A 229951-nucleotide genomic window follows, 5' to 3' on the forward strand; every position below is an offset into this window, starting at 1 on the left:
CGCCTTGGCCGGTGGCCACCGGCCAAGGCGCTAAGTCACTTCCATCGCACAAATGCTGGCCGTGCAGATACAAGGGGTTCTCTCCGCGCACGAATCTGTTGCAGTTGAGTTCGCTGAAGCAACCCCTCATCCGGCGCTTCGCGCCACCTTCTCCCACAAGGGGAGAAGGGAGAAGTCACCGCCGCTCCTTCTCCTTCGGAGCCGGCGCTGGCCTTCGCGGCGCTGTGGGGCGTTGCGTGGCGGGGAGGCGCTGCTGGAATCCGCTCGGTCGCTGCATGCCTGGCTGTTGAGCGGCGGGCGGCTGGCCGGGCTGCATGCCGGTGCGCGGAAGTTGCGGCTGCACGTGGGGCTGCTGCTGCGTTCCGCCCGGCTGCGGCGGTACGACTCCGCCGGGCTGCGTCGGAAGCTGCCCACCGCGTTGCGGCCGGGTTTGCGGCGTGCCGTCAAGCTGCGTGCCTTGACCGGCGCGCGGTAGGCCTGCCGGACGTACCGCGCCTTGCTTCTGGCCTTGTTGCTGCTGACCCTGACGCGCGCGCGGCGCGGGCTGCACGGCGCCGCCTTGGCCCGGCGCTTGACCCTGCCGCTGCGGCGGCTGCGCGCCTTGGCGACCTGGCGCGCCCGGCTGCTGCTGGCCTGGACGGTTGTTCTGACCGGGCTGGCCGTTCGGCTGTTGCGGCTGCTGCGGCTGTTGTCCTGGCGCCGTATTCGGCCGCAATTGTTGCTGTTGTGGCGGCTGGAACGGCCGCGGAATGCGCGGGCTCGCGGTCGGATTGGCGCGGCGGAAGTCGCGTTGCTCGGTGACGATCTGCCGGCCCGTGGTCTGCGCCAGATGCACCTGGCTGACGAAGCCGCGGTCGCGCGCGATCTGCTGTGCGGGAATCGTGATCGGCACCGCGGCAAAGCGCATGACGCCGGCAGCGGCGGCGCCCGGCCGGATCGCAAAACCGCTCGCGCCTTGCGTCAGCGCGCCGAGCCGCGTCCCGCTCGTGCGGTCGTCGACGTCGATGTGTCCGACCCGGCCGTCGGCGTCGGGATAGAGCTTGATGTTGACGTTGTTGGCGTTGTTCGCGGCCGCGCCTTCCGGCACGTCGACGACGCCCGTGGTGCCGCGAATGCCGAGCGTCGCCGTCGGCGTCGTGATCTTCATGTCGCCGGTCTTTGCCACCGCCGCCGCGACGAAGGCGACGGTGCCCTTGCCGATGTCGAAAATGCCTGCGTTGTGCTTGCCGCCGTCCTCATAGACGTAAGTGTCGATGGTGATCTTCGTGCTTGCGGAGAGGTTGAACGTGGTCGCGTCGTCGAAGGTGATACCGAGCGAGGAGTTCGACGAAGTCTGCACGACGTCGTTGAGATAGATGTCGTCGCGCACCCGCAGCGGATAGGAATTTTTGTCGCGGATCACGGTCGCGATGCCCGTCACCGTCGCGACGTTGCCGATCGGCTCGACGGCGGCGGGCTGCGCCTCGGTCGCGGGAGCGGGTGAAGCCGATGGCGTCGGCGAGGGGGCGGGCGACGGCTGCGCTTGTGGCTGCGCCTGCGCAAGCTCGATCGCATCGGATGCGAACGCAACGCTCGCGCCGGCTGGCGGCGACGCCAGCAGCACAAGCGCGAACAAGAAGCGGCGCCAGGCCACGATAAAAATCACGAGGAGATTCCGGTGAGAAACGCGAGGCGAGATCGACCGATATCAGCCGGCTACAGCTGAACGGCGGATGAATGTCTATCGCACGGAGGCGGTGAACGTTCAAACCCAACTCTTTCCCCTCATGGTGAGGAGCGCGCCCTTGCGCGCGTCTCGAACCATGCAGGCCCGGCTCTCGATCCCGGGCCTTCGCCCTTCGAGACGCCTGCTTCGCAGGCTCCTCAGGGTGAGGGGATAAACTGAGACTGTCGCGCATGATCCCGGGTCGATGCTTCGCATCGCCCGGGATGACGATAGTAAAGGACGGTGGTGGTGCTTCAGCTCACGCGCTTCCAGGTCTGGCCGCCGCAGAACATGCCGCCGAAGGCGCAGCCCTGCACGCGCATCGCATTCGGGCCCTTCATGGCGATCGTCGAGTCGTAATTGCGGCCGGAGTCGGGATCGTGGATGCGACCGCTCCACTTCGCGCCGTCGGGCTTCATGTTGATCAGGATGCGCTCGTTGGTCTTCGCGGCGTAGCCGCAGAGATTGACGCCGCACTGTTCGACGCGAACATTGCCCTTGTTCTCTTCGGTGGCCCAGACGCCGATCGGCGTGTTGGCAACTGCGACAGGCGCGGCGGGCACCGGGGCCGGAGCAACCGCGACCGGCGCGGGCGCAGCAGCGGGAGCCGGAGCGGGAGCTGCAGCGGGCGCGGTCTGTGTCGTGGCGTCGTAGCCGGCGGACGGAGCAGCGGCAACTGTCGTGCTTGGTGCCGCGATAGCGGGCGCTGCCGGTGCGTTCGCCTGCACGGGGGCCTGCTGCACGGGCTGCTGCTGCACCGGAGCCGGCGCGGGCTGCGCGGTCGTGGCCGGAGCCGGAGCCGGCGTGGTGTCGATGTCATCGTCCTTCGAGCCCAAGCCCTTGAGGTTGATGTTGTTCAGCTTGATCGGCTTGTCCGAGAGGCCCGGCGCCACGATGGTCACGCAATTGAGCGAGGCGCAGTTGCGCGGCGTCTCGATGCGGATGTGCTGCCCCTCGATCTGGAACGAGAGCGAATTGCCGGCATGCGCGGCGGCGGTGGACGCGAGGAAGAGGGCGGTGGCGGCGATGGTGAGCTTGTTCATGACAACCTCCGAAAAATGTGCGGTCCCGATATGGACTGAAGTCGCGGGTGGATGAAGCGTGGTTCGACCCTACGCCGGGCTGGTCGGGCGTTCTGTGATGGACGTCACAACGGCTCGCCGGCGCTGGGTGACGCAGCGCACATTCAGCCGCGATTCCATCTGTGTAACCTCGTCGCGACACAGAGGGAGGCGCCGATGATGCGGCTTGTGACTTCGCTTGGCACATTGATCGCGCTGATGGCGATTGCGCCCGCAGCCGAGGCCGGCTCTTACGCGTTCTCGATCGGTGGTCATCGATTTCAGGTCGAGGCGCCCAGCCGTTGCCGATCGGCTTCCTGTGTTTCGGTTTCCTCCCATCGCAGCTTTCGGCCGGACGTCGATACGACACCGGCGCCGACGCCGGTGCTTCCGCCGCCGCAACCGCTTCATCCCGTGACTCCGGTCAGGCCGGCGCAAGCCATTGTGGTCGCGCCTCCACTGTCGCCGGCGGCTCCTGTCCTTGCCGCAACGACATCGCAGCCAATTGTCCTGCCGCAGGCCGCAAGCTCCAATCCGCCACGGGTCGAGCTACCGCGGATGGATCCACCGAAGACCGTCGCGCTCGATCCGCCGCGCATGGAGGCGCCGGTCGTCGCGCCAAGTCCGGAGATCAAGCAGGCCGTGACGAGCCCAGAGCGCGGCGACGACGAGCCGGCCTATTTGCCGCTCGGCGAATGGGAGAGCGCAGGCGCCAAGGGCACGGTCCGCATCGAACGCTGTGGCCCGGCACTGTGCGGTTTCGCGCTGACGGAAACATCGACCAGGGGCGAGAGCGTGCTCGTCAACATGAAGCCGAAAACACACGACGTCTGGACCGGCAACATCTACAGCCGCTCCAGCGGCAGCACCTATTATGCGACGATGACGCTGAAGAGCTCCGGCAAGCTTCACGTCGAAGCCTGCGCACTGGGTCACTTCTGGTGTTCCGGAAACGACTGGACGCGAGCCGAAGAGCGGCCGGCGAAGCTGATCACGACGTCGCGGCAATGGAGCGCGCGGTCGTAAGGGAGGCGTTCGGTACCTCCGGCTGAAGCCGCTAGATCATGCCGAGCACGATGGCGCCGACAAAGGCCATGGCGAGGTACGCGGTGATAACGCTCAGTCTCCCGGCGAAGGTCATGAGGTCGCTCCCACTGTCGCGCCGCCTTGCGCGAGAGCGTCATGGTTAACAGAAAGTCTCTTTTCGAAAAAGTCAGCCTTGCTGTCGCTCGTTACCGGCAGGTGCTGCTGCCGGCGCGGGCTGACATGGTTAAAGAATACTGAAATCAACACGTTGAAGAGTCTTTAAGTAAATTCACCGAACGTGCGTGCATGACGCGCGGAGTTCGTTTGTATCTCGTCGGCTCCATCGTCCTTGTTTCGTTAGCGGGTTGCGGACGCGGCTTCTTCCAGGCCGAACGTGAACCGTGGCGGGCCGAGGCCGAAGCCGCATGCCTGAAATCAGGCGCGGTGAAAGAGGGGCCGGATCTCGTCCGCATCGACCCGATCTCCGGGCCGGGCATGTGCGGCGCCGAGTTTCCGCTCAAGGTCGCCGCCCTCGGCGAAGGCTCGAGCAGTTACGGCTTTGCCGACGAGGAATTGCGACCGCCCGGGAACGTCGGCAGCCAGCCGCGCTGGCCGGTGACGCAGCCGCGATCGAATTACCCGCAAAGCCAGAGCTATCCGCAACGCTCGAACTATCCCGAGAGCGCGGTGCGACAGCCGTCCGGCTATGGCGCGCCGTCCGGCCCGGTGTCGTTGAACGCACCCGGCGTGGATCAGCAGGAAGACGAGATCGATCTGCCGCCCGAGGGCACCGATGCCGCGGGCGCGTCGCGCTACATGAATGCGCCGAGCTATCCGGCGCGGCCGGCGCCGTACTCGCAGGCGCCCGCGCAGCAACCGCTGCCGCGCCTTGGTCCGGCACGGGGCAATCCCGTCACCGCCGTCGGCCCTGTTGCGATCAAGCCGGTTGCGACGCTGGCCTGTCCGATCGTCTCCGAGCTCGACCGCTGGCTCGCCGACACCGTGCAGCCCTCGGCGATGCGCTGGTTCGGCACCCGCGTCGCGGAGATCAAGCAGATCTCCGCCTATTCCTGCCGCGGCATGAACGGCAATTCGCACGCCCATATTTCCGAGCACGCCTTCGGCAACGCGCTCGACATCGCCGCCTTCGTGCTCGCCGACGGCCGCCGCGTTACCGTGAAGGATGGCTGGCGTGGCATGCCGGAAGAGCAGGGCTTCCTGCGCGACGTGCAGTCGGGCGCTTGCGTGCATTTCACCACGGTGCTGGCGCCGGGCTCGAACGTCTACCATTACGATCACATCCACGTCGATCTGATGCGCCGCGCCAGCCGCCGCCTGATCTGCCAGCCCGCCGCCGTCTCCGGCGAAGAGGTCGCCGCGCGGGCGGGCGGGCGCAATCCCTATGCGAATGCGCGCGATCCCTCCGTGACCGGCTCGCTGGGCACGCGCAAGAGCATGGCGCGCAAGCACGAAGAGGACGAGTACGCCGACGATTGATTGCGCATGGCCCGTAGCCTGGATTACGGGCAGCGCAATCCGGGAAGGCGTTCCCGCATTCCGCTTCGCTCCATGCGGGCTACGACCCCACGCCGGCCGGCCCCGCGCTGATCCCAGCCTGTTCAGCCGGCGCCGCGTCTTCGGCAGAGCGCATCTCGGGCGCAAAAATTTGCGCACGCGCAAATCTCACCTAAGTCATTGAAGTCAGAAAGACAATTGTGCTGCCGCGGGCTTTTTCGGCGGTTGGCACGGTCGCTGCAATGAGGAGGCTGCCACGAAGCGGCGCTGCCGGCGCCGTGAGCCAGCGGATCCCGTCATGCAGATGCCTGTCACCCCTCCTTATTCGGATCTCGAACAGCGCGTGCTGTCGCGCATCACGGAGGAGCGCTGGCTTGAACTCGCATCCGAGCTGATCCGCACCGGCCAGCCCCGTTCCGGCAATCCGCTGGATCCCGATTTGCCCCCTGCCGAGGAAGAGGCGATCTCGATGCTGGTCGCGGGCAAGCTCGAGGCGCTCGGCATGGAGGTCACCAAGCACAGCGCGCAGCCGCACCGGCCGAACGTGCTCGGCGTGCTCAAGGGACGCGACGGCGCGCCCTCGCTCATTCTCAACGATCACCTCGACACCTATCCGGCCGTCGAGCCCGAGAAATGGCACATGACGGATTTCGATCCGTTCAAGGCGACGCGCCACGGCGATCTGCTCTATGCGCGCGGCACGTCCGACACGCGCGGAAACCTCGCTGCATCGTTGCTCGCAGTGCAGGCCCTGACCGAAGCGGGTGTGAAGTTCGATGGCACCTTGATGTGCTGCTACACCGTCGATGAGGAGCGGAATGGCACCGAAGGCTCCATCTACATGCTGAACAAGGTCGGCCTGACCGCCGACTACGAGATCACCGCCGAGCCGACCGCCTGGGGTGACGTCAACACGGACTGGGGCATGAACCTGTCGGTGGCCAATTCCGGCCACTGCCTGATCGAGCTCACCGTTCACGGGATCAAGTCGCACATCTGGCGACCGGACATCAGCGTCAACGCCATCATGGAAGCGGCAAAGCTGTTGCCGAAACTGAAGGACATGGCGTTCACGCATGTCCCCAGCAAGTTCATGGGACATACGCCGCCCTGCTGCGCCGTGGTGCGCATTCGGTCCGGCCTGCCCGGCGAGATGCAGTTCTCGCCGGATGCCTGCACCATCACGCTCGCCGTGGTCGGCATCGTGCCCGGCATGACGCTATCGAGCGTGATTGCGGACATCGAGCGCCTCGGACGGGACACTTTTGCGGGCGTGAACGACGTCAGGGTCGAGGTGCGCCAGGTGCCGGGCTCGCTGTTCGTCAACGCGACCGAACCGGTGCCGGTCGAGGAGGAGCCCTGCCGCTCCTTGCGCGCGGTTTACCGGCGTCTGATGGGCCGCGAGCCCGGTGTCAACCGCAAGAACGCCTTCAACGACACGATCCGCTTCCGCGAAGCCGGCATCAATGCGGTGACCTTCGGTCCCGGAGAAGACGGCTGGGCCGTCGACAATGAGAACATCTCGATCACCAAGTCGGTGATGGCGACGCGGATCTACGCGCTGACCATCATGCAGATCCTGGGAGTGCGGACATGAGCGTCGAGGCGACCCACATGACGATTCCAATCTCGCCGGATCGCACGCGACGCGGCAGCTTGCGGCTGCGGCTTCCGAAGGTCTCGCGATCGGTGCTGCTCTCGACGCTGACCGTGGCCATGCTGCTGGCCGGCTGGGCCATCGTCACGGAGATGGGCTGGGCCAACGAGCTGTTCCTGCCGAAGCCGCAGGCGGTCTGGGCCGCGTTCGTGAAGACGATGACGAAGGGATATCAGGGCGCGACCCTGCTTCAGCATCTCGGCGCAAGCCTCTATCGTATCCTCACCGCCTTTGCGCTGGCCTGCCTGATCGGCATCCCGCTCGGCGTCCTCATGGGCGTGTCGCGCAACGCTCGCGCGCTGCTCAATCCGTTGATCGAGTTCTACCGGCCGCTGCCGCCGCTCGGCCTTTATACGCTGCTGGTGATGTGGCTCGGCATCGGTGAGAGCTCGAAGCTGTCGCTGCTGTTTCTTGCCGGTCTGCCGGGCATCGTCATCTCGACGATCCAGGCCGTCACCAGCGTGGACCCGGTCTATGTGCGCGCCGCCCAGTCGCTCGGCGCGACCCGGCGACACCTGCTGTTTCACGTCTATTTGCCGGCGGCGGGACCACTGATTCTCGCCGGCATGCGCATCTCGCTCGGATTCACCTACACCGTTCTCGTCGCCGCCGAAATCGTCGCGGCATCCGCCGGCATCGGCTGGATGATCTGGGACGCCGCGAAATTCCTGCTCTCCGACGTCGTGATCATGGGGCTGATCGTGCTCGGCCTCACCGGCGTCGTGCTCGATCTCATGATGCGCGGCATCGCCAAACTGATGATGCCGTGGGCCTGAATCCAATTCTGATCCTAGGGGAGACCTCCATGATGAAGAGACTGATTGCGACGCTCGCGGTTACCACGTTGGCGCTCACGGCCGCAGTCCGCGCCGAGGACAAGCCGGCGAAGGTGACCGTCGGCTATCTGAACCTCGTCAACGCGCAGCTGGTCACCAAGCATCTTGGCCTGCTCGCCAAGGAGATGCCGGGCGTCGACATCAAATACGTCAAGATCGGCGGGGGTGGCGACATGCTGCGCGCGATCGCCGGCAACGACGTCGATTTCGGCGGCCTCGGCAACCCGCCGACCGCGATCGGCGCGACGCGCGCCCTGCCGATCAAGGGCATCCTGGTGATCAACATGCTCGACTACGTCGAGTCGATGGTGGTTCGCGCCGACAAGAACATCACCTCGCTCAAGGACCTCAAGGGCAAGACAGTGGCGGCGCCGTTCGGCTCCACGACACACTACCTCCTGCTCCAGGCGCTCAAGGACGAGGGTGTCGATCCCGCCTCGATGAAGATTCTGGACCTCGCGCCGTCGGACATCGCGGCGGCCTGGCTTCGCGGCGACATCGACGCGGCCTGGTTCTGGGAGCCGAATCTCGGCAAGGCCGTGAAGAACGGCGGCAAGATCCTCGTCACCTCGGGCGAGATGGCCAAGCGCGGCTACCCGACCTGGGACATCGGCGTCGTCATGAACGCGTTCGCGGAGAAATATCCGTCCTATGTCGACAAGTTCATCAAGGCCGAATGCGAAGGCATCGATTTCTGGCTGAAGAACCCGGAGAAGACCGCGGAGATCATCGCGGAAGAGCTTTCGCTGCCGATCGAGGACGCGCAGCGAATGATGAAGGGCACCGGGATGATTCCCTGCAACAAGCAGCTCACGGAGGAATATCTCGGCACATCCGCGAAAAAAGGCAAATTCGTCGACACGCTGATCTCGACCGCCGATTTCCTGGTGAAGCAGGAGCGCCTGCCGAAGCTGCTGCCGCGCGCCGACTTCGAAGCCTTCATCCAGCCCGCCTATCTGGAGAAGGTGATCGGCCGCTAGGATCGGTGCCGGCGGGCTTGTCTCGCCGGCACATCGCCAATTCCCGCAAGCACGTGACCGACATGAATCTCGCACCTCGCCACCTCCGCGCCGCCTATCGCCGCGGTGAGTTCAAGCCGTCCGATGTCGCCGCTTATGTGTTGTCGCGCCTTGATCACGCCGACCAGAGCGGCGTCTGGATCTCGACGGCAGATCCCGAAAGCGTCATGGCAAAGGCGCGTGCGCTCGATGCCCGCATTGGCGAGATCGGCGAGCTGCCGCTCTACGGCCTCGTGTTCTCGGTCAAGGATTGTATCGACGTGGCCGGTGAGCAGACCACCTCGGCCTGCCCGGAATTCGCCTACACCGCCAAAGACACGAGCCCGGTTGTCGCCGACGCCATCGCGGCCGGCGCGATCTATCTCGGCAAGACCAATATGGATCAGTTCGCGACCGGCCTCGTCGGCGTGCGCTCGCCCTATGGGATCGCCCGCAACCCGCACAATCCGGACTACATCCCCGGCGGCTCCAGTTCGGGCGCCGCGGTATCGGTCGCGACGGGCACATCGTCCTTTGCGTTCGGCACCGATACCGGCGGATCGGGCAGGGTGCCGGCGTCCTATTGCGGCGTGACCGGCTTCAAGCCGGCGCCCGGCGCCTTCAGTCAGCGCGGCATGGTCTACGCGTGCCGTAGCTTTGATACCATCTCGCTCTACACGCGCGACCCCCGCGATGGCCACGAGATCTATCGCGTGTTGGCGCGGCGCGATGTCGAGGACTGTTTTTCGCCGGAAGCTTTCGCCGGATGGACGGAGCAGGCTCCTCCAGCGCGGCCGCTCAACATCGCAACGACGCGTCCGGATCAGCTCAGCTTCTTCGGCAATGCGGAGACGGAGGCGCTGTTCGGCGACGGGCTTCGCAAGCTGCGGCAGCTCGATCTGTCGGTCGCATCGGTCGACTTCTCGCCGTTCATTTCGGTCAACGATCTGATGTTTTTCGGACCGTTCCTCGCCGAGCGGGACGTCTCGGTCGGCGCGTTCCTCGACGCCAATCCGGAGGCGGGCGTGAAGATCGTGCGCGACCTCGTCCTCGGCAGCCGGAAGTTCACGGCGGCCGACGCCTACCGTGCGCTCTACAAGGTCAAGGAGGTCCAGCGATCGCTGCGCGACTTCTGGCAAGTTCACGACGCGCTGGTCGTGCCGACGGTCGGCACCGTGCTGAGCATCGATGACGTTGCGCGCGACCCGCTGACGGCCAACTTCAACAACGGCTATTACACCAATTACGCCAACCCGCTGGGCCTGGCCGCCATCGCCGTTCCGAACGCCGTCACCGCAGCCGGCGTGCCCTATGGCGTCACGTTCCTGGCGCCGGCCGGCCGGGAGCGCCTGCTCACCGATCTGGCTTGCGCTTTCATGGAGGCTTCGGCCGAGCCCGACCATCTGCGCCGCGTTGCAATCTGAGCGGAGACCTCCTAGCCTTCGAGCCGTCACTCGAAGGGAGACCGATCGTGGGGCGCAGCGATGCGCATGAGGTGGCCGATCCAGCTGAGCCGCGCGCCGAACTGCCACGGCCCGGGACCGGACGTTATGTGCTGAAGGCGTTGGACAAGCCCGATCTGGAGCTGGTGATGCGAACCGGCAGGCTCGCGACCTACCAGAACCGCGAATATCTGCTGCGGGAGGGCGAGCCCGCAAATGGCGTCCACATCATCCTGAACGGGATCGTCGAAAGCACCCATGCCGGCACGCAGGGGCGCGAACTGATGCTTTCCACCTGGGAGACCGGCGATTTCGTCGGCGCGCCCTATATCCTCGGCGATCACCGCCACAGCTGGTCGGCCCGCGCGCTCGGGCGGGTCGAAGCACTGCATCTCGACCAGGATGCGGTCCGCCGGTTGATCGCGCAGTCGCCGTCGTTCGCAGTCGCGCTGATCGAGTGTCTCGGCTTCAAGGGCGAGACCTATTCGATGCTGGCGCAGACGCTGGCGGGACAGAAGGCGGCGGAACGGTTGGTGCTGCTCCTGGTCAAGCTGTGCGAGAACGCGGCCCAGGACGAGAGCGGCCCGATCTCGCTCGGCCGCATCACGCAGGCCAATCTCGCGCGCATGATCGGCGCGACGCGCCAGTCGATCAGCCTGATCCTCAGCCGCCTCCAGGACGACGGCATCATCTGGACCGGCCCAACCAAGATGGTCGTCAACGATCTCGCTGCGTTACGGAAGCAGGTGACCGACTAGGTCGTGTACTCATAAAGGTCAGCTACCGGCGCAAGACGGAAGTCTCCCGCGTTGAGCATGATGGGCAGCCTTCCCACTTCGGACATGGCGCGGCTCGCGCAATGCGCGCGAACACTCGATTGCCAGATTCACGCACGGTCTGGCTCAGGCGATTGAATCTGCTATACGCGGTGCAGGACGAATTGGAGTTGCCAGTGCCGGAACGGGCCAGTTAACCTCAAACGGCCATCTCACCAGCGAGGAAGGTCTCTTGATTCAGCCTTGGACACTACTGTCGAGCGAAATGGCCTTCGACCACCGCTGGTATAAGCTCCGGCGAGACACCGTTAAATTGCCCAATGGGCGCGTTGTTGACGACTACTTTGTCTCGCAGCGGCCTAATGTGGCTATTGCGGTCCCGCTCACAAGAGAAAACGATGTTATCCTCGTTCGGCAGTATAAGCATGGCGTGCAGGCAATCACGTTGGAATTCCCGGCCGGCACCTTTCAGTCGGAATCACCGATGACGGCAGCAGCGCGGGAGCTTGAAGAAGAGACCGGCTATTCGCCGAGCGACATGATCGACCTCGGAACTTGCTTTGACGATTCAACCAAGAATTCGAATCTAGTGCATATTTTCCTTGCGAGCGGATGTGCGCTGACAGGCAGTCAACGCCTTGACGAATTGGAAGAGGCGTCAGGAGTCGAAGTTGTATTGATGTCGCTGCAGGAAGTGCTTAAAGCGCTCGAAGACGGAACAATTAAATCTATGGCGTCGGTTGCCGCGGGCTATAAGGCGCTCCGCGCAATCGGAGCATAAGCGCAAGACGGATCAGGCTTTCCAGCGGCAAAGCCGGTTATCGCTGCACCGCATATGTCCGGTTCTCGGTACCTGTTCTTCACGTATTCCGGCGCCGTCGAAAATCATTTTCAGCCCGACTTCGACGGTGCTGGGACCAGCCCCATGCACAGCTGCACCTCGGCCGGGACATTGTAGGTCCGCATGATGTGGCGGCTGTCGCGCAGGCCGGTTGCCTCACGCTGCACCACGAACATCCAGAGCGCGTGGCCGGCTTCCATCACCAGCTTGCGCCTGGCCGGCTGCATCGAGGCCGGCACCTCGGGGAGGGCATGGGCGGCGTCGAACTCGCGCAGGCGCGCCAGCGCCTGTTCGAGCGTGCGGCCCATCCGTCCGAGGGCGGAGGCCTGTTCCTGGACAATCTCGTAATGGAGGATATCGACGGGCGGGCGGAGATCACGGGACATGAGCCCGAATATAGTGCCGCCGGAGCGGCCTGCAACGCAGGCCCGGCTTGCCGCTACTTCGCCCGATAAGCCGCCAGGAACATCCGCGTCGCGCTGTCGACGACCTCGCTCATGCGCTCTTCCGACGGCGCGGGCGCGGCCTGGAAGACGAAGGGCAGGAACAGCGAGGCCTTGCACAGTTCCATGAACTGCGACGCCGCGAGATCGCAATTGTCGATCGCGAGATCGCCGGAGGCGACATGGGTGTTGAGATAGTCGGAGAGGCGGTTGATGGACTTGTCCAGCACCCGCGCATAGTAGCGCCGGCCGAGATCGGGCATGCGCTCGGCGATCGCCATCACGGTGCGGATCGCCGATCCGCCGCCGGGCCGGCACAGCAAACGGTTGTAGGCCCGGCCGAAATCCTTCAGCGTGGTTTCAACATCGCGTGCCGGATCGAAATTGAACGCGACCTGCCCGTGCTGGAGCGCCTCCTGCTCGAGGATGGCTTCGAACAGCGCGCATTTGTCGGCGAAGTAGACGTAAAGCGTGCCTTTGGAGACCTGCGCCGCGCGGGCGATCTCACCCATGCTGGCGCCGTCAAACCCGAGATCCATGAACACCTTGCGGGCCCCGTCCAGGATCTGGCGGCGTTTGGAGCTGTCCTCCTCCTGGATGACGTGCAGATGTTCGCGGACGGCTACAACCATTGGTTCAGGGTCTCGGAAAGTTTTTGGATCGGTTCAGGGTCATGAAACCGAAATAAAGGATTCGGGCCAGTAGGGTCTGCCCGGGAATATTATCTATATTGACCGAACCGTTCGGTCAATGATATTTGGGATCGGCGAGAGGGACCCGGCCGCACGGCGGCCGTCCCTCATCGCGCTTTTTTTTGGGGAGGCCTTCATGGCCGTACTGAGAGACCAGGCTGCGCGCGTCCTTCGTCCGGACGCCGTGGAGACGCCGACGCCCGCGGGTGGTGACGCCGCCACCGAGACGTCTGTAGCTCTCGCCGAGCAGTTGCGCTCTCATGTGGCCGAGGAAACCAAGCGCCGCCCCAGCGAGGCGCCGGAGACGCCCGTGACCGACAAGCCGGCCGCAGCCCCAGAGGCGCCCGTCGCCGCCGGCGCGCCGAAGTCCGGCAAGCGCAAGTTCGTGATGATGGGAGTAGGGCTGGTGCTGGCGCTCGCGGCCGCGAGCTATGCCGGCTATTACACCCTAGTCGGCCGCTTCTACGTCGCGACCGACGACGCCTATGTCCGCGCCAACAACACCATGCTGGGCGCGCGCGTTGCCGGCCACGTCTCCTCGATCCTCGCCGGCGACAACACGACGGTGCGCGCCGGCGACATCGTCTTCCGCATCGACGACGGCGACTACAAGATCGCGGTCGACGCCGCCGCGACCAGGATCGCGACCCAGCAGGCCACCATCGATCGCATCGGCCGCCAGGTCGCGGCGCTCGACAGCCAGGTCGCACAGGCCAAGGCGCAGCTCGTCTCCGCCGAAGCCGGCCTCAAGCGCGCCGACCTCGATTATGAGCGCCAGCAGGCGCTCAGCAACAAGGGTTTTGCCTCGCGCGCCACCTTCGAGAGCTCCGAAGCCGGACGCGACCAGGGCGCCGCCGCGGTCAAGGCTGCGCAGGCCGCCTACGATGTCGCGCTCAGCAATGTCGACGTCGCCAAGGCGCAGCAGGCCGAAGCGCAGGCGCAGCTCGCCGAGCTCAAGACCACGCTGGCCAAGGCCGAGCGCGATCTCGCCTTCACCGCGGTGCGCGCGCCGATCGACGGCACGTTCTCGAACCGCCTCGTCAGTGCCGGCGATTTCGTCGCGGTTGGCCAGCGGCTCGGCAACGTCGTGCCGCTCGACAACGTCTATATCGACGCCAATTTCAAGGAGACCCAGCTCAAGCGCATCCGCCCCGGCCAACCGGTGACGATCAAGGTCGACGCCTACGGCATGCGCAAGTTCTCCGGCGTCGTCGACAGCATCGCGGCGGGCGCGGGCTCGGTATTCACGCTGCTGCCGCCCGACAACGCCACCGGCAACTTCACCAAGATCGTGCAGCGCGTGCCGGTCCGCATCCGCGTGCCGAAGTCGGTCGCGAAGCAAAACCTGCTCCGTGCCGGAATGTCGGTCACTGCGACCGTCGACACCAACAAGGGCGCGGCCGACGCCGACAGCGAGGTCGATCTCGACGACGCCACCATGATCCATCCGCAGTAGCGCGCCTGCGCCGCGAGGTCAGACCATGGCGAACGCCACGACCGCTTCACCTGCCATGATGGCGGATCCCGCTTCGGAGCGCATCGCGCCGAAGCGGCTGTTCGCTTTCATTATCATGGTGTTCGGGATGTTCATGTCGATCCTGGACATCCAGATCGTCTCGGCATCCCTGAGTGAAATCCAGGCCGGCCTGTCGGCAAGCTCCAGTGAAGTCTCCTGGGTCCAGACCGCCTATCTGATTGCCGAAGTGATCGCGATTCCGCTGTCGGGATTCTTGTCGCGCGCCTTTGGCACGCGGCTGTTGTTCGCAATCTCGGCGGCCGGCTTTACCGCATCGAGCCTGCTCTGCGGCTTCGCCACCACCATCGAGGAGATGATCCTCTGGCGCGCGCTGCAAGGCTTTCTTGGCGCCGGCATGATCCCGACGGTGTTCGCCTCGGCCTACACCGTTTTCCCGCGCACCAAATTCCACATCGTCGGTCCCATCATCGGGCTCGTCGCGACGTTGGCCCCGACCATCGGGCCGACCGTCGGCGGCTACATCACTGACCTGATGTCCTGGAACTGGCTGTTCTTCATCAACATCGTGCCCGGCATCGGCATCACCATCGGCGTGCTGGCGCTGGTCGATTTCGACGAGCCGCATTTCGAATTGCTCGATCGTTTCGACTGGTGGGGGCTGCTGTTCATGGCCGGCTTCCTCGGCACGCTCGAATACGTGCTGGAGGAAGGGCCGCAATATGAATGGATGCAGGACCCCTCGGTCGCGATCTGCGCCTGGATCTGCGGCATCTCGGCGATCGCCTTCTTCTGGCGCGTCTTCACCGCGGCCGAGCCGATCGTCAATTTGCGCACCTTTTCCAACCGCAATTTCGCGATCGGCTGCGTCCTTCAGTTCTGCATCGGCATCGGCCTCTACGGCCTGACCTACATCTATCCGCGCTACCTCGCCGAAGTGCGCGGCTATAGCGCGCTGATGATCGGCGAGACCATGTTCGTCTCGGGCATCACCATGTTCCTGGTCGCGCCGGTGGTCGGGCGTCTCATGGCGAAGTACGACATGCGCTACATGATCGCGTTCGGGCTCGTCGTGTTCGCGCTCGGCTCCTACCAGATGACCTGGATCACGCGCGATTACGATTTCTACGAGCTGCTGATTCCGCAGATCCTGCGCGGCATCGGCATGATGTTCGCGATGGTGCCGACCAACAACATCGCGCTGGGCACGCTCGCGCCCGACCGGGTGAAGAACGCCTCGGGACTCTTCAACCTGATGCGCAATCTCGGCGGCGCGGTGGGGCTTGCCGTCATCAACACCGTGCTCAACGACCGCACGGACCTGCACATCACGCGCCTGCAGGAGCGCGTGACCTGGGGCAACGCGACCGCGACCGAAACCCTGACCATGTTCATGCAGAAGTTCCAGGGGCTCGGCGATTCCACCCTGATGGCGATGAAGCAGCTCAGCCAGATCGTGCATCGCCAGGCCGTGGTGATGGGCTTCGGTGATGCTTTCTTCATCCTGACGCTGTTCTATCTTGGCCTCACCCTGCTCGTCACGCTGTTGAAGAAGCCAGCCTCGCCGTTCGGCGCCAGCGGCGACGCGCATTGAGCCAGCCACTCATTCGGTGTCATCGCCCGGCTTGACCGGGCGATCCAGTATTCCAGAGGCCTTGGTTGGAAAGCTCGCTCCCGCCATAGAAGCCGCGGCGTACTGGATGCCCCGGTCAAGCCGGGGCATGACGGCGGAGTGCGCGGTGAGGCGCACCAATTTGCAACACTCGTGCGTGATCTCGCGCGAGCCCCGTTGCAAATCACCAATGACACATCTATAAAGCGCACCTCATTCAATCGAACCGGGAGGATTTGCATGATTTCGTCGCATTCGCAGATCGCACGCCCGCGCTCGATGATGTTCTGGCTCGGTATCTGCTCGGCCTCCTAGAGGCCTCTTCCGCCAGCTTCGATTGGGCTTCCAGTCCCGATCGCTCCGCTCCCCAAGTAAAGCCAATTTCAGGTGACGCCGTCTCGGCCCTCGCGGCTGGCCTGCGTCCATCAATGGAGCCGGCCCGCGCCATAAGCGGCCGGATGATGCCATGACCGCTCTGTCAAAAAGGCCCGCGGCGATACGCGTGGTGCTGCCCTTCGTGTTCCGGCACTGGCTGAAGCAGCCGGGGCGTACCCTCGTCGTGGCCGGCGGCTTGTTGGGCGCAACCATCGCCGACCTGTTCATGCCGGTCTTCTCCGGACATCTGGTCGACGCCCTGACGCGCGGCCCATCCGATCCCGCCGCGCGTCACGCGGCGCTGATGGCCCTGGGCGGTATCGTGGCGTTGGGCGCTGCCTCCATGGTGCTGCGGCTGACCGGCCTCCAGGCCATCGTGCCGTTCTCGCTGAAGATCATGTCCGAGGTCGCGCAGGAAGCCTTCATGCGCGTGCAACGCTTCTCGACCGACTGGCACGCCAACTCCTTCGCGGGATCCACGGTGCGCAAGGTCACCCGCGGCATGTGGGCGCTCGACCTGTTGAACGACACGATCTTGATGGCGCTGGCGCCGTCGCTGCTGGTGCTGATCGGGTCGATGATCCTGCTCGGCGTGCACTGGGCCTCACTCGGCGCGGTGATCGCGCTGGGCGCGCTGGCCTATGTCACGATGACGGTGCTGTTCTCGACGCGCTACATCGCGCCGGCCGCGCGCGTCTCCAATGCCTGGGACACCAAGGTCGGCGGCACGCTGGCGGATGCGCTGACCTGCAACGCGGTGGTGAAATCCTTCGGCGCGGAAGCGCGCGAGGATGCGCGGCTTGCCCGTGTCGTCAACCGTTGGCGCGTGCGCGTGCGGCGGACCTGGCTGCGCTACAACTACACCAATCTGGCGCAGCTCTCGGTGCTGCTGGCCCTGCGCGCCTCCGTGATCGGCGGCGCCGTGCTGCTGTGGATGTCGGGGCGGGCCTCGCCCGGCGATGTCACCTATGTGCTGACGAGCTACTACGTCATCCATGCCTATTTGCGCGACGTCGGAATGCACATCAACAATCTTCAGCGCTCGGTCAACGACATGGAGGAGCTGGTGGCGATTCACGACGAGCCGATCGGGATTGCGGATGCGACGGACGCGCGGCCGATCGCGATCGAGCGCGGCGAACTCGTGTTCGACGACGTCACGTTCCACTATGGCGGCCATCCCGTGCCGCTCTATGACGGACTGTCGGTCACGATCCGCGCCGGCGAACGCGTCGGTCTCGTCGGCCGCTCCGGCTCCGGCAAGACCACCTTCGTCAAGCTGGTGCAGCGGCTCTACGACGTGACCGGCGGCCGCGTTCTGATCGATGGGCAAGACATCGCCAAGGCCACGCAGCATTCGCTGCGCAGTCAGATCGCGATCGTGCAGCAGGACCCGATCCTGTTCCACCGCTCGCTCGCCGAGAACATCGCCTATGGACGGCCCGGCGCCGGCCTGGAGGCGATCGAGCAGGCGGCACGGCTGGCCAACGCGCACGACTTCATCGTGCGGCTGCCCAAGGGCTACGGCACGCTGGTCGGCGAGCGCGGCGTCAAGCTCTCCGGCGGCGAGCGGCAGCGGGTGGCGCTGGCGCGCGCCTTCCTGGCCGATGCGCCGGTGCTGATCCTGGACGAAGCGACCTCGAGCCTCGATTCGGAATCCGAGGCGCTGATCCAGCAGGCGATGGAGCGGCTGATGCGAGGTCGTACCTCGATTGTGATCGCGCACCGGCTGTCGACGGTGCGCAGCCTCGATCGCATCCTGGTGTTCGACCACGGCGAGATCGTCGAGCAAGGCACGCATGCCAGGCTCGCGGCCAAGCCCGGCGGCATCTATCGCGGCCTTTTCGAGCGCCAGGTGGTGGAGCTCGGACAGATCGCAGCGGCGGAATGAGCGGCGCGGCCGACGGGACGAAAGTCCGCCGTCGCGCCGCCAGAGGATGGATGACATGAAGGACCTGACACGCGGCTCCATCGTGGGCCACATCCTGAGCATGGCGCCCCCGATCGTGGTTGGCATGATCACGATCATGATCTGCCAGCTCGTCGACCTGTATTTCGTGTCGGGACTGGGCGATGCGGCGATCGCGGGCGTCGCCGCGGCCGGCAATGCCGGCTTTCTCGTCAATGCACTGATGCAGGTGCTCGGCGTCGGCACGGTGGCGCTGATGGCGCACGCCGTGGGGCGCAAGGACCGGGGCGACGCCAACCTCGTCTTCAACCAATCGGTCGTTCTATCGGTGCTGTTCGGGCTCCTGACCCTGGTCGCAGGCTTCGCATTATCGCGCCCATATATGCGCACGATCGCAGCCGATGAGGCCACGGTCGAAGCCGGCGCGATTTATCTGCTCTGGTTCATGCCGGCTTTGGCGCTGCAGTTTGCGTCGCAAGTCATGGCATCTGCGTTGCGGGCAACGGGCATCGTGCGACCGAGCATGGTGGTTCAAGCGCTTGCAGTGGCCATCAACATCGCGCTGGCGCCGGTCCTGATCTCGGGGTGGGGCACCGGGCACGCGCTCGGTGTTGCCGGAGCGGGCCTCGCAAGCTCGATTGCCGTCTTCATCGGTGTGCTCATGCTGCTGGTGTATTTCCTGAAACTGGAACGCTATGTCGCCCTTGATCCCGCGCAATGGCGGCCGCAGCTTCGACAGTGGAAGAGGATCCTCAATGTCGGCCTGCCTGCAGGCGGCGAGTTCGCGATGGTCTTCATCATCATGGCCGTGGGCTATTACGTGCTGAGCGTTTTCGGCTCGGCGGCACAGGCCGGATTTGGCATCGGGACGCGTCTCCTCGGTCTGATGCAGATGCCGGCGCTCGCTATCGCCCTTGCGGCAGGGCCGATCGCCGGCCAGAACTTCGGCGCCGGCAATGGAGCGCGCGTGAGGGAGACCTTTGTCAAGGCGGCGCTTGTCGCGACCGCCGTGATGATTGTTTTCCTGATCCCGGCGCAGCTCGTGCCTGGTCTGTTGCTTACCGGCTTCTCGAAGGATCAGGAGACGATGGCGGTTGCGTCGCTTTTTCTGCGTATCGTCTCGCTCAACATGGTGGCGCAGGGACTGATCTTCACTTGCTCAAGCCTGTTTCAGGGGCTCGGCAATACCAAGCCGGTATTGTTGACCTCGGCAACGCGGGTCCTCACCTATTCCCTGCCGTCGATCTGGATCTCGACGTGGCCGGGCTTTCGGATGGAGCATGTCTGGTATTTGTCGATCGCCACGACCACGCTGCAGGCTGCCCTGAGCGTGTGGCTGTTGCGCCGCGAGTTCGGAAAGCGCCTTGTGGTGCTCCGGGACGAGGAATCCCCGGAGCAGGCTGCGCCCGAGCCCGTGGCGTCTCCTGTACGCGCGCCCGCGTAGCGATCGCTTATCTGCGTGCTTGGGGTCGGGGTTGCCGGCGGCGTGGCGCTCACCGTGAAGAAAACACGGAGTTAGTGCGTGCCCAAACTGTTCCAGACGAGGCCGAGGCCCGACAGGAACAACAGACCGAGCACGACATCGCCGAAATGCTTGTCGCTCAGCGCGTGATAGACGCGCGCGCCGGCCCATGCGCCGATCAGCGTGCCCGGAAATGCGACCACCGCGAGCCACACCACCTTGAACGCGACGAGGCCCGAGGCGGTCTGCAACACCAAAGCGGTGGCGAGCACGGTGAAATTGAAGAGCTGGAAGATGCCGCGCCGCTCGTGCTTGTTCCAGCCGCGGATGTTGGCCCACAGGATCGGCAGCGGCCCCGACAATCCGGCAAGGCCACCAAGAATGCCGCCGGCGAAGCCGATCGCGCCGTCGGCAATGCGGCCGCCGAAGGTGATGGCGAGCGGCTTCTTGTTGAGGTACAGCGCGGTCGAGAAGATCAGCAGCAGCACGCCGACGCTCAGCTTGAACACTTTTGGATCGGCAGAGGCGACCAGCATGGTGCCCAGCGGCACGCCGATCAGTCCTCCAATCAGGAACGGCCAGACCAGCGAGAGATCAAAACTCTTCCACATCGACGGCAGCGTCGAGCTCTGCGCGATCACCGAGCAGATCAGCACCAGCGGCACCGCGAGCGAGGGCGGCAGCACGTAGAGCCAGATGCCGAGTGCCATCAGCGCCGTGCCGAAGCCGGCAAGGCCAGAGACGAAGCCCCCGGCGAGTGCGCCGAGCAGCAGCAGCGCGTAGGTGAGCATTTCCAACAGATTGTCCCTGTCGCCTGGGCGATCCCGAACTGTTGATCGCCATCGCTCGCATAGCACAGCTGCGGCCGTGCAGGTCAATTTCAAAACCGCACGCAAGCGTGATCCCCAATGGCGGGCGTTCGCGAAAGACAGGCCTACATGATGCTCGTACTTTAAACTGGGGTCCGCTCGACGCCATCATGCGGTTCGATCGGCCAGTCTCCCGACTGAACATATGGAGAAGGACGATGACCCGCACGAAGATTGCCGTGGCAGCCGCGCTGGTCTCGGCGGCGGCCTTGATGCCGACAATGGCGCAGGCTCAGTTTTCCGAGCCCGCGGCCTATCAGGCCGCCCATCCGGACCGCGACGTTCTGAATGGCGGCCAGCTCACGCCCGCCGCGCGCGGGGCCCGCGGCCAGCAGGGAACGCCTGCTGATGCCTATGCATCGCAAGCTTATCCATCGGCTGTCGCGCCAGTCGTGCGCTCGCGGCATCGCCGTCAGCATCGATAGCTATTTGCTAGACGATCTGCCGGGTGTCGGCGGGCCTGTGCAGCGCGCTCACGAGGATGCGCAGCGCTTCCGTCAATTCCGCCCTGTTGCGCGCCGCGCCAAGCGAGACGCGTGCTGCATGTGGCGGTGGTCCGTCCACGGTGAAGGCCTCGCCGGCGACGAGTGCGAGTCCATTCCGCAGGAGATGCGCCGCTAGGTCGGGTCGGCCCTCCGGCAGCCGCAGCCATAGATGATGAGCTGCGGGCTTGGCCTGGAACTCAAAGCCTTTGAGCGCCCGTTGCGCAAGCTGCTGCCGGCCGATCGCCTCGCTCCTGATGCCGGTGATGATGCGGTCGGCGATGCCGGTCTCAATCCAATGCGTCACCAGCGCGACCATCAGCGGCGCCGGCATCTGCACGGTCGCCTGCAAAGAGCTGCGCATCTCCCGCTGCGAGCTGCTGTCGGGCGTCACCAGATAGGCAACCCGCAGCGCGGGCGCGATGCATTTTGACAGCGTGGTCGCGAGATATGTCCGTTCCTGAATGAGATTGGCGATCGGCGATGCCGAGCGATCGAGCAGCCCGTAGGCGTCGTCCTCGATCAGAATCGTATTGGCATCGTTGATGATCTTCGCGATGGCGCTGCGGCGCTCGGGGGCAAGCGTCGCGGTGGTCGGATTGTGCAGCGTCGGAATGAGATAGACGGCTTTCGGCTTATGCGTGCGGCAAGCCTTTGCCAGCGCGCCGGGCAGGATGCCGCCGTCGTCCATGGCGACGCCGACGAGCTTGACGCCGAGGCGCGCGGCGGCGGCCTTGATTCCGGGAAAGGTGAGGGCCTCCGTGAGGATCACGTCGCCGGGGCGTGCGAGATGGGCGAGCAGGTTGAACAGGATCGTCTGCGCGCCGGGAAAGATCACGAGCCTGTCGGCGTGCGCATGCGGCACGCGTGCGCGCATCCAGCGCGCCGCGACCTCGCGCTCGTGTGCGCTGCCGCCGGGCGGCTGGTAGTTGAGATGCGCCGTCAGGCCCGATTGCGCGCGGATGGCTTCCATCCCGGCGATGATGCGCTCGTCGAGCTGCGCTTCGAGTGGCTGCGGCGGCACGTTCATCGAGAGGTCGATCGCGACGGGATGCGGCAGATCGACCGCGCGGCGCGCGCTGGTCTCCGACACGAACGAGCCCTGGCCGACCCGGGCTTCCATGATGCCGCGGCGCCGCGCCTCGGTGTAGGCGCGCGTCACCGTGGTGAGGTCGATGCCGAGCGCCTTTGCCAGCGCCCGCTGCGTCGGCAATTGTTGGCCGCGGACCAGCCGGCCGGCGGCGATATCGGCCTCCATGGCCTCGACGATGCGCTGATAGCGCGGCCCGCTCAGCTCTGAGATTGTAGGGGTCCAATCCATGCAATTAGCGCCCATATCCTTTGAATGTATGGATGCAAGATAGTATTGTATGGATCGGTGAAAAGGAAGAGGTGGGGTCATGGCGACGGGTTCAGTCTCTCTGGCAAAGGCAATGTGGCGCGGTTTCTTGGGCAAATGCCCGAACTGCGGCGAAGGGCATGCATTCGGCCGTTTCCTGAAGGTGGCGGATACCTGCGACCATTGCGGCGAGGAGCTGTTCCACCAGCGCGCCGACGATTTTCCGGCCTATCTCGTGATGGTCGTCGTCGGTCATCTCGTGGTGCCGGCAATCCTTGCCGTCGAAACCGCCTATGCGCCGGCCGTCTGGCTGCAACTGGCGGTGTGGCTGCCGGTGACCTTGTTCGCTTCGCTCGCGCTGCTGCAGCCGACCAAGGGTGCCATCGTCGGGCTGCAATGGCAGATCGGCATGCACGGTTTTGAGCCGGGCAAGCTGCGGCGCGAAGCTGGTCGGCCTGCACCCGCCCTCGTGAAGGTGAACGCGCGCGCGGCTTAAGGAGCCATAGCGTTTACATCGCGCGGTCGCCCGCTACACTCCATCGTACAAACAAGAACGACGGAAACGCCGATGGCCGCACGCTCAAAAACCTTCCTGCTTTGTCACGGCGCGTGGTCCGGCGGGTGGGCCTGGAAGAAGATGCATCCGCTGATGGCGCAGGCCGGCCACCGCCTGATTGCGCCGACCTATACCGGGCTCGGCGAGCGCGCGCATCTGGCCAGTCCCGCGATCGATCTCGACACGCACATCCAGGACATTTTCAACGTCATCAGGTTCGAGGATCTCGAGGACATCGTGCTCCTCGGCCACAGCTATGGCGGCATGGTCGCCACCGGCGTCGCCGATCGCGCGCGCGAGCGGGTGACGCAATTGATCTATCTCGACGCCTTCGTGCCGCGTGACGGCCAGTCGCTGTTCGATCTCAATGAGGGCGGGCGCGAGCCGATGCGCAAGGCTGCAAGCTCAGGCGACGGCTACCGCATCCCGCCGAACCCGCCGCCGCCGGATACGCCGCAGGCCGATCTCGACTGGCTCAACGCGCGCCGGATCAACATGCCGATCAAATGTTTCGAGACGAAGCTGAAGCTCGAACATGGCGAGCCGGCGATGCCGCGCAGCTACATCTATTGCACGCGCATTCCGCCGGGCGACGTGTTCGGGCAGTTCGCCAGGCGCACCAAAAGCGAAGATGGCTGGCGCACTTTCGAGCTCGATGCGAGCCATGCGCCGAACGTGACGGCGCCGGAGGCGTTGATGGGTGTGTTGGAGGAGATCGTCGGATAACTCACAGTGGTCATTCCGGGCCGTGCGCAGCACGAGCCCGGAATCCATTTCTCCAGAAACTTTGTGGCTTGATGGATTCCGGGTTCTCGCTTCGCGAGCCCCGGAATGACGAGAGCCCAAATGGTGAGGGGCTCGATGCGGTCAGCATCGAACCCCTCGTCACTTCTTGGTAAGACGCGTTTTCTTCACGCGAACCGGAAAGCCCACTTCGCTCGAAAACGCTTTAGGATATCAGCCGGCCTGTAAGCCGGGTTCTGTAAGGCACCGTCCGCTTGCGCGAACGATACGTGACGGCCATTCCTCTGGGACCATGTTTGCACATGGCCTCGAGCAACCTACCCGGACGGCGGGCCTGACATCGCCCCGCGGCGTTATCGCTTTCGCGAACAGCCCGCTACGCCGTCCCTATTCGGTTTTGCTCCCGGTGGGGTTTACCATGCCGGCTCCGTTGCCGGAGCCGCGGTGCGCTCTTACCGCACCTTTTCACCCTTACCCGTCTACGCAGCTGACGCTGCTACGACGTGGCAAGCCTTGCGGGCCTGCCTCGCCGAAGCCCCGAAGGGGCGAAGGCGGGCGGTTCGTTCTCTGTGGCACTTTCCCTGGGGTCGCCCCCGCCGGACGTTATCCGGCACCGTATGTCAAGGGAGCCCGGACTTTCCTCCCCGGCGGCCTTTCGGCACTTGCCGGAGCGGCCGTCCGGCCGACTGACGGCTTACGCATGAAGCATTTGTGTCGGTTCCGCAAGCTGATAACGCCATGCACGGTTCGCACGAAATAATTTATCCTGAAGATGTCGTTGGAAGCGTGGCCCGTTCGACTGGTTGTCGGTGATCCCAAGTGCAACAGGAGTTGAGCGATGCAGTATTTGCTGATGATCTACCAGAACGAAGCCGAGTACGCGAATATGCGTCCGGCTGCCGGCCAACAGATGACGGCGGAATATCAGACCTTCACGCAAGACATCATCCAGAGCGGCAATTTCAAGGCCGGCGACCGTTTGCAGCCGACCACGACCGCGACGACGGTTCGCGTGCGCGATGGCAAGACCCTGACGACCGACGGCCCGTTCGCCGAAACGCGCGAGCAGCTCGGCGGCTATTACCTCGTGGAGGCCAAGGATCTCGACACTGCGATCGAGATCGCGGCGCGGATTCCGTCGGCGCGCATCGGCTCGATCGAGGTGCGGCCGATCTGGGTCTACGACAAGTGATGGCGCAGCCGCACACCGTCACATGACACTGTCCGAGATCGACAAGATCTTCCGCGACGAGGCGGGGCGGGCGCTGGCCACGCTGATCCGCCTCGTCGGCGATTTCGATCTCGCCGAGGACGCGCTCCAGGACGCGTTTGCGGTGGCACTGGCGCGTTGGCCGGCGTGCGAGGTCCCCGACAATCCGCGTGCCTGGCTGGTCAATGTCGCCAGGCACAAGGCGATCGACCGTATCAGGCGCCAGGCCGTCTTCCGCGGCAAGGAGCAGGCGCTCGTGCACGAGCTCGAGCTGAACGCGCAAGCGCCCAACGAGCCGCCGGCCATGCTCGACGACGACATGCTGCGGCTGATCTTCACCTGCTGCCATCCTGCATTTGCGCCCGAAGTCCAGGTCGCGCTGACGTTGCGCACCGTCTGCGGGCTCTCCACGGCGCAAGTCGCGCGCGCCTTCCTGGTCAGCGAGGAGGCGATGGCGCAGCGTCTGGTCCGCGCCAAGCAGAAGATCAGGCTCGCCGGCATTCCCTATGAGGTTCCCGAGCGCGACACACTGGTGCCGCGGCTCGATGGTGTGCTTGCCGTGATCTATCTGGTCTTCACCGAAGGCTATGTGGCGACGTCGGGTGCGGATTTGATGCGGCCCGATCTTGCGGCCGAGGCGATCCGGCTTGGCCGCTTGCTCGACCGGCTGGTACCCGATCGCGCGGGGATCAAGGGCCTGCTGGCGCTGATGCTGCTGCACGATGCGCGCCGCGCAGGGCGCCAGACCGCCGCCGGCGACATCGTGCTGCTGGAAGAGCAGGATCGTTCGCGGTGGGAGCATGCGCAGATCGAGGAGGGGCTGCGTCTGGTGGACGACGCACTGCGCGTGCCCGGCCGGCCGCAGCCCTACGCGGTGCAGGCCGCGATCGCTGCGCTGCATGCGCGCGCGCCGAGCTATGAGCAGACGGACTGGCCGCAGATCGCCGGACTCTACGAGGTGCTATTGCGCATCAACCCGTCGCCGGTGATCGAGCTGAATCACGCAGCGGCAATGTCGATGGTCGATGGTCCCGCACGTGCGCTCGATCTCGTGGATGCGATCACGGCGCGCGGCGGGCTTCATGGTTACGAGCTGCTGCCAGCGGTGCGGGCGGATTTGTTGCGGCGGCTCGGCCGGAACGAGGAGGCGCGCGAGGCCTATCGCTCGGCGACGGAGGCGACGCAGTTGGAGCCGCTGCGCCGGCTGTACGCGCGAAGGATGAGGGAGATGGAGTAGCTAGTTCCTCATACTCCGTCATTGCGAGGAGCACTTGCGACGAAGCAATCCAGACTGCTTCCGCGGAGGCAGTCTGGATTGCTTCGCTTCGCTCGCAATGACGGGGGTGGCAGTCGCCGTCACTTCGTCGCGACGGTCGTTGCCTCCTGAGGGAGACTCCCCAACAGCGCCTGCAAGGTCGACAGCGTCGAGTGATCCGCGACTCCATCCAGTCGCGCCGGGCGGAAATGGCGCTGGAAAGCGGTCACGACTTCCATGGTCGCGGCGTCGTATTTTCCGGTGAGGGGAACGCCGTAGCCGTATCTGGCGAGCGCCTGCTGCAGGCTCAGCACTTCGTCGCTGATGGTGCCGAGCATCAGGCTCTCGCCGCGCACCACCGGCGCCGGCGTGACCCAGTGGCCGACACCGGAATTCGCCAGCGAATGCCACGGAAATTTTTCGCCGGGATCTTTCTTGCGCGCCGGCGCCACGTCGGAATGGCCGAGCACCCGGTGCGCGGGCACCTTGCGGCGGAGCATGATGCCGCGGCACAGCGCGATCACGGCGGCGATCTGGCGCAGCGGAAACTCCGGATAGCCCCAGTCGTGGCCGCGATTGACGATCTCGATGCCGATCGAGCAGGAGTTGATATCGTCCTCGCCGGCCCAGGCGGACACGCCGGCATGCCAGGCACGCCTGGCCTCCGGCACGCATTGCACGATGCGGCCGTCTTCCAGCACGACATAATGTGCCGACACCTCGGTGCCCGCGGAGCAGAGCCGCGCCAGCGCACCTTCGACGTCGGGCATGCCGGTGTAGTGCAGCACGATCATGTCGGGCTGCCGGCCCTTGTTGCGGTCGCCGTGGTTCGGTGAGGGGATGATGTCGGAGACGATCGAGGAGTCCGGCTCGAACGTCCGCATGCTCGCGGCGGCCTTGGGAACCGGGAGAACACGTTGACGCTTCGAATCAGATCCAGACGGCGTGGACGAACCGGACGACATAGACAGCTCGAGATAGAGAGAGTGTGTGGGCCAAGCCCTTCTCTTTACTATTCCTTTACCCTCGACCGTGCGCAATCGCGCGACGCGGTTAACGGATGCATTTTGGCGCATGTGTGTGGATGAAGCATCACCGCCGCGTCAGCTTTTCGACTTGTCGCGAGCCGATCAACGCTTTCTTAACGCTAAGGGCCGTTACTGAGAGATGAAGAGCCGACCCGCGTCCGGAGGCGGCCAAAGCGTATTTTGGCTCGAAATCCCATGGCTGCCCGACAAGTTCCAAGGGGAATACTGGGTTGGTGGCCCGGGGCGACCGGGCTCGGTAACCATGCTGGACGGGGATTGGGTCGTGGAACCGCCGCGACGCGGAATCATTCGAGGCGTTATGAGCTTGTTCGTCCCCGATCTCATTTGGGAGTCCGGCGGGGCGATCGGCAGGCTTGGCGCATGAGCTCGGCTCCGCATATCCCCGTTCTTGGCCGTGAGGCCATCGACCACCTCGCCCCACGCGAGGGCGGCCTCTATATCGACGCGACCTTTGGTGCCGGTGGCTACAGCCGTGCGATTCTCGACGTGCCGGGAACCCGGGTGATTGCCATTGATCGCGACCGTACTGCGATCGAGGGTGGCGCCGAGCTGGTCGCCCGCTCCGCGGGCAGGCTGACCCTCGTTGAAGATCGTTTCTCCAACCTCGCCGAAATCTGCGCGGCTCAAGGCGTCGATGGCGTCGACGGCGTCGTGATGGACGTCGGCGTGTCCTCGATGCAGCTCGACCAGGCCGGCCGCGGCTTCTCGTTCCGCCTCGATGGTCCGCTCGACATGCGGATGGGGCAGGCAGGCCCGACTGCGGCCGATGTCGTGGCGCGCGCGTCGGAAGGCGATCTCGCCGACATCATCTATCTCCTCGGCGAAGAGCGGCAGTCGCGCCGCATCGCCCGCGCCGTCGTCGCGGACCGTCAGGAGACGCCGTTCACGACCACGCGCGCGCTAGCCGATCTCGTCGGCAGGGTGGTTCGTTCCAAGCCCGGCGATATTCATCCGGCGACGCGGACGTTCCAGGCCCTGCGCATCTTCGTCAACGAAGAGCTCGAGGAACTCCAGAACGCACTCATCGCTGCCGAGCTTGTGCTCAAGCCCGGTGGTCGCCTCGTGGTCGTCTCCTTCCATTCGCTGGAAGACCGCATCGTCAAGAATTTCCTCGCCGAGCGCAGCAAGACGGGTGGCGGCTCGCGCCATCTGCCGGAAATGTCGCAGGCGGTGCCGAGCTTCCAGCTCCTGACGCGGCGGCCGGTGATCGCAGGCGAGGACGAAGTCGGCCATAACCCGCGCGCGCGCTCTGCAAAACTGCGCGCCGCCGAGCGCACCTCGGCGCCTGCACATGACGATCGCGAGCAATCGAACTGGCCAAAACTCTCCGACGTCATGAGAGGTGGCTAGCGCATGCGCTTCATCCACCTCCTCGTCATCGGCGCGCTGATCTTCGCGGCGGCCCATGTCTACCGGATCAAGATGGACTCCACGGCGCGGACCGAAAAGGTGCTGCGGCTGCATGCGGAGATCCGCGAGCAGCGCGATGCAATCGCGGCGCTGCGCTCCGAATGGGCCAAGCTCGATGCGCCCCTGCGCCTGCAAGGCCTGTCCGACCGGCATCTGCAGCTCAAGCCGGTCAACGGCACGCAATATGATTCACTGAAGAATTTGCCCGAGCGTCCGCCGCGGATGTTCAGGCCGGGCGAGCCGGATCCGATCGGGGCCATGCTCAACACCATCGAAGCCGCGAGCGATCCCGATAATGTGACGGGCTCCGTGCCTCAGCCCGAGGACAAGCCATGAGTGCTGTGACCCCGGCCAAACCGGCAGAAAAGCCGACCGAGCCTTGGCGGCAACGGCTGATCCGCAGCCTGCTTTATGGGCGCAACGTCGATCGCGCGGCCAAGGCGCGGGCGCGCGTCGGCCTGGCGATGCTGGCCTTCGGCGCGGTCTACGCCTTGATCGGCGGCCGGCTCGTGATGTTCGCGATCGGCGCCGACGCCCACGGTGCGCGCCGCGCCGCGGCGCAGGAGGTGGTCGCGACCGCGCGGCCCGACATCGTCGATCGAAACGGCGCGATCCTCGCGACCGACGTCAAGGCGTCGAGCCTGTTCGGCGAGCCGCGCCGCATCATCGACAAGGACGAGGCAATCGAACTTCTGACCGCCACCGTGCCCGACCTCGACGAGGCCGAGGTGCGCGAGCGCCTGAAGACGCGCAAGGGCTTCGTCTGGCTCAAGCGCGAGATTACGGCGAAGCAGCAGCAGGACATCCACAAGCTCGGCATTCCCGGCATCGGCTTCCTGCGCGAGAACAAGCGCGTCTATCCGACCGGCAACGAGGTCGCCCACCTCATCGGTCTCGTCAACATCGACAACCAGGGCATCGCCGGCATGGAGAAGTGGCTCGACAATCAGGGGCTCGCCGATCTCCACCGCGCGGGCTTTGCCACCGACCGGCTGCAAAAGCCGATCGAGCTCTCGGTCGATCTGCGCGTCGAGCACGCCCTGCGTGACGAGCTCTTGAAGGCCAAGGAGAAATACCACGCCAAGGCCGCCTCCGGGATCGTCTCCAACGTCAAGACCGGCGAGATCGTGGCGATGGTCTCGCTTCCGGACTTCGATCCCAACAATCCGAAGGAAGCGCACGACCCCGACCGCATCAATCGCCTGACCACCGGCGTCTACGAGATGGGCTCGACCTTCAAGGCGTTCACGCTGGCGATGGCACTGGATTCCGGCAAGATCAATTTGAACTCGATGTGGGATGCACGGGGAAACCTGCACTACGGCAAGTTCACCATTCACGACAGCCACGCGCTTGGACGCTTCATCAACACCAAAGAAGTGTTCACCTATTCGTCCAACATCGGCGCGGCGCGGATCGCGCTCAGCCAGGGCGTCGAGGCGCACAAGGCATTCCTCGCCAAGATGGGCCAGTTGACGCGGCTGCGCACTGAACTGCCGGAAAGCGCGGCTCCGCTGATACCGCGCCGCTGGGGCGAACTGAACACGGTGACCATCGCGTTCGGCCAAGGCATGTCGGTGGCGCCGCTGCAGGCTGTGATGGGCATCAACGCGCTGGTGAACGGCGGCTATTTGATTCCGCCGACCTTCATGAAGCGCACCGAATCCGAAGCGGCGGCGATGGCCAAGCGCGTCATCAAGACGGAGACCAGCGACAAGATGCGGTTCCTGATGCGGCTCAATGCCGAAATCGGCACCGCCAAGACCGCCGACGTCAAGGGTTACTATGTCGGCGGCAAGACCGGCACGTCCGAGAAAGTCATCAACGGCCGCTATGCCAAGAAGCGGGTGCTCAACTCCTTCACCGCGATCATGCCCTGCGACGATCCGAAATATCAGATCCTGATCATGCTGGACGAGCCCCAGGCGATTCCCGAGACGAAGGGTTTCATCACCTCGGGTTGGAACGCGGTGCCGACCGGCGGCAAGGTGATCGAGCGGATCGCGCCGCTTCTGGGTGTCGAGCCGCGGTTTGACCTGCCGCCGTCCGAGCGCCTTATTCTTGCAGCATCCAGGACAACCCAGTAATCAACCGGGTGGGCCGTTGCCGCTGCTGAGTCGGGATTTCCCGGCAGATTCGGCGATCCGGTCCGGCATGTCGACTGGAAGACCATGAAGCTGCGCGACCTCCTCGATCAGGACGTTCAGGGCAACGACGCCGCAATCGAGCCCGCGGTCGCGGCGCTCGACGTAACCGGCGTTGCCCTCGACAGCCGCGCGGTCAAGCCGGGTCATCTCTTTTTCGCACTTGCGGGCAGCAAGACCGACGGTGCGCGCTTCATCGATGCGGCGATTGCCGCCGGCGCGGTGGCGGTTCTCGGCGACCATGCGCCTGATGGCTGCAAGGTGCCGTTCATCACAGTCGCCAATCCGCGCCGCGCGCTGGCGCTGGCCGCGGCAAAATTCTACCCCGCGCAGCCTGCGACCATCGCGGCGGTGACCGGCACCAGCGGCAAGACCTCGGTGGCGGCATTCACCCGGCAGATATGGGAGCGGCTCGGGCACGCCTCCGCTAGCATCGGAACCATCGGCCTGGTCTCGCCCAAGCGCACCGTCTACGGCTCCCTGACGACGCCCGATCCGATCGCACTGCATCGGCAGCTCGACGAGATCGCGCGCGAGGGCGTCACGCATCTCGCCTTCGAGGCTTCCTCGCACGGGCTCGATCAGCATCGCCTCGACGGCGTGCGCGTGTCCGCCGGCGGCTTCACCAATCTCTCGCGCGACCACATGGATTACCATCCGTCCGTCGCGCATTACCTCGGGGCCAAGCTCAGGCTGTTCCGCGAACTTGTCCCGCCGGGAGGCGCTGCCGTGATCTCCGCCGATCATGATTGCTCGGCGGAGGCAATCGACGCGGCAAAGTCGCGCAGCTTGCGCGTGATGGCGGTCGGTCGCAACGGCGACGGGGCCGGCGAGGGCATTCGTCTCGCCGGTGCGGAGGTCGAAGGATTTTCGCAAGTGCTCGCGCTCGAGCATCGCGGCAAGCGGCATACGATCCGGCTGCCGCTGGTCGGCGAATTCCAGATCGAGAATGCGCTGGTGTCGGCCGGCCTCGCCATCGGCACCGGCAGCGACGCCGCAAACGTATTCGCGAGCCTCGAAGGTCTCGAAGGCGCCAAGGGCCGGTTGGAGCGCGTTGGCGAACGCAACGGTGCGCCGATCTTCGTCGATTACGCGCACAAGCCCGATGCGCTGGCGAAGGCGCTGCAGGCGCTGCGTCCCTACGCCAGGCGCAGGCTGGTCGTGGTGTTCGGCGCCGGCGGCGACCGCGATGCCGGCAAGCGTCCGATCATGGGCGAGATCGCGGCCGAAAACGCCGACGGCATCATCATCACCGACGACAATCCACGCAGTGAGAAGCCGGAATCGATCCGCGCCGAAATCCTCGCCGCCGCCAAGGGCGCCCGCGAAATCGGCGACCGGGCCGCGGCGATCCGCACCGCGATCGCGGAATTGGAAGATGGCGATGCGCTGCTCATCGCGGGCAAGGGCCACGAGACCGGGCAGATCGTCGGCGGAGAGGTGTTGCCCTTCAGTGATCACGAGGCGGTCGCCGCCGCATTAGCGTCGAGGATTGTATGAGCGCGCCCATATGGACAGTGGCCGAAGTGGCGCGCGCGCTGGGCGCCGCCGGATCGTTCCCGGACACGCCGATCGATCTCGTCACCCAGGACAGCCGGCTGGTGAAGCCGGGCAGCCTGTTCGTCGCGCTGAGCGGCACGCCGAGCGGCGGCTTCATCTCGGCCTTCGCCAGCGCGCGCGACGGCTGGGAGTTCGCGGACAAGGCGGAAGCCTCAGGCGCGGTCGCGATGATCGTGCCGCACGAGATCGCGGGCATCCGCGTTCCCCAGATCGTCGTCAAGGACACGCTGATGGACGGCCTCTGGGGCCTTGCGCGCGCGGCACGTGCGCGCTTCAACGGACCGGTGATCGGGCTCACCGGCAGCGCGGGAAAGACCAGCACCAAGGAATTCCTCGCGGCCTACCCCAATGCCTATGCCAGCCCGTCGAGCTTCAACAATTTCTGGGGCGTGCCGCTGACGCTGTGCAATGCGCGGCCCGATGCCAGTCTCTGGGTCGTCGAGATGGGCATGAACCAGGCCGGCGAGATCGCGCGGCTCAGCGAACTGACGCGGCCGACGGTCGCGCTGGTCGTCAACGTCCAGCCGGTGCATCTGGAGAAGCTTGGCTCGCTCGAAGCCATCCGCCGCGAGAAAGTGTCGATTGCACTCGGCCTGCCTTCGGAAGGCGTGCTGGTGCTGCCCGCCGGGATCAAGGCGCCGGACTGGAAGGGCAAGATCATACGCTTCGGCGACAAAGCCGAGGTGCACGAGGTCGCGCACGCGCCGCATGGCGACAGCTGGCAGGTCGTGGCCGCGCTTGGCAAGAAGGAGATCGCGTTCAGCCTGACGCCGGGCGCGCCGCACCGCGTCCAGAATGCGCTCGCCGCGCTCGCATCGATCCGTGCGGCGAACCTCGATGCGGCAACGCTTGCGATCAAGCTCGACCGCGTCGGCATCATGACCGGCCGCGGCGTCGAGCAGGCGGTCGGCGGCGTCACCGTGATCGACGACAGCTTCAACGGCAATCCGGCCAGCGTGGCCGCCGCGCTGCAAAGCCTGCAGGCGCGCAACACGACCGGCGGCCGCCGCATTGCGGTACTCGGCGACATGCTGGAGCTGGGTGATGGCGCGCCGGCCTATCACACCGAACTCGCCAGGCATCTCGACGGCATCGACGGCGTCTATTGCGTCGGGCCCCTGATGCGTCACCTGTTCGAGGTGCTTCCAACCGGCAAGGGTCTCGGCTGGCACGACGACCCCGTGACGCTGAAGCCGGGCGAGGTCGCAAATCTGCTGAGGGCAGGCGATGTCGTGGTTGTCAAGGGCAGCAAGAAGATGTTCTGGGTCAACAAGTTTGTGCCGGGCCTAGTGGCCGCCTTGCAGGCAAGGGCGTAAACTGCTTGGAAGGCGCTGTTCCCGAATCCCACCCTTTCCGGCGCGAAGCCGTTCGTTTTCTTTAGAGGTCGCCCGACCCCAGGATGAAGACCAGCGAATGCGCGTGAGGCAGGTTGACAAGGCCAAGATCAAGGCGCGTGCAAAGGCGCCATAGGACCGTCTGAATGTTTTACTGGCTGATCGAGCTCTCCAACACATTTCCGGGCTTCGGTGCCGTTCGCACCTTCCTGAACGTCTTCCGTTACATCACCTTCCGCACCGGCGGCGCCGTCGTCACCGGCGCGCTGTTCGTGTTCCTGTTCGGGCCCTGGATCATCGACCATCTGCGCATCCGACAAGGCAAGGGCCAGCCGATCCGGGCCGATGGTCCGCAATCGCATCTCGCCAAGAAAGGCACGCCCACCATGGGCGGGCTGATGATCCTGTCCGGCCTCACGGTCGGCACGGTGCTGTGGGCCAATCCGCTCAATCCTTACGTCTGGATCGTGCTGGCGGTGACGCTCGGCTTCGGCTTCGTCGGCTTCTACGACGATTATCTCAAGGTGACCAAGCAGACCACGACCGGCTTCGGCAGCAAGCTCCGCCTGCTGATCGAGGCGGCCATCGCGCTGGTTGCCTGCTACGCGCTGGTGCGGCTGAACCGCGATCCCGCGTCGACGGCGCTCACGATTCCTTTCCTGAAGGACACCGTGCTGCATTTCGGCTGGTTCTTCGTCGTGTTCGGCGCCTTCGTCATCGTCGGCGCCGGCAACGCGGTGAACCTCACCGATGGTCTCGACGGCCTCGCCATCGTGCCCGTGATGATCGCGACCGCGAGCTTTGCGATGATCGCCTATCTCGCCGGCAACGCGGTGTTCGCCGATTATCTCCAGATCAAATATGTCGCCGGCACCGGCGAGCTGGCCGTGCTCTGCGGCGCCCTGCTGGGCGCGGGCCTCGGCTTCCTCTGGTTCAACGCGCCGCCGGCCTCGATCTTCATGGGCGACACCGGCTCGCTCGCGCTCGGCGGCATGCTGGGTGCGATCGCGGTCGCGGTGAAGCACGAGATCGTGCTCGCGGTGATCGGCGGTCTGTTCGTGCTGGAGGCGGTCTCCGTCATCGTGCAGGTGGTGTCGTTCAAGATGACGGGAAAACGCATCTTCCGGATGGCGCCGATCCATCACCATTTCGAGCAGCTCGGCTGGACCGAGCCGCAGATCGTGATCCGGTTCTGGATCATCTCGGTGATGCTGGCGCTCGCCGGCCTGTCCACGCTGAAGCTGCGGTGAGCACTCGATGATCCCCGTCACGTCCTTTGCCGGCAAGACGGTCGCGGTGTTCGGCCTCGGCGGCTCGGGGCTCACGTCTTGCCACGCGCTGAAGGCCGGCGGCGCCGAGGTGATCGCCGCCGACGACAGCGCCGAGAACGTCGCCAAGGCCGCGCAAGCGGGCTTCATCACGGCTGACTTGCGCAACGTCTCCTGGGCAAATTTCGCCGCGCTGGTGCTCGCGCCCGGCGTGCCCCTGACCCACCCGGTGCCACATTGGAGCGTGCTGAAGGCGCGCGAGGCCGCTATCGAGGTGATCGGCGACATCGAGCTGTTCTGCCGCGAACGGCGTCGGCACGCGCCGGATGCGCCGTTTGTCGCCATCACCGGCACCAATGGCAAATCGACCACGACGGCGTTGATCGCGCACCTGACCAAGGTCGCCGGCTACGACACCCAGATGGGCGGAAATATCGGCACCGCGATCTTGTCGCTGGAGCCGCCGGGCATGGGCCGCGTCCACGTCATCGAGATGTCGTCCTATCAGATCGACCTCACGCCCTCGCTCGATCCCTCCGTCGGCATTCTGCTCAATGTCAGCGAGGACCACATCGATCGTCACGGCACCATCGCGCACTACGCCGCGGTGAAGGAACGCCTCGTGGCCGGTGTGCAGGCCGGCGGCACCGCGATCGTCGGCGTCGACGACGGTTTTTGTCGCGACATCGCCGACCGGCTCGACCGTGCCGGCAAAAATGTGGTGCGCATCTCGGTCAGGAATCCGCTGGCCAGCGGCATCCATGTCGAGCATGGCAATATCGTGCGCAATTCGGGCGGCGCGCGCAGTGAAATCGCGGCGCTCGGCGGCATCGGTTCTCTGCGCGGTCTGCACAATGCACAGAACGCGGCGTGCGCCGCCGCCGCCGCGCTCGCGATGGGCATTGGCCTCGATGTCTTGCAGAACGGCCTGCGCAGCTTTCCAGGCCTTGCGCATCGCATGGAGCAGGTCGGCCGCCGGGGCAACGTGCTGTTCGTCAACGACTCAAAAGGCACCAATGCGGACGCCACCGCGCACGCACTGTCGTCCTTTTCGGACATCTTCTGGATCGCCGGCGGCAAGCCGAAGGCCGGCGGCATCACCGGCCTCACCGGCTACTTCCCGCGCATCCGAAAAGCCTATCTGATCGGCGAGGCCGCGCAGGAGTTTTCCGGCACGCTCGGCACGCAGGTGCCGCACGAGATCAGCCAGACCCTCGACGTCGCGGTGGAGCAAGCCGCACGTGATGCGGAGGCGTCAGGCATCACTGATGCGGTCGTCCTGCTGTCACCCGCCTGCGCCTCCTTCGACCAGTACCGCAATTTCGAAATCCGCGGCACCAGGTTCCGCGAGCTGGTGCAGGCGCTGCCGGGCGTGAAGCCGGTGGTGTGAGGCAATTCCAATCATCCGCGTTTCCTTAACCCTGCGGTAACCAACCTCGGCGACCAATGGACCGACCTCTGTCCGAAAGCGGCCGCCATGCTCTCCCGTGAAGAACGCACCCCCTTTTCCGAGTGGTGGTGGACCGTCGACAAGCCGCTGATGGGTGCCATCCTGGCGCTGATGCTGACGGGCGTGATCCTGTCGCTGGCGGCGAGCCCGCCGGTTGCGACCCGCATCGGGCTCGATCCCTTCCACTTCTTCAGCCGCCACGTGCTGTTCCTGCTGCCGTCCTGCATCGTGCTGCTCGGGGTGTCCTTCCTGTCGCCGCGGGCGATCCGTCGCTCGGCGCTGATCATCTTCGCGGCCAGCATCATCCTGATCGTGTTGACGCTCGCGATCGGTCCCGAGGTGAAGGGCTCGCGGCGCTGGATCACGCTGATCGGCGTCAACATCCAGGCCTCCGAAATCGCAAAGCCGTCGTTCGTCGTCATCGCCGCCTGGCTGTTTGCCGAGTCCACCAAGCGGCCGGAGATGCCGGCGACCTCGATGGCGCTCGCGCTGCTCCTGATGCTGGTCTCGCTTCTCGTCATGGAGCCCGATTTCGGCCAGACCATGCTGATCCTGATGGTGTGGGGCTCGTTGTTCTTCATCGCGGGCATGCGGATGATCTGGGTGTTCGGGCTCGCCGGCCTCGGCGCTGCCGGACTGTTCAGCGCCTATCTTTTTGTTCCCCACGTCGCCGGCCGCATCAAGCGCTTCATGAATCCGGCTTCGGGCGACACCTTCCAGGTCGATACCGCCATGGAGGCCTTTTACAATGGCGGCTGGTTCGGGCTTGGACCGGGCGAGGGCATTGCCAAGCGCAGCCTGCCGGACAGCCACACCGACTTCGTGTTCGCGGTTGCCGCCGAAGAGTTCGGCATCATCCTGTGCCTCGCGATGCTGGCACTGTTTGCCTTCGTCGTCATCCGCACGCTGTCGCGCGCCTATGCCAATGAGGACATGTTCTCGCGCTTTGCGGCCTCGGGTCTTGCGATCCTGTTTGGCGTGCAGGCTGCGATCAACATGTCGGTCAATCTCCAGCTCATCCCGGCCAAGGGCATGACGCTGCCCTTCATCTCCTATGGCGGCTCCTCGATCGTGTCGCTGGCGTATGGTGTCGGCATGATGCTCGCGCTGACGCGGCTGCGCCCGCGCACCGAAGTCGAGGCGAGCGGCCACGCCGAGGCGATGCGCAGTTACGCGTGATTGCGTGTCCCGGACAAGCGCAGCGAAGCGGAGCGCAGAGCCGGGTCCCAGAATGTCGCAGCAATGGGCCCCGGTTCAGCAGCGCACCACGCCGCGAAGGGCGGCGCGTTGCACTGCGCCCGGGGCACGAGCATTGTGTGGGCGGCTCGCAATGACGGGGGAGACACTGTAAAACTCCTCCCCATGGACACCTCCCCCCTGATTCTTCTCGCCGCGGGTGGCACCGGCGGCCATCTGTTTCCGGCCGAGGCGCTCGGCGTCGAGCTGATCCGGCGCGGCTTCCGCGTCCGCCTCGTCACCGACGAGCGCGCGCTGCGCTACAGCGGCCTGTTCACCAAGGACATGATCGACGTCGTCTCGAGCGAGACTGCGCGCGGCCGCAATCCGCTGCAGCTCGCCTATGCCGGCCTGACGCTCGCGGCCGGCACGCTGTCCGCCTACAGCCTGATCAAGCGATTGAAGCCGGTTGCCGTCGTCGGCTTTGGCGGCTATCCGACGCTGCCGCCGCTGGTCGCCGCAAAATTCGCGGGCGTGCCCGGCATCATCCATGACGCCAATGCGGTGCTCGGCCGCGCCAACCGGTTTCTGTCGAGCCGCGTCCGTGCCATCGCGACGTCGTTGCCTGGCGTGCTCGACCGCGACCCGGCGCTATCGGGCAAGACAACGACGGTCGGCACGCCGATGCGCCCCGCAATTCTCGCTGCAGCCGGCGTGCCATATGCTGCGCCTGAAGTGAACGGTCCGCTGCGCCTGCTCGTCGTCGGCGGCAGCCAGGGCGCGCGCATCATGGCCGATATCGTGCCGGGCGCGATCGAACGCCTCGAGCCCGCGCTGTGGAGCCGGCTCATCCTCACCCAGCAGGTGCGTGACGAGGACATGGCGCGCGTGCGCGCGGTCTACGACAGACTGAAGATCAAGGCCGAGCTTGCGCCGTTTTTCACCGATCTGCCGGCACGGCTCGCCTCTAACCATCTGGTGGTGTCGCGCTCAGGCGCCGGCACCGTGGCCGAACTCGCTGCGATCGGGCGGCCCTCGATCCTGGTGCCGCTCCCGGGCGCGATCGACCAGGACCAGTTCGCCAATGCCGGCGTGCTGGCCAAGGTCGACGGTGCGATCCGCATTCCGCAAACCGAGTTTTCCTCCGATCGCCTCGCCGCCGAGATCTCCGCCTTCGCCGCCGAGCCCGCGCGTCTTGCCGCCATGGCGCAGGCCGCCCGCGGCGCCGGCCGGCTCGACGCAGCGGAGCGGCTGGCCGATCTGGTGGCCAAAATCGCGGGAATCTGACGCGAAATCAGCCAGAATTCCTACTTTTGCCGTCATGGCCGGGCTTGTCCCGGCCATCCACGTCTTGCAAGAAGTGGTAAGGATTCGTGGATGCCCCGGACAAGCCCGGGCATGACGAGGGAACTGCGGGATACGCCATGAGACTGCCGCGCGAGATCGGACCCATCCACTTCGTCGGGATCGGCGGGATCGGCATGAGCGGCATCGCCGAGGTGTTGCTCAATCTCGGCTATTCCGTGCAGGGCTCGGACGCCTCCGACAATTACAATCTCGACCGTCTCCGCAAGAACGGCGCGAAGGTCTCGGTCGGCCACAAGGCGGAGAACGTCGACGGCGCCGAGGTCGTCGTGGTTTCTACCGCGATCAAGCGCGACAATCCGGAACTGACGGCGGCGCGCGAACGGCGGATCCCGGTGGTGCGCCGCGCCGAGATGTTGGCCGAGCTGATGCGGCTGAAGAGCTGCGTCGCCATCGCCGGCACGCACGGCAAGACCACCACGACCACGATGGTCGCGACGCTGCTCGACGCCGGCGGCCTCGATCCCACCGTGATAAACGGGGGCATCATCAACGCCTACGGCTCCAACGCGCGTCTCGGTGCGGGCGACTGGATGGTGGTCGAAGCCGACGAGAGCGACGGCACGTTCCTGAAGCTGCCGACCGAGGTCGCGATCGTCACCAATGTCGATCCCGAGCATCTCGATCACTTCAAGACATTCGAGGCTGTGCAGGACGCGTTCCGCCATTTCGTCGAGAACCTGCCGTTCTATGGCTTTGCCGTGATGTGCATCGATCATCCCGTGGTGCAGAATCTTGTCGGCAAGATCGAGGATCGGCGCATCATCACCTATGGCGAGAATCCGCAGGCCGATGTGCGCTTCGTCGACCTGGCCCCGATGGGCGGCGGATCGAAGTTCAAGGTTACGTTCCGCGACCGCAAGACGGGCGCCGTGCATGAGATCTCCGATCTCATGCTGCCGATGCCGGGACGGCACAATGCCTCCAACGCAACGGCCGCGATTGCGGTCGCGCGCGAGCTCGGCGTGTCGGACGAGGCGATCCGCAAGGCGATCGCCGGCTTCGGCGGCGTCAAGCGCCGCTTCACCAAGACCGGCGAGTGGAACGGTGTCACCGTGATCGACGATTACGGCCATCATCCGGTCGAGATCGCGGCGGTGCTGAAGGCGGCGCGGGAATCCACCAACGGCAAGGTCGTCGCCGTCGTGCAGCCGCATCGCTATACCCGCCTGCAGTCGCTGTTCGAGGAATTTTTAACCTGCTTCAACGATGCGGACGTGGTGATCGTCGCCGACGTCTACGCCGCAGGCGAGGCGCCGATCCAGGGGATCAATCGCGATAATCTTGTCGCCAACCTGCGCGCCCACGGCCACCGCGAGGTGATCCCGCTGCCGGCGGCCTCCGATCTCGCCGGCATCGTCAAGGGCGTGGCGAAGTCGGGCGATCTCGTCGTGTGCCTAGGGGCCGGCAACATCACGCAATGGGCGTATGCCTTGCCGGATGAATTGAAGGCGCTGGGGTAGGCGCTCTCATGAGAGTCTCACATATAGCCACAAGGCAAACTGCGCTCCCTCCCCCACAAGGGGGGAGGGAACGGAAGAAGTGTGCGCTCTTCACCTGCAGTGAGCGTGCTCGCATGAGCTTCCCCGACATCACACCCTCGCTCAAAGCCGCGATGCCCGATCTTCGCGGCCGATTGCTCGCAAATCAGTCGCTCGCCGAGCTCACCTGGTTTCGCGTCGGCGGTCCCGCGCAGGTGTTGTTCACGCCGGCGGACGAGGACGACCTCGCTTATTTCCTCGCGCATCTCGCAAGCGACATTCCCGTCTACGTCGTCGGCGTCGGCTCCAACCTGATCGTGCGCGACGGCGGCATTGCGGGCGTGGTGATCCGTCTGGTGCCGCGTGCCTTCGGCGAGGCGAGCGCGAGCGCCGATGTCGTCACCGCGGGCGCAGCCGCGCTCGACAAGCGCGTGGCGGAAGTCGCCGCGTCGGCCAATATCGGTGGGCTGGAATTCTACTTTGGCATTCCCGGCACGATCGGCGGCGCGCTGCGCATGAATGCGGGCGCCAATGGCGGCGAGACCAGGGACGTGTTGATCGAGGCGCGAGGCGTCGGTCGCGACGGCACCAAGCACGTCTTCTCCAATGCCGACATGAAGTTCGTCTACCGCAACAGCGGCGTCGATCCCTCCATCATCTTCACCTCCGCGCGTTTCCGCGGCGAGATCAGGGATGTCGAGGCGATCCGCGCGCGCATGGCGGAAGTGCAAACCCATCGCGAGACCGCGCAGCCGATCCGCGAAAAGACCGGCGGCTCGACCTTCAAGAATCCGCCCGGCCATTCCGCCTGGAAGCTGGTCGACGCCGCCGGCTGCCGCGGTTTGCGCGTCGGCGGTGCCGAAGTCTCCGAGATGCACTGCAATTTCCTGATCAACACGGGCAATGCCACCGCGCACGACATCGAAGCGCTGGGCGAGACCGTGCGTGAACGGGTGAAGACGAATTCCGGAATTGAGCTACACTGGGAAATCAAGCGGATCGGAATTCCCGGCTAATTTGGACAAGCGACGAGAGAACATGCGCATCACCATCCTCTTCGGCGGCTCCAACCGCGAACGTCTGGTTTCGGTCGCTTCAGCCCAGGCGCTGCATCAGACGCTGCCCGAGGCCGATCTCTGGTGGTGGGACGTCGAGGACAAGGTGCATGTCGTGCAGTCGAAGCAACTGCTCGAACATGCCCGCCCGTTCGAGGACGAGTTCAAGCCGGGCACGTCGGGCATTCCGCTGGAGCAGGCGCTCGACCAGGCCAGGGCGGAGAACCGCGTGCTGGTGCTCGGCCTGCATGGCGGGCGTGCCGAGAACGGCGAATTGCAGGTGATGTGCGAGGCGCGCGGCGTGCCTTTCACCGGATCGGGCTCGGCCTCCTCGCACCTCGCGTTCGACAAGTTCGCGGCCAAGCATTTCGCCGCGCTCGGCGGCGTGACGCCGCCGGCCAACATTGCGCTGGACCAGATCGATGAGGCCTTCGCCGAATACGGCCGGCTGATCGCAAAGCCTGCGAGGGATGGCTCGAGCTACGGCCTGATCTTCGTCAACGCCAAGCAGGATCTCGTCGCCGTCCGCAATGCCGCGAAGCACGAAGAGTACGTGGTCGAGCCTTACATCGCCGGCGTCGAGGCGACCTGCGGCGTGCTGGAGCGGCCGGACGGCACGATCATCTCGCTGCCGCCGATCGAGATCATTCCCGGCGAGGGCAGTTTCGACTACGCGGCGAAATATCTTTTGAAGTCGACCCAGGAGATATGTCCCGGCCGTTTCGCGCCCGAACTCACCGCCGCACTGAAGCAGCAGGCGATGCTGGCGCACCGGGCGATGTCCTGTACCGGCTATTCCCGTTCGGATTTCATCGTCTCGGACAAGGGGCTGATCTATCTCGAAACCAACACGCTGCCCGGCCTGACCAAGTCCTCGCTCTACCCCAAGGCGCTGAAGGCCGAGGGCATCGCGTTCGTCGACTTCCTGCGCGGCCTGGTCGAGCTCGCTGTGGCCGGTGTGCGAAAATAATTAGGACTGGTTAACGGCCGAACTGGCGAAACGGCCGGTTTTGGAACCCAAAACCGGTAAAATGCCGGATATTGCGGCATAAATGCCTCACAGGCCTGGGCAAAAAGCTCACGTCGTTAACGAACTTTACCTTTTGTTTACCAGGACGTCCGAAGGTTAACGCTGGCGGCGCATATGACGCTTTGGCTGCCGGCGCGTGGACCGTTGCGGGTGTTGTCACCCCTAGCGAACGCTCTGAAGGGGAGAGGTTTTCTTCTGCTGAAGACCAGCACCCGGCCCGGCAAGTCCGAGACGTCATGTTCGCCAGGACCCGCGCGATGTCGCGGGCAAACTGTTGACGAGCTCGTGCAATGGATGGAGCAGGAAGCCTCACTCGGTCGCTTTTCAGATCGCTGAGGCCCCAAGCTGACCTGAAGGCGGCCGCTATCGGAGCGGTCGTGCTTCTGCGCGAGTGGATGCAGGACAAGCGTCTGGAACGAGTTCACGGCGCGCGTGCTGCAGCCGAGGAAAAGATTAAAACCAAAGCCCGGGCCAAAGCCGTCATCGAGCGCGAGCCGCCGCCGCGGCTGGTCGCGCTGGTCGAGCGCTATCTGCCGCGCCGGGTCGGGATCAGCATGACGGTGCTGCTCCTGATCGGAAGCTGCGGCTTCGGTATCGTCAAGGGCGGCCATCTCCAGGATTTCATCACGGCGGTCAACGACACCCGTAACGCGCTGGCCAATTCCGCCGGCTTCCGCATCACCTCCGTCGTGATCAACGGCCGCAAGCAGCTCAGCCAGGACGAGATCCTCGCGATCGGCGGCGTCAGCGGCCGATCCTCGCTGCTGTTCCTCGACGCCGACGCCGTGCGCGACAAGCTCAAGGCCAATCCCTGGATCGCGGATGCAACCGTGCTGAAGCTCTATCCGGGCCAGCTCATGATCGAGCTCACCGAGCGCAAGGCGTTCGCGCTGTGGCAGGAGGCCGGCCGGCTCTCCGTCATCGCCGATGACGGCGCCGTGCTCGAACCCTATGTCTCGCGCCGCTTCCTGTCGCTGCCGCTCGTGGTCGGCAAGGGTGCCGAGACGCAGGCCCGCGATTTCCTCGCTTTGCTGGCGCGCTATCCGCAGGTCAATTCCATCACCAAGGCCGCGATCTTCGTCGGGGAGCGGCGCTGGAACCTCAGGCTCAAGGACGGCCTCGACATCCGCCTGCCCGAGCAGGACGTCGGCAACGCGCTTGCGATGCTGTCCAGGCTCGACAAGGAGGACAGGCTGTTCTCCCGCGACATCGTCGCGGTCGACCTGCGCCTGCCGGATCGGCTGGTGGTGCAGCTGTCCGAGGACGCCGCCAAGGCGCGCGACGATTTGTTCAAGGACAAGAAGAAGAAAAAGGCCGGGGACGCTGCATGACCGGTCTTGATCGCACCCAGACACCGAAGACACGCCCGATGCCGCACAAGCGCGGCGGCCTCGTCGCCTGCCTCGACATCGGCACCAGCAAGATCGCCTGCATGATCGCGCGGCTGAAGCCGTCGGCGCCGAGCGAAGCCCTGCGCGACCGGACCCATGCGGTGGAGCTGATCGGCTACAGCCAGATCCAGTCCCGCGGCATGAAAGCCGGCGCCGTGATCGATCTCGGCGAATGCGAGCAGGCGGTGCGACAGGCCGTCGGGCTCGCGGAGAAAATGGCCAAGGTGCGGGTCGAGTCCGTGCTGCTGTCGGTCTCCGGCGGCCGGCTTTCCGGTCAGCTGGTCGAAGCTGCGGCCGACATCCGCGGCGGCGCCGTGACGCCGGCCGATGTCAGCCGCGTCACCTCCACCGGCATGCGCCACGCCACCGGGGAAGGCCGCACCGTGCTGCACGCGCTGCCGGTCGGCTACACGCTCGACGGCGTCAAGGGCATCCGTGATCCCCGCGGCATGGTCGCGCATCAGTTCGGCATCGACATGAACGTCGTCACCTGCGACGCCACCGTGGCGCGGAACCTGATGCTGGCGGTCGAACGCTGCCACATCAACGTCGAAGCCATGGCGGCAAGCCCCTATGTGGCGGGCCTGTCGGTACTGACCGACGACGAGGCCGATCTCGGCGCTGCCGTGGTCGAAATGGGCGCGGGCACCACCACGATCGCGGTCTTTTCCGGCGGCCGCTTCGTGCATGCCGCGGGTTTTGCGGTCGGCGGGCAACACATCACGATGGATCTGGCACGCGGACTCTCCGCGACCATTGCCGATGCCGAGCGAATCAAGACGTTATATGGGACCGTCATCACTGGCGGATCGGACTCGCGTGAGCTGATGTCTGTACCGACAGCCGGTGACGAGCAGGATCTGCCGCAGATCGTCTCCCGCGCTACCATCGCCAACATCGTCAAGCATCGTGCCGAGGAAGTCTTCGAAATGGTTCGGGACAAGCTGAAGGATTCGCCCTTCGCCTCGGAGCCCAACGGCCGTGTCGTGCTCTCGGGCGGGGCCTCGCAGCTCACCGGTCTCGTTGAGCTCGGAACGCAGATTCTCGGCCGGCCCGTGCGGGTCGGACGTCCGCTCGGTTTCGGCCGGCTGCCCAACGAGGCGAAGAACGCCGCCTTCGCGGTGCCGGCCGGACTGCTCGTCTACCCGCAATATGTTCACCACGAACATGTCGAACCGCGGCATACGCGGCAGCAGGTCAGGACGGGGACCGGCGGGTATTTCGGAAAGGTCGGACGATGGCTACGCGAGGGCTTCTGATGACTCCTTCCCGCAATATTCGATTTTCACCAACTCCCGCGGCCGCCGGCCGGGGCGAACCCACGCGCGCGTGATCGAGAGGCAAACATGACCATCAGCATCAATGTTCCTGATATTCACGAACTGAAGCCCCGCATCACCGTGTTCGGCGTCGGCGGCGCCGGTGGTAACGCCGTCAACAACATGATCACGGCGGGCCTTCAGGGCGTCGACTTCGTGGTCGCCAACACCGACGCGCAGGCGCTGACGATGTCGAAGGCGCAGCGCATCGTGCAGATGGGTACGGCCGCCACGCAAGGGTTGGGCGCAGGTTCGCAGCCGGTCGTCGGCGCGGCCGCAGCCGAAGAAGTCATGGACGAGCTCCGCGACCATCTCTCGGGCGCCAACATGGTGTTCGTCACCGCCGGCATGGGCGGCGGCACCGGCACCGGTGCAGCTCCCGTGATCGCCAAGATCGCGCGCGAGATGGGCATCCTCACCGTCGGCGTCGTGACCAAGCCCTTCCACTTCGAGGGCGGCCGCCGCATGCGCACCGCGGAAGCGGGCATCAACGAGCTGCACAAGGTCGTCGATACGCTGCTGATCATCCCGAACCAGAACCTGTTCCGGGTCGCCAACGAGAAGACCACCTTCGCCGACGCCTTCGCGATGGCCGACCAGGTGCTCTATTCGGGCGTTGCCTGCATCACCGACCTGATGGTCAAGGAAGGCCTGATCAATCTCGACTTCGCCGACGTCCGCGCCGTCATGCGCGAGATGGGCAAGGCGATGATGGGCACGGGCGAGGCCTCCGGCGACAAACGCGCGCTGACCGCCGCCGAAGCCGCGATCGCGAACCCGCTGATCGACGACAGCTCGATGAAGGGCGCCAAGGGCCTCCTGATCTCCATCACCGGCGGCAAGGATCTCACCTTGTTCGAGGTCGACGAAGCTGCGACCCGCATCCGCGAGGAAGTCGACCAGGACGCCAACATCATCGTCGGCGCCACCTTCGACGAAGCCCTCGACGGCCTGATCCGCGTCTCGGTCGTCGCCACCGGCATCGAACAGGCCGCGATCGCCCGCAACAGTCAGGCGACCAGCGCTCCCGTCGCGAATCCTGCTCCGCAGGCGCAGCAGGCTCCCGCTGCTCCGGCCGCGGCTGCCGAGAGCCGTCTTGCCGATTTGACCGCGCGGCTGCGCGCCGACAATCAGCGCATGGCCGAGCGCGCCCAGAAGTTCGAAGCGCAGACCCCGGCCGCAGGATCGGGCCAGTTTGCCGCCGCTCCCGCGACTCCGCGTCCGAACGTGGAGCGCGCTGCGCTTGCCGCCATCGCCGCCGCCGTTGCGGACGTTCCGCAGGCTCCCGCGCCGATGCAGACCTATGGCGACGTCACCGTGCGCCCGATCGCGCAGAAGCCCACGCTGTTCCCGGAGCCCGAGCAGGCGCCGATGGCCATGCATGAGCCGATGACGCCGGAAACCTTCATCCCGCCCCAGGCCGAGCGTGCGCCGGTCCGCACACCGCGGATGCCGCGGATCGAGGAACTTCCGATGCCCGCCCAGGCCGAGCTTCGCCAGGCCCGTGGCGAAGTCGAGGAGGAGACCCCGCAGAAGACCCGGCTGTCGCTGCTGCAGCGCCTCGCCAATGTCGGCCTCGGCCGTCGTGACGAGGAGAGCGAGGCGCCGATCGCGGCCCGCACCGCCGGTCCCGCGATGCCGCCGCTGCCCGATCGCCGCCCCCAGAAGACCGTGGCGCAGCAAATCGCTTCCGCCGAGCCGGTGTCCGAGTATGCCCGTCGTCCCGCGCCGCAGGGCCTGGACATGCATGGCCGTCCCGCGCCTGTTGCCCCGGCGCCACAGGGAGACGACCATCTTGATATCCCGGCCTTCCTGCGACGGCAGGCGACCTGAGGATTGTTACAATAAGGCAGACGAAAAAAGGTCCCGGCGGGAAGCTTGCCGGGACCTTTCCTTTTGCCCCGTGCAGATCCGGATTGCGTGGCCAACCAACTGATTTTAAATAATTAATTACGTATTCGATGGTTCAGTAAAACTGCCGAAAACGGCCCCAAACTCCGGTCCAATTTGGTTAAGCCTTGGCGCGAATACGGCGGGTTTGGGGTAACAATCGGTAAAAAAGCGTGAGTTGGCGCTGTTTGAGGCAGTGACTATGGTTTGGCGTGACTTGGGGATACGGATTCGGAAGCGAGCGGTCTCAGCCGCTCAGTCGAGTTCAGTATAAGTCGCGGTGGTCGTAGTGGGGCGGTTCCTGATGAAATTTAGCCGGCAAACAACGCTTCGTGCGCAAGCCAGTGTGGCAGGCGTCGGCGTTCATTCCGGTCTTCCCGTCACGCTCACGCTTGGACCCGCGCCTGTCGACGCGGGCTTTGTTTTTATCCGCACCGGGCTTGAGGGAAGCGACCGCGAGGTTCAGGCCACCGCCGAGCAGGTGATCGCGACCGATTTCGCCACCGTCCTTGGTGATCGCGACGGTCCGCTGGTTTCCACCGCCGAGCATGTGCTTGCTGCACTGCGGGGCATGGGCGTCGACAACGCCATCATCGAGATCGACGGGCCGGAAGTGCCGATCATGGACGGCAGCGCCGCGGCCTTCGTTGCGGCGATCGACCAGGCCGGCATCGTGACCCAGCCGGCACAGCGCCGCTTCATTCAGGTTTTGAAGCCGATCTCGGTCAAGATCGGCGACTCCTTCGGCGAGATCAGGCCCTATGCCGACGGGTTCCGCGCCGAGGTCGAGATTAACTTCACCAATCCTGTCATAGGCCAGCAGAGCTACGCCTTCGACCTCAACCCGGAGCGTTTCCGCCGCGAAGTCGGCCGGGCCCGGACTTTCGGTCTGATGTGCGACGTTGCGCGGCTCTGGAGCGCCGGCTATGCGCTCGGCGCCTCCTTCGACAATACCGTCGTGTTCGACGAGGAGCGGCTGCTCAACACCGAAGGCCTGCGCTACGCCGACGAATGCGCCCGCCATAAGGTGCTGGACGTGATTGGCGACCTCGCGCTGGCCGGTCTGCCGCTGCTCGGCGCCTACCGCTCGGTACGTGGCGGCCACAAGCTCAACCACGCCGTCCTGACCGCGCTGCTCGCCGACCGCACCGCCTGGCGGGTGGTCGAGGGCGAGGCAGCCCGCCGCACCACGCGTCCGGTGGCCGAAACCGGTCGCGGCATCGTCGGTGGTCGGATCGCCGCGGTCTACGGGCCCGACGTTTCCTGAAGCGATACCTTCCCGAAGAGAGACGTTTCCTGAAAGAGAGACGGGTCCTGAAGAGACCCGTTGCGATGGCCGTTCGGCGGCGGCTTTCCCCGCGAAACTCCTGGTAACGATGATCGGCTAGGATTGCGGCGCGTTCGCCTTAATCCGGGCGGAATGCCTGCCTATCCGGTTGGTTGAAGATCGTTTTTCGGTTACATCGGCGTGGTCGCACGGCAGGCACCACGGTTATATTTCGCGCCCAGGACGGGGTTCATGGGCTGGCGGAAACCGCACCACAGGGCGTCAGGGCAATACTCATGTCGGCACAGCGTATGACGCGCGGATATCTTCAAGTCCCGTCTCGAGAGGTCTCGTCTCGAGTCCGTGGGCTGCTTCAGGTTGTCGCCCTCTTCGTGCTCGCGCTGCCGCTGGCCGGCTGCGGCACCGGCGCGCTTTGGGACAAGTTCACCGCCAAGGACGACACCTTCGTCGAGGAGCCCGCCGACAAGATCTACAATGAGGGCCTGTACCTCATGAACGAGAAGAAGGACATGAAGGCGGCGAACAAGAAGTTCGAAGAGGTCGACCGCCAGCATCCTTATTCCGACTGGGCTCGCAAATCATTGCTGATGTCGGCCTACGCGTCCTACCAGGGCGGCGACTATGATAGTTGTATCGGCGCGGCCACCCGCTACGTCACGCTGCATCCCGGCAGCCCGGATGCGGCCTACGCGCAATATCTGATTGCCGCCTCGCATTACGACCAGATTCCGGACATCAGCCGCGACCAGACCCGCACCGAGAAGGCGATCGCCTCGCTGGAAGAGGTGGTTCGCAAATATCCGACGTCCGAATACGCGACCTCGGCCAAGGCCAAGATCGAAGGTGCGCGCGACCAGCTCGCCGGCAAGGAAATGAATGTCGGCCGTTACTACGCGCAGAAGCGCGACTACACGGCGGCAATCAACCGCTACAAGGCCGTGGTGACGCAGTACCAGACCACCCGCCACGTCGAAGAGGCGCTGTACCGCCTGACCGAGGCCTATATGGCGATCGGCATCGTTGGCGAGGCCCAGACGGCCGCTGCCGTGCTCGGGCACAATTTTCCTGACAGTCGCTGGTACAAGGACGCCTATAATCTTGTAAAATCAGGCGGTCTCGAACCGAGCGAGAATCAGGGGTCCTGGATTAGCAAGACCTTCAAGAAAATGGGTCTCGGCTAGGAAATAGAATTCCATGCTGGCGCGTCTGTCGATCCGTGACATCGTCCTGATCGAACGGCTCGATATCGAATTCGCAACGGGCCTCGCGGTTTTGACTGGCGAGACCGGTGCGGGCAAATCCATCCTGCTCGATGCCTTTGCGTTGGCGCTCGGCGGCCGCGGCGATGCCGGCCTCGTGCGGCATGGGGCGGAGCAGGGGCAGGTCACTGCCGTATTCGATATCCCAAAAAACCATCCCGCGGCCAAAATCCTCGCGGAGAACGGGCTGGAGGATACCGGCGAGATGATTCTCCGCCGGGTCCAGCTGGCCGACGGCCGCACCCGCGCCTTCATCAACGACCAGGCGATCAGCGTGCAGACGCTGAAGGCGGTCGGGGCCGCCCTGGTCGAGATCCACGGCCAGCACGACGAGCGCGCGCTTGTCGATGCCGCCACCCACCGCCGCCTGCTCGACGCCTTCGCCGGTCTCGAAAAGGACGTCTCGGCGGTCGAAGCGCTCTGGGACGCGCGCCGCACCGCCAACAATGCGCTGGAGGAGCATCGCGCCGGCATGGAGCGCGCTGCGCGCGAAGCCGACTACCTCCGTCACGCCTCGGACGAATTGAAGCAGCTCGCGCCCAAGGACGGCGAGGAGACCTCGCTGGCCTCCCGTCGGACCACGATGATGCAGGGCGAGAAGATCGCCTCCGACCTGCGCGAGGCGCAGGAGGCGGTCGGCGGGCACCATTCGCCGGTCGCCTCGCTCTCGGCGGCCGTGCGGCGGCTGGAGCGCCGCGGCGTCAACGCGCCGGCGCTGGTCGAGCCCGCGGTGAGGGCGATCGACATCGCCATCAACGCGCTGGGGGAAGCCGACCAGCATCTGCAGGCGGCGCTTGCCGCGACCGATTTCGATCCCTCGGAGCTCGAACGCATCGAGGAGCGGCTGTTCGCACTTCGCGCCGCCTCGCGCAAATATTCCACGCCGGTCGACGGGCTCGCCGCGCTCGCCGCCAGATATGCCGCCGATGTCGTTCTGATCGACGCCGGCGCCTCACGGCTGAAGAAGCTGGAGCAGGCCGCGATCGAGGCCGATGCGCGCTATGCGGCGGCCGCCAAGAAGCTGTCGATGGCGCGGCAGAAATCGGCGGAGAAGCTCAACAAGGCGGTCAATGCCGAGCTCGCGCCGCTCAAGCTCGAACGCGCCAAGTTCATGACCCAGGTCCAGACCGACGAGGCAGCTCCAGGTCCGCAAGGGTTCGATCGCGTCGAGTTCTGGGTGCAGACCAACCCGGGCACCAAGCCGGGGCCGATGATGAAGGTCGCCTCCGGCGGCGAGCTGTCGCGTTTCCTGCTGGCGCTGAAGGTCGTGCTGTCCGACCGCGGCTCGGCGCCGACCTTGGTCTTCGACGAGATCGACACCGGCGTCGGCGGCGCGGTCGCGGACGCGATCGGCGGACGGCTGGCGCGGCTCGCCGGCAAGGTCCAGGTGATGGCCGTCACCCACGCCCCCCAGGTCGCCGCCCGTGCCGACCAGCATCTGCTGATCTCCAAGGACGCACTGGACAAGGGCAAGCGCGTCGCCACCCGCGTCAATGCGCTTGCCGCCGACCACCGCCGCGAGGAGATCGCGCGGATGCTCGCCGGCGCCGAGATCACCGCCGAGGCCAGGGCTGCCGCGGACCGGCTGCTCAAGGCGGCGACGGCTTGATTCGCGTCCCGGACGCGCGCAAGCGCGTGCCGGGACCAGAACGTTACGACCGCGGGACGAAACTGTAACCGCCTTTACCCTCCCGCCCGCTCCATCGTATCCAAGCACCATGGCCAGAGCAGCAAAATCGAAACCAACACCGCTTCGCGACGTCGCCGACCTCACCAAGGCGCAGGCCAAGGTCGAGCACATGCGGCTCGCGCTCGAGATCGAGGGGCATAACGAACGCTACTACCAGGACGACGCGCCCACCGTCACCGACGCCGATTATGACGCGCTACGCCAGCGCTTCAACGCGATCGAGAAGCGTTTTCCGGAATTCGTCAGTGCGGACTCGCCGTCGCAGAAAGTCGGTGCGGCACCATCAGGCCGCTTCAAGAAGGTGCGGCATGCCGTTCCCATGCTGTCGCTCGACAACGCCTTTGCGGAAGAGGATCTGCGCGATTTCGTCGGCCGCATCGTGCGCTTCCTGAAGCTCGACGACGACAGGATCGATTTCTCGGCCGAGCCGAAGATCGACGGCCTCTCGATGTCGCTGCGCTATGAGGGCGGCGAACTCGTCACCGCGGCGACGCGCGGCGACGGCGCGGTCGGCGAGGACGTCACTGCCAATATCCGCACCCTCGAAGACGTGCCGCAAAAGCTGAGGGGACGCAACGTCCCCGATATCTGCGAGGTGCGCGGCGAGGTCTACATGACCAAGAAGGCGTTCCTGGCGCTCAACGAGCGGCAGAAGGCGGAAGGTGGCACCATCTTCGCCAATCCGCGCAACTCGGCCGCGGGCTCGCTCCGGCAGAAGGATCCGACCATCACCGCCTCGCGCCCCCTCGGCTTCTTCGCCTATGCCTGGGGCGAGATGAGCGCGATGCCGGAGGCCACGCAGAGCGGCATGATCGGTTGGTTCGAGCGCTGCGGCTTCAAGACCAACCCGCTGACCAGGCTCTGTCACTCAGTCGAGGAGTTGCTCGCGTTTCATCGTGCGATCGAGGAACAGCGCGCAAAGCTCGACTACGACATCGACGGCGTCGTCTACAAGGTGGACCGCATCGACTGGCAGGAACGGCTCGGCTTCGTCTCGCGCACGCCGCGCTGGGGCATTGCCCACAAATTCCCGGCCGAGCGCGCCACCACGGTGTTGCGCGACATCGAGATCCAGGTCGGCCGCACCGGCTCGTTCACGCCGGTGGGCAAGCTCGAACCGGTCGGCGTAGGCGGCGTGATCGTGCAGAACGTCACGCTGCACAACGAGGACTACATCAAGGGCATCGGCAACAAGGGCGAGGTGCTGCGCGAGGGTCGCGACATCAGGATCGGCGACACCGTCGTGATCCAGCGCGCCGGCGACGTCATCCCGCAGGTGGTCGACGTCGTCCTCGATAAGCGGCCGAAGTCTGCCAGGGAATTCCAGTTTCCGAAGAAGTGCCCGTGTCCGCTGCATACCGACGTCGTGCGAGGAGAGACGGCCGCTGGCGAAGAGGAAGCACGCGCCCGTTGTACCGGCGAGTTCGCCTGTCCCTATCAGAAGATCGAGCATTTGAAGCTGTTCGTGTCGCGGCGCGCCTTCGACATCGACGGCTTGGGCGAGAAGCAGCTGCAGTATTTCTTCGACGAGGGTTTTGTGAAGGAGCCAGCCGACATCTTCACGCTGGAAAAGCGCAATTCGAAACTCAAGCTGGAAGACATCGAGGGTTACGGCGCAACCTCGGTGCGCAATCTGTTCGGCGCGATCGAGAGCCGTCGGAAGATCGCGCTGGAGCGCTTTATCTACGCGCTCGGCATGCGCCATATCGGCGAGACCACGGCGCTGGCGCTGGCACGCGGCTACGGCTCCTGGGACGCCTTCCACGATGCCAGCCTCAAGGTTGCCCAAGGCGACGAGGAGGCGATGGCCGAGATGGATGCGCTCGACCAGATCGGCGAGACCGTGATCAAGAGCATCGCCGACTATTTCGGCGAGAGCCACAATCGCGGCATCGTCGAGCGGCTCACCAGGGAGGTCGAGATCATCGACGCCGAGAAGCCGAAGAGCAACTCCGCCGTCGCCGGCAAGACCGTGGTGTTCACGGGCTCGCTGGAGAAGATGACGCGCGACGAGGCCAAGGCCACCGCTGAGCGGCTAGGCGCAAAAGTGTCCGGATCGGTGTCCAAGAAAACCGATCTCGTCGTCGCCGGCCCCGGCGCGGGTTCGAAGCTCGCGGAAGCCAACAAGCATGGCGTCAAGGTGCTGACCGAGGACGAGTGGCTGGCGCTGATCGGGGAGTGAGGAGGGCGCGCTGGCGCGTCTCGCTCCGCTGTCATTCCCCGCGAAGGCGGGGAATCCAGTATTCCAGAGATTGTGCAAGGGTACGGAGAAGCCACGGCGTACTGGATCCCCCGCTTTCGCGGGGGATGACACTGAGGTCGTTGCGACCGTCCCGCTCCTCACATCATCCCGCTCTCTTCCTCCTCCGCCTGCCCGATCAGTGTCTCGCTCACCAGCACCTCGCGGCGGGGGACGACGAAGATCATCGTGCAGGCGCAGAGCAGGGAGACCGCCAGCACCGCGGCGGTGAGCGGCAGCGTGGTCGCGGAATGGCCGCCGAGATAGGCGCCGAATTGCGACATCAGCGCGCCGATGCCCTGCTGGAGAAAGCCCATCGCACCTGATGCGGTGCCGGCGGCCTCGGGACGGACGCTGATCGCGCCGGCGGCGGAGTTCGCCATCACGAAGGCATTGCCGACCATCACGATCATCTGCGTGCCGAACAGCCAGGCGGGCGCCTCGTTCCAGCCGGTGAAGCTCCAGAGCAGGTTCAACAGGCTGCCGCAAAGCTGGAGCGCGAGGCCGAACCAGATCAACTTCTCCAGCGAGTGCCTGGGCGCGAAGCGCACGCAGAGCAGATTGCCGACCAGATACGCAAAACCCGTCGTCGCGAACCACGCGCCGTATTCGGCGCTGGTCCTGCCCATCTGCGTCACCACGATATAGGGGCCACCGCCGGCGAAGGTGAAGATGATCTGCGAGGCCAGCACCTGGCACATCACGTAGCCGACGAAGGCGCGGTTGCGGATCAGGATGCCGACATCGCCGCGAAAGCCGCTGCCGGCGGCGCGGTCTCGGCGCGTCTCGGGCAGCGCGAATGCGATGCCGACGGCGACGATGATCGCGGCGACGGTGATGGCGTAGAAGATCGCGCGCCAGCCGAATGCGGTCTCGATCAGGCCGCCGGTGAGCGGGGAGACCATCTGCCCGATCATCAGCGCCGCGACCACGAGGCTGATCATCGAGGCGACGCGATCGCGCTCGTAGATGTCGCGGATGATGGCGCGGCTCACCACCATGCCGGCGGCGCCGCCCAGCGCCTGGAAGAAGCGCGCGGCGATCAGCTGCGGCAGGGTCTCGGCGAAGATGCAGCCGACGCTGGCGACCACCATCAGCGCCAGTCCTCCGAGCAGCACCGGGCGCCGCCCGAAACGGTCCGACAGCGGGCCCATGATGAGTTGCGACAGCGCGATGCCGACCATGTACAGCGACACCGTCATCTGCGCGACCGAGATGTCGCTACCAAATGTCGTCGCCAGCACCGGCAGCGCGGGAACCAGCATGTAGAGCGAGATCGGCGCGATCCCGGTCATGACGACGAGCAGCAGCAACACCAGGCGCGACGTCGCGAGATTGTGTTGCGCCGTTTCCGGCGGTTTGCTGATCATGCCGTGCATTGCGTGTCCGTCTCGTAGAAATTCGAATCGGACTGTAGCGTGCGCGCGCAAGACGGATATCGGCGTTTCGGAATGCGGCTATACGGATTCCGGGACGGTTATGATGGCGGCGGGACGGGGGCAAATTGGGCGCGGTGCGCGCGGAAATAATCGGTGTCATCGCCCGGCTTGACCGGGCGATCCAGTATTCCAGAGGCAGTCGTGATTGAATCGAGAGGCCGCGGCGTACTGGATGCCCCGCTTTCGCGGAGCATGACAGCTGTGGTGGAGAAGCAGCCTTGCGCAAATCGCGTGGTGCTATGCGTCGAGCCCGTGTAATGACGCGCTTACGCCTTCAGCTCTGCCGTGGCCTGGTCCAGCCAGGCCTTCGTCGTCGCGTCCAGCGCCGGCCGCACCTCGGCCCTGACGCGCGCGTGGTAGGCGTTGAGCCAGTCGAGTTCGTCCTTGCCCAGCATGCCGACATCGATCAGCCGGCGGTCGATCGGTGCCAGGGTCAGGGTCTCGAACGCGTTCATCGATTTTTCCGCGCCCTTGATGTCGGCCGCGACCACCAGTTCGAGGTTCTCGATGCGGATGCCGAAACCGTCGGTCTTGTAGTAGCCGGGCTCGTTGGACAGGATCATGCCGCGCTTCAGCGGCGTGGTGCCGAGCTTCGATATCCGCGCCGGTCCTTCGTGCACCGAGAGATAGCTGCCGACGCCGTGGCCGGTGCCATGTTCGAAATCGACGCCGGCGGCCCAGAGATATTGCCGTGCGAGTGTGTCGAGCTGCGCGCCGGTCGCGCCGTCGGGAAAGATCGCCCGCGCGATCGCGATATGGCCGCGCAGCACACGCGTGAAACGGTCGCGCATCTCGTCGGTCGGCTCGCCCACGGCCATGGTGCGGGTAACGTCGGTGGTGCCGTCTTCATATTGCGCACCTGAATCGATCAGCAGCAGATCGCCGGGCACGATCCGCCGGTTGCTCTTGCGGGTGACGCGGTAGTGCACGATCGCGCCATTCGGGCCGGTGCCCGATATGGTCGGGAATGACACGTCCTTCAGCGCGCCGGTGTCGCGGCGGAACGTCTCCAGCGCCTCGACCGCGTCGATCTCTGTAAGCTTGCCGCTTGCCGCCTCGCGGTCGATGAAGGCGAGGAAGCGTGCCAGCGCCACCGCGTCGCGCCGGTGCGCCGTTTGCGTGCCCTTGATCTCGGTCGTGTTCTTGACCGCCTTGAGCAGCGCGATCGGGTCGCTGCCGCGCACCGGCTTGCCGCCGGCGCTCGTGATCAGCCGGCTGAGGGCCTCGGCCGCGGTCGCATTGTCGAGCGCGATCGATCCCCCGCTCTTGGCGAGCGCCATCAGCGTCGGCGCCATCGCATCGGGCTCGCGCACGTCGGCGGACTGCTCGAGATGGTCGCGGGTCAGATTTGAGAGCTTGCGGTGATCGATGAAGATGGTGGGACGGCCGTCCTTCGGTACCAGCGCATAGGACAGCGGCAGCGGCGTATGCGCGACGTCGGCGCCGCGGATGTTGAAGGTCCAGGCCACGGCATGGCTGTCGGATAGCACCAACGCATCGACGCCGAGCTTGCCGATCTCGCTCCTGATCTGCGTCAGCTTCTCGGCTTCAGTCACGCCGGCATGTTGCATCCCGTGCACCGTGACCGGCGCAATCGGCGGCTGTGGCCGGTCTTGCCAGATCGCATCGACCGGATTGCTGTCGACGGCGACCAGCTCGGCACCGGCCTTGGTGCAGGCGGCGGACAAACGCTCGGCTGCCGCAAAAGTGTGCAGCCACGGATCAAATCCTAGGCGGTCGCCGGCCTTCAGGTGTGCCGACATCCAGCTTTCCGGCGGCGGATCGATCAGAGACTCCACGGCCCAGGCCCTTGAATCGACCTGCTTGGCCGCCTGGATCGTGTAGCGGCCATCGACGAACACCGCAGCCTCGTGCGTCAGCACCACCGCCAGTCCCGCCGAGCCCGTAAAACCGGTCAGCCAGGCCAGGCGCTCTTCCGACGGCGGCACATACTCATTCTGCTGCTGATCGGCGCGTGGAATCACGAAACCGGTCAGCTTGCGGCGGGCGAGTTCTTCACGGAGCGCGGCCAGCCGCGCCGTCAATGCGACGCCGGCCTCGGGCTCCTCGAATGTCTGGAAGTGCGCTTCGAACATGGTGGATCACTTTAGGATCATGCGGATCGCTCCGCAATGTAGACGCATTTGAGGTCGCATCTGGCATGGACTGTGCTTGAACAAGTTCCATTCGAATTGAGTGGAGTACAGGATGCGGCACTTGCGCTTCGTCCGGATAACAGGGAAATTCGAGCAAGTTGTTCATCTCAACGACGAGGGGACACTCGATGCCAGCGTTCACGTTTGAGAAGATTACGCCGCCGGTGCGCCGCGCTCCGACTGCGGCAACACCGAAGAAACCGCGCGGCCTCATCAACCAGATGATCGACCGTTTCGCCGAACGCCGCGCGAGGCGCGCCTCGCAGGCCGAGCGCACGATGCGCCGGGACGAGAAGGCGTCAAAGTAGCGGCATCTACGGCAGCACCCGTACTCACCCCATCTTCCGCAGCAACAGGCTGCTCCACCCCTCGATCCGCAAGTGCTTCAGAGGCACGAGGCCGCGTGCGCGGTAGGCGGCGATCACGGCGGGCACCTGGGGCGTCAACAGGCCGGATAGGATGACGCGCCCGCCAGGGGCGAGGTGTCGCGTCAACGGGCCCGCCAATTGCCGTAACGGATTGGCAAGGATGTTCGCCAGCACCAGGTCGAACGGGCCGCATCTGCCAAAATCAGCCGCTGCGAAGCCGGTGGCGCGGATCACGCGCACATTGTGACCGACCTCGTTCAACAAGGCATTCTCGGCTGCCACCTTGACCGAGGCCGGGTCGATGTCGGAGGCCAGCACCGCGCGATGCAGCGCCTTCGCCGCCGCTATCCCCAGCACGCCGGTCCCGGTGCCGAGGTCGAGCACGCGGCCGGGCCGGGTGCTTTTCAGGACATGGTCAAGCAGGAGTAAACAGCCGCGTGTGGTGCCGTGATGGCCGGTGCCGAAGGCGAGAGCCGCCTCGATCTCGATGGCGAGCTTGTTCGGCGCCACGCGATCGCGGTCATGGCTGCCGTGGACGACGAAGCGCCCGGCCGGCACCGGCACGAGATCTTCCAGGCTCGACTTGACCCAGTCCCTGGCTTCGACGGTGTCGAAGGCCAGCGTGTCCGCGATCTCATTTCCTGCTGAGGTTGCAACGAGTTCGCGCAGCCACGCCCGGTCCGGCGCGTTCGCGAAATGCAGCGCGACGTCCCACTGTCCGTTCGGCTGCTCGAACGCGGCGACCGCCGCATCGTCCTCGAAGAACATTTCGGTGAGGACGTCGACAATGCGCCTGGCGGCGATCTCGCTGCCGATCGAAAAACTGACGCGATGGGTGGAAGGCTGCATTCTCAGGGTTCCGTCCGGTTCAATTTTTGGAACTTTTGTTCCCAATTTTTCGCATAACTTGCGTTCAGGAGATTAACCCGCCCGCAGGTTGTATCCCGTACATTTCCGGGTGTTGGGCAACCCACACAGCTTGAAATAGAATAGGAGGCGAGACTTGAAGCGCATGATTTTGAAGTTCTGGACCGACGATTCAGGTGCAACCGCAATCGAGTACGGTCTGATCGCAGCCGGTATCGCGCTGGCGATCATCACCGTGGTGAACGGCCTGGGCACCACCATGAACGACAAGTTCACTTCGATTAGCAGCTCCTTGAAGTAATTTCCGCCTTCCATTTCCCGGCGGGGCCAATTCTCCATACGACTGCTTCCGAGCCGCGCCCGTCGGGGGAATTGCCCCCTGGCGGGCGAAGTCGTTTTTGGGGATTGGCTTGCAATAGGGTGGCCACAGGCTATCCGCTGGTTTTTCCGGGCTTGTCCACGGATTTTCCCGCCGTTCATCCCCGGATTTTCCACCAATTTGCACCAGGCTTGGAGGGGCGTAACCCACCGCCCTTTCACAGCTCTGCCAACAGTCTGTCCACAGCTTATCCACGGGCTTATCCACGGTTTCCGAACAGGCTGCGGTGATCCCTCAAAATCGCCTGCGCGGCGTTATGGCCGGGCGCGCCCGTGACGCCGCCGCCGGGATGGGCGCCGGAGCCGCAATGATAGAGGCCCCTCACGGGCCCGCGATAATCGGCATGGCCCAGCATCGGCCGGGCCGAGAACAGCTGGTTCAGCGTCAGCGCGCCGTGGAAGATGTCGCCGCCGAGCAGGCCGAATTGCCGTTCGAGGTCGAGCGGTGACAGGATCTGGCGGCCGAGCACGCTTGTCGCAAAGCCCGGCGCGTATTTGTCCACCGTCGCGATCATGAGGTCGGCGACCTCGTCGCGATGGTCGTCCCACGACTTTCCATCGGGAAGCTCCGGCGCGACGTGCTGGCAGAACAGGCTCGCGACATGGTGTCCTGCGGGCGCGAGCGTGTCGTCGAGCGTCGATGGGATCAGCATTTCCACGACAGGCTCTCGGCTCCAGCCGTGCGCGCGGGCATCGAGAAAGGCGCGGTCCATGTAGCCGAGATCAGGGGCCAGGATAATGCCCGAGGTGAGATGATCGCCGTCGCCCGGCAGTGCCGTGAAGGAGGGCAGCCGGTCCAGCGCGACGTTCATGCGGAAGGTACCGGAGCCGTTCTTCCAGTGCCGGATGCGGGCGAGGAAGTCGGCCGGCAGCGCATTGGCGGCGACCAGCCGCGTATAGAGCAGCTTCGGATTGACGCTGGCTGCGACATATTTCGCGCGGATGGTCGTGCCGTTCTCCAGCGCCACGCCGACCGCGCGGTCGCGCTCGACGATGACCTCGCGCACGCCCGCATCGGTGTCGATCACGACGCCGCGGTCGCGTGCGGCGCGTGCCATGGCTTGCGTGATCGCGCCCATGCCGCCGATGGCGTGACCCCAGACGCCCTTCTTGCCGTTCACCTCGCCGAAGGCGTGATGCAGCATCACATAGGCCGAGCCCGCGGCGTAGGGGCTGGCATAATTGCCGACGATGGCATCGAAGCCGAATAGCGCCTTGACCAGATCATGCTCGAAACGTTCGTCCAGCATCTCGCCGGCCGAGCGGGTGAAGAGATCGAGCAGGCTGCGGCTCTGCTCCAGCGACAACCCGCGCAGGATATTGGCGCTCTGGAATGCGTTCACGGCCTCGCGGATCGAGGCCGTGCCGAAACCATCGAGCAGGTTTGGCGGCGCGCGCAGCACGAATTGCCTGAGCACGTCGGCGATATCTTCCAGCTCGCGCGAAAACCCGTCGAGCGCGTTTGCGTCATGCGCGCTCAGCCGTGCGACGGATGCCTGCGTCCGCCCCTCGCCGGTGAGGAGATAGCTGCCGTCGGGAGCGGGCAGAAAATTCTGCGCGCGCCGTTCGACGATGCGCAGGCCCTGTTCGGCCAGCTTCAAGTCGCGGACCACTTGCGGATTGAGCAGGCTCACGGTGTAGGCCGCGACCGAATTGCGGAAGCCCGGATGAAACTCCTCCGTGACCGCGGCCCCGCCGACCACCTTGCGGCGCTCGACCACGCGCACACGCAAGCCGGCCATCGCGAGATAGGCCGCGCAGGTGAGGCCGTTATGGCCAGCGCCGATGATGACGACGTCGGTTTCGGTCATGAAGGGGTCAAGCTGCTCCACGCTCATTCCGGAACGGTCGGAACGACCCGGCCCAGAATGACATCTGTATATCAAGCATTTCCCGCTGCAACATCAGGAGACCCTTTATTGCCCGTTCAGGCGCCTTGTGCTCCATTGCGCGCGCCCGGCGCCCGCCGGGAGATGCTGGAGCTTCCATGGATTCGATCGTGCAACCCGCCACGGAGCTGCCGTCCTCGTCACGCAACCGGCTGCTGCTGACGGTCTACACCGCCGCGATCTTCGTCAGCGCGCTGTTGCTATTCTCGGTGCAGCCGCTGTTCACGAAGATGGTTTTGCCGCGGCTCGGCGGCTCGCCGGCGGTGTGGTCGGTGGCGATGGTGTTTTTCCAGTCGCTGCTGCTGGCGGGCTACGCCTATGCGCATGTGTTGATGCAGGTGAGGAACCGCATCGTTCCCGTGGTGGTGCATCTCCTGCTGCTGATCGCGGCCTTCGCCACGCTGCCGCTCGGCATCGCCTCGGCCTATGGCGATCCGCCCGCTTCGGGCTACGCAATCTGGCTGCTCGGCCTGTTCGTGATCTCGATCGGGCTGCCGTTCTTCGCGCTCGCCGCCAACAATCCGTTGCTGCAGGCCTGGTTTGTCCGCACCGGGCATCCCGCCGGACATGATCCCTATTTCCTCTATGCGTCCTCCAACATCGGCAGCTTCCTCGCCCTGCTGTCCTATCCGTTCCTGCTGGAGCCGATGTTCACGCTGCACACGCAGAACCGGCTCTGGACCGGCGGTTACGGCATTCTGATCGTCCTGATCGCCGCATGCGGCGTGCTGCTGTTGCGCTCGCCGAAGCTCGCCATGGTCGATGCGCGAACCGAGGATTTGAATGCGCCGGCGCCCGGTTTCATGACGCGGCTGCGCTGGATATTCCCCGCCGGCGTGCCGTCCGGCCTGCTCATCGCCGTCACCGCGCACATCTCGACCGACGTTGCGGCCGCGCCGCTGCTGTGGGTGCTGCCGCTGTCGCTGTACCTCTTGACCTGGGTGGTGGTGTTCCAGTCGCGGCCGCTGCTGCCGCACAAATGGATGCTGATGCTCCAACCGGTCGCGATCGCGGGCGTCGTCTTGCTGCTGGCGTTCGGCGGCGAACAGAATTTGCTGCTGACGCTCGGCGGGCATCAATTGTGCTTCTTCGTCATCGCGATGGCCTGCCACGGCGAATTGGCGCGGACACGGCCGGCCGCGAAATATCTCACCGGATTCTATGTCGCGCTGTCGTTCGGCGGCATGGTCGGCGGCCTATTCGCGGGGCTCGTCGCGCCGTTCGCATTCTCCTGGATCGCCGAATATCCGATCCTGATCGCGCTGGCCGCGCTGTGCCGGCCGCCCGCGAACGAGCGGCTGGCGGGCATCGTCAAATGGTACTGGCTGGCGCTTGCAGCGCTGGCCGTCGTGCTCGTTGTGCCGTCCACCACGACGGGCGGGCTGTCGACCTGGTTCGAGGATCACCGCGTCTGGACGGCCGGCGGCGTCGGCGTGCTCGCCGCGCTGCTGGCGCTGACGGTCAACGCCGGCCGCTGGAAGATATTCGCCACCATCGCGCTCGCGCTGGCGTTGATCCGGGTTTATCCGGCGGACGAAGGCCGCGTCACCACGGTGCGCAGCTTCTTCGGCGTGCACAAGATCGTGGTGACGCCCGGCGGCTATTTCCACGTGCTGATGCACGGCACCACGATCCACGGCGCCGAGCGCTTCCTCAACAATGACGGCACGCCGGTGACCGGCCGGCCCGAGCCGATCACCTACTATCACAGGGACGGCGGCATCGGTCAGGCCGTGACCGCGATCCGCGAGCGGAAGGGCGCGCCGCTGAAGGTCGCAGCGATCGGCGTCGGATCGGGCACGCTCGCCTGCGCCGCCCAGCCAAACGAGAGCTGGACATTCTTCGAGATCGATCAGTCTATGGTCGACGCGGCAAGCGATCCGAAGAATTTCCGCTACATCTCGAGCTGCATGCCGGGCCTGAAGCCGGTGATCGGAGATGCCCGTCTCACCTTCGCGAAGGAGCCGGACGGCGCTTATGATCTCATCATCGTCGACGCCTATTCGTCGGATGCGATCCCGATCCATCTTGCGACCGAAGAGGCGATGAAGATCTACAAGGACAAGCTCGCTCCGCACGGCGCCGTGGTGATGCACGTCTCCAACCGCCACCTCGATCTCGAGACCGTCGTGGTCGGCATCGCCGATGCCAATGATCTCAAGAGCTGGGTCTACAACGAGGATTCGGGGCGCGATGGCGACTACATCTTCTCGACCGACGTCGTCATCTCCGCCCGAGAGGATGCCGACGTCGGCAGGCTCGCATCGTCCAAATCTTGGGAGCAGACCGAAGCCGACGACAGGGTGCGGGTCTGGACCGACGACTACTCCAACATTCTGGGCGCGCTGTACCGGCGCTTGCGGGACGGGGAGTAGGGACGACATGGCAACACTCTCGTGCCCCGGACGCAGCGCAGCGCTTCTTTAGCGATGCGCTGCAGAGCCGGGACACGAGACTTGCTTCTACGGCTCCACCGGGCTCCCCGCGGGCAACGCAATTCCCTTCTCGCCCGCGACTTGCCGCAACAAATCGGGCCTGTCGGAGATGATCCCGTCGACGCCGATCTCGATCATGCGCACCATGTCTTCACGCTTGTTGACCGTCCAGACCACGACCCGCAGCCCGAGCGCATGGGCCTCGGCGATCAGCGCCGCGGTCACATCGCCGAAATAGGGCGACCAGATCGCGCCGCCCGCAGCCTTGATGGTTCGGGGCAGCGACCCGCCGTGATCGGCCGGGCTGAATCCCGCCGTCCAATTGGTCGCCTTGTCCAGCGCCACCGTCTGGCCCGAGCCGCGCTGGAGCGTCAGGTACACCGTCGGCATCTTCGGGGCCCGCTGCTGGACCAGCAGCAGGGTCCGCCAGTCGAACGACTGGATCATGACGCGGTCGGAGAATTTTTCGGCTTCGATCAGGGCGAGCAGTCTGGTGACGAAAGCTTGGGGATCGAGCGTTTCGTCGGGATGGTTCGGATCGATCTTGGTCTCGATGTTGAAGCGCACGCGCGTATTGCCGGATTTGCGCACCAGCGCGAACAGCTCGCTCAAGGTTGGAATGCGGGTCCCCGGCATGGCGCGTTGGTCGGGGAATTGCTTCGCGTAAGGACTGTCTGGCCGGATCTGGCCGACGTCGTAGGTCCTGACGTCGGCGAGCCGCAGTTTTACGAACGGCGTGCCGGGGGCCGCGACATAGGCGCCGCTCGCATCCCGTGTGATATCGGGATTAAGCCCGCGCTCATGCGACACGACGACTTCGCCGTCAGCGGTGATGCCGACGTCGAGCTCCAGCGTGTCCACGCCCATCGACAGCGCGTTGGCGAAGGCCGGAAGCGTGTTTTCCGGCAGCAGTGCCCGCCCGCCGCGATGAGCCTCCGAATCGAATGCCATGGCGGGTCCCGCAATGAGAGGTAATAGCACGATCAAGATCGTCGCAGCACGTGACGGCATGGCGGCTCGTGGGGCAAGCGGAAAGGGATATTTGAACGCATTTGGGCGTGTCCGGCCCATAGTATAGGCTTTCGGGGCTGTTGAAAGCTTCGGCGGTGACTTGGGTTGCGGCCGCCGCGGGGGTATGTACTCATAGTCGGCGCCCTGGAATCCCGCCCGTGCAGCAGCAACGCGATCATCGAATTATCCGTAGCCGGCATTTTAGCCGGATGCAGCGCCGGCATTTCATCATCTTCGACGTTTTGCCCTTCCTCGGCACGCTGCTGGCGCTGGCGCTTCTGCTCTACCGCCCGATCGGCGCGATGGAGCTTGGCCTGTTTGTCGGCTTTTGGCTGGTCACCGGCCTCGGCCTCACCGTCGGCTATCACCGGCTCTTCACCCACCGCGCCTTCGCGACCTCCACGGCGATGAGTGCGATCCTGGTCGTGATGGGATCGATGGCCGGCCGCGGTCCCATGCTGTCCTGGGCGGCAATGCACCGCCGGCACCACGAATTGTCCGATCACGACGGCGATCTGCATTCGCCGCGGCTGCACGGCGAGGGCGCGTTCGGCCGCCTGCGCGGCTTCCTGCACGCGCACCTGACCTGGATGATCGCGCACGATTATCCCAACGTCGCGCACTATGTCCCGGATCTGATGGCGGATCGCAGGCTGGTTGCCGTCAACAGCTACTACTACACTTGGGTCGGTCTTGGCCTGGTGCTGCCGGCCGCGATCGGCGGCCTCGCCACGATGAGCCCGTGGGGCGCACTGACCGGCTTGCTCTGGGGCGGCGTGGTGCGCATGTTCGTGGTCGAGCAGACCATGTCGGCCATCAATTCCGTGATGCACAGCTTCGGCGCGCAGCCCTTCGTCACCCGCGACGACAACAGCCGGAATCTCGGCGTGATGGCCTGGCTCGCCTGGGGCGAGGGCTGGCACAACAATCACCACGCCTTTCCCTATTCCGCGGCCTTCGGCCTGCGCTGGTTCGAGTTCGATCCCGGCTTTGTCTTCATCCGCGCCCTGGAAGCGCTCGGATTGGCCTGGGACGTCAAGGTGCCGAGCGAGGAAAAGATTGCGCGACGCATGCTGCGGCAGCCGGGCGACGCTGCGCCCGACCTCGAAACGGGCTGAGCATCATCCGCCGGCTCACGCCGGCGATGGCGCGGCTGTGAACCGATGCTGTTCAACGACTATCCCTTTCTCCTGGTCTTCCTGCCCGCGGCGCTGCTGATCTATCGCCTGGCCGATCCCTATCCGCAGTTGCGCATCGGTGTGCAGGTTGCGCTGTCGCTCACCTTCTATGCCTGGGGCAGCCCGTCCTTCATCCTGCTCCTGATCGGCTCCATCGCGATCAACTGGCTCGCTTCGGTCGCTTATGGGCGCGTGAAATGGCCGGCGGTGCTGACGCTGGTGATCGGGCTTGATCTCGCGCTGCTGGCGCTGTTCAAATACGCCAACTTCCTTCTCGCCAATCTCGGTCTCGTGCTGGGTACGAGGTTGCCGGTGCTCGAGGTCGGGCTGCCGCTCGGTATCTCCTTCTTCACCTTCCACCACATCATGTATCTGGTCGACCTGAAGCGCGGCAGGGCGCCGCTCTATGCGCTCGACCGCTACGCGCTCTACATCGCCTTCTTTCCGCAGGCGATTGCCGGCCCGCTGGCGCGCTGGTCGGAGGTGATGCATCAGTTCGGCAGGCAGGTCTACGTTCCGGGCTGGCAGCGTCAGTTTTGCGTCGCGACCTGTTTCATCGCGATCGGCCTGTTTGAAAAAATCGTGATCGCCGACGGCCTCGCGCATCTGCTCGATCCCATCTACGTGCAGGCAGCGAACGGGCCGCTCGCGAGCGGTGACGCCTGGCTCGCCTTCTGCTTCTCCTTCCAGATCCTGTTCGATTTCTCCGGCTATTCCGACATCGCGATCGGCCTCGGCCTGCTGTTCGGCGTGCAGCTGCCATACAATTTCGATGCGCCGCTGCGCTCGACCAACATCCAGGATTTCTGGCAGCGCTGGCACATCACCCTGATGCTGTTCCTCCGCGATTACGTGTTCTATCCGCTGGTCAATCTGCGCCTGTTGCCGCGGCGCTGGCTGCCCGTGCAGTTCTTCGGCGCGATGATGATCACGATGGCGCTGTGTGGCCTGTGGCACGGCGCGAGCTGGACCTTCGTGCTGTGGGGCCTGCTGCACGGGCTTGCGCTGGTCGCCAGCACGCTGTGGCGTCGCTATGGCCCGGAGTTCCCGTCATGGCTCGGCTGGGCGCTCACCGTGTTGTTCGTACTCGCGACCGGCGTGATCTTTCGTGCGGGATCGGTGGAGGCGGCCTGGCATGTCTTCGCCGGACTGGTTTCACCGCTGCCGCTCGAGCGCGGAAAGCATTTGTGGCCGCTGATTGTAGCGCCGCTGTTCGCCTTCCTGCTGCCGGCGAGCCAGGACATCGTGGCGGTGCTCACGCGCCGTCCCAATCCGTGGCTCGCGGGCCTGCTCGGTCTCGGGCTGTTCGCACTGCTGCTTCACATGGGTGGTCGGGATCTCCATGACTTCGTCTACTTCAAGTTCTGAGACCGACCCCGGCTGGGGCCGGAGCTTGATCGCTTGTCTGGGCACGCTGATCGGGGCTGCGCTGCTGGTGCTCGCACTGATGGTGGCGGTCGATCCCTATGACAGCGGCAAGCTCGGCCTGCTCGGTATCGACGGCGTCGATAATCGCCTCACCCAGATCACGGCTGCGAGCCGCGCGCGGAATCCGGATTTCAATGCTGCGATCCTGGGCAACTCGACGGCGCAGATGATCGAGCCGACGGAATTGTCGCGCGTAACCGGCCTGCGGTTCGTACAGCTCTACATGACCGGTGCGTTTCCCCGCCAGGAGCTCGCGGTGCTGGACTTCTTCCTGCGGAATCACCGGGAGGTCGGCGCACTGGTGATCGTAACCGACCCCGGCTGGTGCGTGCATGCACGGGCCAAGGAGGAGGGCGGCGTCCCGTTTCCCGAGTGGCTCTATGACAGAAGCGTCGTCACCTACGCAGCACGGCTGATCTCCTGGCAGGCGGTCGAGCACGCTTTTCAGCGGATCAGTATCGGGCTTGGCCGGCGACCACGGATGAACCCGGACGGCTTTGTCAGCTATGAGGACATCTGGCCGCCGGGTCAATTCAAGGAAGTCGGCTGGCCCAGGGATCCGGCGCCGTCACTTTCAGCCGAGATGCGGGCGGCATTTCCCGAGATCGCTGCGCTGGCAGCTACCGTCAGGACATTGCCGGCCGATGTGCCCGTCGTCATCATCGTGCCGCCGACCTTCGCAACCACCGTGCCGAAGCCCGCCACGGAACCCGCCCTGGAGCGCAGCGCCTGCGACGCCGCGCTCAAAAAAGTGGTCGCGGGCCGACCGCGCAGCAATTTCATCAGCTATCGCGTTGACAATGATCTCACGCGCGACCGCGCCAATTTTGCCGACTTCATCCACTATCGCCCAATCCTCGCGCGCAAGATCGAGCAGGGGATCGCTGCGAGCCTGCGCGATGGAGAGAGCGCGAAGATCGATTTCTGAATCGTCTCAGCCGAGCTGCTCGAATCCGCCATCGAGCCAGAGCTTGCGTGCGAGCTTGCGCTGGATCTTGCCGCTGGTGGTCTTCGGCAGAGTGCCGGGCCGGATCAGCGCGATGTGACGCGCGGAGAGCTCGTGGTTGTCTGCGACGGCCTCGCGAATCCGGCCCTTGATGGCTTCGGTGTCGATTGAGTGGCGCGCGGTGCGCTCGATTTCCTGGACGATGACGAGTGCCTCCTCACCGCTCTCGTCGGGCACCGAGAACGCCGCGCCGCAGTTTTCGCGCAAAGCTTGGTCGAGGGATTGCACCGTGCGCTCCAAATCCTGCGGATAATGGTTGATGCCACGGATAATGATGAGGTCCTTGATCCGTCCGGTGACGAACAATTCGCCGGTGGCGTCGAGGAAGCCGAGGTCGCCGGTGCGCAGCCACGCCCCGTCTTCGCCGGCAATCTGCGCATTGAGCCCCTCGCGCGTCGCCTCGTCGTTGCGCCAATAGGCGCGTGCGACATTGGGGCCGTTCACCCATATTTCACCGACCCGGTCGGCCGGCAGGCGCGTCTGGTCGTCCGCGTCAACGATGGCGATCCGTTCGGCGGTCAGCGCGCGGCCGCAGCCGACGGCGATCTGGGTATCTTCGGCGCTGGAGGGCGGCTGCGCCGCATGCGCCTGAAGCGCCGTGCGGCTCACGCTGCGTGTGACATGACCGCCGCCTCGGCGTCCGCCGGAAATCAGGAGCGTCGCTTCCGCCATTCCGTAGGCGGGATACATCGCGCGCGGATCGAAGCCGTGCGGCGCAAATGTCTGGACGAACCGTTCGATGGTTTCCGCATGCACCGACTCTGCGCCGTTCAGCGTGATCCTGAGCGAGGACAGGTCGACGCCCTCCATCTGGTCGGCGCGATAGCGGCTGACGCAGAGGTCGAAGCCGAAATTTGGGCTGCAAGCCACTTCCGCGCGAAAATGCGAGATCGCGCGCAGCCAGCCGAGCGGCCGCTGCATGAACGCATTCGGCGCCATCAGCACGCAGGTCGCCCCAACATAGAGCGCCTGCAGTGCGTTCAGGATCAGCCCCATGTCGTGATAGAGCGGCACCCAATTGACGTAAGTCGATTGCCGGGTGTTGCCGAGCGCGAGCCGGATCATCTCGAGATTGGCGAGCAGATTGGCGTGGCTCACCATCACGCCTTTGGGCGCGGACGTCGAGCCGGAGGTGTATTGCAGGAAGGCGATGTCGTCCGGCGCCGGCTCGGGTAGTTCGATCGTCTCACCGTCGGCCGCCGCGAGATCGACCTCGATCCAGCGAATGTTCTCATGCGCGAAGCGTGCCCGCAGATCACCACGGAGCAAGACGGTCGAATTGGTCAGCGCCACCGCCGGCGTGCAATTGGCGAGGATCGCGGCGCTGGCATCTCGGGCGCTGTTTCGCCGCGGCATCATCATCGGCACGGCGATGATGCCGGCCATCAGACAGCCGAAGAACGCCACCATGAATTCGATGCCGGGGGGAAACACCAGGATGGCGCGGTCGCTTGGGCGCGCGGCCACGGTCAGTCGCGACGCGAGCGCGGATGCGGAGTGATGCAGTTGGCGAAAGGTGAGCACAGCTTCCTCCGTCCCGCGATCGGAGACGAAGACATAGGCGCGGTCGTCGGCCTGCTCCGCCGCACGCCGGGCCAGCAGTGCCACGAGCGAGCGGAAGGTTTCCATGGGCTGCGCCGGCTTCAGCCGCCCTCAGGCGGCGGGGCGAATTGCGCGCTTGTCGGCGAGAAATCGCGACAGCGCCTCAACGGTCGGATGGTCGTAGAAGTCGTCCGTCGACAGTTCGAGGTCGAGCTTCTCCTCGAGTTCCATCATCAGGTAGACCAGCATCGCCGAATCGAGCCCGAGGCGGCTGAATTTCGTGCCGATGTCGACGCGGTCGCTCGAAATTCGCAGGATATTTGCCAGGGCGGTAACGCAGAAATCCGAAATCTGCTCGCGTGTCATGTCATGTCCCAGAAACAATGGGAACGACAATACGGGCGACCCCCTGGTTGTCAATTTGGCCGGAACGCCGCGGCGTTGAAGGTTGTGGACTGTTGCTTCCTTGCGTCGGCCGGTGCCCAATCCGTGCACAGGCCGGCGCTATTTCCTGCGGTCGACTGCGGCAAGCGCCCGTCGCGGCAGCGGCTTTCTGATTCGATTGCCCGGCAACGCCGCGTCCAGATAGCGTCAGTTCTGGTAGTAATAGCCACGCGGTTGGTAAACCTGCCGGGGCTGCGGCTGATAATAGGTGCCGTTGCCCTGGTTGTAATATTGCTGCGGCTGCTGCTGATAGACCTGTGCGTCATAGAGCGGGCGGCTGCCGCGCGGCGCGGGGTAGCGCGCGCCGGTGTCGCTGCCGTCGGCCGGATAGATGTAGTTGTCGTCCTGCGGCATGTAGCGGCGGGCAGGTGCGGCCTGAGGCGTCAGATTCACGGGATCGCCCGATGTGGCGTATTGCTCTTCCGCGGGCTGCGGCGCGCGGGCCACTGCCGTGGGGTTGCGGCCACGCGGATTGCGGGCGAGCGCCACCTGCGCCGAACCGGTCAGCGTCACCGTGGTGTTGAGCACGCCCTGCTGCTGCACCAGCGCGTAGAGCGTCGTGGCATTCTGGCGCGACAGCCGCACGCAGCCATGCGAGGCGGGCGTGCCGAGCCGACCGACCGAGTCGGTGCCGTGGATGGCGTGCCCGACCTTGGTGAAGAAGATCGCGTGCGGCATCGGCGCGTCGTCGAATTCCTTGGAATAGTGATCCTCTTCCATGCGGAAGGTGCGGAACGCGCCGTTCGGCGTCTCCCGCGAGGGGATGCCTGTCGACACCGGCCAGTGGTAGCGCGCGACGCCGTCGACGGCGACGGTCATCTGCTGATTGTCCTTGTCGACGGTGATCTCGACCTTGGCCTGCGCGGTGCCCGCGCTCAAAAGCATCAGGGAGGTGAAAGCAATAAAAAACGAACGCATCTGACTTCTGGCCTCCGGCCTGTTCACACTAGGCGCCGCGGCTCTCCGTCCCCCGGCGTGCACTATGCCTGCAATCCGGCTTTCGTTCCAGCGGGCTGCAAAGCTAACCTTATTGCCATCGTTAACGGGACGCCCGGCGTAAGCAAGGCCGCTTAGCGCCGCAAAGCCAGCGGCGGCGCTGACATTTTCGCGAGCGGAGATGCGTTCACAACGCCGACAATTCATCACAATGGTGCAACCATTTGGCTGCATCGGCACTAGAAGTAACCCGCCTCGACCGGCGGCTTCCGCGGCCGGTTTTACCTTTGGGAATGAAGATGAACAAAGTTTGCGTCGCCGCCGCTTCACGGCCGGCTGGTCTGCCTTTCCGTCTGCTCTTCGCCGGCGCCGCCGTTCTGGCCGCGCTGTCCTGCGTCCCCCAGCCTGGCCATGCCCAGGGCATCGTTCGGGGCGCACAGGAAGGTTCTTATGAAGGCAACCGGATCGCCGGCCCCGTCGGCGGCGTGGTGGGTGGCGCGGTCGGCGCGGGTGTCGGCGGTGCCGTGGGCGCGGTCGAGGGGGTGTTCGGCATTCCCCATCGCGGCCACCGTCGCTGCCGCGGCTATTACGACGGATACAACCGCTTCCACTGCTATCGGTAACCCCTGGCGATTCCGGGGCGCGCGCGTGCCCCCGGAATGACGGCCAGGATCAGTTCTTCAACCGATACCCCGTGCGGAAAATCCACCAGATCACGACCAGACAGATCACCAGGAATGCCGTCGTCATGCCGATGCTGACGGCCACGCTGACGTCCGCGATCTCGTAGAAGCTCCAGCGGAAGCCGGAGATCAGATAGACGACCGGATTGAGCAGCGCCACCGTGCGCCAGGCGGGCGGCAGCATGTCGATGGAATAGAAGCTGCCGCCGAGGAAGGTCAGCGGCGTCACCACCAGCATCGGGATCATCTGCAGCTTTTCGAACCCGTCGGCCCAGATGCCGATGATGAAGCCGAACAGGCTGAACGTTACCGCCGTCAGCACCAGGAAGGCCAGCATCCAGACCGGATGATGGATGTGCAGCGGCACGAACAGTCCGGCGGTGGCGAGGATGATCAGGCCGAGGATGATCGATTTGGTCGCGGCCGCGCCGACATAGCCGAGCACGATCTCGAAATAGGAGATCGGCGCCGACAGGATCTCGTAGATCGTGCCGGTGAATTTCGGGAAGTAGATGCCGAACGAGGCGTTGGCGATGCTCTGCGTCAGTACCGAGAGCATGATCAGGCCCGGCACGATGAAGGTGCCGTAGCTGACGCCCTCGACCTGGCTGATGCGCGAGCCGATCGCGGCGCCGAACACCACGAAATACAGCGAGGTCGAGACCACCGGCGAGACGATGCTTTGCAGCAGCGTGCGCCAGGTGCGCGCCATTTCGAACAGATAGATGGCGCGGACAGCCCGGTAGTTCATGACGCCCTCACGAGATCGACGAAGATGTCCTCGAGCGACGATTGCGTCGTGTCGAGATCGTTGAAGCGGATGCCGGCGGTGCGGAGGTCGCCGAGCAGACTGGTGATGCCGGTGCGCTCGCCCTTGGTGTCGTAGTCGTAGACCAGGGTCGCGCCGCCGTCGCAGAGGTCGAGCTCGTAATGCCTGAGGCTCTCCGGCAGCGCATCGAGCTTGGCCTGCAGATGCAGCGTCAGCCGCTTCTTGCCGAGCTTCTGCATCAAAGTGGCCTTGTCCTCCACCAGCACGATCTCGCCCTTGTTGATGACGCCGATGCGGTCGGCCATCTCCTCGGCTTCCTCGATGTAATGCGTGGTCAGGATGATGGTGACGCCGGATTGCTGGAGCGTGCGCACCACCTCCCACATGCCCTTGCGCAGCTCGACGTCGACGCCGGCGGTCGGCTCGTCCAGGAACAGGATCTGCGGCTCGTGCGACAGCGCTTTGGCGATCATCACGCGGCGCTTCATGCCGCCGGAGAGCGTGATGATCTTACTGTCCTTCTTGTCCCACAGCGAGAGGTCCTTCAGCACCTTCTCGATATGATCGGGGTTCTTCGGCTTGCCGAACAGCCCGCGGGAGAAGCTCACCGTCGCCCACACGCTCTCGAAAGCGTCCGTGTGCAATTCCTGCGGCACCAGCCCGATCAGCGAGCGCGCCTTGCGATAGGAGGTCTGGATGTTCTCGCCGCCGACGAGGACCTTGCCTTCGCTCGGATTGGCGATGCCGCAGATGATCGAGATCAGCGTGGTCTTGCCGGCCCCGTTGGGGCCGAGCAACGCGAAGATTTCGCCGCGCTTGATGTCGAGATTGACGTTCTTGAGCGCCTTGAAGCCGGACCCATAGGTCTTCGACAAACTGGCGACGGAAATGATGGAGGACATGATGGCCGCAAGTCTGAGGGGATAAGGCTGGGAGGGGGGCTGGAACCAGCCGTGAGGGGCGGGTCAGCGGAGCCCTGAGATAGGAAGGGCCTCGCGCGGCTGCAATTAGCTGGAGAAGAATGGCCTCAAAACAGGCCCTTCCGTGGCAGGTTTCGGGCAAGTGTTGCGCGATGGTCACGGCTTGCTGCTAAGATCGTCGTTCACGCGGCTCTTTGTTGCGTCTGCGAGCAGGCCATGGCTACGATTCCGGCCGAAGCATATTCCCAGGGAAAAGATCGATGACACCGAACGGCCGTCACACCGCTGGCGCCAGCCAGTTGTCCGCCCTCCGTGCGTGGGCGATGGGCCTGCTCCTGCTGTCAGCTGTTGCCATCAGCCCGACCACCGCCAAGGCGGCGCCGAGCCAGGCTGCGGTCGCGACCACGCATGTCTATCTGCTCCGCGGCGTGCTCAACATCTTCTCGCTCGGGCTCGACACGATCGGCGCCCGGCTCCAGGCGCAGGGCATCCCGGTGACCGTCGCGAATTTCGTGTCCTGGTCCTCGCTCGCCGATGAGGCCGCAACCGCCTACAAGGCCGGCCGGCTCAAGACCATCGTGCTGGTCGGGCACTCCTCCGGCGCGACCGCGCTGCCGGACATGATCGCCAAGCTCAACCGTCTCGGCGTGCCCGTGAAACTCGCGATCGGGCTCGACTCCGTGTTCAAGACCAAGCTGTCGACCGGCGCGGAGCGCTACATCAACATCTATATCGGCGACGGCCCCGGCGAGCCGGTGAAGCGCGCGGACGGTTTTCGCGGCAAGCTCGACAATGTCGACGTCCGCGGCTCCGGCGTCGGCCACATCTCGATCGACAAGAACGAGGCGATCCAGCGCCGCGTGATTGCCGAGATCGACGCCGCAATCATGCGCTCGCGCGCACCTGCTCCCGTTGCCGAACCCGGCGCGCCCAGGTCCGCCCGCTCGGCGGCGGCAACGGCTCCCCGGAATTAACCCCTTCGCCGCAAGCCGCTGAATTGACAATGCCGCCGTCATGCCGACGGCGGCATTGTCGTATCTGCAGAGCCAAACTCGATCACCTGCCGGTCGAAGGAAGGGAACTCGGCACACGATCTGGTGTTGTCACACCATGACAAGGAAACGAAACGTCGGCCCCATGGCGGTTCAGCCCGAGCGAGCGTGGGCCGGTCGACCTGTTTCCGAAAATGTCCTTGAGAAAAAGCCGCAGCCTCAATCGAGCCAATTGAGCGCGAAGCGAGCCGGCCTGTTGAGGCAGCACGCGCTCCGAACGCAGCGTGCGCTGCTCGCCGGCAACAGCGACGGTCGCAAGCGATAAGAGTTCCTCTAATTGACAGGCCGGTTTTCCGGCGTGCCGTCTGTCTGGGGCTAGTCCACGTGAAGTTTTTTCAGTGCCCGTCATGCCGCCATCCTGTCTCGTTCGAGCACGTCGCGTGCACGAATTGCAGCACCGAGCTGGCGTTCGATTCCTCGCGCATCGAGATGACGAAACTTGCATCCCATCAAGCTTGCCGCAATCGCGAGATCATCGGCTGCAATTGGTCTGTCGAGGGCGCGGACTGGTATTGCGGCTCGTGCCGCCTCACGCGTACGATTCCAGACCTCGGCAGCACCAGAAACGTCATGCTCTGGCGCCGCATGGAGGTAGCCAAGCGCCGTCTCCTCTATGATCTCGGCCGCCTCAGGCTTCCGCTCGCATCGCGCACCGGCGAAGCATTGGCTTTCGACATTCTCTCGGACGAGGTCAGTCCGATCCTGACGGGGCATCTCTCGGGCCTCATCACGCTCAACCTTGCCGAGGCCGACGATGTCGAGCGAGAATCTCGCCGCGTTGCATTCCGGGAGCCGTACCGCACGCTGCTCGGGCATTTCCGGCACGAGATCGGTCACTTCTATTGGGACCTGCTCGTCGACGGCACGACATTCCAGGCCCCGTTCAAGCTGATCTTCGGTGACCAGGCGCAGGACTATCAGGCCGCGATCAACTCCTATTACAGCCGCGCCGATCGTTCATACGACCGAAGCGGCTTCATCAGCGAGTACGCCACGTCCCACCCCTGGGAGGACTGGGCGGAAACGTTCGCGCATTTCCTGCATATCGTGTCGACGCTCGACTCGCTGGCAGGTTTGCCGTTGGCGCTGGACGAGCGCGCCCGCCAGACCCTGACGGATCCCTATCTCGAGAGCGACTTCGAGGCACTCCTGGCACTGTGGATGCCGCTTGCCCGCAGCATCAACGAACTCAACCGCTCGCTCGGGATGAGCGACGCATATCCCTTCGACATATCGCCGGCGGTCAAAGGCAAGCTGCATCTCGTCCACATGGCGATCAGCGCATTCCGCGATCAGCAGAGCTTGGCGGCGTAAACGTCGCGGCGGACAGCCCCCGTTACGTCAGGAAGATACGAATGCTGTCCGCGATCTCCTTCGCGTGCGTCTCCAGCGCGAAATGACCGGTGTCAAAGAACTGCACCACGGCGTTCGGATTGTCGCGCTTGAACGCTTCGGCGCCGGGCGGAATGAAGAACGGATCGTTCTTGCCCCAGACCGCGAGGATCGGCGGCTTGTGCTTGCGGAAATAGTCCTGGAAGGCGGGGTAGAGCGCGACGTTGCTCTTGTAGTAGCCGAACAGGTCGAGCTGCACGTCGTCTGACCCCGGGCGCGCAAGGTAGAAATTGTCGAGGTTCTGGCCGTCCGGTGACACGGTCGTCGGATCGGGAACGCCATGCGTGTACTGCCAGCGCGTCGCTTCCGGCGTGAGGAGCGCGCGGAGCGCGTCGCGATTGGCCGGCGAGGGATCCTGCCAATAGGTCTTGAGCGGAGTCCAGTTGTCGCTGAGGCCATCCTCATAGGCGTTGCCGTTCTGCGATATGATCGCCGTGATCCGCTCGGGGTGACTGAGCGCAAGCCGGAAACCAGTCGGCGCGCCGTAATCGAAAACGTAGACCGCGAACCGGTCGAAGCCGATCAGTTCGGTGAAGCGTTCGATCACGCGCGCGATGCTATCGAACGTGAAACGGAAGCTTTCGCGCGAAGGCATGTCGGATTGGCCGAAACCGGGAAGGTCCGGCGCCACGATATGAAACCTGCCCGCCAGCAATGGGATGAGGTCACGAAACATGTGGCCTGCGCTCGGGAAGCCGTGCAGCAGCAAGAGTTTTGGCCCGCCGACAGTGCCGGCCTCGCGATAGGCCACCTTGAATCCGTCGACATCCGCGCTGCGGTACGTAATTGCGGCCATGGCATTCTCCCTTGGATATAACCGTACAAAAGCTATTTGAGAGGTTACTTCGCGCTTACGTAACTTGTCAATGACGCTTTAACTGGTTATCTTCGTCCATGTTCTCCCGACCGGCCAAGGACCGCTCATGGACCGCCCGCCCGCCATGTTCATCGCCGACTCGCTCGGCCTCGACTTTCTCAACTCGGTGGCGACACCGGTCGATACGCCGGTGGACTGGATCAACGATGGTCATGGCCTGATCGACTGGCTGGCGCAGGCGAAGCTGGTGCCGCCGGATGATCTGCACGCGCTGACGGCCCGCGCCACGCCGGACGAGCTGGACAAGGTCGCGGATCAGGCGCGCGCCTTGCGCGAATGGTTCAGGGGATTCGTGCGCAAGCATGCAGGCCGGCCGCTCACGCCAGATGCCTTGCGCGAGCTCGGTCCGTTGAACAGCCTGCTGGAGCGCGACGAATCCTTCAGGCGGATCGAGCCCGGGCATGACGATGGCGGCGCTCTCGCATTGCGAATGAGGCGGCGCTGGCGATCGCCGGAAGCGCTATTGCTGCCGGTTGGCGAAGCCATGGCGAAGTTCGTCTGCGACGAGGATTTTTCGAACGTCAAGGCGTGCGAGGGCCACAACTGCACCATGCTGTTCGCCGACCACACGCGCAGGCGCGCGCGGCGATGGTGCATCATGGCGGTCTGCGGCAACCGCGCGAAACAGGCCGCCCACCGCAGCAGGCTCAAAAGCATGCAGTGATTGGGCGCCGAGATGCTCAAATCAGCGGCGATCGAGCCCTGGTTCCGTGCCCCAAATTCCACCCAATCGGCCGTCACTAAGCGCCTTTGGGGGAGGCTGCAGCCTCCCGGAGTGGGACTGCTGGACTGATGATCGATTTGAGGCGACTTCTCGCGCTGGCAGCCGTTGCGCTGCTTGCTTTCAGCACCGGGACGGCCGTTGCCTCACCTGCCAAGACGAAGCCCGCCGCGGCCGCACCCGCCGCGCCGCCGCCCCCACCGTTCGAGCCATTGCCGCCGCCGAAGATTTACTTGTTCCGTGGCGCCATGGGGCCGTTCTTCTCCACCGGCATGGACCGGCTCGAAGAGAAGCTGACGCAGGCCGGCTTTTCGGCCAACGTCTATGAATTCACCATCTGCCGATGGATCGGCGATCGTGCCATCTCCAGCTACAAGGAAACGCCGGCGCCGATCGTGCTGATCGGGCATTCGATGGGCGGGCTTTGCTCGATCGTCATCTCCGAGATGGCGGCCAAGGAGAACATCCCGATCAGCCTCGTCATCACCATCGATCCCGCGCATGCGACCGGCGACGTGCCGCTCAATGTCGAGCGCTTCATCAACATCTACCTCTCCGACAGCGTGCTTGGCGGCGGCAACGTGGTCGCTGTGCCGGGTTATCGCGGTCACTATGCGAGCTATGATTTGAAGGAGAACGCGCGGGTCAGCCACATCAACATCGAGAAGTCCGACGACATCCACCGTCAGATCGTCGACATGGTCGCGCAGTTGCCGCGCATCCCGCCCCAGACGCAGGTCGATGCCGTGCCCCTGCGTTATCTCGTGCCGGCGAATACGCTCGTCGAATTGTGGGACAGTGGCGTGCGGCTACCGGTGCGCCGCGGCGACACCATGGAGAGCATCGCGGCAGCCAATCGCGTGCCGCTGTGGTCGCTCGCCCAGAGCAACTCGCTGCCGGAGAACGCGACGCTTACCCCCGGCCAGTCCATCATCGTCCCGCGCCACCTGACGCCGCCCGACCCGACAGCCGCCATGGCGACCCCACCGCCCGGACGGCGGTAAGCGTCAGCAACGGAGATGGCCGGGATGGGCTTGGCTGATGCCAGGCACCATCCCACGCGGCCCCTGTCATTCACGCATCTTGTGTCGCGGCAGCCATCTTGATGCTGATGTCGCCAGGGAGGAGCGCGCCGTGGCGGAAGCCCGGCCCGCCGGGCGATAGGGCGCGGCGAGAAGCATCAGAAACAATGCCCTTTCAGCCGCATATTTTGCGGCGGGTCGGCCATTTTCGAAGCCGTGCATGACCAGGCGTCCTTCCGTCGTGCAGACACGCCACCGCCATGTCCTTCGACCGCATTTCTTCAGGAACACTTCGAAGGTCGGGAGGTGTTCGGGCATGTCGATCACCCGTGGCTGCTTGCCGTCAGGCGCGTGGTTGCGTTCCCCATCGCGCCGTTCGGAGCCTGAAGGGTGAGCGGAAAGGCAGACACAGCGAGCTTCTCGATCGCCGAGCGCTCCTCGGACACACGTCTCTCGATGAACCGCCGTTCGAACTCGGTCAGCTCGGTCTTGAGCAACCGCTGATAGCGGCTGATGTTGCTGCGGTGGCCGCGCAACAAGGCCAGCTCTTCATCAACCATCATCGTAATCCCCGTCGAGCTGTCGTTGCCTACGCTGCGAGGCCGGTTCGCTCGACCGATCGTGTGCGGACCGGCTTGCCGCCCGGAGGTCCCTTCGGATGGTGGTCGAGGCTCGCGAGCGCTTCCAGAATTTCGTCGATGGTGACGGTTTTGCCCGAGCCGGGCATCTCCCGCAGTGCCGGACTCGAGGCGACACTGGCTGCGTCCGAAGCCCAGGACGCGAGGATCGCGCGCTTCTCGCGGATCGACAGAGTTGGATCGGCTATGACGTCGCGGGGATGATCATAGACAGAGCCAGGGTGCAGTATCGCGTTCAGATCGATGATGTTGTCGACATGATCGAGCATGAGAGGTCCTCCTCCTTTCTCTAAACCTCTGACTTGCATTCGGGTACGCAGTCGAAGGCCATGGTCGATCCCGCCCGGCGATCGGGCGGGATCACCAGGTCTCCGACAGACCGAATTCAGGCGGCTTTGCCCTCGAGTTGATGCACGTTGCCGGACGGCGCGGCATTGATGGCAATTCGCCGCGGCTTCATGGCTTCAGGGATTTCCCGAACCAGTTCGATCTTGAGCAGGCCGTTCTCGAACGAGGCGCTGTGCACCTGAACATAATCGGCCAGGTTAAACTGCCGCTTGAACGGCCGTGCGGAAATGCCCCGGTAGAGATATTCGCGTTCGGTTCTGTCCGGCTTGTTTCCCTCGACGGTCACCGCGTTCTGCTCGGCCGTCACCGCGACCTCGTTGGGCGAGAAGCCCGCAATCGCAAGCGAAATCTGGTAGCGATCCTCGCCGAGACGTTCGATGTTGTAGGGGGGATAGTTGTCCTCGCCGGCACGCTGTGCCGTTTCAACGAGGTCGAAAAGGCGGTCGAAGCCAACGGTCGAACGCCACAAGGGAGAGAAGTCGTAAGTGCGCATAGCCAGATCCTCCAAGGAGCAAAATGGATACGAACGACACCGGACACGACCGGTGCCCGTCTCAGCTTCCCGACCCACCAGGCGTCGGGAACACCACCTCTCGGCGGCAGCGGAAAAATAAAAAAAGCCCGTTCTGGTTTCAAGAGGGGCTCCAAAATTTTTTGGAATCCCTGGCGCCTCCGGCTCCAACCCTCTCCCCGCAAGAATGGGGGAGGGAGGAGACGCAGCTCGGACTAGACGTTCGATCCGTGGATTGCCTCGATCACGGCATCCGTCACGTCCTTCGTCGTCGCCGTGCCGCCGACGTCGGGTGTCAGCACGCCGGCTGCACATACTTTCTCCACCGCCGCCATCAACCGCACCGCGGCATCCTTCTCGCCCAGATGCTCGAGCATCTGCGCGCCGGTCCAGAACGTCGCGACCGGGTTGGCAATGCCCTTGCCGGTGATGTCGAAGGCCGACCCGTGGATCGGCTCGAACATCGAGGGGAAGCGGCGCTGCGGATCGATATTGCCGGTCGGCGCCACGCCGAGGCTTCCCGCCAACGCGCCGGCGAGGTCGGAGAGGATGTCGGCGTGCAAATTGGTCGCGACGATGGTGTCGAGGCTCTTCGGATGCAGCGTCATGCGCACCGTCATGGCGTCGACCAGCATCTTGTCCCAGGTCACATCAGGGAATTCGACCGCGACCTCGGCGGCAATCTCGTCCCACATCACCATGCCATGGCGCTGCGCGTTCGACTTGGTCACCACGGTCAGGAACTTGCGCGGACGCGACCGCGCGAGCTCGAACGCATAGCGCATGATCCGCGTCACGCCGACGCGGGTGAACACCGCGACCTCTGTGCCGACCTCTTCCGGGAGACCCCTGTGGGCGCGGCCGCCCATGCCGGCATATTCGCCCTCCGAATTCTCGCGCACGATCACCCAGTCGAGGTCGCCGACGCCGACATTGCGCAGCGGCGAGGCGACGCCCGGCAAGATCTTGGTCGGCCGCACATTGGCATATTGGTCAAAGCCCTGGCAGATCGGCAGGCGCAGGCCCCACAGCGTGATGTGGTCGGGCACGTCGGGCGCACCGACCGCGCCGAAATAGATCGCGTCGAACTTCTTGAGCTCCGCGAGGCCGTGGGCCGGCATCATGACGCCGTGCTTCTTGTAATAGTCCGAACCCCAGTCGAAGGTCTTGATGTTGAAGGCGAGGTCGCCGCTGCGTTTGGCCAGCGCCTCCAGCACGCGAACGCCCGCGGAGATGACCTCGGGGCCGATGCCGTCGGCGGGGATCGCTGCAATCGAATGGGTACGCATGGGAGTGCTCCGTTTCAGATATCAATGGGATTGTGTGACGGGTTCGACGGGCGCGGTCTTCACGCGTGACAATAGCAGGGTCAGGGCCGCGGAGAGAACCAGCAGGCCGGCAACGAAGTAGAGCCCGCCGACGAAACTGCCGGTCTGGTCCTTGATCCAGCCGATCATGGCGGGACCGACGAAGCCGCCGAGATTGCCGATCGAGTTGATCGTGGCGATTCCCGCCGCCGCAGCAGGGCCGGAGAGGAATAACGTCGGCATGCTCCACAGCGGTGGCTTCGCCGAGGAGATGCCGATGTTGACGAGCGCCAGCGCGATCAGCACGGTCACGACGCCGGTCGCAAGTCCGGCAAAGGCGAGCCCCGTCGCCGCGAGCAGGCAGGCCAGAACGACGTGCCAGGTGCGCTCGTCGGTGCGATCCGAATGGCGCGCCCACAGCACCATGGCGACCACGGCGGCGCTCGCCGGCAGCGCGTTGAGGAATCCAACCTGGAGCGAGGACAAGCCGAACTGCTTGATGATCTGCGGCGCCCAGACGCCGAGCGTGTAGAGGCCGGCCGAGGTGCCGAAATAGATCAGCGCCAGCGCCAGCACCCGCGGATCGGCGAGCCCGCGCCAGATGCTGTGCTTCGAGGTCGCAGCCTTGCTGGTGGTCTCCACGTTCATGGTCTCGACCAGCCAGCGCCGCTCGTCATCCGCGAGCCATTTTGCTTTCTCCGGCCGGTCCGTGAGGAATGCCAGCACCACGAATCCCAGCAGCACCGCCGGCAGCGCCTCCAGCACGAACAGCCATTGCCAGCCCTTGAAGCCGAGCATTCCGTCCATCTCCAAAAGCGCGCCCGAGACTGGCGATCCCAGCACGGTCGAGAGCGGCGCCGCCGCCATGAACAGCGCAGTCACCGCGGCACGCTGGCGTGCCGGGAACCAATAGGAGAGATAGAGGATAATGCCGGGAAAGAACCCGGCCTCGGCGACGCCGAGCAGGAAGCGCAGCACGTAGAAGCTGTTCGGGCCCTGCACGAAGGCCATCGCGGCCGACACGATGCCCCAGGTGATCATCACCCGCGCAATCCAGATCCGCGCGCCGACCTTGTGCAGAATGATGTTGGAGGGCACCTCAAACAGGAAGTAGCCCCAGAAGAAGATGCCGGCGCCAAAGCCGTAGACGGTCGGCGACAGGCCGATGTCCTTGTTCATCGTCAGCGAGGCGAAGCCGATATTGACGCGGTCGATGAAGGCCACGAAGTAGAGCAGCATGATGAAGGGAACGATGCGCCATGAGATCTTGCGCAGCACGCGCGTCTGAATCTCGCTCGCCATCCCAGCCTCCCTAATTCCCGGTATTCGTTGTGACGGCGGACCCTGAAGGTCCACTTCGAAGGCCAAGCTAGGCGGGAGCGGCTGGGGGACTCAATCGGCACTGGTTTATACAAAAAAATGATATAATCCCGTCACAGGATCAGAGGACAGCGAATGGAATTGCATCAGTTGCGATGCTTCGTGGCGGCGGCCGAGCAGTTGCATTTCGGCCGCGCGGCGCAGCATCTCCAGATGATGCCCTCCGCGCTCGGCCGCCAGATCAAGCTGCTGGAGCAAGATCTGGACACGCGGCTGTTCGCGCGGACGACGCGGGCGGTGTCGCTGACGGAAGATGGCGCGACGCTGCTGCGCGATGCCCGTGCCATTCTCGCCCGCGTCGGGGCGATCGAGACCAATCTGCGCAATCGCTCGCGTGCAGGGGCTGCTCGAAAACTCCGGGTCGGCGCCATCGACAGTGCCGCGGCGGGGCTGTTACCGGCATTGCTCCGCGACTTCCGCGCAAAGCACCCTGATATCGCGGTGCAGCTTCTGGAGGAGAAGACCGTCCGGCTGCTGCCGAAGATCCTGACCGGCGCGCTCGATCTCGCCTTCGTGCGTCCGCCGGCTCAGCGGGACAAGCGGCTCGAATTCCGCGATCTGCTGCAGGAGACAGCCATCGTGGCCTTCCCGCAGCGCCACGCGCTGGCCAAACGCAAGTCGATCACGCTGGCGGAGATCGCCGGCGAAGCGATGCTGGTGCCGGACCGCCGCTCGCGGCCGCACAGCCACGACCTCACGATAAGACTGTTCGAGCAGGCAGGCCTCACGCCACGCATCGTGCAGGTCGCCGACGAGAAGCAGACCATCATCAATCTCGTCGCAACCAGGCTCGGGGTCGCGATCGTGCCGCGCTGGTCCACGCGAATGGCGGTATCAGGCGTGTGCTTCGTGCCGCTGCGGCCAAAGCAGATCGGACCCGTCGGCCGGCTGCCGCTCGCTGCCGCATGGCTGCGCGGCTCGCGTGATCCGGCCCGTGACGCGATGCTGTCCGTGCTCGAGACGCGCTTGCGCAGCTATGCGCGCGGCGCCTGAGGCGCTATGACATCGGCTGGGCGAGAGGGGTAATGCGATGACTGAACGGCAAGCTTCGAACGAACTGCGGGTCGCCATCGCGGGGCTCGGCTCGATCGGTACCAAGATAGCGACCGCGCTCGATGAGGGCATCGAGGGATTGACGCTCTCGGCCGTGGCGGTGCGCGACCCCGCAAAGCATCAGAAATTGCTCGGCAGCCTGCGTCGTCCGCCATCCGTACTGCCGCTCGACCAGCTCGGCGACCTCGCCGACATCGTCGTCGAATGCGCGCCGAGCAGCCAACTGCGTGCGATCGTCGAGCCCGCAGTGAAACGCGGCAAGGCCGCGGTCGTTGTCAGCGTCGGCGGGCTGCTCGACAATTTCGATCTTGTCGATCTCGCCCGCGCCAATGGCGGCCGTATCCTCGTGCCGACCGGCGCGCTGATTGGGCTCGACGCCGTCAACGCGGCTGCGATCGGCACCATTCATTCGGTGAAGATGGTCACGCGCAAGCCGATTGACGGATTGAAGGGCGCGCCGTTCATCGTCCAGAACAACATCGATATCGACAATCTGCGCGAGCCGCTCAAGCTGTTCGAGGGCACCGCGCGGGAGGCTGCGAAAGGCTTTCCGGCCAATCTCAACGTCGCGGTGGCGCTGTCGCTCGCGGGCGTCGGGCCGGATCGCACCCAGGTGCAGATCTGGGCCGACCCGACCGTGACGCGCAATGTTCATCGCATCGAAGTCGAGGCGGATTCCGCACGCTTCTCGATGTCTATCGAGAACATCCCGTCCGAAAATCCCAAGACCGGATTGATCACGGCCCTGTCGGTGATCGCGCTGCTCCGCAAGCAGCGCGCCACGCTCAGTGTTGGGACGTGAGTTTCAAAGCGTGACGAGTTGAGGTCGAGTCAAGTTCGACCAACAGCATCGCTCTCTCCGTTCCCTCCCCCTTGTGGGGGAGGGGCAGGGAGGGGGGTGCCGCGCGGGGATTCTCCATCGCGCACCGACCCTCGGTGCATCGTCAACAATCGGCACCTCTTGCTGGGCTACCCCTCTCCCTAGCCCCCCCACAAGGGGGGAGGGAACGCACCTTCGTCAGGGTTACGCCCCCGTCACACGCCAGATCACGTTGCCGACGTCGTCGGCCATCAGCAGCGACTTCTTGTCGGGACCGATCACGACGCCGACCGGGCGGCCGTAGGATTCTTTCTCGTCGGGCGCGAGGAAGCCGGACAGGATGTCGCGTGCGGGACCCGAAGGCTTTCCGTTCTCGAACGGGATGAACACCAGCTTGTAGCCGGACAGCGTACTGCGATTCCACGAGCCGTGCTGGCCAATCGCCATGCCGTCCGGGAAGCCCGGCAGCGTGCCCGCGGGCATCCAGCACAGGCCGAGCGAGGCGGTATGGCCGCCGAGCGCGTAGTCCGGCGTGAGCGCCTTGGCGACCATCGCCGGATCCTGCGGCACGCGATCGTCCACCGTCTTGCCCCAGTAGCAATAAGGCCAGCCGTAGAAGCCGCCGTCGCGCACCGAGGTCAGATAGTCCGGCGGCGTTTCGTCGCCGAGGCCGTCGCGCTCGTTGACGACGGTCCAGAGCACACCGGTCGTCGGCTCCCAGGCGAGACCAACCGGGTTGCGCAGGCCGGCGCCGAAGATGCGGTGCGTGCCGGCGACGAGATCGAGCTCGTAGACCGCGGCGCGGCCTTCCTCGACCTCCATACCCATCTCGGCGATGTTGCTGAGCGAGCCGACGCCGGCATAGAGCTTCTTGCCGTCCGGGCTTGCGAGCAGGCTGCGGGTCCAGTGGCCGCTCGGCTTGAAAGTGGTGAGGCGCTTGCCAGGCACGGTGATGCGATCGGCATTCGCCACGTACGGGAAGGCCATTACGCCGTCGGTGTTGCCGACATAGAAGGTGTCGCCGACCAGCGCCATGCCGAACGGCTGGCTGAGATTTTCCATGAACGCGCCGCGATACTCCGCGACGCCGTCGCCGTCCTTGTCGCGCAGCAGCGTGATGCGGTTGGCGCTGACGCCGAGCGCGGCGGCGCGCCGCATCGTTGCCTGCATCGCGTAGTGAAACACGGACCGCGGCGCCCCCGCGATCTGCGTCGCCTCCGCGATCAGCACGTCGCCATTGGGCAGCACCTCGATCCAGCGCGGATGGTCGAGGCCGGTCGCGAAGGCGTTGACCTTGAGCCCGGGTGCGACCGTCGGCTTCTGTCCTTCGCTCCAGCCCCGCGCCGTCGGCATCTTCAGTGTCGGGATGGCGCCTTGCGGCTTGGCTTTGGGAATGGCGGGCGACTGACCCCAGGCCGGCGCAGGCACGGTGCCCGACAGCTTTCGCCATTGCAGCGCGATGCCACCGAGAAGCGCAACGAACTGCGCAAAGATGCTGGAAAAAGTCATGAGAGGCCCCTGTTTGCGCGCGCATCCAACGGGCTGGCGGGGCAGACGTCAACCTGTGCGACGGGCCGCGGGGCTCTATTCCCGTGGAATGGCTGCCGTTCGATTTTGCATGGGACGAATGCCGACGGGGTGTGCCGGAGATCAGCGGCCGATCTGCCGCTCCGCCCGGCGCGCCGCGCGAAAATCATCGAGGTGATGGATGTTCGGCGCAAGCGCCGCCTCCCGGGACAGCAGATGATAGACTCGCGCCACCGTGCGCTGCTTCTGCTTCGGCCGCCCGGGCGGCAGCGCCCGCGCCTTGCGGACGGCGGCGATCGCGTGCTCGCGAAAATAATCGTAGGCGTCGGACATGGCTCGATGCTCTGCGGTGTGTGGCAGGTATCGAGGCTAACGGGCGCAGGCAGCAGGGGTTCCTGGAAGCAGGTGTGTTGCGCACACAGCTTCCTCAACGTCGTCCTGGCGAAAGCCAGGACCCATACCGCGGAATCCATCGATTGCGTGCGGCCTCGGGTTCCGGGCAATCCTCGCCAAACCGCTCCCTGGGGTAATGGGTCCTGGCTTTCGCCAGGACGACTCCGGAGGTGCAGCCGCGCTAAGCTTGCGATGACAGCGTGAAGCGATACCCGCTCTCAGCGTGGCGACAGGAACGGGATGATCATCGGCACGCGGCGGCAATAGGCGCCGTAGGCGTCTTCGCCGAGCTCCTTGGACAGGAACACTTCTTCCATCCGACCCTTCTGCCACATGCCGAGCGAGATCAGGATGGCGCCGAGCATCGCCGTCACCGTGCCGACCGCGATGCCGGTCACCAGCATGCCGAGGATCAGGCCGGTGTAGATCGGATGACGCACGATGCCGTACGGGCCGGTGTCGATGACGCGGTGGTCTTGCTTGTGAGTGATGGTGTTGGACCAGAATTGTCCGAGATGCAGCCGTCCCCACCAGGTGAAGGAGATGCCGGCCAGCACGATCAGCGCCACGACGTAGACGGCTGTATTGCTGAACACCCAGAGCGGCTTCTCGCCGAGCACTTCGGCGGTCCACGGCGTGAACAGGATGCCGCCGACCAGGATCGGGATGCGATAGCGGCCGGACTCCAGCGTCATCACCTGCTTCTGGGTGCGGCCCTGCCAGAACGAGGCGCCGACCCAGCTTGCGAGCCAGGCAAGCCAGATCAGGGCGAGCAGTTGCGTCGGCCAGGTCGTGGTCCAACCACCCCAGGCGACAGAGAGAAGCTTGCTGAAATCGAAGGACATGCGGAAAGGTTCTTTGGGTTGGGCGGCAGCTCAGCTGGCGCGCGAGGAGAGCGCGTGATGCTCGATGGCGCCGGAGGCAAGCGCGCCGCCGCGGGCGAGAAGATGGGTGATGGTTTCGCGCAGGACCGGCTCGATCGGGCGCGGCGCGTAGCCGAGCTCGGTGCGCGCCTTGCCGATCGAGAGGTCGCTCGCGGCGAGCGCGATGCGCACGCCCTCGGCGGTGCCGTTGGGCGGCCGGCGCGTGATACGATCGGAGAGATATTCGAGCATGATGCCCGACAGCTCGGCCATTTTGCCGGGAACGACGACCGGGAATTGCCGCCGGCCGCTCATCGCCGACATCATCCGCAGAATCTGGCCGAGCCTGACGCAGTCGCCGCCGAGGATGTAGCGCTGGCCGTTACGCCCGCGTTCCATGGTCAGCACGAGACCCATGGCGACGTCGCGGACGTCGACGAGATTGACCGGGAAGTCGAGATGCGGCTGCACTTTCTTCTGCAGGAAGTACCACAGCATCGCGGTCGGCGGCGTCAGATTATGGTCGGCCGCACCGATCGGCATGGTCGGGGTGCCGATCACCAGCGGGAAGCCTGCGGCTGCGGCCTTCGCGGCGCAATGCTCCGCCAGCGATTTCGACCGCGTGTAGGCGCCCGGCATCGCCTCGGCCGGCTGCAGCGCCTCCTCGGCGGGAACACCGTTGAGGTCGGAATAGGGGAACAGGATCGATTCCGTCGAGCAGTGCAGGAAGCGCGAGACCCCGCGCTTCATCGCGGCCGCGAGCACGATTTCGGTGCCGCGGCAATTGACGTCGTGAAAGGCCTGCTTGTCGGCAACCCACATGCCGGGCAGGCCGGCGAGGTGATAGACCTGATCGACACCCGCAACCGCGGCATCGACCGCGGCGCCGTCCAGCACCGAGCCTTGGGCATATTCAACGTCGGCATAGGGCGTGGCAGGCGCACGGACATCGAGAACGCGCACCCGCTGCCCACGGGCGCGGAGCGCTTCTACAAGATGATGTCCGATGAAGCCGCTGCCACCGGTAACCAGTACGAGAGCCATGCAGTAGGTTTGCTGTTTCGCGTCTAGAACTATCGGGTTGAAAGGGAATTGGTCGGAGCAGGCGCCAGAATCGCGGCAAGGTCGCGACGGAAGCCCAATGCAATGAATAATTTTGCCATGACAAACATCGGTCCAAGCAGAAAATGCGTGGGGTGGTCGACCATCGACGGCTGTCGCTCCTCGAAAACCTTGTGGCCGACGATTTGCGACGCGACGCCAAGGCCGATCAGCACCGCAAAAATCGACCACATCATGACGATCGAGACCTGATTGCCGATCGCGGTTGCGACCGAAAGCAGCACGATCATCGCGGCGAGGATGCCGAGCCCGATCCCAGCGTCCAGCATCAGCCAGTAGGCCAGCACCGGCAGGGCAAGAACCACGGCCAGGCTGACCTCGATCCCGAACAGCGGGAAATGCACCAGCGTCAGCGGCAGCACGGCGCCGGTGAAGAGCAGGAGGATGCCGACCACGTGCATCGCGCAGTTCCAGGGATCGCGATGGTATTCGACGTAGTCGGCCAGCTGACGTTGAAAATAACTGGCCATCTCGGTCTCGTGTAGCATGGGGTCAGGCAGGGCGAAAAAAGCCTATAGCACCTGATAGGGCGGTGCACAAACCGGCGCGATTGTCGCGTGAAACCGCCCTGTTGCGCTGTGAGACAGGTCACAAAATGATCAAGACTTCAAAGGGTTCCGTCAGCCGCCGTGCCGCGTCCGCTCAGCGTTTCTTGGCGGGCTTTTTCGCCGCAGGCGCAGGTGTCGCAGCCGGATGCGCAGGCGCTTCCTCGGGTACCTTGGCGTAGGTCAGGATTTGCAACTGGGCGTTGGCGGCGGAGGTCGGCTTGGCCCGGTCGAGAAACTGCTCCTCGCCGAGGCCGATCGGATGCAGCCGCTTGGTCGAGATCTTGAACGTGTTCACCAGCACGTCGCGAATCGCGTCCGCCCGGCGCTGGCTCAGGATGGCGTTGGCCTCGCGCGTCTTCGCGTTGGATTCGACATGGCCGACGATCAGGAACGTGTAGGGCAGCAGCGAGGCATGGACCAGCGCGTCAGCGAGGCGCCCGACAGTCTGGTAGGACGCCGGCTGGATGATCGGCGTGTCGGCGTCGAACTGGATCTGCGCGGTGAAGGTCGGCAAATTGGCCAGATCAGGCGCGATCAGCGGCCGGTTCACCGGACCCGGATCGTTCTTGATCCTGGCCTTGGCCCGCTCCATCACCTGCAGCTTCAGCGCGGGAAGATCGATCTCGGCGGCTTGTTCGAAATGGTTGAGCTTGCCGACGATGTCGTCGCGGGTCGGCGGCGCCGTCTGCGCTTCGGCTGTGCCCGCGAGCAAAGCGAGGCCGAGCGCGATGCATATTCCGGCGTTGGAAAGCCTGTTCGCTGGCATCACCGATACCCCGCGTCGTCGACGGCCTTCAGGCAGTTGTTGCTGATGCCCTTGGGCGTCGAGACCAGGCAGGGGACCGCCTTGCTGGTCTCCTTGGTCGAGCCGCCGCAGACCTTGACGATCTCGCGCTGGCAGGCGTTCGCCACCGTGACGCGGGCCGCGACACGCTTCTGGATGGCATCGAAGGCGCCGAGATAGTCGCTCTGGCACTGCTGGGAGAGCACGTCGCGGTTGCGCGACAGGCACTCCTTCAGGCGGGTCGAATCCGGGTTGACGCCGCGGCAATTCGCGACGATTTCCGCACCGCAACTTTTCGCCAGCATCCCGATCGAGTCGCCAAAGCTCATGGTCTCCGCCGCTGCAAGCGACGGCATACCCAATGCCAGCAAGATCAGTGTGATGGAGCCCCGGACCATGGCCGCATCTGATACGGGGAAGTTCGCGGTGGTCAAGGGCTGTTCGGGCGAGAAGTGTCGAGAGTCCGACCAGTGCGGCGAACAGTCCTCACTCCGTGGCCTCAGTGAGGGGCGGCCATTCGATCAGGGCGACTGTGTGCTTCCCGAGCTCGTCGGCCACATCAGGGTCGGCCTTGAGCTCGTCCAATGTCCGCGGCGGGGGAAGCTGGCGGCCGTCCGCGACCAGTTCCTGTGCATAGAACGCGAGTGCCTCGGGCGCATTCTCCAGGGCCTCATCGACGTCGTCGCCGCCGGAAATGCAGCCGGGCAGGTCGGGAAACCACACGCCGACGGCTTCGTCCGGGCCGGCGTCCTGGATGATGGCGATGTAGTGCGGCATGCGGGCCTCACGCCCGCTGCACAAAGCTGTCCACGACCTTCTTCTCGCCGGCCTTGTCGAAGGCGATGGTGAGCTTGTTGCCGTCGATCCTGGTGACGCGGCCGTAGCCGAATTTCTGGTGGAAAACGCGGTCGGAGAGCGAGAATTCCGAGGTCGTGCCGGTGGATTTGGCCACCAACTCGCCCTCGATCGTCAGGGGCCCGCGGCGGCGCGAGGAGAAGCTGCCGAAATCGGGCGAGGACGACTGGGACGAAAACGACGAGGCCTGTTCCTCGAAGCTGCCGCGGCCGCCATTGCCGCCCCCGCCGCCGCCACGATTGCGATTGGCCTGGGCGCGCTGCCAGCCCGGGGTCGAATAGGTGGAGCCGAACGCTTCCATGTCGTCGAAGCGGGAGGCGCCGTAGCCGCCGGTGCCGCCCCAGGCGGAGCCGCCCTTGGATTCCGTGATCTCGACATTGGCCGCCGGCAGTTCGTCGAGGAAGCGCGACGGGATCGTGGTCGACCAGGTGCCATGGATCCGCCGGTTGGTGGCAAAATAGATCTTGGCGCGGCGGCGGGCGCGGGTCAGGCCGACATGGCCGAGCCGGCGCTCTTCCTCAAGTCCGGCGCGGCCCTGTTCGTCCAGCGTCCGTTGGCTCGGAAACAGGCCTTCTTCCCAGCCGGGCAGGAACACGTTGTCGAACTCCAGACCCTTGGCCGAATGCAGCGTCATCAGCGACACCGCGTCCTCATCGGCGCCGCTGTCGCGGTCCATCACCAGCGAGATGTGCTCCAAAAACCCTTGCAGGTTCTCGAACTCCTCCATCGAGCGCACCAGCTCCTTGAGGTTCTCGAGCCGGCCCGCGGCGTCCGCCGAGCGGTCCTTCTGCCACATCTCGGTGTAGCCGCTCTCGTCGAGCACGATCTGGGCGAGCTCCGTGTGCGACGTGACCTCGCGCTGGGCGCGCCAGCGGTCGAACTGGGCGACGACGTCGCGCAAGGAGCCGCGCGCCTTCGGCTTCAGCTCGTCGGTCTCGACCACCGCGCGCGCCGCCTCGAACAGCGGAATGCGGCGCTTGCGGGCGTGGTCGTGCAGCATCTGCACGGTGGCATCGCCCAAGCCGCGCTTGGGCGTGTTGACGATGCGCTCGAAGGCGAGGTCGTCGGCCGGTGAATTGATGACGCGCAGATAAGCCAGCGCATCGCGGATTTCGGCGCGCTCGTAGAAGCGCGGGCCGCCGATGACGCGATAGGGCAGGCCGAGCGTGACGAAGCGGTCTTCGAACTCGCGCATCTGGTAGGAGGCGCGCACGAGAATCGCGATCTCGTTGAGCTTGTCGCCCTGACGCTGGATCTGCTCGATCTCCTCGCCGATGCCGCGGGCTTCCTCTTCCGAATCCCACGAGCCCGTCACCGTGACCTTCTCGCCGTCATGGTCCTCGGTGCGCAGCGTCTTGCCGAGCCGGCCCTCGTTATGGGCGATCAAATGCGAGGCGGCGGCGAGGATGTGGCCGGTCGAGCGGTAGTTGCGCTCGAGGCGGATGACCTTGGCGCCGGGGAAATCATGGTCGAAGCGCAGGATGTTGTCGACCTCCGCGCCGCGCCAGCCATAGATCGACTGGTCGTCGTCGCCGACGCAGCAGATGTTCTTGACGTGTGTTTTTTCTTGCGCCGGAGGCGGCGCTTCATCGTCATTCTCGGCATCACTCGGCGGAGACTCGATGGCTTGCCGGGGCAAGCCGGGCAATGACGGATTGGACGATGGCGCCTGCGAGAGCAGCCGCAGCCATAGATATTGCGCGACGTTGGTGTCTTGATACTCATCGACCAGGATGAATTTGAAGCGCTGCTGGTACTGCCGCAAGATATCCGGGTGCTCGCGGAAGATGCGGATGTCCTCGAGCAGCAGATCGCCGAAATCGGCGGCGTTCAAAATCTTCAACCGCTCCTGGTAGCTCGCATAGAGCTTGCCGCCCTTGCCGTTGGCGAAGACGGCGGCTTCGCCCGACGGCACCTGCGACGGTGTCAGGCCGCGGTTCTTCCAGCCGTCAATCAGGCCGGCGAGCATACGCGCGGGCCAGCGCTTGTCGTCGATGTTGTCGGCTTGCAGGAGCTGCTTCAACAGCCGCACCTGATCGTCGACGTCGAGCACGGTGAAGTTCGACTTGAGCTGCGCCAGCTCGGCGTGGGTGCGCAGGATACGCCCGCCGATGGAGTGGAAGGTGCCGAGCCACGGCATGCCTTCGACCGCATGGCCGAGCATCTGGCCGAGCCGGTGCTTCATCTCCCGCGCGGCCTTGTTGGTGAAGGTCACTGACAGGATTTCGGAGGGGCGGGCGCGGCCCTGGCTCAGGATATGGGCGATGCGCGTGGTCAGCACGCGGGTCTTGCCGGTGCCGGCGCCGGCCAGCACCAGAACCGGGCCATCCAGCGTCTCCACAGCCTCGCGCTGCTCCGGATTGAGCCCGGACAGGTATTGCGGGCCCACCGAGGCGCGCGCACGCGCGGCAATGCCGCCGGCTGCGGGCTGGTGGTCGGGGACACTCTGGGACGTGATCTTGCTCGGCTCGGTCATGCGAATCATTTGCCCCACGTTGGCACCGCGGGGTGGTGAAAGGGGAGCCTTCTTAACAGGGATTGGTCCCTATATGGGGCCGCGGACGGGGGTTTTCCACGTGCGCGGAAAGCCAATTTGTTCCTGCGGGTCAGGCGAATTTCCGACCCCAGCGGCCCGGAACCATTGTTCCGAGTCGGCGATTGGTTCTGCAAGTGAGGCGCGTCAGCCGCGCCGATCGCAGACAGACATCGAAACAGAGGTTCGGATCATGCTTAGCTGGGTAGTTACGTTTCTGGTTATCGCCCTGATCGCCGGTATTCTGGGCTTTGGCGGCCTCGCCGGCGCGTCGATCGAAATCGCCAAGATCATCTTCTTCATCGCGGTCGTGCTGTTCCTGGTCTCGGCCGTTGTCGGTCTGGCCCGCGGCCGCACCAGGGTTTAGCGCGGTCTGATTTGGTGCATGATCTTGCCGGAAACCGCTTCGCACTTTTCCGGATCATGCACTACCGCTTCGAGGGCATCGCCACGTTCCGGCCGATGCCCTCGGGTCGCGGCACGCCGCTATGAGCCTTGACCACCGCCGCAATGCGCTCACGGATGTCCGCTGGAAAGGCCGCCACCTTTCGTGAGCCCATGTCGATGTGAAGCGACATGTTTTCGGAGGTCGCAGACAACCAGCCTTCGGTGGCGTGTCGCAGCTCCTGGAACGTGTGCAGCCGCTTGTCGTCGGCCTCCAGCAGCCAGACCGAGACCTGCACGGGATCGCCGAGGTGGATTTCGCGCAAATACCGCACGTGGCATTCGGCAGTGAAGGTCGAGCCGCCGCGCTCCTTCATGTAGCCCGGACCGATCCCGAGCGTCAGCCACATCTGGTCGATCGCACGGTCGAACATCACGTTGTAATAGGCCATGTTGAGGTGGCCGTTGTAGTCGATCCATTGCGGCTCGATCTGCATGATCGACGCGCGGAACGGTGCGCCCTCGATCGTTGTGGCAGCAGTCTGCGGCATGTGTCCTTCCCCAGCTATGCGTCCGGTCGCTTGACTTGACCGGTGAGATGTCCTTTGCCACGGTTCGTCTCGTCGGGAGGAACGTCCGTGGGTACGACCATCACCAATAATCCGCCGCGGCCGGCGCCGAAAGCCCTCGCGAGCGCGCTGGAGCAGCTTGCCGCGCGGTTCGGCAACCGCCTCATTACCTCGCAGGCCGTCCGCGAGCAGCACGGCCATACCACCACATGGATCGTGAACCAGCCGCCGGACGGCGTGGTGATGGCGCAGGAGACCGCCGACATCCAGGACGTGGTGCGGATCTGCGCGAAAAACGGCGTGCCCGTCATCGCCTTCGGCACCGGCACCTCGCTAGAGGGCCAGGTCAACGCACCCGCCGGCGGCATCTGCATCGACCTGCGCGACATGAACAAGGTGCTCGTGGTGCATGCCGAGGACCTCGACTGCGTGATCCAGCCCGGCGTCACCCGCAAGGCGCTCAACGAGCATCTGCGCGACCAAGGCCTGTTCTTCCCGATCGACCCCGGCGCGGACGCTTCCCTCGGCGGCATGGCCTCGACCCGCGCCTCCGGCACCAACGCGGTGCGCTACGGCACCATGCGCGACAGTGTGCTGGCGCTGAAAGTGGTCCGCGGCGACGGCGAGATCATCACGACCGGCACGCGTGCGAAGAAATCATCCGCCGGCTACGACCTGACGCATCTGTTCGTCGGCGCCGAGGGCACGCTCGGCATCATCTCGGAACTGACCATCCGCCTGCGCGGCATCCCCGATACGATCGCGGCCGGTGCGGTGTCGTTCGAGACCGTGCACGGGGCGTGTCAGGCCGTGATCCTGGCGATCCAGACCGGCATTCCCGTGGCGCGCATCGAGCTGCTCAACGCGGCGCAGGTGCGGGCCTGCAACGCCTATTCGAAGTTGACGCTGCCGGAAACGCCGCTGCTGCTGATGGAATTCCACGGCAGCGAGATCGAGGTCGGCGAACAGTCCAAGGCTTTCGGCGAGATCGCAAAGGACTGTGGCGGCGGCGATTTCTCCTGGACCACCAAGCCGGAGGATCGCACAAAATTGTGGCAGGCGCGGCACGACGCCTATTGGTCGGTGAAGGCGCTGCGGCCGGGCGACAGCATCGGTGTGGTCGCGACCGACGTCTGCGTGCCGATTTCGCGGCTTGCCGAATGCGTCGGCGAGACCGAGGAAGATCTCAAGCGTCTCAACCTGTTGTCGCCGATCGTCGGCCATGTCGGTGACGGCAATTTCCACTGTTCGCTGGTCTGCGACACCAACGATGCCGACGAGATGGCGCGCGGCGAAGAGTTCATGCATCGGCTGGTCGAGCGCGCGCAGGCGATGGACGGCACCTGCACCGGCGAGCACGGCATCGGCCAGGGCAAGCAGAAATATCTCAAGGCGGAGCTCGGCCCCGAGGCGATCGACGCGATGCGGGCACTGAAGAAGGCGCTCGATCCGCAGAACATCTTCAACCCCGGCAAGATCGTACCTGAGGCGTAGCGCGCGGCGTGGCCGCCGTTTATGCTCGCTCCCTCACCACGGAGCAGGCAATGCAGTGGTTCGCCCGCAAGACGCGCCGGGACATCTGGGACGAGGCGATCGAACGGCCGCTCGGCGACATCGAGGCCGCCGAGCGTATCCGCGCGATCTGTGACGCCGCCGCGGCGAGCGCGGCAGGGTCCGCGCGCAGCGACAAGCGCGAGAGCGAGCGTTACGAGCGCGCGGCGAAAGTCGCGATGGAAATCGCGATGAAGATCTCGGATGGGCTGATGCGCGACGACGCAGTGCGTCGCATCGTCGATCTCTGCATGACAGCGAACGACCTCAAGACGGCGCAAATCCTGTTTCGCGCGATCCATGCCAGCTGGATCCGCGAAACGGTGCAGCGGGATCATCCGACATTGGCGCAGTGAGCGGTGCGCTCCCACCCCCGCTTGCGGGGAGGGTCGGGGAGAGGGTGTCTCCGCAACGGGACAATCCCCAAGGGGACAAAGCCCTCACCCGGCGCTCCGCGCCGACCTCTCCCGCAAGCGGGAGAGGTTACAGCGAGTTCGCGGCTCGACCTGCGCGAACCAAAGCTGTTCCTATTTCGCCAGCTTGCGCACGGCCTCGTCGACACTGTGGAAGACGTTCTCCCGGGGCAGGGCCTCGAACAGCCTGAACCGCTCGAATGCGTCCTGCGCACGCACCGATTCCAGCCGGGCCAGCGCGACCGTGACGCCCTGTTCACTGCAAGCCCTGAAGACGTCGAGCAGGATCTGCGCGGCAGTGAAGTCGATCTCGACCATGCCGCTCGCCTCCAGCACCAGCAGCTGCGGCGGCGTTGCGCCGAGCACCTTGGTCACGTCGCTGCGAAAGCCGGGCGCGTTGAGGAACGACAGCGGCGCCTGCAGCCCGATCACGGCGACACCGGCGATGCGCTCGCCGGCGATGTGGGGATGCGCCGGCCACCAGATCGTGGTGCCCGGCACGCGCTCGAACTCGACCAGCCGCGCGCGCGTCGTGCTCCAGATGCCGTGCAGCAGCGACAGCACGATGCCGAGGAACGCGCCTTGCTGGATCGGCAGCACGATGATCAGCGCGGCGGTGGCGGCGATCAGAAGGAATTCGCTTGGGGATTGGCGATAGATCGTGGCGATCTGCTTCACGCGGATGATGCGCAACGCGACGAACAGCAGGATGCCGCCGAGGGCCGCGTCCGGAACGTGCTGCAGCAATCCCGTTCCAAACGCGAGCAGCGCCAGCACGATGACAGCGGCCGCAAGGCCCGCGAGCTGCGATTGTCCCCCGGTCTCGGCGACAATGCCCGTCCGCGGCGGGCTGGCATTGACTGGAAACGCGCCGAACAGGCCCGACAGCACGCTGCCGGCGCCCGCGCCGAGAAAATCGCGATCGACATCGGCCGGCTTGTCGGGATCGGACGGGAACGAGCGCGTCGTCGCCGCGGTCTGCACCATCACCACGACCGTGATGACAAAGGCGAGCGGCACGAGGCGGACCCATTGCTCCGGTGCAAGCTCGGGGAAGGTCGGCCGCGGCAGCGTCCCCGGCACGGCGCCTACGACATTGACGCCCTTGCTCTCGAGGCCGAGCACGATCGTGGCCAGGGTCGCGGCGACGAGCCCGATCAGCGCGCCCGGAATTTTTGCGCTGATCTTCTCGGCCAGGAAGACCACGGCCAGCACACCGAAGCCGATGCACAGCGTGAAGGGATTGGTGCGGCCGAGCTCGCTTGCGAGCACGCCGATGCGATCGAGCGTCGGCCCGTTCGGCGAGTCCAGACCCAGCACGCCCGGCAATTGCGAGACGATGATGTGGACGGAGATGCCGGCGAGGAAGCCGACCATGACGGGCACGGACAAGAGATTGGCGATGCCGCCGAGGCGGAAGGCGCCGCCGGCCAGCATCATCGCACCGACCATCAGCGCCAGCGCGATCGCGAGGCCCTGATACTCAGGCGAGCCGGCAGCGGCCAGCGCCGCCAGTCCGCCGGCGAAGATCGGCGTGATCGTGGAATCGGCGCCGCACGACAGGAAGCGGTTGCCGCCGAGCATGGCAAAGCCGAGCGAACCCGCCATGAAGGCGAAGAAGCCGATCTGCGGCGCGAAGCCGCCGAGCCGTGCGGTCGCCATCTGCTCGGGAATCGCGATCGCGGCCAGCGTCAGGCCGGCCATCAAATCGCCCGGCAGCGAATAGGACGCGAGTGAGCGAAACAGCGGCCAAGCTGGCTTGGCGTGAGCGTCGTGCGGCATCGATGTGGAGTCCCCGGAAAGGCTGGCGTCAGTCGGTTAGACTACAGCATTTCCGTATCGGGAAGCAGCAGACGCAGTTTATCTCCATCCGTCGTCATTGCGAGCGCAGCGACTTGTCCGCCGAAGCTTTAGCGAAGGCGGAAGCAATCCGGCATCCCCTCCGCGGGAAAGACTCTGGATTGCTTCGCTGCGCCCGCAATGACGGAGGACAGATTTGTCCTCCGTATTGCGAGAGGTCGTCTCAGTAACGGCCGCGGTCGTTGTGATAGTCGCCGCCGCGGCCGCCGCCCATACCCATGCCGATTCCGACACCAATTCCGATGCCTTGCATGATGGCGCCGGGCGGCGGGCCGCGATCCGGCGGCGGCGCGCGCTCGTAGATCACCTCATCAGGCGGCGGCCGGCGCGGCCTGGGCGGCGTGTCGACGACCTTGCGCTTCGGCGGCGTGTCGTCGACGCGCTTCTTGATCACGGGAGCGACCGCCGGGTTGACCGGCGAGGCCGGAGCTGTGGGCGTCGAGCACGGGCAGGTCGGGGCCATTGCGACGGCGACCGGGGCAGGAGCGGCCGCGACCACAGCAGGCAAGACGTAGTTGCGGTTCTGTACGCGGAGCAGCAGCCTGCGTGCGGTCGCAGCCAGATCGCTGTTGTCCCAGTTCGCCAGATAAGCCTCGAACGAGGCGCGGGTGTTGATCGCGGTGGCGCGCTCCCACGCCAGCATCTGGCGCCGGCGCTCCACAATCGTGCGCAGCCGCGGCGTACGGGTGTCCTGAGCATACAACTCGATATAGGCCTGATAAGCCGGCACGGTGTCGTCGGTGATCACCATCTCATAGGCGACCATGGCCGGCTTGCCCTGCAAGTCCTTGCGCCAGTCCTCGAGGCTGCGCGTGCCGCTCGCAAGTGCCATGGAGGATGCGCCAGGAAGCGCAGCCTGACTGCCGCTGCTGTCGCCGCCGAAGAACTTGAAGTCGGTCGTCAGCGACGAGCTTTCCCAGGGGATCTGGCGTCCGTCGGTCGATTGCGCCACGGCGACGCGAATGCGCTTGAACACTTCTTCGATCGGCAGATTGGGCTGCTTGGCGACGGTCAGCGCCGCGGTGGTGTAGGGACTGTCGATGCCGGAGCCATCCTCGGCTTCGGAGCCCGGCGAGGTCGAATAGGAAATGAAGGAGCCCGGCGCGCCGGCCTTGGTGTCGACGATCGCAAGCCCGTGTCCGGCGCCGCTCAGCGCCGGGAACGGATTGTTGCGGCAGGCATCGAGCATGAAGATGCGGGCTCGTGTCGGCAGCGCGCCGAGCGTGTTGAGCAAATCGTTGAGCCGTACGCCCTGCAGCGGAATGTCGGCTTCGCGCTTGGGGTCGAGATCGACGGGAACGAGATAGTTTTCGCCGTCGATCTGCAGGCCGTGGCCGGCATAGAACACCAGCGCGACGGTGTCGGCGCCGCTGGCGCTGACCTTGCCGGCGAAATCCGAGATCGCCTGACGCATGTCGTTCTGCGCCAGATTGGATGCCGTGGTGACGGTGAAGCCGGCATTGCCGAGCAGCTCCGTCATGCCCTTGGCGTCGTTGGCTGCGTTGGGCAGTTCCGGCACGGTGCGATAGGCCGATTGACCGATCACGAGTGCGAGCCGTGCTTCGGCCGCGGCCTCCGTCGGAATCGTCAATTGCGTGAGCGCGAGAAGACCGGATGCAAGAAACAAACTGCGAAGAACTGGACGGCGCATGGTGTCACCTCCATCGGCAATGCGCGCGATGATGTCACCTTTTTTAGGTGGCCGCCATGCGTCTGTCTGTGCACTGGATCACGGTTGAGCTGCGGCAAAATGGGGCGGGAGGTCTGTCAGAGCCAGTGCGGCATCGTTCTGGCTCCATCCATGTGAATTGCGCATTGATCCATGCGCCAATTAGATTGATGCCCAATGCTGCGCGAAAGCATCTTCTCGCACATCGGGTCCATGCCGATCTGATCGAGAATCCCGCAAAAAACATGGCTGTTTCGCCGCGCGCGGATGCCGTCGATCTTCGCGACGCGCCGCTTTGCGGCGGCTGGCCGCAAGCCTTGCCTGCGCCGCCGCTTTGGCCATACAGTCCGCGCAACGGGCTGCGGCAACGACCGTAGCTCGAAAAATAATAATTGGGGAGAAACCGCATTATGTCCATCGTGCCCGTGAACCGTCGCGCGTTCATCAAGTCGTCGACGGGACTTGCCGCCGGCCTCGTGTTCTCCCCCGCACTCATCGGCCGCGCCGAAGCCGCGACCTTGAAGCTGAAATGCTCCTCCTCGCTGCCGAACGATCCCAAATTCGCCAACGGCCGCGTCTATTACGACAATCTCGTGAAGAACCTGAAGGCGAACGGCCTCGGTGAGCAGGTCGAGGTCGCGTTCTTTCCCGACAACCAATTGGGTCAGGAAATCGACGTCATCAACTCGGTGAAGCTCGGCGTCATCGACCTCATGGTATCGGGCTCGTCGATCTCGGCCAATCTGGTGCCGCTGGTCGGCACCTACGACCTCGGCTTTCTGTTCTCGAGCTTTCCGCAGCAGACCAAGGCGTTCGACGCCGGCGCCGCCAAGCCGATCGAGGACGCGCTGCTCAAGGGCAGCAACATCCGCATCATCGCCTGGGCCTATAATTTCGGCTCACGCAGCGTACTTGCGAGGAAGCCCGTGAAGACGCCGGAAGATCTCGCCGGTCTCAAGATCCGCACCTTGCCCAATCCCGTCATCACGGAATGCCTGCGCCTGATGGGCGCCGCCGCGACGCCGCTGGCTTTCGGCGAAATCTACACGGCATTGCAGGCCGGCGTGCTGGACGGGCTGGAGCACGATCCGCCGACCATCCTGGCGAGCAAGTTCTTCGAAACGGCGAAATTCTATTCACTGACGCAGCACAATTTCTCGCCGCTCGCGATCTATTTCAGCGACACGACCTACAATCGCATGGATCCGAAGCTGCGCGAGGGTTTCCTGGATGCCGCGAAGAAGGCTGCGGCCGACACGCGCACCCACGGGCTCGCGGTCGAGAAGGAGGCGTTGTCGGCTTTGACCGAAAAGGGCGTGACGGTGGCCGAATGCGACCGCGAGGCGTTCAAGAAGCGCGTCGCGCCGCAGATCGAGAACTTCATCAAGGCGCGGCCGGACTCCAAGGCCGTCATCGACATCATCCGCGCCACGCAGGCCTGACGTGGCAATGACAGCTGCCGTACCTCTCTCGGGCGGCCGCCACGGGAGTATCGCCCTGCTGCTTCGCGTCAGCGACGCGATCGCGGCCATTTTGCTGGCCGCGGATCTCCTCGTCGTCTGCGGTTCCGTGCTGCTGCGCTTCTGCTTCAACGCGCCGGTGGAGTGGTCCGACGACGTCGCACGCGGACTGATGGTCGGCTCGGCCTTCTTCGGCGCGGCGAGTGCGCTCGCGCGCGGCGAGAATGTCGGCGTCTCCTTCTTCCGCGACCTGGCTCCGGTACGGTTGCGCGCGCTGGTCGATGCCGCAAGTGCGCTGCTGGTGGTGCTGATCTCGGGCTACGTCGCCTACAATTCCATCAAGCTCGGTTCGCTGACGGCGGGCCAGACCACCGGGTCGGGCCTGCCGCTGGAGCTGACCTTCTACCCGATGGGCGCCGGCGCGCTGTTGATGACGGTGTTCGCGATCGACCAGCTCTGCGCCAGGCCGCTCCCTGACATCGTCAGAGGCCTCATCGCGATTGCCGTCGTGACCGGCCTCTATCTCGCCTGGGATTATCTGTCGCCCGCCACGGTGCCGTCGGCGGGAACGCTTATGCTGATCGGTTTCTTCGCGACGTTGGTCGGCGGGTTGCCGATCGGCTTTGCGCTGGCGCTGGCCGCGCTGATCTTCATCTGGGTCGAGGGCGCACTGCCCGGCGTGATCTTCGCCCAGCAGATGGCGCGCGGCATCGACAATTTCGTGCTGCTCGCGATCCCGTTCTTCATTCTCGTCGGCTACCTCATGGAAGCCAACGGCATGTCGGTGCGGCTGATCGAGCTGTTGCAGCGCGGGGTCGGGCGCATGCGCGGCGGCCTCAACGTCGTGATGGTGGCCTCTATGGTGCTGTTCTCCGGCATCTCCGGCTCGAAGATGGCCGATGTCGCCGCTGTCGGCTCCGTGCTGATTCCGGCCGCACGCCGCTCCAGGCAGAACCCGGGCGGCGCCGTGGCGCTGCTCGCAGCCTCCGCAGTGATGGCGGAGACCATTCCGCCCTGCATCAATTTGATCATCCTGGGCTTCGTCGCGAATTTGTCGATCGGCGGCCTGTTCGTCGCAGGGCTGTTGCCGGCGGCGCTGATGGCGCTGGCCTTGATCGCCGTCTCCATCATCTTCGGCAAGACTCCAACTGAGACTCCAACTGAGACTCCGGTTGATGCCGAGGACATGGCGCCGCAGATGCCGGTGTCGGGCCTGTGGAGCGGCGCGATCGCCTCGTTCGGCCTGATCTTCATGATCTTCTTCGGCTTCAAGAGCGGCTTTGCCACCGCGACGGAAATCTCGGCCTTTGCCGTGGCCTATGCGCTCGTCGTCGGCAGTGTCGTGTTTCGCGAGCTCAGCTTCACATCGGCCGCGCACAGTTTTGTGCAGGGGGCGACGCGCGCGGGGCTCGTGCTGTTCATCGTCGCGGCGGCGCAATCGCTGGCTTTCACGCTGACCCTGCAGCAGGTGCCGCATGCGGTCGGCGATTTCATGCTGGGATTGTCCAAGACCTCTGGCACCTGGCTGTTCATCCTGCTCGCGATCGGCGTGCTGATCGTGATGGGCTCGGTGCTGGAGGGCGCGGCCGCGCTGATCATCTTCGGGCCGCTGCTGCTGCCGGTGGCCGTGCAGCTCGGTATCGATCCCCTGCATTTCGGCGTGGTGCTCGTGATCGCGATGGGCATCGGCCTGTTCGCGCCGCCGCTCGGGCTCGGGCTTTACGGCGCCTGCCTGATCGGCAACGTGCCGATCGAGCAGACGGTGAAGCCGATCATGGGCTATCTCGGCCTGTTGTTCCTTTGCCTGCTCGTGATCGCGTTCGTGCCATGGCTCAGCACGGCATTGCCGCGCGCGTTCGGCTATTGAGGGAGTGTTGCCGTGAAAGTCCTGCTGGCCCACACGCCGGAGATGCGCCGCAATTACTACGGTGATCGCAGCCTGAGCGGTTTGCGCGCGGCCGCCGAGGTGGTCCTGCACGAGAGCGATGAGACGCTGGTCTCAGACAGCCTCGTGCGCGCTGCCAAAGATGTCGACATCATCGTGGCCGACCGCATGACCGAAGGACGCGGCGAGATTTTTGCGCAACTGCCGCGCCTGCGCGCCTTCGTCCGCTGCGCCGTCGACATCCGCAACGTCGATGTCGAGGCCGCCTCGAACGCCGGCGTGCTCGTGACCCGCGCCGGGCCCGGCTTCGTGCAAGCGGTCGCCGAGCTCGCGCTCGGCTTCATGGTCGATCTCTCCCGCGGCGTATCCCGGGCGACGGCCGACTACCAGGCCGGCCGCAAGCCGGAGGCGCGGATGGGCCGTCAGCTCGCCGGCAGCAAGATCGGCATCATTGGCTATGGCAGCATCGGGCGCTATCTCGCCGAGATCGCCAAGGTGATGCGCATGGAGGTGCTGGTCGCAGATCCCTTTGCGACCGTGAGCGACAGCGCCATCCGGCAGGTCAGCCTCGACGAGCTCCTCGCCGATTCGGACTATGTCGTCTGCCTTGCCATCGCCAACGAGCAGACCGAAAATCTGATAGGCGAGGCGGCGCTGGCGGGCATGCAAAGGCATGCCGTATTCATCAATCTCTCGCGCGGCAACCTCGTCGACGAAGCGGCGCTGGCGAAGGCGTTGCTCGCGAATCGTATCGCGGGTGCCGCGATGGATGTCGGCCGCGCGCCCGACCAGATGCCGAGCCCGGAGCTCGCGAAGTGTCCCAACGTCATCGCCACACCCCATGTCGGCGGACTGACGCCGCAGGCGATCGAATATCAGTCGCTGGAAACCGTGCGCCAGGTCGAAGCGATCGTGAGAGGCGAAGCGCCGCAAGGTGCCGTGAACGCCGACCGCTGGACGCGGCGTCCCTGATCGGCGCTACAGCCGGTCCACCGCTTTGAACGTCCCGTCCTTCTGGATCACCGTCAGAAACACCTGCGGTGGCGCGTCGAGCATGCGCATGCCGACGGTGACGATGCTGCCGCTGATGTCGAAACGGCCGACATCGTTGATGGCGCGCAGCAGGTTCGCGCGCGTCGGTTGCGGCCCGGCTTGTTCCAGCGCCGCGGCCGCGAGACGGCCGGCGATGTAGCCTTCGAGCGACACGAAATTCGGCGTCAGCGTTGGGTCGAACGCGGTTTGCGCGGCCTGATAGTCAGCGACGAGCTTGAGCGAACGATCCCAGGGAAGCGGCACGACCTGCGAGACGACGACGCCTTCGCCCTCGGGGCCGAGCTCATTGGCGAGCGCATTGGCGCCGACGAAGGAGATGTTGACGAAGGTCGGATTGGCGCCGCTGCGGTGCGCGAGCTTGATGAACTCAGCACAGGGACCGTAGGTCCCGACCATGACGATCGCGTCGGGTTCGACGCGCTTGATCGTGCGCCAGGCTGACGCGACGGCGCGGGTGTTGCGCTCGAAGGTGCCTTCGGCTGCGAGCTCGAGACCGCGTTTGGCAAGCGCGCGCTTCACGCCGGAAAGGCCGTCGCGCCCGAAGGAATCGTCCTGGTAGAAGATGGCGATGCGGGTGAAATGGCGATCCTCCGTGAGGTGCTTGACCCAAGCCTCGGCCTCGGCGCCATAGCTCGCACGGATGTTGACCACGTTCGCAAGCTCGAGGTCGCGCAAGAATTCGGCGCCGCTGAACGGACCGATGAAGGGCACGTTCCTGGCGCTGGTGATCGGTATCGTCGCCACCGCGGTCGGTGTGCCCACCGCACCGATCAGCGCGAACACCTTGTCGTCCTCGATCAGCCGCAGCGTCTGCGCTACCGAGCGGTCGGGATCGTAGCCGTCGTCGCGGCTGATGAGCTGGAGTTTGCGGCCGTGGACACCGCCCTTGGCGTTGATCTCGGTGAAGGCCGCGACGATGCCCTGCCGCATCCGCTGTCCGAGTGCGGAGGAGGGACCTTCGAGTGCTGCGGCCTGGCCGAACAGGATCGCATCCTCGCTGACGCCGATCTCGTCGGCTTTCGCCGGCAGCATGATTGCCGCCAGGAGGGCGACCGTCATGACGATGCATGTGGCAGATCGAGATCGATACATCAGGAAAAGTCTTGCCGGGTGCGGTGAGTAGCTTCGGAAAAGCTATCGCCGCGGGATGAATCGGCGATGTATCGACGGCTCCGTACTACTCCGGGGAAACCGGCAACTTGCTTCGACAAAGTCCGGATCATCCTGCACTTCATTAACTAAGCCGGCTAATGCGGAAAAGCCGGGTTCCGAAATTGTGCAGTTCTTAACCGCGGTCCTGTTCCGATAGTGGCTCCGGCGGCTCAACCAGAGGTTCGGATGGCCGGGAGAGGGGACGGCGATTTCTGCAATGGGCGGTCGGGATCAGAACGATCAGGATCGGGGACGTATGACCGGATGGTGGCGTGCTGCGCCGCTGCTCGGGCTCTATCGCCCTGCGCTCGTCGCGGTCGGAATCGGTCTTCTGTTTTCGGTCGTGGCTGCGGCCGCCGTGGCGCGATGGGAAGGCCGCGTCAACAAGATCGAGTTCGAGAACGCGGCCGAGACCGAAGTGATCGTCATGCAGAACGGCATGGGCGAGTACATCTCCAGGCTCGTCGCGCTGCGCACGCTGTTCGAATCGACCAACCAGGAGATCACCCGCAGCGAATTCGAGACCTTCAGCACCCGCCTGTTCGAGCGCCACCCCGGCATGCTGCGCATCTCCTGGGTGCCGCGCGTGAACCGCAAGGAGCGCGCAGAATACGAGGCCGCAGCGATCACGGACGGCGTGTCCGGCTATCGCATCAAGTCGCTCCAGGGCGATGCGTTCGCGACCGCGCCGCAGAGCGACGAATATTTTCCGGTGCTCTACTCGACCCAGCCGAAGACGTCTCCGGTCTACGGCATGGACTACGCGACCATTCCGGAGCGCCGCGCGGTCCTCGAGCGCGCACGCGACACCGACCGGGTCTCGACCATTCGCACCCGCCTCTTCGAGCCGAAGGCGGGCGGCCGGCTGCCAGACGTCCTCGTCGCCATTCCGGTCTACGCCAAGGGAACGTCGCGCGACACGGTGGTGGACCGGCGCCGCAATCTCGCCGGCTTCGTCGTCGGCGTCTTCGACCTGCCGCTGCTGATCCAGTCCATTCGCGTGACGACCGGGGCAAGCCCCGCGGTCAGCGTCAACGTCTATCCGCCGTTTACGGGGCAGATCGTCGGTTTGGAGGACATGCTGCCGGATTATTCGTCGGCCGCCACGGCGCCGCAGTCGATGCGGGACGTCGCACGGGCCCTGCACTGGTCGGGCAATCTCAAGATCGGCGACATGGATTGGCAGGTGCGGGCGGTTCCGGCTGCCGGCGGTCCGCTGGAGACGACTTACGATCGCGCGGGCGCGGTGCTGATCGTCGGCATGCTGCTGACGCTGTCGCTTTCGACCTATCTCATGCTCGCAAGCCGCAATTCGCAGCGGCTGTCGCTGGCGAACCGGCGGGTGCTCGAACTCGCCCAGACCGACATCCTGACCGGATTGCCGAACCGCGCCTTCTTCCTCGCCCGGCTCGACGAGCTCAATGGCCGTTTGAAGGACGGCGGTCCGACCTTCTCGATCCTGATGCTCGACCTCGACCGCTTCAAGAACGTCAACGACTCGCTCGGTCACGGTGCCGGCGATGCGCTGCTGCGTCAGGTCGCCCAGCGGCTGAAATCCGCTTTGCGCGAAAGCGACGTGCTGGCCCGGCTCGGCGGCGACGAATTCGCCATCATCCAGGAAGCTTGCGAGGATCAACGCGTCTGCCCGACCGAACTGGCGGGACGGATCGCCAAGCTCGTGGCCGAGCCGTTCCTTCTTCCCGGACACCGCGTCGAGATCGGCACCAGCATCGGCATTGCGATCGCGCCCGATCACGGCAGCGACCAGGAGCAGCTGCTGAAGAAGGCCGACCTGGCGCTCTACCGCTCCAAATCGTCGGGCCGCAACTGCTTCACCATCTACGACAAGGCGATGTCGGCCGAGCTCGAGGCGCGCAGCACGCTGGAAGGCGATCTGCGCGACGCCATCGCGCGGTGCCAGCTCGAGGTGCACTACCAGCCGTTCGTCGACGCCCTCAGCGGCGCGCGGCGCGGCTTCGAGGCTTTGGTGCGCTGGAGGCATCCGACGCGCGGCTTGATTGCGCCGGACCAGTTCATCGCACTTGCGGAGGAGACCGGGCTGATCGTGCCGCTCGGCGAGTTCGTGCTGCGACGCGCCTGCGCGGACGCGGCCGGCTGGCCCACCGACCTCGCGGTCGCCGTCAACCTGTCGCCGATCCAGTTCAAGGAGGCCGAGCTGTTCGAGATGATCAGCGCGGCGCTCGCGGATTCCGGGCTGCCGCCGCAGCGGCTGGAGATCGAGATCACGGAATCCGTGCTGCTGGAACGTGGCGTCGAGAACCACGCCTTCATGGAACGGCTGAAGAGCATCGGCATCGCGCTCGCACTGGACGATTTCGGCACCGGCTATTCGTCGCTCAGCTATCTGACCGCGTTCCCGTTCGACAAGATCAAGATCGACAAGTCGTTCATCCGCAACCTCACGCATCAGCCGCGCAGCTCCGCCATCATCTCCTCGATCGTGACGCTGGCACGCGGGCTGGACATGTCGGTCACCGCCGAAGGCGTCGAGACCCGCGAGGAGTACGAGCGGCTGAAGGCGCTCGGCGTCAATTTCGCGCAAGGCTATCTGTTCGGCCGCCCGCACCCCATCGAACGGATTCTGTTCGACGCGCCGGTCAAACCGTCCCAACGCGACGCGGCCTGAGCGCCCGCCTCGAAGGACGGGCCACGGGAAACCGCTCTCGAATCCATCGCGCTCTCGCTCAACGGTCATGCGCGAAAAACCCTTGACCCGGGCTGTCCCGGATGGTCGGAAGGACCGTCCAGGGATGAAACACACAATGCGGCTTCCGTTCTTCTACGGCTGGGTCGTGGTCGCGGTGACCTTCGTCACCATGGCCATCGGCGTCAACGCGCGCACCGCCTTCTCACTGTTCTTTCCTCCCATCATCTCCGAATTCGGCTGGGAGCGCGGCGTCACCGCGGGCGCCTTTTCCTTCGGCTTCGTCGTATCGGGCATGGTCAGCCCGCTGATCGGCCGGCTGATGGACCGCGCCGGGCCGCGTGCGGTGATGGAGCTCGGCGTGGTTCTGATGGGCGGCGGACTGCTGCTCGCGCCGCTCACGAGCCAGCCCTGGCATCTCTACGTCACCATCGGCGTCATGGTCGGCGCCGGGTCGGTGTGCCTCGGCTATTCCGGCCAGTCGCTGTTCCTGCCGAACTGGTTCATCCGCACGCGCGGCCTCGCCATCGGCATCGCCTTCGCCGGGGTCGGCATCGGTTCGGTGACGCTGCTGCCGTGGGTGCAGCACATGATCGAAGGGACCGGTTGGCGCACCGCCTGCACCGCGATGGGCCTGATGATCCTGATCGTGCTGGCGCCGATCAATCTGTTCCTGCATAGGCGCCCCGAGGATATCGGTCTGCGGCCTGACGGTGATGCCGCGCCGGCCGCGGGCGCCGCAAAACCGGCCTCCAACATCGTCGATCCCGTCTGGGCCCGGACCGAATGGACGCTCCGAACCGCTGTCGCCACGACGCGGTTCTGGTGGATCGCGCTCGGCTATTTCTGCGGCCTCTACATCTGGTACGCGGTGCAGGTGCACCAGACCAAATTCCTGCTCGACATCGGCTTCAACCCGGGTGTCGCGGTGTGGGCACTCGGCATCGTCAGCCTGCTCGGCATTCCCGGCCAGATCCTGCTCGGCCATGTCTCCGACCGGATCGGGCGGGAATGGGTGTGGGCGATCAGCTGCGCCGGTTTTGCGATCTCTTTCGCGGCGCTGATGGCTCTGAAATTCCAGCCGTCATTGTGGCTGGTCTACCTCATGGTGTTCACCCAAGGCGCGCTCGGCTACGGCCTGACCTCGATCATGGGCGCGGTGGTGTTCGAGATTTTTCAGGGCAAGCACCAGGGCAGCATTTTCGGCACGATCATGCTGGCAGCATTGGCCGGCGGCGCCGCCGGTCCCTGGGTCACCGGCTTGCTTTACGATCGGGCCGGCGACTACACGCTCGCCTTTGGCGTCGCCATCGTCGTGAGCGGATTATCGGCGCTCTCGATCTGGCAAGCCGCGCCGCGCAAGGTGCGCGCCGTCGCCGGCAAGCTTCAGACGGGCGGCGGCGCCGAATAGGTTCCGTACGCACCGCATTACCTTCCCGTCTTTTGCGGAATGTTAAGCATGTCGCGTTGCGACGGGACTGCAAAAACGTCTTGGACACCATCGCGGCGCTAGCCTCGGTTGCAATATCTTCCCGATGCCTCCGGGTCTAGCGATGTCCGCCTCCGATTGTGCCATGACAGAAACTCCGGAAGTGCTGTTGGCCGCGCTCGAACGCGCCGAAGAGGGCATCGTCATCGTCGACAGCGCGCATCGCATCACGCATTTCAATGCCGGTGCAGAGCGGATCTGGAATCTCGCACGCGCTGACGTGCTCGGTCACGATTCCGAAATTCTCACTCTCAAATGCCTTCAGGCCGAACCGTGTGCGGAATTCCGTGACGAGATCAGCCTGGTGCGCCGTGACGGCAGCCGGATCCGCGCGGCCATCTCGCTTTCATCCATTGCAAGTGGCGGCATTGCCTATCGCATCGTGTTCGCGCGCGACGTCACCGCGGACGCCGAACGCCGCGTCAGGATCGGGCTTCTCCACGCCGTCTCCGACCAGACCAACCGCGCGGTGCTCATCACCGACACCAACCAGAACATCGTCTATGTCAATTCCGCCTTCACGACGCTGTTCGGCTACACCAGCGAGGAGGCCGAGGGCCGCCGTGCGAGGGGGTTGATCGCCGGCCGCCACACCGATCGCAAGGCTGTTGCGAAACTCGTCAAGCGCCTGATGCATGGCGGCCACCGCGGCGAGATCGAGATGCTCGCCTATGACAAGGACGGCGAGGAGATCTGGGTCTGCGCCCGCATCGATGCCTTCCGCGACAGGAAGGGCCAGGTCAAGCACTTCTTCGCGCTGCTCGAGGACATCACCGAGGCCAAGCAGCTGCGCTCGCTGCAGCAGCTCATCATGGGCGCGCTCGCTGATGAGGTTCCGATCGGCGAGATCGCCGACCGGCTGTGCCGCCGTGTCGAGCAGATGGCGCCCGACGTCGTCTGTTCGCTGCTGCACGTCGACGCCGCGGGCCTGATCCATCCGCTCGGCGGTCCAAGCCTGCCCGAGGACTATTCCCGCGTACTGGAGGGCATTGCCATCGGGCCCAATGTCGGCTCGTGCGGAACCGCGGCCTTCTACGGCGAGCCGGTGCTGGCGACCGATCTGGAGACCGACCCGCGCTGGCAGCCCTACAAGGCGATGCCGCTCGCGATTGGCCTGCGCGCATGCTGGTCGACGCCGGTCAAGGCCAAGGACGGACGGGTCATCGCCACCTTCGCCTTCTACTACCGGGAACCCCGCGCGCCGAGCAATTGGCATCGGCGCATCGTCGAGGCCTGCGTCAATCTCGGCGCCTTCGCGATCGAGCGCAAGGAAGCGCGCGCCGAGATCGCGCGGCTCGCCTATCACGACATCCTCACCGGCCTGCCGAACCGCGCGCAATTGCGGCGCCTGATCACCACCGCCATCGATGCCTGCCCGACCGGCAGCCACGTCGCGCTGGCCTTCCTCGACGTCGATCATTTCAAGGACGTCAACGACACGCTCGGTCATGCCGCCGGCGACGAGCTCCTGATCCAGCTGGCGCAGCGCCTGCGCGAGCAGATCGGACCCGAGGACATGCTGGGGCGGCTCGGCGGCGACGAGTTCGTCATCCTGCTGCCGCGGCGCAACGCCGAGGGTGCCGAGCGCGTCGCGGCCGGAATCACCGAAGCGCTGGCCGCGCCGCTGCGGCTCGGCTCCAGGCAGCTGCAGATGTCGGCGAGCATCGGCGTCAGCCTCTATCCCGATCATGCGACCGACATCGACACCCTGATGCAGCAGGCGGACGCGGCCATGTACATGGCCAAGCAGGCGGGACGTTCGACCCATCGCCTGTTCAGCGCCGAGATGAACGGGCTCACCGAGCAGCGGCTGGCCTTGATTGCGGCGCTGCGCCGCGCCATCGCCGAGGGCGCGCTGACCCTCCGCTATCAGCCGCAGATCCGCAGCTGCGACGGCGCGATCCATGGCGTCGAGGCGCTGGCGCGCTGGCATGATGCCGAGCTCGGCGACGTCTCGCCGGCAAAATTCATCCCGCTCGCCGAAGAGTGCGGCCTGATCGAGCAGATCGGCCTGTGGTCGGTGCGCGAGGCCTGCCGGCAGATGGCGAGCTGGCGTCGCGCCGGGCTCGACATTCCATCCGTGTCGGTGAACCTGTCGCCGATCAATTTCCGCAACGTCACGCTGGCCGCGCGGCTCAAGGACATCCTCGCCGAATACGATCTGCCGGCGGACGCGCTGATGCTCGAGATCACCGAGGGCGCGTTCATGCAGGACAGCGTCGCCGCGCTCGAGACGATGAACGCGATCCGGGAGCTCGGCGTCGGGCTTTCGGTGGACGATTTCGGCACCGGCTATTCCAGCCTCAGCCGGCTCGCCCATCTGCCGATCCGCGAGCTCAAGATCGACCGCAGCTTCATGCGCGACATCGAGCGTGACGCTGGCGCGCTCGCGATCGCCACCGCCGTGGTGCGCGTCGGGCAGGGCCTCGGCATGACCGTCGTCGGCGAAGGGGTCGAGACCGAGGCGCAACGCAAGGTGCTGGCCGAACTCGGCTGCGACGTCGTGCAAGGCTTTCTTTACGCGCCCGCGCTCGCGCCTGTAGCCTTCGAGCGCTGGCTGATCGAGCACTGCGCCGAGCAGGCGCAGGCGATGTTGGCTCGTCTCGACATTGCACCGGCCGGCGCGCCCACGGCGAAGCGGTCGGCGTAGGGCGTCACTTCGAACAGATCACCCCCCAAACAAACCTCTTGTTAATCCTCTGGTGATCAGTTGATCGGCTGGTGATGTGATGTGATCCGCGTCTTCACAGGCCGAACCAGCCCCGGAGCCCCCGTCGATGGACCCCATCCTGCACGCCCCCAAGCCGCTCGATCGGATCACGCTTTCCGAACTGCTGGGTGCGCTGAGCCACGCACTCGATCTCTCCGAGGGGCAGCCGGCCGGACATTGCGTGCGATGCAGCCGCATCGGCGTCTTGATCGGCAGGGAGATCGGCCTCGACGAGGACGCGATAGTCGAACTTTACTACGCGCTGTTGCTGAAGGATCTCGGCTGCAGCAGCAACGCTGCGCGCATTTGCGAGCTGTATCTGACCGATGATCTCTCCTTCAAACAGGATTTCAAGCTCATTGACGGCAGCCTGCCGCAGGCGCTGCGTTTCGTGCTGGGCCATACCGGGCTGAAAGCCGGCCTGGCCGAACGGTTTCGCGCCATCGTCAACATCTTCCAGAACGGCGGCGAGATCGCGCGCGAGCTGATCGAGACGCGCTGCCATCGCGGCGCCGACATCGCCCGCAAAATGCGCTTCTCCGAGCCGGTCGCCGACGGCATCAAGAATCTCGACGAGCATTGGGATGGCGGCGGCAAGCCGCTCGGCCTTGCCCGAACGGCCATCCCGATTTATTCCCGCCTCGCATTGTTGGCTCAGGTGGTCGATGTGTTCTACATCGCGAACGGTCCCGAAGCCGCCCTTCGTGAGGCCCGGAATCGAGCCGGAACCTGGTTCGATCCAGACCTGGTCGCCGCTTTTGAGCGCATCGCGGCGCGGCCTGGATTCTGGGACATGCTCGGCACTGAAGATGGGCCCGAGACTGTGCCTCTGCTGCCGCAGCAGGCGAGCGTGCCGGTGGATGAGGACTATCTGGATGACATCGCGGCTGCCTTCGCCCAGGTGGTCGATTCCAAAAGTCCCTACACCAGCGGCCACAGCGAGCGCGTCACGCTCTTTACCGATATGATTGCGGAGCAGTTGGAGTTCACTGCCGAGCGGCGCCGCTGGCTCAAGCGGGCCGCGCTGTTGCATGACATTGGCAAGCTCGGCGTCAGCAACGCAATCCTCGACAAGCCGGGTAAGCTTGACGACCACGAATGGGAGATCATGCGCAAGCATTCCGCGCATTCGGAAGCGATCCTGTCGCGCATCGGCGCGTTTGGCGATCTCGCGCCGATCGCCGGGGCGCATCACGAGCGGCTGGACGGCAAAGGCTATCCCCGCGGGCTCGTGGGAGACCAGATCTGCCTGGACACCCGAATCATCACAACCGCGGATATCTTCGATGCGCTGACCGCGGACCGGCCGTATCGGGCTGCGATGCCGGTGACGAAAGCTCTTGCGATCATGTCGGAGATGATCGGCACCCAAATCGACGCGGACTGCTTTGCGGCTCTTCGCCGGGCTCTTGGACGTGTGGACGAGACGCTCGCGGCTTGACGAGGATCCGTCGTCATCCGGGCTTGCAACGTCCGGCGCAACGCGCGTTCATGCCGCGGAAAGGAACGTCCGGCGTTTCCCCACGTTGTCGGCCCACCAGCGCAAACCGGGCCATACGATGAAGAAGATCGCCACCATCCTTGTGATGCTCTCTGCCTTGCCGGCTGCCGCCGGTGCGGAGAGTTGGAGCGGCTATCGCATTCCCGAGACCGGGACCAGTGTCGACATCCCTTCGTCCATCTTCACCGAGCAAGCCGGTCGGCCCGACGGCTATGGCATGCAGTACCGGACCAGCGACGGCCGGGCGGATTTGACGGTGCAGGCCGTTCCAAGCGACGGCAGCTCACCGGCGGCTTTCCTGGCGCGCAAGAATCCGCCGTCCGGCATCACCTACAAGCGCATCACGCCGCGCTTCTTCGTGGTCTCCAGCACCCGGGGCGGCAAGATCTGGTACAACCGCTGCAACTTTGGCCGCCGCTACGTGCATTGCGTGCTGATCAACTATCCGGCCGCCGAAAAGCGGCAGTGGGATGCACTCGTGACCCGCGTCAGCCACACGCTGAGCGGCGGTTGATCCGTTCACTAAGAAAGACCTGCTCACAAAGAAAAACTGCCCGCAAATCGCGGGCAGCAGTCTCGTGAGGATGGTTCAGCGCAAATTGGTCGATGTCGTCGACATGGTCGGCTTGGAGCCCGGCACGTGCGACATGGTCTTGGTGGTGGACCCGACCTCCTCGCCCGCCTTCACTTTGGTGCGGGTGTGGGAGCGGCTGAACGTGCCACCCTCATGCGCCTGCGCGCGCGCATTGGAATTGAGCACCGGACCGTTGCCCTTGTTCATGCTGGTGCCGGACTGCGCCTTGCCGTTCGCAGACGCGGCGCTGCCGCCCGCTGCGATCGACGAGCCGGTCTGCCCGGAGCCCGACGTCGACGTGCCGCCGGTGCCGAGTGTGCTGGCCGAGGTGCCGCCGGCCGCAGCCGAGCCGCCGGTGCCACCAGTCATGCTGGTTTGCGCAGACAACGGCGAGGCGGCGAGCAGGAGTGCGACCGACGAGGTCGCGATCAACATTCTCATCTGTCAAATCCTTTTGCTATGGCGACGATGTCGAGATGGTGCAGCCGTTGACTGTGACGGTGCTCGCGCTGGTCGAACCCGGGCCGCCGGCCGTCGAGGACGAACTCGACACGTTGCCGCCACCGGCCTGGACGTGCACCGACGATCCGCCGGCCGAGCTCGAGCTCGACAGCGAGCCGCTCGATGAGGTCGAGCCGGTTGTGCCTGAACCCGATGAGCCCAGCGCGGTAATGCTGCCGTCGGGATGTTTTTCGACCGTGACACGGCAGGTCTCGCCGGACGCGGTCTTGCCGGTTTTCTGCATGGTCTCCCCCACGGCGGCGCCGCTCATCAAAGTCAAAACTGCGATCGCAACGATTGATCTGTTCATGCCAGTCCTCCTCAGGAAGGACGAAGGAGCGGCATTGCTGCCGCTCCGCCGGCCGGGATGTCAGTCCTTGTCCTTCTTCATCTCGTCCTTGTGGTGGCCTTTGCCCTTTTCCATGCCCATGTCGCTGGAATGTCCGGCGGAGGAGCCGGCCGCTCCCACGGTCGAGCCGCTCTTGCCGCCGCCGGCCGACGAGCCGCCGGTGCCGAGCGTCGATGCCGAGTTGGAGCCGGAGCCGGCCGCAGAGCCGCCCGTGCCGACGCTGGACGAGCTCTTGCCGCCACCGGCCGACGAACCGCCGGTGCCGAGCGTCGAGGCCGAGCCTGAGCCGCTGCCGGAGCCCGCGGCGGAGCCGCCGGTCCCGATCGACGAACTGCTGGTGCCGCCACCGGCCGACGAACCGCCGGTGCCAAGCGTCGAGGCCGAGCCCGATCCGCTGCCCGAACCCGCCGATGAACCGCCGGTGCCGACGGTCGAGTTGCTGGTGCCGCCGCCGGCTGACGAGCCGCCCGTGCCGACCGTCGAGCTCGACTGCGCCATCGCGAGCGCCGTACCGGCCAGCAGCGCAGCTGCGGCCGCACTCAATTTCAGAATCCTCATCGTTGTCTCCTCCAATGATCAAATTGCCAAAACAGGCTCGGGATAAAGTGGTAAGCCGCACAAACGTTCCTTGGATGGGTACGACGAAGTGGAAAATGCGCGCGCGTGATCCTGGCCAGGTTCCAGCTGCGAAGCGCAGCGAACCAATGTCGAGCGGGAACAGCGAAGTTCTGAAAAAAGCGCTAGTCCTACGACAATCCCGTCCTGCGCCGCAGATCCGTGATCGCGCGCAGAAAGCTATCGGCCGGCGTCGTCTCCGGATCGATCAGGCGGTGCAGGCGAAAGCCGTCTTCCAGCGCCAGCACGACGGAGGCCATCCATGGCGGATTGAGCGTGTCGCTCTTCGCGTTGCTCTTCAGCGTGGCCTCGACGATGTCGGCGACCAGCTTGCGCCGCGCCCGCAGCCGCTTTGCAAGCTCCGGTCGGCGCTTCTCGGCGCGCGCGACAAACAGGATCATCTCCATGTGCAGCAGGGGCGAGCGGCCGAGCGGGTCCTGCTTCGTGCGATCCATCGCCTTCAGCGCTGCGATGAAGTCGTCGAGATTGTCGTGCTGCGCGAGGATGTCCATGTTGCGCCGGATCGACTGCGCGACATGGTCCTCGAGCATGGCGATGATCAGTTCGTCCTTGCTCTTGAAGTTGGAATAGAACGCTCCGCGGCTGAATCCGGCCGCCGCCGCGATCGCCTCGATGCTGGCGCCGCCGATGCCGTCTTGCTCGAACATTCGCGCGGCCGCCTCGAACAGCCTGTCGCGCGTGTCGTCCCTGGTCGGCCTGGTTCTCACCCTTGACATCGGAGCAGGTTAGGGCAGAATGCAACTCGATACAACAATGTATCGAGTTGATAATTCAGGGATGGTTACGCTGCGCAAGAGGGGCCGCCCGGCGTATGCGATTCATGCGGCAACCGCTATGAGGTCACCATGAACGAGCATGTGCAAGGCACCGGCGGTCCGCTGTTCAATCCGCTGTCGCCGGACTTCATCCGCGATCCCTATCCGCATTATGACCGGCTCCGCGCGATCTATCCGATTCACGTGACGCCGTTCGGCCAGTTCGTCACGAGCCGCCATGCCGATGTCAGCCTCGTGATGCGCGACAAGCGCTTCGGCAAGGATTTCGTCGGCCGTTCCAAGCGCCGCTATAGCGAAAAGATCATGGAGGAGCCGGTCTTCCGCAGCATGAGCCACTGGATGCTGCAGGCCGATCCGCCCGACCACACCCGCCTGCGCGGCCTCGTCGTGAAGGCCTTCACCGCCCGCCGCGTCGAGGACATGCGGCCGCGCATCCAGCAGATCGTCGACCAGACCATCGATGCCGTGACCGACCGCGGCCACATGGACCTGATCGAGGATTTCGCCTTCCGCCTGCCTGTCACCATCATCTGCGACATGCTCGGCATTCCCGAGGACCATCGCGAGACTTTCTATAACAGCTCGCGCGATGGCGGACGGCTGCTGGACCCCGTGCCGCTCTCGCAGGAGGAGATCGCCAAGGGTAACGCCGGCAACATGATGGCGCAGATGTATTTCCAGCAGCTGTTCGAGCAGCGTCGCAAAAATCCCGGCGACGATCTCATCACCCACCTCGTGCAGGCCGAGGAAGACGGCAACAAGCTCAGCAACGAGGAACTGACCGCCAACATCATCCTGTTGTTCGGCGCCGGCCACGAGACCACGGTCAATCTGATCGGCAACGGCCTGCTGGCGCTGCATCGCAATCCGGACCAGCTCGCGCTGTTGAAGGCGCAGCCGGAGCTGATGGTGGGCGCGATCGAGGAGTTTCTGCGCTACGATTCCTCGGTGCAGATGACCGGGCGGGTCGCGCTGGAGGATATCGACGATCTCGGCGGCGCCAAGATCCCCAAGGGCGAGACCGTGCTCTGCCTGCTGGGCTCGGCCAACCGCGACCCCGCGGTCTATCCTGACCGCCCCGACCGGCTCGACGTCACCCGCCAGAACGTGAGGCCGCTGTCGTTCGGTGGCGGCATCCATTTCTGCCTGGGGGCCCAATTGGCCCGGCTCGAGGCCGAGATCGCCATCGCCACGCTGTTGCGGCGGCTGCCCGATCTGCGCATCGACGACCTCGAAAACCCGGAATGGCGGCCGACCTTCGTGCTGCGCGGCCTGAAGCGGCTACCTGCGAGCTGGTGATAGCTGCCCGCGTTAACCTCCGCGCGCAACAGTCGCTGTGACTTCGCCACACTTCCCCCTATATAAGGGGCTGTTCCGGTACGTCTGAGGCCCTGCGGCTCAGGCAAGGCCCGCATCCGGTTTGGCCGAGGGGAGACCCGTGCAGACGACGCTGCTCGGATTGGCGATTGCCTTTATCTTAGCGCTGCTGGCCGCTCTGATCGGACCTTACTTCGTCGACTGGAACCAGTTCAGGCCCCAGTTCGAAGCAGAGGCCGGCAGGATCATCGGCGTGCCGGTGCGAGTGGCGGGCGAGCTCGACGCGCGGCTGTTGCCGGCGCCGACGCTGCGGCTGCGCGGGGTCACCTTCGGCGGCAACAACGATCTCGGCCGCCTGCGCGCCGACAAGCTCGACGTCGAGTTCAGCCTGAGCTCGCTGATGCGCGGCGAATGGCGCGCCACCGAGCTTTCGGTCAACGGCATGGCGGTCGATCTCGGGCTCGATGCGCGCGGGCGGGTCGATTTGCCCTCCACCGCGAGCGGCAGCTTCAATCTGGCGTCGCTGGCGATCGAGCGGCTGAACCTCACCGGCCGCATCGCCCTGCATGATGCCGCCAGCCGTTCGACGCTGGAGCTCAACGACATCGCCTTCTCCGGCGACGTGCGCTCGCTGGCCGGCTCGGTGCGCGGCGATGGCAGTTTTGGCCTCAGCGGCGTGCGCTATCCGTTCCGCGTCTCCTCCGGCCCGAGCGCCGACGGCAACGCCACCCGCCTTCATGTCAACATCGATCCCGGCGAGCGCGCCATCCTGGCCGATCTCGAAGGCGTGCTCGCCTTCGACAATCGCCTGCCGAAATTCGAGGGCGCGCTGACGCTCGCGGTGCCCGCGCCGAAGAAGCCGGGCGAGGCAGGGCCGATGCCCTGGAAGCTCACCACCAAACTCAAGGCCGATCCGGCCGGCGCCAAGTTCGAGCAGGTCGATGCCAGCTTCGGGCCCGAAGACTCCGCGCTGAAGCTCGGCGGCGTCGGCGATATCAGGTTCGGCGCTTCGCCGCTGCTGCGTGCGGTGCTGTCGGCGCGCCAGGTCGATGCCGACAAGCTGACGGCCAAGAACGATGCAGAGCCGCAGCGCATCCTTCCGGCGCTCCGCGCAGGGCTAGCAGCAATCCCGCAGGCGCCGATCCCGGCACAGATCGAGTTCAACTCCGACCAGATCATGCTCGGCGGCCGGCCGCTCCAGAACATCACGGCCGAGCTTGCAACCGACGGACGATCCTGGACCTTCCAGCGGCTCGAACTGCGCGCGCCAGGCCAGACGCAGCTCTCGCTCAACGGCGCGACGCCCGGCGCCGACAGTTTCAGCGGCCGTCTCAGCGTCGATTCCTCCGATCCCGATACGCTAGTGGCATGGCTCCAGGGCCGCAGCGAGGTCAACCGCCGCAGCACGCGGCCGCTGCGCCTTGCCGGCGACGTGACCATCGCCGCCAACCATTTCGCCATCGACAGGCTGAAGGCCGAGATCGAGGGCGGCGCGGTCGAAGGCCGCATCGCTTTCGTCCAGACCGGCGCGAGCAAGGGCTCGCGGATCGACGCGGAGCTCAAGGCCGACCGCCTCGACCTCGATGCCGCCGCGAGTTTTGTGCGGGCGCTTTCGGGGCCGCAGGGCGAATGGCCGGAGGAAGCGAAGCTGTCGCTCGATATCGGCCGCGCGATCTCGGCAGGCCAAGAGCTGCGGCCGTTCACCGCGAAACTCGGCTACGGCCCGGCATCGCTCTCGCTGGAGCAGTTGCGGTTCGGCCAGGCCAGCGGCGTGACCACGGAAGCGAGCGGCAGCTTCGACCGCGCCAAGGCCGTTGGCAAGCTCGCGCTGAAATCCTCCGCCAACTCGCTGCGCGATCTCACCGCACTGCTCGAGCCGTTTGCGCCGTCGGTGCGCGCGCGCTTCGACGCCATCCCGTCGCTGCCAGGTGCGACCCGCCTCAAGCTCGACCTCAGCCTTGACAAGAACGCCGAGCATGCCGATCGCAACGACGCGCGTGCGGTGGTCGAGCTCGACGCGCCGCAGCTCAGGGCCACCGCGACGCTGGCCGCGCAGACGCCGGTGGCCGCCGTCAACGGCATCGACATCGAGCGCTTGCGCAACAGCGACTTCACGCTGGATTCGAAAGTCTCGACACCACAGGGAAGTGCGCTGCTGGCGTTGCTCGGGCTTGATCGCGTGGTGGCCGCAGGCGAGGGCGCTTCGCAGTTCGAAGGCCGCTTGAGCGGCGCGTGGCGCCATCAGTTGCAATTGAACGCAAAACTCAGCGGCGGCGGGCTGGACGCGGACGCACAAGGCAACGTCGAATTGTCGGAGCCGAAAGGCAGCGTGAATTTGCGCGTGCGCAACGCCAATCTGGCCCCGCTGTTCGGGACCAGCCCCGCCGATAAATCGGTGCAGAGCGTCAATCTGTCCTCGCGCGTCGGCCTCTCCGGCAACCGCCTGACCTTCAACGATCTCGACAGCACCCTGGCCGGCTCGCATCTGCGCGGTCATCTGGCGGTGACGCTCGATCAGGAGAAGACCGTCGACGGCGAAGTCGGCCTCGATTCGCTCGACCTCGTGCCGGCGCTCGCGATGGCCATCGGCGCGGCCGGACACGATGCCAATGCGCCGCTGAGTGCCGGGCTTCTCGGCGGCTGGCGCGGCCGCGTCGCCTTCCAGGCGTTGCACGGCACGTTGCCCGGCGGCATCGAGCTGCGCCCCTTCGGCGGTACGGTCCGGAGCGACGGGCAGTCGCTCGCGCTCGACGCGCTGAAGGGCGGCGTCGGCGGCGGCGAGATGTCGGCAAGCCTCGATGCGCGCAATGGCGCCAATGGTCTGACGTTGAACGCGCGTATCGAGCTCGGCAATGTCGACGCGGCGGCGCTGCGCTATCGCGACCTCGCGCTGCCGAAGGGGCGCGCCTCGGCGCAGATGGCGCTGACCAGCCAGGGGCGCAGCGTCGCGGCGCTCACCGGTGCGCTCGCCGGCAACGGCACGGTGACGCTCGAATCCGCCGAAATCTCCGGCCTCAATCCGCGCGCCTTCGAGATCGCCATCCGCGCCAGCGACGGCGGCCAGGTTTCCGACGACAACCGGCTGCGGCAGCTGGTCGAGCCCGCGCTGTCGGCGGGCCCGATTGCAGTGGCCTCGGCGCAGATCCCGTTCACGATCCGCGACGGGCGCCTGCGCGTCGGCGCAACGTCGCTAGAGGCGAAGAACGCGCGCGCCATCGTCTCCGGCGGCTACGACATCCCCGCCGACCAGGCCGACATCCGCGCCAGCCTGACGCCGATCATGACCGGGCTCTCTGGCGCGCCGCCGGAAATCCAGCTGTTCGCGGCCGGTCCCCCCGACAGGCTCAACCGCACGGTCGATGTCGGTCCGCTGTCCTCGTGGCTTGCGGTGCGCACGATCGACCGCGAGACGCGCCGGCTGGACGCCATCGAGCGCGGCGAGCCGCCGCCGGCGACCGCCGCGCTGCCGACACTGGTGTCGCCCGAACCCGCGCCGGAGCCGTCATTGCCGGATGTGCCGATGCCCGGCCGCGATCCGCGCCGTGCGCCGCCGCCGAAGACCAAGGCCGATATCAGGGTCGCGCCGACACCCAAGGCGCCGCAGGCCGCTCCCGCAGCGCCAAGCCCTCCACTGACAAGCCCGCCGCTCGCCAGCACGCAGATCGCGCCGTTGCCCCCGCCGATCGACGTCAGGCCGGCCCCGGGCCCGCCCCCCGCAAAGCCCAAGCCAAAGCCGCCGCTGGTCCTGACGCCACAGAATCCGTAGGCGATAGTCCGTCATGCCCGGGCTTGGCCCGCCTGCGCGGCCGAAGCCGCTTCGGCGAGGCGAAGGCCCGGGCATCCACGTTCTTCGTCCTAAGCGGTGAGACGTGGATGGCCGGGACAAGCCCGGCCATGACGCCGTAGAGGCATCAGTGCCCCAACCCTCTCCCGCAAGCGGGAGAGGGAGCGCAGCTTCCTCGTGACGCACCGGTAAACCCATTCCCTCGCTTTTTAACGAATTTTGCTCGGCAAAACTGATCTGCCGACTTTACCGGATTCTCGCGTTTGTTCCCTAGTCTCTGTTCCCAGAGGAACTCGGCGTCCTGCGGCACAAGCAGGATGGCTAGCCAAGAACTGGGGTCATCGGGATGAACGGCGCGACAACACTTCTGCAGGATCTGGACGACGCGATCGCACGCGGCACCGACGAAAGCCGGAACAAGGCGTTGTGGCACGCGACCGACATTCTGATCACCGGCCGCTACAGCGACGACGAGATCAGCACGTTCGGCGAAGTCATCGGCCGGCTCGCCGACGAGATCGAGGTTGCTGCGCGGGTGCAGCTCTCCGAGGTGATGGCAGCCTGCGATCACGCTCCGCTCAATGTCATTGCGCAACTCGCGACCGCCGACGAGATCGAGGTCGCCGGTCCCGTGCTTCGCGACTCCAATCGTCTCGACGAGAAGCTGCTGGTCGAGAGCGCCATGACCAAGAGCCAGTCGCATCTGCTCGCGATCGCCCAGCGCAAGTCGATCGGCGAGGCCGTCACCGACGTGCTGGTCAAGCGCGGCGACCAGGAGGTCGTGACGTCGGTTGCCAAAAACGAGGGCGCGCGCTTCTCCGGCTCGGGCCTGCTCCACATGGTTCGCCGTGCCGAGGGTGACTCGATTCTTGCCGAGCAGCTTGGCCTGCGCAAGGATGTGCCGCGCCACATTTTCCAGCAACTGATCTCGAAGGCGTCGGAAGACGTCCGCCGCCGGCTCGAGCACGAGCGCCCGGAAATGATGGCGCAGATCCAGAGCTCGGTCAGCGACGTCACCGGCGATCTGCACTCCAAGTTCGGCCCGTCCTCGCGCAGCTATTTCGTCGCCAAGCGCGTGGTGACGACGCAGTACCGGCAGGGCAACCTCAACCAGGAATCGATCTCGAACTATGCGCGCCAGCACCGCTTCGACGAGGTGCAGATCGGCCTGTCGCTGCTGTCGTCGCTGCCGGTCGACGTGATCGAGCGTGCGATGATGGACCGCAATCGCGAGATGATCCTGGTGCTGTGCAAGGCGCTCGATTTCTCCTGGGACACCACCATGTCGCTGCTGTTCCTCGGCGCCAAGGATCATCTGATCACGGCGCGCGAGCTCCACGACAACGAGCGCGATTTCGGCAAGCTCAAGATCGAGACCTCGCGTAGCGTCTTGAAGTTCTACCAGTCGCGCAAGACCGGCTCCGATCCCGTCACGGGTCGTCAGCCCGAGCTGCAGGTGCACTGAGCGGTACACCGAACAGGTACACCGAGCATCATCCGGGAATTGGCAGGGAGTATTTGCAATGTTGCCTCAATTCGGCACCGCCGTTCGCAAGAATCAAAACAAGAACCTCAACAAGGCCGCAGCCGGCGAGATCGGCGGCGGAGCAGCGGACCAGGCCTCGGTCGATGCCGCCTGGCTGGTGCTCGAAGCCGCCAACGACCTCGGTGACCACGCCGCGATCGAAGCCTGCCGCCGCGTCATCGACGCCGAGCTGAACGGCACGGCGGCCGGCAGCGCGGATGTCGATCTGGTGTTGGGGTATTTCAGGTAGGGCACCTGAGGCGTCCGCTCTATCCGCGTTACGTGGCTGTTTCCACATCGTCATTGCGAGCGCAGCGAAGCAATCCAGAATCTTCCCGCGGCGGCGGTCTGGATTGCTTCGCTGCGCTCGCAATGACGGAGAGCATGGCACCGCCGTCGCTCCTTCGATGGCACATCACTGCGCCGACAGCGACCCATCCTGCGAACTTGCGTCTCTCACCGCCGAATTCGGTAGATCACGACGTCTTCGCCGTGACGGATCGTGCTTCGCTCGAGGAGATAGTTGGACTTCTCCAGAACGCGACGCGATGCGCCATTGCCGACATAGACCAGGCCGATAAGGGACGGCAGCTCGTGGTGTAACAGTCCGATATCGGTCAGCGCGGTCGCGGTCTCGCTTGCAAGGCCACGGCCCCAGCATTCGCGCTTGAACGCGTAGGCAATCTCGATCTCGTCGATATCGTCCACCAGGATGTGCCGGATGCCCGCTCGCCCGGCGAATGCTCCGTCTTTCGTGCGCAGCACCCACAGTCCGAAGCCATACTGGTCCCAATGCGCCATATTGGCGTCGAGATAGGTCTTCGTCCTCTCCGCCGAACGGACGCCGCCGAGATATCGGGACACCTCGGCATCGAGATGCAATGCGACGAGGTCCGCGAGGTGATTTTCACGAAGCCTTTCGGCAGTCAGGTTCTCGGTGCTGAAATGATCCATGGACCCGGATAGCCACTTTCGGAGCAGGGAAAGATGACGCGCCTTCGCCGTCCCTCATGATTTCTAACACATCCTAACGGGCAATTTTGGCGGCATCCGGTCAATGTTCCCATGGAAAAGCGGCCGGCATTTCCAAATCAGCACGATTGTCGACGGAGATCGCATGACGTCCAAATCGCAAATCGAATCACCGCAACGGCCCGCGAGCGTCTCCCGCCGTGGTTTTGTGGGAGGCCTGTCGGCGGGCGTTCTAGGGGCGGTTGCGACCGAAGCGGCGGCCGCGCACACGCTGGCTGACGTCCCTGATCGCGGGCCCGGCGCCGATCTCGGTGCGCACAGCGAACGATCGCGCTTCGTCAAGATCGATCGCATTCCCGAAGCAGGACCAGGCAAGCGCAACGTCGACCCCAATGATGCCATCAACTCCAAGACGCCGCATCAGAAGCTGGTAGGCAACATCACGCCGACCGATCTGCATTACGAGCGCAGCCATTCCGGAGTGCCGGACATCGATCCCGCGCAGCACCGTCTGCTCATTCATGGCCGGGTTCAGAAGCCGCTGGTGTTCAGCGTCGATGATCTCAAGCGGATGCCGTCGGTCACGCGCGTGGTCTTCATCGAATGCACTGGAAACGGTTGGGAAAACTGGAAGAAGGCAGACCCTGATCTGACGGTGCAGAACACGCACGGCCTCGTCAGCACCAATGAGTGGACCGGCGTTCCGCTGAAGTTCCTGATTGGTCTCGCGGGCAAGGAGAAGAACTCGAACTGGATGCTCGCCGAGGGAGGCGACGGCGCGGGCGTCGACCGCAGCATTCCGCTGACCGACGAAATCGTGAACGAGGCCTTTGTCGCCTACGGTCAGAACGGCGAACCACTGCGCCCCGCGCACGGCTTTCCAATGCGGCTGGTGATGCCGGGCCTCGAGGGTAACCTCAACATCAAATGGCTGCGCCGTCTCAAGTTCGGCACTGAGCCCTGGATGACCCGCTGGGAAACGGCGCGTTACACGCAGCTGCTTGCCAACGGCAAGGCCCGCCAATTCCAGCTGAGGATGGAAACCAACTCCGTCATCACGCAACCCTCGGGCACGATGCAGATCCAGCCCGGCTACAACATTATCTCCGGTCTCGCCTGGAGCGGCCATGGCAAGATCGCCAAGGTCGAGATATCGACCGACGGCGCGAAAATCTGGAAACAGGCGCAGCTGAATCAGCCGGTGCTGTCCAAGGCACAGGTTCGATTCCAGATGGACTGGGTCTGGGACGGCAAGCCGACAACGATCGTGAGCCGCTCGACCGACGAGCAAGGCAATGTTCAGCCGGACCGGCAGTCCTTCATCGCCGCGATGGGGAGCAATGCGCTGTTCCACTACAACGCCCAGCAGACCTGGAGCATCGACGAGGCCGGGAGGGTCCGCAATGTCCTCGCATGACAATCGGCTTGTCGCAGCGGCTCTCACGCTCGGCCTGCTCGCGGCGCCCGCATTTGCATTCGATTTCGGCCGTCCCGCGACTCCGGAGGAGATTAAGCTATGGGACATCGACGTAACACCCGATGGCAAGGGGCTGCCTGTCGGCAGCGGCACGGTTGCGCAGGGTAAGCAGGTCTTCGCCGACAATTGCGCGGCCTGTCATGGCGACAACGGCGAGGGCGGGATCAAGGATCGTCTGGCCGGTGGACAGGGCACACTCGCCTCCAGCGCGCCCGTCAAGACCGTCGGCAGCTTCTGGCCGTATGCGACGACCTTGTACGACTACATTCACCGCGCGATGCCATATCCCACACCGGGTTCGCTCAGCACCGACGACACCTATGCCGTCACCGCCTACATCCTGAGTCTGAATGGCATCGTTCCCCCCGACGGCAAGGTTGATAAGGACAGCTTGCCGAAGATCAAGATGCCCAACCGCGACAGCTTCATTCCGGACCCGGAATTCGACCCGGCAAAACTATTCCGCAAGAAATGAGCGTGTGATCATGAGGGTTTCGGCGCTGGTCAAGATCCTCGCTTTGGTTGCTGCGACATGTTTATGGGAGACCCAAGCAATGGCCGTCGATGGACTGATCACGATCAGGAGCAGTTTCGGGCCTGAAGAGACGATGATGCGGCTGGAGGCCGAGGTGACGGCCAAGGGCCTCACAATATTCGCCCATGTCGATCATGCCGCGGGTGCCGCCGCTGCCGGCCTGCCGTTGCGCCCGACCAATCTCATCATCTTCGGGAACGCCAGGGGTGGTACGCCATTGATGCAGCAGTCGCAGACCAGCGGCATCGATCTGCCGCTGAAGGCGCTGATCTGGCAGGACGAGCAAGGCGCGACCTGGTTGTCGTACAATGATCCGGCGTATCTCGCCGGGCGTCACGGCATCGGCGAGCCGGCCAAGGCTGCAATTGTCGCTATGACGGCGGCCCTGCACGCGATCGCGACCAAGGTCACCGCCCGCTAGCGCAATGGGACGGCCGCGCGACGCGTGCGCCATGAGGAGAGATCCATGAACAGCACAGACGGGCAACCGGAATCACCCGCTCCCGGAGACGGCAAGATCGCCAGATGGCTGGTCATAGCGGTGTTATGCGCCTTCCTCGTCGGTGCCGGCGCGCTCGGCTATCTCGGCTGGTTCAGCACGACGACGGAGGTGCCAGCATCGGGTTATGTCGCACTGGTGCTCGGTGTCGTGTTTTCGCTGGTCGTCGGCATCGGCTTGATGGCGCTGGTGTTCTACAGCAGCCGCAAGGGTTACGACGAACCGGCCGTGCTGGTCCGGGACCCCAAGAGCGATTCGAACGAAGACGGCGTCAGCTCGGGCTCCACCACACCGAGCGAGCGCATTGAGCGAGTACGCTGAGCCGGATGCTCGTTTCGAATTCCGGGGTACCTCTTCGTCCTCTCCGCCGGGCGCACGCCGCCGAGACATCGGGACACCTCGGCTTGGAGATGCAATGCGACGAGGTCCGCGAGGTGATCCTCACGAACCCTCTCGGCGGTTAGCCTAGCCGTGCTGAAATGTTCCATTGGGAACAGATAGCCCCTTTCAAGACGAGGCGTCGAGTAACATTGACGCGGAAGAACTTGGCTGGCAGTGCTTCTTACCATTGCAAGGACGCGCTTTCGTTAGGGTGACGGTCGTCCGGCGAATGTTCCGACGCGGAGCGGCAATGGATTTCGAGCGCGACATAGCCAGGGTCAGCGGAATCGCTGCGGTCTCGACCATCCTGGACGTGGTCAGCCGGACCACCGGCATGGGGTTTACGGCCGTTGCCCGCGTCACCGAGGACAGGTGGATCACCTGTGCCTCGCGTGACGAGCTTGCGTTCGGGCTGAAACCCGGTGACGAGCTCAAGGTCGAGACCACGATCTGCCACGAGATCCGGCAGAGCCGCGAGGCGGTTGTTATCGAGAATGTCAGCGAAGACGCCGCGTACTGTACGCATCACACGCCCGTGCAATATGGCCTCCAAAGCTACATCTCCGTGCCGATCATTCTTCCCGACGGTTCATTCTTTGGAACTCTTTGCGCGATCGATCCGAAGCCGCGCAAGCTTCGGACTCCCGAGATCATCGGCATGTTCAAGCTTTTTGCGGAGCTGATCGCGTCTCACCTCGACGCGGCTGACCGTGTCGAATTGATCGAGAACAGGCTCGCGCTGGAACAACGCAATGCTGAACTGCGCGAGCAGTTCATTGCCGTGCTCGGTCACGACCTCAGAAACCCTCTCGCCTCGATCCAGGGCGGGCTGCGGCTTCTGAACAAGAAGGTCGATGACGAGGGCAAGAACTGGATCAACCTGCTGCAGGGAAGCGTGGCCCGGATGGCGGGCCTGATCGACAATGTCATGGACTTCGCCCGCGCGCGGCTCGGCGCCGGCATGCAGCTCAAGTTGAGAGAACAGCCGCTCGAGCCTGTCATCAGGCAGATTGTCGCGGAGTTCGAGAACGTGCATCCGGATCGCGTCATCGAAACGGTCGTCAACGTTCCGGGACCTATGAAAATCGACGCCGACCGCATAGGTCAGATGCTGTCCAATCTTCTCGGCAACGCGATCTCCTATGGCGCCGCCGACAAGCCGATCAGGGTGCTGGCGCAGGCGATCGGCGCTGGCTTTGATCTCAGCGTTGCCAACAAGGGCGCGCCAATTCCGGCTGATGCGATCCCGCGCCTTTTCACGGCGTTCGATCGCGGCGACGTTCTGCCGAACCAGAAAGGGCTTGGGCTCGGACTGTACATCGCCCAGGAGATCGCGCGCGCCCATGGCGGGTTGATCGTCGCTTCGTCGATGCGGGATGAAACGGTGTTCACTGCGTCGTTCCCGGCAACACAGGCCAGCGGCTGAGAAGGCGTGCCAAGCTCCGGTATCTTGCCATCACCGAGCGTCTCGCCAATTCTCTGACAATACCATCATGCGCCTGTTTTGCCCGACGGCGCAACCGGCCTTGTGTGCCGCGTTGGTCCTGGCCAGCTACGCTCAGCTGATTTTAGCACACGCGTAAGCCATTGATTTCACAACCCCCGTCTACTGTGCATGGGGTTGTTTTCGCGGTTTTTAAATTTCGAGAGGTGGCTAGCCCGCCCCGAACGCGAGCGCGACATTGTAGGTCAGAAGGCTCGCGGCATAGGCCAGCACCAGCATGTAGAAGAAGGTGACGGCCATCCAGGTCCAGCTTCCGGTCTCGCGCCGGATCACGGCGAGCGTGGATGCGCATTGCGGGGCGAAGATGTACCAGGCGAGCATCGACAGCGCAGTCGCGAGCGACCATTTCGTCGCCAGCACCTGGCCGATCTGCTCGGCCGCTTCCTTGCCGCCTTCGATCGCATAGACGGTGCCGAGTGCCGCGACCGCGACCTCGCGCGCCGCCATGCCCGGGATCAGCGCGACCGCGATCTGCCAGTTGAAGCCGACCGGCGCCAGCAGCGGCTCGAACGCCTTGCCGATGATCGCGGCCAGGCTGAAGTCGATCGCCGGTTCGGTGGCGCCCGCGGGTGGCTGCGGGAACGAGGCCAGGAACCAGATCAGCACCATCATCGAGAAGATCGTGGTGCCGGCGCGGTGCAGGAACATCTTGGCCCGCGTATAGACGCCGATCGCGATCGATTTCAGCCGCGGCATCTTGTAGTCCGGCAGCTCCAGCATGAACGGCGCCGGCGCATAGTCGCGCAGCATGAAGAACTTGATCAGGAACGAGACGGCAAGCGCGCTGATGATGCCGGCTGCGTAGAGGCCGAACATCACGAGGCCCTGGAGGTTGATGAAGCCCCAGACCTCTTTGGCCGGAATGAAGGCGGAGATGATCAGCGTGTAGACGGGAATGCGCGCCGAGCAGGTCATCAGCGGCGCGATCAGGATCGTGGTCAACCGGTCGCGCTTGTTGTCGATCACGCGCGTCGCCATGATGCCGGGGATGGCGCAGGCAAAGCTCGACAGCAGCGGAATGAAGGCGCGGCCGTGCAGGCCGGCACCGCCCATGATGCGGTCCATCAGGAACGCGGCGCGCGCCATGTAGCCGAAATCTTCCAGCAGCAGGATGAACAGGAAGATGATGATGATCTGCGGCAGGAACACGATGACGCTGCCGACGCCTGATATCACGCCGTTCTGAAGGAAGCTCTGCAGCAGGCCTGCCGGCAGGGTGGCGTGCACGAACTCGCCGAGGGAGTCGAAGCCCGAGTTGAGCAGCTCCATCAGCGGCTGCGCCCAGGCGAACACCGCCTGGAACATCACGAACAGGATAGCCGCGAGCACGATCAGCCCGCCGACGGGATGCAGCACGATCGCGTCGATCCGCGCGGTCCAGGTGTCGGGCCGGCTGGGCAGGCTGACGCAATCGGCGATGATGCGGTCGGCTTCGCGCTGGGTGGCGCGCAGATCGGCCACGCTGAGCGCCCGCCAATTGTTTTCCCCCGGCTCGGCCGCGAGCTTTGCCGAAATCTCGTCGGTCAGCGACAGCAGGTCGGCCGTGCCGCCCTTGCGGACCGCGATCGAGGTGACCACGGGCACGCCGAGCTCCTTGGCCAGCCGCGCGACGTCGACAGTGATGCCGCGGCGAGTCGCGATATCGAACATGTTGAGCACGAGGATCATCGGCCGGCCGGTGCGCTTGAGCTCGAGCAGCAGGCGGATGGTCAGGCGTAGATTGGTGGAATCGGCCACGCACAGCACGAGGTCGGGCAGGGTCTCGCCGGAAGCCTTGCCGAGCACGAAGTCGCGGGTGATCTCCTCGTCCGGGCTGCGCCCGCGCAGCGAATAGGTGCCGGGCAGGTCGACCACGGAGACCTGGCGCCCCAAAGGCGTGACGAAGAAGCCTTCCTTGCGCTCGACGGTGACGCCTGGATAGTTCGCGACCTTCTGCCGGCTGCCGGTCAGTGCATTGAACAGCGAGGTCTTGCCGCTGTTTGGCGTGCCCACCAGGGCGAGATGAAGTAGGGGCAATTCCATGGAGTTGGGGTCCGGTCGCCTCAGGCGACGATGATGGCCATGGCTTCGCGACGGCGGACCGCGATGGTGATGCTGTCGACCCGCACGGCGATGGGGTCGCGCCCGACCAGCCCCTCGTGCAGGACCTCGACCCGTGCGCCCTCGACGAAGCCGAGCTCGATCAGCCGGCTCTCGAGCTCGATGTCCGAGAGCGCCGAGCCTGCGTCCTTGGGGGAAAGGTGCTGGATGACGCCGGTATAGCCGCGCTGGGCCAGGCCCAGCGGCATCTGCGGACGCGTATCATGGGTGTCGGTCATGCCCTGTATTTTCAACGCAGGGCATCGAGGTCAAGCGCGCTCGGTCGCTGAAACTGCACCTTAGAGTGATTTTAAAGTACCAGCTTCGTGACGGAGGTGATTGGCGCCAAGATCGGGCGCCAAGCTCGGCACCAAGACGGCTACTGGGCCGGGACCTTTTCCGCCTGGATGGCGGCCATGGCGCGGCTCTTGAAGTAGTCGAGCACGAACAGGCGGATCGCCGAGGACAGGTTGCCCTGCTGGCGGTTGCCGTCGATCTCGCCGACCAGCTCGGACAGCGTCATGTTGCGCAGGCCCGAGATCTCCTTCATGCCGTTCCAGAACGCCTCTTCCAGGCTGACGCTGGTCTTGTGACCGGCGACGACGATCGACCGTTTCACGACGGGCGACTTCATGGCTGCTCCTCGCGATCGATCTGGTGCTGGTCCAGGTGCGCCTTCGCCTGGTCCGCGCGCGTCTCCTCCGCCGACCGCTCCGCCTTCGTGCGGCCGAACTTCGTTCGGTTGGCGTCCGCCTGCTTCGCCGTGGCTTCCCGCTCGGCGCGCTTCCGGAAACGATTCAGGTTGATGACGTTCGCCATGTCGCGTCTCCATCATCCGATCCTCCGTGGGCAGGATGAAACATTCAGAAACTGTGCGCCGCACTGCGCCCAATGAGACTTGATCGCCATTCGCTTGTCCTCGTCAATCGACCCTTGGGCCATCAAACGATGAATTCCGCCCCGTGGGGGCGGAGGGGCTGCATAACACGCAATCCCGCCGCGACATTGACGGTAATCAAATCCCGTCCTTTAAGCCCTACATTTAATGGAGCCAGGGGCTCCGTATCATTACGGATGGCTATCGGAATTCGGAATTTATCCCGGGCTTGTCATTTTCTCGGGGCGCACCAGGCGGTCGAACTCCTCCGCCGAGACGAAGCCGAGCCGCAGCGCCTCTTCCTTCAGGGTGGTGCCGTTGGCATGCGCCGTCTTGGCCACCTTGGCCGCGTTGTCGTAGCCGATCTTGGGAGCGAGCGCCGTCACCAGCATCAGCGAACGCTGCATCAGCTCCCTGATGCGCTTCTCGTCGGCGCGGATGCCGCTGACGCAATGCTCGGTGAAGGAGCGCGCGGCGTCCGCCATCAGCCGGATCGAGTGCAGCATGTTGTAGGCCAGCACGGGCTTGTAGACGTTGAGCTCAAAATGGCCCTGGCTGCCGGCGACCGTGATCGCGGTGTGATTGCCGAACACCTGGCAGCACACCATCGTCATCGCCTCGCACTGCGTCGGATTGACCTTGCCGGGCATGATGGAGGAGCCCGGCTCGTTCTCCGGCAGCATCAGTTCGCCGAGGCCCGACCGCGGACCCGATCCGAGCAGGCGGATGTCGTTGGCGATCTTGAACAGGCCTGTCGCGACCGAATTGATGGCGCCGTGCGCCAGCACATAGGCGTCGTTCGACGCCAGTGCCTCGAATTTGTTGGCCGCGCTGGTGAAGGGCAGCTTCGTAATCCCGGCAACGTGCTTTGCGAACAGTTTTGCAAAGCGCGGCTTCGAATTGAGGCCGGTGCCGACGGCGGTGCCGCCCTGCGCCAGCGGATAGAGCTCCTTCACCGCGACCTTGAGCCGGGCGATTCCGCTTTCGACCTGCGCGGCATAGCCGGAAAATTCCTGGCCGAGCGTCAGCGGCGTCGCGTCCTGGGTGTGGGTGCGGCCGATCTTGACGATCTTTGCGAACTCCTTCTCCTTCTTGCGCAGCGCACGCAGCAATTCGCCGAGGGCAGGGACGAGATCGGCGGTGATGCGGCTCGCCGCCGCGATGTGCATCGCGGTCGGGAACGAGTCGTTCGACGACTGGCTCATGTTGACGTGATCGTTGGGATGCACCGGCTTCTTGGCACCGAGCTCGCCGCCCAGGAGCTCATTGGCGCGGTTGGCGATGACCTCGTTGAGATTCATGTTGCTCTGGGTGCCCGAGCCGGTCTGCCACACCACCAGCGGGAAATGATCGTCCAGCTTGCCCTCGATCACCTCGCGCGCGGCGCGGATGATGGCATTGGCGCGGCGCTGGTCGAGCAGGCCGAGCTCCTGGTTGGTCTGCGCCGCGGCGAGCTTGACGATGCCGAGCGCATGCACGAGCGAGATCGGCATGCGATCGATGCCGATGCGAAAATTCTGCCGCGAGCGTTCGGTCTGCGCGCCCCAATAACGATCGGCGGGGACCTCGATGGGGCCGAAGCTGTCGGTCTCGGTGCGGGTCGCCGGGCGCGAGGAGCCGTCGGTCTTCGAGCGGGAAATCTTCGAGCGGGAAGTTTTGGCCATGAGCACATCCATTCCGCCGCGCGAAATGCCACGCGGCCTCTTCATGTGCCTCTATATAGTGAGTTTGGCCGCCTGCGACGGGCGCCAGTCCGATCTAGATCATTTCTTGCGGAAACGATCCAATCGCACGACTTCGGCGCCGCCCTGGTTCGGAGCCGCCGGTTCTTCGGCGCCTTCTGCGGGCTCAGTGGCAGGCGTCGGCACCGCGACCGCGGACGGGGCGGGAGCGGCCGGCAATGTCTCGGCCGAGACGTCGGCGACATCGGAGGTCTCGAACTGGAGGCCGAATTTGACGGACGGATCGAGGAAGCTCTTGATGGCGCTGAACGGCACGATCAGCCGCTCCGGAATGCCGCCGAAGGACAGGCCGACCTCGAAGCGGTCCTCGAGCACGGTCAGATCCCAGAACTGGTGCTGCAGGATGATCGTCATCTCTTCCGGATATTGGGCCAGCAGCCGCGACGACAGCTTCACGCCCTCGGCCTTCGACACGAAGGTGATGAAGAAATGATGCTCGCCGGGCAGTCCCTGGGACGCGGCGTCGGTCAGCACCTTGCGCAACACGCCGCGCAGCGCGTCGCGGGCCAGCACATCGTATCGGATATGATCGGTCGCCATGGTGGTCCTGTTGCATTCCAGGAGCTGGGCCCTGCCGGCCCGACTCGCCAAGCCGCAATAGTACCGCGCCTGACGGGTCAACAGGAGTCCCCGCGGGGTAGGAAATAAGAGGTAAGTGGAGGCTTCTGTTGCCAGGTGCCTCCGAACCCCGCCTAACGGAGCTTAACCCGTTAGGACTTCAGAATGGTCTTTCAAACTGCGTTACGCAGCCTGAGCAACCGGAGCAAAGTTGTCGTTGGCAACTATTGCATAGCCCGATAACGGCGGAACAATACCGGGAAAAAGAACGCCCTTTACGCCCTCGTCGATCCTATTTCGCCCCCGCCAAAGCCCGCTTTCAGGGCTAGCCCGCTGGTGGGCTTTGGTGGAGGCGCCGGGTACCGCCCCCGGGTCCGAATGGTTTATTGCGACGACCGTTTATTTCCATAGCCGGCGAACCGGCACTCCCAATATAGGGGGCAAAGGTTTCAAATAACAGGTGTTTCGAGCGACCATTCCGAGGTTGCCTTGGGATAGGTTCCCGGCAGGCTTGGCCGCGCGCCGGCCGGCGTTCTAAGCTCCTGACATGTCCGAGGATTCCGCACCGGCTGCCCAACAACCAGTTCAAGAGCCGGACCGGCCAGCCACTCGCGCCGTTCCGCCCGGGCTGCTGGCGCTGTTTCTGGCCTTCGCGCGGATGTCGCTGGCGGGCTTCGGAGGGGTTTTGGTCTTCGCCAGGCAGGCGATCGTCGAACAGCACCGCTGGATGACGGCGGACGAGTTCAACGAGACGTTTGCGCTCTGCCATTTCCTGCCCGGGCCGAACATCGTCAATCTGTCGATGGTGTTCGGCGCGCGGCTGCGCGGGATCGCCGGCGGCATTGCCGCCTTTGCGGGGCTGTTGCTGCCGCCCACGCTGATCATGACGGTGCTCGCGATCATCTATGCCCGGTTCGGCGATGTGGAGGTGCTGCGCCGCATCCTCGCGGGCATCTCCTGTTCGGCCGTCGGCCTCTTGATCGCCGTGGTCTTCCGGATGATGACGCCGCTGCTCAAGCGGCTGGACGCCCTCGCGCTCGTCCTGATGCTGGGCGCCTTCCTCGCCATCGGCGTCCTTCGCCTGCCGCTCCAGGCTGTGCTTTTGGTCGCGATTCCCATCAGTATCGGCACTACCTTTCTGATGCGGCGGAAGGTAGCAGCATGAACGCGGAGAACCCGATTTGGGCGCTGATCTCGACCTTCGGTCTGATGTCGCTGTTCGCAGTCGGCGGCGCCGCGGCGGCGGTGCCCGAGATGCACCGCATCGCGGTCGATGTGCATCACTGGATGACCGACAAGCAGTTCGCCGACGCCTATGCGATCGCGCAGCTCTCACCAGGTCCGAACGTGCTTATCGTCACGTTAATCGGCTATGCTGTCGCCGGCATCCCCGGCGCCCTGGCGGCGACCTTGGCCATGTGCCTGCCCACCGCGCTGCTTGCCTATTATGTCAGCCGGCTTCTCAATCGGCCGAGCCAATCGCGCTGGCCCGGGCTGATCCAGGCTGCACTGGTTCCGCTCTCGATCGGCCTGATGGCGGCGAGCGCCCTGATCCTCGCCGAGTCGACCGATCGCACGCTTGCTGCGCTGCTCCTGACCGCGACGGTTGCGGTGGTCGCATCCGTCTCGCGCATCAATCCACTATGGATTTTGCTCGTCGGGGGCTTGTTGGGTTTTGCTGGCATTGTGTAATGAAAATGGCTAGGCAGGGATCCGGGCGGGGGCATCGATTTCCAGCCGATTAGAACAACAGTGCTCGTGGCTTACGGGTCGCGGAGGAGACATGCATGGCCGATACGATGGGCCACTCGGCGACAGCCAACCGAAACACCTCGGTGGTGATCAGCTTTTGTCTGCTGGCCATAGCGCCGCAGATTTTCGAATTCATCTGGTCGTTCGGGACGATCTTTGGCTGGGGCGCGGGACGCGGCCCGGCCGCCGTGGTGATCAGCCACGCTACGGCGCTGCTCGCGGGCGCGCCCGGCGCGTTGCTCGGGGCGGCAGGCGGTGACACGAAGAAGACGTCATCCGATGTGCTGCTGGCGCTGATCTATTCCTATCCGATCTTTGCGGTGGCGATTCTCACGTTCTTCATGACGATCAGGTCGGCGCAGGACTATGTCGGCGGAATCGTGCTGATGGCGCTCGCCCTGTTCGCACTGTGGGCCTCCAGCGATTTGCAGGGGATGCGCGGCTTCTCCTTTGGCGCCGGCACGGCGCCGCGGATGTTTGGCGGGCTCCTGGTTGCACTTGGCGCCGGCATTGCGTTGACGGGACTGCTGACCGACGGGCCGGCGATGGCGCACTATGCCTGGCGCGGGCCGCTCTTCGTGATGATCTCGATCGTCTTCTTCGCCCTGGCGATTCGTCCACTTGGCGTGGTGGTGACGGCGTTCACGAGCTTCCTGATCTCGGCGATGGGCACGCATGAGACGCGCTGGGTCGAAGCGATTATCGTCGGCGCCTGCCTGACGCTCGGCTGCGCGCTGCTCTTCCCCTATGTGCTGGGGCTGCCGATGCCGATGTTCCCGCGCTTCCTGGTTCAGTGAGGGTGTGATGTTCGATCTCTTCCACAATCTGGGCCTTGGTTTCGGTGTGGTGTTTCAGATCTCGTGGTGGTCACCCTGGTGGCTCTACGGTTTGTCGCTGCCGATCTCAATCAACATTCTCATGTGCCTGATTGGCGCATTGGTCGGCACGCTGGTCGGCGTGCTGCCCGGTATCGGCACCGTCGCAACCGTGGCGATGCTCCTGCCGATCACGTTCGGATTGCCGCCGGTCGGTGCGCTGATCATGCTCGCCGGCATCTATTACGGCGCCCAGTACGGCGGCTCCACCACCTCGATTCTGGTCAATATTCCCGGTGAGGCGACCTCGGTCGTCACCGCCATCGACGGTCACCAGATGGCGAAGCAGGGCCGTGCCGGCCCGGCGCTGGCGATCGCGGCGATCGGCTCGTTCTTCGCGGGCTGCGTCGCGACCGTGCTCATCGCCGTGCTCGGTGCGCCGCTGACCAAGCTCGCGCTGGCGTTCGGCCCGGCCGAATATTTCTCACTGATGGTGCTCGGCCTGATCTTCGCGGTGGTGCTGGCCAAGGGCTCGGTGCTGAAGGCGATCGCGATGATCGTGTTCGGCCTGATGCTGTCGATGGTCGGCTCCGACATCGAGACCGGCGCCTCGCGCATGGCGTTCAACATTCCGGAGCTTGCCGACGGTCTCGGCTTCGCGACGGTGGCGATGGGCGTGTTCGGTTTTGCCGAGATCATCCGCAACCTCGACGCCGGCGCCGAGATGAACCGCGACTTGGTGCAGCAGAAGATCACCGGCCTGATGCCGACCAGGAAGGACCTGATCGACTCGACGCCCGCGATCCTGCGCGGCACCGTGCTCGGCTCGATCCTCGGCATTCTGCCGGGTGGTGGCGCTGTCATCGCGTCCTTTGCGTCCTACACGCTCGAGAAGAAGATCGCCAAGAACCCGTCGCGGTTCGGCCGCGGTGCGATCGAAGGCGTGGCGGCGCCGGAAAGCGCCAACAATGCCGCGGCACAGACCTCCTTCATCCCGCTGCTGACGCTCGGCATCCCGCCCAACGCCGTGATGGCGCTGATGGTGGGTGCGATGACCATCCATGGCATCGTGCCGGGTCCGCAAGTGATGCAGAAGCAGCCGGAGCTGGTCTGGGGCATGATCGCCTCGATGTGGATCGGCAATCTGATGCTGATCATCATCAACCTGCCGCTGGTCGGAATCTGGGTGCGGCTGCTGCGCGTCCCCTACCGGCTGATGTTCCCCTCGATCGTGATCTTCTGCGCGATCGGCATCTACTCGGTGAACAACGCGCCGGTCGACGTCATCCTCGCAGGCGTGTTCGGTCTGGTCGGCTATTGGCTGATCAAGCACGATTTCGAGCCGGCGCCGCTGCTGCTCGGCATGGTGCTCGGACCGCTGATGGAAGAGAACCTGCGCCGCGCGCTGCTGATTTCGCGCGGCGACTGGAGCGTCTTCCTGACGCGTCCGCTGTCGGCCGTGCTGCTCGCGATCGCCGCTTTCCTCCTGGTGCTCACGGTGCTGCCCGCGTTGCGTGCCAAGCGCGACGAGGTGTTCACGGAATCCGAGAACTAAGGCGACCCGCCTCGTGTCGGGCGCGCCGTGGCTCGAACCCTCGCTGGCAAGTTGGCCAGCAGGATCAATCTGATAGAGGAGGGGCGGGACGCCGAGTTCCGCCCCTTGTCGTTTGCCCCGGGAACGCTCACTTTTCCGGGTATAATGCCTATCGACGGCGAATCGCCGCTGTCGCAGCGCGGGGGCGGCCGCTAAATTTACCGCCTCCCCAAAGGCTCACGCACATGCACCAGTATCAGGACCTGCTCGAGCGGATTCTTTCAGACGGCGCGGAAAAGACCGACCGCACCGGTACCGGCACGCTGTCGGTGTTCGGCCATCAGATGCGATTCAACCTGTCCGCCGGTTTTCCGATGCTGACCACCAAGCGCCTGCCGCTGAAGGCGATCGTGCATGAGCTGTTGTGGTTCCTGAAGGGCGATACCAACATCAAATATCTGCGCGACAACGGCGTCACCATCTGGGACGAGTGGGCCGACGCCAATGGTGATCTCGGCCCCGTCTACGGCCATCAGTGGCGCTCCTGGCCCGCGCCGGACGGACGCAGCATCGATCAGATCGCGAACGTGATCGACATGATCAAGCGCAATCCGGACTCGCGCCGCCTGATCGTCTCGGCCTGGAATCCGGCCGAGGTCGACAAGATGGCGCTGCCGCCGTGCCACTGCCTGTTCCAGTTCTACGTCGCTAACGGCAAGCTGTCGTGCCAGCTCTATCAGCGTTCGGCCGACGTGTTCCTCGGCGTGCCCTTCAACATCGCCTCTTATGCGCTGCTCACCATGATGGTAGCGCAGGTCACGGGCCTGAAGCCCGGCGACTTCGTGCATTCGTTCGGTGACACTCATCTCTATTCCAATCATCTGGAGCAGGCGAAGCTCCAACTCACGCGCGCGCCGCGCGCGCTGCCGGTGATGCGGATCAACCCCGATGTGAAGGATATCTTCTCCTTCCGTTACGAGGACTTTGAGCTCGTCGGCTACGATCCGCATCCGCACATCAAGGCCGCGGTCGCGGTCTGAAGCCGATGTCGCTCAACATTCGCCGTGTGCGTCCGGGAGAGGCCGGGCTGGTTCTCGCTTTCATCCGCGAACTCGCCGAGTACGAAAAGCTTTCGCACGAGGTCGAGGCGACCGAGGCTGACATCGCCGACGCACTGTTCGGCGAGAGACCGCAACTCCATTGCGCCCTCGCTGAGTGGAACGGCGAGCCAGTCGGCTTCGCGGTGTGGTTTGCGAATTTCTCGACATTCAGCGGCCGCCACGGCATCTATCTCGAAGATTTGTATGTGCGGACGTCGCATCGGGGCAGGGGCCTCGGCAAGGCACTGCTCGTGCACCTCGCCAGGGAATGCGTCGAGAACGGCTGGTCGCGGCTGCAATGGGCGGTGCTCGACTGGAACGCGCCGTCGATCGCGTTCTACAAGTCGCTCGGGGCCATCATGCTGGAGGACTGGACGCTGTGCCGCGTCACCGGGCCCGCGCTGACACGGCTTGCCGGGACCGCGACCTGATGGAGATCGTCTTCGTCGTCGCGATCGCGGAGAACGGCGTCATCGGCGCCGGCAACGCGATGCCGTGGCGAATGAAATCCGACATGGCGCGCTTCAAGGCGCTCACGATCGGCAAGCCCGTGATCATGGGCCGCAAGACCTTCGAATCCCTGCCCCGGCCACTTCCGGGCCGCACCAATATCGTCGTCACGCGCGATGCGGATTATCGCGCCGCTGGCGCCATCGTCACGACATCGACTGTCGACGCAGACGCCGTCGCGCGCGGCGATGCCCTGCGGCGTTCGGTCGCCGAGATCGCGGTGATTGGTGGCGCCGAAATTTATCGGCAATGGCTCGATCGCGCCGATCGCCTCGAGCTCACCGAAGTGCATGCGCGGCCCGAAGGCGACACGCATTTCGACATCGACAGGGCAGAGTGGGATGAGGTTGAGCGCATCCGTCATCCTGCCGGACCCCAGGACAGCGCCGACTACTCCTATGTGACATATCGTCGGCGGGCGGGCCATTAACCGCATTTGCCAATGTTAACATTGACTTTTCTGCCCCCAAGCTTAGCTCGGAGGGCGGCGAGGGCTGCGTTGTAAGGGACCTGCCTGTCCCCTATAAAGCCGGACCGGACAAAGCGGGCGGGGGCAATTTCACCCTGCCGAGGAGAGCGTCGAATGCCGTGGAAGAATCAGGGCGGTGGCCCATGGGGCTCGGGTCCGAAGGGGCCATGGGGCAACGGCCCGCAGCCGGTCGGGCCAAGGCCGCCGGATCTGGAAGACCTTCTGCGGCGCGGCCAGGATCGCCTCCAGCAGATCATGCCGGGCGGCTATTTCTCCGGCATTGGCATTACGTTGATCGTGCTGCTCATCATCGCGTTCTGGCTGCTGTCGGGCTTCTTCCGGGTGCAGTCCGAAGAGCTCGGCGTCGTGCTGCGCTTCGGCAAGCATGTGCGCACCGTCGAGCCCGGCCTGAACTATCATCTGCCCTATCCGATCGAGACCGTGCTGCTGCCAAAGGCATTGCGCGTGTCCACCATCTCCATCGGCATGACGCTGATCGACGATCCGGCGCGGCGCGGCCGTTCCATTCGTGACGTGCCGGAAGAGAGCCTGATGCTGACCGGCGACGAGAACATCGTCGACGTCGACTTCACCGTGCTCTGGCGCATCAAGCCCAATGGCGTCGGCGATTTCCTCTTCAACATCCAGAATCCCGAAGGCACCGTGAAGGCGGTGGCCGAGAGCGCGATGCGCGAGGTGATCGGCCGCTCGCAGATCCAGCCGATCCTGACCGGTGCGCGCAACGTCACCGAACAGGGCGTGCAGGAACTGATCCAGAAGACCCTGGACAGCTACGGCGCCGGCATTCAGATCAGCCAGGTGCAGATGCAGAAGGTCGACCCGCCGGCGCAGGTGATCGACGCCTTCCGCGACGTCCAGGCGGCGCGCGCCAATCTCGAGCAGCTGCAGAACGAGGCGCAGACCTATGCCAACCAGGTCGTGCCGCAGGCACGCGGACGTGCGGCGCAGATCATGCAGGCCGCCGAAGGCTACAGGGAGCAGACGGTCGCCGAGGCCAAGGGCCAGAGCTCGCGCTTCCTGAAGGTTTACGAGGAATACAAGAAGGCGCCCGACGTGACGCGTGAACGGATTTATCTGGAGACGATGGAGCGCGTGCTCGGCGGCTCGGAAAAGCTGATCTATGACGGCGGCCAGTCGGGCCAGGGCGTCGTGCCCTATTTGCCGCTCAGCGAACTGACGGCCAAGCGGCCGCCTGCAGCCGGCCAGCAGACGACCGGAGGCAACCGATGAGATCTCCGGTTACAGGCATCGTCACGCTGCTCGGCCTCCTGCTCGTCGTGATCGTGGGCTACATGTCCCTGTTCACGGTGGCGCAGACCGAGCAGACCATCGTGCTGCAGTTCGGCAAGCCCGTCGACGTCGTCACCGCTCCCGGCCTGCACTTCAAGGCGCCGTGGAATTCGGTGATCAACATCGACAAGCGCATCCTCGATCTGGAGAACCCGTCGCAGGAAGCGATCGCGTCCGACCAGAAGCGGCTCGTGGTCGACGCCTTCGCGCGTTACCGCATCAAGGACGCGCTGCGCTTCTATCAGAGCATCGGCTCGATCCAGGCCGCCAACATCCAGCTCACCACGCTGTTGAACGCGGCGCTGCGCCGGGTGCTCGGCGAGGTGACCTTCATCAACGTGGTCCGCGACGACCGCGAGAAGTTGATGCAGCGCATCCGCGATCAGCTCGACCACGAGGCCGACGGCTACGGCATCCAGGTCGTCGACGTCCGGATCCGCCGCGCCGATCTGCCGGAGCAGAACAGCCAGGCGGTCTATCAGCGCATGAAGACCGAACGCGAGCGCGAAGCCGCCGAGTTCCGCGCGCAGGGCGGCCAGAAGGCACAGGAGATCCGCTCCAAGGCCGACCGCGAGGCGACCGTGATCGAGGCGGATGCAAGGTCGCTGGCCGAGCAGACGCGCGGCGTTGGCGATGCCGAGCGCAACCGTCTGTTCGCCGAAGCCTACGGCAAGGATGCGGATTTCTTCGCCTTCTACCGCTCGATGACGGCCTATGAGAACGGGCTGCGCGCGAACGACACCCGCTTCCTGCTGCGCCCGGACTCGGATTTCTTCCGGTTCTTTGGTAACCCGTCCGGCAAGACGGCGACCACGACGCCGGCGAAGCCGTAAGTGAGACAAGGGCGGCAGGTCTGGCCGCCCTTCGTCCAGACAAGAACAGCACAACGGGAGGTTCCAATCCGATGAGGTCCATTGCGTTCACCGACTTCCTCATCGGTTTGGGCATCCTGTTCGTGCTGGAAGGCTTGATGTTCGCGGCAAGCCCGGCCTGGATGCGCAAGGCCATGAAAAGCGCGATGGCCACGCCGGACAATGTCCTGCGGGCGGTTGGCATTGGTTCGGCCGTGGCCGGCCTGATCCTGATCTGGGTTATGCGACGTCCAATTTAGCCGTCGCACCAACGCCAAAGTGAAGGCGAGGGACCGGTTTTCGCCTTATTATCCGGGTCTTGAGGCCCGTTAAGGTCCGCGCTTGCGCCGTCCCCCCGTTCGAGCGCAGTCTTGACGTCGAATCCTTGTTTCCTGGAGATCACAATGACCGCTGCCACCATTGCCCCGACCCGTTTGCGCTTAGGGCTGGCCGCGCTCGCCGTCGGCGCTTTCAGCGCATTCGGCACACCGGCCTATGCGCGCGGACCGGATGGCATCGCCGACGTCGCCGAGAAGGTGATCGACGCGGTCGTCAACATCTCGACCTCGCAGACCGTCGAGGCCAAGGGAGGCGGCGGCGGCAATGCCATGCCGCAACTGCCGCCCGGCTCGCCCTTCGAGGAGTTCTTCGACGACTTCTTCAAGAATCGCAAGGGTCCCGGCGGCGGCAGCAAGGGCGGCGAGAACGGCCCCGCGCCGCGCAAGACCAACTCGCTCGGAAGTGGCTTCATCATCGACACGTCAGGCGTCGTCGTCACCAACAACCACGTCATCGCGGATGCTGACGAGATCAACGTCATTCTCAACGACGGGACCAAGATCAAGGCCGAGCTGGTCGGAGTCGACAAGAAGACCGACCTTGCCGTGCTCAAGTTCAAGCCGTCGAAACCGCTGGTGTCGGTGAAGTTCGGCGATTCCGACAAGCTGCGCCTCGGCGACTGGGTCGTCGCGATCGGCAATCCTTTCAGCCTCGGCGGCACCGTGACGGCCGGTATCGTCTCGGCGAAGAACCGTGACATCTCGTCAGGTCCCTATGACAGCTACATTCAGACCGACGCCTCCATCAATCGCGGGAATTCCGGCGGTCCGCTGTTCAACCTCGATGGCGACGTCATCGGCGTCAACACACTGATCATCTCGCCGTCCGGCGGCTCGATCGGCATCGGCTTCGCCGTACCGTCGAAGACGGTCGCAGGTGTCGTCGACCAGCTCCGCCAGTTCGGCGAATTGCGCCGCGGCTGGCTGGGCGTGCGCATCCAGAGCGTCACCGACGAGATCGCCGAGAGCCTCAACATAAAGCCGCCGCGCGGCGCGCTGGTTGCCGGCATCGACGACAAGGGCCCGGCCAAACCGGCCGGCATCGAGCCCGGCGACGTCGTCGTCAAGTTCGATGGCAAGGACGTCAAGGACCCCAAGGATCTCTCTCGCGTGGTCGCGGACACCGCGGTCGGCAAGGAGGTCGACGTCGTCATCATCCGCAAGGGTCAGGAGGAGACCAAGAAGGTCACGCTCGGGCGCCTCCAGGATGCCGACAAGGTGCAGGCCGCAGTGAAGACCGACGAGCCCGCGCCTGAAAAGACTGTGACACAGAAGGCGCTCGGCCTCGATCTCGCGGCGCTGAGCAAGGATCTGCGTACGCGCTACAAGATCAAGGACAGCGTCAAGGGCGTGGTCGTCACCAATGTCGACGCCAATTCGGATGCCGCCGAGAAGCGCCTCTCTGCCGGCGACGTCATCGTCGAAGTCGCGCAGGAGGCCGTCTCCAGCGGCGCCGACATCCAGAAGCGGGTCGACCAGCTCAAGAAGGACGGCAAGAAGTCGGTGCTGCTGCTGGTGTCGAACGCCGACGGCGAGCTGCGCTTCGTGGCGCTGAGCGTGCAGTAGGCGCACGAGTCGCCACACATTCACTGTCATGCTCCGCGAAAGCGGGGCATCCAGTACGCTGCGGCTTTTCCGTATCCTCGCCCTGTCTTTGGAACACTGGATCACCGCTTTCGCGGGTGATGACAGTGGAGAGGAGACTACCCCTCCACGAACTCCTCGCGCCGATACCCCTGCGCATACAGCAGCGCAGTGAGATCGCCGTGATCAATGCGCGCCGCCGCAGCGGCGGCAACTGCGGGCTTGGCGTGATACGCCACGCCCAGGCCCGCCGCCTGGATCATCGCGAGATCATTGGCGCCGTCGCCGACCGCCAGCGAGTCCACGTCGTCGAGATCGAACGATTCCATCAGATCCACCAGAGTCGCGAGCTTTGCCGCGCGCCCCAAGATCGGCTCCTTCACCTCGCCGGTGAACTTGCCGTCGCGGACGACGAGCTCGTTGGCGCGGTTCTCCTGGAAACCGATCCTGGTGGCGACCGCACTGGTGAACAGCGTGAAGCCGCCGGAGACGAGACAGGCATAGGCGCCATGGGCGCGCATGGTCGCGACCAGTTCGCGGCCACCCGGCGTCAGCGTAATGCGCTTGGCCAGCACCTCGTCGACGGCACTGGCGGGGAGGTCCTTGAGCAGCGCGACGCGCTCGCGCAGCGCCGGCTCGAACTCGACCTCGCCGCGCATCGCACGCTCGGTGATGGCTGCCACATGGGCCTTCACCCCGACGAAATCGGCGAGCTCGTCGATGCATTCCTGGCCGATCATGGTGGAATCCATGTCGGCGAGAAAAAGCTTCTTGCGCCGGAGGCCGACTGGCTGCACGACGATGTCGATGGGGAGGTCGCCGCGAAGTTCGCGGAGCCGCTGCTCGATGGCGTGACGGTCGCCTTCGAGGTTACTGTCGGCGCCGAAGGGGATGTCGACTGCAACCCCGTCGAACAGCCAGTGCGCGGGAGCTGCCTGAGGCAGCACGGCGCGGGCGCCGTCGACGATGGTCGAATCGAGCGCGGGATTATTCGGATTGCAGATCAGCGTGGCAACGAGGGACATTTGAGGTTTTCGTGAGCGAGGGGAAAGTCGGCAGAAGGCATGTTGGCAAGGCGGTGCTTATCGCAGGCCCGACCGCCAGCGGCAAGTCGGCGCTGGCGCTCGAGCTTGCGCTCGCTGCGAGCGGGGTGGTGATCAATGCCGATTCCATGCAGGTCTACCGTGACCTCCGCATCATCACCGCGCGCCCCTCACCTGGCGACGAGGCGCAGGTGCCTCATCGCCTCTACGGCCATGTCGATGCGGCCGTGAATTTTTCGGCTGGCGCCTGGGTGGGCGACGCGGCCAAGGCGCTCGAAGAGGCGCAAGCCGAAGGCCGCCTGCCGATCTTCATCGGCGGCACCGGGCTCTATTTCAAGGCGCTGACGGCGGGTCTCTCCGTGGTGCCGCCGATCCCCCCCGAGGTGCGCGAGGACGTTCGAGCGCGGCTGGAGCGGAACGGCGTCGAGGCGCTGCATGCGGAACTCGCAGCCTCCGATCCGCGAGCCGCCGCGCGATTGAACCTGCGTGATCGCACGCGCATTGCGCGCGCGATCGAAGTGGTCGAAGCCACCGGCCGTTCGCTGCTGGACTGGCATCATGAGGGCCAGCCGCCACTCTTGCCCAAGGACAGTTTTCGCGCGGTGTTCCTCGCGCCCGAGCGCGACGAGCTCTATGCGCGCATCGACGCCCGCTTCGACGCCATGTTGGGGGCTGGCGCGCTGAAGGAGGTCGAGCGTCTCGCCGCCCGAAATCTCGATCCGCTGCTGCCGGCGATGAAGGCTCATGGTGTGCCGGCCCTGATCCGGCATCTGCGCGGTCAGCTCAGCCTGGAGCAAGCGGCCAGCATCGGCCGAGCCGATACCCGCCACTACGCCAAGCGGCAGTTCACCTGGTTCCGGCACCAATTGCCCGAATTCGAGTGGGTGAAGCCGGAGCAGACGAGGGGCTGGTTGGCCGCGGCCGTGAATGCGGCCCGCGACCCCGGCTGACACGCTTTTGTGCCTCGGCTCTCGAATTTACCTCTCGCCCAACCCCGGGAACACCGCTACACTGCCAAAATCGCGCGGGAACGGCCGCATTGCCTTGACATCGAGGCGCTGGCCGCTATGTTTCGCGCAACCTTTGGGAAGCCGGGCACCTGCCATGCGTAACATTATTACCAAACTCCTTATCGCCGTCGTACCCAGGCACACCGCCGGGGGTGGCTAGCTGCCATCCACATGACAGGCGGTGTGCATGGGGCCCTCTTCGGGGCCTTTTTTATTTCCGAAAACCCGACACGAACGAAGCCGCTGACCACAGCGCATCCGGAGCAAGCCATGAGCGACAAGAGCCACGATCCGAACCAGATGACCGGCGCCGCGATGATCGTCCGCGCGCTCATCGATCATGGCGTGACCGACATTTTCGGCTACCCCGGCGGCGCGGTGCTCCCGATCTACGACGAGATCTTCCAGCAGAGCGAGGTCCAGCACATCCTGGTCCGCCACGAGCAGGGCGCGGGCCACGCGGCCGAGGGCTATGCGCGTTCGACCGGCAGGCCGGGCGTTGCACTGGTGACCTCCGGCCCCGGCGCCACCAACATGGTGACGCCGCTCACCGACGCGCTGATGGACTCGATCCCGTTGGTCTGCATCTCCGGCCAGGTGCCGACGCATCTGATCGGCAACGACGCGTTCCAGGAATGCGACACCGTCGGCATCACGCGCCCCTGCACCAAGCACAACTGGCTGGTGCGCGACGTCAACGATCTCGCAAAGGTGCTGCACGAGGCATTTTACGTTGCGACCACGGGTCGGCCGGGCCCTGTGCTCGTCGACGTGCCGAAGGACGTGCAGTTCGCGACCGGCACCTATCATCCGCCGCGCAAATCCGACGTGCATCGCTCCTACGCGCCGCGCGTGAAGGGCGATGCGACTCAGATCCGCAAGGCCGTGGCGCTGCTCGCAGGCGCCAAGCGCCCCGTGATCTACAGCGGCGGCGGCGTCATCAATTCCGGTCCCGAGGCAACCAGGCTGCTGCGCGAGCTGGTCGAGGTCACCGGCTTTCCGATCACCTCCACGCTGATGGGCCTCGGCGCATATCCTGCGTCGGGCAAGAGCTGGCTCGGCATGCTCGGCATGCACGGCACCTACGAAGCCAACATGACAATGCATGATTGCGACGTCATGTTGTGCGTCGGCGCGCGCTTCGACGACCGCATCACCGGCCGCGTCGACGCGTTCTCGCCGGGTTCGAAGAAGATCCACATCGACATCGACCCGTCTTCGATCAACAAGAACATCCGCGTCGACGTGCCGATCATCGGCGACTGCGGCAACATCCTCGGCGACATTCTCCAGGTGTTCAAGGCGGAGGCGAAGAAGCCCGACATCAAGGCGTGGTGGCAGCAGATCGCGCAGTGGCGCGCCCGCAACTCGCTCTATTACAGGAAGAGCAACGACGTCATCCTGCCGCAGCACGCGATCCAGAGCCTGTTCGAGGCGACGCGCGGCAAGGACACCTACATCACCACCGAGGTCGGCCAGCATCAGATGTGGGCCGCGCAGTTCTACGGCTTCGAGGAGCCGCATCGCTGGATGACCTCGGGTGGTCTCGGCACCATGGGCTACGGCTTGCCGGCCGCGGTCGGCGTGCAGGTTGCCCATCCCGACAGCCTCGTCATCGACATCGCGGGCGATGCCTCGGTGCAGATGACGATGCAGGAGATGTCGACGGCGGTACAGTACGAGCTGCCGATCAAGATCTTCATCCTGAACAACCAGTACATGGGCATGGTGCGGCAGTGGCAGCAGCTGCTCCATGGCAATCGCCTGTCGCACTCCTACTCGGAAGCGATGCCGGACTTCGTCAAGCTCGCGGAAGCCTATGGCGGCGTCGGCATCCAGGTGCACAAGCCCGGCGATCTCGACGGCGCCATCCAGGAGATGATCTCGGTCAAGCGCCCGGTGCTGTTCGACTGCCGCGTCGCGTCGCTGGAAAACTGCTTCCCGATGATCCCCTCCGGCAAGGCGCACAACGAGATGCTGTTGCCGGAGCAGGCGAACGACGAAGCCACCGCAAAGGCGTTCGCCGGCGGCAAGGCGCTGGTGTGATGTGATGTTCGACCTGAACGAGCTCGAACGCGCACATGCGATCGTGGGGCAGGCGGTGCCGGCAACGCCGGCGCACGCCTGGCCGCTGCTCGCCGAGCGGCTGGGCACGCAGATCGTGGTCAAGCACGAGAATCATACGCCGACGGGCGCCTTCAAGGTGCGCGGCGGGTTAGTCTATCTCGATCGGTTGAAGCGCGAACGGCCGAACATTCCGGGCATCATCTCGGCGACGCGCGGCAATCATGGCCAGAGCCTCGCCTTTGCGGCGAGCCGCCATGGCGTGCCTGCCGTGATCTATGTGCCGCGCGGCAATTCGGTCGAGAAGAACCGCGCGATGAAGGCGTTTGGCGCCGAACTCGTTGAGCACGGCGAGGACTTTCAGGCCGCACGCGAGGAAGCCGGGCGCCACGCGCAGTTCGCCGGGCTGCACATGGTGCCGTCTTTCCATACGGACCTGGTGCTGGGCGTGGCGACCTATGCGCTCGAATTGCTCCGGGCCGCGCCGGATCTCGACATTCTCTATGTGCCGATCGGGCAGGGCTCGGGGATCTGCGGCTGCATCATGGCGCGCGATCTGCTCGGCCTGAAGACCGAGATCGTCGGGGTGCAGTCGACCGAGGCGCCGTCCTATGCGCTGTCGTTCGCGGCGAGCCACGTCGTGATCACCGAGACCAGCAACACGCTCGCGGACGGCATGGCGACGCGGATTCCCGATCCGGAAGCGCTCGCGATCATCCTCAAGGGCGCATCGCGTATCGTCCAGGTGACGGACGATGAGATCGCGCTCGCGATCCATGCGCTCTGGACCGACACGCACAATCTCGCCGAAGGCGCCGGCGCCGCCGCGCTCGCCGCGGCGCTTCAGGAAAAGGCAGGTCTGTCGGGCAAGCGCGTCGGTCTCGTGCTGTCCGGCGGCAATATCGATTTCGATCTGTTCCGCGGTTGGGTCGGGACGGATGCGCCGGTCGCTCGTCGGGCGACGGCGTAACGACGAGAATGAAGGGGACGACAATGAACCAGCCCGCATCCGCCTATTTCATCGAGGAGCGCCACGACCCGAACGAGACGCACACGCTTTCGGTGCTCGTGCAGAACGAGCCCGGCGTGCTCGCGCGCGTCATCGGCCTGTTCTCAGGGCGCGGCTACAACATCGAGAGCCTTACGGTCTCGGAGACCGAGAGCCAGAAGCATCTCTCGCGCATCACCATCGTCACCACGGGTACGCCGATGGTGATCGAGCAGATCAAGCATCAGCTCGACCGCATGATACCTGTCTATCGCGTCGTCGACATGACGCTGACGAAACGCTCGATCGAGCGCGAGCTTGCGATGGTCAAGGTGCGCGGGCAGGGCGAGCATCGCGTCGAGGCGCTGCGGCTGGCGGACGCGTTCCGCGCCCGCGTGATCGACGCCACCACCGAGAGCTTTGTGTTCGAGATCACAGGCAATACAGACAAGATCAATCAGTTTATCGACCTGATGCGTCCGCTTGGCCTCGTCGAAGTGTCGCGCACCGGTGTTGCCGCGATTGGTCGCGGGCCTGAAGGAATGTGAACCATGTTGGCGCGCGACTGGTATTACAACGAGCGGAACCGGATGGGGATCGGGCCTGCAGTGGCCTCGATCTACGACAGTCACGACGATGCCGATCTGCGGGCGCGCACCGCGCTGAAAATGCTCGGCGTCCAGCGCGGCTGGCGCATCGCCGACATCGGTTGCGGCAACGGCGTGCTCGCGACCGAGGCCGCCCTGATGGGCGCCGAGGTCGACGCCATCGACATCTCGCCCGCAATGCTGGCGCTCGCCGAGATCTATGCGCGGGACCGCAAGGCGCCCGTGCGCACGCAGTCCGCCGGCCTGCTCAGCTTCGCCTACCGGCCGGAATCCTATGACCTGATCGTCAGCGAGTTCACGCTGCACCATCTGCCGGATTTCTGGAAGGCGGTGGCCATGTCGCGGATCTATCGCGCGCTCAAGCCCGGTGCCACGTTCTATTTGCGCGACATCGTCTACGCCTCGATGCCCGACGCCGTCGAGCGCGACGTCGATCAATGGGCCGACTTTGAGATCAAGAACCACGATGTGCCGCGTGAAAGCGTCGTCACCCATATGCGCGACGAGTATTCCACTTTCGGCTGGGTCATGGAGCGGATGCTGACCGACGTCGGCTTCACGATGGTCTCGGCCGATTACCACGCCCCGATGCACGGCACTTATCTGCTGCGGAAACCCAATTCTTCCACGTAACGGCCGGCGAGCACGGCTCGACCAGAACAACAAACAGGGCTGCACGACAGGGCAGAACCGGGAACGACAATGAAGCCGGCCGACATCCTCATCGCCATCCTGGTGGCGGTCATCTGGGGGCTTGCCTTCGTGGCGAGCCGGATCGCGCTCGACGAGTTTTCGCCGGAGCTGATGACGGCGATGCGCTTCACCATTGCCGCGGTCCCGTGCCTGTTCATTCGCAAGCCCAAAGTCGCCTGGTCGCTCCTGTTCGCGATCAGCTTTACGCTCTTTCTCGGTCAGTTTCTGAGCCAGGCCTATGGCATCGCCCATGGCGTGCCGGTGGGCCTGACCAGCGTCGTCGTGCAGAGCCAGGCGCTGTTCACGATCGGCTTTGCCGCGATCGCATTCGGCGAGCGGCCGACGCCAGTGCAAACGCTGGGCATCGTCATCGCAGCAATCGGCCTTTTGATGATCTGCGGCACGGTCGGGTATGATTTCAGCGTCGGTGCTTTCGCCGTGCTGATGATCGCGCCGGTCAGCTTTGCGCTCGGCAATATCCTGCTGAGAGGCGCCCGCGGCGTGCCGATGTTCGATCTGTTCGCCTGGTTGTGCCTTGCCACCGCGGTGCCGCTGTTCGCGCTCACGCTGGTCGTCAACGGACCGATGCCAACCTGGCAGTCGCTGATCCACATTTCGCTCACCGGCTTCATTTGCATGCTGTTGATCGGCGGCATCTCCACCAGCATCGCCTATTGGCTATGGGGCCGGCTGCTGCGTGACTATCCCACCGCGCAAGTGGTGCCATTCGCGCTGCTGGTGCCGTTCGTCGGCTCGGCTGCGTCCAGCATCGTGTTCGGCGAGCGGTTCGGTCCGCTGCGCCTCGCCGGCATGCTCACCGTGATCGGCGGTATCGCGGTGATGGTGCTGGCGAAGCGCCCCGAGGCGGTATCCCAGAGAACCACAGCCGAAGGCCGTGTGAGGTGAGCATGTCCCAGTCGCTGCTGTATGCCTTCCTCGCCTTCATGGCCGTGATGTATTTCACGCCTGGGCCGAACAACATCATGTTGCTGTCCTCCGGGCTGACTTATGGCTTCCGTCGCACGATTCCCCACATCGCCGGCGTCGTCATCGGCTTCGCCTTCATGATTTCAGCTGTCGGCCTCGGGCTCGGCACAGTGTTTCTGGCCTATCCGATCCTGCAGACCATTCTGAAATATGCCGGCGCGGCCTATCTGATCTATCTTTCCGCCGTGATTGCTTTGTCCGGCCCGACCACGCCGGAGGGCGAGACCGGCCGCGGCCCGATGACCTTCTGGGGCGCGGCGATGTTCCAGTGGATCAACGCCAAAGGCTGGGTGATCGTGATCGGCACAATCACCGCCTACGCGGCGATTGCCCAATTCCCCATCAATATCGCGATCCAGACCCTGGTCAGCCTACTCGTCGGCGCGGTCTCGACCGTGGTCTGGGTCCTGTTCGGCACTGCACTGCGGCCGGTGCTGACCTCCGAGCGGCTGGTCCGCGCCTTCAACATCCTGATGGCCATCCTGCTGCTGGCGTCCCTCTATCCCGTGATCATGGATGCATGATGCCCCGGCTTTCCATGCAGAAACGGGTTTCCCAGGGGGCCGAAAATGCTCTAGACAGCCCCCGAAATCCGCAAATTTCACCGTCCGAGACCTGACTGACAAGACCTGACCAACGGCCGATTCCGGCCCCTGAACGAGGAAACGACCATGCGTGTTTATTACGATCGCGACGCCGACCTGAACCTGATCAAGGGCAAGAAGGTCGTCATCGTCGGCTATGGCAGCCAGGGCCACGCCCATGCGCTGAACCTGAAGGATTCCGGCGTCAAGGACGTGGCGATCGCGCTCCGCAAGGGTTCGGCCTCGGCCAAGAAAGCGGAAGCTGCCGGCTTCAAGGTGATGGAAGTCGCCGAGGCCGCCAAATGGGCCGACCTCGTCATGATGCTGACCCCGGACGAGCTCCAGGGCGACATCTACCGCGAGCACCTGCACGACAACATGAAGAAGGGCGCAGCGCTCGTCTTCGCGCACGGTCTCAACGTCCACTTCAACCTGCTCGACCCGCGCGCCGATCTCGACGTTCTCATGATCGCGCCGAAGGGCCCCGGCCACACCGTGCGCTCGGAGTATCAGCGCGGCGGCGGCGTGCCCTGCCTGATCGCGATCGCCAAGGACGTCTCGGGTAACGCCCACGACCTCGGTCTGTCCTACGCCTCCGCCGTCGGCGGCGGCCGTGCCGGCATCATCGAGACCACCTTCAAGGAAGAGTGCGAGACCGACCTGTTCGGCGAGCAGGTTGTGCTCTGCGGCGGCCTGGTCGAGCTGATCAAGGGCGGCTATGAGACCCTGGTCGAAGCCGGCTACGCCCCGGAGATGGCCTATTTCGAGTGCCTGCACGAGGTGAAGCTGATCGTCGATCTGATCTATGAAGGCGGCATCGCCAACATGAACTACTCGATCTCCAACACCGCGGAGTACGGCGAGTACGTCACCGGTCCGCGCATCGTCACCGACGAGACCAAGAAGGAGATGAAGCGGGTTCTGAACGACATCCAGTCCGGCAAGTTCGCCCGCGACTGGATGCTCGAGAACAAGGTCAACCAGACCTCGTTCAAGGCGACCCGCGCCAAGCTCGCCGAGCACCCGATCGAGGAAGTCGGCGCCAAGCTGCGCGACATGATGCCCTGGATCAAGAAGGGCGCGCTGGTCGACAAGAGCAAGAACTAAGCCGCGGTCGTTCGGATGCGGCGTATCGGTTACGCCGCATCTGGACACGCGAGCGAAAACACAAGCTTCGCTCGCCAAACCAATTCTTAAATCTTCGCGACTATATTCGAGCGAGATCGCAACCAGCGGTCTCGCTCTTTTCGTCTCGCGCGAAGCATTGCTGCTTCATTCAAATTCTTCGCGAGCTAAAGTGCTCCCCGAGCACGAAGAACTGACGCTTAAACCACATTCTTGGTCTCGCGTTGTTTTTCGGAGTTTCCTGGAAGCTCCCGATCCTCAAAAGCCGAGCGTCTTCAGAGTCAAGGATTCGGCTCTTCATCCATATCTTCATGGTGCAATCGATCTCACGCCGCGACGTTCGCGCCTCGCTTCACCTTAAGACCTGACATCTGGGGCGTCTCCTTGACCGGTGGACGGCATTGCGTCCCGGCACCTTTCCCCTGCATGATCGCGGGAGCTCTTGGGGGGAAAGATCATGCGATCCGTCGTCGTCACCGGCGCGTCCACCGGCATCGGCTGGGCCATTGCGAAGTTTCTGGTCGGGCGCGGCTATCGTGTTTTCGGTAGTGTCCGCAAGCAGGCCGATGCGGATCGGCTCACGGGCGAGTTCGGTACGAACTTCGCGCCGCTGCTGTTCGATGTCACCGACGAGGCGGCGGTCCTCGCTGCTGCGCGAAAAGTCCGCGAGGCGCTGGGCGGCGAGACGCTGGCCGGTCTCGTCAACAACGCCGGCGTCGCGGTCGCCGGTCCCGTGCTCGAATTGTCGGTCGACGACTTCCGCCGGCAGATGGAGATCAATGTCATTGGCCCGGTCATCGCGACGCAGGCCTTTGGGCCGCTACTCGGCGCCGATCCGTCGCTGAAGGGGCCGAAGGGCCGGATCGTGATGATCAGCTCGGTCGCGGGCAAGAACGGCAATCCCTTGTCGGCGCCTTACAGCACCTCCAAGCACGCCATCGAAGGCCTGTCGGAGAGCTTGCGCCGCGAGTTGATGCTGTTTGGCATCGACGTCATCATCGTCGCCCCCGGCGCGGTGAAGACGCCGATCTGGAGCAAGGCCGAGCAGATCGATCTCTCGGTCTACCAGAACTCGCCTTATCTGCCGGCGCTGAACAAGGTCAGGGCGTTCATGATGAAGCTTGGCGAGACCGGGCTGCCGGCCGAGCGGATCGCCGAGGTCGTTTTCGAGGCGCTCACCGCCGAGAGGCCCAAGGTTCGCTACCAGATCACGCCGGACCCGATGCGGCATTTGATGACGGCCACGCTGCCCAAGCGTGTGGTCGACCGCATCATCGCCAAGCGTCTCGCGCTGCTGCCACAGGGCTGAGCCTCCGAGGTGAGACCATTGCCTGACAGGTGATCGATTTCCGATTGTGGGAGCGTCTTGAGATGCCGGCTTATGTGATTTTCGACGTCGAGATCAGGGATTTGCAGCAGTACCAAAGCTTCATGTTGGGCGTGAAGCCCGCCCTGGAGGCCGCTGGAGCCAGATATCTGGCGCGAGGGGGCGCCCACAAGGTGTACGAGGGAGACTGGCAGCCCCGCAGGATCGTTCTGCTGGAATTCCCGTCCGTCGCAGCCTGGGAGGCGTTCTACACAGGCGCGACCTACCAGGGACTCAAAGCGGTCCGGGACGCATGCAGTTCTGCCCGCCTGGTCAGCGTCGAGGGCCTCGACTAGACGGCAAGTCGGTTCTGCACTGCGGGATTGCCTTGGCATGACGAATTGGGCGCGGAGACCGATCGGCTTCCGCTAACATTAAGCGAAGGTCGGATCGCGACACGCGTTGCTTGTCCGTGACCGTTCAATTACAGTTTTATGACACGGCGCAGGCCTTCCGGCTGCGCCGAACGCCGCAGGCCCGGTCAGCCGGCTCGGCATCACCATGCCGGACCAGCAGTTGCGTGTCGTCTATGGCGTCCGCGCCCAATCCAGGTCCTTCTGCCACAACCGCCGTACTGGCAAGCGTCGCCGCGCTCGGCATCTGGCGGCTGCTCGCGGTTGCGGCGCCGCATCTCGCAGCGCTCGTCCTGATGTACGAGACCGAGACGGATTTCGGCGCACGGCTCTCCTTCGTGCTGGCCTGGGGCATCCTCAACTTCTTCTGGATCACGCTGCTGCGGCGGCCGGCGCTCTCGGGTGCGCTGTCGCTGACCATGGTCGTGGTGCTGGTGCTGCTGTCGCGGCTGAAGCACGACGTCGTGCAGATGACGGTCAACTTCATCGACCTGATGATGATCGACCGCGACACGGTCGCGTTCCTGTTCACGATCTTTCCGAATTTGCGCTGGCCGGTGATCGGGGCCGGCCTCGTCACGCTGCCGCTGATGTATGCGCTGTGGTGGCTCGACCCATTCCGCATCCGCAGGCTGCCGGCGCTCGCCTGCAAGCTCGCCTGCCTCGCCGCGCTGGTCGGCTATTCGCTCTATCATCCTGACGAGGCTTGGCGCGGCTATTACGATGACGGCTATCTCTCGAAGTTCTTCCGCTCCGGCGTCAGCGCGGTCTCCGACTTCGCGCAATACGGCTTCATGGAGTCGGCCGCTTCGACCAACGAACGGCTCAACATGCCGCTGGTCGATGCCTGCCATCCCGCTGGCCGGCGGCCGAACATCATCATGGTCCATGATGAATCGAGCTTCGACATCCGCACCGCGCAGGGCATCAAGGTGCCGGCCGGCTACGGCAACCACTTCAAATCCTGGGACGGCAAGGAGCGCGCGTTCCTGGCCGAGAGCAATGGCGGGCCGAGCTGGTTCACCGAATACAATGTGCTCGCGGGGTTGTCGTCGCGCTCGTTCGGCCGCTTCGCCTATTTCGTGACGCGCATCGCAACAGGCCGGGTCGAGCGCGGCCTGCCGCTGGCGCTGCGCCGCTGCGGCTACGACACGATGTCGCTCTACCCCGCCTATGGCGGCTTCATGGCCGCGCGCAGCTTTCAGATGACGACCGGCATCGAGCGCTTCCTCGACTCCAGGGATCTCGGCGCCAAGGATGTCGAGCCCGATAGCTTCTTCTACGACAAGGCGCTCCGGTTGATGGGTGAGCGAACGCCGAACAAGCCGCTGTTTACCTTCATTTACCTCGGCGCCAATCATTTTCCGTGGGAGACGCGCTTCCGCCCGGATCTGCTGCCGAACTGGCGCGCACCGGGCAATGTGCCGTCCATTGACGAATATCTGCGCCGGCAGGCGATGAGCGCCGAGCAGTACAAGGCTTTCCTCGTGGGCCTGAAGAAGAAATTTCCCGGCGAACCCTTCCTGATCGTGCGCTACGGCGATCACCAGCCGGAATTCGCGCCTTCTATCCTCGAGCCCGGGCTCGACGAGGGTGCAATCGGCAAAAAGCTTGACGCCTACGATCCGCGCCTCTACGCGACCTATTACGCGATCGACGCCGTCAATTTCGAGCCGGTGAAGAGCGAGGCCGTGATGGATACAGTCGATGGTCCGTATCTGCCGCTGGTCATCCAGGAAGCCGCCGGCATCCCGCTCGATCCGTCCTTCGCCGAGCAGAAGGAGATCATGCTCCGCTGCAAGGGCATCTTCTACGGCTGCAAGGACGGTGCGGAAGCGAGCCGGCTGAATCGGCTGCTGATCGATGCGGGGATGATCAGGGGGCTGTAGCGTCTCTCCAACGTCGTCCCATCCTTCGCCAGGACGACATCGAATGAATGGCGCGGCTACCGCCCACCCACCTTCTCCCACAACCATTTCGCCACCGCATCCGGCGACGAATTCGCGTCATTGCCGGCGGCGCGTAAATTGGCTTCGCGCATGGTCGCGATGTCGATCTTGCCGAGCAGCGGCTTCAGCGCGGCCTGCAGCCGCTCGTCGCCGGCGCGCTTCGGAGCCAGCAGCAGGATTGCATCGTAGGGCGGGATCGCGTGCCTGGGATCGTCGAGCGCAACGAGATCGTATTTTGCGATCAGCCCGTCGCTGGTGTAGCCCGCGATGACATCGACCTCGCCGCTGGCGACGGCCGCATACATGAAGTCCGGCTGCATCTGGCGCTGGGCGCGGAACGAGAGCCCATAGGCCTTTTGCAGCGCCGCCCATTCGGGTCGCGAGAAGAACTCATAGTCGCCGGCGATCGACAGGGTCGAAGCATGCGCGGCGAGATCGGCGATGGTGCGGATGCCAAGCGCCTCCGCTCGCTTCTTCGGGATCACCAGCGCATAGGCATTCTCGAAACCGAGCTCGCCGAGCAGGGTGATGTTCTCTTTCGCAAGTGTCGTCTGCAGCTCAGCCAACAGCTCCGCGCGCGGCTTGATGTCCGTGCGGTGAAGCTGATTGGCCCAGAGCGTGCCGGAATAATCGACATAGAGATCGATATCGCCGGCCCTCAATGCCTCGAAGATCACGCTCGAGCCGAGACCGGATCGTGCGACGGCGGAAAGACCGGCCGCCTGCAGCCCATCCCGCATCAGCGCCGACAGCACATACTGCTCGGCAAAGGTCTTGGCGCCGACGACATAGCTCTGTGATGAGCGGCCCATCGTCGGCACCAATGTTGCGGCGACCAGTGCCGCGATCCCGGCAGCGCCAAGCGCCGTACGCACGCGGCTGCGCCCGCGCAGGCCGCTCTCGATCAGGCCGAGCAGTTGATCGACGGCGAGCGCCAGCAGGGCCGAGGCAAAGCAGCCGAACAGCACGAACACCCAGTTCTGGGTCTGCAGCCCGGCAAAGATGTAATTGCCGAGGCTGGTCTGCCCGATCGGGGTCGACAGCGTCGCGGTGCCGATCACCCACACTGCGGCCGTACGGATGCCAGCCATCATCACCGGGAGGGCCAGCGGCAGTTCGACCATCACCAGCGACTGCCGTGCGGTCATGCCTACTCCCTGAGCGGCTTCGATCAGCGCGGGATCGATGCCGTTGAGGCCGGTGATGCCGTTGCGCAGCACCGGCAACATCGAATAGAGCGCCAGCGCCAGCATCGCTGGCAGGAAACCGAAAGCGGAGAAGGAGACGCCGAACCAGGCAAGCGTCACGGAGGCCGCGAGCAGCAGGAGCGGGTAGAACAGCGCGAGCAGCGCCAGCCCGGGCACCGTCTGCACGATGCTGGCGAGCGCGAGCAGGACGGCGCGCGGGGTGGGGCGGTTGCGGGTCAGGATCGCCAGCGGCAGGCTGACGATCAGGCCGAGCGCAAGTGCGGCGAGACTCACCCGGACGTGGTTGCCGAGATAGTCGGGCAAATGCGCCAGCGCCTCGCCCCAGCGCGGATCGGCGAAAAGGCTCATGCCGCCCCGCTCTGTGGCAGCAGCGCGTTCAATCGCTCGACCTGGCGTCGCGGCGTCCGTAGCAGCTCCAGCACGTAGGCGTCGCCGCTTTTCGAGAGCTCCACTGGCGTGCCCTGCGCCAGCAGCTTCCCGCTGCGCATCACCGCGATGCGGTCGGCGAGCAGGATCGCCTCCGTCATGTCGTGGGTGATCATCACGGTGGTCAAGCCGAACTTGCGGTGCAGCTCGCGAAAATCGTCGCCGAGCGCATCGCGGGTGAGGGGATCCAGCGCGCCGAATGGCTCGTCCATCAGCACGATGCGCGGCCGTGCCGCAAGCGCGCGTGCCACGCCGACACGCTGGCGCTGGCCGCCCGAGAGCGCATCCGGCAATCGCTCGCGATGCGCGGCCCGGTCGAGCTGCACGAGCTCGAGCAACTCATCGACCCGCGTTGCGATATCCGCCGCCGGAACGCCGAGCAGTCTTGGCGTGATCCCGATATTGTCGGCGACGCTCAGATGCGGGAACAGTCCACCGCTCTGGAAGACATAGCCGATGCGGCGCCGCAGCGCGACCGGATCGACCGATTGCACGTCGTCGCCCTCGACGGTGATCGTGCCGCCATCCGCCTCGATCAGACGGTTGGCGAGCCGCAGCAGCGTCGTCTTGCCCGAACCCGAGCCGCCGACAACGGCAACAAATTCGCCTTCGGCGATGTCCAGTGACACATCGTCCACGGCCTTGAGCGCGCCGAAGCTCTTGGTGACGTGGGCATAGCCGATCATTGGCCTGGACGGCATCGGGCGGGGCTCACTGCGCTGACCCGCCCCAAGGATTGAGGGAGGGAGGGGATGACAAGGCCCATGCGTAGCACGCTTGGCGCCTTGATTGAACTTGGCCGCGCGAGCGGCTAAGGCATCGGACCAAATTCGGAGGGAATACATGGCGACGCCTACGGCAGTGGCGCTGGAAGATGCCAAGGTCGCGTTCCAGCTGGGGGACGGGCGGGTCTATACAGCGGTGGAGAAGGCGAATCTGACGGTCGGAGAGGGCGAGTTCGTCGCCATCGTCGGCCCGACCGGCTGCGGGAAATCGACGCTGCTCAACGTCGCGGCCGGGCTGCTGAAGCCGGCTGCCGGGAGCGTCAGGATATTCGACCAGCCGCTCGCCGGGCTGAACCGGGATGCCGGTTATCTGTTCCAGGCCGATGCGCTGTTCCCCTGGAAGACCGCGCTCGACAATGTCGCGATCGGGCTCGAAGTCAGCGGCACGCCGCGCAGCGAGGCGCTGCCGCGGGCGCAGAAATGGCTGACCTCGGTCGGCTTGGGCGCCTTCGCCAACCGTTATCCGCACATGCTCTCGGGCGGCCAGCGCAAGCGCGTGGCGCTGGCTCAGGTGCTGATCCGCGATCCAAAGATCCTGCTGATGGACGAGCCGTTCGGGCCGCTGGATGCGCAGACCCGGCAGGTGATGGGCAACCTCCTGCTCGACCTCTGGAATGCCGATCGCAAGGCCGTGCTGTTTGTCACCCATGATCTGGAAGAGGCGATCGCGCTCGCCGACCGGGTCGTGATCATGTCGGCGGGGCCGTCCTCCCGCATCATCGGCGACTGGCGCGTGAGCCTGCCGCGTCCGCGCGACATTTTTGAAGTGCGGCTGGACAAGGAGTTCCATGCGCTTCATCGCGAGATCTGGAGCGTGCTCAAGGACGAGGTCATGAAGGGCTACGCGCAATCCACGCAAGCGGCGGAGGCGGTCTGATGTCGCGGGTGACGCTGCTTGCGCTGCAAGTGCTGGTCGCGGTGGTCTGCCTCGCGCTGTGGCAATTGCTGTCGACCGTGCCCGTGTTCGGCAAGATATTGCTGCCGCCGTTCTTCTTCTCCAACCCGGTCGATGTCTTCGCCCAGATCGTCAAATGGTTCTCGTCTGGTGTGATCTGGAAGCATCTCGGCATTACGCTGACGGAATCAATCCTGGCCTTCGTGATCGGATCGGCCGGTGGCGTGCTGATCGGCTTCTGGTTCGCGCGCCAGCCGCTGGTCGCCGCGGTGTTCGATCCCTACGTCAAGATGGTCAACGCACTGCCGCGTGTCGTGCTGGCGCCGATCTTCGCGTTGTGGCTTGGGCTGGGCATCTGGTCCAAGGTCGCGCTCGGCGTGACGCTAGTGTTCTTCATCGTGTTCTTCAACGTCTATCAGGGCGTCAAGGAGGTCAGCCGCACGGTGCTCGACAACGGTCGCATGCTCGGCATGAGCGAGCGGCAGCTGATGCAGCACGTCTATTGGCCCTCGGCGCTGTCGTGGATGTTCTCCTCGCTGCATACGTCGGTGGGCTTTGCCGTGGTCGGTGCGGTCGTCGGCGAATATCTTGGATCGGCGGCGGGGCTCGGCTATCTCATTCAGCAGGCCGAAGGCGTATTCGATGTCGCCGGCGTCTTTGCCGGCATGTTCGTGCTGTCGGCCTTTGTCATCCTGATCGACTTTGGTGTGACGCTGGTTGAGCGCAGGTTGCTGGTGTGGCGCCCGACCGTGGACGGGCGCGGCTAGGCCGCAGGGGCCCGCACGGCGTGCGAGCCCCGGATCGATCAATCCAGCAGTTTGGTGTCGTCTGGCGCCTGCGGCGGCGTCTTGATTGCGATCGCCTTGACCTGTCCGCTGATCGGCTTGGTGCCGCCATGCGGCGTCCCCTTCGGGATGATGACGAGGTCGCCTGGCTTCACCGTGACTTCCTTGTCGCCGAACCAGATCGTGCCGGTGCCCTCCAGAATGTACTGGATCTCGTTGGTGTTGGGATGCATGTGCTTGGGCACATTGCCGACCTGGATCGAGATGGTGGCGCCGTCGGCGCTTGCGAACATCTTGGAACGGAAGCCGACGGCGTTGGCGTTCCCGAGCGCGTCGCCCTCCATCTCGCCGGTGTGAATGATCTGCGGAGTGATGTTCTCCGCGGCCAGCGCCGGCCGCAGCAGGTGGGTTGCGCCGCACCCGGCGGCAAAAGCGGTGGCGATCGACAGTCCGATTGCAAGGCGATTCATGGATGATCCTCCCCATCAAGAATTGTTCTTGTGGGCTCATGCTATTGCGCCGAAAGGCCGATGGCCAGCGCCTTCGGTCCTGCTTCTCAAGCCAGTCCGGCTGCTCTATGGTGCCGCCAGCCGAACGGAGGAAACCAATGAAGAACACGATAGCCAGGCTCGCGGGCGCGCTGCTCGCGCTGACCCTCACCACCGGTCTCGCCGCCGCGCAAAGCAAGGTCACCATCGCGATCGGCGGCGGCTCCTGCCTGTGCTACCTGCCGACGGTGCTGGCAAAACAGCTCGGCGAATACGACAAGGCCGGCCTCAATGTCGAGCTCGTGGACCTCAAGGGCGGCTCGGACGCGCTCAAGGCCGTGCTCGGCGGCAGCGCCGACGTTGTCTCCGGCTATTTCGACCATTGCGTCAACCTCGCGGCCAAGAAACAGGAGCTTCAGGCGTTCGTCGTCTATGACCGCTATCCCGGCCTCGTGTTGGTGGTATCGCCGTCGCACACCAACGAGATCAAGTCGATCAAGGACCTCGCCGGCAAGAAGGTCGGTGTCAGCGCGCCAGGCTCCTCCACGGACTTCTTCCTGAAGTATATGCTGAAGAAGAACGGGGTCGATCCCGCCAGCACCGCCGTGATCGGCGTCGGCCTCGGTGCTACCGCGGTCGCCGCGATGGAGCAGGGCCAGATCGACGCCGCCGTGATGCTTGATCCCTCCGTGACCGTGCTCCAGGGCAGCCACAAGGATCTGCGCATCCTCTCGGACACCCGCACGCAAAAGGATACGCTCGAGACCTTCGGCGGCGAATATCCGGGCGGCGCGCTGTACTCGACCGCGGCCTGGGTGGCCGGCCACGAGAAGGAGACGCAGGCGCTCACCAACGCGATCCTGGGTGCGCTCGCCTGGATCCACTCGCACTCGCCCGAGGAGATCATGGCGAAGATGCCGGAGGAGACCGTCGGCAAGAACAAGGACCTGTATCTCGCGGCACTCAAGAACACGATCCCGATGTACTCCGAGACCGGCAAGATGGACCCGAAGGGCGCGGATGCCGTGCTCGCGGTGTTCAGCGTCGGCTCGCCCGAGGTCGCCAATGCCAAGATCGACGTCAGCAAGACCTTCACCAACAAGTATGTCGAGCAAGCCAAGAAGACCACGGGAAGCGTCAAATAACTGACGCGAAGGCGTGGTCATCAGGCGTCATGACATCACCCATCATTCATCGGGTCACGACGCTTGAACTTGCCGTCCGGCCGATCGTCTGGGCATTCGCGGAGGAGCGGCGCGCCGAGATCGCCGCGCATTTCGCCGAGAAGCAGCGTGAGCGACCAAAGCTCTGGAACGGCCGCGTCCTGCTCGGGCTCGATGCAAGGTTCGCCGACGGCCATCTCTCTGCGACCTATTTCGAGACCGATTTCGCCAGCTTCCTCGCCTGGCGCGACTGGGGCTTTCCCGACAAGGCGGTGTTCAACGGTTTTGGCATGGGCGCGCTGCGCACCTCCGACGGCGCCTTCGTCATGGGCGAGATGGCGCAGCACACCGCCAATGCGGGCCGGATCTATTTCCCGTCGGGCACGCCCGATCTCGACGACGTCAGGGGCGACACGCTGGACATTCCCGGCAGCGTGATCCGCGAGCTCGAGGAAGAGACCGGCCTGACCGCGGCCGACTATCGGGTCGAGCCGGACTGGCACTGCGTCGTCACCGGCCCAACGATTGCGATGCTGCAAATTATCAACCTGGACATGCCGGGTGATGTGGCGCGTGCGCGGATCGAAGCCAATCTGGCGGGCGAGGCCGAGCCAGAGCTCTCGGCAATCCATCTCGTGCGCGGGAAGAGCGATCTCACGCCGTCCATGCCGCGATTTGTCACGGCCTTCGTCGAGCAGCAGTTCGCATCGCGCTGATGCGCGAGGCTTGACATCGCTGCGCTCAGCCCATGTGATGGGCAGAAATATAAAACCAAAAAGAATGCAATGCACAATCGTCCAGGGAGGTTTTGATGCGCGTGCGCAGGGCTGCCCGTCTGGTACGTGGGCTGTTGGTCGCGATATCGGCCACCGGCTTGATGGCTTCGGCCGAGGCCCAAGAGAAGGCTCAAGAGAAGAAGATCAAGATCGGCGTCGTGTTCGACCTGACCGGGCCGCTCGCAGGCGGCGGGTCCGAGCTCAATTATGTCGGCGCAAAGATCATCCTCGACCACTTCGCCAAGACCGGTGTCGAGGGCTACAAGATCGAGGCGGTCTATGCCGACGCCCAGAGCAAGCCCGACATCGCGATCAACGAATCCGTCCGTCTGCTCGAGCAGGAAAAGGTCGACATGGTGCTCGGCTTCTTTTCCTCGGCGCAATGCGTGCCGGTCGCGGCCCGCGTCGAGCAGCTGAAGAAGTTCATGTGGATGACGACCTGCATCTCGTCGGCCGTGTTCAACGAAAAGGGTTACAAATACGTCTTCCGCCCGCAGGCGAGCGGCGACCAGTTCGGCATGATGACGATGGACTTCATCGCGCAGAACGCCAAGGCGAAGTTCGACAAGGAGCCGAAGGATCTGCGCGTCGCCATCATTCACGAAGACGGCGCCTATGGCGTCGACGTGTCCAGGGGCAACGAGGCCGGCGCCAAGAAGGCGGGCTTCAACGTCGTGATGAAGGAGGGCTATTCGGCCACCGCGCCCGACCTCTCCGCGTTGGTGACCAAGTTGAAGCGCGCCAAGCCCGACGTCATTTTCCACACCGGCTACAACCCCGATATCACGCTGTTGCTGCGTCAGGCGCGCGAGCAGGGGCTGAAGTTCGGCGCGCTGATGGGACACGGTGCGGGTTACGGCGTCTATGAGAAGCTGAAGGAAGGCATGGGGGCGGATGCCACCTACATCTTCAACACCGACCCGATCTCGATCTGGCTTGCCAACCAGAAGACCATGGATCCCAAGCTCCCGCCCGTGATCAAGATGGTCGGCGAGGAGTTCGACAAGATCCGGCCCGGCGTCGCCATCCGCTCGGCGCATGTCGGCATCGGTGCGTCCAACACTTATGTGTTCATGAATGACGTCCTGCCGCGCGCGATCAAGAAGTATGGCGGTGTCGATCCGGATGCGCTGCGCAAGGCTGCGCTCGACGCTGATATTCCGGAAGGGGGCACCATGCTCGGCTTCGGCGTCAAGTTTTACGGCGAGGGCACGCCGATGGCCGGGCAGAACGAGCGCTCGTTCCCGGTCGTGATCCAATACATCGACGACAAATCCTCCGTGGTGTGGCCCAAGAGCCAGGCGCAGCGCGAGGCCGTGCTGCCGCTGCCCAAGGGCACCACCTACAGCAACCAGTAGCGCAAATGCGCGCAGAGAGGAGAGCGGGACGGTGCTGGAAGTCAGCGGGCTGGTGAAGCGGTTTGGCGGCTTCACCGCCGTCAACAATGTGTCGTTCAAGGTCGACCAGGGCGAGATCCTCGGCCTGATCGGCCCCAACGGCTCGGGCAAGAGCACGATCTTCAATATGCTATCGGGCACGCTGGCGCCGACGTCCGGTTCGATCCAGTTCGACGGCTCCGAAATCGCAGGCCTTCCGCCGCACCGGATCATCAACAGCGGCATCGGTCGTACCTTCCAGATCCCGCGCCCGTTCCGCCGCCTGACGATCTTCGAGAACGTTGCGCTCGCCGGCTTCTACGGCCAAGGCCGCCACAGCCGCGTCAAGGCCGAGGAGGCGGCCGAACGATCGCTCGCCATGGTGGGCCTGCCGACCGACCGCCATGCCGGTGTCGACGGTCTGGGTGCAGCGGGGTTGAAAAAACTCGAGCTGGCTAAAGCGCTAGCCACCGCGCCAAAACTTCTGCTGGCCGATGAGAGCCTCGGCGGTCTCGATGAGGCCGAGATGGGGCAGGCGGCCGACATGCTGCGCAACATCCGCGACGAGCTCGGCATTACCATCATCTGGGTCGAGCACATCATGGGCGTGCTGATGCGCGTCGTCGATCGCGTCATGGTGCTCGATCACGGCGAGAAGATCTCGGAAGGTTTGCCGAGTGCCGTTGCCGGCGATCCCCGCGTCATCGAGGTCTATCTCGGCACCGATGCCGAGACCACGCAGGCCGCGGCCGCCGCAGCGCGCCGCCGCGCAGGGGTGCAGTGATGCTGGAGCTCCGCGGCGTCAATGCCGGATATGGCACGTTCCAGGCACTGTTCGACGTCGACCTCGACGTGAAGGCGGGTGAGGCTGTCGGCGTGATCGGGCCGAACGGCGCCGGCAAGACCACATTGATGCGCGTCATCTCCGGGCTGATCCGTCCCTCGCGCGGGTCGATCAGAATGGAAGCCGTCGACGTCGTGGCCACGCCGCCGCACAAGATCGTCAGCCTCGGGATCGCGCATGTGCCGGAAAACCGGCGGCTGTTCCCGCAGCTCTCGGTCGACGACAATCTCAAGATGGGCGCGTTCATGAAGGAGGCGCGCGGCCAATACGCCGAGCGGCTGGACGTGGTGTTCGATCTGTTTCCGCGCCTGAAGGAGCGACGCCACCAGATGGCCGGCACCATGTCCGGCGGCGAGCAGCAGATGTGCGCGATCGGCCGCGCGCTGATGTCGAATCCAAAGCTGCTGCTGCTCGACGAGCCGTCGGCGGGGCTGGCGCCGGTCGTGGTGCAACAGGTGTTCGATCTGGTGAAGCGGATCCGCGCCAGCGGGCTGACCGTGCTGATCGTGGAGCAGAACGTGCAGCAGGTGCTGAAAGTGGTCGATCGCGCCTATCTGATCGAGGCGGGCTCGATCAGGTCCTCGGGCACTTCAGCCGAGATGCTGGCGAGCGACACGGTCAAGGAAGCGTATCTCGGGGTGTGAGGTTCATGCGGGCATGCAAGCATTTTTGGACATTTTCGACATCTACCTGCTGGAGGCCGTGATCAACGGCATCCTGCTCGGCGGCGTGCTGGCGCTGCTCGCGCTCGGGCTCAATTTGATCTTCGGCGTCATCGACGTGACCTGGATCTGCTACGCAGAGCTGGTGATGATCGGCATGTACGCGATGTATTTCCTGGTGCAGTATTACGGCATCAGCTATTTCCTCGCAGCGCCGCTCACCATCCTGCTGGTCGCGGTGCTCGGCGCGGCGCTGCACTACTTGGTGATCGCGCCGCTCCTCACCGCGCCCCCGATCAACCAGTTGCTCGCGACCGGCGGGGTGCTGTTCGTGCTGCAGAGCTTTGCCACCGTCGCCTTCGGCATCGACTTCCGCAACCTCGGCATTCGCCTGCCGGTGCTCGCCTTCGGCGACATGAATTTCAGCTACGCACGACTTCTGTCCTTCCTGGCTGCGCTGGTCGGCATGGTCGCGGTCTATCTGTTCATGACGCGGACCTTCACCGGCACCGCGATAAGGGCGATCTCGCAGGACCGGCAGATCATGGCGCTGATGGGCGTCGATACCAAGCGCATCTATCTCATCACCTCCGCGATCGGCGGGGGGCTGGCCGGGCTCGCGGCCTGCCTGCTGGTGCTGCAATATGACGTGCATCCCTTCGTCGGCCTGTCGTTCGGGCCGATCACCTTCCTGATCTGCGTGCTCGGGGGCTTAGGCAATTTCATCGGCGGCTTCATCGCCGCCTTCGTGTTCGCCGAGATCATCTCGCTCGGCGGCCTGTTCTCCGATCTCGAATGGGGCTATGTGCTCGCCTTCGCCTTCTTCATCGTCATGATGTTCATCCGGCCCGCGGGCCTGCTCGCGAGGCGCCGATGATGGGGCGGGGACGGCTTGCAGCTTGGGGGATCGGATTGGCGGCGCTGGTCGCACTGCCTTTCGTCTATCGCGATCCCTATCATCTGCACATCCTGGTGCTGATCCTGATCTGGTCGTTCGCCTATACGTCCTGGTCGATGATGGGGCGGTTTGGCCTGGTCTCGCTCGGCCACGGCGGTTTCATGGGCATAGGCGCCTATGTCACCGCGCTGCTCTGGAACCACCTGGGCTGGTCGCCCTGGATCGGCATCCCCATCGGCATGGTCGCGGCCGGCGCGCTGGCGCTGATCGTCGGCTATCCCTGTTTTCGCTTTCGCATCACCGGGCACTATTTCGTGCTGGTGACGCTCGCGCTCTCCGGCATCGTGCTCCAGGTCATCACGGCGACGCGCGACTACACCGGCGGCTCGCTCGGCTACACGCCCAACCGGGCCGCGGGCAACAAGCTCTGGTCGCTGCAATTCGACGACAAGATCACCTGGTATTTGATTGCGCTGGGGGTCTGGCTGTTCGGCATCGTGGTCTGGCACTGGGTCGACCGCAGCATGGCCCGCTACGCGCTGGAGGCGATCTCGGAGGACGAGGACGCCGCGGCCGCCGCCGGCGTCGACGTCACGGCGGAGAAGCTGAAGATCACGCTGCTGAGCGCGCTGATGACGGCCTTGGCCGGCGCGCTCTACTGCCAGTACCAGATGTTCATCACGCCCGACACCGTCAGCGGCATCGCGGTGTCGCTCCAGATGGTGTTCGCGGCCATCGTCGGCGGCCTGTTCGTCTCGCTCGGCCCGACCTTCGGCGCTGTCATCACGATCATGCTGGCCGAGACCCTGCGCATCGGTTTCGGCACCAAGGCAGTCGGCTGGGACAATCTCGTCTACGGCGTGCTGCTCGTGCTGTTCATCATATTCCTTCCGAAGGGCATCCTTGGTAGCTTGCTCGAACGATTGAAGCCGCAACGCAAGGTGCCCCGCGCTCATGAGCAAGAAGCCATCCAAATCGCTCGCCCAGGAACTTGACCGCTACATCACGCCCTTCCGCTACGACGGTTCGGGCAAGTTTCATCTCAAGGAGCACAAGACCGACGAGAAGGGCGATCTCGACAAGGAGAAGGCGCAGGAGCTTCTCGAGGCCAACAAGAAGCGGCTGATCGCGTTTCAGGAGAAGCTCTACGCCCAGGATCGCTGGTCGGTGCTGATCGTGTTCCAGGCGATGGACGCCGGCGGCAAGGATTCTGCGATCAAGGCGATCTTCGAAGGCATCAATCCGCAGGGCTGCGCAGTCAGTGCCTTCAAGGCGCCGAGCAGCAAGGAGCTCGATCACGACTTCCTCTGGCGCCACGCGGTCGCGCTGCCGGAGCGCGGCCATATCGGCATCTTCAACCGCTCCCATTACGAGGAATGCCTGGTGACGCGCGTGCATCCGGAAATCCTCGCCAAGGAGAAGCTGCCGCCAAAGCTCGTCACCAAGAACATCTGGAAGGAGCGGTTCGAGGACATCTCTGCCTGGGAGCGCTATCTCTCGCGCAACGGCACCGTGGTGCTGAAATTCTTCCTCAATTTGTCCAAGGACGAGCAGCGCGAGCGCTTCCTCGACCGGCTGGAGGATCCGTCAAAGCAGTGGAAGTTCTCCATGGACGACATCAAGGAACGCGCGCTGTGGCCGCGCTACCAGGCGGTCTATCAGGACATTGTCCGGCACACGGCAACGCCTCACGCGCCGTGGTATGTCGTGCCGGCCGACCACAAATGGTTCGCCCGCGTCGTGATCGGGTCGGCCATCGTCGCGGCGCTCGAACAGCTCGATCTGCGCTTCCCCCGCGCCGACAAGGCCTCGCTGGGCGAATTCGACGAGGTGCGCAGGGCGCTGGAGAAAGAGGAGAAGGCGGACAAGAAACAAAAAACGCGAAAACAACCCCATGCACAGTAGCCGGGGATAACGAAATCAATGGCTTGAAGGTCAAATCGAGAGATTGCGGATTTCTCGAAGAGGTTTGACTCGTCGGGCAAAACAGGGGTATGATGTCATCATCCCCAATCCCTCTGTACCCACGCGCAACCCGTAGCAGACGCGCTCTACATTTGCGGGAAGGGCAGTCTTGTAACTCGTCCACTTCTCGTGTTCGGCAGCGGCGTGTCCGTCGCGCCGGAATGGAACGCGTCCTCAAATGTGATACCGCGGCCGTTGATCGTGCTTGACAGTCTTGCGTCACGGGAGGACCATCGCAATGGTCGCAAACAAGCGACGCGCAACGTCCACATCAAGAGCAAGGGGAGGTCTATGACACCACCTCCGCAGATCCAGCCGCGTTAAGTGCGATGGAGCTCGTTCGGACTATCGCATAGCGGCAGAAATCGCGAACGGCACGCCGGGCCAAGGTCTAGTGGGCTGCATCAGTGTGGCATAGCCCCTACCTGCCCGGCGCTGTACCCTGCATCACATCGATTGCATCACAGCGATCAAGTCGGATGGCCGTGACTAGGCCGCCGCGCTTTTGACATCCTGCTTCTCTCCTCCTCCTCATCGCGTCATTCCGGGCCGACTCCCGGAATGACGCAGGGTGACCGCATATCAGGGCGAGCGCACATGACATCTCAGCGGCGCCTGAGCGAGCGCCTCGTCCTTCGAGACGACCGCTTCGCGGTCTCCTCAGGATGAGGCTCAGCTGCATCCATCTCCATTGAAATGCTGCCGCATACGGATCCCTCGGCTTGAAATCGCGGTTCCCGCTTCCTGCACCGCGGCAAATGCCAAGAGAATGTCGCCTCATTGGCCAACTTCCGACACAGCGCCGGGGCGAATAGCGTCGATCCGACATGATGCATGTGCTTCGGCGGTGACGGTCCCGACGTCGCCGTCGCATTCATTTTTCCCAGGGAATCCCTCGTGTCGCATAAGCTTGCCTCCGCGCTTCTCGCCGCGCTCTTGATCGCGATTTCGTCTCTCTCCAGCGTCAGCGCCGCGCCGCCTGCGCCGGCGACAAACAGCGCTGCCACGGTGTCGCCCGAGGAGGCCAAGCGGGCGCTGGAGACGCTGCAGGACGACAAGAAGCGTGGGCAGATGATCGATACGCTGCGCGCGATCGCCAATGCGTCTGGTGCACATCAGTCCGCGCCCGAGCCAAAATCGCCGATCCCGTTGGCGGCCGACGGCCTCGGTGCGCAGCTCATGCTCACCGTGTCCGAGGAAATCGGCGAAATTTCGCGAGACGTCGCCGATTTGGCCAGGACGCTCACGCACTTCCCGGCGTTCTATTACTGGATCGTGCGGACCGCGAACGATCCCGCGGCCTACAATCTCCTGATCGAGATCGCCTGGAAACTCGCGCTGGTGTTCGGCTGCGCCTTTTGCGCCGAATGGGTGATGTTCCGTCTGATCCGGCGCCCCGTCGTGTTCCTGGAAGGGCGCATGCCGCAAACGGCGCGTCTGCCGGTGCAGGTGTTGCCCATTGCCGATCCGCCGTCGTCGGTGGCCGATGTCACCCCCGCGCCCGAACTGTATAGGCGCCGCCACAGCCTGGCGCGGGCCTGGCAGATCATGCTGCGGCTGCCCCTCGTGCTGGGACGCTTTCTGCTCGAACTGCTTCCCGTGTTGGTCTTTGTCGGCGTCGCCACGGCGCTGCTCGGCACCGAAATCGGCGAGCCCACCACCGTCCGCCTCGTGATCCTCGCGGTCGTCAACGCCTATGCGTTCTCGCGCGGGCTCATCTGTGTGGTTCGTGTGCTGGCGGGACCGTTGGGCTTGTTTCCGGTCAAGGCCGAAACCGCCGCCTATATCGAGATCTGGGCGCGCCGTATCGTCGGTGTCGGCGTCTCCGGCATCGCCTTTGCCGATGTGGCGCTGCTGCTCGGCCTGCATCGCGGCGGCTATGCCGCGCTCCTGCGCATGGTGATGCTGGTCGTGCATCTCTTCATCGTCGTCATCATCCTGCAATGCCGCCGCCAGGTCGCCGAAGCCATCCGCGCGCCGGCCGACCGGCAGGGGATCGCGGCGGGACTGCGCAACCGCATCGCGGGCGGCTGGCACTATCTCGCCATCGCGCTCGACCTGGCGCTGTGGGCCGTGTGGGCGCTGAACATTCGCAACGGCTATTCGTTGCTGCTGCAATATTTCGTCGGCACCATCGCGGTGGCGCTGATCACGCGTGTCGCCATCATGCTGACGCTGGGCCTGATCGACCGCGGCTTCCGCATCAAGCCGGAGATCCTCCAGCGCTTTCCGGGCCTCGAGATCCGCGCCAACCGCTACCTGCCGCTGCTGCGCAAGATCGTATCCGGCGTGATCGCCTTCATCGGCCTGGTGGCCGTGCTCGAAGTCTGGGGCGTCGACGCCATCGTCTGGTTCTATGGCGGCCAGATCGGCAGCCGGCTGATCTCGGCGGTGGTGACGATCGGACTTGCCGTGTTCATCGCAGCTGCGATCTGGGAAGCCAGCAACGCGCTGCTGGACCGCCAGATCAATACGCTGTCGCGCGACGGGCACTATGCCCGGGCCGCGCGGCTGCGGACCTTTCAGCCGATGCTGCGCACGGCCTTGCTGTGCGTGATCGCCACCGTCGTCGGGCTCACCGCGCTCAGCGAGATCGGCGTCAACGTCGCGCCGCTGCTGGCGGGCGCCGGCATCGTCGGCATCGCCATCGGTTTCGGCTCGCAGAAGCTGGTGCAGGACCTCATCACCGGGCTGTTCCTGCTGCTGGAGAACACCGTCCAGGTCGGCGACAGCGTCAGCGTGTCGGGGCTATCGGGCGTGGTCGAGAACGTCTCGATCCGCACGATCAGGCTTCGCGCTGGCGACGGTGCCGTGCACATCGTGCCGTTCAGCGCGGTGACGACCATCACCAATGCCAGCCGCGGCGCCGGCAACGCGTCCGTCAGCGTCAACGTCGCCTACAAGGAAGACACCGACCGCGCCGGTCAGATCCTCAAGGACATCGTCGACGAGATGCGCCGCGAGGTCGAATTCCGCAGCCTGATCCGCGGCGATCTCGATCTCTGGGGCATCGACAAGGTCGACGGCGCCATGGTGTCGATCGTCGGCCAGATCCGTTGCACCGAGGCCGGCCGCTGGCCGGTGCAGCGCGAATTCAACCGCCGCATGAAGCAGCGTTTCCAGCACAACGGCATCGAGGTCGCATCCGCCACCCAGACCATCCTGATGCACATCGCGCCGCCGACTGATGGCGCCGCTCATCTGACGCCAAGGCGAGCGGCAGGATAGGGCGTGCCCATAAACATCGGCTTACCAATCCAAAGCGGAAGTCTCCCACCTTGCGTGTGATCGGCGGCTCGTGACCCATACCAGAAGTCGGCTTGTCCCAATGTTGCATCTAGTCGTGTTCGCCTGCGCTCCAATCCCTGTTGGTAGCAGGCTTCAGGTGTTCATCCGGCGGATCGATGCCTCGGCCAAGGCATGAGAGGTTAAGCTTGACGTTCCGCTTACTTTTTCCTTACCGGCAGCTTATCCTTAGGCTCGGCACTGAATCTGTGACCGGCGGCAGCCTAAGGGATTGGCAGCTTGCGTTATCTCTTTGAGGAATACGCATTTGACACCGAGCGGCGCGAGCTACATCGCGGGGCGAACGTCGTCCCTGTCGCTCCACAGGTCTTCGATCTACTCGACTACCTTATCCGCAACAGGGAGCGCGTCGTCAGCAAGGACGATCTCATCAACGCCATTTGGAGCGGGCGGAGCGTGTCCGAAGCCGCGCTCACGACGCGCCTTAATGCTGTCCGCACTGCCATTGGCGATTCCGGTGAAGAACAGCGATTGATCAAGACACTGCCGCGCAAAGGCTTCCGTTTCGTCGGAACAGTGCGTGAAACGACAGACGAGGCAATAGGCGATGCTGCTGTGCAGGGGCAGGCACCAGATCTCTCGCTCCCCGAGAAAGCCTCTGTGGCCGTTCTCCCTTTTGTCAACCTGAGCTCCGATCCGGAACAGGACTACTTTGCTGATGGAATGGCCGAGGACATCATCACTGCGCTGTCTCGGTTCAAGGCTCTATTCGTCATCGCACGCAACTCGAGTTTCACGTACAAAGGGCGCGCCGTCAACGCGAAGCAGATCGGGCGCGAACTTGGGGTGCGCTACATCCTAGAAGGCAGCGTCCGCAAAGCTTTGGACCGTATTCGCATCACGGGACAGCTTGTCGACGCCGCCACCGGGGCTCATCTTTGGGCCGACCGGTTTGAGGGTGAGCTCGGCAACGTCTTCGATCTGCAGGATCAAGTGACTGAGAGCGTGGTTGGAGCGATCGCACCGACCGTGGAAAAAGCGGAGATCGAGCGCGCCAAGCGTAAGCCAACGGAAAGTCTCGGCGCGTATACTGTCTATTTGCGCGGATTGGCTAGACACTATCAAATTGACCACAGCCGGCAGGCGATTGAGGACGCATTGCGTCTATTCAACACCGCGACTGAACTCGATCCGAATTTTGCGGCCGCGTATGGCCGTGCTGCCTCTTGCTACGCATATAGTAAGGGCATTGGCTGGTTCTCAGGCACGACGGAAGAGATTGACGAAGTAAAACGACTCGTCAAACGCGCGGTCGAGTTGGGCAAAGATGACGCGATCGCGCTCAGTGCGAGCGGATGGGCTTGCGCCTATATCGTTGGCGATTTCGAGCAAGGGGCCGCCCTGATCGACCGTGCACTTTTGCTGAATGTCAATTTGGCTGAGGCATGGCACTTCAGCGGTTGGGTGAAAAATTGGCTCGGCGAGCCGGTGCCGGCGGTCAAATGTTTCGCGCGCGCCATGCGTCTGAACCCATTGGATTCGAGGATGGCGGGCATGCGAACCGGGACCGCGTATGCGCATTTCCTGCTAGGCCGGTATGACGAGGCGGCATCGTGGGCGGCACTGGCGTTGCAATACAATCCGGAGTTTCCGGCTGGATTGCGCGTGGCCGCCGCGAGCAACGCGATGGCCGGCCGCATGGAAGAGGCACGCAAGGCAATAGCTCGGCTCCGGCGAGTTCATCCCACGCTGCGCGTGTCAATCATACGGCACCTGGTGCCTCATCGACGGACCGAAGACCTTGCGCGATATGAAGAAGGGCTAAGGAAAGCCGGATTGCCAGAGTAAGCCGGTTCACTTGTGCAAACGGGGTGATCGAGCGCGAGGCGCAATGTCTGCGATTGGCCCGTTAGCGAAGTACCGGCACACCTCGACTGGGTCCCGCTTAGTGAGGCATGTCGGACCAGATTTGCTCGGGGTGAATTCTTCGCACTTTGACCCTTATCGGAAGTCGATGGGCCCGATTTGGCCGTCGAACGTTGGCAGATATCGCACCCATTCGGCGGATCGGATGCCTCGCGGGTCGATACCTCGGTTCGAAGCGACGTAGTCGATCTCGCCGCGCGTTGTGCCGATATCCATTAGCTCCCTGTCACTGAGGTCTGACAACGTGGCTCGTAACCTATGGCGTTCGCGCCGTTCTTGAAAAGCATCCCAACATCTCTTGAAAAGGTTGGAGACGCCGTAGGCCAAAGCTGCCATCTGTCCCAACCCTGTTGCACCGTAGGTCGTGCTCATCGCGGTACCTTCTCTGGTTGTTCTACCCAGACGAGGGTGCCAAGGCATGGGAGGGCGCGCTTGACATTCGGCTTACATTTTCCTCACCGGCGGCATATTCTTTGCGTTCCGAGCCGTCCGAGTGGCCGAATGATCGGAGGCCTCACGAGGAGTTGGCAGCTTGCGCTATCTTTTCGAGGAATACGCATTCGACACCGACCGGCGCGAGCTGCATCGCGGGGCAGACCTCATCCCAGTCGCGCCACAGGTATTCGATCTGCTCGATTACCTGATCCGCAACAGGGAGCGCGTCGTCAGTAAAGACGACCTCATCAATGCCGTTTGGAATGGGCGCAGCGTTTCGGATGCAGCACTGACGACGCGGCTGAATGTTGCCCGAAGCGCAATCGGCGATTCCGGGGAGGAACAACGCCTGATCAAGACGTTGCCGCGCAAGGGATTCCGTTTCGTCGGACAGGTGCGCGAGTCGCGAGAAGCTGCGGGCCCAAGTCCCGGCGATGTGCCCGAGGGTGCTCTTGCGGTTCCCGACAAGCCCTCCATCGCTGTGCTTCCGTTCGAGAACATGAGCGGCGATCCCGAGCAGGAGTATTTTGCTGATGGGATGGTTGAAGAAATCATCACGGCGCTTTCTCGTTTCAAAGGGTTGTTCGTGATCGCTCGCAATTCGAGCTTCGCGTTCAAAGCCAAAGCCGTCGATGTGAAGGAGGTCGGACGCAGGCTTGGCGTACGCTATGTCCTTGAGGGGGCTGTACGCAAAGCGTCGGGGAAGGTGCGCATCACAGGGCAGTTGATTGATGCGGTGACGGGCGCGCACATCTGGGCGGACAGGTTCGAGCGTGACCTGACAGACGTTTTTGCTCTCCAGGACGAAGTCACGGTCGCCGTTGTCTCAACCATTCAGCCAAAATTGTTTCAAGCAGAAATTGAGATGGCGACGCGACGGCGACCGGAGAACCTCACCGCATATGATTTTTATCTCCGCGCTCTGCAGCAGTCTAGCCTAACGACCCGCGAAGGGTTGGCCGAGGCGATAAGGCTGGCTCATCGCGCTTTGGAGCTAGACCCTCGGTACGGCTTAGTCGCGGCTATGGCAGGCATCTGGCACATGGTCAACGTCATCTTAGGCTTTGCTACCGATCCTCAATTCGACAGGAAGGAGTCAGTTCGGCTTTCTCGCTTGGCATTGAGCCTCGACGATAGTAATCCATTTACGTTAGCAACGGCTGCTTTAATCTCAGCGTACATGGTCGGCGATATTGAAAGTGCGATCGAAATGGCTGACCGGGCGGTCGCGCTCAACCCAAATTCATGGGACACATGGAACTGCAGAGGCTGGGTATATAACTATGCGGGGCTGCCGGAGGAAGCGGTCCGAAGCTTTGAACGTGCCATGCGCATGAGCCCGGTCGACCCGCGGCTACACACAACCTTTGCTGGGATGGGGTTGGCCTTTATCGAGCTTGGTCGTTTTGACGAGGCGATCGTCGGAGGGAAGAAAGCCCAACGTCTGAACCCCCACTTTCCGGCAGCTTACCACTGTCTCGCATCCGCTTTCGCTCATCTCGGACGCGATGCCGAGGCCCGTGAGGCGGCTGCGCGTGTGCTTGAGGTCGATCCTTCCTTTACAATTACTTCGCGGATCGCTCGCGGCGGGCAATCAAACGCGAAGCTGCTAATTGAGGGTCTTCGGAAAGCGGGGTTGCCCGAATGAGCCCGCGCACGTCCGCGCCGATGGGCTGATCTATAGGGCGCGATTTGCTGCGATGCATGAGTCCGCTTCTGGCCCAACTCGGACCTAGGATGAGGTGCCCCAACACGGCCGGTATCGGAGGCAGAGCGGACCTCACACGAAGTGCAGCGCGGGTTTATGAGTACATGTCCTAAGCGGTCCGGCATCATTTCCGGCTTGCCTCCATCCGTCCGGCAGCGTTCACTCCGGCTCCAGCCCCCTGACAACATGCGGGCAACAAAAGGGTGGGAGAGACTGATGCGGGGGCGGTGGGCTGGACTGCGCGATTATGTGATCGCCATTTGTGCGTTGCTCGGATGTGCGGCGTGGACTGCTCCTGCGAGCGCCCAGCCGTTTCCGTCCCGCCCCATCACCCTCGTGGTGCCGTTCGCGGCGGGCGGCCCGACCGACACGCTGGCGCGGATCCTGTCCGAACGCATCGCCGCCGAATTGCACGCGACAATCGTCGTTGAAAACGTGGCGGGCGCGTCCGGCAGCATCGCCGGCGCCCGCGTCGCGCGCGCAACGCCTGACGGCACCACGATCACGATCGGCCATTGGGGCACGCATGTGCTCAACGGCGCCATCTTCAAGCTGCCCTATGACGTGATCGCCGACTTCGAACCGGTCGCGACGATCGCGATGGGCACGCAGCTCATCGTCGGCCGGAAGTCGCTCGAGGCCAACACTCTGAAAGAGATGATCGCGTGGCTGAAGGCCAATCCCGGCAAGGTGACTGCCGGTACCGCCGGCGCCGGCACGGGAGCGCACGTCGCCGGTGTCTTCTTCAAGGAGAGAACCGGCACCGACTTCCAGTTCGTGCCCTATCGCGGCGCGGGGCCCGCCATGATCGACCTCGTGGCCGGGCAGATCGACATCATGTTCGATCAGGCCTCGAACTCGCTGCCGCACTACAAGAACGGTGCGATCAAGGCGTTCGCGGTGACGTCGCCGACGCGGCTCGCCTCCGCGCCCGATATCCCGACTGTCGACGAGGCGGGGCTGCCCGGCCTCTACATCTCCTATTGGCACGGCATCTGGGCACCGAAGAACACGCCGAAGGAGATCGTCGCAAAACTCAACGCGGCCATCGTCGCCGTGCTCGCCGACGCTTCCGTCAAGCAGCGGTTCGGCGAATTGGGGCAGGAGATTCCTCCGCCCGATCAGCAAACGCCCGCAGCGCTCGGAGCCTTCCAGAAGGCCGAGACCGAGAAATGGTGGCCGATCGTGAAGGCCGCCGACATCAAGGCGGAGTAGCGCTGTCACCTAGCGCGTGTACTCATCAAAGCGGGCCGCCTTGGCTCAGGTGACGGGTCAACCTGCCGGCAACCATATCGACAGGAGACGCGAGCGTATCCATGGAGACAAGCACAGATTGCCAATGCGTCTCGCGCAAAGTTTGCCATGTTTCCGGGAAGCGCAAACCATGTTGCCCGCAGATTACGTTTTTGGCCTGGCTAGCGCGCTAGTCCTCACGTTCAACCTTTACTTTGGACCTCGTATCAAGCGCGAACAGGTTGCAATGCAGTGGGGCCGTAACGGCGAGCCGACGTGGTACGCCCCAAAATGGATGGTGATGTGGGGAATGATCGCCTTCATGGCGGCTGTTCGGCTGTTTATTTGGCTGGCTTCCACATACGCGCCGCAACGTGTGCACGGTTTCGAGCTGGGCATAGTCATTTTCTCGGTAATTGCCGCAGGCTCCCACCTCTTCGTGTTGATGAAGGCGAGAGCGGCACGGTGAACGAGATTGCGCAAGTCGGCTAAGGGGTCACACGTCGCCGATCACGCTCCAGGTGATACCTTAGCTTTGCCTTGGCGTTTGTGAGTACACGTCCTAGGCGGCCCCCTCATGCCGAGGAGCGCCAGCCTTGCGGCGTTAACCTTTGCCTCTCACGAAACCTCGCTGCGGTGCGGGATCACGATCCTTGCCGCAGGCTTCTGCGTCCTTGATCTCAGGTGAGCGCTGGCCGACAATGACCGCCCTTCAATAAGAAACTCCCTGGGGGAATTCGTGAATAGACCGGCTCGGGTCAGCGCCCATTCGACATCGTCCGATTCCGTGCACGGCATGGCGCTGCTGCGCGATCCCCTGCTCAACAAGGGCACCGCCTTCACCGCGCAGGAGCGCGATGCGCTCGGCCTGCGCGGCTTGCTGCCGCCTTGCGTGCTGACGATGGAGACCCAGGTCGAGCGGGTGCTCGTCAATCTGCGCACGCTGCCGACCGATCTCGAAAAATATGTCGCGCTGAATGCGTTGCATGATCGCAACGAGGCGCTGTTCTTCCGCGTCGTCGTCGACAATATCGACGAGATCCAGCCGATCATCTACACGCCGACGGTCGGGCTCGCCTGCCAGAAATACGGCCTGATCTTCCAGCGCCCACGCGGCATGTTCATCTCCTCGCGCGATCGCGGCCAGATCGGCGAGATCCTGAAGAACTGGCCCTATCCGGCCAAGCTGATCGTCGTCACCGATGGCGAGCGCATCCTCGGCCTCGGCGATCTCGGCGCCAATGGCATGGGCATTCCGGTCGGAAAACTCTCGCTTTATTCGGCCTGTGCCGGCGTGCATCCCGAAACGTGCCTGCCGATCGTGCTCGACGTCGGCACCAACAACGAAGAGCTGCTGAAAGACCCGTATTATCTCGGCTTGCGCGAGCGGCGGCTCACGGGCGAGGCCTATGACAGCTTCGTCGACGAGTTCATGGTCGCCGCGCGGAAGACCTTTCCCGGTGTGTTGATCCAGTTCGAGGATTTCGCCAATCATTCGGCGTTCAAGCTGCTGCACAAATACCGCGATGAGGCCTGCGTCTTCAACGACGACATCCAGGGCACGGCTGCGGTGGCGCTCGCCGGCCTTTTTTCGGCCCTGCGCGTCAATGGCGGCAAGCTGAAGGATCAGCGAATCCTGTTCCTCGGCGCGGGCGAGGCCGCGACCGGCATCGCCGATCTCGTGACGTCCGCCATGATGGCGGAAGGTGCCTCTGAAGCCGAGGCGCTCCGCCGCAACTGGCTGGTGGATTCCCGCGGCCTCGTCGTCGGCGGCCGTGAAGGCCTGTCCGGTCACAAGCTTCGTTACGCCCATGCCGACCAGGCGCCGATCGCCGACTTCCTTACCGCGATCAGGACGCTGAAGCCGACGGCGATCATCGGCGTTGCCGCGGTCGGCGGCGCCTTCGCGCCCGACGTGCTCAAGGCGATGGCCGAGCTCAACGAACAGCCGATCGTGTTCGCGCTCTCCAATCCGACCTCGAAGGCCGAATGTTCGGCGGAGGACGCCTACCGCTACACCGGGGGCCGCGCGCTGTTTGCCTGCGGCAGTCCGTATGACCCGGTCAAGCTCAACGGCCGCACCTTCGTGCCGCGCCAGGGCAACAACTCCTACATCTTCCCGGGCGTCGGCCTCGGCGTCATCGCCAGCCGCTCGCGCCTGGTCACGGACGAGATGTTCATGGCGGCCGCCCATACGCTCGCCAATTGCGTCGGCAAGGACGATCTCGCGCAAGGCAGCCTCTACCCGGCGCTGCCGCGCATCCGCGAGGTCTCGGTCCGCATCGCCGCCGCCGTTGCCGACGTCGCCTTTCAGCGCGGACTCGCGGACGGACCCGCGCCCAACGACGTGAAGGGACTGGTTCAGTCACAGATGTACGAGCCGAAGTACTGACGCCGCCGCGCGCCCCAACGGCGCGGTTCGTACGCTAATCCTTCCACATCGTCATGGCCGGGCTTGTCCCGGCCATCCACGCGTTGCTCTGGGCACGAAGGACGTGGATGCCCGGGACAAGCCCGGGCATGACGACGGTCGGAATTCAAACCCCGGTTCGGTCAGCACGCGATACCATTTCAGGTAGAAACCCCGTTGCGCGGCGCGGCTGTATATGCGACGCTCTGTAGCGCTACAAGAAATTCGAAATCAAGGTAAGCCGCCATGGACGATCGTTTGCCCGAACTGGGCGACCTCGAGCACGAGGTCATGCAACTGGTTTGGGCCCATGGTCCTGTCACGGCCGAGGTGGTGCGCGAGAAGCTGTCGCGTCGGCTGAAGGAATCGACGGTCCGCACGGTGCTGCGCCGGCTGGAAGAAAAGGGCTATGCTCGGCACACGGTGGACGGACGCACCTATGTCTACCACGCAGCCGAAGCGCGCGCGCGGGTTGCGGCCAAGGCGGTGCAGCGCATCGTCGACTGGTTCTGCAACGGCTCGATGGAGGAGGTCCTCGTCGGCATGGTCGACAATGCAATGCTCGATCAGCAGCAGTTGCGCACACTGGCCGATCAGGTGGCCAAGGCGAAGAAGGCGAGGGGAGTGAAGAAAGAATGATCGCAACTCTGGCGGAGGCGGCGCTGCGCTCCCTTGTGCTGGGAGGCGTCGTCTGGTTCGGTCTCAACCTGTTTCGCGTGCGCAATCCGCACGTCCACATGACGGCGTGGATCGTCGTGCTGCTGGCGTCCGTGGCTATGCCGTTCGTGATGCATTGGCCGGCGGTGACGATCACCCGGCTGCCACTGCCGTTACCCGTGCCGGATGATGTCCTGCCTGCGGATATCTCGATGCTCGAGATGCCTCAGCCGATGCAGCCGATCGCGTCCAGCGCGGCGATAGTTGCGCCGGCGCAGAGCGGCCTCTCCGTCAATTGGTGGCTGATCGCCACAATCGTCCATGTCGGCGTCGCCAGCCTGTTGCTGCTGCGGCTGGCCATCGGGCTCTGTCTGACCTGGCGCCTCGCGCGCGCGGCAAGGCCGATCAACGGTCTGCAGATGGTCGACGCCGATGTGCGCGTCAGCCGCGAGGTCGGCGGTCCCGTCACGTTTGGCTCGACCATTCTGGTGCCGCCGCAATTTGCCGGCTGGGACGCCAAGAAGCGCCTCGCGGTGCTCGCGCATGAGGGCGCGCATGTCGCCAACCGCGATTTCCATATCCTCTTGCTCGCCTCCCTCAATCGCGCGGTGTTCTGGTTCAGCCCGTTCGCCTGGTGGCAGCTCGCGCGCCTTGCCGAGCTCGCCGAGATCATCAGCGACGCCGAGGCGATCGAGGTGATCGACGACCGGCTGTCCTATGCGGAAATCCTACTTGATTTTGCAAGCACGGTAAGCCCGCGGCCCGTCGAGCTTGCGATGGCGCGGGCCTCGACCGTGCGCGCCCGCGTCGAGCGCATCATCGCGACTGCCGCGATGCCCGTCGCGGTCGGCTGGCGCAAGCGGCTGTGGATCGCGGCCGCGATCGTCCCGGCCGTGATCGTGTCCGCCGGCATGATCGCCTATCGCACCCCGGAGCCTGCGCCGCTCGCCGCGGATAGTGGAGAGGTGCCGGCCCAGCATTACCGCCCCTTCGTCAATTTCTACGCCATGGGCCCGTCCTCGGTGTTCGCCATCTTCCGCGAAGGCGACGAGGTCTATGGCCAGCTCACCGGGCAGCGCAGATTGCGCCTGACGGTGGGCGGTGACGGCACCGCGTCCTACCTGGCTTCGTCCGGCGAGATCACGTTCCCGCTCGATGCTGCGGAGCGTCGCTCCACCGAGCTGGTGCTGCGCGTGAACGGACGCGACGTGCGCGCGCTTCGCGTCGCCGAGATGCCGGCGCCGATGACCGAAGCTGCCTCGCTCGATCAATATGTCGGCTGGTACAGGATTGCGCCGAACCGCGTGCTCACCGTGCGCCGCGATGGCGATCGTCTCTGGTTGCAGGAAACCGGGCAGGGCACGACGCAAGTCCTGGCCGAGGGCACTGATGCCTTCTCGTTCCGCGGCGACCATCTCGTCATCTTCCTGCGCGACGAGCAGTCGAGGGTCTCGCGCGTGTTGCTACAAAGCGCGGTTTTCGGCGCGCGCCTCGCAGCCCGCGTCGATGCGGCGGTGGCACAGGCGGTCGAAGCGGATTTCGCGCGTCGCCTTGCCGAAGTCCCCGATCGCTTCAGGGAGCAGGTCCCGGCGGTCGGCGGCAAGGAGATGATCTTGCGGGGGATCGAGGATCTGCGCGCCGGCACCCCGAACTACGACCGCATGAGCGCGCCGCTCGCGGCCAAGATCCACCGCCAGCTCAATGAAATGCACGCGACGTTCGTTGCGCTCGGCGGATTGGAATCGATCTTCTTCCGCGGCGTCGGCCCCGGCGGCTACGACATCTATGGCGCGAAGTTCGAGAACGGCACGGCCGAATTCCGCCTGTTGATCGAGCCCGATGGCAAGGCCGGCGATGTCATCTTCCGGGCCGACGGCAACGACGAACTCGGTGGCATCGTGCGCTGCTCGGAGGAGGCGAACGTGCGCGGCCGCGCCGGCACGTCGCCGATCCGGATCATGGTCTATAACGAGATGGGCGACGACATCCAGGTCTTCAATCTCGATTTCGACGGCAATCGCAAGACGCAGAGCGTCGTCAGGCCCAACATGACCTGGGCTTCCACCACCACCGTGAACAATCCGTGGGTGATTGCCGACAAGTCGGGACGGTGCATGGAGATCCTGGTGCCGGGCCGGCAAACGCGTTTCCACAATGTCGAGGCTTCCAACATCGGCGCGCGTCCGGGTCGCGCAGCGCGGCGCGCCATTCCGATCGCCAATGGCGAGGAGATGCTGCGCCGTTACATCGAGGGCGTCGGCAGGGGACAGCCGGACTACGAGCGCATGACGTCGGAGGTCGCCGACATCACACGCCAGCAGCTTCCGTTCGATCAGGCGATTCTGACGCGGCTGGGTGCGCTGCGTGCGGTCTCCTTCCGCGGCGTCACCGCACTCGACAGCGACATCTATGTCGCGCAATTCGCCAACGGTTCGGCGGAATGGCGCATCGGTGTCAGAAACGGCACGATCACGAAAATCGCGCTCGGGCCAAATTTCTAGGACGATTGCCGCTGCCGCTCTGCGGGACCGGCGGCTCTCGAGTTGTTGACGGCGCTGTCTCAATCTCCGCTTGCCGGCTCTCGTCGTGAATGCTACGATCGGTAGCATTACAGTTCGTAGCCTGCGCGGGTACCGTCGGCAGGCTTGTAAGAATTGGGCATTCGCCATGAGCAGTTCTGCAAAGGCCGAGGCCGTGCTGGCGCTTCATCGCTTCGGGATGGGGCCGCGTCCGGGATCGATCGCGGCTGTCGGGACCGACCCGCGTGGCGCGCTGATCGCCGAACTCGACCGCCCGCTCGTCCTGAACGCCGCCGCGAGTCTTCCCTCCAGCGCAAAAGCGTATCGCACCGTGGCCGATGCCAATGCGCGGCGCGCCGCGCGCGCCAAGCAGGCCCAGCAGCGGGCTAAAAAGCAGCAGACGGCGTCCGCGCCGACAATGTCGGAAGACCAGACGCAAGGGCAGGGTGCGGACAAGGATGCCGCCGAGATGGCGGCGAAGCAGGCAGCCGACGCCATTCCCGATCCCGGACGTCCGATCTATTTGCAGGAAGCCAAGGTGCGCACGGAAGCTGCGCTTTCCGCCGACATCGGTTTCGCCGAGCGGCTGGTGTGGTTCTGGTCCAACCATTTCTGTGTCTCGGCCAACCGGATCCAGAGCATGTCCGGCGCCTATGAGCGCGAAGCCGTTCGCGCAAATGCGCTCGGCCGATTCGTCGATCTCCTGCTGGCTGTCGAGGGGCATCCGGCGATGCTGGTCTATCTCGACAATCTCGGTTCGATGGGCGCGAACTCGACGGCCGGCATCAACCGCAGCAGCGGTCTCAACGAAAACTTTGCCCGCGAGATCATGGAGCTGCATACGCTCGGCGTGCGGGCCGGCTACACCCAGGACGACGTCATCAGCTTCGCCAATGTGCTGACCGGCTGGACGCTGGTGCCGCCGGGCGCCGATCCTCAGCACGGCGGCGATTTCACATTTAATCCGCGGCTGCACGAGCCCGGCGGACAGACCGTGCTCGGCAAGCGCTACGAGCAGGAGGATGCCGAGCAGGGCCGCGCCGTATTGCGCGACCTCGCCGCGCATCCCGCGACCGCGACCCATGTCGCGACAAAACTCGCGCGCCATTTCGTCGCCGACGAGCCGCCGCCGGTGCTCGTCGAGCAGATGGCAAAAACCTTTCGCGACACCGAAGGCGATCTCAAGCAGGTCGCGATTGCGATGGTGTCCTCGGACGAGGCCTGGCGCGGGCCGCCGTCAAAGCTCAAGCGTCCCGGCGAATGGGTCGTCGGCATGGTGCGCGCGACCGGCATCACGGTCGTCGATCCCGTCCGCTTCACCGGCGGCCAGGAACTGCTCGGCGAGGCGCTGTGGCGTCCGTCGGCGCCGAAGGGCTATCCGGACGACGAGGCGAGCTGGATCGACGGCGTCGGCCGGCGGCTCGACGTCGCCAACAATTTTGCCGAGCGCGTGGCGGCCACGGCTGATCCTCAAGCGATCATTGAGGATGTCTTCGCATCGGAGATCGCGCCCGAGGTGAAGCAGGCCGTTGGCCGTGCCGAGAGCCGGCAGCAGGCGGTGGCGCTGCTGTTCATGTCGACGGATTTTCAGAGGAGGTGAGCATGGGCGTCGTCAATCACTTGCCCACGCGGCGCGAGCTTCTGGTCGGATCCGGCGCGCTGTTCGCGTGGAGCCAGATGCCGCGGATCGCGCGCGCAGAAGGGCGCGATCCGCGCCTGCTGGTCATCGTGCTGCGCGGCGCGCTCGACGGCCTGGGCGCGGTTGCGCCGGTCGGCGATCCCGACTGGATCTCCTTGCGCGGCGATCGTGCGCTGGTGCTGGACGGCAAGACGCCGGCGCTGCCGCTCGATGCCTTCTTCGCGCTCAATCCGGCGATGCCGAACCTGCATCGGCTCTACAAGAGCGGCAAGGCTGCGATCGTCCATGCCACCGCGACGCCCTATCGCGAGCGTTCGCATTTCGACGGCCAGGACGTGCTGGAAAGCGGGCTCGTCAAGCCGGGCATGACCAGCTCGGGATGGCTCAACCGCGCGCTGCTCGCGCTGGAATCCGGCGGGCGTGTCGACCCGCGCGGCAGCCGCGCGCTCGGCATCGGTTCCGTGACGCCGCTGGTGGTGCGCGGTTCGGCGCCCGTCATGACATGGGTGCCGCAGCGATTGTTGCCGGCGAGCGAGGACACCCAGAACCGCCTGCTCGATCTCTACCAGCACACCGATCCGAAGCTTGCGACCGTGCTCCAGGCCCGCATGAAGCTCGCTTCGCTCGGCGGCGCATCGGGCCCGGGCGATCCGATGTCCGACGATCCGACCTTGGCGCCGCCCGGCATCGCGCGCGTCCGCGCCTACTTCGCCGAAGCCGCCGGCACGGCCGCGCGCTATCTCGCCAAGCCCGACGGTCCGCGTGTCGGCGCCATGGGCTTCGTCGGCTGGGATACGCACATCGCCGAGGGCGCGGCCTCGGGCCAGCTCTACAATCTGCTCGGCGCGCTCGACGGCGCCTTTGCCGCGATCGAGAGCAACATGGGTGAGACGTGGCGCGAAACGGTCGTGGCCGTTGTCACCGAGTTCGGGCGAACCGCGCGCATCAACGGGACTCAGGGCACCGACCACGGCACGGGCACGGTCGCTTTCCTGATCGGCGGCGGGCTCAACGGTGGCCGCGTGATCGCGGACTGGCCGGGTCTGAAGCCGGCGCAGCTCTTCGAGGATCGCGATCTCAGGCCGACCACGGATTTGCGCGCGGTGTTGAAGGGCCTGCTGAGGGATCACCTGCGCGTCGACGAGAAGGTGCTCGCAGACGCCGTCTTCCCCGGCAGCGCTGACGTCAAACCGATGGGAGGCCTCGTCGGCTGACGACGCGGCTTTCGCAACCGGATCGGGTTCATGATGTGCATGCTGACACAACGGGAGCTCGACTTACTCGCCAGCTTGAAAACCAGCTGGCCGTGGCTCTATCGGCGCGAGCTCGCGCGGCTCTCGAGGGGTGGCGCCGAGCCTGGCGAGGTTCAGCCGGAGACGCGCCCGACGGTCTGGCGCGTCGTATCGGGCTTCTCCCGGGAGTCTGTCTCGATTCAGGACAAGCCAGTGTGGTGGAATCGCCACAGCTAAACCCGAAACGGCTGCGGCCTCAGGCGCGCTTTCGTTCCGACAAGGTTCTGCCCTCATTGCCCACCGAAACTCGGGGCCGTTCGGAGGGCGCATCATGTCTCGATTTGCACGTGCCGAAAATGCCCGGATTTCGCCGGCAACCCTGTGCCGGATACTGCTCGCCATCATCGGCGCGGCGTCGCTTGCGGCGTGTGCGCAATCGCCCGTCGGCCGTCAGAAGGCCGATCTCGGCACCCACCGCCAAGCCGCTGTAGAACGACCGCACAGGGTGGCGGCGCTGCATCCCCGTCCGATCAGCCGGGCGCGCGTCCCCGGCGGTGACGCAAAGCAAAGCGTCTCGCACGGCATCGCCAGCTTCTATTCGGATACGGAGACGGCGAGCGGCGAGAGGTTCGACAAGAACGAATTGACCGCGGCCCATCCCAGCCTGCCGTTCGGCACAAAGCTGCGCGTCACCGATGTCTCATCCGGCCGCTTCGTCACCGTCAGGATCAACGATCGCGGGCCCTACGTTCGCGGACGTGTGGTCGACATCTCTCCCTCCGCGGCCGAGGCGCTCGGCATGGTCGACAAGGGTGTCACCAATGTCCGGCTCGACGTGGTGCAATAATTTGCAGTGACATCGATCCGAAACGCTCTGCTTAACCGGCTGTTAGGCGCCACCAGCGCACCATGGATACCCAAACAATTGGGGACTCCTAATCGGAGCTCTTGGGGGGCGGCGTTTGAACACGATCCAGTATCTTGAAGATCAGGCCGCACGCGCCGAGCGGCTGGCCAAACGGATCACGGATACATTGACGATCGAAAAGCTCCTGACCTTCGCGGGCGAACGCCGCCGCGAGATCGAGGTCATCGCCGGCAAGTACCGGCGCGCCTGATTTTCATCATCCCATGCACGCTCAGCTGTGGCTCTCGACGAAGTCGCTGAGATAATCGGGTAGCGTCACGCCATCGATGTCACAGCGCGCCCGAATCTCGCCGGCGACCTCGGTCGAGATATCCTTCATCCAGTGCTCGAGCGTGTTGAACGAGATGACCCTGACGGGGTCGTTGAAGCAGCCGGCGACAAGCTCGCCGATCGTGGCGTCGAGATCGCTTCGCTCGATAGGGATTTCGGTCGCCTTGTCGAGGCGATCGATCACCACGAACAGGGTCTGGTCTGCGCCATAGGGCACGACCGGGGCTGGCACGCCGGCTTCAAGCATGTGAGGCACTCACGCCTTCGTCTCCGATCACCATCAACGGGAAAAACCGGAAGAAGGTTCCTGCGCTCAGCCGGTGCTTCTGCGGGGATCAGAGAAATTCTCTCAGCCGCGCCAGCTCCGTGATGTGCTCGGGCGAGAGGATGTCGGTGACCAGCGGCGGCTGCGCGATCGTGCGGATCTCATAGAGATGCCTGGTCGCCGCCGGTTTCGCCATGAACGCCGAGATGCATTCGTCGAGCGTGCCCTCGATCACCTGGTAGGACGCTCGGTCCGACCGTCGCTGGTTCGCAAGCGATGGCCATTTATGCAGCACCGCAAGGACACCAAAATCGACCTTTGAATCCGCAACCACGTCCCCCATCGTCCCGCCTCACGCAAAAAGAACCCCGGCACACGATCGTGCGTACCGGGGCCTACACCGATTACTGCATCTCAATGCCACAGCACCAAACGCCATGACCGGGAAATAGTTCCCGGCCAATTGTTCGCTTTCAGCTCGCGGCCGCCGCGATCCTCTGTCCGGGATTGGTGCGGCCGTGGCTGGTCTCATCGCCGCGACCAACTTTGGGCGGCAGCCCGGCGAACCGCCGCAAGGCCTCGGCCATCTGCACCCGGCCCGGCGCGCCGGTGATGATCACGTCCACCATCGTGAAGGACGAATGGAAATGACCGGGCGCCTTGAGCTGCTCGACCGGGACGCCGGCGGCTGCCATCGCCTCGGCATAGGCGATGCCTTCGTCGCGCAGCGGATCGAATTCGCAGGTGACGACGAAGGCCGGCGGCAGGCCTGCGACCTTGCCGCGGAGCGGCGAGGCGCGCGGATCGGTGCGGTCGGCCGGCGAGCAATAGAGGTCCCAGAACCAGTACATCAGCGAGCGGGTCAGGAAATAGCCGGTCGCATTGTCGTTGTAGGAGGGGCGGTCGAAAGTGCAGTCGGTGACCGGGCAGATCAGGAGCTGGCCCGCGATCTCAGGGCCGCCGCGATCGCGTGCAAGCTGGCAGGTGACGGCGGCGATGTTGCCGCCGGCGCTCCAGCCCGCGACCAGCACCGGGCCCGGCCTGCCGCCGCGCGCGGCGGCGTGCTCGGCAATCCAGCGCGTCGCCGCATAGCCGTCTTCGGCCGCGGCCGGGAAACGATGCTCGGGCGCATGACGATAGCCGACGCTGACGAGCATCATGCCGGTCCGCCGCACCATGTCGCGGCAGAACGGCTCGTCCGACTGCTCGTCGCCGAGCACCCAGCCGCCGCCGTGGAAATAGACCACCACGGGATGCGGCCCTGATGTTGCCGGCTTATAGACCCGATAAGGCAAGGGACCGTCGGCGCCGGGCAGCGTGCCGTCGACGATCTCGCCGATCGGCCGTCCGGCGGGACGGCCCTTGTTGAACTCATTGACGAAGGCGCAGGCGCCTTGCGCACCCATCGACTCGATCGGCGGCAGGTTGAGCGATGCCAGCAGGTTGAGCACCAGCCGCACATCGGGCTGGAGGCGCACCACCTCGCCGTCATTGCATTGCGCGGCGACGTTGGGACCGGTCAGCTTGAAGCCGAGCATGCCGCGGCTGACCACCTCGTCGCAGATGCTGCGATAGGGACCGACGCCGCCGGTATAGGGCATCAGGCCCTGCACCTTGCCGGGCACGTTGGCGCCCGTGTACCAGGTGTTGGCGAGCCGGTGCAGCGTCACCATCGAGCAGTCGGCCATGTGCCTGTTCCAGCCGGCCTGCGCCGTCTCCGTCGGCTCGATCGTGGTGAACCCGGCGTCGCGCAATGCTGCGAGGCGGTCGACGACCCAGTCGACATGCTGCTCGATCGACACCGCCATGTTCGACAGCACCGACGGGCTGCCGGGTCCGGTGATCATGAAGAAGTTCGGAAAGCCTGCGACGGTGAGCCCGAGATAGCTCTGCGGCCCCTGCGCCCAGACGTCGGTGAGCGACTTGCCGCCACGTCCGGTGATCGGATGCACGGCGCGGATCGCGCCGGTCATGGCGTCGAAGCCCGTCGCGAACACGATCACGTCCACGTCGATGCTGCGCTTGGCCGTGGTAATCCCACTGGCGGTGATCGCCTTGATCGGCTCCTGGCGCAGATTGACCAGCGTGACGTTCGGCCGGTTGTAGGTCGCGTAATAGTTGGTATCGAGGCAGGGGCGTTTGGCGCCGAACGGGTGATCGTCTGGGACCAGCGCCGCGGCGGTCTCGGGGTCTATGACGGCAGCGCGGATCTTCTCGCGGATCAGGTCCTGGACGATCTTGTTGCCGTCGATGTCCACCGCCTGGTCGGCCCAGAGCTGGGTCAGGATGTGGATGAGGTCGCCAGCCGCCCAGGCGCGTTCGAACCGCTCACGACGTTCGGCATCGCTCAATTGCCAGCTCACGACCGTCTGCTGCGGATAGGGCACGCCGGCCATGGACTGGCGCGCCTGCTCGCGATAGGCCGCGCGATCGCCTTGCAGCAGGCTCATGCGATCGGAAGGCGCAGGGCCGTTATGGGCCGGCAATGCGAAATTCGGCGTGCGCTGGAACACGGTCAGGTGTGCGGCCTGCTCGGCGATCAGCGGGATCGACTGAATGGCCGACGATCCCGTGCCGATTACCGCGACGCGTTTTCCCGCGAGATTGACGCCGTCATGCGGCCAGCGTCCGGTGAAATAGACCTCGCGCTTGAAGTCCTTGACGCCGTCGATCTCCGGCGGCTTCGGCGCCGAGAGGCAGCCGGTGGCCATGATGTAATGGCGGCAGGAGACCGGCGCGCCATTGTCGGTGGTCAGCTGCCAGCGTTCGGTCGCCTCGTCCCATTTCGCTTCGGTGACCTTGGTCTTGAAGCGGATGTCAGGCCTGAGATCGTAGCGGTCGGCGACGAAGCCGAGATAGCGCAGGATTTCGGGCTGGGTCGCGTATTTCTCCGACCAGGTCCAGGCGGTCTCGAGGTCGGGATCGAAGGTGTAGCTGTAGTCGATGGTCTGGATATCGCAGCGCGCGCCGGGATATCGGTTCCAGTACCAGGTGCCGCCGACATCGCCGGCTTCTTCGAGGCCTACTGCCGTGAGGCCGGCCTTGCGCAGCCGGTGGAGAAGATAGAGGCCGGCAAATCCGGCACCGACCACGGCGACATCGACCTGCTGACTGGTTCCGCGCCCCGCGACAGAGGCACGTGCAGCAACCATTGCATCAGGCATGGCATTTCCTCCCGTGTGTTTTGTTTTGCCGGCAGGCTATCGCTGCAGGTTCGGCTTGTCATCAGAACAAGTGCAATCTTCGGTGGCCGTTTGCGGCGTCATCGTGGCTGCGCGAACGTTGCTTCAATGCACGCATCGCGATGCACAATGGCCGTGATTACCCGGGCTAATCATGTACGATCCGTCTGTGTATGCTTGCGGCTACAAGCCACGCGTTCTCAGGGCGTCATGACAGAGTTGAGTGAGCGGACCAAAGCGAACATGGACGTTGTCCTGGAGGAGACGTGCCGCCAACTGCCGCACGGCGGTGATCACGACAGCCGCAGGTTCATCGCCGAGCGGCTGATCGAGGCGGCGCGGTCCGGTCACACCACGCTCGGTGAGCTCGGCATCATCGCACGCCACGCACTGGCGGAGCTTGCCGCCAAGCGGAGCTAGGCGCAGCCGCGGCGCTTGCCTCGCAGCGGGCCACGGACATAACCTGCTCAAATCCTTCCGCGCATCGAGATGCTCCGAAGATGCGGTCCGTGTTCGCGCTTTTTGCGACGTCTCTGGTCCTCTGTTGCGCCGGCCCGGCCGTGGCCCAGCCGGTCGGCCAGTTTCCATTTGCGCTGACGCGCGAAGGACAGATGCTTGGCGCCGTCGAAGGCGAAGTAGCCTCGTTCAAGGGGCTGGCTTATGCGGCCGCGCCGATCGGGCCGCTGCGCTGGCGTCCGCCGCAGGCCGCGCCCGAGAGTTCGGAGATGCGCACCGCCTATGCGTATGGCGCGCCGTGTCTTCAGCCGTCGCTGCCGGGATCAAGCGAGGATTGCCTGACGCTGAACGTGTTCCGGCCGTTCGGGGTCGACGGCCCGCTGCCGGTGATGATGTTCATCCACGACGGTGCTTTCGTCAGCGGCACCGCGAACGATCCGCTGTTCGACGGTGCCAGGCTCGCGCAGGCCGGCCTCATCGTGGTGACGGTGAATTTTCGCCTCGGCGCGTTCGGCTGGCTCAGCGATCCCGCGCTGTCGGAAGATGGCTCCGGCAATTACGGCCTGATGGACCAGATCGCGGCGCTGCATTGGGTGCACGACAACATCGCGGCCTTCGGCGGCGATCCCACCAACGTCACCTTGTTCGGCAGTGGCGCAGGCGCGACCTCGATCGCGCTGCTGATGCTGTCTGAGCAATCGCGCGATCTCTTCCGGAAAGCCATTCTGCAATCGATCCCCGGCCGTGCGCGCCTGCGTTCGGCACAAGAGGCCGAGATTGTGGGCCGGCAATTCGTGGCGGCGCTGGGGCGACAGGCCGACTTACGCACAACCGAACCGCAGCGCCTGCTTGCCGTCGAAAAGCATCTGTTGGAAAAATCGCCGCGCAGCTTCGGGCCGACGATCGATGGACGTCTGGTGAGCGAGGAGGTCGCCGCGGGCTTCGCGGCCGGACATGAGAGCCGCATTCCCCTGATCATCGGCTCGAACGACGACGAGACCGGTTTCGACGGCGAGCTGGATATCCGGGAAGAGCTGGCATCGTCAGGCACCACCAGCGATGAGCTGCGCAGGCTCTATCCGGACCTCGCCAGACCTTCCGGCCGCGCGGCAAGGTTCTACACCGACAGGGTGTTCTCCGAGCCGGTAAGATTGCTGGCGCGCCTGCATGCTGCAAGCGGTGCGCCGAGCTTTCGATATCGCTTTGCCTATGTGCCGGAGGCACGGCGCGCAAACGCCGAGGGCGGTCACGGGCGAGAATTGCAGTTCATCTTCGGCGTCGAAGGCATGCCAGGTGCGGGCATCTTGTCACGAGCCGATCGCGAGGTCGCAAATCGCATGCGTGCCTACTGGATCAATTTCGCCAGGAGCGGCGATCCCAACAGTCCGGACCTGCCCCATTGGGACGCGGCTGCAGGTAGCGATCGCCTGCTGCTGATCGCGAACGATCGCATCGCGAGCGGAGACGACCCCTGGTCGGAGCGCCTCGACCGGTTCGGGCGTTAGGGCAGGTTGAGTTGGACTTAAGCCGCGAGCTCGACCCGCGGCGCCGGGCTCAGCCGGTCTTCCTCCAGATAATCCATCGCGCCGTCTTTCTCGACGGCGTAGAACTGCTGGCCTTCCTTCGACCTGTAGGCGGCGCGAACGACGCCGCGGCGGCCCTTGTCACTGTTGACGACGTCCCCCAACGCAAACTTCTTCATTTCACGTCCCTGGCTGCTGGCCGACTCCTTCGGCTACGCCCGGGATTCTGGGCGGAAAATCGTTAACGTCTTGCTAACCATACGGGTTTGCCTATGCTCGCGGCCGATCGCGCGGGCAGCCCGCACGCGCATGTCGCCAATGAAACGAGCCTTCGCCCATGGTGCGATTTCCGACCTTCTTCCTGTCGCATGGCGGCGGTCCCTGGCCCTTCATGGAAGACAGGCGGGTGCAATATGCGAAGACCGCCGAGGCGTTCGGCCGGCTGCCGCAGCTCTTGCCGGAGAAGCCCAAGGCCGTGCTCGTCATCACAGGACATTGGGAGGCTGACGCCTTCACCGTGTCCACCTCGGCGCATCCGCCGATGGTGTACGACTATCACGGTTTCCCCGAGCACACCTATCACCTCAAATATCCCGCGCCGGGGCGGCCCGAGCTCGCCGCGGAGGTGAAGGCGCTGCTCGTTCGCGCGGGCGTCGATTGCCGGGAGGATCCCAACCAGGGGTTCGATCACGGCACCTTCGTGCCGCTCGGGCTGATGTATCCGAACGCCGACATGCCGATCGTGCTGCTGTCGCTGAGATCGAGTTACGATCCGGCCGAGCACATCAGGGTGGGGCAGGCGATTACTTCACTGCGGGACGAAGGCATTCTGATTGTCGGCAGCGGGCTGACCTATCACAACATGCGCGGGTTCGGCCGCGCGGAGTCGAAGCCGGTCTCGTATGATTTCGAGGCCTATCTGAACGAGGCGATCAGCCACAAGGATGCGGCGCGCCGCAATGCGATGCTGGTTGACTGGGAGAACGCACCGAGCGCGCGCCTGGCCCATCCGCGCGAGGATCATCTGCTGCCGCTGATGGTGGCCGCCGGCGCCGCCGGCAGCGACGTGGGCAAGCGCGTCTTCGTCGACGAGGTCGCGAATGTCGCGATGGCGTCGTACGTGTTCGGATGAATCGTAGGGTGGATTAGCTAAGCGTAATCCACCATCGGCGGCAGTGAAGGCGGCGGAGTACGCCTTCGGCTAATCCGCCCTACGCAGCTCCGAGCTCATCCGTATTTCAGCTTCATGAACAGGATGCCGCCGGCGAGCACCATGGTGACGGCGTTGGCGGCGACGAGGGGCGCATCGCCCGACAGCAGGCCGTAGACGAGCCAGAGCGCCAGCCCCAGCACCATGACCAGGAACATGCCGAGCGAAATATCGCCGGTGGAGCGGGTCTTCCACACTTTGATGGCTTGCGGCGCGTAGGCCACGGTGGTGCAGGTCGCGGCGGCAAAGCCGATCAGCTTGATCAAGAACGGGTCCATGACGGCTCTATAGCATTGATTCGACGATGGTGATGGGTCTGGAACGGCGATCCAGGCGACAGCCTGTGCGCGCGCCTCGTCCTTCGAGACGGCGCTTACGCGCCTCCTCAGGATGAGGCCAAGCAGCACCGGGGCTGTCAAAATCGCTGCCGCGTACTCCGCCCTCATCCTGAGGAGCTCGCGGAACGGGCGTCTCGAAGGATGGGCCCGCAGGAACGCTATTCAAAGCGACACGCCTGTCTCCTCAGGCACGCGCCGTCACGAGGCCGCGATAGAGCGCGGCATAGTCGCCGGCGCGGTTGCGCCAGGACACGTCGGTCGCAAGGCCGCTCAGTTGCAGCCGGCGCCAGGTCAGCTTGTCGTGAAAGGCGATGTTGGCCTTGCGCAGCGTGCCGGCGAGGGCATCCGCTGTCACGGGTGCGAACTTGAAGCCGGTGGCATCGTGGCCCGTTTTATCGGCCTCGCCGATATCGACGATGGTATCCTCGAGGCCGCCGACCCGCGAAACGATGGGCACGGCGCCGTAGCGCAGCGCGCAGAGCTGGGTCAGGCCGCATGGCTCGAACCGCGAGGGCACGATGAGCGCGTCCGAGCCGGCCTGGATCAGATGGGCCATGATCTCGTCATAGCCGATCACGACCCCGATGCGGCCGGGGTTCGCGCGCGCAACGGCCTGATAGCGATCCTGCAGATCGCGGTCGCCGCTGCCGAGCAGCGCGAGCTGCATGCCTTCGCGCAAAATGGTCGGAATCACTTCGAGCAGGAGATCGAGCCCCTTCTGCCACGACAGGCGGCTGATGACGCCGAGCAATGGCGCTTCGTCCGAGGAATCCAGATTGAACTGTTGCTGAAGCACCGCCTTGTTGGCGGCCCGGAACGTGAGGTCCTCCGCGCCGAAGCGGTAGGCGATGTGCGGATCTTCTTGCGGATTCCAAACGGATACATCGATGCCGTTGAGGATTCCGCTCAGCACGTTGGCGCGGGCGCGAAGCAGGCCGCCGAACCCCATGCCGCCCTCGTCGGTCTGGATCTCCTGCGCATAGGTCGGCGAGACCGTGGTGATGCGATCAGCGAATTGCAGGCCCGCCTTCAAAAAACTGATGCCGCCGAAATATTCGAGGTCGTTGACGCCGAAGGCGCGCCAGGGCAGGCCAATCGAACCGATCAGCTCGGGCGCGAACTTGCCCTGATAGGCCATGTTGTGGATGGTCATCACGGTGGCGGGCCGCGGCCGGTTGTCGTAGTGCAGATAGGCCGGCGCCAGCCCGGCCTGCCAGTCATGGGCATGCACCACGTCAGGCACGAAGGCGGGAACGAGGCCGTGGCCGATATCGGCAGCGATGCGCGACAGCGCGGCGAACCGCACGCCGTTGTCCGCCCAGTCGACGCCTTCGGGCGTCACGTAAGGGTTGCCAGGACGCGCGTAGAGATGCGGCACGTCGAGCACGAACAGATCGAGGCCGTCATGCGAGCCGGCGAGCAGACGCCCGGGTCCGCCGAAATAATCCGGCCAGCGCCGGATTTCGTCGGCTCCCCCCAGCACCCGCATCACGTCCGGATAGCCCGGCATCAGCGTACGCATCTCGACGCCATGCGCCTTCAGCGCGATCGGCAGCGCGCCCGCGACATCGGCGAGGCCGCCGGTCTTGACGATGGGATAGACCTCAGAGGCGACCGCGAGGACGCGAACAGGCGTCATGTATTGAGCCTGTCGAGCATCGGCTGGGTGATGAGCGAAATGCCCTGCTCGGTGGTGCGGAAGCGTCTTGCATCCAACTCGGGATCCTCGCCGACGACGAGCCCTTCCGGGATCTCGACGCCGCGATCGATCACGACGTTCTTCAGGCGCGCGCCGCGGCCGACATTGACGTAGGGCATGATCACGGCGTTCTCGACATTGGCGTAGGAGTTGACGCGCACGCCGGTGAACAGCAGCGAGCGCCGCAGCGAGGCGCCGGAAATGATGCAACCGCCCGAGACCAGCGAGCTCACGGCCTGGCCGCGCCGGCTCTCCTCGTCGTGGACGAATTTTGCCGGCGGTGTGATCTCCGAGTACGACCAGATCGGCCAGGCGCTGTCGAACAAATCGAGTTCGGGGACCACGTCGGTGAGGTCGATATTGGCGGCCCAATAGGCGTCGACCGTGCCGACGTCGCGCCAATAGGCGCGGGGGTCGCTGCCGGAGCGGACGCAGGAGGTCGAGTACTGGTGCGCCATGGCGCGGCCGTTCTTGACGAGGTAGGGGATGATGTCCTTGCCGAAATCGTGGTTGGAGTTCGGATCCTCGGCGTCGCGCTTGAGCTCCTCGAACAGGAATTTCGCGTCGAACACGTAGATGCCCATGCTGGCCAGCGAGACGTCCGGCTTGCCCGGCATCGGCGGCGGATCTTTCGGCTTTTCCAGGAATTCTTTGATCCAGCCGTTCTCGTCGATATGCATGATGCCGAAGCCGGAAGATTCCTGGCGCGGCATCTCCAGGCAGCCGACGGTAACGTCGGCGCCGCTGTCGACATGCTGGCGCAGCATCACCTCGTAATCCATTTTATAGATATGGTCGCCGGCGAGAACCACGATGAAGCGGCAGGCGTGGGATTCGATGATGTCGATGTTCTGGTAGACCGCATCGGCCGTGCCGACATACCACATGTTTTCGGAGACGCGCTGGCTCGCGGGGAGGATGTCGAAGCTCTCGTTGCGTTCGGGACGGAAGAAGTTCCAGCCCATCTGAAGGTGCCGGATCAGGCTGTGCGCCTTGTACTGGGTCGCGACTGCGATGCGACGGATGCCAGAGTTCACCGCGTTCGACAGCGCGAAATCGATGATGCGGGATTTTCCGCCGAAATAGACCGCGGGCTTGGCACGCCGGTCGGTCAGCTCCAGGAGCCGGCTGCCGCGTCCGCCGGCCAGGACGAACGCCAGCGCCTGACGGGCAAGCGGCTCGGGTCTCGCGGCACTCATGTCATTCTCCCACAACTCTGGCGCTCGCGAGAAGCCTCCCGGCCGCGCACATTTGGAACCGATAGTAACGGCACGAATAGTAAATCGGGAAGGTGGTTGTTGGTTGCGAATGCGCCGGAAGCTTAATGCTTTGCCGCGGTGATCGGGCCCCAGGCACCGTCTTGCCGGTGTCACACGCGGCGAGGTTGTCGAGCCCGTCGGATACCGGTTGATCAGAATGGAGGCATGTGTCTTGTGCGGTGCACGCAAAACTCGAGGCTTTGACCTCGCGCCAGGATGCCCGATGATGGCGCTGCGATCCATCTCCAAGCCAAACGTCAGAAAGGAGTAAGACGATGAGGGTCTGGAAAACGGCAGTTGCCGGTTCGCTCGCCGCAGCGGTGATGGCGGGGGGAATTCAGCAGGCGGCGGCGGCTCCGCTGCCCACCAATGTCGCAACCATGAAGGCCGCCGTTGGCGATGATGTCACGCAGGTGCACTGGCGCGGCCGAGGATTTGGATGGGGTCTCGGCGGCCTTGCCGCTGGCGCGATCATCGCAGGTGCCATCGCCAGCAGCGCGCCTTACGGCTATGGCTACTATGGCGGTGGGCCCTACTACGGCGGCTACGGATACCCGGGCTACGGCTATGGCTATGGTTATGCGCCGGCCTATTACGGCTATGGTCCGGCCTATGCCTATCCGCGCTACTATCGGCCTTACCGTCCGTATTTCGGCCCTCGTTACGGCTACTACCGGCCGTATTACCGGCACTATCACCGCGCGTATTGGTGATCGATCAAACGGGTGGACCCGCTCGCCGCAGGGCGACGACGCTGGAGGGGTTTGAGGGCCGCTGGACGCAAGCGGCCCGATCGGCTTGCGCGCGTTGAACCCGGTGATGCGGCACGACGAGCCGGCCATGCCCTCCCACGACAATCCCGATGCAGATCGCGACGATGATCGCGATCTCGATGCACCATTCGAGCGGTCCCGACCTCATGGCAGGGCGATGGTGTTGGCGAGGTCGGGCCCGGACAGGCCCGGGCCGCCGCACGCAAGATAGATGGCGAGGAGGAAGATGCGGCTGAGGACTGTGAGGCTCAATATGACCCTGACGTCGTAATGGCGAAGGGCAAAAGCGAGAGGCGGGATCGCCAAATGTCTTAAAATGCTCATGGCCAACTCCTTGCCAAATTTCAGGCATCGACTGCCTGTCGACGGAAATGACAGCGTGATGAAAAGGCCGTCCGACGCCTTGCCGGCGTCTCTGAAATGGACAGGCCAATGCTAGTGCCGGCGCAGGGCGCAGGTCTTTATCGCGTCCTTACATTTGGCTGAGCTTTCCCTTAAGGTGGGGGAGCATCCGGGGGTTGGAGCCGTGCGTACAGACGCGCTTGCCTTTGGTGAATTCCGCCTCGACCGGGCCAACGCGCTATTGTGGCGAGGCGGGGAGCGGATCGCGCTGGCGCCGAAGCCGTTCGAGGTTCTTTGCCATCTTGTCGGTCGGCCCGGTGAGCTCGTCACCAAGGAAGAGTTGCTCGACGCGGTCTGGTCCGATCTCCACGTCAGCGAGTCGAGCCTCGCGGTTGCCGTGAACGCGCTCCGCTCGGTGCTCGGCGACGACAGGCAATCGCCCAATTACATCGAGACCGTCACGCGGCGCGGCTATCGCTTCATCGCTTCGGTCGCGACCGCCGACTTGCCTGCGGCCGAGCGGGCGGCCGAGGAGGAGGCGGCGTCCGCCACGGAGCAGGTGGTCGATCGACGCCGGCACTGGAGGGTCGGGCGCAACGGGGCACTCGATACGCTGGACAAGGCGTTGCAACTCGCCCGTACCGGACAGCGTCAGGTCGTCTTCATCACCGGCGAGGCCGGGATCGGCAAGACCACCCTCTTGCAAATGACGCTCGACAGGATGAACCAGCAGGGACTGGGCGTGCTGCACTGTAGCTGCAACGAGTTGTTCGGCACCCATGAGGCCTTTCTTCCGCTGATCGGAGCCCTGAACGAGTGCTGCCGTCGAACCGATGGAGCATCGCTGCTGACGTCGATCCGCGAGCACGCGCCGACCTGGCTCGCACAAATGCCCGGATTCCTCGGCGAAGCAGACCGGGCCGCATTCCAGCGCGAGGTCTTTGGCGCAACCCGGGAGCGCATGCTGCGCGAATTTGCCGATCTCATGGAACATCTCGCCGTCAGCCGGCCATGGGTGATCATCCTGGAAGATCTGCACTGGAGCGACTTTGCCACCGTGGATGTGCTCTCCCGGCTGGCACGGCGGGATCGGAGGGCGGCAATCCTCGTGCTGGCCACCTACCGGCCGATGGAAGTCGCCGTCGGCGGACATCCCATCCGTGCGGTTCACCAGGACTTGCGGATTCATGGACACGCCACCGAGCTCGCGCTCGATCGACTGACCGGGACCGACGTCGAGCGCTATCTGTCCCTGCGCTTCAGCTCGGCCGATTTTGCCAAAGAGCTGGTCGAGCGTATCTTCGCGCGAACCGGCGGGCATCCTCTGTTCGTGTCGTCTCTGCTCGATCATCTCGTGGCGCAGGGCGCGCTTGTCGAGCACGAATTGGGCTGGCGGCTGGTCAGCGAAGACGCGGCCTCGCATGACAGCATGCCGGGCGATCTGGAAGGAATGATCAAGCAGCAGATCGATCACCTCACCGTGGACGAGCGCTGCCTGCTCGAGGTCGCCAGTGCGGCGGGAGCGGAGTTTTCCGCGCTCCATATCGCCGGTGCGCTCGACCGTCCCGTGCTGGATGTCGAGCAGATGTGCGAGGACCTGGCGCGGACCGATCGCATTATCGTCGTGGCCGGCATGACCGAGTGGCCGAACGGAGGCGTCTCCGGTCGCTATACGTTCCGGCACGCGCTTTACCAGGAGCTCCTCTATCAGCGGCTTGCGCCGGCGCGCCGCACCAAAACCCATGTGCTGCTTGGGGCGGGGCTCGAGCAGGGCTATGGGCCGCAGGCTGCGGAGATCGCCGCCATTGTCGCGCGTCACTTCGAACTGGGCCGCGATTTCCCAAAAGCGATGCATTATCTGGGCGCGGCGGCCGAGGGCTCGGCGCGAAGGTTCAGCACGCGCGAGGCAGCCAATTACCTGTCCCGCGCTTTGGAACTGGTGCCGCATCTGCCGCCGGAGTTTCGGGTGACGACACGTCTGAAGTTGCTGCTTCAGCGCGCCTGGGCCTGGCGAGCCAGTGGAGATTTCCTGAATTCCCTGCAGGATCTCAACGCAGTCGTCGCGCACGCGGCGGAGAACGGGCACGTGCGCGAAGAGGTGAACGCACTGGTCGATCTCAGCAGATTTTGTCTCTACGTCGATCGACGCCAGAGCCTGCCTGTTGCGGAACAGGCTCTTGTCAAGAGTAGGGCGATCGACGACGCGGCATTCAGCGCTCTGGTGCAGGGGAACGTTGCCAATTTGAAGCTGATGCTCTGCGGCTGGGATCGCGAGAATGCGGATCTTGCCGAGCATGCGTCGGCGCTGATCACCGGAGAGCAGGATCTGAGCATGCGGCTGCGACGCTGCTCGATGGAGATGGTGCTGGAGTTCCTGCGCGCGAATTATCCGGCCTGCTGCGATGCGACGACCAGGGGAAAGGAGCTCGCCCGTCTGGTCGGTGACGTCTATCTGTTCGTGCTCTATGAATCGGTCGAGGCGTTTGCCCAGATTTATCTCGGTGAATGGGGGCGGGCGCAACGAAACGTCGTCTCCGCGTTGGCCATCTCGGAGCGGAATGCAAATCCGCAGGCCGTCGCGCTGTGTCATCTCACCATCGGATGGCTGTATTCCGAGGCGGAGGAATATGGCAGCGCGTCACGGCGTGCGGAGGATGCGCTCGGCCCGATGATCGAGGCCAATCCGTTCACCTTCTTCGTTGGCAGGAACCTGCTGGCGCGAGCTTATGTCAAGATGGGCGACCTCACTCGGGCGCGGCAGCATCTCGATGCGATGGAGCGGCGAATGGAGGTCGATCGGGTGCCGATGGAGTCGCTGGTCATCCCCCATTATTGGCTCACTTGCTGCGACTATTGGATCGCGACCGGCGATCTGGATCGCGCCCAGAGTTCGGCCAGCCAGTTTCACGAGGTGACGAGCGCGGCACCCGACCGGCCGTTTCTCGCGCTGTGCTACGAGGCCATGGCGAGAATTGCGATCCTGAAGCAGGAGACGCAACTCGCCGGCGCGCATTTGTCGACGGCCATTTCGATTCTCCGGCATACCAGGCTGCCGCACGCCGCCTGGCGCGTTTATCGCACGACAGCGGTGCTCTATGGGAGCCTCGGACAAGCGCAAAGGGCTGCCAAGTGGCGGGACCGCTCCAGCCAGGTGATCGCATCGCTGGCGGAGACGCTTGATCCCGGCGATCCGCTGCGCTCGGCGTCCTTTTTCGACGCAGGCCGGCACACCCGGCCCGATATTGCGGGACGGTGATCGTCGTCTCAAACCGGCAGGTCCGCGATCTCTCGCGGTTCTTCGGGCGGTTGCTTGACCATGCCTTGATTTTGCTGCTGCCGCAGCGTGCGGGAGGCACTGTAGGCATCCCTGCGCAATCGCATGATCGAGCCGAGCGGCTGATGCGCGGCCAGACATCGCCATGGATCGAACGAAAGCACCTCGTCGGAATAGACCCGACGTGCGGGGCTGTCGGCGGTCTGGCGCGGAAGCGTGATCTTGCCGAGTGCTTGCGGCGGCGCGACGTCCTCGGGCCAGTCGATCGAGGCATCTTCGATCGGTGTTCGCTCCAGGTCGGTGCAGAGCTGGGCAGATAATTCGTACTCGGCCGCATTGTCCTTGAAGAAGGCAACGACGCTGTTCAGCACGGCATCATCGGAATCGTGACAGGGCTGGCCGGTGAGTTGGCGAACCGAGGCCGAGATCGGCACCAGGCGAAGCCTTGCGATATAATCGCCAAACCGCAATGCTCCCTCTGTGTGAAAGGTTTCTCCGAGGATGTTGCTGCCGGCATCACCGAGCGCTTTCAAGACGATCGGGATCGGAATGCCTGTTCTGTCCGATGCGGCGACCAGCGCGCGCGCGAGAAAGCCTATGGGTACGTACGCCAGATCAGGCAGGAACAGGGTGCGCTCGACATGGTGCTGTGCGCGCATATAGGCCATCGCATCCGCGAAATAGCTGGGGTGATTGACGAGCAGAAGATCCTGGTTCGTCGTATCGTCGTCGCCGAGCGCCTTGGGCCCAGTCACACCCAGGACCTTGATGGCAAACCCCCGCGGCGAACGTACGCGATCGCTCCTGTTGAATGCGGTGGAGAGGCGGACGATGATCGGGAAGTGGCCAGCCTGCTTGAACAGGCCTTGGCGCAGATGATCCGGCAAATCGTCGTAGACGATCAGTTCGCCCCGGAGATAGCCGGCGCCCTTGGCGTGCTGCTGTCGGGTCCCGTGCTTGTCTTTGCGAAAAGTGAGATCGCTCGTTCGCGAAATCGAGGCAACGATCTCCTCGACGGCGGCCGCTTCCTCGGGCCGGATGTGTTCGACGGACGGATCGTAACGAAGATACTGATCGGCTGACATGGCGCTGGTCTCCAGCCCGAAGGTCGCCTTCCCATTGCAAGCGTCGACGGCCGCAGGGCGGATCACTGTAAGCCCGTCCAGTCGCGATCGGCAACCCGAGAGCGAGTTGTGATTGCCTGGACAAGCCGCGGGATGAGGCATCCTGTTACCGACGCGATCACACGGTCGATGCTAGGCCAGCGGCGTCTCGGAAGTCCTTATGGGCTCCTTATGTTGTCCTGATGTTTTCCTTAAGGCCGGGGCGGGGAGCGGAGACGCTGGACGGCGTCTAAAGCGATAGCCACACGATCAGGCTCATGCAGGCGAAATGCGCGAGCACGATCGCGGCGAGATGCAGCGGGCCGGCCTTGAGGCGCAGCGCGCGCATCCCGCCGCCTCCGCTTAGTTCGATCCCGCGGCCGCAGCGGTGAAGCTGCGATCGACGGCTTTGCTGACGTCGAGCTTCTTCGGCAGGATGCCGTAGCGCGTCGAGCGGTCGGAGGCTTCCTGCACCTCCTTCACGACGTTCTCGTCGATCGGAATCGGGCTGGTGCGTTGCGCGGTGTAGGCCGAGAGCAGCACGTCCTCCGGCAGCTTGGTCAGCTCGGACGTGCTCTTGGCATATTCGCCGAGATGATCCAGCGACCACAGCCGCGCCTTGTTCAGCCGCTGCACGAGGTCCTGCACCGCCGCGCGCTTGCTGGCGATGGCCCTGTCGGAGGCGACGATGAAGGTGACGGTCGGCGTCAGGCCTTCGCCGTTGGCGATCACGCGGGCTTTGTCCTTGAGCGTCGCGAAGGAGACGTAGGGCTCCCACACCGCCCAAGCGTCGATCGAGCCTGCGACCAATGCGATTTTGGCGTCGACCGGGCCGAGCGGCGCGAACGTCGCATCCTCCAGCTTGATGTTGGCCTTCTCCAGCGTGGCGTCGATCAGGAACTGGCCCCAGCCGCCGCGCGTGCCGGCGAGGCGTTTTCCCTTGAGATCGGCCGGCGATTTGATCGGCGAATCCTGGCGCACGAGAATGGCTTGCGTCTTGGCATCCGACCTGGTGCCGCCGATCGCCTTGATCGGCGCGCCGGCCGCGTAAACGGAAAGGAACGAGAGGTCGCCGGTATAGCCGACGTCGAGCGCGCCGGCGTTGAGCGCTTCGAGGATCGGCGCGGCCGCGGGAAATTCCGACCACTCGATTTTGTAAGGCAGATCCTTCGCGTAGCCGGAGATATCGAGCAGCGAACGATTGCCGCCCTTCTGGTCGCCGACCCGCAGCACGATTGCATCGGCTGCGAACGACGCCGCGGCCGTCGACAGGGTGATGGCGGCGGCAAGCAGCGACGCCGCGAGCCGGCGCGTGATGGAATGATCGAGGGAGTTGATGCTCATGTGGCCTGTCTTGTTGCTTTGCCCACGACGCGTGAGCGAACGATGCAGCGAGACGATCAAGTCTATGGTTGCGCGATGCGCGGTCAATGAAATGGCTAACCGTATTGCGCGCGCGATCCGGAAGGACGTTTCAACGAGGCGCTGATTTCGAGCACGTGCGGTATGCGCCACCGATGCTGCGCAAAAATGAAGCAGGAGAGGGAGTGGCCTCGCGCTCTGTCAATCGATCCATCGACGGAAATCCTTTCATCGTCCTTGCACGCACCGATGGAGAGAATGACCTCGCTTCGCGCCACATTCGAAATTCCATTTCATTGACGATACGGCGAACACGCCGCATGATTTGCGCATCGCATCAAGGCGCCGCAGCAGGCGTCGGCGAAAAGATTTTCTCTCGACGCAGCTCCGCACGGAACAGGCGCAACACAAGCTGTTGTGCCGATGGCGGAGCCGTGCCAGCGCAGGAGTGGAGACGGATGAACGACGACGATAAGCGCGACGGATCGAGGCTCGACCGTCGCCATTTGCTCCAGGCGGGGTTAGCTGCGGCATTCGCCGCGCCGCTCGGTGCCTTCGGTGCGGCACAGGCCTTTGCGCCGCGGGGCATCGCGCCCGGCGTCGATCTCTCGGAGTTTCCGCTGTGCCGGACGGCGTCGGATGCGCCCGTGCTCACCGGCGCGCCGCGCAAGCTCAAGCTGTCCTGGAACGCGGGCGCGGTGTGTCTCGCTCCGGTGCCGGCCGCCATCGAGCACGGCTTCTTCCAGAAGCACAATCTCGATATCGAACTCATCAACTATTCCGGTTCCACCGACCAGCTGCTCGAGGCCATCGCAACCGGCAAGAGCGACGCCGGGCTCGGCATGGCGTTGCGCTGGCTGAAGCCGCTGGAGCAGGGCTTTGACGTCAAGATTGCCGCCGGCACCCATGGCGGCTGCATGCGGGTCCTGACCCGCGCCGATTCCAGCGTGAGCAAGCTCGCCGATCTCAAGGGCAAGATCGTCGCGGTCGGCGATCTCGGCGGTCCCGACAAGAATTTCTTCTCCATTCAGCTCGCCAAACTCGGTATTGATCCGAACAAGGATGTCGACTGGCGCGCATATCCCGGCAACCTTCTCAACGTCGCTGTCGAGAAGGGCGAGGTGCAGGCATTCCTGTCGTCCGACCCGCTGGGTTATCTCTGGCTCAAGGACAGCCAGTACAAGGAGGTCGCCTCCAATCTCGATGGCGAATATCGCGACAAGAGCTGCTGCATCCTCGGCCTGCGCGGCAGCCTGGTGCGCGAGGAGCCGCAGGTCGCGCGTGCCCTGACGCAGGCGCTGCTCGATGCCGCGATGTTCACCGCGCAAAATCCATCCGTGACGGCGAAGTCGTTCCAGCCTTACGCGCCGAAGACCGCATCGCTCGCGGATATCGAGGGCATGGTGCGCTACCACACCCACCATCATCATCCCGTCGGCGAAGTCCTGAAGCGCGAGCTCAAGGCCTATGCCGACGATCTCAAGAGCGTGCAGGTGTTCAAACGGAGCACCGACACGGCCAGATTCGCGGAGCGCATCTATGTCGACGTATTCGCTGTCTGACGGCCTAGCTTCCGGCGCGCCGCGTCTCTCGCAGTCGCCGTGGCTCGCGAGCTGGATCCGGGACTCCGGTGTCGGCATTCTCGCTAGTATGGCGTGGATTGCCTTCGGCTTGTCCTGCCTGTGGTGGGAGGACGTCGGCGACTGGTCGCGGACCCACTCGCTCGGCATCGCCGCGTTTGTCATCGCGGCCATCGCGCTGTTCGGGACTGTCGGCGCCGATTATCTCGGCTCGACGGGCCGGGCCTTGCGCCAGCGCGCGCCGTGGCTCGCCCTGCTCGGCGTTGTCCTGACCCTCTGGGAAGTCGCGACGGCGAAATTCGCATGGCTGCCACTGCCGTTCTTCCCGCCGCCGCAGTCGATCATCGAGGTCTACACCGACGACCTGCGAAAACTGCTCGACAGCGTGTTCGCCTCGGTCAAGCTCCAGCTCGGCGGTTATCTGATCGGCGCGACGGTCGGCTTCCTGACCGGCGTCTCGATCGGCTGGTCGCGTGCGGTCGGCTATTGGGTGCATCCGGTGCTGCGGTTCATCGGCCCGCTGCCGGCGACCGCCTGGCTGCCGATCGCCTTCTTCACCTTCCCGTCGAGTTGGAGCGCCTCGACCTTTCTGATCGCGCTGGCAACCGGCTTCCCGGTCACCGTGTTGACCTGGTCGGGTGTCGCGAGTGTGAGCAACGCCTATTACGACGTCGCGCGGACGCTTGGGGCAAAACCGTCCTTCCTGGTGCTGAAGGTCGCGATCCCCGCGGCGTTGCCGCACGTTTTCGTCGGCCTGTTCATGGGGCTCGGCTCGTCCTTTGCCGTGCTCGTCGTCGCCGAGATGATCGGCGTCAAGGCCGGGCTCGGCTGGTACCTGCAATGGGCGCAGGGCTGGGCCGCCTACGCCAACATGTATGCGGCGCTGATCGTGATGTCATTGCTCTGCTCCGGCGCGATCACGCTGCTGTTTGCGATCCGCGATCGCCTGCTGGTCTGGCAGAAGGGGACCGTCAAATGGTAGCCGCAACTGCACTGGCTGAAATCGACGCTCACCTGGCCGCCGGTGCCGCTCTCGACATCGAGCAGGTCAGCCACGCCTTCGACATCGACGGCGCCGAGCTGCCGGTGCTCAGCGACGTCAGCATCTCCGTCGAGCCGGGCGAATTCGTTGCGCTGCTCGGCCCCTCCGGCTGCGGCAAGTCCACGCTGCTGCGCCTCGTCGCAGGCCTCGACAAGCCCAGGTCCGGAACGCTGCGCGAGGACGAGGCGCGCATCACGCGACCGCACCCGTCGCGCGTCGTCGTGTTCCAGGACCCGACATTGTTTCCCTGGCGCACGGTCTGGGACAACGTCGCGCTTGGGCTGGAGGCGCAGGGCATTTTGAAGAGCCAGCGTCACCGCGTCGATGCCGCGCTTGATCTCGTAGGGCTATCGTCCTTCCGCAATGCCTATCCGCACCAGCTCTCGGGCGGCATGGCGCAGCGCGTCGCGCTCGCCCGTGCGCTGGTCAATGATCCAAAAATCCTCATCCTCGACGAGCCGCTGGGCAAGCTCGACTCGCTGACCCGCATCACCATGCAGGCCGAGCTGGTCTCGCTGTGGCAGCGCAAGGGTTTTACCACGCTGCTGGTGACGCATGACGCAGAGGAGGCGCTGGTGCTCGCCAACCGCGTCATCGTGTTCAGCGACCGCCCTGCGCGCGTGAAGGCCGATATCCGTGTCGACCGGCCCTATCCGCGCCATCGCGGTGATCCGTATCTGGCCGATTTGCGCCGCCAGATTCTTGGCCTGCTCGGATTGGACGCCACATGGTAACTTCGATCGCCAAGGGGCGCGCGGCGCATCACGAGCCCGACTACGTCGCACGTGCCGAGGCGCTGGCCGAGGCTTTCGCCGCCCGTGCGGCCGAATACGATCGCACCGGAAGCTTCCCGTTCGAGAATTTTCGCGAGCTGTCCGAGGCGGGTCTGCTGTCGCTGACGGTGCCTGCCGCCCATGGCGGCGCCGGGGCAGGCGCACGATACGCCGCCCGCGTCCTCGGCATCATCGGCAAGGCCGATCCGTCGACCGCGCTGGTGCTGTCGATGCACTACATCAACCATCTGGTGATGGCACGGAGCCCGACCTGGCCGGCAAGGCTGTCGCGCAAGCTTGCGCGCGAGAGTGTCGAAGGCCTTGCGCTCGTCAACGCGCTCCGCGTCGAGCCCGAACTGGGCTCGCCTGCGCGCGGCGGCCTGCCCGCGACCATTGCACGCCGGACCGAGACCGGCTGGCGGCTCTCGGGGCACAAGATTTATTCGACGGGATCGCCGATCCTGAAATGGTATCTGGTCTGGGCTCGGACGGACGAAGCCGAGCCGCGCGTCGGACAGTTCCTGGTGCCGGCGGGCCTGCCGGGCACGCGCATCGTCGAGACATGGGATCATCACGGCCTGCGCGCCAGCGGCAGCCACGACGTCATCTTCGACGACGTCGTGATCCCCCTCGATGCCGAGATCGACGTTCGCAAACCGGCGGACTGGCGCGTACCTGATGTCGCGCAGGCGACCGTCCACACGATTTTCGTCGCCGCGATCTATGACGGCGTTGCGCGGGCTGCACGCGACTGGCTGGTCGGGTTCCTGAAGCAGCGGGTGCCGGCCGGCCTGGGCGCGCCGCTTGCGACCTTGCCGCGCGCGCAGGAGATCCTTGGCGCGATCGAAGCTCGGCTTGCGGTGAATGCGCGGCTGATCGCATCCTTCGCTGGCGATTTCGATGACGGTGTCGAGCTTTCCGCGGCCGAGTCCAACGTCATCAAGTTGACCGTGACCAACAACGCCGTCGCCGCGGTTGAGGATGCCTTGTCGCTGACCGGCAATCACGGCCTGTCCCGCGCCAATCCGCTGGAGCGGCACTATCGCGATGTCCTCTGCGGCCGCGTGCACACGCCGCAGGACGATTCCACGCGCACCGGCCTCGGCCGTGCCGCATTGGGCCTCTAGCCTGCCGCCAAACATTCAGGGAGAACATCATGTCGATCGAGTTCATCGGCTTTATCGCCAACAGTAATGCGTCCGAGACCATCGTGCGCCAGGGTCCGCTGCTCGATCCAGCCTATATCGAGACCGTGGCGAAGGCGCATGAGCTCGCGGGTTTCGACCGCGCGCTGCTGGCGTTCCATTCGACCACGCCGGATGCGCTTCAGGTCGCGCAGCATGTGCTGACCATCACCAAGTCGTTAAAGGTAATGATTGCGCAGCGACCGGGCTTTACCGCACCGACGCTGCTCGCGCGGCAGCTGGCGACGCTTGACCAACTCTATGGAGGCCGCGTCTCGCTGCACGTCATCACCGGCGGCAATGCAGCCGAGCTCAGGCAGGACGGCAACACGCTCGACGACAAGGACGAGCGTTACGCCCGTACCAGCGAGTTTCTCGATGTGGTGAAGCTGGAATGGACCAGCGAGAAGCCGTTCAACTACAGCGGAAAGTATTACAACGTCGAGAACGGTTTTTCGCAGGTGAAGCCGCTGCAGAAGGCCGGCATCTACACCTTCGTCGGTGGTGGCTCCGACGCTGCGATCGACGTCGCGGGCAAGCATGCCGACACCTTTGCGCTGTGGGGCGAATCCTATGCGCAGGTGCGTGACGTCACCTCGCGCGTTCACAATGCGGCCGTCAGGCAGGGCCGTCCGACGCCGCGCTTCAGCCTCTCGGTGCGACCGATCATCGCCCCGACCGAGAAGCAGGCCTGGGAAAAGGCGGAAGAGATTCTTGCGCGCGCCACTGCGCTCCAGGACAAGACCGGCTATCGCAAGCCCGCCGACGGCCATGCCACCGCCGGCGCGCGGCGCCTGCTCTCGCTCGCCGACCAAGGCAGCCGCATCGACAAGCGGCTGTGGACCGAGATCGCAAAGCTCACCGGCGCCAACAGCAACACCACCGCGCTGGTCGGCACGCCCGAGCAGGTCGCCGAGGTCTTCGGCGACTATTACGACCTCGGCGTCAACCATTTCCTGATCCGCGGCTTCGATCCCCTGATCGATGCCATCGAATACGGCCGCGAGCTGATCCCGCTGACGCGCGAGCTGATCGCCAAGCGCCAGGCCGTTCGCGGCGAGGCGGCGGAATGATCCGTCTCATGCTGGCCGGTGCGCTGCTGTTCGGCTCGTTCGAACTGGCAGCAGCGCAAACCATCCTGCGAGTCGGCGACCAGAAGGGCAATTCGCAGGCGGTGATGGAAGCCGCCGGCGTGCTGAAAGACGTTCCCTACAAGATCGAGTGGAAGGAGTTTCCCGCGGCTGCGCCGCTGCTGGAAGCGCTCAGCGCTGGCGCGATCGAGACCGGTCTCGTCGGCGACGCACCCTTCACCTTCGCCGCCGCCTCCGGCGCGCCGGTGAAGGCGATCGCCGCGATCCGGCAGACGCGCGAGGGGCTTGCCATCCTCGTGCCCGAGAATTCGCCGATCAAGAGTTTTGCGGATTTGCGCGGCAAGAAGATCGCGACCGGTCGCGGCTCGATCGGGCATCAGCTGATTCTCGCCGCGCTCGAGAAGAACGGCTGGGCTGCGGCTGACGTGCAGATTGCGTTCCTGGCGCCGTCCGATGCCAAGATCGCCTACACGCAAGGCTCCGTCGACGCTTGGTCCACCTGGGAGCCTTATGTCAGCCAGGAAGAGGTGCTGTTCAAGTCGCGCCGTGTCATCACCTCGGAAGGCCTGACACCGGGGCTGAGCTTTCAGGTCGCGCGGCCCGCTGCCATCCGCGACAAGCGCGCGGAGCTGACCGACTTCGTCCGGCGCCTCACCGCGGCGCGGGCGTGGTCGCTGAACAATCTCGACAGCTATGCCGCGACCTGGGGCAGACTGATGAACATCCCAACTGCCGTGCCGCAGAACTGGCTGTCGCGCGCAAAAATCCGGATCGCGCCGATCGATGACGGCGTGGTCGCGGACGAGCAGAGCACGATCGATCTCTATTTCCGCTGGGGCCTGATCAAGCAGAAGCTCGATGCGGCCGAGATCGTAGATCGCTCGTTCTCGGATGCGATTGCGAAGGCAGGGTTGTAGTCGCCAAGCACACGCTGTGTCCCGGACGCGCTGCAGCGTGCAACGCTGCTGCGCAGAGCCGGGACTCATGCCACACAGAACACGCTCTCGGTTAGATGGGCCCCGGCTCTGCGGCGCACCACTGCGTGATGCGCCGCGTCCGGGGCACGAGACCTCACAAACACTCAAGCGTCCGTGAAGCGGAAAGACCGCATTCCAATCCAAGCCGCTTCATCGATACGTTCCTTCTGCATTTTCCGCTCGCGACAATACCCGCATTGCTATTTGCACGACCTCCCTTGCAGCACGCCTGGTCCCGTCAAAAATCATCCAGACGACCACATCGGGAGACCGGCCATGGGCCTGCAAGAAACAAGAATCGAATCGCTTCCTTTCGTCACCGCTGAACTCAACTATCTCGCGCCGGTTTCGGGCAAACCGCGCACCTACGCCTTCGATCCGCCGCCTGGCGAGCCCAAAAGCACGTCGCTGCCGGAGCCGCATCTGGTCCCGATCTTCGATGGGCGACTGATCGCGCAGAGTTTATCGCTCGACCGCGAAGGCTTTGCGCTGGTGCGGCATCCAACCCGGATAAAGGACTTCGGCAACGACGACGAGGTGAGGGCGGTCTACTATCCCGCCGTGGAGGCCTTCCTGCGCGCAACGCTGAAAGCAGACCGCGTCGTCATCTTCGACCACACCGTGCGCAGGCGCGTCGAGGGTGCCGCGGATATGCGCGACGGTGGCCCGCGTCAGCCGGCAACGCGCGTCCACGTCGACCAGACCGCCGTCTCAGGCGCCAACCGCGTGCGCGAGCATCTGCCCGATGAGGCCGCTGAGTTGCTGAAGGGCCGCGTCCAGGTGATCAATCTGTGGCGGCCGATCCGCGGTCCCTTGCGAGATTCGCCGCTGGCGATGGCTGACGGAACGACGGTCGCGCCCGACGATCTCGTCGCCTCCGATCTGATCTATCCGAGCCGTCGCGGCGAGACGTATTCGGTGAAATACAATCCGAACCATCGCTGGTTCTATTTCCCCGAGATGACGACGGACGAAGCGCTGCTGCTCAAGTGCTACGATTCCGTAACCGATGGCCGCACGCGCTTCGGGCCGCACACCGCGTTCGTCGATCCGACGACGCCGGCGGATGCGGCGCCGCGTGAGAGCATCGAAGTCCGCACGCTGGTCTTTCACAAACAGTAACAATGTGTGATGGCACCGCCGGGCGCGGCCCGGCGGCGGCTCAGGAACCCACGGGAACCAACAAGCGTTGCTGGGCGGGGCAGGGCCAACCCGGAGCGGTGCCGTGCGAGCGCAGACCACGCTATTTTCTTGCCTTGCCACTTTTTCGCTTTCTGCAGTTTCCTTTGCCCAGGCCGAAAGCGGGCTTGCCTCTTATTACGGATACGGAAAAGCCGGGAAGGGCGAGCTGACCTGCGCGCACCGGACGCGCCCCTTCGGAAGCGTGCTGAGGGTGTCCTACGGCAGCCGCTCGATTCAATGCCGCGTCAACGATCGCGGCCCCTTCATCCGCGGCCGGATCGTCGATCTCTCGGTCCCGGCTGCCAAAGCGCTGGGCATGATGAGTGCCGGCGTGGTGCGGGTCTCGGTGGAATAGACCTGCCAGGACGCTATAGTGCTGCCCAAAGCATGGGTCAGGGGGCACTATGGCCAGGATCAGGGTGGGACTCGTCGGCTGCGGCTTCGTGTCGGAGCTGCATATGTACGCGTTCCGGCGCGTCTATGGCGTGGATGTCGAGGTCGCGGCGGTCGCTGCGCGTGGCGACCACGTCATGGAATTTGCACAGCGCCACCAGATCCCACGGGTCCATCGCAGCTTCGCCGAGCTGATCGCAGAGCGCGAGCTCGATGTCATCGACATCTGCACGCCGCCCAATCTTCATGCGGGGATGATCGTCGCCGCCATGCAGGCCGGCAAGCATGTGATCTGCGAAAAGCCGTTCGCCGGTTATTTCGGCCGAGACGGCGACCAGCAGCCGATCGGCAAACATGTGCCGAAGGCGCTGATGTATGAGCGTGTGCTGGAAGAGATGGACGCCACGCGTGCCGCGATCGAGCGCACCGGAAAGCTCTTCATGTATGCCGAGGACTGGATCTACGCGCCGGCGGTGACCAAGACCGCGGAGATTCTGAGAGCGACGAAAGACAAAATCCTGTTCATGAAGGGCGAGGAGAGCCATTCCGGCTCGCACGCGGCCCATGCCGCGCAATGGGCGATGACCGGCGGCGGCTCGCTGATCCGGATGGGCTGCCATCCGCTCTCCGCCGTGCTGTATCTCAAGCAGGTCGAGGCCAAGGCGCGCGGTGAGACCATCCGCGTTGCCAGCGTCAGCGGCGATGTCGGCAATGTCACGGCCGTCCTCAAGCCGGAGGAGCGCACCTACATCAAGGCCAATCCGGTTGACGTGGAGGACTGGGGCACGCTGACCGCGACGTTTTCGGACGGCACCAAGGCCACCGTGTTCTCCGGCGACATGATCATGGGCGGCGTGCGCAATCTGATCGAGACCTACACGTCAGGCGGCTCGCTGTTCGCCAACATCACGCCGAACACTCATCTGATGAGCTACCAGACGTCCGAGGAGAAGCTCTCCTCCGTCTACATCACCGAGAAGGTCGATCGCAAAACCGGCTGGCAATATGTCTGCCTCGAAGAGGAGTGGACGCGCGGCTATCTCCAGGAGATCCAGGACTTCATGGAATGCGCCGCGACGGGACGGCAGCCGCTGTCGGATCTGACGCTGGCGTATGAGACGATCAAGGTGAACTACGCCGGCTATTGGGCGGCGGAGGAGGGGCGGCGAGTAGTGTTGTAGGGAGCGTGATGAACTCACTGAACTAGCCACAGGCACAGTGCCAATCCTTCTCCCCTTGCGGGAGAAGGTGGCGCGAAGCGCCGGATGAGGGGTTATCTCCGCGAACGCAAATGTGAGAGGATCGCTCGCGGAGATAACCCCTCACCCGTCTCGCCGCTGCGCGGCGAGCCACCCTCTCCCGCAAGGAGAGAGGGGAAGATGGCGCCGACGCGGACAATCCATTTCGGCACGCCGCCATTACGTCCCGTAGGTCGATCCCTTCGGTAGCGGAAACACCGGGTCCCGCGTCCGGATGTTCGTCGGCCACACCACCGAGATGTGCTCGCCGGCGTTCTGCATCACGACAGGGGTCGAGCGCTCGTTCTGGCCCGACATCGGCGTGCCCGGCGGGAAGAATTTCACGCCATAGCCCTGGATGGTGCCGCCGGCGGGAATGTCGACGTCGAGCGCGGCCTTGCGGATCGCTTCGGGCTCGAAGCTGCCGTACTTCTCCTTGGCGACCGGCAGCACGTTGTTGAGCAGAATCCAGGTCTGGTTGAAACCCATCGAGCAGTGCGGCGGCACGTCGGTGGCGCTGGTCTTGGCCTGGTAGCGCGAAACCATGGTCTTGGTCAGATCGCCGATTCCAGGCGCGAGCTTGGAGGCATCGAGCAGCTGGGCCGGCACCGGATCGATGTTGCAGAAATTGTCGATGTCGGGGCCGAAGGTCGCGCGCAGCTTGTCGAGCTGGCTGTAGCCGGCGCCCGCGCCGAACAGCATCTTGAAGCGCAGGCCGCTCTCGCGGGCTTGACGCAGGAACAGGGTGATGTCGGGGTTGTAGCCGGCATGCGAGATCACATCGACCTTGGCGCGCTTGAGCTTGGTCACGAGCACCGAGAGATCGGGCGCGGACGCCGAATAGCCCTCGCGCATTACCACCTGGATGCCCGCCTGCTTGGCATAGGCCTCGTCGGCCGCCGCGACGCCGACGCCATAAGGGCCGTCCTCGTGGATCAGCGCAACCTTGACGTCCTTCGGGTCCATGCCGAGCTTGCCTTGCGCGTGCTCGGCGACGAAGCCCGCGAAGGCCTGGCCGTACTGATCGGAATGGATCTGCGCGCGAAACACGTATTGCAGGTTCTTGTCCTTGAACACGGCGGTCGAGACCGCGGTCGTGATCCAGAGGATCTTCTTCTGCTGCTCGACCTTCGCGGCCATAGGCACGGCATGCGCGCTGGAATAGACGCCGTTGATGATGTCGATCTTTTCCTGGCTGATCAGCCGCTCGGCCTCGTTGATCGCCACGTCCGCCTTGCTCTGCGAGTCCGCCGCGACCGGCACGATCTTGGTCTTGCCGCCGATGCCGCCCTTTTCGTTGACGAGGTCGATGGCAATCTGGGCACCGACCGACGAGGCGACCGAGCCGCCGGCGGCGAACGGGCCGGTGAGGTCGTAGATCAGGCCGATGCGTAAATTCTCGGCTTGCGCCTGGGCGCGTGTCCAATCAAGGCTGAGTGCGGCGGCGGCAGCCGCCGAGCTCTTCAGCAGCTGCCTGCGTGAAGTCGGCATCCTATCCTCCCTCAAAAACCGTTTTATGATTTGGTCTTGTTATCTTTTTTCAAAGTATGGGGAGCGGGGCGGCGGAAAGTCAACATGGCGAAAGTCGGGGTCCGGCCTCCGCGACGCAGAACGCAATTGCGAAATGGCTGACGAGACCGCGCGCTATTGTTTCAAGCGACGGGCGAGATAGCCGGCGGTCTTGCCGCCGGCCTCGGCGACCTCTCGCGGTGTCCCCGATGCCACGATACGGCCGCCCTCATCGCCGGCGCCGGGACCGAGATCGATGATCCAGTCGCTGTGAGAGACGACATCCATATCGTGCTCGACCACGACCACGCTGTTGCCGGCGTCCACGATACGTTCGAGCTGGGCGATCAGCCGCTCGACATCCCTGGGATGAAGACCGGTGGTCGGCTCGTCCAGGACATAGAGCGTGTGACCGCGCTGCGGACGCATGAGCTCGGTCGCGAGCTTGATGCGCTGGGCTTCCCCGCCCGACAATTCGGTGGCGGACTGACCGAGGCGGATATAGCCGAGGCCGACCTCGCGGACGACCGATAGCGACCGGTTGAGGGTTGCATCCTCGCGGAAGAATTCGAAGGCCTCGTCGACGCGCATCGCCAGCGCATCCGCGACGGATTTTCCGCGGATCTTCACCTCGAGCGTCTTGTCGTTGTAACGCGCGCCCTTGCAGGTCGGGCAGGGTGCGTAGACGCTGGGCAGGAACAGAAGCTCGACGCAGACAAATCCCTCGCCCTCGCAGGTGCTGCATCGGCCTTTCGCGACATTGAACGAGAAGCGCCCGGCATCGTAGCGGCGGGATTTTGCCTGGGGCGTCGCGGCGAACAGCTTCCGGACGTGGTCGAATAAGCCGGTATAGGTCGCAAGGTTCGATCGCGGCGTGCGGCCGATCGGCCTCTGATCCACCACGACAAGGCGATCGATCTGGTCGAGGCCGGCGACAATCTCGCCGCCCAATGTCTCGACTGTGGGTGCTGCCAGGCTGTCCTCGTCCGCTTCCGCGGTCCGTGCATGGCCGAGATGCTCTGCCACGGCATCGACGAGGAATTGACTGATCAGGCTCGATTTGCCGGAGCCCGATACGCCGGTCACGCTGGCGAGAACGCCGAGCGGGATATCCACATCGAGGCCGCCAAGATTGTTGCGGGTCACACCCCTGACTTTCAGATGCGCCTTCGGCTCGCGGCGGGCCGTCGGCAGCGGCTTTCGTGGATGCGCGAGATAATGGGCGGTTCGCGATTGCGCGACCTGCCCGAGCCCTGCGGGGCGCCCGCTATAGAGGATTTTCCCGCCGCCTTCGCCCGCATCCGGCCCGACATCCACCAGCCAGTCGGCATGCTTGATCACCTCGATCTCATGCTCGACCACGAAGATCGAATTGCCCGCGTGCTTCAGCCGGTCCAGCGCCCGTAGCAGCGCCTCGGTGTCGGCGGGATGCAGGCCTGCGGATGGTTCGTCGAGCACATAGACGACGCCGAACAGGTTGGAGCGAACCTGTGTCGCAAGACGCAGCCGCTGCAACTCGCCCGGCGACAGCGTCGGCGTACTGCGCTCGCAGGCGAGATAGCCTAGGCCGAGGTCGAGCAGGACGGCCAGCCGCGCCGACAGGTCCTCGCAGATGCGCCTGGCGACGATAGTCTTCTCCGATGCGTTATCCGTCGAAGCCTTTGCGAACGGCTTCATCACCTCCTGCAACTGCTTGAGCGGCAGATGGGACATTTCGGCGATATTGAGACCGGCGAACTTGACCTTGAGCGCCTCGGGCTTCAATCGCGTGCCATGGCAGGTCGGGCAGTCCTGGGTGATCATGAATTGCGCGACGCGGCGCTTCATCATCGCACTCTCGGACTTGGCATAGGTCTGCATCACGTAGCGCTTGGCGCCGGTGAACGTGCCCTGATAGCTCGGCTCCTCCTTGCGGCGGAGGGCTCGTTTGACTTCTGCCGCAGTGTAACCGGCATAGACCGGAACGGTCGGCTGCTCCTCCGTGAACAGGATCCAGTCGCGGTCCTTCCTGGGCAGCTCACGCCAAGGCTTGTCCACGTCGTAACCCAGCGTCGTCAGGATGTCCCGAAGGTTCTGTCCCTGCCAGGCACTCGGCCAGGCCGCGACGGCGCGCTCGCGAATGGTGAGGGTGTCGTCGGGCACCATGGACTTTTCGGTGACGTCGAGCATCCGGCCGATACCGTGGCAGGTCGGGCAGGCGCCTTCCGGCGTGTTCGGCGAGAACGACTCCGCATAGAGCATCTTTTGTCCGCGCGGGTAATCGCCGGCACGGGAATAGAGCATCCTGAGCAGGTTCGAGAGGGTCGTCACGCTGCCGACGGACGACCTCGTCGTCGGCGCGCCGCGCTGCTGTTGGAGCGCGACGGCGGGTGGCAGGCCTTCGATGTCGTCGACCTCAGGGATCTGCATCTGGTGGAAGAGGCGCCGCGCGTAAGGCGACACCGATTCCAGATATCGCCGTTGCGCCTCGGCGTAGATCGTCCCAAAGGCGAGCGAGGATTTTCCGGAGCCCGACACGCCGGTGAACACGACGAGGGCGTTGCGTGGAATACTGACGTCGACGTTCCTGAGATTGTGCTCACGCGCGCCGCGCACGCGAACGAAGCCGTCATCCTGCGTCAGGCCATCTGGTTGTCTTGATCGGTCGTCCATCTCGCTGCTCCGGCCCACGCCTGGGAGGTTAACGGCAGGATCGCAAGATGGGTCCACCGATGACAGCGTACCAATGGCGTTCTGCACAAAACAAAGGCCCGTCGCGGCTGGAGCGACGGGCCTTGCAAAGGCGATGGGGGCGCTCGGGACGGGGCCGGTGCCCAGTCCGGCGTGTTACTGCGACAGCTTCACGAAGCTCGGAAACTTCAGCTTGCCTTCCGCGATCTTCTCGGGCCAGACCACGACCTGCTTGGAGTCCTGCCACTGGAAGACCAGGCCGGATACGGTCGTCGGACCGGACTTGATGCCGTGGGTGAACTCGTCGTCCTTGCCGTAGAACTGGATGCGGCCGATCGTGCCCTCGTAGTCGGTCTTTTCGAGTTCAGCGACCATCTTGTCGGGATCGGTCGAGCCCGCGCGCTTGATCGCCTCCGTGATGAAGTAGACCTCGTCGTAGGCGGTGTAGCCGGTATAGGCCGGCGGCGAGCCGAACTTGGCCTTGAACGCCGCCGCGAACGGCTTCGTCTTGGAGGTCACGGCGACGTCGGGCGTCGCGACCGCCAGCGACGGGACGCCGTCGGCGGCGCCATTGGTGTCCTTCCAGAAGGTCGGGCTCAGCGCCTGCGCGCTGATGCCGAACATCGGGACCGGCACCTGCTGGTTCTTCCACTGCACGGTCGGCTGCACGCCGACATGCGAGATGCCGGTAACGATGACGTCCGGCTTCTTGGCCTCGATATTGTTGAAGATCGGCGTGAAGTCGGTGGTGTCAGGCGAGAACCGCACGTGCTCGACGACCTTGAGGCCTGCTTTCGGAAGACAGGCCTCGTAGCCGACGTCGAGCGGCTTGGTCCAGGCGGCGTCCTCGCTCATGATCGCGACCGTCTTGAACTTGAGCTTGTCGACCAGCAGATCCTTGGCGGCGTCGCAGACGAGCTGCGCTTGCGCGGCCGAGGTCAGATAGCCGTGGAAGGTGTACTTGTTCTTCTCATAGTCGTTATGGATCGCCTTGGTGATCTCGTTCGAGGCGGCACCGGGGGTGATCAGCGGCATCTTCAGCCGCGCCGCCCAAGGCTCGAGCGCCAGCACGACTTCGCTGATGTAGCTCGCGATCACGGCGGAGACCTTGTCCTCGCTCACCGCGCGCTGGAACGCGCGTACCGAGTCCGCCGAGGAGCTCTTGTTGTCGTAGGTCACGATCTCGATCTTGCGGCCGAGAATGCCGCCCTTGGCGTTGATCTCGTCGGCGGCGATCTGCGCGCCGCCCGGCGTCGCGGCGCCAGCGATCGACTGCACTTCGGCGATGACGCCGATCTTGATCGGATCGTTCGACTGCGCATAGGCGGGAGCGGCAAGGCACAGCGCCAGCGCGGAGGCGAGGAGAAAGCTGCTGTTCAAATTCATCGATGGTCGCATGGTCGTTTCCCTTTGCTTGTTTTGTTGTTGATATGCGAACTAGAGAAAATCGGCGCCAGCTTCCGCGGCGAAGCGACCGGGATCGCCCTCCCAGACGATCCTTGCATGTTCGAGCACATAGACGCGGTCGGCATGCGGAAGCGCGAAGGTCACGTTCTGCTCGCCGAGCAGCACCGTGATCGAGGTCGTCTGCCGCAGTCTCGTTAGGGCCTTGGACAGGAGTTCGAGGATGACGGGGGCGAGGCCCAGCGTGGGCTCGTCCAGGATCAGGATCTGCGGCTGCATCATCAGCGCACGGCCGATCGCAAGCATCTGCTGCTCGCCGCCGGAGAGCGTCTGCGCCATCTGGCCCTGACGCTCCTTCAGGATCGGGAACAGCTCGAACAGCCAGGCGAGCTGTGCCGCGCGCTTGTCGTCGGCCAGATGCTGCCCGCCGAGGTCGAGGTTTTCCCGCACGCTCATCTCGCCGAACAGCTCGCGCGATTCCGGGCACTGCACGAGGCCGCTGCGGGCGATCTTCGCCGGCGTCGTGCCGCGCAGCTTCTCGCCGCTGCGCACGATCTCGCCCGTATAAGGCAGGAAGCCGGAGATGGTGTTGAACAACGTGGTCTTGCCGGCGCCGTTGAGGCCGACGATCGAGACGAACTCGCCCTCATGGACGTGGATCGAGACGTTCTCCAGCGCCTGCGCCTTGCCGTAGAACACGCTGACATTCTCGACCTGGAGCAGCGGCACCTTGTCCTTGAAGCTCGTCTCGGGTCGCGCATGGGTCTCGATGGCGCCGCCGAGATAGACCCGCCGCACCGTCTCGTTCTTCATGACGTCATCGGCCTTGCCCGTGACGATCTCCTCGCCGAGATACATCGCGAGCACGCGGTCGACCAGCGCCGCGACACTTTTGACGTTGTGGTCGACCAGCATCACCGCGCGGCCCTCGTCGCGAAAGCTGCGGATCAGGTCGGAGAAAACGTCGACTTCTGCGCGCGTCAGCCCGGCAAAGGGCTCGTCCACAAGCACGACCTTCGGATCGCGCGCGATCGCCTTGGCGAGCTCGAGCCGGCGCAGATCGGCGAAGGGCAGCGTCGGCGGGCGACGGTTCATAACGCTGCCGAGCCCGACGCGGTCGGCGATCCATTTGGCGCGCTCGACCAGCGCCTTGTCCGGAAACAGCATGAACAGGCTGTCCGGCAGCAGCGCGACCATGATGTTCTCCAGCACGGTCTGCCGGTTCAGCGGCCGCGAATGCTGGAACACCATGCCGAAGCCCTTGCGCGCGATCTTGTGCGCGGGAAGGCCGGCCACGTCCTCGCCCTCGAAGATCACCTCGCCTGATGTCGGGCGCTCGATGCCCATCACGCTCTTCATTGCGGTCGACTTGCCCGAGCCGTTCGGCCCGATCAGGCCAAAAATCTCGCCGCTATTGACCTCGAAGCCGAGGTTCTTCACGGCCGTCAATCCGCCGAAGCGCTTGGTCAGGCCACGGACTTCGAGCACGGCCCGGTTTGAAGATCGCATGTCCATCACGAGCGCGCCTCACGCGAGAGGGCCGCTCCGAGGAAGCCGCCAGGGAAGAACAGTACGACGAGGAGCGCGACGGCCGAGACGATGAAGGTCGCGAGCTCGCCGGTCGGCCTTAAGAACTCGCCGGCGACGATCAGGAAGATCGCGCCCAGCGCGGCGCCAAGCACGGTGCGCCGGCCACCGAGCACGGCCGAGACGATGACGTTGACGCCGACCGCGACGTCGACGACGGTGCCGACCGAGGCGGTGCCAAAATAGAACACCAGCAGCGCGCCTGACAGCCCCGAGAAGAACGCACTGACGATGAAGGCGGCGAGCTTGTGCTTGACGATGTTGAAGCCGAGCGCGCCGGCCTGCACCGGATCCTGGCCGCTGGCTTGCAGCACCAGGCCAACAGGCGATTGCGACAGGCCATAAAGAATGGCCGCCGAGATCGTCATGAAGCCGAGCGCGATCCAGTAATTGACGCCGGCATTGATGGAGATGACGTCGGGGATGGTCAGGCCGATCTCGCCGCCGGTGAGATCGGCGAACACCACGATGAAATTCTGCAGCATCAACACCGCGACCAGCGTGGTCAGGCCGAAATACGGTCCGCGCACCCGCAGCGCCGGCAGCGCCAGCAGCAGGCCGGCAATGACGGAGGCGAGCGCGCCGAGCACGATGCAAGCGTAAACCGACCAGCCGAACTGGGCATTGAGGATGCCGGCGGTGTAGGCGCCGACGCCGATCAGGAAGGTCGGCCCGAAATTGACCTCGCCGGCGAAGCCGAACAGCAAGTCCCAAGCCATCGCGAACACGCCGAAATAGAAGGCGACGGTGAGAAGCCCGAGCACGTAGCCGGAGACGTAGAGCGGCAGCGTCGCCGCGATGACGACCAGCGCGAGCGAGACGAAGAACAGGCGTGTCATAAAGAAGCTGGCCATCTCAGCGCCTCCCTAGAAGGCCCTGGGGCCGGATGTACATCACGAACACGAGCAGCAGCAGCGCCGGAATGGTGCGGTAGGCCGGCGAGACCAGGTAAGCCGTGAGTGTTTCGAGATAGCCGACCACGAAGGCTGCGATCAGCGAGCCGGAGACGCTGCCGAGGCCGCCGAGCACGACGATCGAGAACGCGCTCGCGGTCAGCGGTCCGACGCTGTAGGAGCTGACGCCGAGGAACATCCCGAGCAGCACGCCGGCGATGCCGGCGAGGATGCCGTAGATCGCCCACACCACAACGTAGATGTTGGTGAGCTCGAGGCCGAGCAGAGTGACACCGCGCGGGTTCATCGAGGCCGCCAGCACCGCCTTGCCGGTGCGGGTGCGGTTCACCAGGAGCCACAACAGCGCGATGACGAAGCAGCACACGATCGCGGTGAAGATCTCATTGCTGGGCGTGCGGACGCCGAGGATTTCGACGACGCCCTCGACGATCGGCAGCACGGTTTTGGCGTTGTTGGTGAAGAAATAAGCGATCACCTCCTGGATCATGATCCCCCATAGCAGCGTGCCGGTGAGGACGAAGATCTCCTTCTCTTCATTCGGGATGCGCCGGGAGTCCTGGATCGGCTTCACCACCGCGAAATAGGTGGCGAAGGATGTGAGGAGCGCGACGCCGACCCCGATCAGCGCGCCGGCATAGGTGCCGACATTCAGGATGCTGGCGGCGGCCCAGGCCGCCACCGCTGCCGCCACCATGATGGCCCCGTGGGAGAGGTTGAGGACGCCGGACACGCCGAAGATCAGCGTGAAGCCGGTGGCACCGAGAGCATAGAGAGCGCTGATGGCAAAGCCATCGATCAGAATCTGGAAAGCACGCATCTAGAATTGGCAATCTGATTTATGAGAGACGATGTTGCTGGGGCAACGTGCGGGGCCGCATGTGGAAGCTCCCGGGAGCTGGTCCCGGGAGCGTGTCCTGCTAGTTCGAGAGCTTGATGAAGCTCGGGAACTTGATGTCGACCTTGGCGACTTCCTTGGGCCAAACCGCGCTCTGCTTGCCGCCCTGCCATTGCAGCATCAGCCCGGTGATCAGGCCCTTGCCGTATTTGATCGAGTGCGTGAACGGATCGTCCTTGCCGTAGAACTGGACGCGGCCGATCGTGCCTTCCCAGTCGGTCTTCTCCAGCGCATCGACGAGCTTGTCGGCGTCGGTCGAGCCGGCGCGCTTCACGGCGTCTGCGATGTAGTAGACCTCGTCATAGGCCGTGTAGCCGGCATAGGAGGGATAGTTGCCGAACTTCTTCTTGAAGGCTTCGGCGAACGGCACCGATTTGGGTGTCACCGCGACGCCTGGGCCGGAGACGCCCTGGTAGAGCACGCCTTCCGCCGCCTGATTGGTGTCCTTGCCAAAAGTCTCGTTGGTCGCCTGCGAGGCGATGCCGAACATCGGGATCGGCACCTGCTGGTTCTTCCACTGCACCGTCGGCTGCACGCCGACATGGGAGATGCCGGTGATGATCACGTCGGGCTTGGCGCCCTCGATCTTGTTGAAGATCGGCGTGAAGTCGGTGGTATCCGGCGAGAAGCGGATGTGGTCGAGCACCTTCAGCCCGATCTTGGGCAGGCATTCCTCGTAGCCGATGTCGAGCGGCTTGGTCCAGGCGGCGTCCTCGCTCATGATGACGGCGGTCTTCATGTGCATCTTGTCGACCAGCAGGTCCTTGGCGCCGTCGCAGACGGAAAGCGCCAGCGCGGCGGAGGTCAGATAGCCGTGGAAGGTGTACTTGTTCTTCTCGTAGTCGGCATGCACGCTCTTGCTGATCTCGTTGGACGCGGCACCGGGCGTGACGAACGGCGTCTTCAGCCGCGAGGCCCAGGGCTCAAGTGCCAGCACGACTTCGCTGATGTAGCTGGCTATGACCGCGTTGACCTTGTCCTCGTTTACCGCGCGCTGGAATGCGCGCACCGAATCCGCCGAGGAGGAATGATTGTCGTAAGAGACGATCTCGATCTTGCGGCCGTCGACGCCGCCATTGGCGTTGATCTCGTCGGCGGCGAGCTGTGCCGCCTGGGGGATGGAGGCGCCGGCAATCGCCTGCGCTTCCGCGATAACGCCGATCTTGATCGGGTCGGCCGCGAGTGCCGCGCCTGAGGTCATCAACACAGCGGTTGCGGCGGTACCGAGTGCTATTCGCAACGCAACAGAGAGCGGTTTCTTCATCTTGTTCTCTCCCTTAACAGGCCTCTTATGAGCCATTATGCGCGCGACTATACCGGCGGAGACATTCTCGGCAAGTGAAACCGCGTTCAGGATTGTGAGGCACGGACTAAAGTCTAGCGCTGCGCAAATAGCGGGCAGGAAAGCTCCCGGACCCGTTTCACGCGCAGGCATGCAGATTTCGTTGGTAGGCATGCGCAGCTATCGCGGGCGCACAGCAACCCGATCGCTGAATTGCGATGCCGTCGCGTTGGCTCAGCGCGCTCGCAGCAGCAATGGATCGAGTGGCGAGAGGCGGGCCGGATCGAAGGACGAGATGTCGACGTTGCTCGTCGCACCCTCCGCGATCAGTTGCGCCATGGCCTCGCCCGTGGCGGGCGCATTCAGGATGCCCCATACATTGTGCCCGGTCGCAACATAGAGACCTTCACTTTGCGGCACCTTGCCGATCAGCGGCAGGCCGTCCTGTGTCACCGGCCGGAAGCAAGCCTGCTGCGCAATGATCCTCTCGGAGCGGAACAGCGGTGACAGCCGCTCGGACATGGTTTGCAGGCGCGCGATCGCGTCGTGGTCCGGCGTCACGGCAGCCGGATCGAGCGGAAGCGGCGCGATGTCGGAGAGAGCGGTGATATGCGTGCTGCCGTCGGCGCGAGGAAAGACCTCGATCGACACGGCGCTGCCATTCTCTTGAGACTCCAGGAACAGTGCATCGGCCGGCGCATCCGTGCCGGTGTCGTACACGATGCTCGGGCTGCGCTGGCCGTAGACGGCGGGCAGGCTCATCCATTGCGCGGCGAGCAGCGACCATGGTCCCATCGCGATCACGACGGCGTCCGCCTCGACGATGCGGCCGTCGACCTCGACGCCCGTCGCGGTCGTGCCGTTCGCATCGCGCATGATGCCGGTCACCTGGCCGGTGCGAAGCTCGGCGCCTAGCGCGAGCGCCGCGTTCATCACGGCCGAAGTGAATTTTTTGGGGTGAACGATCGCGGTGGTCTCCATCGTGCCGATGCGCTGCGCGATGATGACGCCGTTGCTGAGCCAGCCGAGCGCGGACGGTGCATTCCGGCGTGGATGGCCATCAGCAGTAACGAGGCCGCTATAAGCGCCCATCGGGCGATAGCCCCAATCGCCTGCGATCTCGTCCGGCAGCTGCGCATGGATCGCAAAGCTCCGTCGCGCCAGCGCACCGAGCGGCGAGCCCTCGCACCAGTCGCGCGCGAGGAAGCCGCCGGCCTTGCCGGACGCCGCGGCCGCCACCTCCGTCCGCTCCACGACGAGAACATCGATGCCGCGGCGGCGGAGAAACCAGGCGGTGCAGGCGCCGATCACGCCGCCGCCGCAGATCACAACGCGCACGAATGCTCTCTCATACAATGAAATCCTTTGCATGGAGATCCGCGGTATGGACCCCCTCCAGCGTGATCGTATCGGTCGCGGTCAGGTGGATCACGGCGTTTCCTGTGCTGTTATCGCTGATCAGGCTTTTCAGCGCCGCCCAGTCTGCGAAGCCGTAATCGTGCAAATTGATCAAATCATGCTCTCGCGCCGTGCTGCCGACAGCCTTGTTGCCCTGGTCGAAATCGTTGATCACGTCCAGGCCCGAGCCCTTGTTGAAGACGAAACCGTCGTCGTTCGGTCCGCCCCAGAACTGGTCATTTCCGCGACCGCCGTTCAGCATGTCCTTGCCGCCCGTGATCGAGCCGGCCGTGAACGGGGCGTAGGTCTGTGCATCGCCATACAGCAAATCGTCGCGGCGGCTGCCGAGGAGGATATCATCTCCGCCATGCGCATTGCCTGACATGTTCGAGGCGTCTCCCACGAGCACGATGGACGTGGAGTCCGGGTTGCCGTTGACAGCCGCGATCAGGATATCGTTGCCGCCACGGGCATCGTCGCTCATGTAGCCGGCGTCTCCGACCAGAGACGCGCCGCCAGATTGGGCTGCGGCACCGACGGTGTAGCTGAGGATGTCGTTGCCGCCGTGCGCATCGCCGCTCATGGAGACGAGGGCGTCGCCCGATATCGAAGCGCCGCCGTAACTGCCGACCTGGGTCACGCTGAGGATATCGTTGCCGCCATGCGCATGATCGCTCATGGCACTACCGGAGTCTCCGCTGAACGCGCCGGACGATCTGTTTCCCATCGATGCAATGACGACGTCATTGCCGCCGCCCGTGTCGGCCGACATGGCGGTTTCGGCATCGCCAAAAACACCGAGGGTCGCGTAGATCGATGTCGATGCATCGACATGAAGCACATCGTTGCCGCCATGGGCGTGGCCGGACATCGCCTGCGCATCGCCGTCCAGGAACACGTAATCGCCGAAGCCTGTGACGGTTGCAGCGAGATGGTCGTTTCCGCCGCGGGAATGTCCTTGCAGGGTCTGGTCGTCGCCAACGAATGTCAGGACCGCGTTGCCCCCGTCGACGGTCGCGATCATCTTGTCGCTGCCGCCGCGGGCGTCGTTCGGCAGGCCCGGGTCTCCGAACTCGGTCACGAATTGCTGGGACCCAACGCTGACGATGATGGTGTCGTTTGGCATACGGCGCATCGCGCAACTCCCCGTTCAAGTCGGGCGCGGGAACGAAGGGCATCATGCCTTCGCACCGCGCTGCGGCCCTTCCGCGCGATACAATCTTCGTTGGATTGATGGCGGAGATTTGCCCGGGGCGTAGCTTGATTGCGATCAGGGAACCGAGGGCGCCGGCGGTCCACGCCGACGCCCGTGCTTGTGGTCTCTCGCGCGGGCTTAGCCCGGGCCTGCGCCCTGCGTGGCCGTGTACACCGCATAGAGCGACTGGCTCGCGGCCATGAACAGGCGGTTGCGCTTGGGGCCGCCGAAGCAGATGTTGCCGCACACTTCGGGCAGCCGGATGCGGCCGAGCAGCTTGCCGTCCGGCGACCACGTCGTCACGCCGCTGTAGCCGACGGCGCGGCCCGCATTGCTGGAGGCCCAGACATTGCCGTTGACGTCGCAGCGCACGCCGTCCGGCCCGCACTTCACACCGTCGATCACGCACTCGCTAAACCGCTTCTGGTTGGTGAGCTTGTTGTCGGTGCCGACGTCGAACACGAAAATCTCGCCCTTGCCGCCGGGCCCGGTATCGCCGGGTCCCTTGCCGGTTGAGACGACGTAGAGCTTCTTGAAGTCCGGCGAAAAACACAGCCCGTTCGGATCCGGCACCTGCTCCTCGGTGACGACGAGGTCGACACGGCCGCTAGGGTCGATGCGATAACAATTGGTCGGCAGCTCGCGCTTGCCCGGTGCGAAGCCGGCCGGCTGTCCAATCCGCGGATTGAGCTTGCCGCCGGAATTGCTCGGACCGCCCGCGGCGTCGGGCTCACCTTCGTAGAGCTGGCCGCCATAGGGTGGATCGGTAAACCAGTAGCTGCCGTCAGGATGCGCGACGACGTCGTTCGGCGAGTTGAGCTTCTTGCCGTTGTAATTGTCGCAAAGCACGGTCGCGGTGCCGTCATGTTCATAACGCGTCACCCGCCGGGTCAAATGTTCGCAGGAGAGTTGACGGCCCTGGAAGTCGAACGAGTTACCATTGGAGTTGTTGGACGGCGAGCGGAACACGCTGACGCGACCGTCGTCTTCGCTCCAGCGCATCTGCCTGTTATTGGGAATGTCGCTCCAGAGCAGATAGCGGCCCTGTGCACTCCATGCCGGGCCTTCAGCCCACAGCAGGCCCGTATAGAGACGCTTGATCGCCGTGTTGGGCTGCGCGAGATCGTTGAAGGACGGATCGACCGCGATGACGTCGGGGTCCCAGAAATAGGTGGTCGGCGCGCCGTTGGGACCGAAATCGCGTGGTGGGGTGGTAATCGTCGTCGGCGGCGCGGCAGGTCCGGTCTGGGCCCGCGCGGAGCCGGCGCCGGCTATTGTGGCGGCGCCGAGCGCAAGCCCCTGAACGAGCGTTCGTCGTGAAAGCGCAGCATCATGGTCACGCTGCTTTTGGCGTGTCATCGCGTCCTCCCGGTCATGTTCGGCTGGCCGGTTGATCCGGCCGAGCAGGGCAAGGTTAGTCCGGTCCGATGACGGTTGCGAGGGGGAGGTACGCATCCTCAGCGAGATATCGGGGCGGCAAAAGCGCTGCAACCTCGAACATGGAAACGACAAATTCATCCGGCGTGACGGGTTACCGGAACTGCGCTCGGGGCATGGCCAAGCTGTGGAGCATTTCAAGCCTTGACCTCCTGCGCGAGGCTGGCAGAACGTCATCCCGGGCGTAAGTCGGAGTTCGCTGTGGCTGTCATCGTACTGGTTTTGCTGCTCGGGATTGCATTTGCGGCCGGCTATTTCAGCCGCGACTACGTCTCCCGCAAAAGGCGAGCCGAGGCGCGCCGCTGGCGGGAGTACAGCGAGCCGGATTGGCTCGGCGCCAACGCCCCAGCCAACACCAACGATATCGCCATCGCCGGCAAGGCTGCGCCGGTCGCCACCGGCGAGCTCGGTCAGATGCTGAACCGTTGGGAGAGCAGGGCTCGCGCTCGCCGCGTTGGGTAGCGGCCAGATCGCCTGATGGCTGATCGTCTGTACCCCTGGTCCCGAGCGGCTCGGAGCGTAGAGGCGTGTCTGCGCATCGAGTCCACCTCCCGGAAAGCAAAAGACGAACGCGTCGGGTGTTACTGCGGCGCTCGCTCTTGTGCCGGTCATAGGCTCGTTGCGAGCAAGATGACCGAGTCGGCGGCAGCAGTCCCGGGGCGGCGCGGGTCATCATGTCGCCAAGTGGGCCGCCGGCGAAAGCGCGTGTGCACTGCCACCTTGCCCGACATGCGGCGATTTGCTCGCGCAATTCTCCCAGGTTGTGTGAACCATTTAACACACCTGATGTCGCAATGCGCCTAATCGTGGCTCGACTGGATTCACCGGCAGGCGCAAAGGAGCCCGTCATGAGAGCGGCAGGGGTTGTCGTCGTTCTGGCTATGATTGCGGGCTCGTCATGCCAGGCCGATGAGTGTCAGAGCTTTTCGGCGAGTACAATGAAGGCGAATGGCACGGTTGCTCCGGCCAAGTGGCGAGTCGACTATCCGCCGGTGCGCCCCAATCCCAATGATCCGCAGCCTTGGGAATCGGTCGATTTTCGCACCAAGCCGGCTGACTACATGAATGCCGTGCTCAGTACCGCGAAGACGTTCTTCAAGATCGCGGATCGCAAGCTCGTCGGCACCGGTCAGGAGGAGTGGTGGATCTCGCAATGGCTCGACTACGGAAACTCCGGGCGCGAGCCGTTGATGGGGCTGACCAAGGAACGCGGCCCCGATCCCGGCGATCTGTCCAAGACCAACGCACGGGGTTCCCAGGTCTGGGCGGTCGGCTTCTACAACCGGCCGGGAGCAGCAGTCTTCGGGGAGGTCTTCGCCGAGCCCTGCAATCCGTCTTTCCCGGTCGCGATGAAATTTCCGAATGACACTGTCTCCGTCAAATTTCTGTTCACCGATGCCTCACCCGACGAAGTTGCCTACCTCCAGGGCGCACCGGAATACGACGCCTTTATCGACAATTTGGGCGCTGGCTCCGGCGGTCAGGATCCCAGCACCCGCACGATCCGGTCGGTGCGCCTGCTTCAGGTCGATATTTCAGTGAAGGATTCAGCGAAGACTGGTCGGTCGCTGGACACCGGATGGGTGTTCGGGACGTTTGTCTGGCGCGGCCCGGCAAAGGGCGACGCCCTGTTCGACAATCTCGTGCCGGTATCGCTGCAATGGGGCAACGATCCCGGTGTCTACGACGGCGCGATCCGTGAGAGCTGGATCAATCCCGATTTGCGGAACGTGACCTATGGCTGGGACCAGCGTCTCACCATGGGCTTCATGGGACGCGCCAACGGACCTGCCGACAATATCCGCTCATCCTGCCTGTCGTGTCACTCAGCGGCGCGCACGCCGCGCGCCTCGATCGGGCTGCTCGACAGTCGCTTCAACATGGACGACCTCGCCAATTCTGCGAAGGTGAAGGGCCACATCGACACCTGGTTCCAGAACATCAAGGGCAGCCAGCTCTTCCAACCGTCCGAGCCGGCTGCATCGACGCTCGACTATTCGCTCCAGCTCGAGGCGGCGGCGTTCCGAATTTGCCTTGCCTGCCAGGCCGGCGACCTTCGCGGTCCGACGCCCACCTTGTGTCGCAGCAGCGGCTTCTACAATCGGCCGGTCTGCAACGCACCTCTGGAAGTGAGCGTCCGCAAGCGGTTGCTCGACCTCGTGCCGCCCCCCCGGCAATAAGCCGGGGAAACCAGGTCAATCCTTCTGTCCATCTTTTGGCGTTGCGGTTGCTGCCATTTCTCGTCTAGAAACGGCAGATCGAGCCTCCCGGCAACCAACCGTCAACGGTTTTGACCGAGGATTGAGGGCTCAAAGGGTCTGGCAATGCTGATTCGCGGCCAAATCGATGGGATTTCGGGGGAGGTGGCTCTGGCCGCCGCCACGATCCCGGCCGCGCTGCTGCCCACCCTCCTGATTGGCGGGCTTCTTCTTACCTGCCCCTGAGGGCCGGCTGGGCGCGATGCGCCTGGGCGCTCAGGGGTTGGTCGAGATCACCGGACACCTCAAGCGCCCAGAAGACTGACGGCGCAAAAGCTCAAAAGGAATTTTCGAAATGGCCCCCGTGAACAAGTCCGATAAGGACCGCG

Annotated in this window: 204 protein-coding genes, 2 other RNA genes and 1 pseudogene (1 of these 207 cut by a window edge); 131 read left to right on the plus strand and 76 right to left on the minus strand. The window is 64.6% G+C overall.

Annotated elements, in window-relative coordinates; genetic code table 11:
• Positions 1-175: 175 nt before the first annotated feature.
• Entirely contained in the window at positions 176-1636 is a 1461-nt protein-coding gene (locus AC0L3C_RS13290; protein ID WP_473408305.1) for a FecR domain-containing protein, read from the minus strand.
• 323 nt (positions 1637-1959) lie between these two features.
• A complete protein-coding gene (locus AC0L3C_RS13295; protein ID WP_473408189.1) occupies positions 1960-2748 on the minus strand; it encodes a DUF2147 domain-containing protein in 789 nt (262 codons plus the stop codon).
• A gap of 195 nt (positions 2749-2943) precedes the next feature.
• Between AC0L3C_RS13295 and AC0L3C_RS13300 the strand changes: the two genes are divergently transcribed.
• From AC0L3C_RS13300 to AC0L3C_RS13335, 8 genes are all read left to right on the plus strand, one after another.
• Positions 2944-3792, plus strand: a complete 849-nt coding sequence (locus AC0L3C_RS13300) for a DUF2147 domain-containing protein (RefSeq protein WP_473408190.1) — start codon at positions 2944-2946, stop codon at positions 3790-3792.
• A gap of 306 nt (positions 3793-4098) precedes the next feature.
• A complete protein-coding gene (locus AC0L3C_RS13305; protein ID WP_063995210.1) occupies positions 4099-5289 on the plus strand; it encodes an extensin-like domain-containing protein in 1191 nt (396 codons plus the stop codon).
• A gap of 316 nt (positions 5290-5605) precedes the next feature.
• Positions 5606-6904, plus strand: coding sequence for a M20 family metallopeptidase (locus tag AC0L3C_RS13310; protein WP_473279002.1), 1299 nt, complete (start codon positions 5606-5608; stop codon positions 6902-6904).
• Positions 6901-7740, plus strand: coding sequence for an ABC transporter permease (locus tag AC0L3C_RS13315; protein WP_473408191.1), 840 nt, complete (start codon positions 6901-6903; stop codon positions 7738-7740). Before AC0L3C_RS13310 ends, AC0L3C_RS13315 begins: the two co-directional genes overlap by 4 nt.
• A gap of 29 nt (positions 7741-7769) precedes the next feature.
• A complete protein-coding gene (locus AC0L3C_RS13320) occupies positions 7770-8780 on the plus strand; it encodes a taurine ABC transporter substrate-binding protein (protein ID WP_473262946.1) in 1011 nt (336 codons plus the stop codon).
• Positions 8781-8842: 62 nt separating this feature from the next.
• Complete coding sequence (locus AC0L3C_RS13325) at positions 8843-10222, plus strand: amidase family protein (RefSeq protein WP_473408192.1); 1380 nt, start codon at positions 8843-8845, stop codon at positions 10220-10222.
• A 47-nt stretch (positions 10223-10269) separates the two neighbouring features.
• Positions 10270-10998 (plus strand): Crp/Fnr family transcriptional regulator, encoded by a 729-nt coding sequence (locus tag AC0L3C_RS13330; protein WP_473279006.1) that lies wholly within the window; start codon positions 10270-10272, stop codon positions 10996-10998.
• A 250-nt stretch (positions 10999-11248) separates the two neighbouring features.
• Positions 11249-11797 (plus strand): NUDIX hydrolase, encoded by a 549-nt coding sequence (locus tag AC0L3C_RS13335; protein ID WP_473408193.1) that lies wholly within the window; start codon positions 11249-11251, stop codon positions 11795-11797.
• A gap of 110 nt (positions 11798-11907) precedes the next feature.
• Here AC0L3C_RS13335 and AC0L3C_RS13340 read toward each other — a convergent pair whose 3' ends face one another.
• A complete protein-coding gene (locus AC0L3C_RS13340; RefSeq protein ID WP_473347929.1) occupies positions 11908-12243 on the minus strand; it encodes a DUF6665 family protein in 336 nt (111 codons plus the stop codon).
• Positions 12244-12296: 53 nt separating this feature from the next.
• Complete coding sequence (locus AC0L3C_RS13345) at positions 12297-12932, minus strand: TetR/AcrR family transcriptional regulator (RefSeq protein WP_473408194.1); 636 nt, start codon at positions 12930-12932, stop codon at positions 12297-12299.
• Between the two features lie 196 nt (positions 12933-13128).
• On the opposite strand from AC0L3C_RS13345, the gene AC0L3C_RS13350 reads away from it, so the two are divergent.
• The 4 genes from AC0L3C_RS13350 (at position 13129) to AC0L3C_RS13365 (ending at position 19806) form a co-directional block, all read left to right on the plus strand.
• Entirely contained in the window at positions 13129-14448 is a 1320-nt protein-coding gene (locus tag AC0L3C_RS13350; RefSeq protein ID WP_473408195.1) for an HlyD family secretion protein, read from the plus strand.
• 25 nt (positions 14449-14473) lie between these two features.
• Positions 14474-16060, plus strand: coding sequence for a DHA2 family efflux MFS transporter permease subunit (locus tag AC0L3C_RS13355; RefSeq protein WP_473408196.1), 1587 nt, complete (start codon positions 14474-14476; stop codon positions 16058-16060).
• A 484-nt stretch (positions 16061-16544) separates the two neighbouring features.
• Positions 16545-18344, plus strand: a complete 1800-nt coding sequence (locus AC0L3C_RS13360; protein ID WP_473408197.1) for an ABC transporter ATP-binding protein — start codon at positions 16545-16547, stop codon at positions 18342-18344.
• 55 nt (positions 18345-18399) lie between these two features.
• On the plus strand, positions 18400-19806 hold the full coding sequence (locus tag AC0L3C_RS13365; protein WP_473408198.1) for an MATE family efflux transporter: 1407 nt from the start codon (positions 18400-18402) through the stop codon (positions 19804-19806).
• A gap of 71 nt (positions 19807-19877) precedes the next feature.
• On the opposite strand, the gene AC0L3C_RS13370 is transcribed toward AC0L3C_RS13365, so the two are convergent.
• Positions 19878-20621 carry a sulfite exporter TauE/SafE family protein gene (locus AC0L3C_RS13370; protein WP_473279013.1) on the minus strand — a complete coding sequence of 248 codons (744 nt, stop codon included), beginning with the start codon at positions 20619-20621 and terminating at the stop codon, positions 19878-19880.
• 230 nt (positions 20622-20851) lie between these two features.
• On the opposite strand from AC0L3C_RS13370, the gene AC0L3C_RS13375 reads away from it, so the two are divergent.
• Positions 20852-21118, plus strand: coding sequence for a hypothetical protein (locus AC0L3C_RS13375; RefSeq protein WP_473262936.1), 267 nt, complete (start codon positions 20852-20854; stop codon positions 21116-21118).
• Positions 21119-21125: 7 nt separating this feature from the next.
• Here AC0L3C_RS13375 and AC0L3C_RS13380 read toward each other — a convergent pair whose 3' ends face one another.
• The gene (locus AC0L3C_RS13380) at positions 21126-22496 is read right to left on the minus strand and encodes an aminotransferase-like domain-containing protein (RefSeq protein WP_473408199.1); all 1371 of its coding nucleotides are present in this window, start codon (positions 22494-22496) and stop codon (positions 21126-21128) included.
• A 79-nt stretch (positions 22497-22575) separates the two neighbouring features.
• Here AC0L3C_RS13380 and AC0L3C_RS13385 point away from each other — a divergent pair, with 79 nt between their 5' ends.
• Both AC0L3C_RS13385 and AC0L3C_RS13390 read left to right on the plus strand, forming a co-directional pair.
• Complete coding sequence (locus tag AC0L3C_RS13385) at positions 22576-23010, plus strand: DUF983 domain-containing protein (RefSeq protein ID WP_473262935.1); 435 nt, start codon at positions 22576-22578, stop codon at positions 23008-23010.
• Positions 23011-23082: 72 nt separating this feature from the next.
• Entirely contained in the window at positions 23083-23796 is a 714-nt protein-coding gene (locus tag AC0L3C_RS13390; protein WP_473279017.1) for an alpha/beta fold hydrolase, read from the plus strand.
• A 227-nt stretch (positions 23797-24023) separates the two neighbouring features.
• Here AC0L3C_RS13390 and rnpB read toward each other — a convergent pair.
• An RNA gene (gene rnpB / locus AC0L3C_RS13395) (RNase P RNA component class A) lies at positions 24024-24504 on the minus strand.
• A 148-nt stretch (positions 24505-24652) separates the two neighbouring features.
• On the opposite strand from rnpB, the gene AC0L3C_RS13400 reads away from it, so the two are divergent.
• Together AC0L3C_RS13400 and AC0L3C_RS13405 are read left to right on the plus strand one after the other, a co-directional pair.
• The gene (locus tag AC0L3C_RS13400) at positions 24653-25006 is read left to right on the plus strand and encodes a YciI family protein (protein WP_473262934.1); all 354 of its coding nucleotides are present in this window, start codon (positions 24653-24655) and stop codon (positions 25004-25006) included.
• Positions 25007-25028: 22 nt separating this feature from the next.
• A complete protein-coding gene (locus AC0L3C_RS13405; RefSeq protein WP_473408200.1) occupies positions 25029-26261 on the plus strand; it encodes an RNA polymerase sigma factor in 1233 nt (410 codons plus the stop codon).
• A gap of 119 nt (positions 26262-26380) precedes the next feature.
• Here the strand turns inward: AC0L3C_RS13405 and AC0L3C_RS13410 are convergent, their stop codons facing one another.
• Positions 26381-27163 (minus strand): N-acetylmuramoyl-L-alanine amidase, encoded by a 783-nt coding sequence (locus AC0L3C_RS13410; RefSeq protein ID WP_247358645.1) that lies wholly within the window; start codon positions 27161-27163, stop codon positions 26381-26383.
• 525 nt (positions 27164-27688) lie between these two features.
• Here AC0L3C_RS13410 and rsmH point away from each other — a divergent pair.
• From rsmH to ligA, 19 genes are all read left to right on the plus strand, one after another.
• A complete protein-coding gene (gene rsmH / locus AC0L3C_RS13415) occupies positions 27689-28678 on the plus strand; it encodes a 16S rRNA (cytosine(1402)-N(4))-methyltransferase RsmH (RefSeq protein WP_473262932.1) in 990 nt (329 codons plus the stop codon).
• Between the two features lie 3 nt (positions 28679-28681).
• Positions 28682-29074 (plus strand): cell division protein FtsL, encoded by a 393-nt coding sequence (gene ftsL / locus AC0L3C_RS13420; protein WP_027570696.1) that lies wholly within the window; start codon positions 28682-28684, stop codon positions 29072-29074.
• Positions 29071-30825 carry a peptidoglycan D,D-transpeptidase FtsI family protein gene (locus AC0L3C_RS13425; RefSeq protein WP_473279020.1) on the plus strand — a complete coding sequence of 585 codons (1755 nt, stop codon included), beginning with the start codon at positions 29071-29073 and terminating at the stop codon, positions 30823-30825. Before ftsL ends, AC0L3C_RS13425 begins: the two co-directional genes overlap by 4 nt.
• Before the next feature lie 84 nt (positions 30826-30909).
• Positions 30910-32382, plus strand: a complete 1473-nt coding sequence (locus tag AC0L3C_RS13430; protein ID WP_473262930.1) for a UDP-N-acetylmuramoyl-L-alanyl-D-glutamate--2,6-diaminopimelate ligase — start codon at positions 30910-30912, stop codon at positions 32380-32382.
• Positions 32379-33758, plus strand: coding sequence for a UDP-N-acetylmuramoyl-tripeptide--D-alanyl-D-alanine ligase (locus AC0L3C_RS13435; protein ID WP_473279022.1), 1380 nt, complete (start codon positions 32379-32381; stop codon positions 33756-33758). Before AC0L3C_RS13430 ends, AC0L3C_RS13435 begins: the two co-directional genes overlap by 4 nt.
• A 164-nt stretch (positions 33759-33922) precedes the next feature.
• Positions 33923-35026: a phospho-N-acetylmuramoyl-pentapeptide-transferase gene (mraY, locus tag AC0L3C_RS13440; RefSeq protein ID WP_007600847.1), complete on the plus strand. Its 1104-nt coding sequence runs from the start codon at positions 33923-33925 to the stop codon at positions 35024-35026.
• 7 nt (positions 35027-35033) lie between these two features.
• Positions 35034-36434, plus strand: a complete 1401-nt coding sequence (murD, locus tag AC0L3C_RS13445) for a UDP-N-acetylmuramoyl-L-alanine--D-glutamate ligase (protein ID WP_473279023.1) — start codon at positions 35034-35036, stop codon at positions 36432-36434.
• An 87-nt stretch (positions 36435-36521) separates the two neighbouring features.
• The gene (gene ftsW / locus AC0L3C_RS13450) at positions 36522-37673 is read left to right on the plus strand and encodes a putative lipid II flippase FtsW (protein ID WP_473250435.1); all 1152 of its coding nucleotides are present in this window, start codon (positions 36522-36524) and stop codon (positions 37671-37673) included.
• Positions 37674-37856: 183 nt separating this feature from the next.
• Positions 37857-38957, plus strand: coding sequence for an undecaprenyldiphospho-muramoylpentapeptide beta-N-acetylglucosaminyltransferase (murG, locus tag AC0L3C_RS13455; RefSeq protein WP_473279024.1), 1101 nt, complete (start codon positions 37857-37859; stop codon positions 38955-38957).
• A 137-nt stretch (positions 38958-39094) separates the two neighbouring features.
• Positions 39095-40498 carry a UDP-N-acetylmuramate--L-alanine ligase gene (gene murC / locus AC0L3C_RS13460; protein ID WP_473279025.1) on the plus strand — a complete coding sequence of 468 codons (1404 nt, stop codon included), beginning with the start codon at positions 39095-39097 and terminating at the stop codon, positions 40496-40498.
• A gap of 113 nt (positions 40499-40611) precedes the next feature.
• Positions 40612-41532, plus strand: coding sequence for a UDP-N-acetylmuramate dehydrogenase (gene murB, locus AC0L3C_RS13465; protein ID WP_473279026.1), 921 nt, complete (start codon positions 40612-40614; stop codon positions 41530-41532).
• Positions 41533-41554: 22 nt separating this feature from the next.
• Entirely contained in the window at positions 41555-42541 is a 987-nt protein-coding gene (locus AC0L3C_RS13470; RefSeq protein WP_473408201.1) for a D-alanine--D-alanine ligase family protein, read from the plus strand.
• A 350-nt stretch (positions 42542-42891) separates the two neighbouring features.
• Positions 42892-43932 (plus strand): cell division protein FtsQ/DivIB, encoded by a 1041-nt coding sequence (locus AC0L3C_RS13475; RefSeq protein ID WP_473279028.1) that lies wholly within the window; start codon positions 42892-42894, stop codon positions 43930-43932.
• Positions 43929-45251, plus strand: coding sequence for a cell division protein FtsA (gene ftsA, locus AC0L3C_RS13480; RefSeq protein WP_007613530.1), 1323 nt, complete (start codon positions 43929-43931; stop codon positions 45249-45251). Before AC0L3C_RS13475 ends, ftsA begins: the two co-directional genes overlap by 4 nt.
• Before the next feature lie 87 nt (positions 45252-45338).
• Positions 45339-47144 (plus strand): cell division protein FtsZ, encoded by a 1806-nt coding sequence (gene ftsZ, locus AC0L3C_RS13485; RefSeq protein ID WP_473262922.1) that lies wholly within the window; start codon positions 45339-45341, stop codon positions 47142-47144.
• 361 nt (positions 47145-47505) lie between these two features.
• Positions 47506-48468: a UDP-3-O-acyl-N-acetylglucosamine deacetylase gene (lpxC, locus tag AC0L3C_RS13490; protein ID WP_473262921.1), complete on the plus strand. Its 963-nt coding sequence runs from the start codon at positions 47506-47508 to the stop codon at positions 48466-48468.
• Positions 48469-48764: 296 nt separating this feature from the next.
• A complete protein-coding gene (locus AC0L3C_RS13495; RefSeq protein WP_354172752.1) occupies positions 48765-49670 on the plus strand; it encodes an outer membrane protein assembly factor BamD in 906 nt (301 codons plus the stop codon).
• 13 nt (positions 49671-49683) lie between these two features.
• Positions 49684-51357, plus strand: a complete 1674-nt coding sequence (gene recN, locus AC0L3C_RS13500; RefSeq protein WP_473408202.1) for a DNA repair protein RecN — start codon at positions 49684-49686, stop codon at positions 51355-51357.
• A gap of 109 nt (positions 51358-51466) precedes the next feature.
• Positions 51467-53620, plus strand: a complete 2154-nt coding sequence (gene ligA, locus AC0L3C_RS13505) for an NAD-dependent DNA ligase LigA (RefSeq protein WP_473408203.1) — start codon at positions 51467-51469, stop codon at positions 53618-53620.
• Between the two features lie 158 nt (positions 53621-53778).
• Here the strand turns inward: ligA and AC0L3C_RS13510 are convergent, their stop codons facing one another.
• Positions 53779-55056 (minus strand): multidrug effflux MFS transporter, encoded by a 1278-nt coding sequence (locus AC0L3C_RS13510; protein WP_473408204.1) that lies wholly within the window; start codon positions 55054-55056, stop codon positions 53779-53781.
• A 326-nt stretch (positions 55057-55382) separates the two neighbouring features.
• On the minus strand, positions 55383-57212 hold the full coding sequence (locus tag AC0L3C_RS13515; RefSeq protein WP_473408205.1) for an aminopeptidase P family protein: 1830 nt from the start codon (positions 57210-57212) through the stop codon (positions 55383-55385).
• 188 nt (positions 57213-57400) lie between these two features.
• Between AC0L3C_RS13515 and AC0L3C_RS13520 the strand changes: the two genes are divergently transcribed.
• Complete coding sequence (locus AC0L3C_RS13520; RefSeq protein ID WP_473250447.1) at positions 57401-57580, plus strand: hypothetical protein; 180 nt, start codon at positions 57401-57403, stop codon at positions 57578-57580.
• A gap of 24 nt (positions 57581-57604) precedes the next feature.
• Here AC0L3C_RS13520 and AC0L3C_RS13525 read toward each other — a convergent pair whose 3' ends face one another.
• The gene (locus tag AC0L3C_RS13525) at positions 57605-58489 is read right to left on the minus strand and encodes a 50S ribosomal protein L11 methyltransferase (protein WP_473408206.1); all 885 of its coding nucleotides are present in this window, start codon (positions 58487-58489) and stop codon (positions 57605-57607) included.
• A gap of 163 nt (positions 58490-58652) precedes the next feature.
• Here AC0L3C_RS13525 and AC0L3C_RS13530 point away from each other — a divergent pair, with 163 nt between their 5' ends.
• Positions 58653-58808, plus strand: coding sequence for a Flp family type IVb pilin (locus AC0L3C_RS13530; RefSeq protein WP_085395715.1), 156 nt, complete (start codon positions 58653-58655; stop codon positions 58806-58808).
• A 277-nt stretch (positions 58809-59085) separates the two neighbouring features.
• Here the strand turns inward: AC0L3C_RS13530 and AC0L3C_RS13535 are convergent, their stop codons facing one another.
• Positions 59086-60723 (minus strand): phytoene desaturase family protein, encoded by a 1638-nt coding sequence (locus tag AC0L3C_RS13535; RefSeq protein WP_473408207.1) that lies wholly within the window; start codon positions 60721-60723, stop codon positions 59086-59088.
• 149 nt (positions 60724-60872) lie between these two features.
• On the opposite strand from AC0L3C_RS13535, the gene AC0L3C_RS13540 reads away from it, so the two are divergent.
• Complete coding sequence (locus AC0L3C_RS13540; protein ID WP_473408208.1) at positions 60873-63149, plus strand: spermidine synthase; 2277 nt, start codon at positions 60873-60875, stop codon at positions 63147-63149.
• A gap of 87 nt (positions 63150-63236) precedes the next feature.
• Here the strand turns inward: AC0L3C_RS13540 and AC0L3C_RS13545 are convergent, their stop codons facing one another.
• A complete protein-coding gene (locus AC0L3C_RS13545) occupies positions 63237-64220 on the minus strand; it encodes a glycerophosphodiester phosphodiesterase (protein ID WP_473408209.1) in 984 nt (327 codons plus the stop codon).
• A 158-nt stretch (positions 64221-64378) separates the two neighbouring features.
• On the opposite strand from AC0L3C_RS13545, the gene AC0L3C_RS13550 reads away from it, so the two are divergent.
• The 3 genes from AC0L3C_RS13550 to AC0L3C_RS13560 are packed head-to-tail and all read left to right on the plus strand — an operon-like array spanning position 64379 to position 67754.
• The gene (locus AC0L3C_RS13550) at positions 64379-65338 is read left to right on the plus strand and encodes an acyl-CoA desaturase (RefSeq protein WP_473408210.1); all 960 of its coding nucleotides are present in this window, start codon (positions 64379-64381) and stop codon (positions 65336-65338) included.
• Between the two features lie 45 nt (positions 65339-65383).
• Positions 65384-66766, plus strand: coding sequence for an MBOAT family O-acyltransferase (locus tag AC0L3C_RS13555; RefSeq protein ID WP_473408211.1), 1383 nt, complete (start codon positions 65384-65386; stop codon positions 66764-66766).
• A gap of 25 nt (positions 66767-66791) precedes the next feature.
• Positions 66792-67754: a hypothetical protein gene (locus AC0L3C_RS13560; protein ID WP_473408212.1), complete on the plus strand. Its 963-nt coding sequence runs from the start codon at positions 66792-66794 to the stop codon at positions 67752-67754.
• A gap of 6 nt (positions 67755-67760) precedes the next feature.
• On the opposite strand, the gene AC0L3C_RS13565 is transcribed toward AC0L3C_RS13560, so the two are convergent.
• The 3 genes from AC0L3C_RS13565 to AC0L3C_RS13575 all read right to left on the minus strand — a co-directional run bounded on the left by AC0L3C_RS13565 (position 67761) and on the right by AC0L3C_RS13575 (position 70736).
• Positions 67761-69461 (minus strand): fatty acyl-AMP ligase, encoded by a 1701-nt coding sequence (locus tag AC0L3C_RS13565; protein ID WP_473408213.1) that lies wholly within the window; start codon positions 69459-69461, stop codon positions 67761-67763.
• 24 nt (positions 69462-69485) lie between these two features.
• Positions 69486-69740: an acyl carrier protein gene (locus AC0L3C_RS13570; RefSeq protein ID WP_018454262.1), complete on the minus strand. Its 255-nt coding sequence runs from the start codon at positions 69738-69740 to the stop codon at positions 69486-69488.
• A gap of 225 nt (positions 69741-69965) precedes the next feature.
• On the minus strand, positions 69966-70736 hold the full coding sequence (locus AC0L3C_RS13575; RefSeq protein ID WP_473347895.1) for a L,D-transpeptidase: 771 nt from the start codon (positions 70734-70736) through the stop codon (positions 69966-69968).
• 317 nt (positions 70737-71053) lie between these two features.
• Here AC0L3C_RS13575 and AC0L3C_RS13580 point away from each other — a divergent pair, with 317 nt between their 5' ends.
• Positions 71054-71377: a hypothetical protein gene (locus AC0L3C_RS13580; protein ID WP_473263058.1), complete on the plus strand. Its 324-nt coding sequence runs from the start codon at positions 71054-71056 to the stop codon at positions 71375-71377.
• 49 nt (positions 71378-71426) lie between these two features.
• Here AC0L3C_RS13580 and AC0L3C_RS13585 read toward each other — a convergent pair whose 3' ends face one another.
• A complete protein-coding gene (locus tag AC0L3C_RS13585) occupies positions 71427-72188 on the minus strand; it encodes an ABC transporter permease (protein ID WP_473262903.1) in 762 nt (253 codons plus the stop codon).
• Positions 72185-73108: an ABC transporter ATP-binding protein gene (locus tag AC0L3C_RS13590; RefSeq protein WP_473262902.1), complete on the minus strand. Its 924-nt coding sequence runs from the start codon at positions 73106-73108 to the stop codon at positions 72185-72187. The genes AC0L3C_RS13585 and AC0L3C_RS13590 overlap by 4 nt, the downstream gene beginning before the upstream one ends.
• A 278-nt stretch (positions 73109-73386) precedes the next feature.
• Between AC0L3C_RS13590 and AC0L3C_RS13595 the strand changes: the two genes are divergently transcribed.
• Together AC0L3C_RS13595 and AC0L3C_RS13600 are read left to right on the plus strand one after the other, a co-directional pair.
• Complete coding sequence (locus AC0L3C_RS13595; protein WP_473262901.1) at positions 73387-74100, plus strand: hypothetical protein; 714 nt, start codon at positions 73387-73389, stop codon at positions 74098-74100.
• A gap of 402 nt (positions 74101-74502) precedes the next feature.
• Entirely contained in the window at positions 74503-75492 is a 990-nt protein-coding gene (locus AC0L3C_RS13600) for a zinc-binding metallopeptidase family protein (protein WP_473408214.1), read from the plus strand.
• A 22-nt stretch (positions 75493-75514) separates the two neighbouring features.
• On the opposite strand, the gene AC0L3C_RS13605 is transcribed toward AC0L3C_RS13600, so the two are convergent.
• Positions 75515-76366, minus strand: a complete 852-nt coding sequence (locus AC0L3C_RS13605; RefSeq protein ID WP_473408215.1) for an alpha/beta fold hydrolase — start codon at positions 76364-76366, stop codon at positions 75515-75517.
• Between the two features lie 127 nt (positions 76367-76493).
• On the opposite strand from AC0L3C_RS13605, the gene AC0L3C_RS13610 reads away from it, so the two are divergent.
• Both AC0L3C_RS13610 and AC0L3C_RS13615 read left to right on the plus strand, forming a co-directional pair.
• Positions 76494-77111, plus strand: a complete 618-nt coding sequence (locus AC0L3C_RS13610) for a CGNR zinc finger domain-containing protein (protein WP_473408216.1) — start codon at positions 76494-76496, stop codon at positions 77109-77111.
• Between the two features lie 128 nt (positions 77112-77239).
• Positions 77240-78172, plus strand: a complete 933-nt coding sequence (locus AC0L3C_RS13615; protein ID WP_473262896.1) for a LysM peptidoglycan-binding domain-containing protein — start codon at positions 77240-77242, stop codon at positions 78170-78172.
• 66 nt (positions 78173-78238) lie between these two features.
• Here the strand turns inward: AC0L3C_RS13615 and AC0L3C_RS13620 are convergent, their stop codons facing one another.
• From AC0L3C_RS13620 to AC0L3C_RS13645, 6 genes are all read right to left on the minus strand, one after another.
• Positions 78239-78517 (minus strand): hypothetical protein, encoded by a 279-nt coding sequence (locus AC0L3C_RS13620; RefSeq protein WP_473262895.1) that lies wholly within the window; start codon positions 78515-78517, stop codon positions 78239-78241.
• Positions 78514-78753: a hypothetical protein gene (locus AC0L3C_RS13625; RefSeq protein WP_473262894.1), complete on the minus strand. Its 240-nt coding sequence runs from the start codon at positions 78751-78753 to the stop codon at positions 78514-78516. The genes AC0L3C_RS13620 and AC0L3C_RS13625 overlap by 4 nt, the downstream gene beginning before the upstream one ends.
• Positions 78754-78779: 26 nt before the next feature.
• The gene (locus AC0L3C_RS13630; RefSeq protein ID WP_473262893.1) at positions 78780-79097 is read right to left on the minus strand and encodes a hypothetical protein; all 318 of its coding nucleotides are present in this window, start codon (positions 79095-79097) and stop codon (positions 78780-78782) included.
• Positions 79098-79213: 116 nt separating this feature from the next.
• Positions 79214-79669 carry a small heat shock protein HspD gene (hspD, locus tag AC0L3C_RS13635; RefSeq protein ID WP_473408217.1) on the minus strand — a complete coding sequence of 152 codons (456 nt, stop codon included), beginning with the start codon at positions 79667-79669 and terminating at the stop codon, positions 79214-79216.
• 233 nt (positions 79670-79902) lie between these two features.
• Positions 79903-80976, minus strand: coding sequence for a tartrate dehydrogenase (locus AC0L3C_RS13640; protein ID WP_473262891.1), 1074 nt, complete (start codon positions 80974-80976; stop codon positions 79903-79905).
• A 21-nt stretch (positions 80977-80997) separates the two neighbouring features.
• A complete protein-coding gene (locus AC0L3C_RS13645; protein ID WP_473408218.1) occupies positions 80998-82296 on the minus strand; it encodes an MFS transporter in 1299 nt (432 codons plus the stop codon).
• A gap of 153 nt (positions 82297-82449) precedes the next feature.
• Here AC0L3C_RS13645 and AC0L3C_RS13650 point away from each other — a divergent pair, with 153 nt between their 5' ends.
• Positions 82450-83367, plus strand: coding sequence for a LysR substrate-binding domain-containing protein (locus tag AC0L3C_RS13650; protein WP_473408219.1), 918 nt, complete (start codon positions 82450-82452; stop codon positions 83365-83367).
• 37 nt (positions 83368-83404) lie between these two features.
• On the plus strand, positions 83405-84229 hold the full coding sequence (locus tag AC0L3C_RS13655) for an aspartate dehydrogenase (protein WP_473408220.1): 825 nt from the start codon (positions 83405-83407) through the stop codon (positions 84227-84229).
• Positions 84230-84451: 222 nt separating this feature from the next.
• On the opposite strand, the gene AC0L3C_RS13660 is transcribed toward AC0L3C_RS13655, so the two are convergent.
• The 9 genes from AC0L3C_RS13660 to AC0L3C_RS13700 all read right to left on the minus strand — a co-directional run bounded on the left by AC0L3C_RS13660 (position 84452) and on the right by AC0L3C_RS13700 (position 92824).
• Positions 84452-85756: a PQQ-dependent sugar dehydrogenase gene (locus AC0L3C_RS13660; RefSeq protein ID WP_473408221.1), complete on the minus strand. Its 1305-nt coding sequence runs from the start codon at positions 85754-85756 to the stop codon at positions 84452-84454.
• 141 nt (positions 85757-85897) lie between these two features.
• Positions 85898-86107, minus strand: coding sequence for a hypothetical protein (locus AC0L3C_RS13665; RefSeq protein ID WP_007613466.1), 210 nt, complete (start codon positions 86105-86107; stop codon positions 85898-85900).
• Positions 86108-86385: 278 nt separating this feature from the next.
• The gene (locus AC0L3C_RS13670; RefSeq protein WP_007600907.1) at positions 86386-87012 is read right to left on the minus strand and encodes a methyltransferase family protein; all 627 of its coding nucleotides are present in this window, start codon (positions 87010-87012) and stop codon (positions 86386-86388) included.
• Between the two features lie 30 nt (positions 87013-87042).
• Entirely contained in the window at positions 87043-88074 is a 1032-nt protein-coding gene (locus AC0L3C_RS13675) for an NAD-dependent epimerase/dehydratase family protein (RefSeq protein ID WP_473408222.1), read from the minus strand.
• Between the two features lie 29 nt (positions 88075-88103).
• The gene (locus AC0L3C_RS13680; protein ID WP_473408223.1) at positions 88104-88640 is read right to left on the minus strand and encodes an Mpo1 family 2-hydroxy fatty acid dioxygenase; all 537 of its coding nucleotides are present in this window, start codon (positions 88638-88640) and stop codon (positions 88104-88106) included.
• Between the two features lie 154 nt (positions 88641-88794).
• Positions 88795-89466 (minus strand): OmpA family protein, encoded by a 672-nt coding sequence (locus AC0L3C_RS13685; RefSeq protein ID WP_473408224.1) that lies wholly within the window; start codon positions 89464-89466, stop codon positions 88795-88797.
• Entirely contained in the window at positions 89466-89882 is a 417-nt protein-coding gene (locus tag AC0L3C_RS13690) for a hypothetical protein (RefSeq protein ID WP_473260640.1), read from the minus strand. The genes AC0L3C_RS13685 and AC0L3C_RS13690 overlap by 1 nt, the downstream gene beginning before the upstream one ends.
• A gap of 88 nt (positions 89883-89970) precedes the next feature.
• Entirely contained in the window at positions 89971-90261 is a 291-nt protein-coding gene (locus tag AC0L3C_RS13695; protein ID WP_473279052.1) for a type II toxin-antitoxin system HicB family antitoxin, read from the minus strand.
• Between the two features lie 7 nt (positions 90262-90268).
• On the minus strand, positions 90269-92824 hold the full coding sequence (locus tag AC0L3C_RS13700) for an ATP-dependent helicase (protein WP_473279053.1): 2556 nt from the start codon (positions 92822-92824) through the stop codon (positions 90269-90271).
• Between the two features lie 241 nt (positions 92825-93065).
• Here AC0L3C_RS13700 and AC0L3C_RS13705 point away from each other — a divergent pair, with 241 nt between their 5' ends.
• The gene (locus tag AC0L3C_RS13705; protein ID WP_007613448.1) at positions 93066-93239 is read left to right on the plus strand and encodes a DUF1328 domain-containing protein; all 174 of its coding nucleotides are present in this window, start codon (positions 93066-93068) and stop codon (positions 93237-93239) included.
• A 61-nt stretch (positions 93240-93300) separates the two neighbouring features.
• Here AC0L3C_RS13705 and AC0L3C_RS13710 read toward each other — a convergent pair whose 3' ends face one another.
• Positions 93301-93807 (minus strand): thioesterase family protein, encoded by a 507-nt coding sequence (locus AC0L3C_RS13710; RefSeq protein WP_473408225.1) that lies wholly within the window; start codon positions 93805-93807, stop codon positions 93301-93303.
• An 87-nt stretch (positions 93808-93894) separates the two neighbouring features.
• Between AC0L3C_RS13710 and AC0L3C_RS13715 the strand changes: the two genes are divergently transcribed.
• Positions 93895-95319, plus strand: a complete 1425-nt coding sequence (locus tag AC0L3C_RS13715) for an FAD-binding oxidoreductase (protein ID WP_473408226.1) — start codon at positions 93895-93897, stop codon at positions 95317-95319.
• Positions 95320-95369: 50 nt separating this feature from the next.
• Positions 95370-95732 (plus strand): hypothetical protein, encoded by a 363-nt coding sequence (locus tag AC0L3C_RS13720; protein ID WP_473260631.1) that lies wholly within the window; start codon positions 95370-95372, stop codon positions 95730-95732.
• 171 nt (positions 95733-95903) lie between these two features.
• On the opposite strand, the gene AC0L3C_RS13725 is transcribed toward AC0L3C_RS13720, so the two are convergent.
• On the minus strand, positions 95904-97571 hold the full coding sequence (locus tag AC0L3C_RS13725; RefSeq protein ID WP_473408227.1) for a SulP family inorganic anion transporter: 1668 nt from the start codon (positions 97569-97571) through the stop codon (positions 95904-95906).
• A 241-nt stretch (positions 97572-97812) separates the two neighbouring features.
• A complete protein-coding gene (locus AC0L3C_RS13730; RefSeq protein WP_473408228.1) occupies positions 97813-99300 on the minus strand; it encodes a caspase family protein in 1488 nt (495 codons plus the stop codon).
• Positions 99301-99356: 56 nt separating this feature from the next.
• Between AC0L3C_RS13730 and AC0L3C_RS13735 the strand changes: the two genes are divergently transcribed.
• From AC0L3C_RS13735 to AC0L3C_RS13750, 4 genes are read left to right on the plus strand one after another with little or no spacing between them, the layout of a single operon-like run.
• Complete coding sequence (locus AC0L3C_RS13735) at positions 99357-99695, plus strand: hypothetical protein (RefSeq protein ID WP_473279058.1); 339 nt, start codon at positions 99357-99359, stop codon at positions 99693-99695.
• A gap of 33 nt (positions 99696-99728) precedes the next feature.
• Complete coding sequence (locus AC0L3C_RS13740; RefSeq protein WP_473260621.1) at positions 99729-100760, plus strand: TRAP transporter substrate-binding protein; 1032 nt, start codon at positions 99729-99731, stop codon at positions 100758-100760.
• 7 nt (positions 100761-100767) lie between these two features.
• Complete coding sequence (locus AC0L3C_RS13745) at positions 100768-102645, plus strand: TRAP transporter large permease (RefSeq protein WP_473279059.1); 1878 nt, start codon at positions 100768-100770, stop codon at positions 102643-102645.
• A 12-nt stretch (positions 102646-102657) separates the two neighbouring features.
• Entirely contained in the window at positions 102658-103635 is a 978-nt protein-coding gene (locus AC0L3C_RS13750) for an NAD(P)-dependent oxidoreductase (protein ID WP_473279060.1), read from the plus strand.
• A gap of 6 nt (positions 103636-103641) precedes the next feature.
• Here AC0L3C_RS13750 and AC0L3C_RS13755 read toward each other — a convergent pair whose 3' ends face one another.
• Positions 103642-104808 (minus strand): ABC transporter substrate-binding protein, encoded by a 1167-nt coding sequence (locus AC0L3C_RS13755; protein WP_473408229.1) that lies wholly within the window; start codon positions 104806-104808, stop codon positions 103642-103644.
• A 316-nt stretch (positions 104809-105124) separates the two neighbouring features.
• Here AC0L3C_RS13755 and AC0L3C_RS13760 point away from each other — a divergent pair, with 316 nt between their 5' ends.
• The 5 genes from AC0L3C_RS13760 (at position 105125) to AC0L3C_RS13780 (ending at position 113747) form a co-directional block, all read left to right on the plus strand.
• On the plus strand, positions 105125-107515 hold the full coding sequence (locus AC0L3C_RS13760; protein ID WP_473408230.1) for a bifunctional diguanylate cyclase/phosphodiesterase: 2391 nt from the start codon (positions 105125-105127) through the stop codon (positions 107513-107515).
• A gap of 136 nt (positions 107516-107651) precedes the next feature.
• Positions 107652-108944, plus strand: a complete 1293-nt coding sequence (locus AC0L3C_RS13765) for an MFS transporter (RefSeq protein WP_473408306.1) — start codon at positions 107652-107654, stop codon at positions 108942-108944.
• A gap of 142 nt (positions 108945-109086) precedes the next feature.
• Positions 109087-111672, plus strand: a complete 2586-nt coding sequence (locus AC0L3C_RS13770) for an EAL domain-containing protein (RefSeq protein WP_473408231.1) — start codon at positions 109087-109089, stop codon at positions 111670-111672.
• 127 nt (positions 111673-111799) lie between these two features.
• On the plus strand, positions 111800-113173 hold the full coding sequence (locus tag AC0L3C_RS13775) for an HD-GYP domain-containing protein (RefSeq protein WP_473260606.1): 1374 nt from the start codon (positions 111800-111802) through the stop codon (positions 113171-113173).
• Positions 113174-113291: 118 nt separating this feature from the next.
• Positions 113292-113747, plus strand: a complete 456-nt coding sequence (locus AC0L3C_RS13780; RefSeq protein WP_473279066.1) for a hypothetical protein — start codon at positions 113292-113294, stop codon at positions 113745-113747.
• Positions 113748-113822: 75 nt separating this feature from the next.
• On the opposite strand, the gene AC0L3C_RS13785 is transcribed toward AC0L3C_RS13780, so the two are convergent.
• From AC0L3C_RS13785 to AC0L3C_RS13800, 4 genes are all read right to left on the minus strand, one after another.
• Complete coding sequence (locus tag AC0L3C_RS13785) at positions 113823-114248, minus strand: hypothetical protein (RefSeq protein WP_063995279.1); 426 nt, start codon at positions 114246-114248, stop codon at positions 113823-113825.
• A gap of 16 nt (positions 114249-114264) precedes the next feature.
• A complete protein-coding gene (locus AC0L3C_RS13790; protein WP_473260601.1) occupies positions 114265-114618 on the minus strand; it encodes a hypothetical protein in 354 nt (117 codons plus the stop codon).
• Positions 114619-114678: 60 nt separating this feature from the next.
• The gene (locus tag AC0L3C_RS13795) at positions 114679-115215 is read right to left on the minus strand and encodes a hypothetical protein (RefSeq protein ID WP_473260599.1); all 537 of its coding nucleotides are present in this window, start codon (positions 115213-115215) and stop codon (positions 114679-114681) included.
• A gap of 188 nt (positions 115216-115403) precedes the next feature.
• Positions 115404-116009, minus strand: coding sequence for a TetR/AcrR family transcriptional regulator (locus AC0L3C_RS13800; protein WP_473260597.1), 606 nt, complete (start codon positions 116007-116009; stop codon positions 115404-115406).
• Between the two features lie 129 nt (positions 116010-116138).
• Between AC0L3C_RS13800 and AC0L3C_RS13805 the strand changes: the two genes are divergently transcribed.
• The 4 genes from AC0L3C_RS13805 to AC0L3C_RS13820 all read left to right on the plus strand — a co-directional run bounded on the left by AC0L3C_RS13805 (position 116139) and on the right by AC0L3C_RS13820 (position 122945).
• Positions 116139-117368: a cytochrome P450 gene (locus AC0L3C_RS13805; protein ID WP_473408232.1), complete on the plus strand. Its 1230-nt coding sequence runs from the start codon at positions 116139-116141 to the stop codon at positions 117366-117368.
• Between the two features lie 139 nt (positions 117369-117507).
• Entirely contained in the window at positions 117508-121152 is a 3645-nt protein-coding gene (locus AC0L3C_RS13810) for an AsmA family protein (protein ID WP_473408233.1), read from the plus strand.
• A gap of 364 nt (positions 121153-121516) precedes the next feature.
• Entirely contained in the window at positions 121517-122635 is a 1119-nt protein-coding gene (locus AC0L3C_RS13815) for a DUF2336 domain-containing protein (RefSeq protein ID WP_473279072.1), read from the plus strand.
• A gap of 58 nt (positions 122636-122693) precedes the next feature.
• A complete protein-coding gene (locus AC0L3C_RS13820; RefSeq protein ID WP_473260589.1) occupies positions 122694-122945 on the plus strand; it encodes a hypothetical protein in 252 nt (83 codons plus the stop codon).
• Positions 122946-123151: 206 nt separating this feature from the next.
• Here AC0L3C_RS13820 and AC0L3C_RS13825 read toward each other — a convergent pair whose 3' ends face one another.
• Positions 123152-123649: a GNAT family N-acetyltransferase gene (locus AC0L3C_RS13825; RefSeq protein ID WP_473408234.1), complete on the minus strand. Its 498-nt coding sequence runs from the start codon at positions 123647-123649 to the stop codon at positions 123152-123154.
• Between the two features lie 163 nt (positions 123650-123812).
• On the opposite strand from AC0L3C_RS13825, the gene soxC reads away from it, so the two are divergent.
• Genes soxC through AC0L3C_RS13845 form a run of 4 tightly spaced genes read left to right on the plus strand, consistent with a single transcriptional unit; the run spans position 123813 to position 126499 of the window.
• Positions 123813-125084 carry a sulfite dehydrogenase gene (gene soxC / locus AC0L3C_RS13830; protein WP_473408235.1) on the plus strand — a complete coding sequence of 424 codons (1272 nt, stop codon included), beginning with the start codon at positions 123813-123815 and terminating at the stop codon, positions 125082-125084.
• Positions 125071-125619, plus strand: a complete 549-nt coding sequence (locus AC0L3C_RS13835) for a c-type cytochrome (protein WP_473408236.1) — start codon at positions 125071-125073, stop codon at positions 125617-125619. The genes soxC and AC0L3C_RS13835 overlap by 14 nt, the downstream gene beginning before the upstream one ends.
• 10 nt (positions 125620-125629) lie before the next feature.
• Positions 125630-126100, plus strand: coding sequence for a DUF302 domain-containing protein (locus AC0L3C_RS13840; protein ID WP_473260572.1), 471 nt, complete (start codon positions 125630-125632; stop codon positions 126098-126100).
• Between the two features lie 45 nt (positions 126101-126145).
• A complete protein-coding gene (locus AC0L3C_RS13845) occupies positions 126146-126499 on the plus strand; it encodes a hypothetical protein (RefSeq protein ID WP_473408237.1) in 354 nt (117 codons plus the stop codon).
• A gap of 26 nt (positions 126500-126525) precedes the next feature.
• Here AC0L3C_RS13845 and AC0L3C_RS13850 read toward each other — a convergent pair.
• A pseudogene (locus AC0L3C_RS13850) lies at positions 126526-126666 on the minus strand (GNAT family N-acetyltransferase); the annotation flags it as partial.
• A 143-nt stretch (positions 126667-126809) separates the two neighbouring features.
• On the opposite strand from AC0L3C_RS13850, the gene AC0L3C_RS13855 reads away from it, so the two are divergent.
• On the plus strand, positions 126810-127985 hold the full coding sequence (locus AC0L3C_RS13855; protein ID WP_473408238.1) for a GAF domain-containing sensor histidine kinase: 1176 nt from the start codon (positions 126810-126812) through the stop codon (positions 127983-127985).
• A gap of 228 nt (positions 127986-128213) precedes the next feature.
• Here AC0L3C_RS13855 and feoB read toward each other — a convergent pair whose 3' ends face one another.
• The 7 genes from feoB to ssrA all read right to left on the minus strand — a co-directional run bounded on the left by feoB (position 128214) and on the right by ssrA (position 133782).
• On the minus strand, positions 128214-130085 hold the full coding sequence (feoB, locus tag AC0L3C_RS13860; protein WP_473408239.1) for a ferrous iron transporter B: 1872 nt from the start codon (positions 130083-130085) through the stop codon (positions 128214-128216).
• 20 nt (positions 130086-130105) lie between these two features.
• Complete coding sequence (locus AC0L3C_RS13865) at positions 130106-130381, minus strand: FeoA family protein (protein WP_473260564.1); 276 nt, start codon at positions 130379-130381, stop codon at positions 130106-130108.
• 140 nt (positions 130382-130521) lie between these two features.
• Positions 130522-130776, minus strand: coding sequence for a ribbon-helix-helix domain-containing protein (locus tag AC0L3C_RS13870; protein ID WP_007600962.1), 255 nt, complete (start codon positions 130774-130776; stop codon positions 130522-130524).
• Positions 130773-130961 (minus strand): DUF4169 family protein, encoded by a 189-nt coding sequence (locus AC0L3C_RS13875; RefSeq protein ID WP_063995290.1) that lies wholly within the window; start codon positions 130959-130961, stop codon positions 130773-130775. The genes AC0L3C_RS13870 and AC0L3C_RS13875 overlap by 4 nt, the downstream gene beginning before the upstream one ends.
• A 276-nt stretch (positions 130962-131237) precedes the next feature.
• Positions 131238-132695 (minus strand): class II fumarate hydratase, encoded by a 1458-nt coding sequence (fumC, locus tag AC0L3C_RS13880; protein WP_473279140.1) that lies wholly within the window; start codon positions 132693-132695, stop codon positions 131238-131240.
• Positions 132696-132782: 87 nt separating this feature from the next.
• Entirely contained in the window at positions 132783-133301 is a 519-nt protein-coding gene (locus AC0L3C_RS13885; protein ID WP_473260562.1) for an SspB family protein, read from the minus strand.
• Between the two features lie 114 nt (positions 133302-133415).
• Positions 133416-133782, minus strand: a transfer-messenger RNA (tmRNA) gene (gene ssrA / locus AC0L3C_RS13890).
• An 84-nt stretch (positions 133783-133866) separates the two neighbouring features.
• Here ssrA and AC0L3C_RS13895 point away from each other — a divergent pair.
• From AC0L3C_RS13895 to AC0L3C_RS13945, 11 genes are all read left to right on the plus strand, one after another.
• Positions 133867-134484 (plus strand): chromate transporter, encoded by a 618-nt coding sequence (locus tag AC0L3C_RS13895; protein WP_473408240.1) that lies wholly within the window; start codon positions 133867-133869, stop codon positions 134482-134484.
• Positions 134481-135011, plus strand: coding sequence for a chromate transporter (locus tag AC0L3C_RS13900; RefSeq protein ID WP_027519544.1), 531 nt, complete (start codon positions 134481-134483; stop codon positions 135009-135011). Before AC0L3C_RS13895 ends, AC0L3C_RS13900 begins: the two co-directional genes overlap by 4 nt.
• Positions 135012-135106: 95 nt before the next feature.
• Entirely contained in the window at positions 135107-135868 is a 762-nt protein-coding gene (locus AC0L3C_RS13905) for a tripartite tricarboxylate transporter TctB family protein (RefSeq protein ID WP_473408241.1), read from the plus strand.
• 7 nt (positions 135869-135875) lie between these two features.
• Positions 135876-137441: a tripartite tricarboxylate transporter permease gene (locus tag AC0L3C_RS13910; protein WP_275173492.1), complete on the plus strand. Its 1566-nt coding sequence runs from the start codon at positions 135876-135878 to the stop codon at positions 137439-137441.
• A 224-nt stretch (positions 137442-137665) separates the two neighbouring features.
• The gene (locus AC0L3C_RS13915; RefSeq protein WP_007613362.1) at positions 137666-138460 is read left to right on the plus strand and encodes a thymidylate synthase; all 795 of its coding nucleotides are present in this window, start codon (positions 137666-137668) and stop codon (positions 138458-138460) included.
• A gap of 5 nt (positions 138461-138465) precedes the next feature.
• Positions 138466-138951: a GNAT family N-acetyltransferase gene (locus tag AC0L3C_RS13920; RefSeq protein WP_473408242.1), complete on the plus strand. Its 486-nt coding sequence runs from the start codon at positions 138466-138468 to the stop codon at positions 138949-138951.
• Positions 138951-139460 (plus strand): dihydrofolate reductase, encoded by a 510-nt coding sequence (locus AC0L3C_RS13925; protein WP_473408243.1) that lies wholly within the window; start codon positions 138951-138953, stop codon positions 139458-139460. The genes AC0L3C_RS13920 and AC0L3C_RS13925 overlap by 1 nt, the downstream gene beginning before the upstream one ends.
• A 153-nt stretch (positions 139461-139613) precedes the next feature.
• A complete protein-coding gene (gene hflK, locus AC0L3C_RS13930) occupies positions 139614-140750 on the plus strand; it encodes an FtsH protease activity modulator HflK (protein WP_473260547.1) in 1137 nt (378 codons plus the stop codon).
• Positions 140747-141643 carry a protease modulator HflC gene (gene hflC / locus AC0L3C_RS13935; protein ID WP_473260545.1) on the plus strand — a complete coding sequence of 299 codons (897 nt, stop codon included), beginning with the start codon at positions 140747-140749 and terminating at the stop codon, positions 141641-141643. Before hflK ends, hflC begins: the two co-directional genes overlap by 4 nt.
• A gap of 71 nt (positions 141644-141714) precedes the next feature.
• On the plus strand, positions 141715-141921 hold the full coding sequence (locus tag AC0L3C_RS13940; RefSeq protein ID WP_007613351.1) for a DUF2065 domain-containing protein: 207 nt from the start codon (positions 141715-141717) through the stop codon (positions 141919-141921).
• A 144-nt stretch (positions 141922-142065) separates the two neighbouring features.
• Complete coding sequence (locus tag AC0L3C_RS13945) at positions 142066-143565, plus strand: Do family serine endopeptidase (protein ID WP_473408244.1); 1500 nt, start codon at positions 142066-142068, stop codon at positions 143563-143565.
• A 137-nt stretch (positions 143566-143702) separates the two neighbouring features.
• Here AC0L3C_RS13945 and serB read toward each other — a convergent pair whose 3' ends face one another.
• Positions 143703-144608, minus strand: coding sequence for a phosphoserine phosphatase SerB (serB, locus tag AC0L3C_RS13950; RefSeq protein WP_473260541.1), 906 nt, complete (start codon positions 144606-144608; stop codon positions 143703-143705).
• Between the two features lie 11 nt (positions 144609-144619).
• Between serB and miaA the strand changes: the two genes are divergently transcribed.
• From miaA to AC0L3C_RS14005, 11 genes are all read left to right on the plus strand, one after another.
• Complete coding sequence (miaA, locus tag AC0L3C_RS13955) at positions 144620-145576, plus strand: tRNA (adenosine(37)-N6)-dimethylallyltransferase MiaA (protein ID WP_473408245.1); 957 nt, start codon at positions 144620-144622, stop codon at positions 145574-145576.
• Positions 145577-145906: 330 nt separating this feature from the next.
• The gene (locus AC0L3C_RS13960) at positions 145907-147682 is read left to right on the plus strand and encodes an acetolactate synthase 3 large subunit (RefSeq protein ID WP_027570800.1); all 1776 of its coding nucleotides are present in this window, start codon (positions 145907-145909) and stop codon (positions 147680-147682) included.
• A 4-nt stretch (positions 147683-147686) separates the two neighbouring features.
• On the plus strand, positions 147687-148670 hold the full coding sequence (locus AC0L3C_RS13965; RefSeq protein ID WP_473260538.1) for a threonine dehydratase: 984 nt from the start codon (positions 147687-147689) through the stop codon (positions 148668-148670).
• Between the two features lie 23 nt (positions 148671-148693).
• The gene (gene ilvN, locus AC0L3C_RS13970) at positions 148694-149236 is read left to right on the plus strand and encodes an acetolactate synthase small subunit (RefSeq protein WP_007613340.1); all 543 of its coding nucleotides are present in this window, start codon (positions 148694-148696) and stop codon (positions 149234-149236) included.
• 3 nt (positions 149237-149239) lie between these two features.
• The gene (locus AC0L3C_RS13975) at positions 149240-149929 is read left to right on the plus strand and encodes a class I SAM-dependent methyltransferase (protein WP_473408246.1); all 690 of its coding nucleotides are present in this window, start codon (positions 149240-149242) and stop codon (positions 149927-149929) included.
• A gap of 69 nt (positions 149930-149998) precedes the next feature.
• Complete coding sequence (locus tag AC0L3C_RS13980) at positions 149999-150895, plus strand: EamA family transporter (protein WP_473408247.1); 897 nt, start codon at positions 149999-150001, stop codon at positions 150893-150895.
• 2 nt (positions 150896-150897) lie between these two features.
• Entirely contained in the window at positions 150898-151500 is a 603-nt protein-coding gene (locus AC0L3C_RS13985) for a LysE family translocator (RefSeq protein ID WP_473260531.1), read from the plus strand.
• 147 nt (positions 151501-151647) lie between these two features.
• Positions 151648-152667 carry a ketol-acid reductoisomerase gene (gene ilvC / locus AC0L3C_RS13990; RefSeq protein ID WP_007600992.1) on the plus strand — a complete coding sequence of 340 codons (1020 nt, stop codon included), beginning with the start codon at positions 151648-151650 and terminating at the stop codon, positions 152665-152667.
• 475 nt (positions 152668-153142) lie between these two features.
• Positions 153143-153994 carry an SDR family oxidoreductase gene (locus tag AC0L3C_RS13995; RefSeq protein ID WP_473408248.1) on the plus strand — a complete coding sequence of 284 codons (852 nt, stop codon included), beginning with the start codon at positions 153143-153145 and terminating at the stop codon, positions 153992-153994.
• 62 nt (positions 153995-154056) lie between these two features.
• Positions 154057-154347: a DUF1330 domain-containing protein gene (locus AC0L3C_RS14000; protein ID WP_018454346.1), complete on the plus strand. Its 291-nt coding sequence runs from the start codon at positions 154057-154059 to the stop codon at positions 154345-154347.
• 233 nt (positions 154348-154580) lie between these two features.
• Positions 154581-156293 carry a sulfatase-like hydrolase/transferase gene (locus AC0L3C_RS14005; RefSeq protein ID WP_473408249.1) on the plus strand — a complete coding sequence of 571 codons (1713 nt, stop codon included), beginning with the start codon at positions 154581-154583 and terminating at the stop codon, positions 156291-156293.
• A 56-nt stretch (positions 156294-156349) separates the two neighbouring features.
• Here AC0L3C_RS14005 and AC0L3C_RS14010 read toward each other — a convergent pair whose 3' ends face one another.
• Positions 156350-157909 carry a glycine betaine ABC transporter substrate-binding protein gene (locus AC0L3C_RS14010; protein WP_473408250.1) on the minus strand — a complete coding sequence of 520 codons (1560 nt, stop codon included), beginning with the start codon at positions 157907-157909 and terminating at the stop codon, positions 156350-156352.
• On the minus strand, positions 157906-158688 hold the full coding sequence (locus tag AC0L3C_RS14015) for an ATP-binding cassette domain-containing protein (RefSeq protein WP_473260517.1): 783 nt from the start codon (positions 158686-158688) through the stop codon (positions 157906-157908). Before AC0L3C_RS14015 ends, AC0L3C_RS14010 begins: the two co-directional genes overlap by 4 nt.
• Positions 158689-158830: 142 nt before the next feature.
• On the opposite strand from AC0L3C_RS14015, the gene AC0L3C_RS14020 reads away from it, so the two are divergent.
• Both AC0L3C_RS14020 and AC0L3C_RS14025 read left to right on the plus strand, forming a co-directional pair.
• Entirely contained in the window at positions 158831-159649 is an 819-nt protein-coding gene (locus tag AC0L3C_RS14020; protein WP_473260515.1) for an ABC transporter ATP-binding protein, read from the plus strand.
• Positions 159649-160434 (plus strand): ABC transporter permease, encoded by a 786-nt coding sequence (locus AC0L3C_RS14025; protein ID WP_473260513.1) that lies wholly within the window; start codon positions 159649-159651, stop codon positions 160432-160434. The genes AC0L3C_RS14020 and AC0L3C_RS14025 overlap by 1 nt, the downstream gene beginning before the upstream one ends.
• Before the next feature lie 38 nt (positions 160435-160472).
• On the opposite strand, the gene AC0L3C_RS14030 is transcribed toward AC0L3C_RS14025, so the two are convergent.
• Positions 160473-160922 carry a cupin domain-containing protein gene (locus AC0L3C_RS14030; RefSeq protein WP_247288096.1) on the minus strand — a complete coding sequence of 150 codons (450 nt, stop codon included), beginning with the start codon at positions 160920-160922 and terminating at the stop codon, positions 160473-160475.
• 137 nt (positions 160923-161059) lie between these two features.
• Between AC0L3C_RS14030 and AC0L3C_RS14035 the strand changes: the two genes are divergently transcribed.
• The 10 genes from AC0L3C_RS14035 to AC0L3C_RS14080 all read left to right on the plus strand — a co-directional run bounded on the left by AC0L3C_RS14035 (position 161060) and on the right by AC0L3C_RS14080 (position 173718).
• Complete coding sequence (locus tag AC0L3C_RS14035; RefSeq protein WP_473408251.1) at positions 161060-162085, plus strand: ABC transporter substrate-binding protein; 1026 nt, start codon at positions 161060-161062, stop codon at positions 162083-162085.
• A 29-nt stretch (positions 162086-162114) separates the two neighbouring features.
• The gene (locus AC0L3C_RS14040; protein ID WP_473279100.1) at positions 162115-162819 is read left to right on the plus strand and encodes an NUDIX hydrolase; all 705 of its coding nucleotides are present in this window, start codon (positions 162115-162117) and stop codon (positions 162817-162819) included.
• 95 nt (positions 162820-162914) lie between these two features.
• Positions 162915-164237: an ABC transporter substrate-binding protein gene (locus AC0L3C_RS14045; RefSeq protein WP_473408252.1), complete on the plus strand. Its 1323-nt coding sequence runs from the start codon at positions 162915-162917 to the stop codon at positions 164235-164237.
• Positions 164238-164268: 31 nt separating this feature from the next.
• A complete protein-coding gene (locus AC0L3C_RS14050; RefSeq protein ID WP_473408254.1) occupies positions 164269-165039 on the plus strand; it encodes an ABC transporter ATP-binding protein in 771 nt (256 codons plus the stop codon).
• Positions 165039-165743, plus strand: coding sequence for an ABC transporter ATP-binding protein (locus AC0L3C_RS14055; RefSeq protein WP_473260499.1), 705 nt, complete (start codon positions 165039-165041; stop codon positions 165741-165743). The genes AC0L3C_RS14050 and AC0L3C_RS14055 overlap by 1 nt, the downstream gene beginning before the upstream one ends.
• Before the next feature lie 13 nt (positions 165744-165756).
• Positions 165757-166638, plus strand: coding sequence for a branched-chain amino acid ABC transporter permease (locus tag AC0L3C_RS14060; RefSeq protein WP_007613294.1), 882 nt, complete (start codon positions 165757-165759; stop codon positions 166636-166638).
• On the plus strand, positions 166635-167654 hold the full coding sequence (locus AC0L3C_RS14065; protein WP_473408255.1) for a branched-chain amino acid ABC transporter permease: 1020 nt from the start codon (positions 166635-166637) through the stop codon (positions 167652-167654). The genes AC0L3C_RS14060 and AC0L3C_RS14065 overlap by 4 nt, the downstream gene beginning before the upstream one ends.
• Positions 167614-168564: a polyphosphate kinase 2 family protein gene (locus AC0L3C_RS14070; RefSeq protein WP_473260493.1), complete on the plus strand. Its 951-nt coding sequence runs from the start codon at positions 167614-167616 to the stop codon at positions 168562-168564. The genes AC0L3C_RS14065 and AC0L3C_RS14070 overlap by 41 nt, the downstream gene beginning before the upstream one ends.
• A 957-nt stretch (positions 168565-169521) precedes the next feature.
• Positions 169522-171852 carry a mechanosensitive ion channel domain-containing protein gene (locus tag AC0L3C_RS14075; protein WP_473408256.1) on the plus strand — a complete coding sequence of 777 codons (2331 nt, stop codon included), beginning with the start codon at positions 169522-169524 and terminating at the stop codon, positions 171850-171852.
• Between the two features lie 297 nt (positions 171853-172149).
• Complete coding sequence (locus AC0L3C_RS14080) at positions 172150-173718, plus strand: winged helix-turn-helix domain-containing tetratricopeptide repeat protein (protein ID WP_473408257.1); 1569 nt, start codon at positions 172150-172152, stop codon at positions 173716-173718.
• Positions 173719-173871: 153 nt separating this feature from the next.
• On the opposite strand, the gene AC0L3C_RS14085 is transcribed toward AC0L3C_RS14080, so the two are convergent.
• Positions 173872-174216: a DUF1127 domain-containing protein gene (locus tag AC0L3C_RS14085; protein ID WP_473408258.1), complete on the minus strand. Its 345-nt coding sequence runs from the start codon at positions 174214-174216 to the stop codon at positions 173872-173874.
• A gap of 112 nt (positions 174217-174328) precedes the next feature.
• On the opposite strand from AC0L3C_RS14085, the gene AC0L3C_RS14090 reads away from it, so the two are divergent.
• From AC0L3C_RS14090 to AC0L3C_RS14135, 10 genes are all read left to right on the plus strand, one after another.
• Positions 174329-175879: a winged helix-turn-helix domain-containing tetratricopeptide repeat protein gene (locus AC0L3C_RS14090; RefSeq protein WP_473408259.1), complete on the plus strand. Its 1551-nt coding sequence runs from the start codon at positions 174329-174331 to the stop codon at positions 175877-175879.
• Between the two features lie 276 nt (positions 175880-176155).
• The gene (locus AC0L3C_RS14095; protein ID WP_473260488.1) at positions 176156-177154 is read left to right on the plus strand and encodes a Bug family tripartite tricarboxylate transporter substrate binding protein; all 999 of its coding nucleotides are present in this window, start codon (positions 176156-176158) and stop codon (positions 177152-177154) included.
• Between the two features lie 40 nt (positions 177155-177194).
• Positions 177195-177641, plus strand: coding sequence for a hypothetical protein (locus tag AC0L3C_RS14100; protein WP_473408260.1), 447 nt, complete (start codon positions 177195-177197; stop codon positions 177639-177641).
• Between the two features lie 270 nt (positions 177642-177911).
• Entirely contained in the window at positions 177912-179564 is a 1653-nt protein-coding gene (locus tag AC0L3C_RS14105; RefSeq protein ID WP_473408261.1) for an NAD-dependent malic enzyme, read from the plus strand.
• 264 nt (positions 179565-179828) lie between these two features.
• Complete coding sequence (locus AC0L3C_RS14110; RefSeq protein ID WP_027519509.1) at positions 179829-180221, plus strand: BlaI/MecI/CopY family transcriptional regulator; 393 nt, start codon at positions 179829-179831, stop codon at positions 180219-180221.
• Positions 180218-182740 carry a M56 family metallopeptidase gene (locus tag AC0L3C_RS14115; RefSeq protein ID WP_473408262.1) on the plus strand — a complete coding sequence of 841 codons (2523 nt, stop codon included), beginning with the start codon at positions 180218-180220 and terminating at the stop codon, positions 182738-182740. The genes AC0L3C_RS14110 and AC0L3C_RS14115 overlap by 4 nt, the downstream gene beginning before the upstream one ends.
• A 166-nt stretch (positions 182741-182906) precedes the next feature.
• Positions 182907-184358 carry a DUF1800 domain-containing protein gene (locus tag AC0L3C_RS14120; protein WP_473408263.1) on the plus strand — a complete coding sequence of 484 codons (1452 nt, stop codon included), beginning with the start codon at positions 182907-182909 and terminating at the stop codon, positions 184356-184358.
• 2 nt (positions 184359-184360) lie between these two features.
• Positions 184361-185611 (plus strand): DUF1501 domain-containing protein, encoded by a 1251-nt coding sequence (locus AC0L3C_RS14125; protein WP_473408264.1) that lies wholly within the window; start codon positions 184361-184363, stop codon positions 185609-185611.
• Positions 185612-185960: 349 nt separating this feature from the next.
• The gene (locus AC0L3C_RS14130) at positions 185961-186476 is read left to right on the plus strand and encodes a septal ring lytic transglycosylase RlpA family protein (protein WP_473260471.1); all 516 of its coding nucleotides are present in this window, start codon (positions 185961-185963) and stop codon (positions 186474-186476) included.
• Between the two features lie 115 nt (positions 186477-186591).
• Positions 186592-186747, plus strand: coding sequence for a hypothetical protein (locus tag AC0L3C_RS14135; protein ID WP_014493103.1), 156 nt, complete (start codon positions 186592-186594; stop codon positions 186745-186747).
• Between the two features lie 21 nt (positions 186748-186768).
• On the opposite strand, the gene AC0L3C_RS14140 is transcribed toward AC0L3C_RS14135, so the two are convergent.
• The 3 genes from AC0L3C_RS14140 to AC0L3C_RS14150 all read right to left on the minus strand — a co-directional run bounded on the left by AC0L3C_RS14140 (position 186769) and on the right by AC0L3C_RS14150 (position 190256).
• Positions 186769-187074: a hypothetical protein gene (locus AC0L3C_RS14140; protein ID WP_473260468.1), complete on the minus strand. Its 306-nt coding sequence runs from the start codon at positions 187072-187074 to the stop codon at positions 186769-186771.
• Positions 187075-187162: 88 nt separating this feature from the next.
• Positions 187163-187435, minus strand: coding sequence for a hypothetical protein (locus AC0L3C_RS14145; protein ID WP_473408265.1), 273 nt, complete (start codon positions 187433-187435; stop codon positions 187163-187165).
• Positions 187436-187565: 130 nt separating this feature from the next.
• A complete protein-coding gene (locus AC0L3C_RS14150) occupies positions 187566-190256 on the minus strand; it encodes a flavin-containing monooxygenase (protein WP_473408266.1) in 2691 nt (896 codons plus the stop codon).
• Between the two features lie 261 nt (positions 190257-190517).
• On the opposite strand from AC0L3C_RS14150, the gene AC0L3C_RS14155 reads away from it, so the two are divergent.
• Complete coding sequence (locus AC0L3C_RS14155) at positions 190518-190694, plus strand: hypothetical protein (protein ID WP_245286308.1); 177 nt, start codon at positions 190518-190520, stop codon at positions 190692-190694.
• A gap of 80 nt (positions 190695-190774) precedes the next feature.
• A complete protein-coding gene (locus AC0L3C_RS14160; RefSeq protein ID WP_473279120.1) occupies positions 190775-192235 on the plus strand; it encodes a carboxylesterase/lipase family protein in 1461 nt (486 codons plus the stop codon).
• Positions 192236-192252: 17 nt separating this feature from the next.
• On the opposite strand, the gene AC0L3C_RS14165 is transcribed toward AC0L3C_RS14160, so the two are convergent.
• The gene (locus AC0L3C_RS14165) at positions 192253-192432 is read right to left on the minus strand and encodes a hypothetical protein (RefSeq protein ID WP_027519499.1); all 180 of its coding nucleotides are present in this window, start codon (positions 192430-192432) and stop codon (positions 192253-192255) included.
• A 158-nt stretch (positions 192433-192590) separates the two neighbouring features.
• On the opposite strand from AC0L3C_RS14165, the gene AC0L3C_RS14170 reads away from it, so the two are divergent.
• Entirely contained in the window at positions 192591-193385 is a 795-nt protein-coding gene (locus tag AC0L3C_RS14170; RefSeq protein WP_473260454.1) for a DODA-type extradiol aromatic ring-opening family dioxygenase, read from the plus strand.
• A 95-nt stretch (positions 193386-193480) separates the two neighbouring features.
• Here the strand turns inward: AC0L3C_RS14170 and AC0L3C_RS14175 are convergent, their stop codons facing one another.
• From AC0L3C_RS14175 to glgC, 3 genes are all read right to left on the minus strand, one after another.
• On the minus strand, positions 193481-193741 hold the full coding sequence (locus tag AC0L3C_RS14175; protein ID WP_247500855.1) for a SemiSWEET transporter: 261 nt from the start codon (positions 193739-193741) through the stop codon (positions 193481-193483).
• 244 nt (positions 193742-193985) lie between these two features.
• On the minus strand, positions 193986-195440 hold the full coding sequence (gene glgA, locus AC0L3C_RS14180) for a glycogen synthase GlgA (RefSeq protein ID WP_473408267.1): 1455 nt from the start codon (positions 195438-195440) through the stop codon (positions 193986-193988).
• On the minus strand, positions 195437-196699 hold the full coding sequence (gene glgC, locus AC0L3C_RS14185; protein ID WP_007613273.1) for a glucose-1-phosphate adenylyltransferase: 1263 nt from the start codon (positions 196697-196699) through the stop codon (positions 195437-195439). Before glgC ends, glgA begins: the two co-directional genes overlap by 4 nt.
• A 335-nt stretch (positions 196700-197034) precedes the next feature.
• Between glgC and AC0L3C_RS14190 the strand changes: the two genes are divergently transcribed.
• Positions 197035-197472 (plus strand): hypothetical protein, encoded by a 438-nt coding sequence (locus AC0L3C_RS14190; RefSeq protein ID WP_473260450.1) that lies wholly within the window; start codon positions 197035-197037, stop codon positions 197470-197472.
• A gap of 204 nt (positions 197473-197676) precedes the next feature.
• Here AC0L3C_RS14190 and AC0L3C_RS14195 read toward each other — a convergent pair whose 3' ends face one another.
• On the minus strand, positions 197677-197856 hold the full coding sequence (locus AC0L3C_RS14195; RefSeq protein ID WP_473260448.1) for a hypothetical protein: 180 nt from the start codon (positions 197854-197856) through the stop codon (positions 197677-197679).
• Positions 197857-198058: 202 nt separating this feature from the next.
• Between AC0L3C_RS14195 and AC0L3C_RS14200 the strand changes: the two genes are divergently transcribed.
• The gene (locus AC0L3C_RS14200; protein ID WP_473408268.1) at positions 198059-201130 is read left to right on the plus strand and encodes an ATP-binding protein; all 3072 of its coding nucleotides are present in this window, start codon (positions 198059-198061) and stop codon (positions 201128-201130) included.
• Positions 201131-201138: 8 nt separating this feature from the next.
• Here AC0L3C_RS14200 and AC0L3C_RS14205 read toward each other — a convergent pair whose 3' ends face one another.
• Together AC0L3C_RS14205 and AC0L3C_RS14210 are read right to left on the minus strand one after the other, a co-directional pair.
• A complete protein-coding gene (locus AC0L3C_RS14205; protein ID WP_473408269.1) occupies positions 201139-202233 on the minus strand; it encodes a catalase family protein in 1095 nt (364 codons plus the stop codon).
• A 381-nt stretch (positions 202234-202614) separates the two neighbouring features.
• Positions 202615-203595, minus strand: coding sequence for an ABC transporter substrate-binding protein (locus AC0L3C_RS14210; protein ID WP_473408270.1), 981 nt, complete (start codon positions 203593-203595; stop codon positions 202615-202617).
• Between the two features lie 476 nt (positions 203596-204071).
• Here AC0L3C_RS14210 and AC0L3C_RS14215 point away from each other — a divergent pair, with 476 nt between their 5' ends.
• From AC0L3C_RS14215 to AC0L3C_RS14255, 9 genes are all read left to right on the plus strand, one after another.
• The gene (locus tag AC0L3C_RS14215; RefSeq protein WP_473408271.1) at positions 204072-205175 is read left to right on the plus strand and encodes an ABC transporter substrate-binding protein; all 1104 of its coding nucleotides are present in this window, start codon (positions 204072-204074) and stop codon (positions 205173-205175) included.
• Positions 205153-206175, plus strand: coding sequence for an ABC transporter permease (locus AC0L3C_RS14220; protein WP_473408272.1), 1023 nt, complete (start codon positions 205153-205155; stop codon positions 206173-206175). Before AC0L3C_RS14215 ends, AC0L3C_RS14220 begins: the two co-directional genes overlap by 23 nt.
• The gene (locus AC0L3C_RS14225) at positions 206169-206969 is read left to right on the plus strand and encodes an ABC transporter ATP-binding protein (RefSeq protein ID WP_354208911.1); all 801 of its coding nucleotides are present in this window, start codon (positions 206169-206171) and stop codon (positions 206967-206969) included. Before AC0L3C_RS14220 ends, AC0L3C_RS14225 begins: the two co-directional genes overlap by 7 nt.
• The gene (locus AC0L3C_RS14230) at positions 206963-208135 is read left to right on the plus strand and encodes an acyl-CoA dehydrogenase family protein (RefSeq protein WP_473408273.1); all 1173 of its coding nucleotides are present in this window, start codon (positions 206963-206965) and stop codon (positions 208133-208135) included. Before AC0L3C_RS14225 ends, AC0L3C_RS14230 begins: the two co-directional genes overlap by 7 nt.
• A gap of 29 nt (positions 208136-208164) precedes the next feature.
• Positions 208165-209265 carry an LLM class flavin-dependent oxidoreductase gene (locus AC0L3C_RS14235; protein WP_473260433.1) on the plus strand — a complete coding sequence of 367 codons (1101 nt, stop codon included), beginning with the start codon at positions 208165-208167 and terminating at the stop codon, positions 209263-209265.
• A complete protein-coding gene (locus AC0L3C_RS14240; RefSeq protein WP_473408274.1) occupies positions 209262-210200 on the plus strand; it encodes an ABC transporter substrate-binding protein in 939 nt (312 codons plus the stop codon). The genes AC0L3C_RS14235 and AC0L3C_RS14240 overlap by 4 nt, the downstream gene beginning before the upstream one ends.
• Positions 210201-210536: 336 nt before the next feature.
• Positions 210537-211382, plus strand: a complete 846-nt coding sequence (locus AC0L3C_RS14245) for a CmcJ/NvfI family oxidoreductase (protein WP_473408275.1) — start codon at positions 210537-210539, stop codon at positions 211380-211382.
• Positions 211383-211485: 103 nt separating this feature from the next.
• The gene (locus AC0L3C_RS14250; RefSeq protein ID WP_007601095.1) at positions 211486-211797 is read left to right on the plus strand and encodes a septal ring lytic transglycosylase RlpA family protein; all 312 of its coding nucleotides are present in this window, start codon (positions 211486-211488) and stop codon (positions 211795-211797) included.
• A gap of 49 nt (positions 211798-211846) precedes the next feature.
• Entirely contained in the window at positions 211847-213016 is a 1170-nt protein-coding gene (locus AC0L3C_RS14255) for a Gfo/Idh/MocA family protein (RefSeq protein WP_473285107.1), read from the plus strand.
• Between the two features lie 237 nt (positions 213017-213253).
• On the opposite strand, the gene AC0L3C_RS14260 is transcribed toward AC0L3C_RS14255, so the two are convergent.
• The 10 genes from AC0L3C_RS14260 to AC0L3C_RS14305 form a co-directional block, all read right to left on the minus strand.
• Entirely contained in the window at positions 213254-214564 is a 1311-nt protein-coding gene (locus AC0L3C_RS14260; RefSeq protein ID WP_018457488.1) for an ABC transporter substrate-binding protein, read from the minus strand.
• Positions 214565-214717: 153 nt separating this feature from the next.
• A complete protein-coding gene (gene uvrA / locus AC0L3C_RS14265) occupies positions 214718-217234 on the minus strand; it encodes an excinuclease ABC subunit UvrA (protein ID WP_473408276.1) in 2517 nt (838 codons plus the stop codon).
• Positions 217235-217408: 174 nt separating this feature from the next.
• Entirely contained in the window at positions 217409-218650 is a 1242-nt protein-coding gene (locus tag AC0L3C_RS14270) for an ABC transporter substrate-binding protein (protein WP_473280617.1), read from the minus strand.
• Positions 218651-218689: 39 nt separating this feature from the next.
• Positions 218690-220171: an ATP-binding cassette domain-containing protein gene (locus tag AC0L3C_RS14275; RefSeq protein ID WP_473408277.1), complete on the minus strand. Its 1482-nt coding sequence runs from the start codon at positions 220169-220171 to the stop codon at positions 218690-218692.
• Positions 220171-221097, minus strand: a complete 927-nt coding sequence (locus AC0L3C_RS14280; protein ID WP_473408278.1) for a branched-chain amino acid ABC transporter permease — start codon at positions 221095-221097, stop codon at positions 220171-220173. Before AC0L3C_RS14280 ends, AC0L3C_RS14275 begins: the two co-directional genes overlap by 1 nt.
• Position 221098: 1 nt before the next feature.
• A complete protein-coding gene (locus AC0L3C_RS14285; protein ID WP_007601104.1) occupies positions 221099-221974 on the minus strand; it encodes a branched-chain amino acid ABC transporter permease in 876 nt (291 codons plus the stop codon).
• A 100-nt stretch (positions 221975-222074) separates the two neighbouring features.
• Complete coding sequence (locus AC0L3C_RS14290; protein ID WP_473260413.1) at positions 222075-223316, minus strand: ABC transporter substrate-binding protein; 1242 nt, start codon at positions 223314-223316, stop codon at positions 222075-222077.
• Positions 223317-223568: 252 nt separating this feature from the next.
• Complete coding sequence (locus tag AC0L3C_RS14295; RefSeq protein WP_473408279.1) at positions 223569-224672, minus strand: NAD(P)/FAD-dependent oxidoreductase; 1104 nt, start codon at positions 224670-224672, stop codon at positions 223569-223571.
• Between the two features lie 10 nt (positions 224673-224682).
• The gene (locus AC0L3C_RS14300) at positions 224683-225867 is read right to left on the minus strand and encodes a calcium-binding protein (protein ID WP_473408280.1); all 1185 of its coding nucleotides are present in this window, start codon (positions 225865-225867) and stop codon (positions 224683-224685) included.
• A gap of 198 nt (positions 225868-226065) precedes the next feature.
• Positions 226066-227286 (minus strand): SMP-30/gluconolactonase/LRE family protein, encoded by a 1221-nt coding sequence (locus AC0L3C_RS14305; RefSeq protein ID WP_473408281.1) that lies wholly within the window; start codon positions 227284-227286, stop codon positions 226066-226068.
• A gap of 279 nt (positions 227287-227565) precedes the next feature.
• Here AC0L3C_RS14305 and AC0L3C_RS14310 point away from each other — a divergent pair, with 279 nt between their 5' ends.
• The 3 genes from AC0L3C_RS14310 to AC0L3C_RS14320 form a co-directional block, all read left to right on the plus strand.
• Positions 227566-227826, plus strand: coding sequence for a hypothetical protein (locus AC0L3C_RS14310; RefSeq protein WP_473280631.1), 261 nt, complete (start codon positions 227566-227568; stop codon positions 227824-227826).
• A 476-nt stretch (positions 227827-228302) separates the two neighbouring features.
• Positions 228303-229544: a hypothetical protein gene (locus tag AC0L3C_RS14315; RefSeq protein ID WP_473408282.1), complete on the plus strand. Its 1242-nt coding sequence runs from the start codon at positions 228303-228305 to the stop codon at positions 229542-229544.
• A gap of 373 nt (positions 229545-229917) precedes the next feature.
• On the plus strand, positions 229918-229951 hold the 5' end (the start) of the coding sequence (locus AC0L3C_RS14320) for a 2-isopropylmalate synthase (RefSeq protein WP_473408283.1). Its footprint extends 1529 nt past the window's final position; 34 of the gene's 1563 nt are visible here — the first part of the coding sequence; it begins with the start codon at positions 229918-229920; its stop codon lies off the right edge, out of view.

It is taken from the genome of Bradyrhizobium sp. WSM4872, assembly GCF_055811715.1.

Coding starts and splice junctions, on each gene's coding strand:
- AC0L3C_RS13295 (WP_473408189.1), bottom strand. CDS start 2,748: ATGAACAAGCTCACCATCGCCGCCACCGCCCTCTTCCTCGCGTCCACC.
- AC0L3C_RS13300 (WP_473408190.1), top strand. CDS start 2,944: ATGATGCGGCTTGTGACTTCGCTTGGCACATTGATCGCGCTGATGGCG.
- AC0L3C_RS13305 (WP_063995210.1), top strand. CDS start 4,099: ATGACGCGCGGAGTTCGTTTGTATCTCGTCGGCTCCATCGTCCTTGTT.
- AC0L3C_RS13310 (WP_473279002.1), top strand. CDS start 5,606: ATGCAGATGCCTGTCACCCCTCCTTATTCGGATCTCGAACAGCGCGTG.
- AC0L3C_RS13315 (WP_473408191.1), top strand. CDS start 6,901: ATGAGCGTCGAGGCGACCCACATGACGATTCCAATCTCGCCGGATCGC.
- AC0L3C_RS13320 (WP_473262946.1), top strand. CDS start 7,770: ATGATGAAGAGACTGATTGCGACGCTCGCGGTTACCACGTTGGCGCTC.
- AC0L3C_RS13325 (WP_473408192.1), top strand. CDS start 8,843: ATGAATCTCGCACCTCGCCACCTCCGCGCCGCCTATCGCCGCGGTGAG.
- AC0L3C_RS13340 (WP_473347929.1), bottom strand. CDS start 12,243: ATGTCCCGTGATCTCCGCCCGCCCGTCGATATCCTCCATTACGAGATT.
- AC0L3C_RS13345 (WP_473408194.1), bottom strand. CDS start 12,932: ATGGTTGTAGCCGTCCGCGAACATCTGCACGTCATCCAGGAGGAGGAC.
- AC0L3C_RS13350 (WP_473408195.1), top strand. CDS start 13,129: ATGGCCGTACTGAGAGACCAGGCTGCGCGCGTCCTTCGTCCGGACGCC.
- AC0L3C_RS13355 (WP_473408196.1), top strand. CDS start 14,474: ATGGCGAACGCCACGACCGCTTCACCTGCCATGATGGCGGATCCCGCT.
- AC0L3C_RS13360 (WP_473408197.1), top strand. CDS start 16,545: ATGACCGCTCTGTCAAAAAGGCCCGCGGCGATACGCGTGGTGCTGCCC.
- AC0L3C_RS13365 (WP_473408198.1), top strand. CDS start 18,400: ATGAAGGACCTGACACGCGGCTCCATCGTGGGCCACATCCTGAGCATG.
- AC0L3C_RS13375 (WP_473262936.1), top strand. CDS start 20,852: ATGACCCGCACGAAGATTGCCGTGGCAGCCGCGCTGGTCTCGGCGGCG.
- AC0L3C_RS13380 (WP_473408199.1), bottom strand. CDS start 22,496: ATGGATTGGACCCCTACAATCTCAGAGCTGAGCGGGCCGCGCTATCAG.
- AC0L3C_RS13385 (WP_473262935.1), top strand. CDS start 22,576: ATGGCGACGGGTTCAGTCTCTCTGGCAAAGGCAATGTGGCGCGGTTTC.
- AC0L3C_RS13390 (WP_473279017.1), top strand. CDS start 23,083: ATGGCCGCACGCTCAAAAACCTTCCTGCTTTGTCACGGCGCGTGGTCC.
- AC0L3C_RS13400 (WP_473262934.1), top strand. CDS start 24,653: ATGCAGTATTTGCTGATGATCTACCAGAACGAAGCCGAGTACGCGAAT.
- AC0L3C_RS13405 (WP_473408200.1), top strand. CDS start 25,029: ATGACACTGTCCGAGATCGACAAGATCTTCCGCGACGAGGCGGGGCGG.
- AC0L3C_RS13410 (WP_247358645.1), bottom strand. CDS start 27,163: ATGCGGACGTTCGAGCCGGACTCCTCGATCGTCTCCGACATCATCCCC.
- rsmH (WP_473262932.1), top strand. CDS start 27,689: ATGAGCTCGGCTCCGCATATCCCCGTTCTTGGCCGTGAGGCCATCGAC.
- ftsL (WP_027570696.1), top strand. CDS start 28,682: ATGCGCTTCATCCACCTCCTCGTCATCGGCGCGCTGATCTTCGCGGCG.
- AC0L3C_RS13425 (WP_473279020.1), top strand. CDS start 29,071: ATGAGTGCTGTGACCCCGGCCAAACCGGCAGAAAAGCCGACCGAGCCT.
- AC0L3C_RS13430 (WP_473262930.1), top strand. CDS start 30,910: ATGAAGCTGCGCGACCTCCTCGATCAGGACGTTCAGGGCAACGACGCC.
- AC0L3C_RS13435 (WP_473279022.1), top strand. CDS start 32,379: ATGAGCGCGCCCATATGGACAGTGGCCGAAGTGGCGCGCGCGCTGGGC.
- mraY (WP_007600847.1), top strand. CDS start 33,923: ATGTTTTACTGGCTGATCGAGCTCTCCAACACATTTCCGGGCTTCGGT.
- murD (WP_473279023.1), top strand. CDS start 35,034: ATGATCCCCGTCACGTCCTTTGCCGGCAAGACGGTCGCGGTGTTCGGC.
- ftsW (WP_473250435.1), top strand. CDS start 36,522: ATGCTCTCCCGTGAAGAACGCACCCCCTTTTCCGAGTGGTGGTGGACC.
- murG (WP_473279024.1), top strand. CDS start 37,857: ATGGACACCTCCCCCCTGATTCTTCTCGCCGCGGGTGGCACCGGCGGC.
- murC (WP_473279025.1), top strand. CDS start 39,095: ATGAGACTGCCGCGCGAGATCGGACCCATCCACTTCGTCGGGATCGGC.
- murB (WP_473279026.1), top strand. CDS start 40,612: ATGAGCTTCCCCGACATCACACCCTCGCTCAAAGCCGCGATGCCCGAT.
- AC0L3C_RS13470 (WP_473408201.1), top strand. CDS start 41,555: ATGCGCATCACCATCCTCTTCGGCGGCTCCAACCGCGAACGTCTGGTT.
- AC0L3C_RS13475 (WP_473279028.1), top strand. CDS start 42,892: ATGGATGGAGCAGGAAGCCTCACTCGGTCGCTTTTCAGATCGCTGAGG.
- ftsA (WP_007613530.1), top strand. CDS start 43,929: ATGACCGGTCTTGATCGCACCCAGACACCGAAGACACGCCCGATGCCG.
- ftsZ (WP_473262922.1), top strand. CDS start 45,339: ATGACCATCAGCATCAATGTTCCTGATATTCACGAACTGAAGCCCCGC.
- lpxC (WP_473262921.1), top strand. CDS start 47,506: ATGAAATTTAGCCGGCAAACAACGCTTCGTGCGCAAGCCAGTGTGGCA.
- AC0L3C_RS13495 (WP_354172752.1), top strand. CDS start 48,765: ATGTCGGCACAGCGTATGACGCGCGGATATCTTCAAGTCCCGTCTCGA.
- recN (WP_473408202.1), top strand. CDS start 49,684: ATGCTGGCGCGTCTGTCGATCCGTGACATCGTCCTGATCGAACGGCTC.
- ligA (WP_473408203.1), top strand. CDS start 51,467: ATGGCCAGAGCAGCAAAATCGAAACCAACACCGCTTCGCGACGTCGCC.
- AC0L3C_RS13510 (WP_473408204.1), bottom strand. CDS start 55,056: ATGCACGGCATGATCAGCAAACCGCCGGAAACGGCGCAACACAATCTC.
- AC0L3C_RS13515 (WP_473408205.1), bottom strand. CDS start 57,212: ATGTTCGAAGCGCACTTCCAGACATTCGAGGAGCCCGAGGCCGGCGTC.
- AC0L3C_RS13520 (WP_473250447.1), top strand. CDS start 57,401: ATGCCAGCGTTCACGTTTGAGAAGATTACGCCGCCGGTGCGCCGCGCT.
- AC0L3C_RS13525 (WP_473408206.1), bottom strand. CDS start 58,489: ATGCAGCCTTCCACCCATCGCGTCAGTTTTTCGATCGGCAGCGAGATC.
- AC0L3C_RS13530 (WP_085395715.1), top strand. CDS start 58,653: ATGATTTTGAAGTTCTGGACCGACGATTCAGGTGCAACCGCAATCGAG.
- AC0L3C_RS13535 (WP_473408207.1), bottom strand. CDS start 60,723: ATGAGCGTGGAGCAGCTTGACCCCTTCATGACCGAAACCGACGTCGTC.
- AC0L3C_RS13540 (WP_473408208.1), top strand. CDS start 60,873: ATGGATTCGATCGTGCAACCCGCCACGGAGCTGCCGTCCTCGTCACGC.
- AC0L3C_RS13545 (WP_473408209.1), bottom strand. CDS start 64,220: ATGCCGTCACGTGCTGCGACGATCTTGATCGTGCTATTACCTCTCATT.
- AC0L3C_RS13555 (WP_473408211.1), top strand. CDS start 65,384: ATGCTGTTCAACGACTATCCCTTTCTCCTGGTCTTCCTGCCCGCGGCG.
- AC0L3C_RS13565 (WP_473408213.1), bottom strand. CDS start 69,461: ATGGAAACCTTCCGCTCGCTCGTGGCACTGCTGGCCCGGCGTGCGGCG.
- AC0L3C_RS13570 (WP_018454262.1), bottom strand. CDS start 69,740: ATGACACGCGAGCAGATTTCGGATTTCTGCGTTACCGCCCTGGCAAAT.
- AC0L3C_RS13575 (WP_473347895.1), bottom strand. CDS start 70,736: ATGCGTTCGTTTTTTATTGCTTTCACCTCCCTGATGCTTTTGAGCGCG.
- AC0L3C_RS13580 (WP_473263058.1), top strand. CDS start 71,054: ATGAACAAAGTTTGCGTCGCCGCCGCTTCACGGCCGGCTGGTCTGCCT.
- AC0L3C_RS13585 (WP_473262903.1), bottom strand. CDS start 72,188: ATGAACTACCGGGCTGTCCGCGCCATCTATCTGTTCGAAATGGCGCGC.
- AC0L3C_RS13590 (WP_473262902.1), bottom strand. CDS start 73,108: ATGTCCTCCATCATTTCCGTCGCCAGTTTGTCGAAGACCTATGGGTCC.
- AC0L3C_RS13595 (WP_473262901.1), top strand. CDS start 73,387: ATGACACCGAACGGCCGTCACACCGCTGGCGCCAGCCAGTTGTCCGCC.
- AC0L3C_RS13605 (WP_473408215.1), bottom strand. CDS start 76,366: ATGGCCGCAATTACGTACCGCAGCGCGGATGTCGACGGATTCAAGGTG.
- AC0L3C_RS13610 (WP_473408216.1), top strand. CDS start 76,494: ATGGACCGCCCGCCCGCCATGTTCATCGCCGACTCGCTCGGCCTCGAC.
- AC0L3C_RS13615 (WP_473262896.1), top strand. CDS start 77,240: ATGATCGATTTGAGGCGACTTCTCGCGCTGGCAGCCGTTGCGCTGCTT.
- AC0L3C_RS13625 (WP_473262894.1), bottom strand. CDS start 78,753: ATGATGGTTGATGAAGAGCTGGCCTTGTTGCGCGGCCACCGCAGCAAC.
- AC0L3C_RS13630 (WP_473262893.1), bottom strand. CDS start 79,097: ATGCTCGATCATGTCGACAACATCATCGATCTGAACGCGATACTGCAC.
- hspD (WP_473408217.1), bottom strand. CDS start 79,669: ATGCGCACTTACGACTTCTCTCCCTTGTGGCGTTCGACCGTTGGCTTC.
- AC0L3C_RS13640 (WP_473262891.1), bottom strand. CDS start 80,976: ATGCGTACCCATTCGATTGCAGCGATCCCCGCCGACGGCATCGGCCCC.
- AC0L3C_RS13645 (WP_473408218.1), bottom strand. CDS start 82,296: ATGGCGAGCGAGATTCAGACGCGCGTGCTGCGCAAGATCTCATGGCGC.
- AC0L3C_RS13650 (WP_473408219.1), top strand. CDS start 82,450: ATGGAATTGCATCAGTTGCGATGCTTCGTGGCGGCGGCCGAGCAGTTG.
- AC0L3C_RS13655 (WP_473408220.1), top strand. CDS start 83,405: ATGACTGAACGGCAAGCTTCGAACGAACTGCGGGTCGCCATCGCGGGG.
- AC0L3C_RS13660 (WP_473408221.1), bottom strand. CDS start 85,756: ATGACTTTTTCCAGCATCTTTGCGCAGTTCGTTGCGCTTCTCGGTGGC.
- AC0L3C_RS13665 (WP_007613466.1), bottom strand. CDS start 86,107: ATGTCCGACGCCTACGATTATTTTCGCGAGCACGCGATCGCCGCCGTC.
- AC0L3C_RS13670 (WP_007600907.1), bottom strand. CDS start 87,012: ATGTCCTTCGATTTCAGCAAGCTTCTCTCTGTCGCCTGGGGTGGTTGG.
- AC0L3C_RS13675 (WP_473408222.1), bottom strand. CDS start 88,074: ATGGCTCTCGTACTGGTTACCGGTGGCAGCGGCTTCATCGGACATCAT.
- AC0L3C_RS13680 (WP_473408223.1), bottom strand. CDS start 88,640: ATGCTACACGAGACCGAGATGGCCAGTTATTTTCAACGTCAGCTGGCC.
- AC0L3C_RS13685 (WP_473408224.1), bottom strand. CDS start 89,466: ATGCCAGCGAACAGGCTTTCCAACGCCGGAATATGCATCGCGCTCGGC.
- AC0L3C_RS13690 (WP_473260640.1), bottom strand. CDS start 89,882: ATGGTCCGGGGCTCCATCACACTGATCTTGCTGGCATTGGGTATGCCG.
- AC0L3C_RS13695 (WP_473279052.1), bottom strand. CDS start 90,261: ATGCCGCACTACATCGCCATCATCCAGGACGCCGGCCCGGACGAAGCC.
- AC0L3C_RS13700 (WP_473279053.1), bottom strand. CDS start 92,824: ATGATTCGCATGACCGAGCCGAGCAAGATCACGTCCCAGAGTGTCCCC.
- AC0L3C_RS13705 (WP_007613448.1), top strand. CDS start 93,066: ATGCTTAGCTGGGTAGTTACGTTTCTGGTTATCGCCCTGATCGCCGGT.
- AC0L3C_RS13710 (WP_473408225.1), bottom strand. CDS start 93,807: ATGCCGCAGACTGCTGCCACAACGATCGAGGGCGCACCGTTCCGCGCG.
- AC0L3C_RS13720 (WP_473260631.1), top strand. CDS start 95,370: ATGCAGTGGTTCGCCCGCAAGACGCGCCGGGACATCTGGGACGAGGCG.
- AC0L3C_RS13725 (WP_473408227.1), bottom strand. CDS start 97,571: ATGCCGCACGACGCTCACGCCAAGCCAGCTTGGCCGCTGTTTCGCTCA.
- AC0L3C_RS13730 (WP_473408228.1), bottom strand. CDS start 99,300: ATGCGCCGTCCAGTTCTTCGCAGTTTGTTTCTTGCATCCGGTCTTCTC.
- AC0L3C_RS13735 (WP_473279058.1), top strand. CDS start 99,357: ATGCGTCTGTCTGTGCACTGGATCACGGTTGAGCTGCGGCAAAATGGG.
- AC0L3C_RS13740 (WP_473260621.1), top strand. CDS start 99,729: ATGTCCATCGTGCCCGTGAACCGTCGCGCGTTCATCAAGTCGTCGACG.
- AC0L3C_RS13745 (WP_473279059.1), top strand. CDS start 100,768: ATGACAGCTGCCGTACCTCTCTCGGGCGGCCGCCACGGGAGTATCGCC.
- AC0L3C_RS13755 (WP_473408229.1), bottom strand. CDS start 104,808: ATGTATCGATCTCGATCTGCCACATGCATCGTCATGACGGTCGCCCTC.
- AC0L3C_RS13760 (WP_473408230.1), top strand. CDS start 105,125: ATGACCGGATGGTGGCGTGCTGCGCCGCTGCTCGGGCTCTATCGCCCT.
- AC0L3C_RS13765 (WP_473408306.1), top strand. CDS start 107,652: ATGCGGCTTCCGTTCTTCTACGGCTGGGTCGTGGTCGCGGTGACCTTC.
- AC0L3C_RS13770 (WP_473408231.1), top strand. CDS start 109,087: ATGTCCGCCTCCGATTGTGCCATGACAGAAACTCCGGAAGTGCTGTTG.
- AC0L3C_RS13775 (WP_473260606.1), top strand. CDS start 111,800: ATGGACCCCATCCTGCACGCCCCCAAGCCGCTCGATCGGATCACGCTT.
- AC0L3C_RS13780 (WP_473279066.1), top strand. CDS start 113,292: ATGAAGAAGATCGCCACCATCCTTGTGATGCTCTCTGCCTTGCCGGCT.
- AC0L3C_RS13785 (WP_063995279.1), bottom strand. CDS start 114,248: ATGAGAATGTTGATCGCGACCTCGTCGGTCGCACTCCTGCTCGCCGCC.
- AC0L3C_RS13790 (WP_473260601.1), bottom strand. CDS start 114,618: ATGAACAGATCAATCGTTGCGATCGCAGTTTTGACTTTGATGAGCGGC.
- AC0L3C_RS13795 (WP_473260599.1), bottom strand. CDS start 115,215: ATGAGGATTCTGAAATTGAGTGCGGCCGCAGCTGCGCTGCTGGCCGGT.
- AC0L3C_RS13800 (WP_473260597.1), bottom strand. CDS start 116,009: ATGTCAAGGGTGAGAACCAGGCCGACCAGGGACGACACGCGCGACAGG.
- AC0L3C_RS13805 (WP_473408232.1), top strand. CDS start 116,139: ATGAACGAGCATGTGCAAGGCACCGGCGGTCCGCTGTTCAATCCGCTG.
- AC0L3C_RS13815 (WP_473279072.1), top strand. CDS start 121,517: ATGAACGGCGCGACAACACTTCTGCAGGATCTGGACGACGCGATCGCA.
- AC0L3C_RS13820 (WP_473260589.1), top strand. CDS start 122,694: ATGTTGCCTCAATTCGGCACCGCCGTTCGCAAGAATCAAAACAAGAAC.
- AC0L3C_RS13825 (WP_473408234.1), bottom strand. CDS start 123,649: ATGGATCATTTCAGCACCGAGAACCTGACTGCCGAAAGGCTTCGTGAA.
- soxC (WP_473408235.1), top strand. CDS start 123,813: ATGACGTCCAAATCGCAAATCGAATCACCGCAACGGCCCGCGAGCGTC.
- AC0L3C_RS13835 (WP_473408236.1), top strand. CDS start 125,071: ATGTCCTCGCATGACAATCGGCTTGTCGCAGCGGCTCTCACGCTCGGC.
- AC0L3C_RS13840 (WP_473260572.1), top strand. CDS start 125,630: ATGAGGGTTTCGGCGCTGGTCAAGATCCTCGCTTTGGTTGCTGCGACA.
- AC0L3C_RS13845 (WP_473408237.1), top strand. CDS start 126,146: ATGAACAGCACAGACGGGCAACCGGAATCACCCGCTCCCGGAGACGGC.
- AC0L3C_RS13855 (WP_473408238.1), top strand. CDS start 126,810: ATGGATTTCGAGCGCGACATAGCCAGGGTCAGCGGAATCGCTGCGGTC.
- feoB (WP_473408239.1), bottom strand. CDS start 130,085: ATGGAATTGCCCCTACTTCATCTCGCCCTGGTGGGCACGCCAAACAGC.
- AC0L3C_RS13865 (WP_473260564.1), bottom strand. CDS start 130,381: ATGACCGACACCCATGATACGCGTCCGCAGATGCCGCTGGGCCTGGCC.
- AC0L3C_RS13870 (WP_007600962.1), bottom strand. CDS start 130,776: ATGAAGTCGCCCGTCGTGAAACGGTCGATCGTCGTCGCCGGTCACAAG.
- AC0L3C_RS13875 (WP_063995290.1), bottom strand. CDS start 130,961: ATGGCGAACGTCATCAACCTGAATCGTTTCCGGAAGCGCGCCGAGCGG.
- fumC (WP_473279140.1), bottom strand. CDS start 132,695: ATGGATGTGCTCATGGCCAAAACTTCCCGCTCGAAGATTTCCCGCTCG.
- AC0L3C_RS13885 (WP_473260562.1), bottom strand. CDS start 133,301: ATGGCGACCGATCATATCCGATACGATGTGCTGGCCCGCGACGCGCTG.
- AC0L3C_RS13895 (WP_473408240.1), top strand. CDS start 133,867: ATGTCCGAGGATTCCGCACCGGCTGCCCAACAACCAGTTCAAGAGCCG.
- AC0L3C_RS13900 (WP_027519544.1), top strand. CDS start 134,481: ATGAACGCGGAGAACCCGATTTGGGCGCTGATCTCGACCTTCGGTCTG.
- AC0L3C_RS13905 (WP_473408241.1), top strand. CDS start 135,107: ATGGCCGATACGATGGGCCACTCGGCGACAGCCAACCGAAACACCTCG.
- AC0L3C_RS13910 (WP_275173492.1), top strand. CDS start 135,876: ATGTTCGATCTCTTCCACAATCTGGGCCTTGGTTTCGGTGTGGTGTTT.
- AC0L3C_RS13915 (WP_007613362.1), top strand. CDS start 137,666: ATGCACCAGTATCAGGACCTGCTCGAGCGGATTCTTTCAGACGGCGCG.
- AC0L3C_RS13920 (WP_473408242.1), top strand. CDS start 138,466: ATGTCGCTCAACATTCGCCGTGTGCGTCCGGGAGAGGCCGGGCTGGTT.
- AC0L3C_RS13925 (WP_473408243.1), top strand. CDS start 138,951: ATGGAGATCGTCTTCGTCGTCGCGATCGCGGAGAACGGCGTCATCGGC.
- hflK (WP_473260547.1), top strand. CDS start 139,614: ATGCCGTGGAAGAATCAGGGCGGTGGCCCATGGGGCTCGGGTCCGAAG.
- hflC (WP_473260545.1), top strand. CDS start 140,747: ATGAGATCTCCGGTTACAGGCATCGTCACGCTGCTCGGCCTCCTGCTC.
- AC0L3C_RS13940 (WP_007613351.1), top strand. CDS start 141,715: ATGAGGTCCATTGCGTTCACCGACTTCCTCATCGGTTTGGGCATCCTG.
- AC0L3C_RS13945 (WP_473408244.1), top strand. CDS start 142,066: ATGACCGCTGCCACCATTGCCCCGACCCGTTTGCGCTTAGGGCTGGCC.
- serB (WP_473260541.1), bottom strand. CDS start 144,608: ATGTCCCTCGTTGCCACGCTGATCTGCAATCCGAATAATCCCGCGCTC.
- AC0L3C_RS13960 (WP_027570800.1), top strand. CDS start 145,907: ATGAGCGACAAGAGCCACGATCCGAACCAGATGACCGGCGCCGCGATG.
- AC0L3C_RS13965 (WP_473260538.1), top strand. CDS start 147,687: ATGTTCGACCTGAACGAGCTCGAACGCGCACATGCGATCGTGGGGCAG.
- ilvN (WP_007613340.1), top strand. CDS start 148,694: ATGAACCAGCCCGCATCCGCCTATTTCATCGAGGAGCGCCACGACCCG.
- AC0L3C_RS13975 (WP_473408246.1), top strand. CDS start 149,240: ATGTTGGCGCGCGACTGGTATTACAACGAGCGGAACCGGATGGGGATC.
- AC0L3C_RS13980 (WP_473408247.1), top strand. CDS start 149,999: ATGAAGCCGGCCGACATCCTCATCGCCATCCTGGTGGCGGTCATCTGG.
- AC0L3C_RS13985 (WP_473260531.1), top strand. CDS start 150,898: ATGTCCCAGTCGCTGCTGTATGCCTTCCTCGCCTTCATGGCCGTGATG.
- ilvC (WP_007600992.1), top strand. CDS start 151,648: ATGCGTGTTTATTACGATCGCGACGCCGACCTGAACCTGATCAAGGGC.
- AC0L3C_RS13995 (WP_473408248.1), top strand. CDS start 153,143: ATGCGATCCGTCGTCGTCACCGGCGCGTCCACCGGCATCGGCTGGGCC.
- AC0L3C_RS14000 (WP_018454346.1), top strand. CDS start 154,057: ATGCCGGCTTATGTGATTTTCGACGTCGAGATCAGGGATTTGCAGCAG.
- AC0L3C_RS14005 (WP_473408249.1), top strand. CDS start 154,581: ATGGCGTCCGCGCCCAATCCAGGTCCTTCTGCCACAACCGCCGTACTG.
- AC0L3C_RS14010 (WP_473408250.1), bottom strand. CDS start 157,909: ATGAGCCTTTTCGCCGATCCGCGCTGGGGCGAGGCGCTGGCGCATTTG.
- AC0L3C_RS14015 (WP_473260517.1), bottom strand. CDS start 158,688: ATGCCGTCCAGGCCAATGATCGGCTATGCCCACGTCACCAAGAGCTTC.
- AC0L3C_RS14020 (WP_473260515.1), top strand. CDS start 158,831: ATGGCGACGCCTACGGCAGTGGCGCTGGAAGATGCCAAGGTCGCGTTC.
- AC0L3C_RS14025 (WP_473260513.1), top strand. CDS start 159,649: ATGTCGCGGGTGACGCTGCTTGCGCTGCAAGTGCTGGTCGCGGTGGTC.
- AC0L3C_RS14030 (WP_247288096.1), bottom strand. CDS start 160,922: ATGAATCGCCTTGCAATCGGACTGTCGATCGCCACCGCTTTTGCCGCC.
- AC0L3C_RS14035 (WP_473408251.1), top strand. CDS start 161,060: ATGAAGAACACGATAGCCAGGCTCGCGGGCGCGCTGCTCGCGCTGACC.
- AC0L3C_RS14040 (WP_473279100.1), top strand. CDS start 162,115: ATGACATCACCCATCATTCATCGGGTCACGACGCTTGAACTTGCCGTC.
- AC0L3C_RS14045 (WP_473408252.1), top strand. CDS start 162,915: ATGCGCGTGCGCAGGGCTGCCCGTCTGGTACGTGGGCTGTTGGTCGCG.
- AC0L3C_RS14055 (WP_473260499.1), top strand. CDS start 165,039: ATGCTGGAGCTCCGCGGCGTCAATGCCGGATATGGCACGTTCCAGGCA.
- AC0L3C_RS14060 (WP_007613294.1), top strand. CDS start 165,757: ATGCAAGCATTTTTGGACATTTTCGACATCTACCTGCTGGAGGCCGTG.
- AC0L3C_RS14065 (WP_473408255.1), top strand. CDS start 166,635: ATGATGGGGCGGGGACGGCTTGCAGCTTGGGGGATCGGATTGGCGGCG.
- AC0L3C_RS14070 (WP_473260493.1), top strand. CDS start 167,614: ATGAGCAAGAAGCCATCCAAATCGCTCGCCCAGGAACTTGACCGCTAC.
- AC0L3C_RS14085 (WP_473408258.1), bottom strand. CDS start 174,216: ATGCCTTGGCACCCTCGTCTGGGTAGAACAACCAGAGAAGGTACCGCG.
- AC0L3C_RS14095 (WP_473260488.1), top strand. CDS start 176,156: ATGCGGGGGCGGTGGGCTGGACTGCGCGATTATGTGATCGCCATTTGT.
- AC0L3C_RS14110 (WP_027519509.1), top strand. CDS start 179,829: ATGGACGATCGTTTGCCCGAACTGGGCGACCTCGAGCACGAGGTCATG.
- AC0L3C_RS14115 (WP_473408262.1), top strand. CDS start 180,218: ATGATCGCAACTCTGGCGGAGGCGGCGCTGCGCTCCCTTGTGCTGGGA.
- AC0L3C_RS14120 (WP_473408263.1), top strand. CDS start 182,907: ATGAGCAGTTCTGCAAAGGCCGAGGCCGTGCTGGCGCTTCATCGCTTC.
- AC0L3C_RS14125 (WP_473408264.1), top strand. CDS start 184,361: ATGGGCGTCGTCAATCACTTGCCCACGCGGCGCGAGCTTCTGGTCGGA.
- AC0L3C_RS14130 (WP_473260471.1), top strand. CDS start 185,961: ATGTCTCGATTTGCACGTGCCGAAAATGCCCGGATTTCGCCGGCAACC.
- AC0L3C_RS14140 (WP_473260468.1), bottom strand. CDS start 187,074: ATGCTTGAAGCCGGCGTGCCAGCCCCGGTCGTGCCCTATGGCGCAGAC.
- AC0L3C_RS14145 (WP_473408265.1), bottom strand. CDS start 187,435: ATGGGGGACGTGGTTGCGGATTCAAAGGTCGATTTTGGTGTCCTTGCG.
- AC0L3C_RS14150 (WP_473408266.1), bottom strand. CDS start 190,256: ATGCCTGATGCAATGGTTGCTGCACGTGCCTCTGTCGCGGGGCGCGGA.
- AC0L3C_RS14155 (WP_245286308.1), top strand. CDS start 190,518: ATGGACGTTGTCCTGGAGGAGACGTGCCGCCAACTGCCGCACGGCGGT.
- AC0L3C_RS14160 (WP_473279120.1), top strand. CDS start 190,775: ATGCGGTCCGTGTTCGCGCTTTTTGCGACGTCTCTGGTCCTCTGTTGC.
- AC0L3C_RS14165 (WP_027519499.1), bottom strand. CDS start 192,432: ATGAAGAAGTTTGCGTTGGGGGACGTCGTCAACAGTGACAAGGGCCGC.
- AC0L3C_RS14170 (WP_473260454.1), top strand. CDS start 192,591: ATGGTGCGATTTCCGACCTTCTTCCTGTCGCATGGCGGCGGTCCCTGG.
- AC0L3C_RS14175 (WP_247500855.1), bottom strand. CDS start 193,741: ATGGACCCGTTCTTGATCAAGCTGATCGGCTTTGCCGCCGCGACCTGC.
- glgA (WP_473408267.1), bottom strand. CDS start 195,440: ATGACGCCTGTTCGCGTCCTCGCGGTCGCCTCTGAGGTCTATCCCATC.
- glgC (WP_007613273.1), bottom strand. CDS start 196,699: ATGAGTGCCGCGAGACCCGAGCCGCTTGCCCGTCAGGCGCTGGCGTTC.
- AC0L3C_RS14190 (WP_473260450.1), top strand. CDS start 197,035: ATGAGGGTCTGGAAAACGGCAGTTGCCGGTTCGCTCGCCGCAGCGGTG.
- AC0L3C_RS14195 (WP_473260448.1), bottom strand. CDS start 197,856: ATGAGCATTTTAAGACATTTGGCGATCCCGCCTCTCGCTTTTGCCCTT.
- AC0L3C_RS14205 (WP_473408269.1), bottom strand. CDS start 202,233: ATGTCAGCCGATCAGTATCTTCGTTACGATCCGTCCGTCGAACACATC.
- AC0L3C_RS14210 (WP_473408270.1), bottom strand. CDS start 203,595: ATGAGCATCAACTCCCTCGATCATTCCATCACGCGCCGGCTCGCGGCG.
- AC0L3C_RS14215 (WP_473408271.1), top strand. CDS start 204,072: ATGAACGACGACGATAAGCGCGACGGATCGAGGCTCGACCGTCGCCAT.
- AC0L3C_RS14220 (WP_473408272.1), top strand. CDS start 205,153: ATGTCGACGTATTCGCTGTCTGACGGCCTAGCTTCCGGCGCGCCGCGT.
- AC0L3C_RS14225 (WP_354208911.1), top strand. CDS start 206,169: ATGGTAGCCGCAACTGCACTGGCTGAAATCGACGCTCACCTGGCCGCC.
- AC0L3C_RS14230 (WP_473408273.1), top strand. CDS start 206,963: ATGGTAACTTCGATCGCCAAGGGGCGCGCGGCGCATCACGAGCCCGAC.
- AC0L3C_RS14235 (WP_473260433.1), top strand. CDS start 208,165: ATGTCGATCGAGTTCATCGGCTTTATCGCCAACAGTAATGCGTCCGAG.
- AC0L3C_RS14240 (WP_473408274.1), top strand. CDS start 209,262: ATGATCCGTCTCATGCTGGCCGGTGCGCTGCTGTTCGGCTCGTTCGAA.
- AC0L3C_RS14245 (WP_473408275.1), top strand. CDS start 210,537: ATGGGCCTGCAAGAAACAAGAATCGAATCGCTTCCTTTCGTCACCGCT.
- AC0L3C_RS14255 (WP_473285107.1), top strand. CDS start 211,847: ATGGCCAGGATCAGGGTGGGACTCGTCGGCTGCGGCTTCGTGTCGGAG.
- AC0L3C_RS14260 (WP_018457488.1), bottom strand. CDS start 214,564: ATGCCGACTTCACGCAGGCAGCTGCTGAAGAGCTCGGCGGCTGCCGCC.
- uvrA (WP_473408276.1), bottom strand. CDS start 217,234: ATGGACGACCGATCAAGACAACCAGATGGCCTGACGCAGGATGACGGC.
- AC0L3C_RS14270 (WP_473280617.1), bottom strand. CDS start 218,650: ATGCGACCATCGATGAATTTGAACAGCAGCTTTCTCCTCGCCTCCGCG.
- AC0L3C_RS14275 (WP_473408277.1), bottom strand. CDS start 220,171: ATGGACATGCGATCTTCAAACCGGGCCGTGCTCGAAGTCCGTGGCCTG.
- AC0L3C_RS14280 (WP_473408278.1), bottom strand. CDS start 221,097: ATGGCCAGCTTCTTTATGACACGCCTGTTCTTCGTCTCGCTCGCGCTG.
- AC0L3C_RS14285 (WP_007601104.1), bottom strand. CDS start 221,974: ATGCGTGCTTTCCAGATTCTGATCGATGGCTTTGCCATCAGCGCTCTC.
- AC0L3C_RS14290 (WP_473260413.1), bottom strand. CDS start 223,316: ATGAAGAAACCGCTCTCTGTTGCGTTGCGAATAGCACTCGGTACCGCC.
- AC0L3C_RS14300 (WP_473408280.1), bottom strand. CDS start 225,867: ATGCGCCGTATGCCAAACGACACCATCATCGTCAGCGTTGGGTCCCAG.
- AC0L3C_RS14305 (WP_473408281.1), bottom strand. CDS start 227,286: ATGACACGCCAAAAGCAGCGTGACCATGATGCTGCGCTTTCACGACGA.
- AC0L3C_RS14315 (WP_473408282.1), top strand. CDS start 228,303: ATGAAGGCGAATGGCACGGTTGCTCCGGCCAAGTGGCGAGTCGACTAT.